This window comes from Saccharothrix tamanrassetensis (assembly GCF_014203665.1).
Classification (GTDB): domain Bacteria; phylum Actinomycetota; class Actinomycetes; order Mycobacteriales; family Pseudonocardiaceae; genus Actinosynnema; species Actinosynnema tamanrassetense.
This window is the reverse complement of sequence record NZ_JACHJN010000002.1, coordinates 112,730-338,635: the sequence shown is the minus strand read 5'-3', so window position 1 is coordinate 338,635 and position 225,906 is coordinate 112,730. Positions and strand designations below refer to the sequence as shown.

230 protein-coding genes, 4 tRNA genes and 1 pseudogene (1 of these 235 running past the window's edge) are annotated in these 225,906 nt (G+C 71.7%); 87 read left to right on the top strand and 148 right to left on the bottom strand.

The window, feature by feature from the left end; all coding sequences use genetic code 11:
- Window positions 1–111 carry the start of a cytochrome c biogenesis CcdA family protein gene (locus tag FHS29_RS06480; RefSeq protein ID WP_184689216.1) on the bottom strand. Its footprint begins 669 nt before the window's first position, so 111 of the gene's 780 nt are visible here — the first part of the coding sequence; the start codon lies at window positions 109–111; its stop codon lies beyond the left edge, outside the window.
- A 178-nt stretch (window positions 112–289) separates the two neighbouring features.
- Between FHS29_RS06480 and FHS29_RS06475 the strand changes: the two genes are divergently transcribed.
- Entirely contained in the window at window positions 290–1,246 is a 957-nt protein-coding gene (locus FHS29_RS06475) for a M64 family metallopeptidase (protein WP_184689214.1), read from the top strand.
- 59 nt (window positions 1,247–1,305) lie between these two features.
- On the opposite strand, the gene FHS29_RS06470 is transcribed toward FHS29_RS06475, so the two are convergent.
- The 22 genes from FHS29_RS06470 to FHS29_RS06365 form a co-directional block, all read right to left on the bottom strand.
- Entirely contained in the window at window positions 1,306–1,707 is a 402-nt protein-coding gene (locus tag FHS29_RS06470; protein WP_184689212.1) for an Imm1 family immunity protein, read from the bottom strand.
- Entirely contained in the window at window positions 1,695–2,525 is an 831-nt protein-coding gene (locus FHS29_RS06465; protein WP_184689210.1) for a DddA-like double-stranded DNA deaminase toxin, read from the bottom strand. The genes FHS29_RS06470 and FHS29_RS06465 overlap by 13 nt, the downstream gene beginning before the upstream one ends.
- A 128-nt stretch (window positions 2,526–2,653) precedes the next feature.
- Window positions 2,654–3,226, bottom strand: a complete 573-nt coding sequence (locus FHS29_RS06460; protein WP_184689208.1) for a TlpA disulfide reductase family protein — start codon at window positions 3,224–3,226, stop codon at window positions 2,654–2,656.
- Entirely contained in the window at window positions 3,223–3,831 is a 609-nt protein-coding gene (locus tag FHS29_RS06455) for a histidine phosphatase family protein (RefSeq protein ID WP_184690001.1), read from the bottom strand. Before FHS29_RS06455 ends, FHS29_RS06460 begins: the two co-directional genes overlap by 4 nt.
- Window positions 3,832–3,851: 20 nt before the next feature.
- The gene (gene hemL / locus FHS29_RS06450) at window positions 3,852–5,141 is read right to left on the bottom strand and encodes a glutamate-1-semialdehyde 2,1-aminomutase (protein WP_184689206.1); all 1,290 of its coding nucleotides are present in this window, start codon (window positions 5,139–5,141) and stop codon (window positions 3,852–3,854) included.
- A 10-nt stretch (window positions 5,142–5,151) separates the two neighbouring features.
- On the bottom strand, window positions 5,152–5,484 hold the full coding sequence (locus FHS29_RS06445; protein WP_184689204.1) for a hypothetical protein: 333 nt from the start codon (window positions 5,482–5,484) through the stop codon (window positions 5,152–5,154).
- Window positions 5,485–5,584: 100 nt separating this feature from the next.
- A complete protein-coding gene (gene mce1N, locus FHS29_RS06440) occupies window positions 5,585–6,022 on the bottom strand; it encodes a transport-regulating membrane protein Mce1N (RefSeq protein WP_184689202.1) in 438 nt (145 codons plus the stop codon).
- The gene (locus FHS29_RS06435) at window positions 6,022–6,549 is read right to left on the bottom strand and encodes a hypothetical protein (RefSeq protein ID WP_184689200.1); all 528 of its coding nucleotides are present in this window, start codon (window positions 6,547–6,549) and stop codon (window positions 6,022–6,024) included. Before FHS29_RS06435 ends, mce1N begins: the two co-directional genes overlap by 1 nt.
- Window positions 6,546–7,169 (bottom strand): hypothetical protein, encoded by a 624-nt coding sequence (locus FHS29_RS06430; RefSeq protein WP_184689198.1) that lies wholly within the window; start codon window positions 7,167–7,169, stop codon window positions 6,546–6,548. Before FHS29_RS06430 ends, FHS29_RS06435 begins: the two co-directional genes overlap by 4 nt.
- A 23-nt stretch (window positions 7,170–7,192) precedes the next feature.
- Window positions 7,193–7,591, bottom strand: a complete 399-nt coding sequence (locus FHS29_RS06425; protein WP_184689196.1) for a hypothetical protein — start codon at window positions 7,589–7,591, stop codon at window positions 7,193–7,195.
- Window positions 7,588–8,127 carry a hypothetical protein gene (locus FHS29_RS06420; RefSeq protein ID WP_184689194.1) on the bottom strand — a complete coding sequence of 180 codons (540 nt, stop codon included), beginning with the start codon at window positions 8,125–8,127 and terminating at the stop codon, window positions 7,588–7,590. Before FHS29_RS06420 ends, FHS29_RS06425 begins: the two co-directional genes overlap by 4 nt.
- A gap of 254 nt (window positions 8,128–8,381) precedes the next feature.
- On the bottom strand, window positions 8,382–8,978 hold the full coding sequence (locus tag FHS29_RS06415; protein WP_184689192.1) for a hypothetical protein: 597 nt from the start codon (window positions 8,976–8,978) through the stop codon (window positions 8,382–8,384).
- Window positions 8,979–9,020: 42 nt separating this feature from the next.
- Complete coding sequence (locus tag FHS29_RS06410; RefSeq protein WP_184689190.1) at window positions 9,021–9,560, bottom strand: hypothetical protein; 540 nt, start codon at window positions 9,558–9,560, stop codon at window positions 9,021–9,023.
- Window positions 9,542–10,519, bottom strand: coding sequence for a porphobilinogen synthase (hemB, locus tag FHS29_RS06405; RefSeq protein WP_184689189.1), 978 nt, complete (start codon window positions 10,517–10,519; stop codon window positions 9,542–9,544). The genes FHS29_RS06410 and hemB overlap by 19 nt, the downstream gene beginning before the upstream one ends.
- Before the next feature lie 64 nt (window positions 10,520–10,583).
- Complete coding sequence (locus FHS29_RS06400; RefSeq protein ID WP_184689188.1) at window positions 10,584–12,116, bottom strand: bifunctional uroporphyrinogen-III C-methyltransferase/uroporphyrinogen-III synthase; 1,533 nt, start codon at window positions 12,114–12,116, stop codon at window positions 10,584–10,586.
- Between the two features lie 14 nt (window positions 12,117–12,130).
- Window positions 12,131–13,072, bottom strand: coding sequence for a hydroxymethylbilane synthase (gene hemC, locus FHS29_RS06395; protein WP_184689187.1), 942 nt, complete (start codon window positions 13,070–13,072; stop codon window positions 12,131–12,133).
- Window positions 13,069–14,403: a glutamyl-tRNA reductase gene (locus FHS29_RS06390; RefSeq protein WP_184689186.1), complete on the bottom strand. Its 1,335-nt coding sequence runs from the start codon at window positions 14,401–14,403 to the stop codon at window positions 13,069–13,071. The genes hemC and FHS29_RS06390 overlap by 4 nt, the downstream gene beginning before the upstream one ends.
- A gap of 70 nt (window positions 14,404–14,473) precedes the next feature.
- A complete protein-coding gene (locus FHS29_RS06385; protein WP_184689185.1) occupies window positions 14,474–15,256 on the bottom strand; it encodes a redox-sensing transcriptional repressor Rex in 783 nt (260 codons plus the stop codon).
- A gap of 276 nt (window positions 15,257–15,532) precedes the next feature.
- Window positions 15,533–16,186, bottom strand: coding sequence for a fasciclin domain-containing protein (locus FHS29_RS06380; protein ID WP_184689184.1), 654 nt, complete (start codon window positions 16,184–16,186; stop codon window positions 15,533–15,535).
- Between the two features lie 78 nt (window positions 16,187–16,264).
- Window positions 16,265–17,755: a molybdopterin-dependent oxidoreductase gene (locus tag FHS29_RS06375; protein WP_184689182.1), complete on the bottom strand. Its 1,491-nt coding sequence runs from the start codon at window positions 17,753–17,755 to the stop codon at window positions 16,265–16,267.
- Between the two features lie 80 nt (window positions 17,756–17,835).
- Window positions 17,836–18,072, bottom strand: coding sequence for a glutaredoxin family protein (locus FHS29_RS06370; RefSeq protein ID WP_184689180.1), 237 nt, complete (start codon window positions 18,070–18,072; stop codon window positions 17,836–17,838).
- 7 nt (window positions 18,073–18,079) lie between these two features.
- The gene (locus tag FHS29_RS06365) at window positions 18,080–19,549 is read right to left on the bottom strand and encodes an AMP-binding protein (protein WP_184689179.1); all 1,470 of its coding nucleotides are present in this window, start codon (window positions 19,547–19,549) and stop codon (window positions 18,080–18,082) included.
- A gap of 471 nt (window positions 19,550–20,020) precedes the next feature.
- Here FHS29_RS06365 and FHS29_RS06360 point away from each other — a divergent pair, with 471 nt between their 5' ends.
- From FHS29_RS06360 to FHS29_RS06350, 3 genes are all read left to right on the top strand, one after another.
- Entirely contained in the window at window positions 20,021–20,620 is a 600-nt protein-coding gene (locus tag FHS29_RS06360; protein ID WP_184689177.1) for a sigma-70 family RNA polymerase sigma factor, read from the top strand.
- A gap of 89 nt (window positions 20,621–20,709) precedes the next feature.
- Complete coding sequence (locus FHS29_RS06355; protein WP_184689175.1) at window positions 20,710–21,792, top strand: DUF5667 domain-containing protein; 1,083 nt, start codon at window positions 20,710–20,712, stop codon at window positions 21,790–21,792.
- A gap of 39 nt (window positions 21,793–21,831) precedes the next feature.
- Complete coding sequence (locus tag FHS29_RS06350) at window positions 21,832–22,725, top strand: HAD family hydrolase (protein WP_184689174.1); 894 nt, start codon at window positions 21,832–21,834, stop codon at window positions 22,723–22,725.
- Window positions 22,726–22,832: 107 nt separating this feature from the next.
- Here FHS29_RS06350 and FHS29_RS06345 read toward each other — a convergent pair whose 3' ends face one another.
- From FHS29_RS06345 to FHS29_RS06285, 13 genes are all read right to left on the bottom strand, one after another.
- Window positions 22,833–23,786 carry a lysophospholipid acyltransferase family protein gene (locus FHS29_RS06345; protein WP_312864785.1) on the bottom strand — a complete coding sequence of 318 codons (954 nt, stop codon included), beginning with the start codon at window positions 23,784–23,786 and terminating at the stop codon, window positions 22,833–22,835.
- A gap of 20 nt (window positions 23,787–23,806) precedes the next feature.
- Entirely contained in the window at window positions 23,807–24,844 is a 1,038-nt protein-coding gene (locus FHS29_RS06340; RefSeq protein WP_184689169.1) for an NAD-dependent epimerase/dehydratase family protein, read from the bottom strand.
- Between the two features lie 232 nt (window positions 24,845–25,076).
- Window positions 25,077–25,178 (bottom strand): 30S ribosomal protein bS22, encoded by a 102-nt coding sequence (locus tag FHS29_RS06335; RefSeq protein WP_015105422.1) that lies wholly within the window; start codon window positions 25,176–25,178, stop codon window positions 25,077–25,079.
- A 122-nt stretch (window positions 25,179–25,300) separates the two neighbouring features.
- Window positions 25,301–25,510: a helix-turn-helix domain-containing protein gene (locus FHS29_RS06330; RefSeq protein ID WP_121010260.1), complete on the bottom strand. Its 210-nt coding sequence runs from the start codon at window positions 25,508–25,510 to the stop codon at window positions 25,301–25,303.
- Window positions 25,511–25,630: 120 nt separating this feature from the next.
- On the bottom strand, window positions 25,631–26,443 hold the full coding sequence (proC, locus tag FHS29_RS06325; protein WP_184689168.1) for a pyrroline-5-carboxylate reductase: 813 nt from the start codon (window positions 26,441–26,443) through the stop codon (window positions 25,631–25,633).
- Between the two features lie 659 nt (window positions 26,444–27,102).
- Window positions 27,103–27,909 carry a thioesterase family protein gene (locus FHS29_RS06320; RefSeq protein WP_184689165.1) on the bottom strand — a complete coding sequence of 269 codons (807 nt, stop codon included), beginning with the start codon at window positions 27,907–27,909 and terminating at the stop codon, window positions 27,103–27,105.
- A gap of 8 nt (window positions 27,910–27,917) precedes the next feature.
- Window positions 27,918–28,838 carry a proline dehydrogenase family protein gene (locus FHS29_RS06315; protein WP_184689163.1) on the bottom strand — a complete coding sequence of 307 codons (921 nt, stop codon included), beginning with the start codon at window positions 28,836–28,838 and terminating at the stop codon, window positions 27,918–27,920.
- Between the two features lie 40 nt (window positions 28,839–28,878).
- The gene (locus tag FHS29_RS06310; RefSeq protein ID WP_184689161.1) at window positions 28,879–29,661 is read right to left on the bottom strand and encodes a sugar phosphate isomerase/epimerase family protein; all 783 of its coding nucleotides are present in this window, start codon (window positions 29,659–29,661) and stop codon (window positions 28,879–28,881) included.
- Window positions 29,658–31,094 carry an Rv0497 family membrane protein gene (locus FHS29_RS06305; protein WP_184689158.1) on the bottom strand — a complete coding sequence of 479 codons (1,437 nt, stop codon included), beginning with the start codon at window positions 31,092–31,094 and terminating at the stop codon, window positions 29,658–29,660. The genes FHS29_RS06310 and FHS29_RS06305 overlap by 4 nt, the downstream gene beginning before the upstream one ends.
- A complete protein-coding gene (locus tag FHS29_RS06300) occupies window positions 31,094–32,116 on the bottom strand; it encodes a Ppx/GppA phosphatase family protein (RefSeq protein ID WP_184689156.1) in 1,023 nt (340 codons plus the stop codon). The genes FHS29_RS06305 and FHS29_RS06300 overlap by 1 nt, the downstream gene beginning before the upstream one ends.
- Window positions 32,117–32,143: 27 nt before the next feature.
- Window positions 32,144–32,824, bottom strand: a complete 681-nt coding sequence (locus FHS29_RS06295) for a response regulator (RefSeq protein ID WP_184689154.1) — start codon at window positions 32,822–32,824, stop codon at window positions 32,144–32,146.
- The gene (locus tag FHS29_RS06290; RefSeq protein ID WP_184689152.1) at window positions 32,821–34,011 is read right to left on the bottom strand and encodes a sensor histidine kinase; all 1,191 of its coding nucleotides are present in this window, start codon (window positions 34,009–34,011) and stop codon (window positions 32,821–32,823) included. Before FHS29_RS06290 ends, FHS29_RS06295 begins: the two co-directional genes overlap by 4 nt.
- A 287-nt stretch (window positions 34,012–34,298) precedes the next feature.
- Window positions 34,299–35,045, bottom strand: coding sequence for a phosphoglyceromutase (locus FHS29_RS06285; protein WP_184689150.1), 747 nt, complete (start codon window positions 35,043–35,045; stop codon window positions 34,299–34,301).
- A gap of 128 nt (window positions 35,046–35,173) precedes the next feature.
- Here FHS29_RS06285 and FHS29_RS06280 point away from each other — a divergent pair, with 128 nt between their 5' ends.
- Entirely contained in the window at window positions 35,174–35,989 is an 816-nt protein-coding gene (locus tag FHS29_RS06280) for an NmrA family NAD(P)-binding protein (RefSeq protein WP_184689148.1), read from the top strand.
- Window positions 35,990–36,105: 116 nt separating this feature from the next.
- Here the strand turns inward: FHS29_RS06280 and FHS29_RS06275 are convergent, their stop codons facing one another.
- Window positions 36,106–36,276, bottom strand: a complete 171-nt coding sequence (locus FHS29_RS06275) for a hypothetical protein (protein WP_184689146.1) — start codon at window positions 36,274–36,276, stop codon at window positions 36,106–36,108.
- Window positions 36,277–36,478: 202 nt separating this feature from the next.
- On the opposite strand from FHS29_RS06275, the gene FHS29_RS06270 reads away from it, so the two are divergent.
- Window positions 36,479–38,617, top strand: a complete 2,139-nt coding sequence (locus FHS29_RS06270; protein WP_184689143.1) for a tetratricopeptide repeat protein — start codon at window positions 36,479–36,481, stop codon at window positions 38,615–38,617.
- A 138-nt stretch (window positions 38,618–38,755) separates the two neighbouring features.
- Here FHS29_RS06270 and FHS29_RS06265 read toward each other — a convergent pair whose 3' ends face one another.
- From FHS29_RS06265 to FHS29_RS06240, 6 genes are all read right to left on the bottom strand, one after another.
- Window positions 38,756–40,318 carry a 4-coumarate--CoA ligase family protein gene (locus FHS29_RS06265; protein WP_184689141.1) on the bottom strand — a complete coding sequence of 521 codons (1,563 nt, stop codon included), beginning with the start codon at window positions 40,316–40,318 and terminating at the stop codon, window positions 38,756–38,758.
- A gap of 418 nt (window positions 40,319–40,736) precedes the next feature.
- Entirely contained in the window at window positions 40,737–41,597 is an 861-nt protein-coding gene (locus FHS29_RS06260) for a DUF4349 domain-containing protein (RefSeq protein ID WP_184689139.1), read from the bottom strand.
- 93 nt (window positions 41,598–41,690) lie between these two features.
- Complete coding sequence (locus FHS29_RS06255) at window positions 41,691–42,173, bottom strand: type III secretion system chaperone family protein (RefSeq protein WP_184689137.1); 483 nt, start codon at window positions 42,171–42,173, stop codon at window positions 41,691–41,693.
- A complete protein-coding gene (gene mshA, locus FHS29_RS06250; protein WP_184689135.1) occupies window positions 42,170–43,423 on the bottom strand; it encodes a D-inositol-3-phosphate glycosyltransferase in 1,254 nt (417 codons plus the stop codon). The genes FHS29_RS06255 and mshA overlap by 4 nt, the downstream gene beginning before the upstream one ends.
- Window positions 43,420–44,223, bottom strand: a complete 804-nt coding sequence (locus tag FHS29_RS06245) for an alpha/beta fold hydrolase (protein WP_312864784.1) — start codon at window positions 44,221–44,223, stop codon at window positions 43,420–43,422. Before FHS29_RS06245 ends, mshA begins: the two co-directional genes overlap by 4 nt.
- A gap of 69 nt (window positions 44,224–44,292) precedes the next feature.
- Complete coding sequence (locus FHS29_RS06240; RefSeq protein ID WP_184689131.1) at window positions 44,293–45,438, bottom strand: L,D-transpeptidase; 1,146 nt, start codon at window positions 45,436–45,438, stop codon at window positions 44,293–44,295.
- A gap of 79 nt (window positions 45,439–45,517) precedes the next feature.
- Here FHS29_RS06240 and FHS29_RS06235 point away from each other — a divergent pair, with 79 nt between their 5' ends.
- The gene (locus tag FHS29_RS06235; RefSeq protein ID WP_184689128.1) at window positions 45,518–46,249 is read left to right on the top strand and encodes an SDR family NAD(P)-dependent oxidoreductase; all 732 of its coding nucleotides are present in this window, start codon (window positions 45,518–45,520) and stop codon (window positions 46,247–46,249) included.
- A gap of 107 nt (window positions 46,250–46,356) precedes the next feature.
- Here FHS29_RS06235 and FHS29_RS06230 read toward each other — a convergent pair whose 3' ends face one another.
- Together FHS29_RS06230 and FHS29_RS06225 are read right to left on the bottom strand one after the other, a co-directional pair.
- Window positions 46,357–47,325: a chymotrypsin family serine protease gene (locus FHS29_RS06230; RefSeq protein WP_246439998.1), complete on the bottom strand. Its 969-nt coding sequence runs from the start codon at window positions 47,323–47,325 to the stop codon at window positions 46,357–46,359.
- Window positions 47,326–47,592: 267 nt separating this feature from the next.
- On the bottom strand, window positions 47,593–48,726 hold the full coding sequence (locus FHS29_RS06225; protein WP_246439996.1) for a UDP-N-acetylmuramate dehydrogenase: 1,134 nt from the start codon (window positions 48,724–48,726) through the stop codon (window positions 47,593–47,595).
- Here FHS29_RS06225 and FHS29_RS06220 point away from each other — a divergent pair.
- The 5 genes from FHS29_RS06220 to FHS29_RS06200 are packed head-to-tail and all read left to right on the top strand — an operon-like array spanning window position 48,713 to window position 52,766.
- Entirely contained in the window at window positions 48,713–49,210 is a 498-nt protein-coding gene (locus FHS29_RS06220) for a DUF2505 domain-containing protein (protein WP_184689123.1), read from the top strand. The two genes, FHS29_RS06225 and FHS29_RS06220, sit on opposite strands and share 14 nt — an antisense overlap.
- A complete protein-coding gene (locus FHS29_RS06215) occupies window positions 49,189–49,998 on the top strand; it encodes a class I SAM-dependent methyltransferase (protein ID WP_184689120.1) in 810 nt (269 codons plus the stop codon). The genes FHS29_RS06220 and FHS29_RS06215 overlap by 22 nt, the downstream gene beginning before the upstream one ends.
- Window positions 49,999–50,016: 18 nt before the next feature.
- Entirely contained in the window at window positions 50,017–50,751 is a 735-nt protein-coding gene (locus FHS29_RS06210; protein ID WP_184689118.1) for a maleylpyruvate isomerase family mycothiol-dependent enzyme, read from the top strand.
- 13 nt (window positions 50,752–50,764) lie between these two features.
- Entirely contained in the window at window positions 50,765–51,640 is an 876-nt protein-coding gene (gene purU, locus FHS29_RS06205) for a formyltetrahydrofolate deformylase (RefSeq protein WP_184689115.1), read from the top strand.
- A 55-nt stretch (window positions 51,641–51,695) separates the two neighbouring features.
- A complete protein-coding gene (locus tag FHS29_RS06200) occupies window positions 51,696–52,766 on the top strand; it encodes an LOG family protein (protein WP_184689114.1) in 1,071 nt (356 codons plus the stop codon).
- Here the strand turns inward: FHS29_RS06200 and FHS29_RS06195 are convergent.
- Window positions 52,735–54,138: an amidase gene (locus tag FHS29_RS06195; protein WP_184689111.1), complete on the bottom strand. Its 1,404-nt coding sequence runs from the start codon at window positions 54,136–54,138 to the stop codon at window positions 52,735–52,737. The genes FHS29_RS06200 and FHS29_RS06195 overlap by 32 nt on opposite strands.
- 46 nt (window positions 54,139–54,184) lie before the next feature.
- On the opposite strand from FHS29_RS06195, the gene FHS29_RS06190 reads away from it, so the two are divergent.
- Window positions 54,185–54,703: a TetR/AcrR family transcriptional regulator gene (locus FHS29_RS06190; RefSeq protein WP_184689109.1), complete on the top strand. Its 519-nt coding sequence runs from the start codon at window positions 54,185–54,187 to the stop codon at window positions 54,701–54,703.
- Window positions 54,704–54,812: 109 nt separating this feature from the next.
- Here FHS29_RS06190 and FHS29_RS06185 read toward each other — a convergent pair whose 3' ends face one another.
- The gene (locus tag FHS29_RS06185; protein WP_184689107.1) at window positions 54,813–55,361 is read right to left on the bottom strand and encodes a YbaK/EbsC family protein; all 549 of its coding nucleotides are present in this window, start codon (window positions 55,359–55,361) and stop codon (window positions 54,813–54,815) included.
- A gap of 71 nt (window positions 55,362–55,432) precedes the next feature.
- Between FHS29_RS06185 and FHS29_RS06180 the strand changes: the two genes are divergently transcribed.
- Window positions 55,433–56,194, top strand: coding sequence for a MerR family transcriptional regulator (locus FHS29_RS06180; protein ID WP_184689106.1), 762 nt, complete (start codon window positions 55,433–55,435; stop codon window positions 56,192–56,194).
- A gap of 113 nt (window positions 56,195–56,307) precedes the next feature.
- On the opposite strand, the gene FHS29_RS06175 is transcribed toward FHS29_RS06180, so the two are convergent.
- From FHS29_RS06175 to FHS29_RS06155, 5 genes are all read right to left on the bottom strand, one after another.
- A complete protein-coding gene (locus FHS29_RS06175) occupies window positions 56,308–56,856 on the bottom strand; it encodes a type 1 glutamine amidotransferase domain-containing protein (RefSeq protein WP_184689104.1) in 549 nt (182 codons plus the stop codon).
- Window positions 56,857–56,865: 9 nt separating this feature from the next.
- The gene (locus tag FHS29_RS06170; protein WP_312864783.1) at window positions 56,866–57,528 is read right to left on the bottom strand and encodes an alpha/beta fold hydrolase; all 663 of its coding nucleotides are present in this window, start codon (window positions 57,526–57,528) and stop codon (window positions 56,866–56,868) included.
- The gene (locus tag FHS29_RS06165) at window positions 57,522–57,815 is read right to left on the bottom strand and encodes a DUF2516 family protein (RefSeq protein WP_281391552.1); all 294 of its coding nucleotides are present in this window, start codon (window positions 57,813–57,815) and stop codon (window positions 57,522–57,524) included. Before FHS29_RS06165 ends, FHS29_RS06170 begins: the two co-directional genes overlap by 7 nt.
- 107 nt (window positions 57,816–57,922) lie before the next feature.
- Window positions 57,923–58,588 (bottom strand): hypothetical protein, encoded by a 666-nt coding sequence (locus FHS29_RS06160; RefSeq protein ID WP_184689103.1) that lies wholly within the window; start codon window positions 58,586–58,588, stop codon window positions 57,923–57,925.
- A 5-nt stretch (window positions 58,589–58,593) separates the two neighbouring features.
- Complete coding sequence (locus tag FHS29_RS06155) at window positions 58,594–58,965, bottom strand: helix-turn-helix domain-containing protein (RefSeq protein ID WP_184689994.1); 372 nt, start codon at window positions 58,963–58,965, stop codon at window positions 58,594–58,596.
- A 220-nt stretch (window positions 58,966–59,185) separates the two neighbouring features.
- On the opposite strand from FHS29_RS06155, the gene FHS29_RS06150 reads away from it, so the two are divergent.
- On the top strand, window positions 59,186–60,307 hold the full coding sequence (locus FHS29_RS06150) for a methyltransferase domain-containing protein (protein ID WP_312864781.1): 1,122 nt from the start codon (window positions 59,186–59,188) through the stop codon (window positions 60,305–60,307).
- 883 nt (window positions 60,308–61,190) lie between these two features.
- Here FHS29_RS06150 and FHS29_RS06145 read toward each other — a convergent pair.
- On the bottom strand, window positions 61,191–61,589 hold the full coding sequence (locus FHS29_RS06145; protein WP_312864780.1) for a TFIIB-type zinc ribbon-containing protein: 399 nt from the start codon (window positions 61,587–61,589) through the stop codon (window positions 61,191–61,193).
- A 55-nt stretch (window positions 61,590–61,644) separates the two neighbouring features.
- Between FHS29_RS06145 and FHS29_RS06140 the strand changes: the two genes are divergently transcribed.
- On the top strand, window positions 61,645–63,570 hold the full coding sequence (locus tag FHS29_RS06140; protein WP_312864779.1) for an NACHT domain-containing protein: 1,926 nt from the start codon (window positions 61,645–61,647) through the stop codon (window positions 63,568–63,570).
- Here the strand turns inward: FHS29_RS06140 and FHS29_RS06135 are convergent.
- Window positions 63,559–64,731: a pyridoxal phosphate-dependent aminotransferase gene (locus FHS29_RS06135; RefSeq protein ID WP_184689101.1), complete on the bottom strand. Its 1,173-nt coding sequence runs from the start codon at window positions 64,729–64,731 to the stop codon at window positions 63,559–63,561. The genes FHS29_RS06140 and FHS29_RS06135 overlap by 12 nt on opposite strands.
- Before the next feature lie 80 nt (window positions 64,732–64,811).
- Here FHS29_RS06135 and FHS29_RS06130 point away from each other — a divergent pair, with 80 nt between their 5' ends.
- Window positions 64,812–66,017 carry a DUF445 domain-containing protein gene (locus tag FHS29_RS06130; protein ID WP_184689989.1) on the top strand — a complete coding sequence of 402 codons (1,206 nt, stop codon included), beginning with the start codon at window positions 64,812–64,814 and terminating at the stop codon, window positions 66,015–66,017.
- Between the two features lie 30 nt (window positions 66,018–66,047).
- On the opposite strand, the gene FHS29_RS06125 is transcribed toward FHS29_RS06130, so the two are convergent.
- Window positions 66,048–66,584: a CGNR zinc finger domain-containing protein gene (locus tag FHS29_RS06125; RefSeq protein ID WP_312864778.1), complete on the bottom strand. Its 537-nt coding sequence runs from the start codon at window positions 66,582–66,584 to the stop codon at window positions 66,048–66,050.
- A 140-nt stretch (window positions 66,585–66,724) separates the two neighbouring features.
- On the opposite strand from FHS29_RS06125, the gene FHS29_RS06120 reads away from it, so the two are divergent.
- The 8 genes from FHS29_RS06120 to FHS29_RS06085 all read left to right on the top strand — a co-directional run bounded on the left by FHS29_RS06120 (window position 66,725) and on the right by FHS29_RS06085 (window position 76,340).
- On the top strand, window positions 66,725–67,258 hold the full coding sequence (locus tag FHS29_RS06120; protein WP_184689100.1) for a PadR family transcriptional regulator: 534 nt from the start codon (window positions 66,725–66,727) through the stop codon (window positions 67,256–67,258).
- Window positions 67,255–67,932 (top strand): ABC transporter ATP-binding protein, encoded by a 678-nt coding sequence (locus FHS29_RS06115; protein WP_184689098.1) that lies wholly within the window; start codon window positions 67,255–67,257, stop codon window positions 67,930–67,932. Before FHS29_RS06120 ends, FHS29_RS06115 begins: the two co-directional genes overlap by 4 nt.
- On the top strand, window positions 67,929–68,291 hold the full coding sequence (locus tag FHS29_RS06110) for a hypothetical protein (protein ID WP_184689097.1): 363 nt from the start codon (window positions 67,929–67,931) through the stop codon (window positions 68,289–68,291). The genes FHS29_RS06115 and FHS29_RS06110 overlap by 4 nt, the downstream gene beginning before the upstream one ends.
- Window positions 68,288–70,600: an ABC transporter permease gene (locus tag FHS29_RS06105; protein ID WP_184689096.1), complete on the top strand. Its 2,313-nt coding sequence runs from the start codon at window positions 68,288–68,290 to the stop codon at window positions 70,598–70,600. Before FHS29_RS06110 ends, FHS29_RS06105 begins: the two co-directional genes overlap by 4 nt.
- A gap of 232 nt (window positions 70,601–70,832) precedes the next feature.
- A complete protein-coding gene (locus FHS29_RS06100) occupies window positions 70,833–73,037 on the top strand; it encodes an ABC transporter permease (RefSeq protein WP_184689094.1) in 2,205 nt (734 codons plus the stop codon).
- Between the two features lie 182 nt (window positions 73,038–73,219).
- Entirely contained in the window at window positions 73,220–73,765 is a 546-nt protein-coding gene (locus FHS29_RS06095; RefSeq protein WP_184689092.1) for an RNA polymerase sigma factor, read from the top strand.
- Entirely contained in the window at window positions 73,762–74,184 is a 423-nt protein-coding gene (locus FHS29_RS06090) for a hypothetical protein (protein WP_184689091.1), read from the top strand. The genes FHS29_RS06095 and FHS29_RS06090 overlap by 4 nt, the downstream gene beginning before the upstream one ends.
- Window positions 74,181–76,340, top strand: a complete 2,160-nt coding sequence (locus tag FHS29_RS06085; protein ID WP_184689089.1) for a CHAT domain-containing protein — start codon at window positions 74,181–74,183, stop codon at window positions 76,338–76,340. Before FHS29_RS06090 ends, FHS29_RS06085 begins: the two co-directional genes overlap by 4 nt.
- Window positions 76,341–76,408: 68 nt before the next feature.
- Here the strand turns inward: FHS29_RS06085 and FHS29_RS06080 are convergent, their stop codons facing one another.
- Window positions 76,409–77,488, bottom strand: coding sequence for a S8 family peptidase (locus FHS29_RS06080; RefSeq protein WP_312864777.1), 1,080 nt, complete (start codon window positions 77,486–77,488; stop codon window positions 76,409–76,411).
- Window positions 77,489–77,730: 242 nt separating this feature from the next.
- On the opposite strand from FHS29_RS06080, the gene FHS29_RS06075 reads away from it, so the two are divergent.
- Window positions 77,731–78,771, top strand: a complete 1,041-nt coding sequence (locus tag FHS29_RS06075; RefSeq protein WP_184689086.1) for a hypothetical protein — start codon at window positions 77,731–77,733, stop codon at window positions 78,769–78,771.
- Between the two features lie 1,229 nt (window positions 78,772–80,000).
- Here the strand turns inward: FHS29_RS06075 and yczR are convergent.
- Complete coding sequence (gene yczR / locus FHS29_RS06070) at window positions 80,001–81,461, bottom strand: MocR-like transcription factor YczR (RefSeq protein WP_184689084.1); 1,461 nt, start codon at window positions 81,459–81,461, stop codon at window positions 80,001–80,003.
- Window positions 81,462–81,522: 61 nt separating this feature from the next.
- Here yczR and yczE point away from each other — a divergent pair, with 61 nt between their 5' ends.
- Window positions 81,523–82,167, top strand: a complete 645-nt coding sequence (gene yczE / locus FHS29_RS06065) for a membrane protein YczE (RefSeq protein ID WP_184689082.1) — start codon at window positions 81,523–81,525, stop codon at window positions 82,165–82,167.
- On the opposite strand, the gene FHS29_RS06060 is transcribed toward yczE, so the two are convergent.
- A complete protein-coding gene (locus FHS29_RS06060) occupies window positions 82,121–82,648 on the bottom strand; it encodes a Clp protease N-terminal domain-containing protein (RefSeq protein ID WP_184689080.1) in 528 nt (175 codons plus the stop codon). The genes yczE and FHS29_RS06060 overlap by 47 nt on opposite strands.
- Window positions 82,645–82,857 carry a helix-turn-helix domain-containing protein gene (locus FHS29_RS06055; protein WP_184689078.1) on the bottom strand — a complete coding sequence of 71 codons (213 nt, stop codon included), beginning with the start codon at window positions 82,855–82,857 and terminating at the stop codon, window positions 82,645–82,647. The genes FHS29_RS06060 and FHS29_RS06055 overlap by 4 nt, the downstream gene beginning before the upstream one ends.
- Before the next feature lie 63 nt (window positions 82,858–82,920).
- Here FHS29_RS06055 and FHS29_RS06050 point away from each other — a divergent pair, with 63 nt between their 5' ends.
- On the top strand, window positions 82,921–83,676 hold the full coding sequence (locus tag FHS29_RS06050) for a PP2C family serine/threonine-protein phosphatase (protein ID WP_184689076.1): 756 nt from the start codon (window positions 82,921–82,923) through the stop codon (window positions 83,674–83,676).
- 165 nt (window positions 83,677–83,841) lie between these two features.
- On the opposite strand, the gene FHS29_RS06045 is transcribed toward FHS29_RS06050, so the two are convergent.
- The 5 genes from FHS29_RS06045 to FHS29_RS06025 form a co-directional block, all read right to left on the bottom strand.
- Window positions 83,842–83,918: transfer RNA gene (locus FHS29_RS06045), tRNA-Phe, on the bottom strand.
- 35 nt (window positions 83,919–83,953) lie between these two features.
- Window positions 83,954–84,027, bottom strand: a tRNA-Asp gene (locus FHS29_RS06040).
- 13 nt (window positions 84,028–84,040) lie between these two features.
- Window positions 84,041–84,113: transfer RNA gene (locus FHS29_RS06035), tRNA-Glu, on the bottom strand.
- Window positions 84,114–84,435: 322 nt separating this feature from the next.
- Window positions 84,436–85,071 carry a ScbR family autoregulator-binding transcription factor gene (locus tag FHS29_RS06030; RefSeq protein WP_184689074.1) on the bottom strand — a complete coding sequence of 212 codons (636 nt, stop codon included), beginning with the start codon at window positions 85,069–85,071 and terminating at the stop codon, window positions 84,436–84,438.
- A gap of 221 nt (window positions 85,072–85,292) precedes the next feature.
- The gene (locus FHS29_RS06025; RefSeq protein ID WP_184689072.1) at window positions 85,293–85,535 is read right to left on the bottom strand and encodes a hypothetical protein; all 243 of its coding nucleotides are present in this window, start codon (window positions 85,533–85,535) and stop codon (window positions 85,293–85,295) included.
- A gap of 165 nt (window positions 85,536–85,700) precedes the next feature.
- Between FHS29_RS06025 and FHS29_RS06020 the strand changes: the two genes are divergently transcribed.
- From FHS29_RS06020 to FHS29_RS06005, 4 genes and pseudogenes are all read left to right on the top strand, one after another.
- The gene (locus FHS29_RS06020) at window positions 85,701–86,201 is read left to right on the top strand and encodes a hypothetical protein (protein WP_184689070.1); all 501 of its coding nucleotides are present in this window, start codon (window positions 85,701–85,703) and stop codon (window positions 86,199–86,201) included.
- Window positions 86,202–86,243: 42 nt separating this feature from the next.
- Window positions 86,244–86,453, top strand: a complete 210-nt coding sequence (locus tag FHS29_RS06015) for a heavy-metal-associated domain-containing protein (RefSeq protein WP_184689068.1) — start codon at window positions 86,244–86,246, stop codon at window positions 86,451–86,453.
- Window positions 86,453–88,644, top strand: a pseudogene (locus FHS29_RS06010) (heavy metal translocating P-type ATPase). Before FHS29_RS06015 ends, FHS29_RS06010 begins: the two are co-directional and overlap by 1 nt.
- A gap of 199 nt (window positions 88,645–88,843) precedes the next feature.
- Window positions 88,844–89,152, top strand: coding sequence for a hypothetical protein (locus FHS29_RS06005; RefSeq protein ID WP_184689066.1), 309 nt, complete (start codon window positions 88,844–88,846; stop codon window positions 89,150–89,152).
- Between the two features lie 291 nt (window positions 89,153–89,443).
- Here the strand turns inward: FHS29_RS06005 and FHS29_RS06000 are convergent, their stop codons facing one another.
- Together FHS29_RS06000 and FHS29_RS05995 are read right to left on the bottom strand one after the other, a co-directional pair.
- Window positions 89,444–89,647, bottom strand: a complete 204-nt coding sequence (locus tag FHS29_RS06000; protein ID WP_015105489.1) for a cold-shock protein — start codon at window positions 89,645–89,647, stop codon at window positions 89,444–89,446.
- A 217-nt stretch (window positions 89,648–89,864) separates the two neighbouring features.
- Window positions 89,865–90,692, bottom strand: coding sequence for a glutamate ABC transporter substrate-binding protein (locus tag FHS29_RS05995; protein WP_184689064.1), 828 nt, complete (start codon window positions 90,690–90,692; stop codon window positions 89,865–89,867).
- Window positions 90,693–91,012: 320 nt separating this feature from the next.
- Between FHS29_RS05995 and FHS29_RS05990 the strand changes: the two genes are divergently transcribed.
- The gene (locus FHS29_RS05990; RefSeq protein WP_184689062.1) at window positions 91,013–91,522 is read left to right on the top strand and encodes a hypothetical protein; all 510 of its coding nucleotides are present in this window, start codon (window positions 91,013–91,015) and stop codon (window positions 91,520–91,522) included.
- Between the two features lie 19 nt (window positions 91,523–91,541).
- Here FHS29_RS05990 and FHS29_RS05985 read toward each other — a convergent pair whose 3' ends face one another.
- The 5 genes from FHS29_RS05985 to FHS29_RS05965 form a co-directional block, all read right to left on the bottom strand.
- Window positions 91,542–96,341: a DNA repair ATPase gene (locus FHS29_RS05985; protein WP_184689986.1), complete on the bottom strand. Its 4,800-nt coding sequence runs from the start codon at window positions 96,339–96,341 to the stop codon at window positions 91,542–91,544.
- 62 nt (window positions 96,342–96,403) lie between these two features.
- Window positions 96,404–98,410: an SPFH domain-containing protein gene (locus FHS29_RS05980; RefSeq protein WP_184689061.1), complete on the bottom strand. Its 2,007-nt coding sequence runs from the start codon at window positions 98,408–98,410 to the stop codon at window positions 96,404–96,406.
- Window positions 98,410–98,970: a hypothetical protein gene (locus FHS29_RS05975; RefSeq protein WP_184689059.1), complete on the bottom strand. Its 561-nt coding sequence runs from the start codon at window positions 98,968–98,970 to the stop codon at window positions 98,410–98,412. Before FHS29_RS05975 ends, FHS29_RS05980 begins: the two co-directional genes overlap by 1 nt.
- Before the next feature lie 85 nt (window positions 98,971–99,055).
- Window positions 99,056–100,273 carry a hypothetical protein gene (locus FHS29_RS05970; protein WP_184689057.1) on the bottom strand — a complete coding sequence of 406 codons (1,218 nt, stop codon included), beginning with the start codon at window positions 100,271–100,273 and terminating at the stop codon, window positions 99,056–99,058.
- Window positions 100,274–100,356: 83 nt separating this feature from the next.
- Complete coding sequence (locus FHS29_RS05965) at window positions 100,357–100,917, bottom strand: TetR/AcrR family transcriptional regulator (RefSeq protein ID WP_184689056.1); 561 nt, start codon at window positions 100,915–100,917, stop codon at window positions 100,357–100,359.
- A gap of 56 nt (window positions 100,918–100,973) precedes the next feature.
- Between FHS29_RS05965 and FHS29_RS05960 the strand changes: the two genes are divergently transcribed.
- Window positions 100,974–101,999, top strand: coding sequence for an FAD-dependent oxidoreductase (locus FHS29_RS05960; protein ID WP_184689054.1), 1,026 nt, complete (start codon window positions 100,974–100,976; stop codon window positions 101,997–101,999).
- On the opposite strand, the gene FHS29_RS05955 is transcribed toward FHS29_RS05960, so the two are convergent.
- Window positions 101,996–102,853, bottom strand: a complete 858-nt coding sequence (locus FHS29_RS05955; protein ID WP_184689984.1) for an exodeoxyribonuclease III — start codon at window positions 102,851–102,853, stop codon at window positions 101,996–101,998. The genes FHS29_RS05960 and FHS29_RS05955 overlap by 4 nt on opposite strands.
- Window positions 102,854–102,965: 112 nt before the next feature.
- Between FHS29_RS05955 and FHS29_RS05950 the strand changes: the two genes are divergently transcribed.
- From FHS29_RS05950 to phoU, 8 genes are all read left to right on the top strand, one after another.
- A tRNA-Lys gene (locus FHS29_RS05950) sits at window positions 102,966–103,041 on the top strand.
- Window positions 103,042–103,421: 380 nt separating this feature from the next.
- A complete protein-coding gene (locus FHS29_RS05945; RefSeq protein WP_184689052.1) occupies window positions 103,422–103,934 on the top strand; it encodes a macro domain-containing protein in 513 nt (170 codons plus the stop codon).
- Window positions 103,935–104,032: 98 nt separating this feature from the next.
- On the top strand, window positions 104,033–105,169 hold the full coding sequence (dusB, locus tag FHS29_RS05940; protein ID WP_184689051.1) for a tRNA dihydrouridine synthase DusB: 1,137 nt from the start codon (window positions 104,033–104,035) through the stop codon (window positions 105,167–105,169).
- The gene (locus FHS29_RS05935) at window positions 105,162–105,620 is read left to right on the top strand and encodes a hypothetical protein (RefSeq protein ID WP_184689049.1); all 459 of its coding nucleotides are present in this window, start codon (window positions 105,162–105,164) and stop codon (window positions 105,618–105,620) included. The genes dusB and FHS29_RS05935 overlap by 8 nt, the downstream gene beginning before the upstream one ends.
- A gap of 178 nt (window positions 105,621–105,798) precedes the next feature.
- Window positions 105,799–106,653 carry a GGDEF domain-containing protein gene (locus FHS29_RS05930; protein ID WP_184689048.1) on the top strand — a complete coding sequence of 285 codons (855 nt, stop codon included), beginning with the start codon at window positions 105,799–105,801 and terminating at the stop codon, window positions 106,651–106,653.
- A 1,733-nt stretch (window positions 106,654–108,386) separates the two neighbouring features.
- Window positions 108,387–108,971: a hypothetical protein gene (locus FHS29_RS05925; protein ID WP_184689047.1), complete on the top strand. Its 585-nt coding sequence runs from the start codon at window positions 108,387–108,389 to the stop codon at window positions 108,969–108,971.
- A gap of 8 nt (window positions 108,972–108,979) precedes the next feature.
- On the top strand, window positions 108,980–110,752 hold the full coding sequence (locus FHS29_RS05920) for an LCP family protein (RefSeq protein ID WP_184689046.1): 1,773 nt from the start codon (window positions 108,980–108,982) through the stop codon (window positions 110,750–110,752).
- An 86-nt stretch (window positions 110,753–110,838) separates the two neighbouring features.
- Window positions 110,839–111,504: a phosphate signaling complex protein PhoU gene (gene phoU / locus FHS29_RS05915; protein ID WP_184689045.1), complete on the top strand. Its 666-nt coding sequence runs from the start codon at window positions 110,839–110,841 to the stop codon at window positions 111,502–111,504.
- Between the two features lie 175 nt (window positions 111,505–111,679).
- Here the strand turns inward: phoU and FHS29_RS05910 are convergent, their stop codons facing one another.
- The 10 genes from FHS29_RS05910 to FHS29_RS05865 all read right to left on the bottom strand — a co-directional run bounded on the left by FHS29_RS05910 (window position 111,680) and on the right by FHS29_RS05865 (window position 120,997).
- Window positions 111,680–112,477, bottom strand: a complete 798-nt coding sequence (locus FHS29_RS05910; RefSeq protein ID WP_184689044.1) for an ESX secretion-associated protein EspG — start codon at window positions 112,475–112,477, stop codon at window positions 111,680–111,682.
- Window positions 112,474–114,021, bottom strand: a complete 1,548-nt coding sequence (locus FHS29_RS37605) for a hypothetical protein (RefSeq protein ID WP_184689043.1) — start codon at window positions 114,019–114,021, stop codon at window positions 112,474–112,476. The genes FHS29_RS05910 and FHS29_RS37605 overlap by 4 nt, the downstream gene beginning before the upstream one ends.
- A gap of 15 nt (window positions 114,022–114,036) precedes the next feature.
- Window positions 114,037–114,378, bottom strand: a complete 342-nt coding sequence (locus tag FHS29_RS05900; RefSeq protein ID WP_184689042.1) for a DUF3558 domain-containing protein — start codon at window positions 114,376–114,378, stop codon at window positions 114,037–114,039.
- A 225-nt stretch (window positions 114,379–114,603) separates the two neighbouring features.
- Window positions 114,604–114,963 (bottom strand): hypothetical protein, encoded by a 360-nt coding sequence (locus tag FHS29_RS05895; protein WP_246439994.1) that lies wholly within the window; start codon window positions 114,961–114,963, stop codon window positions 114,604–114,606.
- Between the two features lie 273 nt (window positions 114,964–115,236).
- Entirely contained in the window at window positions 115,237–116,013 is a 777-nt protein-coding gene (gene pstB / locus FHS29_RS05890; protein WP_184689039.1) for a phosphate ABC transporter ATP-binding protein PstB, read from the bottom strand.
- A gap of 10 nt (window positions 116,014–116,023) precedes the next feature.
- On the bottom strand, window positions 116,024–116,938 hold the full coding sequence (gene pstA / locus FHS29_RS05885) for a phosphate ABC transporter permease PstA (RefSeq protein WP_184689037.1): 915 nt from the start codon (window positions 116,936–116,938) through the stop codon (window positions 116,024–116,026).
- Window positions 116,935–117,993 (bottom strand): phosphate ABC transporter permease subunit PstC, encoded by a 1,059-nt coding sequence (gene pstC, locus FHS29_RS05880; protein ID WP_184689035.1) that lies wholly within the window; start codon window positions 117,991–117,993, stop codon window positions 116,935–116,937. Before pstC ends, pstA begins: the two co-directional genes overlap by 4 nt.
- 34 nt (window positions 117,994–118,027) lie before the next feature.
- Complete coding sequence (pstS, locus tag FHS29_RS05875; RefSeq protein WP_184689033.1) at window positions 118,028–119,149, bottom strand: phosphate ABC transporter substrate-binding protein PstS; 1,122 nt, start codon at window positions 119,147–119,149, stop codon at window positions 118,028–118,030.
- A gap of 195 nt (window positions 119,150–119,344) precedes the next feature.
- Window positions 119,345–120,223: a mycothiol synthase gene (mshD, locus tag FHS29_RS05870; RefSeq protein ID WP_184689031.1), complete on the bottom strand. Its 879-nt coding sequence runs from the start codon at window positions 120,221–120,223 to the stop codon at window positions 119,345–119,347.
- Between the two features lie 21 nt (window positions 120,224–120,244).
- Window positions 120,245–120,997 carry a response regulator transcription factor gene (locus tag FHS29_RS05865; RefSeq protein WP_221455472.1) on the bottom strand — a complete coding sequence of 251 codons (753 nt, stop codon included), beginning with the start codon at window positions 120,995–120,997 and terminating at the stop codon, window positions 120,245–120,247.
- Window positions 120,998–121,172: 175 nt separating this feature from the next.
- Between FHS29_RS05865 and FHS29_RS05860 the strand changes: the two genes are divergently transcribed.
- The 11 genes from FHS29_RS05860 (at window position 121,173) to FHS29_RS05815 (ending at window position 130,198) form a co-directional block, all read left to right on the top strand.
- Complete coding sequence (locus FHS29_RS05860; RefSeq protein WP_312864775.1) at window positions 121,173–121,931, top strand: alpha/beta hydrolase family protein; 759 nt, start codon at window positions 121,173–121,175, stop codon at window positions 121,929–121,931.
- Complete coding sequence (locus FHS29_RS05855; RefSeq protein ID WP_184689028.1) at window positions 121,928–122,734, top strand: LmeA family phospholipid-binding protein; 807 nt, start codon at window positions 121,928–121,930, stop codon at window positions 122,732–122,734. The genes FHS29_RS05860 and FHS29_RS05855 overlap by 4 nt, the downstream gene beginning before the upstream one ends.
- Window positions 122,735–122,739: 5 nt before the next feature.
- On the top strand, window positions 122,740–123,165 hold the full coding sequence (locus FHS29_RS05850; protein WP_184689026.1) for a TlpA family protein disulfide reductase: 426 nt from the start codon (window positions 122,740–122,742) through the stop codon (window positions 123,163–123,165).
- A 66-nt stretch (window positions 123,166–123,231) separates the two neighbouring features.
- Window positions 123,232–123,309 (top strand): putative leader peptide, encoded by a 78-nt coding sequence (locus FHS29_RS38445; RefSeq protein WP_376774398.1) that lies wholly within the window; start codon window positions 123,232–123,234, stop codon window positions 123,307–123,309.
- A 105-nt stretch (window positions 123,310–123,414) separates the two neighbouring features.
- Window positions 123,415–123,852 carry a DUF4395 domain-containing protein gene (locus tag FHS29_RS05845; RefSeq protein WP_184689024.1) on the top strand — a complete coding sequence of 146 codons (438 nt, stop codon included), beginning with the start codon at window positions 123,415–123,417 and terminating at the stop codon, window positions 123,850–123,852.
- 39 nt (window positions 123,853–123,891) lie between these two features.
- A complete protein-coding gene (locus FHS29_RS05840) occupies window positions 123,892–124,737 on the top strand; it encodes a sulfurtransferase (RefSeq protein WP_184689022.1) in 846 nt (281 codons plus the stop codon).
- Entirely contained in the window at window positions 124,737–125,036 is a 300-nt protein-coding gene (locus FHS29_RS05835) for a DUF1416 domain-containing protein (protein WP_184689020.1), read from the top strand. Before FHS29_RS05840 ends, FHS29_RS05835 begins: the two co-directional genes overlap by 1 nt.
- Window positions 125,037–125,296: 260 nt before the next feature.
- The gene (locus FHS29_RS05830) at window positions 125,297–125,914 is read left to right on the top strand and encodes a heme-binding beta-barrel domain-containing protein (protein WP_184689981.1); all 618 of its coding nucleotides are present in this window, start codon (window positions 125,297–125,299) and stop codon (window positions 125,912–125,914) included.
- Between the two features lie 83 nt (window positions 125,915–125,997).
- Entirely contained in the window at window positions 125,998–126,603 is a 606-nt protein-coding gene (pxpB, locus tag FHS29_RS05825; protein WP_184689018.1) for a 5-oxoprolinase subunit PxpB, read from the top strand.
- Between the two features lie 92 nt (window positions 126,604–126,695).
- Window positions 126,696–127,538, top strand: coding sequence for a 5-oxoprolinase subunit C family protein (locus tag FHS29_RS05820; RefSeq protein WP_312864832.1), 843 nt, complete (start codon window positions 126,696–126,698; stop codon window positions 127,536–127,538).
- Between the two features lie 107 nt (window positions 127,539–127,645).
- On the top strand, window positions 127,646–130,198 hold the full coding sequence (locus FHS29_RS05815) for a glycosyl hydrolase family 18 protein (protein WP_184689014.1): 2,553 nt from the start codon (window positions 127,646–127,648) through the stop codon (window positions 130,196–130,198).
- A 63-nt stretch (window positions 130,199–130,261) separates the two neighbouring features.
- Here the strand turns inward: FHS29_RS05815 and FHS29_RS05810 are convergent, their stop codons facing one another.
- On the bottom strand, window positions 130,262–131,104 hold the full coding sequence (locus FHS29_RS05810) for an aminodeoxychorismate lyase (RefSeq protein ID WP_184689012.1): 843 nt from the start codon (window positions 131,102–131,104) through the stop codon (window positions 130,262–130,264).
- Window positions 131,105–131,138: 34 nt separating this feature from the next.
- Here FHS29_RS05810 and FHS29_RS05805 point away from each other — a divergent pair, with 34 nt between their 5' ends.
- From FHS29_RS05805 to FHS29_RS05785, 5 genes are all read left to right on the top strand, one after another.
- Complete coding sequence (locus FHS29_RS05805; protein WP_184689010.1) at window positions 131,139–131,570, top strand: Fur family transcriptional regulator; 432 nt, start codon at window positions 131,139–131,141, stop codon at window positions 131,568–131,570.
- A complete protein-coding gene (gene ygfZ, locus FHS29_RS05800; protein WP_184689008.1) occupies window positions 131,570–132,661 on the top strand; it encodes a CAF17-like 4Fe-4S cluster assembly/insertion protein YgfZ in 1,092 nt (363 codons plus the stop codon). Before FHS29_RS05805 ends, ygfZ begins: the two co-directional genes overlap by 1 nt.
- An 85-nt stretch (window positions 132,662–132,746) precedes the next feature.
- Window positions 132,747–133,595 (top strand): beta-keto acid cleavage family enzyme, encoded by an 849-nt coding sequence (locus FHS29_RS05795; protein ID WP_184689006.1) that lies wholly within the window; start codon window positions 132,747–132,749, stop codon window positions 133,593–133,595.
- Window positions 133,596–133,655: 60 nt separating this feature from the next.
- Window positions 133,656–134,237: an RsiG family protein gene (locus tag FHS29_RS05790; RefSeq protein ID WP_184689005.1), complete on the top strand. Its 582-nt coding sequence runs from the start codon at window positions 133,656–133,658 to the stop codon at window positions 134,235–134,237.
- Window positions 134,238–134,612: 375 nt separating this feature from the next.
- Complete coding sequence (locus FHS29_RS05785) at window positions 134,613–135,782, top strand: MFS transporter (RefSeq protein WP_221455469.1); 1,170 nt, start codon at window positions 134,613–134,615, stop codon at window positions 135,780–135,782.
- A 421-nt stretch (window positions 135,783–136,203) separates the two neighbouring features.
- Here the strand turns inward: FHS29_RS05785 and FHS29_RS05780 are convergent, their stop codons facing one another.
- Window positions 136,204–137,085, bottom strand: a complete 882-nt coding sequence (locus FHS29_RS05780) for a DUF8083 family protein (RefSeq protein WP_184689003.1) — start codon at window positions 137,083–137,085, stop codon at window positions 136,204–136,206.
- Between the two features lie 162 nt (window positions 137,086–137,247).
- On the opposite strand from FHS29_RS05780, the gene FHS29_RS05775 reads away from it, so the two are divergent.
- Window positions 137,248–137,430 carry a DUF3073 domain-containing protein gene (locus tag FHS29_RS05775; RefSeq protein ID WP_184689001.1) on the top strand — a complete coding sequence of 61 codons (183 nt, stop codon included), beginning with the start codon at window positions 137,248–137,250 and terminating at the stop codon, window positions 137,428–137,430.
- 71 nt (window positions 137,431–137,501) lie between these two features.
- On the opposite strand, the gene FHS29_RS05770 is transcribed toward FHS29_RS05775, so the two are convergent.
- Window positions 137,502–138,566 (bottom strand): NADH:flavin oxidoreductase/NADH oxidase, encoded by a 1,065-nt coding sequence (locus tag FHS29_RS05770; RefSeq protein ID WP_184689000.1) that lies wholly within the window; start codon window positions 138,564–138,566, stop codon window positions 137,502–137,504.
- A 347-nt stretch (window positions 138,567–138,913) separates the two neighbouring features.
- Between FHS29_RS05770 and FHS29_RS05765 the strand changes: the two genes are divergently transcribed.
- The 4 genes from FHS29_RS05765 to FHS29_RS38065 all read left to right on the top strand — a co-directional run bounded on the left by FHS29_RS05765 (window position 138,914) and on the right by FHS29_RS38065 (window position 143,155).
- Window positions 138,914–139,600: a Crp/Fnr family transcriptional regulator gene (locus tag FHS29_RS05765; RefSeq protein ID WP_246439993.1), complete on the top strand. Its 687-nt coding sequence runs from the start codon at window positions 138,914–138,916 to the stop codon at window positions 139,598–139,600.
- Window positions 139,601–139,710: 110 nt separating this feature from the next.
- Window positions 139,711–140,508 (top strand): hypothetical protein, encoded by a 798-nt coding sequence (locus tag FHS29_RS05760; protein ID WP_184688997.1) that lies wholly within the window; start codon window positions 139,711–139,713, stop codon window positions 140,506–140,508.
- A gap of 11 nt (window positions 140,509–140,519) precedes the next feature.
- Window positions 140,520–140,918: a hypothetical protein gene (locus tag FHS29_RS05755; RefSeq protein ID WP_184688995.1), complete on the top strand. Its 399-nt coding sequence runs from the start codon at window positions 140,520–140,522 to the stop codon at window positions 140,916–140,918.
- Window positions 140,915–143,155 (top strand): tetratricopeptide repeat protein, encoded by a 2,241-nt coding sequence (locus FHS29_RS38065; protein ID WP_184688993.1) that lies wholly within the window; start codon window positions 140,915–140,917, stop codon window positions 143,153–143,155. Before FHS29_RS05755 ends, FHS29_RS38065 begins: the two co-directional genes overlap by 4 nt.
- Here the strand turns inward: FHS29_RS38065 and iolD are convergent.
- From iolD to FHS29_RS05705, 9 genes are read right to left on the bottom strand one after another with little or no spacing between them, the layout of a single operon-like run.
- Window positions 143,146–144,996 (bottom strand): 3D-(3,5/4)-trihydroxycyclohexane-1,2-dione acylhydrolase (decyclizing), encoded by a 1,851-nt coding sequence (iolD, locus tag FHS29_RS05745; RefSeq protein ID WP_184688991.1) that lies wholly within the window; start codon window positions 144,994–144,996, stop codon window positions 143,146–143,148. The genes FHS29_RS38065 and iolD overlap by 10 nt on opposite strands.
- Window positions 144,993–145,877 carry a 5-deoxy-glucuronate isomerase gene (iolB, locus tag FHS29_RS05740; protein WP_184688990.1) on the bottom strand — a complete coding sequence of 295 codons (885 nt, stop codon included), beginning with the start codon at window positions 145,875–145,877 and terminating at the stop codon, window positions 144,993–144,995. The genes iolD and iolB overlap by 4 nt, the downstream gene beginning before the upstream one ends.
- Window positions 145,874–146,809 carry a Cgl0159 family (beta/alpha)8-fold protein gene (locus tag FHS29_RS05735; protein ID WP_184688988.1) on the bottom strand — a complete coding sequence of 312 codons (936 nt, stop codon included), beginning with the start codon at window positions 146,807–146,809 and terminating at the stop codon, window positions 145,874–145,876. The genes iolB and FHS29_RS05735 overlap by 4 nt, the downstream gene beginning before the upstream one ends.
- A gap of 52 nt (window positions 146,810–146,861) precedes the next feature.
- Window positions 146,862–147,794, bottom strand: coding sequence for a 5-dehydro-2-deoxygluconokinase (gene iolC, locus FHS29_RS05730; RefSeq protein ID WP_184688986.1), 933 nt, complete (start codon window positions 147,792–147,794; stop codon window positions 146,862–146,864).
- The gene (locus tag FHS29_RS05725; protein ID WP_184688985.1) at window positions 147,791–148,588 is read right to left on the bottom strand and encodes an ATP-binding cassette domain-containing protein; all 798 of its coding nucleotides are present in this window, start codon (window positions 148,586–148,588) and stop codon (window positions 147,791–147,793) included. The genes iolC and FHS29_RS05725 overlap by 4 nt, the downstream gene beginning before the upstream one ends.
- A complete protein-coding gene (locus tag FHS29_RS05720) occupies window positions 148,585–149,625 on the bottom strand; it encodes an ABC transporter permease (protein WP_184688983.1) in 1,041 nt (346 codons plus the stop codon). The genes FHS29_RS05725 and FHS29_RS05720 overlap by 4 nt, the downstream gene beginning before the upstream one ends.
- Window positions 149,625–150,617, bottom strand: coding sequence for a sugar ABC transporter substrate-binding protein (locus FHS29_RS05715; RefSeq protein ID WP_184688982.1), 993 nt, complete (start codon window positions 150,615–150,617; stop codon window positions 149,625–149,627). Before FHS29_RS05715 ends, FHS29_RS05720 begins: the two co-directional genes overlap by 1 nt.
- 24 nt (window positions 150,618–150,641) lie before the next feature.
- Window positions 150,642–151,502, bottom strand: a complete 861-nt coding sequence (locus FHS29_RS05710; RefSeq protein ID WP_446689060.1) for a TIM barrel protein — start codon at window positions 151,500–151,502, stop codon at window positions 150,642–150,644.
- Window positions 151,499–152,497, bottom strand: a complete 999-nt coding sequence (locus FHS29_RS05705) for a Gfo/Idh/MocA family protein (protein ID WP_184688980.1) — start codon at window positions 152,495–152,497, stop codon at window positions 151,499–151,501. The genes FHS29_RS05710 and FHS29_RS05705 overlap by 4 nt, the downstream gene beginning before the upstream one ends.
- 138 nt (window positions 152,498–152,635) lie before the next feature.
- Here FHS29_RS05705 and FHS29_RS05700 point away from each other — a divergent pair, with 138 nt between their 5' ends.
- Window positions 152,636–153,640 (top strand): LacI family DNA-binding transcriptional regulator, encoded by a 1,005-nt coding sequence (locus FHS29_RS05700; protein ID WP_184688978.1) that lies wholly within the window; start codon window positions 152,636–152,638, stop codon window positions 153,638–153,640.
- 1 nt (window position 153,641) lies between these two features.
- On the opposite strand, the gene FHS29_RS05695 is transcribed toward FHS29_RS05700, so the two are convergent.
- The 4 genes from FHS29_RS05695 to FHS29_RS05680 all read right to left on the bottom strand — a co-directional run bounded on the left by FHS29_RS05695 (window position 153,642) and on the right by FHS29_RS05680 (window position 156,631).
- Entirely contained in the window at window positions 153,642–153,869 is a 228-nt protein-coding gene (locus tag FHS29_RS05695) for a hypothetical protein (protein WP_184688976.1), read from the bottom strand.
- Entirely contained in the window at window positions 153,854–155,431 is a 1,578-nt protein-coding gene (locus FHS29_RS05690; RefSeq protein ID WP_184688975.1) for a hypothetical protein, read from the bottom strand. The genes FHS29_RS05695 and FHS29_RS05690 overlap by 16 nt, the downstream gene beginning before the upstream one ends.
- A gap of 154 nt (window positions 155,432–155,585) precedes the next feature.
- A complete protein-coding gene (locus tag FHS29_RS05685) occupies window positions 155,586–155,897 on the bottom strand; it encodes a DMT family transporter (RefSeq protein ID WP_184688973.1) in 312 nt (103 codons plus the stop codon).
- A gap of 2 nt (window positions 155,898–155,899) precedes the next feature.
- A complete protein-coding gene (locus tag FHS29_RS05680) occupies window positions 155,900–156,631 on the bottom strand; it encodes an SDR family NAD(P)-dependent oxidoreductase (RefSeq protein ID WP_184688972.1) in 732 nt (243 codons plus the stop codon).
- An 83-nt stretch (window positions 156,632–156,714) separates the two neighbouring features.
- On the opposite strand from FHS29_RS05680, the gene FHS29_RS05675 reads away from it, so the two are divergent.
- A complete protein-coding gene (locus tag FHS29_RS05675) occupies window positions 156,715–157,266 on the top strand; it encodes a TetR/AcrR family transcriptional regulator (RefSeq protein ID WP_184688971.1) in 552 nt (183 codons plus the stop codon).
- A gap of 209 nt (window positions 157,267–157,475) precedes the next feature.
- On the opposite strand, the gene arfB is transcribed toward FHS29_RS05675, so the two are convergent.
- From arfB to FHS29_RS05640, 7 genes are all read right to left on the bottom strand, one after another.
- Complete coding sequence (arfB, locus tag FHS29_RS05670; RefSeq protein WP_184688969.1) at window positions 157,476–157,904, bottom strand: alternative ribosome rescue aminoacyl-tRNA hydrolase ArfB; 429 nt, start codon at window positions 157,902–157,904, stop codon at window positions 157,476–157,478.
- A gap of 10 nt (window positions 157,905–157,914) precedes the next feature.
- A complete protein-coding gene (locus FHS29_RS05665) occupies window positions 157,915–158,733 on the bottom strand; it encodes a hypothetical protein (RefSeq protein WP_184688967.1) in 819 nt (272 codons plus the stop codon).
- Entirely contained in the window at window positions 158,730–159,224 is a 495-nt protein-coding gene (locus FHS29_RS05660) for a SigE family RNA polymerase sigma factor (RefSeq protein ID WP_184688965.1), read from the bottom strand. Before FHS29_RS05660 ends, FHS29_RS05665 begins: the two co-directional genes overlap by 4 nt.
- A 57-nt stretch (window positions 159,225–159,281) precedes the next feature.
- Window positions 159,282–159,977: a hypothetical protein gene (locus FHS29_RS05655; protein ID WP_184688963.1), complete on the bottom strand. Its 696-nt coding sequence runs from the start codon at window positions 159,975–159,977 to the stop codon at window positions 159,282–159,284.
- 114 nt (window positions 159,978–160,091) lie between these two features.
- Window positions 160,092–161,165, bottom strand: coding sequence for a phosphoribosylformylglycinamidine cyclo-ligase (gene purM, locus FHS29_RS05650; RefSeq protein ID WP_221455468.1), 1,074 nt, complete (start codon window positions 161,163–161,165; stop codon window positions 160,092–160,094).
- 24 nt (window positions 161,166–161,189) lie between these two features.
- Window positions 161,190–162,725: an amidophosphoribosyltransferase gene (purF, locus tag FHS29_RS05645; protein ID WP_184688961.1), complete on the bottom strand. Its 1,536-nt coding sequence runs from the start codon at window positions 162,723–162,725 to the stop codon at window positions 161,190–161,192.
- 105 nt (window positions 162,726–162,830) lie between these two features.
- Complete coding sequence (locus FHS29_RS05640; RefSeq protein WP_184688959.1) at window positions 162,831–163,562, bottom strand: maleylpyruvate isomerase N-terminal domain-containing protein; 732 nt, start codon at window positions 163,560–163,562, stop codon at window positions 162,831–162,833.
- Window positions 163,563–163,722: 160 nt separating this feature from the next.
- Here FHS29_RS05640 and FHS29_RS05635 point away from each other — a divergent pair, with 160 nt between their 5' ends.
- Together FHS29_RS05635 and FHS29_RS05630 are read left to right on the top strand one after the other, a co-directional pair.
- Window positions 163,723–164,037, top strand: coding sequence for a DUF2563 family protein (locus FHS29_RS05635; protein ID WP_184688957.1), 315 nt, complete (start codon window positions 163,723–163,725; stop codon window positions 164,035–164,037).
- The gene (locus FHS29_RS05630; protein ID WP_184688955.1) at window positions 164,034–166,019 is read left to right on the top strand and encodes an alpha/beta hydrolase; all 1,986 of its coding nucleotides are present in this window, start codon (window positions 164,034–164,036) and stop codon (window positions 166,017–166,019) included. The genes FHS29_RS05635 and FHS29_RS05630 overlap by 4 nt, the downstream gene beginning before the upstream one ends.
- Here FHS29_RS05630 and FHS29_RS05625 read toward each other — a convergent pair whose 3' ends face one another.
- The 6 genes from FHS29_RS05625 to FHS29_RS05600 all read right to left on the bottom strand — a co-directional run bounded on the left by FHS29_RS05625 (window position 166,020) and on the right by FHS29_RS05600 (window position 170,185).
- Window positions 166,020–166,364: a hypothetical protein gene (locus tag FHS29_RS05625; protein ID WP_184688953.1), complete on the bottom strand. Its 345-nt coding sequence runs from the start codon at window positions 166,362–166,364 to the stop codon at window positions 166,020–166,022. It lies immediately after the preceding gene.
- A 36-nt stretch (window positions 166,365–166,400) separates the two neighbouring features.
- The gene (locus FHS29_RS05620; protein ID WP_184688951.1) at window positions 166,401–166,778 is read right to left on the bottom strand and encodes a sterol carrier family protein; all 378 of its coding nucleotides are present in this window, start codon (window positions 166,776–166,778) and stop codon (window positions 166,401–166,403) included.
- Between the two features lie 32 nt (window positions 166,779–166,810).
- A complete protein-coding gene (locus FHS29_RS05615) occupies window positions 166,811–167,617 on the bottom strand; it encodes an ESX secretion-associated protein EspG (protein ID WP_184688949.1) in 807 nt (268 codons plus the stop codon).
- 105 nt (window positions 167,618–167,722) lie between these two features.
- Window positions 167,723–169,048: a PPE domain-containing protein gene (locus FHS29_RS05610; protein WP_221455467.1), complete on the bottom strand. Its 1,326-nt coding sequence runs from the start codon at window positions 169,046–169,048 to the stop codon at window positions 167,723–167,725.
- 35 nt (window positions 169,049–169,083) lie between these two features.
- Window positions 169,084–169,470, bottom strand: coding sequence for a transcriptional regulator (locus FHS29_RS05605; protein ID WP_184688946.1), 387 nt, complete (start codon window positions 169,468–169,470; stop codon window positions 169,084–169,086).
- Between the two features lie 115 nt (window positions 169,471–169,585).
- Complete coding sequence (locus FHS29_RS05600) at window positions 169,586–170,185, bottom strand: DUF3558 domain-containing protein (RefSeq protein WP_184688943.1); 600 nt, start codon at window positions 170,183–170,185, stop codon at window positions 169,586–169,588.
- 136 nt (window positions 170,186–170,321) lie between these two features.
- Here FHS29_RS05600 and FHS29_RS05595 point away from each other — a divergent pair, with 136 nt between their 5' ends.
- Together FHS29_RS05595 and FHS29_RS38060 are read left to right on the top strand one after the other, a co-directional pair.
- On the top strand, window positions 170,322–172,940 hold the full coding sequence (locus FHS29_RS05595) for a glycoside hydrolase family 2 protein (RefSeq protein WP_184688941.1): 2,619 nt from the start codon (window positions 170,322–170,324) through the stop codon (window positions 172,938–172,940).
- Between the two features lie 54 nt (window positions 172,941–172,994).
- Complete coding sequence (locus FHS29_RS38060) at window positions 172,995–174,047, top strand: alcohol dehydrogenase catalytic domain-containing protein (protein ID WP_312864773.1); 1,053 nt, start codon at window positions 172,995–172,997, stop codon at window positions 174,045–174,047.
- A gap of 127 nt (window positions 174,048–174,174) precedes the next feature.
- Here the strand turns inward: FHS29_RS38060 and FHS29_RS05585 are convergent, their stop codons facing one another.
- Both FHS29_RS05585 and FHS29_RS05580 read right to left on the bottom strand, forming a co-directional pair.
- Complete coding sequence (locus FHS29_RS05585) at window positions 174,175–176,334, bottom strand: putative bifunctional diguanylate cyclase/phosphodiesterase (RefSeq protein WP_184688939.1); 2,160 nt, start codon at window positions 176,332–176,334, stop codon at window positions 174,175–174,177.
- A 90-nt stretch (window positions 176,335–176,424) separates the two neighbouring features.
- Window positions 176,425–177,246 (bottom strand): SAM-dependent methyltransferase, encoded by an 822-nt coding sequence (locus tag FHS29_RS05580; protein ID WP_312864772.1) that lies wholly within the window; start codon window positions 177,244–177,246, stop codon window positions 176,425–176,427.
- A gap of 213 nt (window positions 177,247–177,459) precedes the next feature.
- Here FHS29_RS05580 and FHS29_RS05575 point away from each other — a divergent pair, with 213 nt between their 5' ends.
- Together FHS29_RS05575 and FHS29_RS05570 are read left to right on the top strand one after the other, a co-directional pair.
- Complete coding sequence (locus tag FHS29_RS05575; RefSeq protein WP_312864771.1) at window positions 177,460–178,581, top strand: pentapeptide repeat-containing protein; 1,122 nt, start codon at window positions 177,460–177,462, stop codon at window positions 178,579–178,581.
- Between the two features lies 1 nt (window position 178,582).
- Window positions 178,583–179,599: a pentapeptide repeat-containing protein gene (locus tag FHS29_RS05570; RefSeq protein WP_184688935.1), complete on the top strand. Its 1,017-nt coding sequence runs from the start codon at window positions 178,583–178,585 to the stop codon at window positions 179,597–179,599.
- Here the strand turns inward: FHS29_RS05570 and FHS29_RS05565 are convergent.
- A complete protein-coding gene (locus tag FHS29_RS05565; protein ID WP_184688933.1) occupies window positions 179,510–180,385 on the bottom strand; it encodes a LysR family transcriptional regulator in 876 nt (291 codons plus the stop codon). The two genes, FHS29_RS05570 and FHS29_RS05565, sit on opposite strands and share 90 nt — an antisense overlap.
- 110 nt (window positions 180,386–180,495) lie before the next feature.
- Between FHS29_RS05565 and FHS29_RS05560 the strand changes: the two genes are divergently transcribed.
- The 3 genes from FHS29_RS05560 (at window position 180,496) to FHS29_RS05550 (ending at window position 183,151) form a co-directional block, all read left to right on the top strand.
- Entirely contained in the window at window positions 180,496–181,341 is an 846-nt protein-coding gene (locus FHS29_RS05560) for an aldo/keto reductase (protein WP_184688931.1), read from the top strand.
- Between the two features lie 80 nt (window positions 181,342–181,421).
- On the top strand, window positions 181,422–182,237 hold the full coding sequence (locus FHS29_RS05555) for a lysozyme (RefSeq protein ID WP_184688929.1): 816 nt from the start codon (window positions 181,422–181,424) through the stop codon (window positions 182,235–182,237).
- Window positions 182,238–182,350: 113 nt separating this feature from the next.
- Window positions 182,351–183,151 carry a lysozyme gene (locus FHS29_RS05550; RefSeq protein ID WP_184688927.1) on the top strand — a complete coding sequence of 267 codons (801 nt, stop codon included), beginning with the start codon at window positions 182,351–182,353 and terminating at the stop codon, window positions 183,149–183,151.
- A gap of 105 nt (window positions 183,152–183,256) precedes the next feature.
- Here FHS29_RS05550 and purL read toward each other — a convergent pair whose 3' ends face one another.
- From purL to purS, 3 genes are read right to left on the bottom strand one after another with little or no spacing between them, the layout of a single operon-like run.
- Complete coding sequence (purL, locus tag FHS29_RS05545; RefSeq protein WP_184688926.1) at window positions 183,257–185,518, bottom strand: phosphoribosylformylglycinamidine synthase subunit PurL; 2,262 nt, start codon at window positions 185,516–185,518, stop codon at window positions 183,257–183,259.
- A complete protein-coding gene (gene purQ / locus FHS29_RS05540; protein ID WP_184688924.1) occupies window positions 185,515–186,186 on the bottom strand; it encodes a phosphoribosylformylglycinamidine synthase subunit PurQ in 672 nt (223 codons plus the stop codon). Before purQ ends, purL begins: the two co-directional genes overlap by 4 nt.
- Window positions 186,183–186,422, bottom strand: a complete 240-nt coding sequence (gene purS / locus FHS29_RS05535; RefSeq protein WP_184688923.1) for a phosphoribosylformylglycinamidine synthase subunit PurS — start codon at window positions 186,420–186,422, stop codon at window positions 186,183–186,185. Before purS ends, purQ begins: the two co-directional genes overlap by 4 nt.
- A gap of 180 nt (window positions 186,423–186,602) precedes the next feature.
- Between purS and FHS29_RS05530 the strand changes: the two genes are divergently transcribed.
- Window positions 186,603–187,574, top strand: coding sequence for an NAD-dependent epimerase/dehydratase family protein (locus FHS29_RS05530; RefSeq protein WP_184688921.1), 972 nt, complete (start codon window positions 186,603–186,605; stop codon window positions 187,572–187,574).
- On the opposite strand, the gene FHS29_RS05525 is transcribed toward FHS29_RS05530, so the two are convergent.
- The gene (locus FHS29_RS05525) at window positions 187,558–188,709 is read right to left on the bottom strand and encodes a trypsin-like serine peptidase (RefSeq protein WP_184688919.1); all 1,152 of its coding nucleotides are present in this window, start codon (window positions 188,707–188,709) and stop codon (window positions 187,558–187,560) included. The genes FHS29_RS05530 and FHS29_RS05525 overlap by 17 nt on opposite strands.
- Before the next feature lie 111 nt (window positions 188,710–188,820).
- Between FHS29_RS05525 and FHS29_RS05520 the strand changes: the two genes are divergently transcribed.
- Window positions 188,821–189,432 carry an MBL fold metallo-hydrolase gene (locus FHS29_RS05520; protein WP_184688918.1) on the top strand — a complete coding sequence of 204 codons (612 nt, stop codon included), beginning with the start codon at window positions 188,821–188,823 and terminating at the stop codon, window positions 189,430–189,432.
- Here the strand turns inward: FHS29_RS05520 and FHS29_RS05515 are convergent.
- Entirely contained in the window at window positions 189,354–190,073 is a 720-nt protein-coding gene (locus FHS29_RS05515; RefSeq protein WP_184688916.1) for a DUF2334 domain-containing protein, read from the bottom strand. The two genes, FHS29_RS05520 and FHS29_RS05515, sit on opposite strands and share 79 nt — an antisense overlap.
- A 210-nt stretch (window positions 190,074–190,283) precedes the next feature.
- Complete coding sequence (locus FHS29_RS05510; protein WP_184688915.1) at window positions 190,284–191,174, bottom strand: phosphoribosylaminoimidazolesuccinocarboxamide synthase; 891 nt, start codon at window positions 191,172–191,174, stop codon at window positions 190,284–190,286.
- Between the two features lie 62 nt (window positions 191,175–191,236).
- Between FHS29_RS05510 and FHS29_RS05505 the strand changes: the two genes are divergently transcribed.
- The 4 genes from FHS29_RS05505 (at window position 191,237) to FHS29_RS05490 (ending at window position 194,203) form a co-directional block, all read left to right on the top strand.
- Window positions 191,237–192,091 (top strand): ABC transporter substrate-binding protein, encoded by an 855-nt coding sequence (locus FHS29_RS05505; RefSeq protein WP_184688913.1) that lies wholly within the window; start codon window positions 191,237–191,239, stop codon window positions 192,089–192,091.
- Window positions 192,088–192,921: an amino acid ABC transporter permease gene (locus FHS29_RS05500; protein WP_312864767.1), complete on the top strand. Its 834-nt coding sequence runs from the start codon at window positions 192,088–192,090 to the stop codon at window positions 192,919–192,921. The genes FHS29_RS05505 and FHS29_RS05500 overlap by 4 nt, the downstream gene beginning before the upstream one ends.
- On the top strand, window positions 192,918–193,673 hold the full coding sequence (locus FHS29_RS05495; RefSeq protein WP_184688910.1) for an amino acid ABC transporter ATP-binding protein: 756 nt from the start codon (window positions 192,918–192,920) through the stop codon (window positions 193,671–193,673). Before FHS29_RS05500 ends, FHS29_RS05495 begins: the two co-directional genes overlap by 4 nt.
- Window positions 193,674–193,768: 95 nt before the next feature.
- A complete protein-coding gene (locus tag FHS29_RS05490) occupies window positions 193,769–194,203 on the top strand; it encodes a hypothetical protein (protein ID WP_184688909.1) in 435 nt (144 codons plus the stop codon).
- A 9-nt stretch (window positions 194,204–194,212) separates the two neighbouring features.
- On the opposite strand, the gene purB is transcribed toward FHS29_RS05490, so the two are convergent.
- From purB to FHS29_RS05455, 7 genes are all read right to left on the bottom strand, one after another.
- On the bottom strand, window positions 194,213–195,643 hold the full coding sequence (purB, locus tag FHS29_RS05485; protein WP_184688907.1) for an adenylosuccinate lyase: 1,431 nt from the start codon (window positions 195,641–195,643) through the stop codon (window positions 194,213–194,215).
- A 676-nt stretch (window positions 195,644–196,319) separates the two neighbouring features.
- Window positions 196,320–197,060, bottom strand: a complete 741-nt coding sequence (locus FHS29_RS05480; protein WP_184688905.1) for a hypothetical protein — start codon at window positions 197,058–197,060, stop codon at window positions 196,320–196,322.
- Window positions 197,057–197,587 (bottom strand): RNA polymerase sigma factor, encoded by a 531-nt coding sequence (locus FHS29_RS05475; protein ID WP_184688904.1) that lies wholly within the window; start codon window positions 197,585–197,587, stop codon window positions 197,057–197,059. Before FHS29_RS05475 ends, FHS29_RS05480 begins: the two co-directional genes overlap by 4 nt.
- A 108-nt stretch (window positions 197,588–197,695) precedes the next feature.
- Window positions 197,696–198,283 carry a TetR/AcrR family transcriptional regulator gene (locus tag FHS29_RS05470; protein WP_184688902.1) on the bottom strand — a complete coding sequence of 196 codons (588 nt, stop codon included), beginning with the start codon at window positions 198,281–198,283 and terminating at the stop codon, window positions 197,696–197,698.
- 13 nt (window positions 198,284–198,296) lie between these two features.
- Window positions 198,297–198,620: a DMT family transporter gene (locus FHS29_RS05465; RefSeq protein ID WP_184688901.1), complete on the bottom strand. Its 324-nt coding sequence runs from the start codon at window positions 198,618–198,620 to the stop codon at window positions 198,297–198,299.
- Between the two features lie 130 nt (window positions 198,621–198,750).
- Entirely contained in the window at window positions 198,751–199,503 is a 753-nt protein-coding gene (locus FHS29_RS05460; RefSeq protein ID WP_184688899.1) for a hypothetical protein, read from the bottom strand.
- Window positions 199,504–199,520: 17 nt separating this feature from the next.
- Window positions 199,521–200,039, bottom strand: a complete 519-nt coding sequence (locus FHS29_RS05455) for a SigE family RNA polymerase sigma factor (protein ID WP_184688898.1) — start codon at window positions 200,037–200,039, stop codon at window positions 199,521–199,523.
- 152 nt (window positions 200,040–200,191) lie between these two features.
- On the opposite strand from FHS29_RS05455, the gene FHS29_RS05450 reads away from it, so the two are divergent.
- Window positions 200,192–201,211, top strand: a complete 1,020-nt coding sequence (locus FHS29_RS05450) for a threonine aldolase family protein (RefSeq protein WP_184688896.1) — start codon at window positions 200,192–200,194, stop codon at window positions 201,209–201,211.
- Window positions 201,208–201,831 carry an HAD family hydrolase gene (locus FHS29_RS05445; RefSeq protein WP_184688894.1) on the top strand — a complete coding sequence of 208 codons (624 nt, stop codon included), beginning with the start codon at window positions 201,208–201,210 and terminating at the stop codon, window positions 201,829–201,831. Before FHS29_RS05450 ends, FHS29_RS05445 begins: the two co-directional genes overlap by 4 nt.
- Here FHS29_RS05445 and FHS29_RS05440 read toward each other — a convergent pair.
- The 13 genes from FHS29_RS05440 to FHS29_RS05380 all read right to left on the bottom strand — a co-directional run bounded on the left by FHS29_RS05440 (window position 201,828) and on the right by FHS29_RS05380 (window position 213,821).
- On the bottom strand, window positions 201,828–202,574 hold the full coding sequence (locus FHS29_RS05440) for a potassium channel family protein (protein WP_184688892.1): 747 nt from the start codon (window positions 202,572–202,574) through the stop codon (window positions 201,828–201,830). The two genes, FHS29_RS05445 and FHS29_RS05440, sit on opposite strands and share 4 nt — an antisense overlap.
- Before the next feature lie 36 nt (window positions 202,575–202,610).
- Window positions 202,611–202,784 carry a hypothetical protein gene (locus tag FHS29_RS05435; RefSeq protein WP_184688890.1) on the bottom strand — a complete coding sequence of 58 codons (174 nt, stop codon included), beginning with the start codon at window positions 202,782–202,784 and terminating at the stop codon, window positions 202,611–202,613.
- Window positions 202,785–202,823: 39 nt separating this feature from the next.
- Window positions 202,824–203,969, bottom strand: coding sequence for a pyridoxal phosphate-dependent aminotransferase (locus FHS29_RS05430; protein WP_184688889.1), 1,146 nt, complete (start codon window positions 203,967–203,969; stop codon window positions 202,824–202,826).
- Between the two features lie 9 nt (window positions 203,970–203,978).
- Window positions 203,979–205,142: a transglycosylase SLT domain-containing protein gene (locus FHS29_RS05425; protein WP_184688887.1), complete on the bottom strand. Its 1,164-nt coding sequence runs from the start codon at window positions 205,140–205,142 to the stop codon at window positions 203,979–203,981.
- 4 nt (window positions 205,143–205,146) lie between these two features.
- Entirely contained in the window at window positions 205,147–205,452 is a 306-nt protein-coding gene (locus FHS29_RS05420) for a hypothetical protein (protein ID WP_184688885.1), read from the bottom strand.
- Between the two features lie 291 nt (window positions 205,453–205,743).
- Window positions 205,744–206,517: an ESX secretion-associated protein EspG gene (locus tag FHS29_RS05415; protein WP_184688884.1), complete on the bottom strand. Its 774-nt coding sequence runs from the start codon at window positions 206,515–206,517 to the stop codon at window positions 205,744–205,746.
- A complete protein-coding gene (locus FHS29_RS05410) occupies window positions 206,514–207,821 on the bottom strand; it encodes a PPE domain-containing protein (protein ID WP_184688882.1) in 1,308 nt (435 codons plus the stop codon). The genes FHS29_RS05415 and FHS29_RS05410 overlap by 4 nt, the downstream gene beginning before the upstream one ends.
- Before the next feature lie 9 nt (window positions 207,822–207,830).
- Window positions 207,831–208,433 (bottom strand): DUF3558 domain-containing protein, encoded by a 603-nt coding sequence (locus FHS29_RS05405; protein WP_184688880.1) that lies wholly within the window; start codon window positions 208,431–208,433, stop codon window positions 207,831–207,833.
- Window positions 208,420–208,881 carry a hypothetical protein gene (locus FHS29_RS05400; RefSeq protein WP_184688878.1) on the bottom strand — a complete coding sequence of 154 codons (462 nt, stop codon included), beginning with the start codon at window positions 208,879–208,881 and terminating at the stop codon, window positions 208,420–208,422. The genes FHS29_RS05405 and FHS29_RS05400 overlap by 14 nt, the downstream gene beginning before the upstream one ends.
- A gap of 189 nt (window positions 208,882–209,070) precedes the next feature.
- Window positions 209,071–210,324: a phosphoribosylamine--glycine ligase gene (gene purD / locus FHS29_RS05395; RefSeq protein ID WP_184688876.1), complete on the bottom strand. Its 1,254-nt coding sequence runs from the start codon at window positions 210,322–210,324 to the stop codon at window positions 209,071–209,073.
- Between the two features lie 28 nt (window positions 210,325–210,352).
- Window positions 210,353–211,330: a TAXI family TRAP transporter solute-binding subunit gene (locus FHS29_RS05390; protein ID WP_184688875.1), complete on the bottom strand. Its 978-nt coding sequence runs from the start codon at window positions 211,328–211,330 to the stop codon at window positions 210,353–210,355.
- Entirely contained in the window at window positions 211,323–213,302 is a 1,980-nt protein-coding gene (locus FHS29_RS05385) for a TRAP transporter permease (RefSeq protein WP_184688873.1), read from the bottom strand. Before FHS29_RS05385 ends, FHS29_RS05390 begins: the two co-directional genes overlap by 8 nt.
- Before the next feature lie 258 nt (window positions 213,303–213,560).
- Window positions 213,561–213,821 carry a UBP-type zinc finger domain-containing protein gene (locus tag FHS29_RS05380; RefSeq protein ID WP_184688871.1) on the bottom strand — a complete coding sequence of 87 codons (261 nt, stop codon included), beginning with the start codon at window positions 213,819–213,821 and terminating at the stop codon, window positions 213,561–213,563.
- Between the two features lie 28 nt (window positions 213,822–213,849).
- Between FHS29_RS05380 and FHS29_RS05375 the strand changes: the two genes are divergently transcribed.
- Complete coding sequence (locus FHS29_RS05375; protein ID WP_184688869.1) at window positions 213,850–215,403, top strand: Na+/H+ antiporter; 1,554 nt, start codon at window positions 213,850–213,852, stop codon at window positions 215,401–215,403.
- A gap of 115 nt (window positions 215,404–215,518) precedes the next feature.
- Window positions 215,519–216,628, top strand: a complete 1,110-nt coding sequence (locus tag FHS29_RS05370; protein WP_184688867.1) for a glycerophosphodiester phosphodiesterase — start codon at window positions 215,519–215,521, stop codon at window positions 216,626–216,628.
- A 148-nt stretch (window positions 216,629–216,776) separates the two neighbouring features.
- Here FHS29_RS05370 and FHS29_RS05365 read toward each other — a convergent pair whose 3' ends face one another.
- From FHS29_RS05365 to FHS29_RS05345, 6 genes are all read right to left on the bottom strand, one after another.
- Window positions 216,777–217,931, bottom strand: a complete 1,155-nt coding sequence (locus FHS29_RS05365; protein ID WP_246439991.1) for an LLM class flavin-dependent oxidoreductase — start codon at window positions 217,929–217,931, stop codon at window positions 216,777–216,779.
- Window positions 217,928–218,875 (bottom strand): ABC transporter substrate-binding protein, encoded by a 948-nt coding sequence (locus FHS29_RS05360; RefSeq protein ID WP_184688865.1) that lies wholly within the window; start codon window positions 218,873–218,875, stop codon window positions 217,928–217,930. Before FHS29_RS05360 ends, FHS29_RS05365 begins: the two co-directional genes overlap by 4 nt.
- Window positions 218,859–219,560: an ABC transporter ATP-binding protein gene (locus tag FHS29_RS05355; RefSeq protein ID WP_184688863.1), complete on the bottom strand. Its 702-nt coding sequence runs from the start codon at window positions 219,558–219,560 to the stop codon at window positions 218,859–218,861. The genes FHS29_RS05360 and FHS29_RS05355 overlap by 17 nt, the downstream gene beginning before the upstream one ends.
- Window positions 219,545–220,405: an ABC transporter permease gene (locus tag FHS29_RS05350; protein ID WP_184688861.1), complete on the bottom strand. Its 861-nt coding sequence runs from the start codon at window positions 220,403–220,405 to the stop codon at window positions 219,545–219,547. Before FHS29_RS05350 ends, FHS29_RS05355 begins: the two co-directional genes overlap by 16 nt.
- Window positions 220,406–220,451: 46 nt before the next feature.
- Window positions 220,452–220,532 carry a putative leader peptide gene (locus tag FHS29_RS38440; RefSeq protein ID WP_376774397.1) on the bottom strand — a complete coding sequence of 27 codons (81 nt, stop codon included), beginning with the start codon at window positions 220,530–220,532 and terminating at the stop codon, window positions 220,452–220,454.
- 153 nt (window positions 220,533–220,685) lie between these two features.
- Window positions 220,686–221,975: an adenylosuccinate synthase gene (locus FHS29_RS05345; RefSeq protein ID WP_184688859.1), complete on the bottom strand. Its 1,290-nt coding sequence runs from the start codon at window positions 221,973–221,975 to the stop codon at window positions 220,686–220,688.
- Window positions 221,976–222,061: 86 nt separating this feature from the next.
- Here FHS29_RS05345 and FHS29_RS05340 point away from each other — a divergent pair, with 86 nt between their 5' ends.
- From FHS29_RS05340 to FHS29_RS05330, 3 genes are all read left to right on the top strand, one after another.
- Window positions 222,062–222,739, top strand: a complete 678-nt coding sequence (locus FHS29_RS05340; RefSeq protein WP_184688857.1) for a diacylglycerol kinase catalytic domain-containing protein — start codon at window positions 222,062–222,064, stop codon at window positions 222,737–222,739.
- A gap of 107 nt (window positions 222,740–222,846) precedes the next feature.
- Window positions 222,847–223,485, top strand: coding sequence for an HNH endonuclease family protein (locus FHS29_RS05335; RefSeq protein ID WP_184688855.1), 639 nt, complete (start codon window positions 222,847–222,849; stop codon window positions 223,483–223,485).
- On the top strand, window positions 223,485–223,733 hold the full coding sequence (locus FHS29_RS05330; protein WP_184688853.1) for a hypothetical protein: 249 nt from the start codon (window positions 223,485–223,487) through the stop codon (window positions 223,731–223,733). The genes FHS29_RS05335 and FHS29_RS05330 overlap by 1 nt, the downstream gene beginning before the upstream one ends.
- A gap of 573 nt (window positions 223,734–224,306) precedes the next feature.
- Here the strand turns inward: FHS29_RS05330 and FHS29_RS05325 are convergent.
- On the bottom strand, window positions 224,307–225,395 hold the full coding sequence (locus FHS29_RS05325) for an FUSC family protein (protein WP_312864766.1): 1,089 nt from the start codon (window positions 225,393–225,395) through the stop codon (window positions 224,307–224,309).
- Window positions 225,396–225,409: 14 nt separating this feature from the next.
- Window positions 225,410–225,817, bottom strand: coding sequence for a DUF3151 domain-containing protein (locus FHS29_RS05320; protein ID WP_184688849.1), 408 nt, complete (start codon window positions 225,815–225,817; stop codon window positions 225,410–225,412).
- Window positions 225,818–225,906: the final 89 nt, after the last annotated feature.

Sequence of the window (225,906 nt, the reverse complement as noted above, 5' to 3'; positions counted from 1 at the left end):
CACCAGCGGGACCACGCACGGCGAGGCGAACGAGATCGCGCCCGCGAGCACTGCCACGCCGGCGGCCAGCACGAGCGGCCCGGAGAGCGCAAGCTCGGTGGTCGGGTTCACGCGAACAGGGTAGGTACGGGTTGCTGAGACCCGCTCACCGGACTCCCTTAGCGGCGACTTGGGTCACAGCACTTCAAGCGCCGAATTCCACCCCGGCGGGCGCATTCCGCGCTCACCTACGGGTTGAACACGACTTTCCACCCTTGTGAGTGAGTGACTTACTTCATAGCGTGACGCCATGCGCGTTAGCCGACTGACCCTGCCGGTCTTGGCCGTCGCACTCGTGGTCGCCACCGCCCCCGCACCCGGTGGCGCGGCCGAGTCGCCCGTGGAGTGGCGGGAGGTGTTCTCGCCGGACGGCACCATCACGCAGGTCGCCGTCCCGGTCGCGGTGGAGGCCAGAGCGGCGCTGTCGGAAGTGGCCGCCGAGGTCGTCCCGATCCAGCAGACCGGTGCCGCGGACCAGCGCTACGACCTGGTGTTCGTCGGCGACGGCTACACGTCGTCCGAGCTGGACACCTACCACGCCCACGTGATCGGCAAGTGGGACGAGCTGTCGGCGGTGGAACCCTTCAAGTCCTACAAGCAGTACTTCAACGTGTGGCAGGTCGACGTCGTCTCCGACGAGTCCGGTGTGGACAACGACCCGTCCCTCGGCTCGGCCCGGGACACCGCGCTGGACATGGGTTTCTGGTGCCAGGGGCGGGACGTGAACACCGAGCGGCTGCTGTGCGTGAACCAGACCAAGGCGGCCCAGTTCGGCGCCCTCGCCCCGGGGGCCGACCAGGTCATCGCGCTGGGCAACACCGCCAAGTACGGCGGTGCCGGCGGCGCGGTGGCCACCGCTTCGGGAGCGAACGCGCAGGCCGGGCAGATCGCCGTGCACGAACTCGGCCACTCCATCGGCGGCCTGGCCGACGAGTACGACTACCCCTACGACCGGTACACCGGCAGCGATCCTGTCGAGCCCAACGCCACCACCGACCCGACCGGCGGGAAGTGGTCCCACTACCTCGGCCAGACCTCTCCGGACGGCGGCACGGTCGGCGCCTACGAGGGCAGCCGCTACCACCGGTACGGCTTGTACCGCCCCACCGAGAACTCGATCATGCGCACCCTCGGCCGTGAGTTCAACCTCGTGGGCCGCGACGCGATGATCAACGCTTTCAAGGCGAAGATCCCCGAACTGCGCTGAACGAACCGGGCGGCGGCCTCACATGCGCTCCAGCGAACCCCGGCCGGGCCGTGCTACTCCTAGCGCGGTTGCCACTCGATACCGGTCGGGCGCGCGCCCCCGCTGGTCATGTACTCGTGCGCGGCCCGACGAACCACGTCCAACGGGAGTTCCCCATCCACGGGGTATTCGGTGGGCGAGGACATGTAGAAGTAGATCGGTGTCCCTGCGGCCGTGTCGGTTCCCTTGCTGAACCACGTTTCGCGGTTGCGGGCCGAGTAGTAGAGCGCACCGCGTTCCTGTTCGCCGTCAATGGCCACGTCGAAAATCGCGTGCCCCGGATCGTCGGCCAGGAGCAGTTCCACGACGTGCCGGCCGCCCCACCCGGCCACGGTGTCCAACACGGTGTCCAGCTCGGCCGCCGTGTTGATGATCGCCGGTTCGTCCGTGTCGCCGTCGAACCAGGCTTCTAGCGCCACCACGGCCGGGCCCCTCCTGTGTATCGCTTGCGGAACGGCTGCCCCTCTGGGGTCACCCCGTGCACGGTCAGTGTGGCCCCCTCCGGGAGCACAATCGGCACGAGGGTGTCACACCCGAACCGACCACGGCACGGCGTGTAGTTGATCACCACGGTGGCGTGGCGGATTCCCTCCCGCACCATGCGTGCGGCCAACTTCATCTCCACATCCGCCGCACGCGCGGCCCGGCCCGGCATGTCCAGCTTTTCCAACCGTTCGTCCGCCGAATCCGCGTCGGCGTCCCTGCCGCTCACGATCGGCTCGACGGTGCCATCCGGTCTGATCCATCGGCCGTGCGTCTTCTGACCACTGCTCACGCGGGTGATCGGCGGAGGCAGTTCCCGCCGTAGCGCTTCCAGCTGTTCCGGCGGGACCACAAGCGTTTCGTCGGGCCCGGCCGCGCGGTCCGGGGGTGGCTGCCGCGGGGGCTGTGCGGGCCGCTGAGTGACCGGGCCCGGCCGCGGGGTGCCCTCGACCGTCAGCGTGGCCAGGTACCGTTCCGCCGCCGCTCGGCCCGCGTCCAGCGTGCGGAGCAGGGTCAGCATGTCCGCCCTCGCTTCCCTGAACCCGTCCAGCATCTGTTCCACGTTCGACTGATCAGCCACCGAACCCCTGAGCGCCACGGCTAGCAAGTCGTGTGCGTCTTCCGCCAGGTCGTCCGCTTGCGCCAGGGCGTCCCGGGCCTTGCTTGCCTTGTCGATGGCCTTGGAAATCTCTCCGGCCACGTCGTTGACCCCGGTATTCGCCTCTCGGACGACTTCGTCGCCTACCCGGTCGAACACACCGGGCCGCACCCGGACGACACCACCGACTGACAACGGAGAAACGACACAATGGGAATCATTCTTGAAGAGCGATCGTGTTCGCCGAGGCGTGGTCGGGGTGAAGGCGCGTGGTCGGTGGGCGGTGGTCAGGTCTCCGCCGCGAGTTCCTTCACCAAGGGCACCAGGTCGGTGGAGATCAGTTCGACCAGGAACACAGCCGCCACGCGGTGCTGCTTGTCCAGCACGATGGTGGTCGGCACGGTGTTCGGCGGCAGGCCCTTGAACACCAGCAGCGAACGGCCCGACTCGTCCTGGATCGACGGGTAGGTGAGCTTGCGGTTGGCGAGGAAGTCGCGGGGCGCGTCGGCGGAGCTCTCCTTCACGGCGACGCCCAGCACCTGCACGCCGAGGTCACCGGTCTCGTCCTGGACCTTCTGCAACTCGGGGGCCTCCGTGCGGCACGGTCCGCACCACGAGCCCCAGATGTTGACCACGACCACCTTGCCCCGGTAGTCGTCCAGCGAGACCGTCTTGCCGTCCTCGCGCACGTCGGGGCCGGTCAGCCCGCGCACCACCTTGCGCTGGTCGCCGTCGTACCGGATGCGCACCTGGCCGTTGGGCGCGACGAACTGGAACTCCGAGCCGGCGAGGACCGCGTCGTTCCCGGTCGAGCAGGCCGTCGCGACGAGCAGCAGCAGAACCGCCAGGATCCGTTTCACGCGCCGGTCACCCTGGGGCTGGTCGCGCCGGCGGGCTCGGTGTAGACGAGCTTGACCAGCTCCTCGCCCTCGAACACCAGGCTGGTCAGCGACGCCAGCGAGCACTCGCGCCGGCGCGGGTCGTGCCACATGCGCTTGCCCTCCAGGAACCGGCGCAGCGTCCAGATCGGCAGCTGGTGCGACACGCACACCGCCTCGTGCCCCTCGGCCGCCGCGCGCGCCCGCTGCACCGCGCCGAGCATCCGGTGCGCGATCTCCAGGTACGGCTCCCCCCACGACGGGCGCAACGGGTTGACCAGCTTCGGCCAGTGCTTCGGCGAGCGCAGCGCGCCGTCGCCGACCGCGACCTTCAGGCCCTCGAACTTGTTGTCCGCCTCGATCAGCCGCTCGTCGGTGGCCAGTTCCAGCCGGTGCGAGTCGGCGATCGGCGCGGCGGTCTGCTGCGCCCGGTCCAGCGGGGACGCGACGACGTGCGCGATGTCGTGGTCGTTCAGGTGCTCGGCGACGATCAGCGCCTGCTTCTGGCCCCGCTCGGAGAGCTTGAAGCCGGGCAGGCGGCCGTACAGGACGCCGGTCGGGTTGTGCACCTCACCGTGGCGGAGCATGTGCACGACGGTGCGGGTGGTCACTGCGCGGCCTCCGCGGCGGCACGGGCGGCGTGGGGCAGGGCGTCCGCGATCACCGCGAAGTCCTCCTCGGTCATGGCCGCGTTGACGAACCACGCCTCGAACGCGCTCGGCGGCGGGTAGACGCCGCGCTCCAGCAGGGCGTGGAAGAACGGCGGGAAGCGCCAGGTCTGCGCGGCCTGCGCGCCCGCGTAGTCGACGACCTCGTCCTCGGTGAAGAAGACGCTGACCAGGTTGCCCGCGTACTGCACGCGGTGCGGCACGCCGGCTTCGGTCAGCGCGGCGGTGAACAGCGCGCCGAGCCGGGTCGCGTTGGCGTCCAGGGCGAGGTAGACCTCGTCGGTGGCGGCCCGCAGCGTGGCCAGGCCCGCGGCGACCGCGACCGGGTTCCCGGACAGCGTGCCCGCCTGGTAGACGGGGCCGGCGGGCGCGAGCCTCGCCATCACGTCGGTGCGCCCGCCGAACGCGGCGGCGGGCAGCCCGCCGGACATGACCTTGCCGAACGTGTAGAGGTCGCCGGCCACGTTCTCCAGGCCGAACCAGCCCGAGCGGGACACCCGGAAGCCGGTCATCACCTCGTCCATGATCAGCAGTGCGCCGTTGGCGTGGCACAGGTCGCGCAGCTCGGCGTTGTGCCGGGGGGCGACCGCGCCCATGTTGCCCGCCGCCGCCTCGGTGATCACGCAGGCGATCTCGTCCGGGTTCTCGGCGAACGCGGCCTTCACCGCGTCCAGGTCGTTGTAGGGCAGCACGAGCGTGTCGGCGGCCTGCGCGCCGGTGACGCCGGGCGAGGTGGGCAGGCCGAGCGTGGCCACCCCGGAGCCCGCCTGGGCGAGCAGCGCGTCCACGTGCCCGTGGTAGCAGCCGGCGAACTTGACGATCTTGCGCCGCCCGGTGAACCCGCGGGCGAGCCGGATCGCGCTCATGGTGGCCTCGGTGCCGGAGTTGACCAGCCGCACCTGGTGCACCGGCGCGACCCGGTCGATGATCTCCTCGGCGAGTTCGATCTCGCCCTCGGTCGGCGTGCCGAAGGACAGGCCGTGCCCGGCCGCGTTCCGGACGGCCTCCACCACCCGCGGGTGGGCGTGGCCGAGGATCATCGGCCCCCACGAGGACACCAGGTCCACGTACCGGTTGCCGTCGGCGTCCCACAGGTGCGGGCCCTCGCCGCGCACCATGAACCGGGGCGTGCCGCCGACCGAGTGGAAGGCGCGCACGGGAGAGTTGACGCCACCGGGGATCACCGCCGCCGCGCGCTCGAACAGTGCCTGGGATCGCGTGGAAGTCACGGTCCCAGTCTCACACGTCCGGTTGGTCGACCTGCTCCCGACCACGGGTGCGGACCGCCAGCAGCGTCTGGCGGACCGCGTCGAGCAGCAGCACCCCGGCTCCGGTGGCCAGGCCGATCGCCCCGCCGATCCAGTTGCCCAGGTACCGGGTGGACTGGAGCGGCGGGTGGTCGTCCACCGGGTAGCTGAACCGCAGCACGCCCCGGTTCCAGCACCAGACCGCGAGGAACGCCAGCACCACCACGGCCACCAGTTCACCGGCCGCGACGAGGGCGCGCTTCGGCTGGTGCAGCCCGGGTGCCGGTGCTTCGGTGACGGTGGTGGCGGGGGTGGCAGCGGTCACGGTGGTCAGCCTCTCACGGTCACCCGGGCCACGGCTTCCCGGGCGGACGGCACGCCGCCCGGCCGAGCGGGCTGCGGGGGGGCGGTCGCACGCGGTGCGGTCAGGACCGGTGGGCGAGGAGGCGGTCCACGGCCGCGCGCAGGGCCTCGGCGTCACGCGCCCAGCCGAGCACCACGGACCCGTCCACCAGCTTGATCGGCACCGGATCCGTGCCGCGCGGCAGCGTCCAGCCGCCGCCGAGCACCTTCGCGCCCGACCGGGGCTCCACACCGGACACCTCGGCGATGTCGCGCACCGGCACCTCCTCGCGCCCCTGGTGCAACGCCACCGGCGTGAGCCGCACCCCGTAGACCCGCCGCCGGCCCTGCACCCACAGCAGCGTCGGCACGAACAGCGCCACCGCGACGAACAGCCACAGCGCCGGCCACACCGACCCGGTCATCGCCTCCGCGCCGATCCCCAGCAGCGCGAACACCGGTCCCCACAGCAGCGGCCACCAGGACGCGCCCGGTTCGGCGTACAGCACGGGCTGGTCCACTAGCCGAGGTTCCGCGCGAAGAAGCTCCGGGTGCCGGGCAGGAAGCTCAGCACCACCGCCGCGGCGGGCAGCGCCAGCCGCAGCACGATCACCGCCCAGGACGCGGGCTCGGTGTCGCCGTCCCGGGACGCGGCGATCGCCGCCGCCACCGCCAGGAAGCCGATCACCAGGTACCCGCCGCACAGCGCGATCCGCGCGTAGTAGCTGCCGCCGAGGAACGCCACCGCGCCCCACACCCCGCCGACGGCCAGGCAGCCGGTCGCGAACAGGGTCATCCCCGGGCCGAACCCGGCGAACGAGCCGTCCTCCGCGAGCACCCGGACCACCGTGCCGACCGGCCAGCTCAGCGCCGCCAGCAGCCAGCACGCGAACGCGGCGAGCACCACCCCGGGCCGCACCAGGGCGGTCGTCCGCTGGTCGACGCCGCGCATGTGGCCGGGGTACCCGATGGGCTGCTGCGGGCCCGACTGCGGCAGGTTCACCGGGCGCATCGGGTGGTCGAACGGGTCGAACGGCGGCTGGGTCATCGGAGGTTCACCGATCTCAGGTACGTGTTGGACGGGGGCAGGAACATCGCCACGACGCCCAGGATGACCGATGCGAGGAAGACCAGGGACCAGATGGTGCCGATCAGCCAGTTCGCGTAGGGCACCGACCCGGTCACGAAGCTGAGGAACAGCAGCGATCCGAACAGGATCGCCATCCCGCCCAGCACGGCGAGCAGCACCCGCGCCCAGTTCTGCCCGCCGCGCAGCTTGAACGCCGCGATCACGAACAGCACCGCCGGCACCGCGAAGCCGAACCCGAACAGCACGGGCGTGAGCCTGGCCGCGTACTCGGCGCTCTGGCGCGACATGGGGTCCTGGTCGGTTTGCTGCGATTCGGCGTACAGCTCGTCGGCCAACGCGTTGCCACCGGTGTAGAACACCGCCGGCAGCACCAGCACCACCAGTACCGCGCCGACGATCCAGCACCAGAACGCGGCCGTCAGCGCGGCCGGCCGGGGCGGGGCGAACGTGCGGGAGTCGACCTCCGGCATCGGCAACGGGTAGCCGGTGAACGCGGGCACCGGCGGTCTCGGCCGACCGGGTCGGCCGGGCAGGTCGACCTGGTGGAAGGGCGAGGCGAACGGGTCTGGCTCGGACATGCGGGGTCTCCGGCGGGGGGAAGCTACTGCGGCTTCACCCACTGTGCCGTACCGCGCAGCCAGGTGAGCGCCAAACCGGTCGCGATGAGCAGCAGCACCACCACGTTCGCCCCGGCGGCACGGGTCAGCAGGAGCCACAGCACGTGCACCACGGCCACCGCGGTGAGCGCACCCCGCGCCCACCGCTTGCGCCGGCCGAGGAGCCGGGCGAACACCGCGTACCCGGCCCCGAACACCACCGCGGCCACCGTCAACCGCACCAGCAGCGCCGTGACGGTCGAAGGGGGCAGCCCGTCCCGCGCGGCGGCCTCGTCCAACGCGCCCCGTCGCACCCACAGGTAGGCGGCGTTGAGCACGCCGAACACGCCGAGCGCGTACCAGAGCGCCACCGCCGCCCGGGCGGACGGCGACGGCCCGGTCACCCGGCCCGCTTCACCGCGTCGAAGTAGGCCTTCGAGTTGGGCATGTACAGCAGCACCACGGCGACCACGCTGAGCAGCGAGGTGACCACCCCGAAGAGGGAAGGACCGAACAGCAGGGACAGCAGCCCGAGCGCGGTCAGCACGGTCAGCACGACCCGGGCCCAGTTCCGCCCGGCCCGCGCCTTGAACGCGAACAGCACGTACAGCCCGGCGAACACCACGCCGATCGCCACCGCGAACAGCAGGCTGAACGTCACGGCGGCGTCGAACTCGGCCGGCGACAGCTGACCGGACTGCGGGGAGTCGCGCAGCGCCCGGGCGATCTCCTCGCGCTGCGTCAGCGCGAGCAGCGCCCCGACCACGGACAGCACCGCGCCCGCGATCCAGATCCAGAAGGAGGCCTGGACCTCCTTGGGCACCGGCACGTGCCGGTCGCCGGCCGCCGGGGAGCCCTGCAACTCGGACTCGCTCAACGGCGGGGGCGGGGGGATGTACGGCTGCTGCTGCCTGCCGTCGGGGTCCTGTGGGGTCGTCACGTCCCGGAACGCTAGAACCACGCAAGGTCGCTGTCCACCGCGACAGGCGGGTGCGCGACGGACCTCGGCGGGATTGTCGACCAACGTCGTGCACCGGCGCGACTTCGGTCGACGCGGCCGGTGGTCACCGTCCACCCTTCGGGACGGACGGCGGACGGACGGAAGGACGGGCGGGGGTGGAGCCGCGTGCGACTCCACCGGGACGGTCGCCGCCCACCCGCGACGGGTGGGCGGCGACCGGTGTGGTGCCGGGGTCAGCTGGCCTTGAAGTAGTGGTTGGCGTCCGGCTTGAACATGAAGATCAGGGCGCCGATGGTGACGGCCAGGGAGACCAGCGACAGCAGGGCCTGGATCACACCGAAGAAGCCGATGCTGAACAGCACGCCGAAGCTCAGCAGGCCGACCAGGCCGCCGATCACGCCGATGCCGCCCAGCACCGCCAGCACGATGCGGGCCCAGTTGGCGCCGTTGCGCATCTGGAACACGATCAGGATCCACACCGCGGACAGGATGAGGCTGAAGATCGCGCCGCCGTAGCCGGGGCTGGGCACGGATCCGCGCAGCGACGGGTCGACGTCCTTGAGGAGCTCGTCGTAGATCGCCTGCACCGTGATGAAGCTGATGATGCTGGACAGGATGCCTACACCGGCGCCGACCATCCACAGCATGAACGCCGTGTCGACGGACTTCGGCCGGGCCGGGCGGGCGAGCTCGCCCTGGGACAGCGGGGGCGCCTGGGGCGGGTAGCCGGGCTGCTGCGGGTGGCCCTGCTGCGGCTGCTGGGGGTACCCGCCGGGCTGCTGCTGGGAGCCGCCGCCCTGCTGGTTGTAGGGATCGTGAGGAGTGGTCATGCGCGGACCGTAAGAGGAGGAGCGGTCCGCGTCGACCGGAAATCACAATCCGTTAGCTACCTGTGGTGGTTGGGCGTTGACGGACCGCTGTGATCTGAAGTGCCCGGAAACTGATGGCAGGTACATCAGCACCAGGGCCACCGCGTCGAGGATCATCGTGACGACCCCGAACACCAGGTCCACAGGTGGGATGACCAGGCCGTACACCGCCGCGAGACCCGACGCCACGGCGAGCAGCCGGAAGATCCCGACCAGGATCCCGACGCCGCCGAACACGGTCAGCGTGATCCGCGCCCAGTTCCGGCCGCCCGCCATCCGGTTGGCCAACAACGCGTAAACGAGGACCAGCAGCCCGCCCAGCAGCAGGCCGAACACCACACCGCCGGACGCCGCCGCGTCCAGCTCGTCCTGGCTCAGCCCGGACTGCTCCGCGCGGAGCCGGTCGATCAGCATCTGCCGGTCGGCCAGCTGCACCAGGAACCGGGCCAGGCCGACCACCGCGCTCGCGATCCACAGCCAGCGCGCCAGGTCGACCAGCTTGGGCGGCGGCGGGCCGGCCTGCTTCACCGCCCGTCCAGCCACCGCGCCGCCTCCACGGCCCAGTAGGTGAGCACGATGTCCGCGCCGGCCCGCCGGATCGACGTCAGCGTCTCCAGCACGGTCCGCTCGCGGTCGATCCAGCCGTTGCGGGCGGCGGCCTCGACCATCGCGTACTCGCCGGAGATCTGGTACGCGGCGACCGGCACGTCGGCGATCTCCCGCACCGCGCGCACCACGTCCAGGTACGGCAGGGCTGGCTTCACCATCACCATGTCCGCGCCCTCCGCGAGGTCGAGCTCGACCTCGCGCAGCGCCTCCCGCGCGTTCGCCGGGTCCTGCTGGTAGGTCTTGCGGTCGCCCTGGAGCTGGGACTCCACCGCGTCCCGGAACGGCCCGTAGAGCGCGGACGCGTACTTCGCCGAGTAGGCCAGGATGCCGGTGTCGGTGAACCCTGCCTCGTCCAGCGCCTTGCGGATGAACCCGATCTGGCCGTCCATCATGCCGCTGGGGCCCACCAGGTGCGCCCCGGCCTGGGCCTGGGCCACCGCCATCTCGCCGTAGACCTCCAGCGTGGCGTCGTTGTCGACCTCGCCGGTCGGGGTGAGCACGCCGCAGTGGCCGTGGTCGGTGAACTCGTCCAGGCAGCAGTCCGACATCAGCACGGTGCCGTCGCCGAGCTCGGCGCGCAGGTCGGCCAGCGCCGCGTTGAGGATGCCGTCCGGGTCGGTCGCGCCGGAGCCGACCGCGTCCCGGGTGGTGGGCACGCCGAACAGCATGATGCCGCCGACCCCGGCCTGCACGGCTTCGACGGCGGCCTTGCGCAGCGACTCGCGGGTGTGCTGGTGCACGCCCGGCATGGAGGCGATCTCGACCGGCTGGGCCGCGTCCTCCTTGACGAACATCGGCAGCACGAGCTGCCGGGGGCGCACGGTGGTCTCGCCGACCAGGCGGCGCATGGCCGGCGTGGTGCGCAGCCGGCGGGGGCGGTGGGCGGGGAACACGGGCGGCACTCCCTACGGGGGAAACGAGGCCGGGGCCACCGGATGGTGACCCCGACCTGCTGCTTCACGAACGGCGGAGACGCTTGGTCTTGCGGGGCGGCGGCAGCGCGCCCTCGGCCCGGAGCCGGGCCGCGTGCTGGGCCAGCGCGTCCACCAGGGCGGGCACGTTGGCGTCCTCCGGCTGCACGTCCACCCGCAGCCCGAACTCGCGGGCCGTCTCGGCGGTCTGCGGGCCGATGCACGCCACCAGCGTCCGGGCGTGCGGCTTGCCCGCGATGCCGACCAGGTTGCGGACCGTGGACGACGAGGTGAAGCACACCGCGTCGAACCCGCCGGACTTGATCATCTCGCGGGTGTCGGCGGGCGGCGGGGCGGCCCGCACGGTGCGGTAGGCCGTCACGTCGTCGATTTCCCAGCCGCGGTCCCGCAGGCCCGCCGCCAGGGTCTCGGTGGCGATGTCGGCGCGCGGCAGCAGCACCCGGTCCACCGGGTCCAGGATGTCGTCGTAGGGCGGGAAGTCGGCCAGCAGGCCCTCGGACGACTGCTCGCCGGAGGGCACCAGCTCGGGGATGATCCCGAACGACCGCACCTTCGCCGCCGTCGACTCGCCCACGCAGGCGATCTTCACGCCGGAGAACGCCCGCGCGTCCAGGCCGAACTCGCGGAACTTCTCCCACACCGCGCGGACCGCGTTGGTCGAGGTGAACACCACCCACTGGTAGCGGCCGTCGACCAGGCCCTTCACCGAGCGCTCCATCTGCGCCGGGCTGCGCGGCGGCTCGACCGAGATGGTCGGCACCTCCACCGGGATCGCGCCGTGCGAGTGCAGCCGGTCGCTCATCGCGCCCGCCTGCTCCTTGGTGCGCGGCACCAGCACCCGCCAGCCGTACAGGGCGCGGGACTCCCACCAGGACAGCCTGGTGCGGCCGGCGACGGCGCTGCCGACGGTGACCACCAGCGGGCCGCCGAGGTCGCCCGCGTCGGCGGCCAGCGACGCCAGCGTGGTGTCCACCGTGCGCTGGCCGAAGCCGGTGCCGTCGGCGGTCACCGCGACCGGGGTCTGCGGCGCCACGCCGTTCTCCACCAGCGAGGAAGCCGCCTCGGCGAGGTGGCTGCCGGTGGCGTGCAGGACCAGCGTGCCGGGCGCGGCGGCCAGGCTCGACCAGTCGGTCACGCCCCGGACGTCGGCCTCGGTGTGCACGGCGCCCAGCGCCACACCCGCGTACGCGGGCACCGCGGTGCCCGCCGGGACGCCCGGCACCACGTCGAACGCGATCGTGGTGCGGGAGACCGCGTGCGCCTCCTTGACCACGGAGTCCAGCGTCAGCGGGTCGCCCGCCACCAGCCGGACCACCGCGTGGCCGTTCTTCGCCTCGGCCACCAGGTCTTTCGCCACGTCGGCGGGGTCGCCGACCGCGGGTCGGACCTCCACGCCGTCCGGGACGAGGGCGACCACCTCGGACGGCACGTCCGGGTCCGTCACCACCAGCTCGGCTTTGCCGAGCAGGTCACGGGCGCGGACCGTGAGCAGGCCGGTGTCGCCGGGGCCGGAGCCCACGAAGGCGACACGGCCGGGGGTCTTGCGTGCGCGGGTCATCAGGGCACTCCCCATCAACTACGCCCCTCCGACCGCGCAGCGGCGAGGCCGGAGAGGTCGAGCAACTCGGCGGCCAGCGCGCGGCCGAGTTCCTCTGCTGCGGTCAAGTCACCGGTGGCGGACGCACGGAGGAGGTCGCCGTCCTCCGTCGCCATGACCCCGCGCAGGGACAGGCGGAGGACTACCGCTCCCTGGTCGTCAAGGTCTTCCACCACATCGGCCAGTGCGCCGACCGGCGCGCTGCACCCCGCTTCGAGCTCGGCCAGCAAGGCCCGCTCGGCGGTGACAGCGGCCCTGCTGGCCGAATCGTCCAGCGTGGACTGGAGCAGGTGCTCGGTGTCGACGTCGTCGACCCGGCACTCCACGGCGAGGGCGCCCTGGGCGGGCGCGGGGAGCATCTGGATCGGCTCCAGCGTCTCGGTGATCTCGGCGGTGCGGCCGAGCCGGGCGATGCCGGCGCGGGCCAGCACGACGGCGTCCAGCTCGCCGTCGACCACCTTGCGGATGCGGGTGTCCACGTTGCCGCGCAGCGGGACGACCTCGATGCCCAGGCCCAGCGCCTCCAGCTGCGCGGCCCGGCGGGGCGAGCCGGTGCCGACCCTGGACCCGACGGGCAGCTCGCCCAGGGTCAGGCCGTCCCGGGCGACCAGCGCGTCGCGCGGGTCCTCGCGCGGCGGCACGGCGGCCGGCGCCAGGCGCGGGTCGCGGGCGGTGGGCAGGTCCTTGTACGAGTGGACGGCGATGTCGATCTCACCGTTCGCCAGCGCGTCGCGCAGCGCCGAGGTGAAGACCCCGATGCCGATCTCGGCGACCGGCGCGGACGAGCGGTCGCCGGGGGTGGAGATGGTCACGATCTCCACGTCGGCGCCGGCGGCGCGCAACGCGTCGGCCACGTGACCGGTCTGCGCGAGTGCCAGCGCACTGCCGCGCGTGCCGATCCTCAGGGTGCGGTTCACCGCTTCTCACCTTTGGTCTGCGTCGGGTTCTGCGTCGAATGGGGGGTGCTGACGGCGGCGGGCTTCTGCGGGTCGAGCCCGAACAGCTCGCGCAGCGCCTCGGCGTAGCCGGCGCCACCGGGTGCCGCGGCCAGCTCCTTGACCCGCACCGTCGGCGTGTGCAGGAGCTTGTCGACCACCCGGCGCACGGTCTTGGCCAGCTCGGCGCGGACCGGTTCGTCGAGTTCCGGCAGCCGCGAGTCCAGCCGCAGCAGCTCGGCGTCCACCACCTCGGCGGCCCGCTTGCGCAGCGCCGTCACGGTGGGCGTGACCTCGGCCGAGCGCTGCCCGGCCAGGTAGCCGCGCACCTCCTCGGTCACGATCTCCGCCGCGCGCAGCGCGTCCTGGCCCGTGGGGGCGTCGGACAGCCTGCGCTGCAGGGTCTCCAGGTCGACCACGCGCACGCCGGACAGCAGCGCGGCGGCGGGGTCGACGTCCTTGGGCAGGCCGAGGTCGCACACGACCAGCGGCCGGCCGGGTTCGCGGTCGCCGATCAGCTCGGCGCCCACCACCACGTCCACCGAGCCGGTGCAGGCGAACAGCACGTCCGCCCGCGCGATCTCGGCGGTCAGGTCGGCCAAGCCGGTGGACCGGGCGGTCACGCCGTCCGCGGCCAGCGCGTTCGCCAGCCGCGCGCCGTTGGCGGCGGTCCGGTTGGCGACCACCACCTCGCCGATGCCGACCCGGCGCAGGTGCGCGGCGGCCAGGCCGCCCATCGAGCCCGCGCCCACGATCAGCGCGGTGCGGCCGGCCAGCCCGCCCAGCTCCTCGCCGGCGTCGGCCAGCGCCTCGGACACCACGGACGCGCCCGCGTGGTCGATGTCGGTCTCGGTGTGCACCCGCTTGCCGACCCGCAGCGCCTGCTGGATCAGCTCGTGCAGGGTGCGGCCGACCACCCCGGCCTCGTCGGCGCGGTTGTAGGCGGTGCGCAGCTGGCCGAGGATCTGGGCCTCGCCGACCACCATCGAGTCCAGCCCGCCCGCGACCGAGAACAGGTGTTCCACGGCCGCGGCGGCGTAGTGCACGTAGAGGTGTTCGAACAGGTCGGCGGGCTCGGCGCCGGCCTGCCGGGCGAGCACCTCCACGACCTCGTTCATACCGCCGTGGAAGGTCTCGACGACCGCGTAGACCTCGACCCGGTTGCAGGTCGACAGCAGCACGGCCTCGGACACGCTGGGTGCCTTCAGCAGCTGGTCGAGCAGCTTGCCGAGGTCGGTGTCGGCGACGGCGACGCGTTCCAGCACGGGAACCGGTGTGGTGCGGTGGGACAGCCCGACGACGAGGACGCTCATGCCGGCACCGAGCCCGTCGTCGGCCGGGCCGACGTGCCCCGCGGAGCCGTTCGGCTCGAAACCCGCACCATCACGGGCGAATCACCACCCCGTCCACACCGACGCCGTTGACCACGTCGACGGCGGCTTCGTCAGCCCGTCGAGCTACGTGGAACGACAGGATCTGCATCTCGACCGCCAGGTCGACCTTGCGCACCTCGACGTAGTCCGGCACTTGGAGTACGACGGGTGCGAAGTTCAGGATGCACTGGACTCCGGCGGATACCAAACGGTCGCAGACGGCCTGGGCCGCCTGCGGCGGCGTCGCGATCACGCCGATCGAGACCTCGCGCTCGGCGCAGACCGACGTGATGTCGTCGATGTGGTGGACCGGTATGCCGCCTACCGGCACACCGGTCAGGTCCGGGTCGATGTCGAACAGCGCGGCGACCGGGAAGCCCCGGCTGGGGAACCCGCCGTAGTTGGCCAGCGCGTGACCAAGATTACCGATCCCGACCACCGCGACGGAGTGCTTGCGGGTGAGTCCGAGGATGCGCTCGATGTGGCTCACGAGCACCTCGACGTCGTACCCGACGCCCCGCGTGCCGTACGACCCGACGTAGGACAGGTCCTTGCGCAGCTTCGCCGAGTTGACCCCGGCCGCGCCCGCGAGCTCCTCGCTGGAGATGGTGGTCACGCCCTGCTCGGCCATCCCGGACAGCACCCGCAGGTAGACCGCCAGCCGGGCGACCGCCGCCTCGGGGATCGCGCGGGCCCGTTCCCGGACGTCGGCGACGGTTTCGGCGGGCGGCTCGGCGGTCTTCTTCGGGGAGGCGGTCACAACCTCGTCACCCTCGCCCCGCCGACCCGCCACGCTGGTTCTCCTCGACATCCGACGCACTGGTCCGCCGGGCATCTTCACCAGCGGAGTGATGCGACCACCGTACCGCTTGTGAACGTATGCACAAAGTCGGTGGCCGGGCCCCTGCCGGGCCACCGGAACGCGGTCAACCCCCATGGAACATCCCCCCTACGGCAAAGGTGAGCCGGGCCGCCGCGCAGATACGCGGTGGCCCGGCTCACCCCGTGGCGATGCGGTCTCGCCGCATCGGGTGACCCTCGCGCGGGGGGATGCGCGAGGGCCGCCGGGTCACGCCGCAGGGGGCGTGAGGACCTTGCCGATCACGAACACGGTGGCGTTCTTGGTGGGCACGTTGCCGCACAGCACCGGCGCGCCGTTGACGGTCATCGCGTCACCGGAGCCGGAGATCTTCAGCTCCTGGCCGGTCAGCGCCTTGACGGAGCCGGCGGACTCCAGGCCCTGGGCGTCGTAGCGCTTGCCGACCACGTGGAACTGGAGGATCTTGCCCAGCGTCGCCGGGTCGTTCGCCAGCTCGGCGAACTTGGCGTCACCCAGCTCGGCGAACGCGGGGTCGGCCGGCGCGAAGACCGTGATGGCCTCCTGCGAGTTCAGCGTGTCGACCAGCCCGGCGGCCTTGACCGCCGCGACCAGCTTGGTGAGCAGCGGGTTGCTGCTCGCGGCGGTGGCCACCGGGTCGTCGACCATGCCCTGCAGGGAGCCCTGGTCGGACGGGTCCTGGGGGACGCCGGCACAACCGGGGCCGAACACGTCGGTGGTCTTGGTGACGCCGTCGGCCATCGCCTGGGTGGTCGTCATCGGGGTGGTGGTGGTCGGCTCGGCGGCGGTGCTGCCGCTGGACGCGTTGTCCCCGCCGCCGCAGGCCGAGATGGACAGGGCGGCTGCTGCGACGGCGCCGACGAGGGCGAGCTTGCTGTTCCGCACGGCGGATACTCCTCTGGTTTACCGGACTCGGTGTTCACTGAGACGTTCGAACCGGGGCGCGATCCGGTTCGACCGAAATCACTCGACCGTGAAAAAAATCGAGTGCCAGCCGGTCGCGCCGTCCGGGATGGGGTCCACCCGGGCCTGCTGCTGGGTGTAGCCGGAGTTGTCCGTGGCGCGGCTCTCCACCGTGTGCCCGCCGAACGGCAGGTCCAACTCGATCCGCCACATCCGCCACGTCGAGTCGTTCACGGCGGTGGACAGCCGGGTGGCCTGCCACGGACCGCCGTCCACCCGCACCTCGACCTTCGCGACCCCGCTCGGCTGCGCCCACGCCACCCCGACCACCCGGGTCCTGCCCCACACCTTGGACAGCCCCTTGGGGCTGTCGATGCGCGACATCGTCTTGATCGGGGCCCGCTCGCCCCAGCCCCGGTCGAGCCAGTAGGACTGCTTGTCGCCGAACCGGGTCAGCTCCAGGTCGACCACCCACTTCGTGGCCGACACGAACCCGTACAGGCCGGGCACCACCAGCCGGGCCGGGAAGCCGTGCTCGACCGGCAGCGGCTCGCCGTTCATGCCCAGCGCGATCAACGCGCCCCGGTCCTCCTCCATGACGACGTCGACCGGGGTGCCGGCGGTCCAGCCGTCCACGCTGGTGGAGAACAACTGGTCGGCGCCGGGCCGGACGCCCGCCTCGCGCAGGACGTCCCGCAACGGCACGCCGACGAAGTTCGCGGTCGAGACGTACGGGCCGCCCACCTCGTTGGACACGCAGGTCATGGTGATCGTGCGTTCGACCAGGTCACGGCCGCGCAGGTCGTCGTAGCGGAGGTTCAGCTCGCGGTCGACCATGCCGTGCACCCGCAGCACCCAGTCCTCGGCCCGCACGCGCGGCACGCTCAGCGCCGTGTCGACCCGGTAGAAGTCCCGGTTGGGCGTGATGAAGCCGGGCGTGCCGTCCGCCGCGAAGTCCGCGCCGTCCGGGATGGCGGGGGCGGGCTTCGCGGGCGTCAGGTCGCCGACCGCCCGGCGCGAGCCCTCGACGTCGGTCCGGGTTCCGATGAACTGGCCGCCCACCCCGGCGAGCACGCTCGCGCCCGCCGCGATCAGGAACCCCCGCCGGCTCCGGCTACCGGCCTCGGGTCGGGAAGCGAGCCGGTGCAGCCACCGGAACACCACCACGCCCGCGATCCCGGCCGCGATCGGTGCGAGGACGCCGAGCCGGCCGACGTCGGGTCGGTAGAGGACGGCGGCGACCCCGACCACGCCGAGAACGGCCGCGAGGACCGTGCCGGGCAGCGGGTTGTCGCGCGAGAGCAGCCCCGCGACGACGGCGACACCCGCGATGACCACCGCCATGCCGATCAGCAGGACGAGCTTGTCGTAGGTGCCGAACGTGCGGACGGCGAAGTCCTTCAGCGGGGTGGGCGTGAAGTCGATCGCGGTGTTGCCGACGGCGAGGAACGGCGAAGCCGCAGGACCCGCCAGACCCGCGACGAGGTGCCCGACAGCCAGGGCGGCCGCGACACCGAGGATGCCGATCAGGGCAGCGGTCCAACGCTTCATGCCCTTGATTCGGCCCTCGGCGCGAACCGGTTCGATGATTCCGCGAGGACCGGGTGGCCGGCGCGCCGACCGGGCCGCGATCAGGCGAGGGCAGCCCGCAGCCGCGCCTCCTCGACCGACCAGTACCCGTGCTCGGCACCGTCCACCAGGATCACCGGCACCCGGTCCCCGTACTCGGCGCGGAGTTCGCGGTCGCCGTCGACGTCCCGCACGTCCCACGGCACCCCGAGCTCGCCGCAGATCCGCTCCAGATCCGCTCTGGCCTGCTCACAGGCATGGCAGTCGACCCGGCTCAACAACGTCACGTGGTGGCTCACGCCCACATCATCCCAGCGGCAGGCGCAACCGGGCGCGGGCGAGCTTGCCGGTGGGCGAGTGCGGCAGGGTCGAGGCGAACTCGACGACCGCGGGCACCTTGAACTTGGCCAGGCGGGCGGTGCAGTGGTCCTTCACGGTGTCCTCGGTGAGCTCCACGCCCTCGTCGAGCACGATCACCACCTTCACCGACTCCCCGGTCCGCTCGTCCGGCACGCCCACCGCGGCGGCCTCGGCGACCCCGTCCAGCTCGGCCACCACCTGCTCGACCTCGTGCGGGTAGACGTTGAAGCCGTTGACGATGATCAGGTCCCCCGCCCGGTCCACCAGGTGCAGGTCGCCGTCCTCGTCCAAATACCCGACGTCCCCGGTCCGGAACCAGCCCTCCGCGTCGGGCCCGTGCGCCCCGTCCGGCCAGTACCCGCTGAACAGGTTGTCGCCCTTCGCGGCCACCAGCCCGGTGCCCGGCTCGTCCTCGTCCTGGTCCAGCGGCCGCCCGTCGGTGTCCACCAGCCGCACCTGCACGCCCGGCAGCGCCCGGCCCACCGACCCCGGCTTGGGCACGCCGCCCACCAGGGTCGACGTCAGCACCGGGCCGGTCTCGGTGAGGCCGTAGCCCTCGTACACGGGCAGCCCCACGGCCTGCCGCATGGCGTCCAGCAGCCCGGCCGCCAGCGGAGCCGCGCCGGAGGTGAACAGCCGCACGGTGGCCAGGTCCTCGCGCAGGCGCTCCACGGGCTGCGCCAGGATCGCCTGGTACATCGGCGGCACGCCGACGAGCGTGGAGACCCGGTGCTCGCGGATGGCGGTCAGCGCGCCGTCCGGGTCGAAGCGCTCCAGCAGCACGGCCGTCGCGCCCGCGCCGGCCACCTGCAACAGGCCCGGCCCCAGGCCGTAGACGTGGAACAGCGGCAACGCCAGCAGCACGCGGTCGCCGGCGGTCACCGGGGCGGGGCGCAGGGTGGCGCACTGGTCGACGTTGGCCAGCAGCGCCCGGTGGGACAGCATCGCGCCGCGCGGCACGCCGGAGGTGCCGGACGTGTAGCCCAGCACGGCCAGGTCCTCGCCGGAGCCGATGGTCCGGAACTCCTCGCCGGGCACGAGTTCCGGTTCGGGGAGCACCTCGGCGTCCGAGCCGCCGCCGTCGCCGACGAGCAGCCGGGCGCCGCTGTCGGCGACCAGTCGCTGCAGCTCGCGGTTGGGCCGGCCGGGACCGGCGGGCACCACCACGCCGCCCGCGCGCAGGATGCCGAACACGGCCGCGCAGAACGCCGGGCCGGTGGGCAGCCGCACCACCACGCGGTCACCGGGCTCGACGCCCGCGTCCACCAGCCGGTGGGCTTCGCGGTCCACGAAGGAGTCGAACTCGGACCAGGTGTAACTATTCGCAGTCGTGACATCGACCAGTGCCACGTGCTTGGGTCCACGGTGCGCGGAGGCGCGAACCAGGTCGGCGACGTTGCGGGCGGAAGCGGTCAACTCGACCTCCTGGTGAACGACAGCGGACCTCTGCGCAGTCTGTCACGCGCGGGCGGCGTCAGGCAGTGCCGCCGAACGCGTCGCAGATTCGAGACCGGTTGCCGCTACCTACTACGGAGTAACAACACGTATGCTGCCCGGACGGCGACTCTCTGGAGGTGCCGCGAGCCGATGACCGCCAGGGCACGCGAGAACACGTTTGGCGAAGCCGAAAACCGGACAACAGTCGGCGAGGCCGGAAATCGGCCGACCTCCGGCGGAGACGGGAACCGGCCGACCTCCGGCGGAGTCGGCACCGGGGCGACCTCCGGCGGAGACGGGAGTCGGCCGACCTCCGGCGGAGACGGATACAAGACAACAGCCGGCCGAGTCGGCGCCGGCACCACAGCCGGCGCGGCCGGCACTCGGACGGCAGTCGGCGGAGCCGGAGGTCGGGCGGTCGGCAGCCGCCCGGCGCGGAGGCTCCGCTCGATGTGGAACGGGGGAGGGCGGTCCACCACGATCGAGAGCGCGGAGAGCAACGCGGCGGAAGAGCCGTGGGACCTCGTGCGTGCCGCCCAGGCCGGCGACACGGACGCGTTCGGCGCGCTGTACGACCGGTACGTGGACGTGGTGTACCGGTACGTGCTGTTCCGGGTCGGCGACCGGACCCTGGCCGAGGACGTGACCAGCGAGACGTTCCTGCGCGCGCTGCGCAGCATCGGGTCGATCAGCTACCAGGGCCGCGACGTCGGCGCCTGGTTCGTCACGATCGCCCGCAACATCGTGTTCGACCACGTGAAGTCCAGCCGCTACCGGCTGGAGATCACCACCGCCGAGCTGGCGGACAACCGCGAGGTCACCGGCGGTCCGGAGCAGGAGGTGCTGACCGACGCGGCCAACGCCGAACTCCTCCGCTGCGTGGCCCAACTCGGTGACGATCAGCGAGAGTGCATTACTCTGCGTTTCATCCAGGGCTTGTCCGTGGCCGAGACGGCCGCGAAGATGGGTCGCAACGAAGGCGCCGTCAAGGCCCTGCAACACCGAGCGGTGCGCCGCCTGGCCCAACTGCTGCCGAACTGGCTGCGGTGACCGGCGACGCACCGGTCGACCCCGCGTAACCCCGACACCGCCGGGGTCGTTACTCGGGGCAGGTACTCCTGACGAGTCGGTGCGGGATGGTGGGCAGAGGGATCACGCCGCTATGGCGTCACAGGCAGCGCGAGCAGTTCGCCCGCGCCGTCGACGCGCTGCCCGAGGACACCGACCCGGCGTTCGCCGACGAGTTGGCCGTCGTCACGCTGCTGCGGGAAGCCGCAGCGACGAGCGGGCCGGACGAGGCGACCAGGGCGCGGATGCGGGAACGGGTGCTCGGCGCGAGCCCGTCCCCGCCCACGAAGGTCGACCGGCGTCGTCCGCGCAGCGGAGCGCACGGTCGATTAGCCGTAGCCCTGGCCGCCGCGTTGTGCCTGGTGTTCTCGCTGGCCGGGATGAGCTTGCTGCTGTCCCGCGACGCGTTGCCCGGCGACGCGCTGTACGGCGTCAAGCGCACCGCCGAGTCGGCCTCGCTCGGCCTGACCTTCGGCGAGGAGTCCAAGGGGTACAAGCGCCTGGAGTTCGCCGCGGCCCGGGTCTCGGAGATGGAGACCATGGTCGACCGGTACCGCGACTCCGGCGGCGGCCCGCTGGGCGGCTACCTCACCGCGCTGGCCGACTTCGACGCCGACGCCGCGGCCGGTTCCCGCGTGCTGGCCGCGTTCGGGTCGGGCTCGGACCGGCGCGTCCTCGGCTCGCTGCGCGACTGGGCCACCTCCCACGCGGCCCGGCTGGGCGACCTGCGCGGCAGGCTGCCCGCCGACGCCGCGACCCGCGCCGGCGTGTCCGCGGACCTGCTCGGCCGGATCGCGCAGCGCGCCACCGACCTCGGCGCCCGCGAGCACTGCGGCACCGTCACGTCCGGGCAGTTCGACGAGATCGGCCCGGTGCCCGCGACCGACGACTGCGTCGTCGCACCCCCGGCGGCGCCGACCGCCTCCGCGACGGAACCGCCGTCCGCACCGGTGCCCACCGCCACCCCGCCCGCCGCCGCCCCGACCACGACCGCGCCGGCCCCGGCCCCGCCCACGGGCGGCGGCACCACACCCGGCACCGCCAACCCGACGCCGACGCTGCCGCTGCCCTCGGTGACGGTGACCGTGACACCACCCGTCCAGCTGCCGACGCTGTCGCTGCCCTCGCTGCCGCTGCCCGGTCTCACCGGCTGATCGCTACCCTGTCCCCATCGGACCGCGGGAGGCGCTGACGTGGCGAAAAGGCGTGTGGTGGAGGGCTCGGCCGAGCGGGAGAGGCTCGCCGAACTGGCGGGTGCGGCCTCGGCCGAGGCCGCCCTGGCCACACCCGCGCTCGAACCGTCGCCGGGAACCCCCACCGACCTGACCGCCGCCGCGTTCTTCGACGTGGACAACACGATGATGATGGGCGCGTCGATCTTCCACTTCGCCCGCGGCCTGGCGGCCCGCAAGTACTTCCGGAACTCGGACCTGGCCGGGTTCGCCTGGCAGCAGATCAAGTTCCGGGTGGGCGGCCGGGAGGACCCGCAGAGCGTCAAGGCCTCGCGCGAGCAGGCGCTGTCGTTCGTGGCCGGGCGTTCGGTGGCGGAGCTGGTCAGCCTCGGCGAGGAGATCTTCGACGAGCTGATGGCCGACAAGATCTGGACCGGGACGCAGGCGCTGGCGCAGATGCACCTGGACGCCGGCCAGCGGGTGTGGCTGGTCACCGCGACGCCGGTGGAGCTGGCCCAGATCATCGCCCGGCGGCTCGGGCTGACCGGGGCGCTGGGGACGGTGTCGGAGAGCGAGGACGGCATCTACACCGGCAAACTCGTCGGCGACCTGCTGCACGGCCGCGCCAAGGCGCACGCGGTGCGGGCGCTGGCCGCCAAGGAGGGCTTGGACCTGCGGCGGTGCACGGCGTACTCGGACTCGGTGAACGACGTGCCGATGCTGTCGGTGGTGGGCACGGCGGTGGCCGTGAACCCGGACTCGGGCCTGCGCGACACGGCCCGCAAGCGCGGCTGGGAGATCCGCGACTTCCGGACCGGGCGGAAGGCGGCCAGGATCGGCGTGCCGTCGGTGCTCGGCGCGGGTGCGCTGGCCGGCGCCATCGCGGCCGGGTTGGCCTACCGCCGCCGCGCGTGAGCGGTACGCACGGCTCCACGCGACGCCGCGGAAGCGGCGTGGGTCTTCCCCCCGGTGTGAGCCGAGCCCCGGCGTGATCGTCCACGAGGACGCGCAGGGGTGCCGGGTCAGCCCAGGAACACGTTCCGGCGCTGGGTGAGCAGGCGGTACAAGGTCTGCTGGATGGTCTCGCGGACCTGGTCGGTCAGGTTGAACACCAGCATCGGGTCGTCGGCGGCGTGCTCGTCGTACACGTCGGTCCGGATGGGTTCGCCGAACTCGATGTACCACTTCGAGGGCAGCGGGATCGCGCCCAGGGGGCCGAGGAGCGGGAAGAACGGGGTCACCGGGAAGTAGGGGAAGCCGAACAGCCGGGCCAGCGCCTTCAGGTCGCCGATCATCGGGTAGATCTCCTCCGCGCCCACGATGGAGCACGGGATGATCGGGACGCCGGTGTTCAGCGCCGCCGACACGAAGCCGCCGCGGCCGAAGCGCTGGAGCTTGTAGCGGTCCTTGAACGGCTTGCCGATGCCCTTGAAGCCCTCCGGCCACACGCCCACCAGCTGACCGGACCGCAGCAGGCGTTCGGCGTCCGGGTTGCAGGCGAGGGTCTGGCCGGACTTGCGGGCCAGCGCGCCCAGCACGGGGGTCTTGAAGACCAGGTCGGCGCCGAGCATCCGCAGGTGGCGGCGCGCCGGGTGGTCCGCCCGGACGGCGTACGCGGTCATGGTGGCGTCCAGCGGCAGGGTGCCGGAGTGGTTCGCGACGAGCAGCGCGCCGCCCTCGGCGGGCACGTTGTGCATCCCGATGGTCTCCACCCGGAACCACTTCTCGTACAGCGGCTTGAGCGGGGGCATCAGGAGGTGGTCGGTCAGGTCCGGGTCGAAGCCGAACTCGTCGACCTCGTAGTCGCCCCGGAGCCGGCGGCGGGCGAAGGCCAGCAGGTCCGCCAGGCGCTGCTCCCAGTCCGCCGGGGCCTGCTCGGAGGGCGCCGGACCGGCCTCGGCCGGTTCGGCCACCACCTCCGGTTTCGGCCGCCCCAGTTCCGGGGCGTGCAGCGGGATCACCCGTGCCCCTGCCACGTCCACCTCCTCGGCCGGTGTCACCGGAACCTGGCCGCCGCGCCGAGCACACCGCGCTCCACCGATGCCACCAGGTCCGGGTCGATCAGCGGGCGCATCGCCCGCCCGCTCACGTAGTCGTCGAACGCCTGCTGGGTGGTCCACCTCGGCGTGAAGCCGAACTCCCGCTTCAGCAGACCGGTGTCCACCACGCGGCCCCAGTTGAGGAACCGCATCTGGTCGGGCGAGAAGTCCACCAGCCGCGCGCTGCGGAAGAGCCTGCCCACGGTGGGCACGGCGGCGCTGGGCACCGGTAGCGGCAGCTTGCCCGCGCGGCGGATCGCCTGCGACAGCAGGAGTACCCCGTCGCCGCCCACGTTGAACACGCCGGGCAGGTCGTGCAGGGTGGCGCGTTCCAGCACGGCCAGCGCGTCCTCGGAGTGCAGCAGCTGCACGCGGGCGTCGTAGCCCATGATCGTCGGCACCACCGGCAGGGCGAAGTACCTGGTCAGCACGGTGTCGATGCGGGGGCCGATGAAGTTGGTGAACCGCAGCGCGGTCACCGCCACGTCCGGGCGGCGGCGCGCGAAGCCCCGCACGTAGCCCTCCACCTCGACGGCGTCCTTGGCGTACCCGCTGGACGGCAGGTCCTTCGGGCCCATTTCCTCGGTGAACACCGCCGGGTCGCGGGACGACGACCCGTACACCGCGCTGGTCGACTTCACCACCAGCTTGCGCACGTGCGGCGACTTCTGGCAGGCCGCCAGCAGCTGCATGGTGCCGATGACGTTCATCTCCTTCATCGCCGTGCGACCGGTCGGACCGGCCGGGTTGGCGGTCACCGACGCGTGCACGACCGTGTCGACGTGCGCGGTGGCGATGACCTTGGCGATGAGCGGGTTGCGGATGTCGGCGCGGACGAACTCGGCCCGGCCCATCCGGCGCAGCAGGTCGCGCGACGGCGGCTCGGTGTCCACGCCGAGCACCCGGTCGATGTCGGGGTTCGCGGCGAACCGCGCGGCGAGGTGGCCGCCGAGGAAGCGGCTGCAACCGGTGACGAGAACGACCTTGGGCGCCATGCGACTCCGTGCCTGGGGTGCGGTGCGACGTGCCTGGGGTTGCGTGCGACGGGTGGATGCTACCCAGGGGATCTGAGACCCGATCGTTCCACAGGCGCGGCCTTGACGCAGGTCACCGCCCCGCGGCCCGCGGGAGGGCGGCGAGCGGCGGCGGAAACCGCAGGTTGGGGGGCGAAAAGCAACGCCGGCCCTCCGCGTACGTGGAGGGCCGGCGCCGGAAAACCCGCTGGGGTTACTTGCCGCGCTTGCGACGCTGGACGCGGGTCTTGCGCAGCAGCTTGCGGTGCTTCTTCTTCGACATGCGCTTGCGGCGCTTCTTGATGACCGAGCCCATGCGGGGTCCTCACTCACTAGACGTTGGTCTTCTCCACGCGCCGGTGGAGACACCCGTCAGTTGGGCGCGCCGACACCAGGCACGAACGGCCTGTCAGTTTACCCGGCTGCCGGCGCCCGCCCTCACCCGGCGTCGAAGTAGGCGTTGCGCAGGTACTCGTGCACGGCCTTCTCGGGCACCCGGAACGACTTCCCCACCCGAACCGCGGTGAGTTCGCCCGAGTGCACCAGCCGGTACACCGTCATCTTCGACACACGCATCACCAGCGCCACCTCGGCGACGGTCAGGAACTTGACCTGGACCAGTGGTGCTCGATCGTTCTCCTCCGGCATGGATCACCGTGTCCTTCGACACGCGTCGTGCCGTCGGCTTCCCCACCGACGGTTCGACACGCACGTGCTCCCTTGAGGGTAACGGGACAGGTGGGACTGGTGCGACGGCCAATGGCGGTATCAATCCGCCTCGTGGTCCCGTCCCAGCTCCACCGAACGGTCCCGGGCGGCCTCGATGGCCGCCAGCATGGCCGCCCGGACGCCGTGCTTCTCCAGCTCCCGGATGGCCATGATGGTCGTCCCGGCGGGCGAGGTGACCGCCTCGCGGAGGATGACCGGGTGCTGGTCGTTCCGGTTCAGCATCTGCGCGGCCCCCACCGCCGACTGGATGATCAGCCGGGTGGCCAGGTCGCGCGGGATGCCCAGCAGGATGCCCGCGTCGATCATCGCTTCGACCAGGTAGAAGAAGTACGCGGGGCCCGAGCCGGAGAGCGCCGTGACGGCGTCCTGCTGGTTCTCCGGGACGCGGGCCACCTTGCCCACGGTCTGCAACAGGTCGTCGACCAGGTTCAGGTGCTCCGCCTGCGCGTACTTGCCCGCCGAGATGGCGCTCATCGCCTCGCTCACGACCATCGGCGTGTTCGGCATGACCCGGACCACCGGCGTCCCTTCGGGCAGCCGGCGCTCGTAGAGGCTCGTCGGCAGGCCCGCGCACAGCGACACAACCAACGTCCCGGGCCTGATGACGGGTGCCAACTGGTCCAGCAGCGGCTCGATGTCCTGGGGCTTGACGGCCACGACCACCACGTCGGCCCGCTGCGCGGCGGAGGCCACGTCCAGCCCTTCGACGCCGTACTGCTCGGTCAGCTCGGCAGCCCGCTCCGGGTGCTTCTCGGTGAACAGCAACTCCTCCGCCGGCCGACCACCTTGCAGCAGCCCGGACAGCAGCGCTTCCCCGATCTTCCCAGCCCCCAACACCGCGATCGTCGTCATACCGCCAAGCCTGCCACCCTCCCCCATTCGGCAGCCACGCAGTAACCCACCCGGTCCCGTCCGATGGATCCCCTACCTCCCTCGATGTCCCCATCCCTGCCCGTCCACACCCGCCACCCACGGCCAACGCACCACAGCCGCCCAACCCCCAGGCGCACGCCGCACAGACCCGTCGCCTCGTGTTCTCCCCGCATGGCCTGCCCGGAGGGCTACCGCGCTTGTCCTGGGGGTGCAAGCACGCTTCACCGCTTGCACCCCCAGGACAAGGGTGGTCGTCTTTGACAGGCCATGCGGGGAGAACACGACGCCCTTCGTTTTTCCTCCCCGGAGGCCTGCCAAGCGGCGAGCGTCGCTTTTTCTTTGACCGGCAGCGATCCAGCACCAAGTCGCCAACCGATCCCGCTAAAAGAAAAAGCGTCCTCGCCGGACGGGCAGGCCGCCAAGGATCCCATAAAACCAAAGCATAAAAGATGCGAGCAGGCCGTGCGTCATCCCCGCATGTCCTGGTCAAAGACAACCGCAGTTGTCCGGGGAATGCAAGCGAAAAGCGTGCTTGCATTCCCCGGACAACTGCGGTTCGCTGCGCGCAGGCCATACGGGGATGACACACAGCACGGCAGGAGTGTGCGTGGGCGCGCCTGGGTGCAAGCGCTTGCGCCTCAGCCGGCGGGCGTGAGGGCCAACTGGCGGGCCTGGCAGACGAGGCGGCCGGTCGAGTCGATCACCACGGCGTCCTCGTCGAACCACTGGCCGTGCACGGCGGTGCAGGACACCTGCACCCGCAGCCAGCCGGGAGCCGGATCGGCTCTGAGCAGCGCGGTCAACTGCACGGTCGGGGACCAGCCGAAACGGCCGAGGTTGAAGGTCACGGGCATGGAGATGTCGCCGGCGATGAGCGCGAAATAGGGGTCCGGGCGTTCCCCGAGAGGACGAACCCAAAGGCGCAGCACCAGCGGATCACCGGAGCGACCGGTGAGGAATCCCGCGCCTTCCTTGTCCAGCCGGACATCGCACACCGAGCCCAATTTGTACACACCGCCCGGCCCCAAATTCGCCAGGTCGACGGCATCCGCGGGCGGTGCGGCGGGAACGTCGGGGAGGTCCACGTAATCCGGGGTCTGCGACGGAATCCGGCCGACCGTGACCGTTGATTCGACGCAACTCCGGCCGCGTTGTTCCAGAGTGGACGAGACGATCGTGGCCGTGCGCCCCGCCTTGCGGATCTCGGTCCGCAGCAGCACGGGACCGACCTCCGGCGCGCGCAGGAACTGCGCGCTCACCGCCAGGGGGTTCAGGTCCTCCGTGCCGGGCATGGCCACCGCCGCCGAGTGCACCGCTGCCCGTGCCGCCAGCGCGAGCAGGAAGCCGCCGTGGGGTTTGGGGCCGATGGTCCACTCGGCGGGGAGGGTCGCGGTGTAGGTGCCGTCGCCCAACGGGCGCACGGCACTGGCTAGCGAGAACGACACGGAACTCCTCAAGAACGGCCGGCCAGCGAACGCAGGAAGAACGCCACGTTGGCCGGGCGTTCGGCCAGCCTGCGCATCAGGTATCCGTACCACTGCTCGCCGAAGGGGACGTACACCCGCACGACGTGGCCTTCGGCCGTGAGGCGGGCCTGTTCGGACGGGCGGACGCCGTACAGCATCTGGTACTCGAAGTCCTCCGGCGCCTTGTCGTGCCAACGGGCGCGTTCGGCGACGATCTCGATCAGCCTCGGGTCGTGGGTGGCGAACATCGGGTAGCCGCTCCCCGACAGCAGCACGTTCGCGCAGCGCACGTAGTTCAGGTCGACCTCGTGCGGGTCGGTGTGGGCCACGGACGCGGGTTCGGCGTAGGCGCCCTTGCACAGGCGGACACGGGAGCCCGCCAGGGCGCGGCAGTCGTCCAGCGTCCGCCGCAGGTAGGCCTGGAGGACGGCACCGGTCGACGGCCACGAGCGGTGCAGTTCGGCGAGCACGCGCAAGGTCGAGTCGGTGGTGGTGTGGTCTTCCATGTCCAGCGTGACGGTGGTCCCGCCCTGTTCCGCGGCGGCGCAGATGCGGGACGCGTTGTCCAGCGCGAGCCGTTCGTCCAGGGACTGGCCCACGGCCGACAGCTTGACGCTCACCTCGGCGTCGACCGCCAGCCCGGTGTCGTGCAGCTGGTCCAGCAGGGTCAGGTAGGACTGGACGGTCCGTTCCGCGAGCCCGCGGTCGGTGGTGTCCTCGCCCAGGTAGTCCAGGGTGACCCTCAGGCCGTTCTCGACCAGGTCACCGGTCACGTCGAGGGCCGACGCGACCGTCTCGCCCGCCACGAAACGGCGCACCACCTCGCGGCTGACCGGCGCGGTCGCGACGGCTCGCCGTACCGCGTCGTTGCCCGCGGCGGCGAGGATCAACGAGCGCAACGGATTCACGATCAAGACCCTAGTCGCTACTTGACGGGAAAGCAGCGGGTCAGAGGTGCAGGCGGGCGAAAAGCAGCGACTCGGCGAGCAGTTCGCGGCGCTCGACGGCTGTCCGCGCTTTGCGGGTGTTGACCTCCAGCACGACCTGCCCGCCGAAGCCCGAACGGCGCAGGCTCCGGCACAGTTCGGCGCAGGGCTGGTTGCCCCGTCCGGGGATCAGGTGTTCGTCCTTCGGCAGGCCCGTGCCATCGGCCAGGTGGACGTGGGCGAGGCCGTCACCCATCCGCTTGGCCAATTCCATCGTGTCCGCGTGCGCCGCGGAGGCGTGCGACAGGTCCAGCGTGTAGTTGCGGTGGCCGACGTCGGTCGGGTCGATGGACGGCCGGAACGCGGTGACCTGCACGGAACGGCCACGGCCGAGCTTGCGCCGCACCGGGAACATGTTCTCCACCGCGATGGCGACGCCGCTCTCGTCCTCCAGCTCGACCACCAGGTCGGCGAACCCCTCGGCGTACCGGCGCTGCCACAGGAACGGCGGGTGCACCACCACCGTGCGGGCTCCCAGCTCCTGCGCGGCCGCCACGCTGCGCCGCAGGCGCTCCGCCGGGTCCGGGGACCAGACGCGCTGGCTGATCAGCAGGCACGGGGCGTGCACGGCGAGCACGGGCACGGTGCGGTTCGCCAGCCGTCGCAGCGCCCCGACGTCCTGGCTGACCGGGTCGGCCCACACCATGACCTCGACGCCGTCGTAGCCGAGGTCCGCGGCGGCCTCGAACGCGGTGCCCGCCGGCTGCGGCCACACCGCCGCGGTGGACAGCCCGACCGGGATCAAGACTTCACCAGCAGCATCGCCGCTGGTGACACCGTGACGATCAGGCCGACCAGCACGGCCAGGATGGTGGTCTGGAGGTCGTCCGCGCGGCGGATCCTGCGCACCAGCATGACCAGCCCGACGGTGACCGCGAGCGCCACCACCAGCGCGGCGGGCGCGAGGGTCCGCCACAGGAAGCTGAAGCCCAGCCACAGCGCCGCGCCGCCGAGCACGCCGATCGCCAGCTGGCCGATCATGACCAGCCACTCCTTGCCCGGCGAACGGTCCTCGGGCTCCTCCGGGTCGACGTCGGCGAGCCCGGCGGGCTCCTCGTCGTCGAAGCCGGCGGCGTCCCGGCGCGGGTAGTCGTCCTCGTCGTCCTCCTCGTCCAGGTCGACGTACGGGTGGAACTGGGTGCTCTCCGGCTCGGCCGCGCGCTCCTCGTCCTCGTCGTCGCCGAACCAGTCCTCGGCGGACTGGTCGGGCAGCGGCTCCGGCAGCCGGGCCGGCGCGGGCGGCACGATCAGCACGGACTCGGTGGGCAGCGACTCCAGCGGCACGTTCGGCGTGAGCTTGTCGGTGATGCGCGGCAGGATCTCGGTCGCCGGCTCGCGCACCGGCGGCTTCCCGGCGGGCGGGGGTGCGCCGGGGCGCACCAGGTTCGCGCGGGACGCGTCGGCGGGCGGCGGCTTCAGCGCCCCCGGCGGCGGGCCGAGGCCCGCCTGCGGGACGTTCGGCTTCGGCGGGTTGGGCCGGGTGGGCTCACCGGCGTAGTCGTACTCGTCGCCGTCCGCGTACGCGTCGCCCGCGTAGTCGTCGACGATCGGCGGGACCTGGCGGGTCTCCTCGGCGGGGTTCGGCGCGGGCGGCACCCGGCGGCGGTCGGCCGGTGCCTGGTCCGGCCTGGCCGACGGGTCCAACCGGGCCGACGGGTCGAGCCGGCCGGCGGGGGACGTCGGCGGCGGGTCGAGCCGGGCGGCCGGCGGCTCGGGCCGGGCGTACGGCGGTTCGTGCCGGCCGGGCGGCTCGGGCCGGGCGTGCGGCGCACCGGCGGGCTGCTCGGGGCGGACCGAGGGCGTGGGCGGCTCCGGCCGGACCGGCGGCTGGTAGGCGGTGCGCTCGGCCTCGCCGGGGCCGGGGCGTCCGCGTTGCGGCAGCGGAGGGGCCGCGACCGGCGGGGGCAGCGGAGGCGCGGCGGAGGTGGGCGGTGCGGGTTCGTACCCGGACTCGTACCCCGGTTCGTCGCGCTCGTACCCCGGTTCGTCGCGGATCGGCAGCAGCCGGCCGCTGTCCGAGTTGACCCGGTCGATGATCGCCTGGGGAGCGGTGTCCGAGGCGTCCTCGGCGCGGCGGCGTCGCCGACGCGGCGTCACCTCGCCGGAGCCCCCGCCGTACTGGGCGAGCAACTCCGCGACGGTGCGCTGGGTCTGCTCCGACTCGCTCTCTCGACTCATCAACTCCACCGTGCCCCGTGGCGGCCAGTCCGTCCAGTGTCACCCGACCGCCGGCCGCGGGCCGCGGGGGTGTCCTGTCCCGCGCCGTCGTCCGACCCGTTGGTGTGATCCAGCCGACGCAGGATGACACCTTCCCGCAGCGCCCAGGGGCAAATCTCCAACTCGCCGAGTGACAGGGCTCGCATGGTGGCCTCCGCCACCAGGGCCCCCGCCACCAGCTGGTGGGCCCGGCTCGCGCTCACGCCCTCCAGCTCGGCGAGGTCGTGCGCGGACATCCGGGAGATGAAGCCGGTGAGTTGGCGCAGGCCGGCGTGGGTGAGCACGCGGCGGGCGCGGGGACCGGCCGACGACGGGGCGGCGCCGGTGAGCCGGGCCAGCGTCCGGAACGTCTTTGACGTCGCAACCACCCGATCGGGCGAACCCACCCGCCGCAGCTTCTTCGCCACCGGGGCGAGCTGGTCGTCCAGCCACTCGGTGGTCTCGTTGATCTCCGCCCGGCTCGGCGGGTCGTGCCGGAACCGGGTCCGGGTCAGCCGGCCCGCGCCCAGCGGCACCGAGAACGCCTCCTCGGGCTTCTCGTCCACGCCGACCGCGAGCTCCAGCGAGCCGCCCCCGATGTCCAGGCTCAGCAGCCGCCCGGCGGACCACCCGTACCAGCGGCGCACCGCCAGGAACGTGTAGCGGGCCTCGTCCTCGCCGGAGAGCACCTCCAGCTCCACGCCGGTCTCGCTGCGCACCCGGTCGAGCACCTCGGCCGAGTTGCCCGCCTCGCGCACCGCCGACGTGGCGAACGCCATCAGGTCCTCGCAGCCCAGCCGGGCCGCCGACGCCTTGGTGGCCGCGACGGTGCGCACCAGCTGGTCCGCACCCGCCTTGGTGAGCAGCCCGTTGCCGTCGAGCTGCTCGGCGAGCCGCAGCACGGACTTCTCCGAACTCATCGGCGTCGGGTGGGCACCCCGATGGGCGTCCACCACCAAGAGGTGGACGGTGTTGGACCCGACATCAAGCACCCCTAGGCGCACGGCGTGCACCGTACCCGGTCGGGTGGGTCAGGACTCGAACTTGTAGCCCAGTCCGCGCACGGTCACCAGGTGGCGCGGCGCGGACGGGTCGGGTTCGATCTTCGAGCGCAGCCGCTTGACGTGCACGTCCAGCGTCTTGGTGTCGCCGACGTAGTCCGCGCCCCACACCCGGTCGATGAGCTGGCCCCTGGTGAGCACCCGGCCGACGTTGCGCAGCAGGTACTCCAGCAGGTCGAACTCCTTCAGCGGCAGGTTGACCTCGCCGCCGTCCACCGTCACGACGTGCCGCTCGACGTCCATCCGGACCGGCCCCGCCTCCAGGACCTGCGGCAACAGCTCCTCGGACTCGCCGCCCCGGCGCAGCACGGCGCGGATCCGGGCGATCAGCTCGCGCGCCGAGTACGGCTTGGTGACGTAGTCGTCCGCGCCCAGTTCCAGACCGACCACCTTGTCGATCTCGCTGTCCCGCGCAGTGACCATGATCACGGGCACGGCCGAGCGGGCGCGCAGCTGCTTGCACACGTCGGTGCCGCTCATGCCGGGCAGCATCAGGTCGAGCAGCACGATGTCGGCGCCGTTGCGGTCGAACTCCTCCAGCGCCTCCTGGCCGGTGGCCGCGAGGGCCGCGGTGAAGCCCTCCTTGCGCAGCAGGAAGGCGAGCGGATCGGCGAAGGACTCCTCGTCCTCCACGATGAGCACCCTGGTCACAGCTCTCCTCCGGGTTTGCCCGCGCCGGTCGGCACAGGGACTGCGAGTTCCGGCTTGGGCAGGTCGGCGGTGCGCTCGTCCCGGTCGGGGTGCGCCGGGATGCGCAGGGTGAACGTGGAGCCGGTGCCGGGCAGGCTCCACAGCTTCACCTCGCCGCCGTGGTTGGCGGCGACGTGCTTGACGATGGCCAGGCCGAGCCCGGTGCCGCCGGTGGCGCGCGAGCGGGCCTTGTCCACCCGGTAGAAGCGTTCGAACACGCGGGTCTGCTGGTCCTCGGCGATGCCGATGCCCCGGTCGGTGACCGCGATCTCCACGAAGCCCCCGACCAGCTTGCGGCTGACCGACACCGGGCTGCCCGGCGGCGAGTACGCGACCGCGTTGTCCAGCAGGTTGCTCAGCGCGGTGACCAGCAGCGTCCGGTCGCCCTCCACCTCCAGCCCGCTCGGCTCGTCGGTGGCGACCTCGATGCCGGCGGACTCGGCGGCCAGCTTCGAGCGGCTCATCGCCTCGTTGATCACCACGTCCACCTCCACCCGGTGCAGCTCGGGCAGCTTCTCCGCGCCCTGGAGCCTGGACAGCGCGATCAGCTCGGTGACCAGGGTGCCCAGCCGGGTGGCCTCCTGCATGATCTTGGCGCTGAACCGGCGCACCTCCTCCTGGTCGTCGGCGGCGTCCAGGACGGCCTCCGCGAGCAGGGCGAGCGCGCCGACCGGGGTCTTGAGCTCGTGGCTGACGTTGGCCACGAAGTCGCGCCGGGTGGCTTCCAGGCGGACCGCCTCGGACTCGTCGGAGGCGTCCACCACGACGAAGCCGTCGGTGATCACCTTGACCTTGGCGTGCACCGCCTCCGGCTGGCGGCCCTTGACCTCCAGCGAGGACAGGTCGACGTGCACCACCTCGCCGGTCTGCCGGGACAGCTCGGCCGCCCGCCGGGCCCGGTCGTCGACGCGGTTGTTGCGCACGACGCCGAGTTCCTCGGCGCGCGGGTTGTGCAGCACGACGTCCCCGAACACGTTGAGGACGACGATGCCGTCGTGGGAGGACTGGACCACCATGGCCATGAGGTCGGCGACGGTGAGGCCGGCGGGGCGTTCGGTGCGGGGGGCGGTGGCCCGGCCGACCAGAAAGGCCGCGCCGCCGATCAGCAGAGCGCCGATCGACAGGACGAGGTAACCCGTTGCGGTCACGGACGCATCGTAAGCAGGTCAGGCCGGGTGCGGCCTAGCCCGCAGGCGTGGTTCGTGATACCGGCGACACCGTCCGGCACCGATGTTTTCTTCCAGGACGGTTTCAGTTCACCCAATCGTGTCCGACCGGGTGGGGTCCTGTTCGGACAGCGTCCGCCGGGCGGACGCCCGGTCCTCGTTCAGGTGTCGCCCGGACGACGTACCGGAAGTCGGCGGGCGGGGCGACGGGCACGCGGACGCGCGAAGGGGGACGGCCCGGCGGGCCGTCCCCCTTCGGCGATCGGTGCCTACCTGCCCTGGTTGGCCACGGCCTTGATCGCGTTCGCCGCCGCGTCCGGATCCAGGTAGGTGCCGCCGGGGTTGAGCGGCTTGAGGGCCTCGTCCAGGTCGTAGCGCAGCGGGATGCCGGTCGGGATGTTCAGGCCGGCGATGTCGTCGTCCGAGATGCCGTCCAGGTGCTTGACCAGCGCGCGCAGCGAATTGCCGTGCGCGGCGACCAGCACCGTCCGGCCCGCGCGCAGGTCCGGCACGACCGCCGACTCCCAGTACGGGATCATCCGCTTCACCACGTCCAGCAGGCACTCGGTGAGCGGCAGGTCGGGGCCGAGGTCGGCGTAGCGCGGGTCGGCGTCCTGGCCGAACTCGGCGCCCGGAGCGATCGGCGGCGGCGGGGTGTCGTAGGACCGGCGCCAGAGCATGAACTGCTCCTCGCCGAACTCCGCCAGGGTCTGCTTCTTGTTCTTGCCCTGCAGCGCGCCGTAGTGCCGCTCGTTGAGCCGCCAGTCGCGGCGCACCGGGATCCAGTGGCGGTCGGCCTTGTCCAGCGCGAGGTTGGCCGTGGCGATGGCGCGGCGCAGCAGCGACGTGTGCACCACCTCGGGCAGGATGCCCGCCTCCCGCAGCAGCACGCCGCCGCGCTCGGCCTCCTTCACGCCCTTCTCCGACAGGGGGACGTCCACCCAGCCGGTGAACAGGTTCTCCGCGTTCCACACGCTCTCGCCGTGGCGGAGCAGCACCAGGGTTCCGACAGCCATGGCCGCAAGCCTGCCAGATGACCGCCGGTGGGCGGCATCCGCTGTGACGGCCGACGCTGGATCGATACCGTTGACCTCGAGCTAACTGGAGGTCATAGCGTCGCACCCGCTGATGAGGAGGGGTACCCATGACCTATCTGGTGACCGGCGCGACCGGGCGGGCGGGACGGCACGTGGTGGCGCACCTGCTGCGGGACGGGCACCGGGTCCGGGCGCTGACCCGCGACCCGGCGCGGGCCGACCTGCCCGGGGTGGAGGTGGTGCGCGGCGACCTGACCGATCCGGGCACGTTGGAGGAGGCGTTCGCGGGGGTCACCGGCGTGCACCTGCTCACCGTGGGCGGTGACGACTACGCGACGTTGACCACCGGGCCGGAGATCGTGGCGCTGGCCGCGGCCTCCGGGGTGCGGCGGGTGTCCGTGCTGTGGAACGGGGTGCCGGGGCCGGTGGAGGAGGCCGTCGAAGGCAGCGGGCTGGAGTGGACGGTGCTGCAGCCGACGGACTTCATGGGCAACACGTTGACGTGGGCCGAGCGGATCCGGGCGACGGGGGTGGTGGACGAGCCGTTCGCCGACGTGCGGACGGCCGTGGTGGACGAGGGCGATGTCGGCGCGGTCGCGGCGGCGGTGCTCACGCGGGAGGGGCACGCGGGGCGGCACTACCCGCTCACCGGGCCGGAAGCGTTGTCGCCGCGGGAGAAGCTGGCGCTCATCGGCACGGCGATCGGGCGTCCGCTGACGTTCCAGGAGCTGTCCCGCGACCAGGCCCGCGAGCGGTCGCGGCAGGCCGGCCTGTCCGCCGAACTGGTGGAGCTCCTCCTGTCGTGGCACGGAGATCCGCCGCCCGAGGCGTACACCGTGACGTCGGCGGTGCGGGACGTGCTGGGCCGTCCCGCGCGGTCCTTCGCGTCCTGGGCGGCCGAGCACGCCGCCGCGTTCCGCTAGCGCGCCCTTCGGTCGGCCCACCGCTCGGGGAGGTTCCGCGCGCGTTGCGCTTCACCTTGCTGTGACGCGGCGAGGCCCCCGGCAGGTGGCCGGGGGCCTCGCCGGCACGTCGGGGATCAGCCGCCGAGGGGGCCGAGCACCGGGGCGAGCAGCTTGGTCACGGGCGTGAGCAGGCCGCCCACGCTCGCGTTGCCGCCCAACACGCCCAGCGGGTTGGCCTGGGCGGCCGGGGCGGTGAGGATGAGAGCGGCCGTCGTCGCCACGACGAGCTTGCCGAGGGTGCGCATGTGAACTCCGAACAGTCAATGTGCAGGAACAACCGAACATGCTCGCGGTGGCCGGCCGGCCCTGCGACCCGAAGCCCGATGATCGACCCGTCCGGGTGACGGGGTCCGCGGTCGCGCGGTCCGGCCCGCGATCGCGCCACCACCCCTCCGGACGGCGGCGGTCCGCAGTTCTGCGCCTTCGTCCACGCCCCGATGCCGGACGATGTCCGGGAACGGAGGGCGGACGTTGCCGGACTCGGACTTCTTCATCTCCTACACCAGCGAGGACCGCGCGTGGGCGGAGTGGATCGCGTGGCAGCTCGAGCAGGACGGCTACCGCGTGCTCATCCAGGCGTGGGACATGGTGCCGGGCAGCAACTGGGTGCACCGGATGCAGGCGGGCGTCCGGGAGAGCAGCCGGACCGTCGCCGTGCTGTCCCGGACGTACCTGTCCTCGGTGTACGGCCAGGCCGAGTGGCACGCGGCGTGGCGCGACGACCCGTTGGGCGAGCGGCAGCAGTTGCTCGTGCTGCGCGTCGAGGACTGCGAGCGCCCCGGTCTGCTCGGCGCGGTCGTGTCGGTCGACCTGTTCGGCGTCGACGAGGCCGCGTCCCGCAGGCGGCTGCACGAGGCGGTGCGCGGCGCGCTCACCGGACGGCTGAAACCGTCGGTGCCGCCCGGTTTTCCGGGTGGGCCGAGGGCGGTCACCGTGCGGCCGCAGTTCCCCGGCGCGTTGGCGGAGATCTGGCACGTGCCCGCGCGCAACCCGGCGTTCACCGGCCGGGAAGCCGAACTGTCGTTGCTGCACAAGGCTTTCCGAACCGGTGCGACCGTGCACGCGCTGCTCGGCATGGCGGGCGTCGGCAAGTCGCAGCTCATGGTCGAGTACGCGCACCGGCACTCGGCCGACTTCGACGTGGTGTGGTGGATCCCCGCCGAGGACCCCGCCCTGATCCCCGACCACCTGGCCGCGCTCGGCCGCGAGCTGGGTGCGCCCGACGGCGCGCTGACCGGGCTGCGCGACCGGCAGCGGTGGCTGGTGGTGTTCGACGACGCGGACGACCCGGCCGCCGTGCGCGACCACCTGCCGCCCGGCTCCGGCCTGGTGGTGGTCACCACCCGCCGCAACGGTTTCCGGGCGCTCGGCGAGGTGGTGGAACTCGGCGTGCTCGACCGGCCGGACAGCGTCGCCCTGGTCAGGCGCCGGCTGCCGGCGGTGTCCGGCGAGGACGCCGACCGGCTGGCGGCGGCGCTGGGCGACCTGCCGCTGGCGATCGAGCAGACCTCCGCCTACATGGACGTCACCGGCGTCCCGGTGCCCGGCTACCTGGAACTGCTGCGCACCGACGCGGCCGCGCTGATCCGCCAGGGCCACGTCCGACACCACCGGGGAACCCTTGCCACGCTGTGGAACCCGGCCCTCCGCGCGTTGGCGCGCGAGCACCCGGCGGCCCGGCAACTGCTCGGCGTGCTGGTCCACCTCGCCCCCGAACCGGTCCCGCTGGACCTGTTCACCGCACACCCGGAGGTGCTGCCGCCGCCGCTGGCCGCGGCGGTCACCCGGCCGGTCGAGTTCGCCAACGCCGTCGGCGCGCTGGTCGACCACTACCTGGTCCGCCGCACGGCCGGCGAACTGCGGTTCGCGCACGACCTGGTGCGGCACTCGGTACGGGTCGCGCTGTCCCGCGAGCACGACGACGCGCCGGGGCTGTCGGGGATGCGGGTGCCCGGACCGTTCACCGACATGCCGCTGATCGCGCTGGACCTGCTGGCCGCGCACCTGCCCGGCCGGATCGCCGACGCACCGGAGGACCTGTCGCGCTGGCAGGCCCTGCTGCCCCACGTGCTGGCCGCGTGCGCCGCCGACCACCCGACCTCGGCCACCGCCTGGCTGCTCGACCGCGCGGCGACGTTCCTGCACGTCCACGACCGTCCCGAGGAAGCCGAACCGCTGTTCGCGCGGGCCGTGGCGATCGCCGAGACCGTCTACGGGCCGGAGCACCCGAACGTCGCCACCTGCCTGACCAACTACGGCGGCCTGCTGCGCGACCTGGGCCGCCCCGCCGATGCCCTGCCCCTGCTGGAACGCGCCCGCGCCGTCGACTCGGTGTCCGAGCCCGGACCCCGTTCGGTGGCCGCCAACCTGAGCGGCATCGGGCTCGTGCTGCTGGACCTGGGCCGGCCGGGCGAGGCGCGCCCGGTGCTCGAAGACGCGTTCGCCATCACGCTGGAGGCCAACGGGCCCGGCCACCCCGACGTCGCCGTCGCACGGCGCAGGCTGGAGGCCGCCGCCGAGTCCGAAGCGGCGGCGGCCTATCACCGGCGGAGCCCCCCTCTCGCCCGGAAGCGCCTACGGGGGTGAGCGCTGACGACCTCACCCGTCCGGTCTCGACGGGACGGGCCTCGGCGCCGTGGTGTGACGCGGAGCGGCCGACGCTCGGCCGGGACCGATGGAGGCCCCGGCAGTGGACCACTGCCGGGGCTGTCGCCGATCACCCGGTCAACTGGCCTCGCGCGCCCGCAGGTCCTTCCGCAGGATCTTGCCCGAGGCCGACTTCGGGATGGCTCCGATGAACTCCACGACGCGCACCTTCTTGTGCGGCGCCACGTGTTCCGCCACGAACGACATCACGCCGTCGGCGTCCAGGGCAGCTCCCGCCTGGAGCACGACGAACGCCTTGGGCACCTCTTCGCCCTCGCCGTCGCGCACCCCGACCACGGCCGCGTCGGCGATGTCCGGGTGGGTGAGCAGCAGCGCCTCCAACTCGGCCGGCGGCACCTGGTAGCCCTTGTACTTGATCAGCTCCTTCACCCGGTCCACGATGCTGACCAGGCCGTCGGAGTCGATCACGGCCACGTCGCCGGTGTGCAGCCAGCCCTCGTCGTCCAGCGTGGCCGCGGTGGCGTCGGGGTCGTTCAGGTAGCCCTTCATCACGTTCGGGCCGCGGCACCACAGTTCGCCTCGTTCGCCGACGCCCACGTCCTCGCCGGTCGCCGGGTCGACGAAGCGGCACTCCATGTTCGGCGCGATGACGCCGACCGTGCCGACCGAGATGTCGTCGCGGTCGTCCGGGATGGCGTGGCTGACCGGGCTCATCTCGGTCATGCCGTAGCCCTGCGAGACGCGGCAGCCCAGGCGCTTGGCCACGGCCGCCGCCAGGTCGACGTCGAGCGGGGCGGCGCCGGAGAAGACGGTGTCGATGCCGGACAGGTCGTACTGGTCCACCAACGGGTGCTTGGCCAGCGCCACGGCCAGCGGGGGCGCGATGTAGACGCGGTCGGTGCGGTGGTCCTGGATCACGCGGAGGAACTCGGGCAGCTCGAACTTCGGCAGCGTGACCACGGTCGCGCCCACGTGCAGGCCGTTGTTCATCAGCACCTGCATGCCGTAGATGTGGAAGAACGGCAGCACGGCGAGGATGCGGGTGGTGTCGCCGACCTTCAGCAGCGGGCCGCACTGCACGATGTTCGCGACCAGGTTGCGGTGGGTCAGCATGACGCCCTTGGCCCGCCCGGTGGTGCCGGAGGAGTAGGGCAGCACGGCCACGTCCTCGGCCGGGTCGATGCTCACCCCGGGCACCGGGCCGGTCGAGCCGAGCAGCTCGGTGAGGCTCGGGTAGCCCTCGGCCCGGTCCAGCACCACCACGTCGGCGACGCCCGCCCGCGCCGCCCCCGGAGCGGCGTTGGGCAGCAGCACGGACACCGTGAACAGCATCTTCGCGCCCGCGTCGGTCAGCTGGTGCGCCACCTCGTCCGCGGTGTACAGGGCGTTGATGGTGGTGGCGGTCGCGCCGGCGCGGAGGATGCCGTGGAAGACGACCGCGTAGTACGGGGTGTTGGGGCTGAGGATGCCGACCACGTCGCCCTTGCCGATGCCCCGTTCGGCCAGCGCCGCGGCGAGGCGGTCGACGGCTCCGGCGAGCTGGGCGTAGGTGAGGGACGCGCCTGACGAACCGTCGACCAGCGCCACCCGGTCCGCGCGGTCGCCGAGGTCGGCGAACAGCAGCTCGTGCAGCGAGACGTCGGGGAGGTCGACATCGGGGAACGGACTGCGGAACACCATGCGGCAGCCTCACTTACTCGTTGGTAATGCCGATCTCGCCATCGTGAGCCACGACACATCGCCGGTCAAGGAAATCCGATGATCACAACGGCGTTACGCAGCTACGCCGATACCACTCGAATGGAGTATCGCCGGCTCTTGTGGTGATCGACGGCCATCTGCCAAGTTGACAGAGCCGAACGGGTCGGCTCCCACGCACTCCGACGACCTGCTCGGCACCACCGCGGTTTGCCATCCCCCCGTCGAACCGCGGGCCCGCTGGGATCGTCGGGCTCCCCCCGCCCGGATCCACCAGCAGCGGGGAACTGACGTGGGGCGGCTTGAGCTCGTGACTCCCCCTCTCTCCCAAGCCGCCCCGCGCTCCCGCGCGCTGTCACTCCCGGTAGCTCTTCGCCCGGCAGCCCGCCTCGTCCGGGTATCAGGGCGTGACCGCGGCCCGCCGCCGACGCCGCCACACGAGGTACCCGATCAGCGGCGTGCCGAGCACCAGGGCGAACGGCAGAGCCGCTCCGATCACGACGAGCAACCACGCCACCGCGCCCACCAGCGCGTCCCAGCCGCCCGCCAGCGCGGTCAGGAAGTTCTCCTCCTCCGGCACGCCGGGCGTGGTGCCCGAGGACCGCACGGTCACGGTCAACGTCGACATGGCGACCTGTCCCTTGAGCGAGTCGTAGCGCCGCTGGAGCGACTCCAGCTCGGACTGCCGCTTGGTCAGCTCGGACTCGATCTGGGTGATCTCCGAGGTGGTGGAGGCCCGCTCCAGCAGCCCGCGCACCCGCTCCACACTGGCCCGCTGGTTCGCCAGCCGCGCCTCGACGTCCACCACCTGCTCGGTCACGTCCTCGGTGCGCACCTCGCGCCGCGCCACGTCCACGCCGGACAGCTCGGTCAACGACTTGAGCACCGCGTCGAGCCGGTCCCCGGGCACCCGCAAGGTCACCGTGCCGTGGTTCTTGGTGGCGTTCTCCTGCGCCGGGAACCCGCCCTCCGCGATGGCCAGTTCCTTGACCTTCGCCAACACGGTCGTGACGTCGGGCGTGCGCAGCTCCACCGACGCGGTGCGGATCAGCTGCCGGTTCTGCGCGACCGACTCGGCCGCCGTGTTCTCCTGCTGCGCCCCCGGCGGGCTCTTGGTCTGCGCGCCCGCACGGCCCGGCGTGGCCTGCTCGGCCTGCGGCGCGACGGCCGCCTGGGAATCACCGCCGCCGTCACTCGACGAACACCCGGCCAACGCCAGCAACGCCAGCGCCGCTATCGCGAATCCCGCCCGTCTGCCCATGGTCCCCTCCTGTGGTCGCGTCCCCCGTGGGACGGACCTCGGCAGGGGGCCAGTTGCCCGGCGACGATCACGATTAGGACACCGGGCGCGTTCTCAGGACTCGGACACCAGGTGCTGGAACGCCTTCAGGTTGGCCAGCGACTCCCCGCGCGAGACCCGCCAGTCCCACTCGCGCCGGATCGCTCCCTTGAACCCGATCTCCAGCAGCGTGTTGAAGTCCCCGTCGGCCGCTTCGACGACCTGTCCCAGGACGCGGTCCAGCTCATCCGCCGTCACGGCGTGCAGGGCGATCCGACCCACCAGGTAGATGTCGCCACGAGCGTCCAACGTGTAGTGCACGCCGTAGAGCTTCGCGTTGCGCCGCAACAAGAACCGGTACACGTCCTGGTGCGCCTCGTCCGGCTTGCGGCACACGAACGCCTCCACCACCAGCGCGTGCCGGCCGGCCACCAGCCAGCAGTTGGTCTGCAGCTTCTTCGTGCCCGGCAGCGTCACGAAGAACTTCCCCGGCTCCGGGTGCTGGTAAACCAGCTCCCGTTCGTCCAGAGCGGACCCGACGACCTCGTCCACGCTCAAGCGAAAACCTCCTCGCGGAACACGTCCCGTGCCTGGGCGTACCCCGCCAGCAGTGAATCAGTCGTGCGCTCCCAGGAGAACCGGCGGGCGTGCCCGACCGCGTTGGCGGCCAACTCCTCCCGGTACGCGCGGTGCAGCACGAGGGACTCCAGCGCGCGCGCCCACGGGCCGGCCTCGTGCCCTTCGACCAGCAGGCCCGACACGCCGTCCCGGACGGCCACCGGCAGCCCGCCGACCGCCGCCGCGACCACCGGTGTGCCGCACGCCTGCGCCTCCAGCGCCACCAGCCCGAACGACTCGTTGTAGCTGGGCACGGCGACCACGTCGGCCGCCCGGTACACCTCGGCCAGCGCCTCGCCGCCCTGCGGCGGCAGGAACCGCACCACGTCCGCGATGCCCAGCTCGGCGGCCAGCCGCTTCAGCTCGGCGGGCGTCTTCACCCCGGAGCCGGACGGTCCGCCGACGATCATCACCACCAGCCGATCGCGCAGCCGCGGCGCGTGGAACAGCAGCTCGGCGGCGGCCCGCACCAGCACGTCCGGGGCCTTCAGCGGCTGGATGCGCCCCACGAACGCGAGCACCACGGCGTCCGGGCGCAACCCGAGCGCGGACCGCGCGGCGCCCCGGTCGCCCGGGGTGAACCGGTCCAGGTCCACGCCCGGCGGCACGACCATCACCTTCGCCGGGTCCGCGTCGTACAGCTTGATCAGCTCTTCCGCCTCGACCTCGGTGTTCGCCACCAGCCGGTCGGCCTCCGCGGCCACCTGCTCCTCGCCGATCAGCCGCATCCGGGGCTCCGGCAGGTCGCACGAGGCGAGGTTCGCGTTCTTCACCTTGGCCAGCGTGTGCGCGGTGTGCACCAGCGGCACCGCCCAGCGTTCCCGCGCCAGCCAGCCGACCTGGCCGGACAGCCAGTAGTGCGAGTGCACCACGTCGTAGTGGCCCGGCTCGTGCCGTGCCTCGGCCCGCAGCACGCCCGCGGTGAACGCGCACAGCTGGCCCGGCAGCTCCTCCTTGCCCAGGCCCTCGAACGGCCCGGCCACCACGTGCCGCACCTTCACGCCCGGCGCGAGTTCGGCGACCGGCGGCAGCTCGGAGGAGGTGGCGCGGGTGAAGATCTCCACCTCGATGCCGCGCCGCGCCATCCGGGTGGCGGTCTGCACGATGTAGACGTTCATGCCGCCCGCGTCGCCCGTGCCGGGCTGCTCCAGCGGCGAGGTGTGCACGGACAGCACCGCGACCCGCTTCACCGGCCGACCTCCGCGACGAACGCGGCCAGGTCCGCGGCGAACCGCTCGGGGCGCTCCAGGAACGGCGTGTGCCCGATGCCCTCGTACCAGCGCAACTCGGCTCCGGGGATGGTGGCCGCCGCGTACTCGCCGGCGGCCGGGTCGACCACCTCGTCGGCGGTCCCGTGCACCACCAGTGTCGGCTTGTCCACCGCCTCGAGCACCTCGGCGCTGCCCACGTCCCGCCGGAACAGCTCGCCGCGCACCCGTGACGGCACCCGCAGCGCGGTGCCCAGCAGGCGCTGCACCGCGTCACCGGGCAGACCGGGCGCCTGCTCGACGCAGAACCGGTGCAGCGCCGGCACGGCCACCGCCGGGTCCTCGGACAGCGCGGCGGGCAGCGCCTCGCGCATCACCCGGCCGCTGCGCCCACCCGGCCGGTCGCGGCCGATCTCGGTGATCGCGCCCACCAGCACCAGGCCGTCCACCTCGGACGTGCCGTGCGCGCGCAGGTAGTCGGCGATCACCAGGCCGCCGTAGGACCAGCCGACCAGCACCGCCGGACCGGTGTGGTCGAGCACGGTGCGCAGGTCGTCGGCCCACGTCGCGGAGTCCCGGTAGCCGGTGTCCGGCACCTCCGACTCGCCGTGGCCCCGCAGGTCGACCGCGTGCGCGTGGAAGGCCGGGTCCGCGAGCTGGTGCGACCACGCCTCCCCGGACTGCGCCCAGCCGTGCACCAGCACCACGGCCGGGCCGTGCGCGGGCCCCGCCTCGCGGACGGACAGCCGCACGCCCTCGGCGGTGAGGAGAGAAGTCAGCACGCCCATTCACAACGCGCGCGCCGACTCATCACTTCCCGATGTATGCGCACATCACAACACCGGTCCGGGTCAGAGCGCGGACATCGTCTGCCACTGCGACCACGGGATCTGCCAGTCGTACCAGTCGTACTGCGCGGGCAGCGTGGTGATCGAGCCGGTGACCTCCACCGGGTCGCCCACCAGGGCGCTGTCGTAGTACGCCTTGGCGTCGGCCTCCAGCAGGTTCGCGCAGCCGTGCGAGGTGTTGTTCCGGCCGATGTTGGCCGCGTTGTCGTTGTTCTCGTGGATGAACTCGCCGTGGTTGGAGAACCGGACGGCCCACTTCTTCAGCACGTTGGTGTAGCCGTAGCGCGGGTTGTCGAAGCTGAACTGCGGGTCCTTCTGCATCACCACGAACGTGCCGTTCGGGGTGGTCAGCTCCGCGTCGGCGTCCTTGCCGAACGACGCCGGGTAGGTCGCCACGGTCGCGCCGTCGCGCTGCACCACGAGCTGGTGCGACGGGGTGTCGATCTTCACGACCTGGTTGCGGCCGATGGTGAAGTCGCTGGTCACATCGGCCTTGCCGTACGCGCCGCCGCCGTAGGGGACGCCGTAGAGCTTGGCCTCGACGTGCACCTTCGTGTTCGCCGGCCAGTACGTCTCGGGCCGGTAGTGCACCTCGCGGGAGTTCAGCCAGGCCCAGCTGCCCTTGACGTTGGCCGAGTTGGTCACGGTCAGCGCCTTCTCCGCACTGGCCCGGTCGGCCACGTCCGCCTCGAACCGGACCATGATCGGGATCGCGACGCCGACCGTCTGGTCGTCGCCGGGGAACAGCGTGGCACGCACCTGCGAGGCGGCGTTGAGCGTGGTGAACGCGCCCTTGAGCTCGACCTTCCTGCCGTCGGTGCCGGTGGCCTGGCCCGCGTAGGTGTAGCTCTTGCCGAAGCCGAGCGGCTCGGCGCTGGCCCAGGTCTTCTTGTCCGGGCCGAGCTTGCCCTCCACCGGCTCCCCCTCCGGGTTCGCCAGCGTGACCTGGTCGATCGTGCCCTCGGCGACGCTGACCTGGACCGGCACGTTGACCGGCACCTCGGTCGCGCCGTCGGCGGGGACGGTGGTGAACTTCGCCACCGGCGGCTTGTCGCCGCCCTCGGGCTTGGCGTCGCCCGGTGCCACCTGGGCGGAGCAGCCGGCGAGGACCACCACACCCAGCAGCAGGGCCGTGAGTTTCTTGCGCACTGTTCGACCTCCCGAACGAAGGACGTGCACGGGGGCTTTCGGTGCGAGTGATCCGCAACACACACCTAGGATCACCGCTGTGACCCGTCCTATCGCAGTCGTCACCGGAGCCAGCGCGGGAATCGGTGAGGCCACCGCCCGCAGGCTCGCCGCCGAAGGCTTCCACGTCGTGCTGGCCGCCCGGCGGCTCGACCTGCTCAAGACTATCGCGGATGACATCGGCGGCACGGCGGTCGAGCTGGACGTGACCTCCGCCTCGTCGGTCGACGCGCTCGTCGGAGCGGTCCCCGACGTGCGGGTACTGGTCAACAACGCCGGCGGCGCACGCGGCCTGGACCCGGTGGCGTCCGCCGACGAGGACGACTGGCGGTGGATGTGGGAGACCAACGTCCTCGGCACGCTGCGCGTCACCAAGGGCCTGCTGCCCGCGCTGATCGCGTCCGGCGACGGCCACATCGTGACCGTGACGTCGGTGGCCGCGTACGAGGCGTACGACAACGGCTCGGGCTACACCTCCGCCAAGCACGCCCAGTCCGCCCTGCACCGCACGCTGCGGGGTGAGCTGCTGGGGCAGCCCGTGCGGGTGACCGAGGTGCTGCCGGGGATGGTGGAGACCGACTTCTCGGTCAACCGCTTCGAGGGCGACGCCGAGCGGGCGGCGGCCGTCTACGCGGGCGTGACCCCGCTGACCGCGGACGACGTGGCCGACGTGATCGCGTTCGCGGTGACCAGGCCGTCGCACGTGAATCTGGACTCCATCGTGCTCAAGCCCCGCGCCCAGGCGTCCGCGACGCGGGTGCACCGGGACTGAGCGCTGCTCCCGGGTTCTTCGCCAGGACGGCCACGTCCTCATCGGAGGCGTCCGCGTAGCTGCTCGGCGTACCCGAGCCGGTCGGGTCGGGGCCAGTCCGATGTGGGTCACGGCTCCACCGACAGCAGATCCACGTCGAGCTGGTCGAGCACGGCGGCGATGGGGTTGGCGAACCCGCGGTGCCTGCTGCCGCCGCAGTACAGACCCACCACGCGGTTGTCGTCGTCCAGCAGCACGGCCCCCGAGTCGCCGTGGTCGGCGAACGCACCCTCCACCCGGATCTGGTCCCGCAGCGTCCGCACGCCCAGCCCCACCCCGAAGTCCAACCTGATCGCGGCGTCGGTCGACGCGACCACGCCCTCGGTCAGCGCCGTCGTCCGCCCGCGCTTGCGCACCCGTTGCCCCACGTGCGCTTTCCCCTGCCCCGCAACAGGACCGACCCCGACCACCTCGGGGCGCCAGCGCGGTGTGGTGAGCAGGATCGCCGCCGCGTCCACGGTCGCGGACAACGCGGCCCGCGCCAACACCCCGATCTGGTCCCGGTACGGGTGCCCACCGTCGACTCGGGACGGGTGCACCATCGGATCGCCGACCGCCCAGGCGTCGTCCACGCAGGCCACGTGGAACGAGGTCAGCGCCATCGTCCGCCGCCTGCCGCGCGGCCTGAGCAACGCGCCCAGCGTCCCCGCCACCAGGTAGTCGTCCGCTTCGGCGACGTCCGGCGGGACGAACCGCACCGCCCGGCTCGGCCCGACCCCGATGCCGCCGATCAGCAGCTCGTGCCGCTCCGCGCCGCTCACGCCCTCCGGGGACGCCAGCGTGTGGTGCGGGAGGAACGCGTCCTCCACGACGTCGGTGGGCACGCCGAGGACGTCCGGCGGAATCGTGAACTGCGCGGCCCGTCCTTTTCGGCGCACGTAGACCACGATCGCCGGCACACCGACCGGCCGACCGCCGACGACCTTCTCGCCTATGTCCACCCCGACCACACCGGGCCGGCTAAGGAAGTCGTCCTCGACCAGCCGCTTGATCGGCCTGACCGCGTCCCGCCCGTCGCCCGCCATGACGACCTCCAACTACCTCTGACCTCCATGAAACGCGAGGAGTCAGAATTCGTCACACGCAGTCACCCGTTCGGCCGTTCGGCCGTTCTGCCGTTTCCCCCATCGCTTCCCGAACGCACCGCTTCCCGGCACGCCGCCGGCGCGCAGGCGTGGTCGACGGTGGTGAACTCGGCGTCCCCTTCGAGCAGTGCGGCGTCGAGCCGGATGCTCAGGTTGCCGAGCGCACGAGTGCCTTGCCGCACAACGGGATCGGCGCGCTATCCGTCACGGGACGCGGGCTCACGACAGGTCGCAGCCCACCAGCACCGGTTCGGGGTGGAGTTCCACGCCGAAGGCCGTCCGCACGCCGTCGCGGACCTCACGGGCCAGGTCGAGCAGGTCCTGGGTGGACGCCCCGCCGCGGTTGGTCAGGGCCAGCGTGTGCTTGCTCGACAGCCCGACCCGGCCGCCCGCACCGCGATGCCCCTTGGTGAACCCGGCCCGTTCGATCAGCCAGGCCGCGGAGAGCTTGTGGTGCCCGGCACCCGCCGGGTAGGTCGGCACCTCGATGTGGCGGCCCAGCCGCTCGGCGATCCGGATCAGCACGCCGGCCAGCGTCGAGTCGTCCAGCAGCGGGTTGGTGAAGAACGACCCCGCGCTCCACGTGTCGTGGTCGGCCGCGTCGAGCACCATCCCCTTGCCGCGCCGCAACTCCAGCACCGCCTTGCGGGCCGCGTCGGCAGGCACCCGGGCCCCCTGCGGAACCCCCAGGACGCGAGCCAGCTCGGCGTACCGGATGGGCGCGGACTGACCGCCCGACGTCAGCGCGAACCGCGCCCGCAGCACGACCGCCTGGTCGGTGCCCTTGAGCACACTCGTCCGGTAGGCCAACCCCAGCGACTCGGCCGGCAGCTGGTGCACCCGCCCGGTACGGCGGTCCAGCAGGTCGACCGACGTCAGGACCTGCGAGATCTCCACGCCGTAGGCCCCGACGTTCTGCACGGGCGTGGCGCCGACCAGCCCCGGGACGCCGGACAGGCACTCCAGCCCGCCCAGCCCCTGCGACACGGCCTCGGCGACGACGGAGTCCCAGTCCTCGCCCGCCTCCACGGTGAGCTGCACCAGCCCGTCCCCCAGCGGGTCCAGGCGGCGCCCCTGGGTGCCGACCTGCACGACGGTCCCCGCGAAGCCCGCATCGGAGATCACCAGGTTCGATCCGCCACCGAGCAGCAGCACGGGCTCGCCGGACGCGTCGAGCGCGCGCACGGCTTCGACCAGCTCGGCAGCCGTGGCCGCGCGCACGAACCGCGCCGCCGGGCCACCGAGCCGCAGCGTGGTGCGCTCGGCGAGCGGCACGCGGACGCGCACCTGGGCACTGGACAGCGGGGTGGTCACGGCCGTCAACGGTAGCCTCCGCGCCATGGCACGCCGCATCGAGCACCTGACGACGTCCCGCTGGCCCGCGTCGGACGTGTACGCCGCCCTGGTGGACGAGACCTACCTGCGCGACCGACTGGACGTCCTGGGCGGCAGTGACGCCGCGCTGGTGGCGTTCACCCGGACCGACGCGACGACGTCGTACCAGCTCAAGCAAGGTGTGCCCGCCGACAAGCTGCCTTCGGTGGCGCGCGGGGTGCTGGGCGGCGACCTGGTGATCGACCGCGCCGAGTCGTGGACCGAGGCCGGGCACACCGGGACCGTCGAGGTGACCCTGAACGGCGTGCCGGGGCGGCTGGACGGCACGATCACGCTGGCCGACGTGGCCGGGAACGGCAGCGAACTCACCCTCGTGGGTCAGGTCAAGGTGGGTATCCCGCTGATCGGCGGCAAGCTGGAGTCGCTGATCGCCGAGCAGGTGGCCCTGCTGCTGGACAAGGAAGCCGAGTTCACCACCGAATGGCTCGCCCGCCGCGCCTAGCCGCGGGCCGGGCCCGTGCGCTCGGCCTGCCGACCAGGGGAACGACCAACCCGAACCGCCTCCGCCGGGTCGACCGGTGGGTCCACCACACCTACCGCGCGCTCGTCGAACGATCCGACGACCCCTTGGTGGTCGACCTGGGCTACGGCTCCTCCCCGGTGACCACGGTCGAGCTGGCGGCCCGGCTGCGCCCGCTCAACCCGGAGCTGCGCGTGCTCGGGCTGGAGCTGGACGCCGAACGCGTCGCGGCGGGTGAAGCAGCGGCCGACCCTCCCCGGCTGGAGTTCCGGCGCGGCGGTTTCGAACTCGCCGGACGCCGTCCGCTGCTGCTGCGCGCGTTCAACGTGCTCCGCCAGTACACCGAGGAACAGGCGGCGGAAGCGTGGGCGACCATGCTCGGCCGCCTCGCGCCCGGCGGCGTGCTGGTGGAAGGCACGTGCGACGAGATCGGCCGGCGCTGCTCGTGGGTCGCGCTCACCGCGGACGGTCCGCGGACGTTCACCTTCTCCTGCCTGCCCGCCGACCTGGAGACTCCGGGCGACCTCGCCGAACGGCTGCCCAAGGCGTTGATCCACCGCAACGTGCCCGGCGAGCGCGTGCACGCCCTGCTCACCGAACTCGACGCGTGCTGGGCCACCGCCGCCACGTTCGCCCCGTTCGGACCGCGCGCCCGCTGGGTGGAGACGATCACCCTGCTGGCCCGGCGCGGCTGGCCGGTGCTGGACGGCCGGAAGCGGTGGCGGCTGGGCGAGGTGACCGTGCCTTGGGAGTCCGTCCGGCCGCGCTGACCCTCTAAGGTCGAAGGGGTGGAACACCAGGACTTCCTCACCCACGCGCGCGCCCAGTACCTGGCGCTGCGCGCCGCCGCGACCGCCGCCGGGCCGGAGGCGCCGGTGCCCACCTGCCCCGGCTGGAACGTGCACGAGCTGGTGCGCCACCTGGCGGGCGCCTACTCCTGGGGACTGGCCGCCCTGCGCACCCCGGCCGACGGCGAGCGCCCGCACGCCGAGCCCCGCCCGGAGGGCTGGGAGGACCTGCTGGCGTGGTGGGACGACCGGTTCACCGAGCTGGACCACGTGCTGGCCGAGGCCGACCCGGACACGCCGGCGTGGACGTTCGCCGGGCCGAAGACGGTCGGTTTCTGGGCGCGCCGGCTGGCCCACGAGACCGCCGTCCACCGGCTGGACGTCGAGCACGCCCTGCACGGCCCCGAGGTGCCGACCCTGCTGTTCGACTCCGAGTTCGCGGCCGACGGCGTGGACGAGTACCTGACCCGGCTGCTGGTGCGGGCCGCTCGGCGCAGCCCGATCGAACGGGAGGGCCGGCTGCTGTTCCACGCCGCCGACGCGGGCCGGGCGTGGGAGCTGCGCGTCGCGCCCGGCGAGGCTCCGGTGGCGGGCCCGATCACCGACGCGGCGACCGACGGGGACACCGCGGTCGCGGGCACCGCCGACGCGCTCTACCGGGTGGCGTGGGGCCGGCCCAGCGGCGCGATCGTGACCGGCGACAGGTCGCTGCTCGACGCGCTGCCCCGACCGTAGATACTGCTGAACCGTGCCTCAGCCCGAACGACGCTACGTGATCACCTTCGGCTGCCCGGACCGCACCGGCATCGTGGCCAGGATCTCCTCGTTCCTGGCCGAGCACGGCGGCTGGATCATCGAGGCGGCCTACCACACGGACCCGACGACCAACTGGTTCTTCACCCGCCAGGAGGTGCGCGCGGACTCGCTGCCGTTCGGCGTGGCGGAGCTGCGCGAGCGGTTCGGCCGGATCGCCCGCGAGCTGGGCGCGAACGCCAACTGGCGGGTCACCGACACCGGCGAGCGCCGGCGCGTGGTGCTGCTGGTGTCCAAGGAGGGGCACTGCCTGTACGACCTGCTGGGGCGGGTCGCCTCGCACGAGCTGGACGTGGACGTGTCGGCGGTGATCGGCAACCACTCCGACCTGGCGGGCATCACCCGGGCGCACGGCATCCCGTTCCACCACGTGCCGTTCCCGGCGAACGACCCCGAGGGCAGGCAGGCGGCGTTCGCCCAGCTGCGGCAGCTGGTGGACGTGCACCGGCCGCACGCCGTGGTGCTGGCGCGGTTCATGCAGATCCTGCCGACCGAGCTGTGCGCGGACTGGGCGGGGCGGGCGCTGAACATCCACCACAGCTTCCTGCCGTCGTTCGTCGGCGCCCGGCCGTACCACCAGGCGCACGGCCGGGGCGTGAAGCTGGTCGGCGCCACCTGCCACTACGTGACCGCCGAGCTGGACCAAGGCCCGATCATCGAGCAGGACGTGATCCGGGTGGACCACACCGACTCGATCCCCGACATGGTGCGCAAGGGGCGGGACATCGAGAAGGTGGTGCTGGCGCGCGGTCTGCGCTGGCACCTGGAGGACCGGGTCCTGGTGCACGGCAACCAGACCGTCATCTTCTAGCCGGGCCGGCCGAGTCGTCCGATCGGTGGCGCACCGGGAGCCGTAGGCTGCGCGCGTGCGCACCGAGTACAAGGATCCGGAGCAGGTCCGCGCCGCCGCCCACCTGCGGGGCGCGGTCCTCGTGGGGATGGACCTGAGCGGCGAGGACCTGCGGGTTCCGCTGGACGGGGCGTTGTTCCTGGGGTGCGTGCTGTCGCCCTCGGTGCAGCGGCGGGCGGACGCGGCGGGCGCGCTGGTGTTCCCGAACATCCCGGACGTGCCGTACTCGGTGTACCGGTCGGCCCTCTACACGCCTGCCGAGCTGTTCGCCGGCTTCGACCCGGCCCGACCCGAGTCCTACGCCGACACCCCGGACGCCCGCATCTACCGGCACAGCAAGCAGCAGGGCCACCACCCGGACCCGCTGCACGCCCTCGCCGAGCGCCTGCACGACCACGCCGTCACCGAAGCCCTGGACGAGGCGTTGGAGGGCTCGCCGGTCGCGGTGATGGGCGGGCACGCGCTGGGCCGCGACACGGAGGGCTACCGGCGCGCGGTCCGGTTGGGCGCGGCGCTGGGCGCGGCCGGGTTCACCGTGCTGACCGGCGGCGGGCCGGGCGCGATGGAGGCCGTGCCGCTGGGGGTGCGGGTCGGCGAGGACGCCGGGGTGCTGCGCGACCTGGCCCGGGCGCCGAGGTTCGGCGGTGACGCGGAGTCCATCGGGCGGTGGCTCGCGGCGTTCCCGGCGGACCTGCCGGCGTTCGACCGGCCGCGCACGATCGGCATCCCGACCTGGTTCTACGGCCACGAGCCGCCGAACCCCGCGTGCGAGGCGCACGCCAAGTACTTCGCCAACTCGGTGCGCGAGGAGGGCCTGCTCACGGTCGCGACCGGCGGCATCGTCTACACGCCGGGCAGCGCGGGCACCGTGCAGGAGGTGTTCCAGGACTACACCCAGAACCACTACGGCTCGGTCGGCCCGGCCGCGCCGATGGTGTTCCTGGGCGAGGACTTCTGGGTGCACGAGGTGCCCGTCGCGCCGCTGGTGCGGCGGCTCGCCCGCGGCCGGGAGGCCGAGCGCTGGATCCTGGTGACCGACGACGTGGCCGAGGCCGTCAGCTTCCTGCGGGCGTACGCACCGGCGTGAGCACGCCGAGCCGCTGCTCCACCGCCGCCGCCGCGTCCAGGCACACGTCCTCCCGGTAGGCGCGGCCGATCAGCTGCACGCCGGTGGGCAGCCCGTCGGCCAGGCCGGTCGGCACCGCCACGGCGGGCAGCCCGGCGAAGCTGGTCGCGGTGCACAGCCGCATCGCGTTGCCCACCAGCTCGTGCCCGGCGGTGTCGCGGGACTCGACGCCCGGCTCCACCGGCGGCTCGGTGAACACCGGCCCGAGCAGCAGCGGGTACCGGTCCAGGAACTCCGCCCACGCCCGCTTCACGGCCAACACCACGCCGGTGAGCCGCAGGTACCCGCCGAGGTCCACCGGACGCGCCTTCGCCATCGACATCTCGATGTACCGGTGGCCGCCCTCGCCGAGCAGCGTGCGGACCACCGGCCAGGCGGGGGTGAACTCGGTCATCAGCAGGTGCCCGTACGCCGAGAGCGCCTCGTCCAGCACCGGCACGTCGGGCACCTCGACCACCTCGTACCCGGCGTCGGACAGCGCGCCGGCGGCCCGTTCCACCGCCGCCCGCACGGTCGGGTGCACGCCCCGGCCGCCGGGATCGGCGACCACCGCGACCCGGTGCGGGACCGGTTCGCCGCGCAACGGGACGGGCACCGCGCGCGGGTCGCGCGGCGACGTGCCGGCGAGCACCTCGAACGACGCCCGCAGGTCGGCGACCGTGCGCGCCAGCGGCCCGTCCACCACGAACAGCTGCGAGCCCAGCGGCGGCTCGTCCTCCGGGCGCAGCCGGTGGTCGGCGGCGAACCGGCCGTAGGTCGGCTTGAGCGCCGTGACGCCGCAGAACGACGCCGGGATGCGCACCGAGCCGCCGGAGTCGTTGCCCAGCCCCAGCGCGGCCATGCCGGTGGCCACCGCGACGCCGTCACCGCCGCTGGAGCCACCGGGCGTGACGCCGGCGTCCCACGGGTTGAGGGTGTCGCCGAACAGCTCGCTGCGGGTGTGCATCCCGGCGAGCGTGAGCGTCGGCATGTTGGAGTGCCCGACCGGTATCGCGCCCGCCGCCCGCAGCCTGGCGACCGGCGGTGCGTCGGCCACCGCCACGAAGTCCTTGAGCCGCAACGCGCCGTGCGTGGTCGGCACCCCCCGCACGGCGATGCTCTCCTTGACGGTGAACGGCACGCCCGCGAGCGGACCGACGTCCTCGCCGGCCGCGCGCCTGCGGTCCAGTTCCCCCGCCTGCGCCACGGCCTGCTCCGCCAGCAGCTGCGTCACCGCGTTGAGCCGCGGGTTCACCTCCGCGATGCGGTCCAGGTGCGCCCGCACCAGCTCCACCGCCGAGACCTCGCCCGACCGCATCGCCGCCGCCTGGTCGACGGCCGTCCACTCCCACATCCCGCACCCCCGATTCCGATACGAACGTATCGCATAGACTCCGGGGGTGCCAAGAGCGGTGGACCAGGACGGCAGGCGCAGGGTGATCGCGGACGCGGTGTGCCTGCTGGCCGACGAGCGCGGCTTGGAAGGCGTGACCATGCGCGACGTCGCGGCCCGCGCGGACGTGTCACTCGGCGCGGTGCAGCGGTGCTTCCGCACCAAGGACGAGATGCTGAAGTTCGCGCTGGAGGAGGTGGGCAGGCGCATCCTCGGCCGGGTGGGCGACAGCCCCGCCGAGGCGGTGCGGGCCATCGCCCTGCCGGAACGCGCCGAGGCGAAGGTGTGGCTGGCGTTCGTCGCGCAGGCCGTGGTGAGCCCGCACCTCGCTCCGGTGCTGCGGGCGAGCTACGCCGACCTCCAGGCGATGTTCAGCCGGCTGCTCGGCGACCCGTTGAAGGCCCGCACCTTGCTGGCGCTGGCCGACGGCCTCACCACGCAGGTGCTGATCGGGCACCTCACGCCGGACCAGGCGCGCGAGGTGCTGTCGGGCGGACTGGCGGGGCCGGCGGGGCCGGCAGGCTGACGACCGGCGGGTTGGCGGGTCAGCGGGTTGGCGGAACGGGCTGGTGGATCGGCGGGTTGGCGGGGTTGGCGAGGTGTCGGCCGGCGGGACGGGTCGGCCGGCCGGCGGGTCAGCGGGCCAGGCCCTCCACCACCTCGGCGCCGGGCAGCTTCGCCAGCACCTCGCCGGGCACCAGCAGCTTGCTGCCCCGGATGCCGCTGCCGACGACCAGTTCGGGCGCGGCGGCGACCTCGGGCGAGAGCAGCACCGGCCAGTCGGCGGGCAGCCCGACGGGCGTGATGCCGCCGTACTCCATGCCGGTCAGCGCCACCGCGTCGTCCATCGGCGCGAACGACGCCCGCCGCGCGTCCAGCCGGCGGCGCACCACGCCGTTCACGTCGGCCCTCGTCGTGGCGAGCACTACGCACGCCGCGTACCGGACGGTGTCGCCGCGCTTGCCCGCCACGATGACGCAGTTCGCGGAGGCGTCGAGCGGTGAGCCGTAGTGCGCGCAGAACTCGGCCGTGTCCGCGAGCGTGGGGTCGATCTCGCTGACCGCGAGGCGGTCCGCGTCGGCCATCGCCCGCAGCGCGGCGACCACGGGGTCGGCCAGGAGGTCAGGCCGGTCGAGGGCGGGCACGGGGGTCAGGGTTCCTGCGATGGTCCACACGCCGACCATCCTGCCGGCTCGGCTTGACGTTGACGCTGCGTCAACCTCTACCGTCGTCGGTGCGGGGGAGGTGACAGGTCATGGCCTGGTCGATCGCAGAGGTCGCGCGGATGTCGAAGGTGACTTCGCGGACGTTGCGGCACTACGACTCGATCGGACTGCTCGCACCGGCGTGGGTCGGCAGCAACGGCTACCGGTACTACGAGCGCGAGCAGTTGCTGCGGCTCCAACAGATCCTCCTGCTGCGCGACCTCGGGCTGAACCTGGAAACGGTGTCCGAGGTGCTCGACGGCCGCCACCGCACGGTGGACGTGCTGCGCAACCACCAGCAGTGGTTGCACGCGGAACAGGAGCGGTTGGGGCTGCTGGCCGAGACCGTCGCCAAGACGATCCGGGAGTTGGAAGGGGGTGAGCACAACATGAAGATGGAAGAGCTGTTCGACGGCTTCGACGCGGACCGCCAGGCCCGCTACGAGGCGGAGCTGGTGGAGCGCTATGGCGACTGCACGCAACAGCACATCGACGACGGCAAGCGTCGGATGCAGGACTGGAAGCGCGAGGACGCCGACAAGTTCATGGCGGAGTGGCGGGCCGTCGCGAAGGCGTACGGCGAGCTGTTCGACGCCGGTGTCGCGGCCGACGCGCCGGAGGCGCTGGAGGTGACCGACCGGCACTACCGGTGGATCTGCCTCAGCTGGACGCCGAACCGGGAGTCCTACACGGGCTTGGGTCAGCTGTACGTCGACGCGCCGGACTTCAAGGTCCAGTTCGACGCCCACGCCGAGGGGTTGGCCGAGTGGGTGCGTGACGCGATCGCCGCGTACGCCCGGGCTCGGCTCTAGCCGCCTGCGGGGAGGTGCACATCCCCGCAGGTGTCACCGTTCGCGAGGCCCACGTGCCGTTCGCGGCGGTCGTCCGTTCGCGGCGGTTCAGGCGGTTGTCCGTTCGCGGTGGTTCAGGCGAGTCCGAACGCCTTGAGGGCTTCGCGGTTGAACGCGGGGAGGTCGTCGGGGTTCCGGCTGGTGACGAGCGTCCAGCCGTTCATGTCGCAGACCTGGACCTCCAGGTCGTCCCACTGCCCGCCGGCGTTGCGGATGTCGGTGGCCAGGCTGGGGAACGAGGTGAGCATCTTGCCGCGCACCACGTTCGCCTCCACCAGCAGCCACGGGCCGTGGCAGATCGACGCGACCGGCTTGCCCTCGCCGACGAAGGCCTGCACGAACGCCACCGCGTCGCGGTCCATCCGCAGGAAGTCGGCGTTGGCGACACCGCCGGGGATCACGATGCCGTCGTAGTCGTTCGGGTCGGCCTCCGCGAACGGCAGGTCCACCGGGAAGGTGTCCGCCGGGGTGAGGTGGTTGAAGCCCTGGACCCGGCCGAGTTTCGGTGCGACCAGCCTCGGCACCGCACCCGCCTTCTCGACGTGCTGCCAGGGGTCGGTCAGCTCGACCTGCTCGATCCCTTCCGTGTCGACCAGGAATGCGATCTTCTTCTGTTCGGCCATGCGGTTCGGTTACCCGCGCAGGAAATCGCCCAACCACCCGCGCACGTCACCCCGGTGGGTCAGCCACGACGGCACCAGCTCCAGCCGGCCGTTCGGGAACGCGCCGGCGGTGGCCTTGGCGATCTCCTCGGGGTGCAGCGGGTCGCGGGTGGCGCCGACCACCAGCACCGGGATCGGGACCGCTCCCAACAGCGAGCGGTCGGCGACGGCGACTTGGCCGGGCAGTTCGGCCAGGGCCTGGTCGAGCCTCCGGAACGCCTGCCGTCGTTCCTCCAGGTACTCGGGCGGGCCGCCGACGACCGTGATCGCGTACTCGCGGGCGAGCAGTTGTCGGGGTTCGTCCAGCACGGCGGGCAGCAGGAGGGCGACCTTGTCGAACGCGTCCGGCTCGTCGGCCAGCAGGGAGAGCAGCGCGCCGGAGGTCAGGGAGACGCCGACGGCCTGGGTGGCGCCCACTTCACGGGCGACCGCGCGCAGGTCGGCGGCGATGCGCCGGTAGTCCCAGTACCCGGCCGGCGCGTCCGGGGCGTCGCCGTGCGACGGGAGGGTGACCACGACCTTCGTGCCGGGCAGGCCGGACGCGGGCAGGCGGGCCTCGCCGGGCGTCGCGCCCAGGCCGTGGCCGACCAGCGTGACCGGCGCGCCGGAGCCGTGGCTCCGGTAGGTCACCACCGCGGGCCGCGCTGCACCTCGATCAGCCGGGGGCGGACGTCGACCACGTAGACCAGCACCGCGACCAGGCCGGCCAGCCAGAACATCGCGCCCGGACCGTTGAGGCTGAACAGCAGCAGGGCGAACGTGCCACCGCCGGTGATGCCCAGCCAGGCGGGCTTGGTCAACCGCTCGGCCGCGGTGTAGGCGTCCGCCCGCTGCGACACGGCGTGGGCGAACGCGAAGACACCCAGGATCAGCCCGACGTAGTACGCCAGGAACATGACCCACACGTCGAGGTAGAGCAGGTCGGCGGGTGGAAATCTGAAGAACACGCCCCCAGCCTACGTGCGGACCGCGCCCAGGGGATAGCCGAAACGGGACGCCCCGGACGGGACGCCCCGTGACGGTGCGCTCACTTGGTGGTGTCGTCCGACTTCTTCGCCGTGGTGGAGCGGGGGGCGGCGGGCTTGCGCGCGGAGGTCGTGCTGCGCGCGGACGCGGTGCGGTCCGCGGCCTTGCGGGACGTGCTGCGCACCTCGTGCGCGACCTCGCCGCCGGTCTCCACGACGGCCTCGGCGAGCTTCTCGCTGGTGTCGTCCAGGTCGTCGGCGACCTTCTCGCCGACCGAACGGGTGCGGCGGGACACCTTGCCGAGCACGTCGTCGGCGAGGTCGCGGGCGTCGTTCGCGGCGGCCTCGGCGTTCTTCTGCGCGGTCTCCACGGCGTCCTCGACCTGGGACAGGGCCTTCTGGACCTGCGGCTGGGACTTGAGCTTGGCCAGCGCTTCCTGGCCGTGCTCGGCGAGGAACTGGTAGAGGTTGAGCGCGGACTGGGTGTACGCGTCCACGACCTTGCGCAGCTCGGCCGGGTCGAACTTCTCGCGCAGGTCCTTGAGGTCGGCCGACTCGGCGGCGGACTTCGCGGCCTCGGCGCGCTCCTTGGCCTTGCCCAGCGCCTCGACCACGGCCTTCGCGGCCAGGTCGCCGGCGCCCAGGGCGGCCAGCAGCGGCGTGCGCGCGGCGGCGACGGCCTGCTCGCCCGCCTTGCGCAGTTCCTCGGTGGTGGGCAGGTTCGGCATGGAGATCACTCCTCGGGCTTGGGTTGGTTGGCGGCGTTCTCCCGCCGGAACGACTCGTAGACGTCGAGCAGCACCTGCTTCTGCCGCTCGGTCAGGTTCGGGGCGGTGACGATGGCGTCGGCCAGCGCGCCGCCTTCGCGCTGCTCCAGGATCCCGGCTTCGAGGTACAGCGCCTCGGCCGAGATCCGCAGGCCCTTGGCGATCTGCTGGAGGATCTCGGCGCTGGGCTTGCGCAGGCCCCGTTCGATCTGGCTGAGGTAGGGGTTGGACACCCCGGCGAGCTTCGCCAGTTGGCGGAGCGAGATCTTGGCGGTGTTGCGCTGCTGGCGGATGTACTCGCCGATGTCCCGCCCGAGATCGGCGACGGCCTGGTCGATGGACTTCTTGTCCGCGGGCTTGCCGCCCGGCTTGCCGGTCGGGTTGCCGGCCGGGTCGGCGGTCGACTGTTCGGCTGGAGCGTCGACCGGGCTGTCCACGTCGTCCACCTGAAGCGGCACCTCCTCGTTCCGCCTTCGACGGTACGCGCGAGTGCTAGCTCCTGCAAGCGCTTAGCTAGCGACCGGGGCGTGGGCTCGCCCACAGCGCTACGGTGAACCGGTGGACCAGGCCGACGACCTCCGCGCGGAGATGGTGGACTCGCTGCTCACAGCGGGAGTCCTCGCGGATCCACGTTGGGTGCGGGCGTTTCGCGAGGTCCCCCGACATGTGTTCCTGCCCGGCTTCTTCGTGCAGGAGCCGGACGGCCGGTGGGTGCCGATTACGTCCGAGCACCCGGACCACCTGGCGCTGGTCTACCGGAACCAGGTGTGCGTGACCCAGTTGAACGGGTCGGACGCGGCTTGGGAGCAAGCACTCGCGGTGGGTTCGGTGAGTGGGGTGCCCACGAGTTCGTCGAGCATGCCGACGATCATGGCGATCATGCTGGAGGCGCTGGACGTCTCCCGTGGGCAGACGGTGCTGGAGATCGGCACCGGGACCGGCTACAACGCGGCGTTGCTGAGCCACGCGCTGGGGTCGCCCGCGGTCACTTCGATCGACGTGGACGCCGGCGTGCACGCGCGTGCCGCCGCGCTGCTCGACGCTGCCGGGTTTCATCCCGTTTGTGTGGCCGGGGATGGCGAGCGGGGGTATGCGCCTCGGGCGCCCTACTCGCGGATCCTCGGGACCTGCGCGGTGTCGCGTATTCCTGCGGAGTGGTTGCGGCAGGTCGAGCCGGGCGGGTCGATCGTGACGACGTTCAACCGTGCGGTCGGGGCCGGGCTGGTCCGGTTGGTCGTGCGCGAGGGGGTGGCCACGGGGCGGGTGATGTTGGAGGACGGGCGGTTCATGCCTTTGCGGGCTCACAGTCAGGGTTGGGCTGCGGCGGCTCTGGACCGGGCGCTGGATGCGGTTGCGGTCAGCAGCGGGACCACGTTGCTGCCGGCTCGGGCGGTGATCTACCCGGCTTCCGGGTTCGAGTTCTTCGCGGGGTTGGTGTTGTCGGGGGTGGCGGTGGGAACCGATCCGGTGCGGTTGGTGCATCCGGACGGGTCCTGGGTCCGGCATCGCGGAGCGGTGGTGGACCAGGGCGGGCCTCGGGCTTTGTGGACGTTGGTCGAGGAGGCTCATCGGGAGTGGAAGACGTTGGGCAAGCCTCGTCGGCACCACTTCACGTTCACTGCTACGGCGGAGTCGCAGTATTTTGCGCTGGACAACACGCCTTTGACTTGGCCGCTTTGAGGTTGGTGTAGCGGGGGCCTCTTCGCGGGGAGTTGTTGCTGGGGCGTCGTGGCTGGGTGCGGTGCGATCGATGCGGTGCGGTCGCGGTGCGGTGCGGTCGCGGTGCTGTGCGGTGCGGTCGATGCGGTGCGGTCGCGGTGCGGTGCGGTGCGGTCGCGGTGCTGTGCGGTGCTGTGCGGTGCGGTGCGGTGCGGTGTCAGTCGAGCTGCGGTGTCAGCGTTGCGGGCGGGTTGCCGTTGCAGGCCTGTTCTCAGCTTCGAGCGCCGGGATTGTCGTACCCCCGTGGTTGGGTGTGTGTCGGGGGCGTTCACTTCGAGGGGACGCTTGCGAAGCGTGGCCTCGGGGTGGTTTCAGTGGCTTGGGGTCTACGGGCTTGAAAAGCGTCCTCGCCGGACGGGCAGACCGCCAAGGATCTCCACAAGAGCCCTGCAAAGCTCTTCGAGCTTTGGAGGGCGTTGGTCTGCGTGTCCTCCCCGTATGGCCTGGTCGGAGACAACCACATGCGTCAAGGGCAGATCGTGAAGCGTGTGCGGTGGTCGCGGGTTCGATCTGCCCTTGACGCATGCGGTTCGCTGACGCGCAGGCCATACGGGGATGACACGCAGGGGCAGAGGTGTGCGCTGGCGCGCAGCCGGACCGCAGGTGTGCGCGTGGCGCGCAGGCCGTAGGTAGAGGTGTGCGCGGGCGCGCAGCCGGATCGCAGAGTGCGCAGCCAGACCGCAGGGTGCGCGTGGCGCGGGGCCCGGTGAGTGCGCTGCGCACCGCAGGGAGGGGCGTGTGGCGCGCACCGCAGGAGGGCGCGTAGCGCGGGTGTGTGGCGGGGCGTTTTGCGCGAAGGCTGCTTCAGCGGCGAAAGGCCTGGGTGCGCCTGAAGTGCCCGTGGCTAGTCGAGCAGTTCTTCGAGGAAACTGCGCTTTCGCCGCTGCCCGTAATACCCCTGGTCGTAGTAGCCAGGCGGGTAACCGGGCGGGTAGGCGGGAGGTGCGTGGCCCGGTGGCAACGGGGCCGGTGCGTGGCCCGGTTGTAGTGGGGGCGGCGCTGTGCCGGGCGGGGGCTGGTAGGGCGGCGGGGAACCGGCGGGGCTCTGGGGTGCCTGGTCCGGGTATGGCGGGGGTGGGGTCGCGTAGTGCTCGCGTTCGGCTGCGACGATCTGTTCCAGTTCGCCGCCGTCCAGGAAGACGCCCTTGCAGTTGTCGCACTGCTCGATGTGGACGGCTCCGCGCGTGATGGTGCGCATGAGGTCCTGGCACTTGGGGCAGATCACATACCCGAGAGTACGCACGACACGAGGGTGACCGCTTCACCACCTGTAGTGACCGGTGGGTCATTATGCCCTCGTGTCCCGATTTCGTCAGCGCGCCGTGCTCGTGGGGTGTGTCCTGGCCGCCCTGCTCGCGGCGGCCGGGTTGTTCGTCACCGACTACGGCATCGAACCCGACCTGTGGTTGTCCGGGCTCGCGGTCGGGTTCCTGGCGTTCCTCGCCGCCGTGGACCCCTGGTTGCACCGGCGGAAGGCCGCCGGGTTGGCCACCGACGACAACCTCGACGCCGCGGCGCGGGCGCTCGCCGTCGCCCTCCACTCCCAGTGGACCGAGGAATGCCGCGACCGCGGGCTCGGGGAGGACATCCTCGACCTGCACTGGAGTTCGCTGAACGGCCGCCCCGGACGCAGTGACGCCGTGGTCGGGGCGTTCGAGCGGCAGTCCCGGCTGGTGTTCGTCGGGGAAGCCGGGGCGGGTAAGAGCACCATCGCCATGCTGCTCACCATCGGGCTGCTCGACCGCTTCACGGGCGGCCCCGTGCCGTTCCTCCTCTCCCTGTCCACCTGGGATCCCGATGCCGAGGACGTCCGGACCTGGATGACGCGCCGCCTCTACGAGGAGCACCCGGCGTTGCGCAACACCGAGCTGTACGGCAGCTACGCCGGCGACCTGCTGGTCGAGCAGCGCCGGGTGTTCCCGATCCTGGACGGGCTCGACCGCATCCCGGCCGGCAAGCGGGCGCAGGCGTTGGAGCGGATCAACCGGGCGTTCCCGGTGTCGGTGCCGTTGGTGCTCACGAGCCGGGTCGACGAGTTCCACGAGACCGGGGTCGACGTGGCGGGGGCGGATGTCGTCCAGTTGCACCCGCTGGACCACGAGGAGATCGCCGGCTATCTCCGGGCGCACGCCGATCCGGTGACGGCCGCGCGGTGGGAGCCGATCTTCCTCCACCTGCGTGCCGAGCCGGACGGGCGGCTGGCCGACGCCCTGTCCACGCCGCTCGCGGTGTGGTTGGCCGGGGTCGTCTACGCGTACGGCGAGCCGAGCGAGCTGCTCGACCGGGGCCGGTTCCCGGATCGGCAGTCGATCGAGTGCCACCTGGTGGACGCGCTGGTCGCGGGGGCTTTCGGGGATCGGGGCGCGGCGCACCAGGCGCGGGCCAGCCAGGTGTGGCCCCGGGACAAGGCCACCAGGTGGTTGACGTTCCTGGCGGCTGAGATGCGGGCCCGTGACATCACCGATCTGGCCTGGTGGGAGTTGCGGCGGTCGGTCGGCAAGCTGTGGTTGGCGGTGTTGGGCGCGGTGGTGCTCGGGTCGATCGGCGGGCTCGGGGTGGGGTGGCTGATGGTCTACGCCAGCACGCCCAAGCTCGCGCCGGTCACCGGGCTGGCCGCCGGGCTGGCGGTCGCGGTGGCGGCGCTGTACGCGTCCGGGCGGCGGGAACTCAAGCCGCGGCTCGGGATCTGGCGCAGTCTGGTCGTGGTCAGCGGTGTGCTCGGGATGGCCATCGGACTGGTCTTCGGTGCCCTGTACGGCCTTTCGGCCGGGTTGGTGGTCGGGCTCGGGTTGGCCGTGGCGGTCGCGTTGGGCTTCGCGTTGGGCAGCAGCGCCGAGTTGACGCACCCGTCCAGTCCCAAGTGGACGATGGCGCGGGACCGCATCGCGGTGTGGACCGGGTCGTTGGTGCTGGCCGTGGTGTTCGGCGCGGCGGCCGGGCTGGTGTTCGGGCCGAACCAGACCGGCATGGTGGGCCTGGGGCTGGCCTGTGGGCTGATGCTGGGGTTCACGCTGTCCGTGCTGCACCTGCGGTGGTGGTGGTTCACCGTGGCACGGGTGTGGCTGGCGCTGCGGGGCAGGCTGCCGTGGGAGCTGATGGTGTTCCTGGACGACGCGCGCAAGCTCGGCGTGCTTCGGCAGGCCGGCGCCTGCTACCAGTTCCGGCACGTGCTGGTGCAGGAGCGGCTCGCGGGCGCCCGGCCGCCGGTCCGGTCAGACGCTTAGCGCGCGCAGCCGGCGGATCGCCTCGTCCAGGACCTCGTCCTTCTTGCAGAACGCGAACCGCACCAGGTGCTGCCACTGCTCCGGGTGGTCGGTGAACACCTGGACCGGCACTCCCGCCACGCCGATGCGTTCGGGCAGCTCACGGCACAGTTGCGCGCCGTCGGTGAAGCCCAGCGGACGGACGTCGGCGGTGATGAAGTACGTGCCCTCGCTCGGGCGCACGGCGAAACCTGCCTCGGTGAGGCCCTCGGCGAGCCGTGAGCGCTTGTTCTGCAACGACGCCCGCAGTTCGTCCACCCACGGCAGTTCGTTGCGCAGCGCGTACGCCACAGCGGGCTGGAACGGTGCGCCGCCCACGAACGTCAGGAACTGCTTGGCCGCCCGGACCGCACCCACCAGTCCGGCGGGCGCGCAGACCCAGCCGATCTTCCAGCCGGTGCAGTTGAACGTCTTGCCCGCGCTGGAGATGGTGACGGTCCGCTCGGCCATGCCGGGCAGCGTCGCCAGCGGGATGTGCTCCAGGTCGTCGAACACCAGGTGCTCGTAGACCTCGTCGGTGATGGCGATCACGTCGTGCTGGACGCACAGCCGGGCGATCTCGGCCAGCTCGGCGCGGTCGAGCACGGTGCCGGTCGGGTTGTGCGGGGTGTTGAGCAGGAGGGCCTTGGTCTTCGTGCCGATGGCGTCGCGGAGCGCCTGCACGTCCAGGCCGAGGCGTCCGGTGCCGGGTTCCTCGACCAGGCCGACGGTGCGCCGGGTCGCGCCCGCCAGGGCCACCGAGGCCGCGTACGAGTCGTAGTACGGCTCGATCAGCACCACCTCGTCACCTGGCTCCACCAGGCCCAACAGCGAGGCCGCGATGGCTTCGGTGGCACCCACTGTGACCAGGATCTCGGTGTCCGGGTCGTAGGCCGTCCCGTACCGGGTGCGGTGCTCGGCGATCGCCTCGCGCAGCACCGGCATCCCGGGGCCCGGCGGGTACTGGTTGAGGCCGCCGTCGATGGACTCCTTGGCCACCGCGAGCATCCCGGCCGGTCCGTCGGTGTCCGGGAAGCCCTGCCCGAGGTTCACCGCCCCGGTGCGGGTCGCCAACGCGGTCATCTCCGCGAAGATCGTCGAGGTGAACGGCCGCATCCTGGTGACAAGCGCTGGTTCCCGCACAAGGTCGAATCTTCACGGACAATGTGGTCGTGGAGCAACTGACGGCCGCCGACCAGCTCAAGCGCACCGGCCTGCGCCGGATGAAACTCGTCGCCACGGGCTTCTTCCTGGCCGCGACGGCGGTCTTCGTCGTCGCGCTCGTGTTCGAGGAGGGTGGGCCGGCGTGGATCGGGTACGTCCGGGCGGCGGCCGAGGCGGGCATGGTCGGCGCGCTGGCCGACTGGTTCGCCGTGACGGCGCTCTTCCGCAGGCCACTGGGGTTGCCGATCCCGCACACGGCGATCATTCCGACCCGCAAGGACACCTTCGGGGACGCGCTGGGTTCGTTCGTCGGCACCAACTTCCTGTCCGCGGACGTGGTGCAGGACAAGCTGCGGCGGGTCGGGATCGCGCAGCGGGTCGGTGCGTGGCTGGTCCAGCCGGATCACGCCGAACGGGTGACATCCGAGCTGTCGAACGTGGTCAAGGGCGCCATCACGGTGCTGCGGGACGACGACGTGCAGGCCATCGTGGAACAGGCCGTGCTGCGCCGGCTGACCGACCAGCCGTGGGGCCCGCCGCTGGGCAGGCTGCTCGGCCAGGTGCTCACCGACCGGGCGCACCACAAGCTGGTGGACCTGATGTGCGACCGGGCCTACGACTGGGTGCGGGACAACCACGACAGGATCGTCGGGCTGGTCAGCGAGCGGTCGCCGGTGTGGTCGCCGAAGTTCATGGACTCGCTGCTGGGCGACAAGGTCTACAACGAGCTGCTGAACTTCGCGTGGGCGGTGAAGACCGACGGCGAGCACCCGATGCGGCAGGCCGTGGACCAGTTCCTGATCTCGTTCTCGGCCGACCTCCAGCACGACCCGGCCACCGTGGAACGCGCCGAGGCGGTGAAGCAGCAGGTCGTCGACCACCCGGACGTGCAGCGGCTGATCGGGTCGGCGTGGGGCACGGCCAAGGGCATGCTGCTCACCGCGGCCGAGGACCCGTCGTCCGAGCTGCGCAAGCGCATCCGCGAAGGGCTGATGTCGTTCGGGCAGCGGCTGGTGTCCGACGAGTCCATGCGCGCCAAGGTCGACGGGTGGCTCGAAGGCGCGGCTGGGCACGTCGTGGGCAACTACCGCGACGAGATCACCACCCTGATCACGGACACCGTCGAGCGCTGGGACGCCGAGGAGACCTCGCGCAAGATCGAGCTGCAGGTCGGTCGCGACCTGCAGTTCATCCGGATCAACGGCACCGTCGTGGGAGCCCTGGCGGGCCTGGTGATCTACACGATCGGCCAGTTGGTGGTCTGAGCCGGTCCCGGGCCTTCCGGGACGCCCCGCTCAGGACACGCTGAGCGCGCGCCGTTCCCGGAAGTTCCGCGCCTTCTCGCGGTTCCCGCACACCTGCATCGAGCACCACATGCGCGAGCGGTTGCGGGAACGGTCGAAGAACGCCCAGAGGCAGCCGTCCGCCTGGCAGATCTTGAACCGCTCCCACGACCCGAGCACCGCCAGCCGGGCCGCCGCGCCCAGCACCGCGCCCAGCGCGTCGTCGCTGGCCATGGTGGGCACGCCGTGGCTGAGGTCGACCCGGATCAGACCCGCGGCGGGGGTGGGGTCGTGGCCGTCGTGCCGTTCACCCAGCGATGCCCGCAGCGAGGTGCGGACGGCACGGACCTCCGCCAGGTCGCCGGCGTCGCCCAGACCGCGTTCGGTGACCCACGCCCGCCACGCGGCGGCGTTGTCCAGGACGTCCGTCCCGAGTTCGAGGTCCCGGGTGTTCAGGAAAGCGAGCAGCAGCTCCACATCGTGTTCCGCATCGCCGGCTCGACCCTGCGCAAAAGCCGCGTGGTCCCAGCCGGCCGCCAGACCAGTCACCCCTCCACTGTAGGCGTCGGCGCGGCGCGATGTGGCGAAGTAACCGTCAACTGATTTTCGCCGGTTAGCCTCGTTGCCCGTTCGGGTGACCGCCGATCGGGCTATGCACCCGGTGTATACATCATGTGTATAGTCGCCCCATGTCGATCGGACACACCCTGCTGGGCCTGCTGGAGAAAGGCCCCCGGCACGGATACGACCTCAAGAAGGCCTACGACGAGCGCTTCGGCCAGGACCGGCCGCTGCACTACGGGCAGGTCTACACAACGCTGTCCCGGCTGCTGCGCAACGGTCTCGTCGAGGAAGCGGGGGTCGAGGCCGGCGAGGGTCCGGAGCGCAAGCGGTACGCGATCACCGACGCGGGCGTGACCGACGTGGAGTCGTGGCTCGGCACACCGGAGAAACCCGAGCCCTACCTCCAGAACACGCTGTACGCCAAGGTCGTGCTGGCCCTGCTGTCCGGGCGCAGCGCCGACGAGGTGCTGGACGTGCAGCGGTCCGCGCACCTGCGCACCATGCGTGAGCTGACCAGGCGCAAGGCGGCCGGCGACCTGGCCGACCAGCTGATCTGCGACCACGCCCTGTTCCACCTGGAAGCCGACCTGCGCTGGCTGGAGCTGACCGCCGCCCGCCTGGGCCAGCTGTCCGCCCAGCTCTCGGCGGTGACCCGGTGAGCGCCCTGCTGGAGGCCACCGACCTGCGCAAGTCGTTCGGCCCGACGCCCGCCCTGGACGGCGCCGGCCTGAGCGTGCGCGCGGGCGAGGTGGTGGCCGTGATGGGCCCGTCGGGCTCGGGCAAGTCGACCCTGCTGCACTGCATGGCCGGCATCCTGACGCCGGACTCGGGCGTGGTGCGGTACCGGGACGTCGAGCTGAGCTCGCTGGCCGACGGCGAGCGCAGCGAACTGCGGCGCACCGACTTCGGGTTCGTGTTCCAGTTCGGCCAGCTGGTGCCGGAGCTGAGCTGCCTGGAGAACGTGGCCCTGCCGCTGCGGCTGGGCGGCACGAAGCGCCGGGAGGCCGAGGCCCGCGCCAAGGACTGGCTGGACCGCCTGGAGGTGTCCGACGTCGCCGACAAGCGCCCCGGCGAGACGTCCGGCGGCCAGGGCCAGCGGGTGGCGGTGGCGCGCGCCCTCGTGACCGGTCCGCGGGTGGTGTTCGCCGACGAGCCGACCGGCGCCTTGGACTCTCTTAACGGCGAACGCGTGATGCAGCTGCTCACCACCGCCGCCAGGGAGACCAACGCCGCCGTGGTGCTGGTGACCCACGAGGCCCGGGTAGCCGCCTACTCCGACCGGGAGGTCGTGGTCCGCGACGGCCGTTCCAGGGAAGTGGAACCGGTCCGATGAACCACGCCCTGCCGACCCTGCTCGCCGCGGTGGCGTGCCGGACCCGCCGCGCCTCGGCCGACCGCGCCGTACGCGGCCCGGCCCGCCACACCCCCGGCCGAATCCACGGCCAGGCCCGCAGCACCGCTGACCAGGTCCACCACACCGTTGGCCCGGTCCGCCCCGCACAAGGCCCGACGACGCTTCCCGACCGGGGCCCGGTGGTCCCCGCCTACCGCCAGGTGCTCCGCGGCGTGCCTCCGGAAGCCGGGGTTCCGCACCCCGCCCGCCGGGCGAACCCGGCGACCCGGACCCGGCTCCTGCCCACCTCGGGCACCATCGCCACCGGCCGGCCGCGCGGAGCGGAGCACGTCCGATGAAGCGCTGGCTGTCCGACCTGGCCCTGGGCGTCCGGCTCGCGATCGGCGGGGGGCGCACGTCGTGGGTGCGGCTGGCGCTCACCGGCGCGGGGATCGGCGTCGGTGTCGCGGTGCTGCTCACGGCGTCCTCGGTGCCGACCATGCTCTCCGCGCGGGCGGAACGCACCGCCGCGCAGAACGGCGTGCTCGCCGGCGACACCACTCCGAGCAGTGACGTCCTGTACGTCGAGCGCTGGGTGACGGACTTCCGCGGCCAGGTGATCAGCGGCGACTACGTTCGCGCGAGCGGGCCGGAAGCGCCGGTCCCGCCGGGCGCGTCGAGGGTGCCCGGCGACGGCGAGATCGTGCTCTCGCCCGCTCTCGCGTCGTTGCTCGACTCGCCTCAGGGCGAGTTGCTGCGCGAGCGCTTCCCGCAGCAGCGGGTCGGCGTGATCACCCAGCAGGGCCTGAACGCCCCGCACGACCTGCGGTTCGTCGCCGGTGACGCTTCCGTCGACGAGGACGCGAAGCAGGCCGTGGTGTCGTACGGCGGCGCGGCGAAGGAACGCACGCTCGATCCCGTGCTGTCGCTGCTGATCATGGTCGGCGTGGTGGCGCTGCTGTTCCCGGTCCTGGTTTTCGTCGGTATCAGCACCCGGTTGGCGGCCACCGAACGTGACCGGAGGCTGGCCGCCCTGCGGCTCGTCGGAGCGGGCGCGCAACGCGTGCGGCGGATCGCGGCGGGCGAGTCGTTGCTCGGCGCGGTGACCGGGCTGGTGGTCGGCGCGGCGCTGTTCCTGACGGCCCGGCAGTTCGTGGAGCGGATCAAGCTGATGGGCATCAGCGTGTTCGTCGGCGACGCGACGCCGTCGCTGCCGCTGGCGGTGCTGATCGCCGTGCTGGTGCCGGTGATGGCGGTGGTGACCTCGATCATCGCCATGCGCCGCACGGTGGTCGAGCCGCTGGGCGTGGTGCGCCGGTCCAAGCCGGTGCGCCGGGTGCTGTGGTGGCGGACCGTGCCGGTCCTGGTCGGCGCGGTGGCCCTGGTGAGCCAGTCGGGCGCGTTGGGCGGCACCCGGAACGACGCGTCCGTGCCGATCGTGGTCGGCGGGATCCTGTCGGCGCTGCTGAGCATCCCGGTGCTGCTGCCGTGGGTGGTGGAGCGCGCGGTCGGCAGGCTGCGCGGCGGTGCGCCGTCGTGGCAGCTGGCCATCCGCAGGCTGCAGTTGGAGAGCGGTACGGCGGCCCGCGTGGTCGGCGGGGTGGCGGTCGTGCTGGCCGGCGGCATCGCCCTCCAGTCGGTGCTGGCCAGCGCGGAGACCCGGATCGTGGACCGCCCGGCCGCCCAGACCGACCCGAGCCGGATCATGGTGAGCCTGAACGACGCCACCTCCGAGGCCACCGAGCAGGCGGTCGGCCTGCTGGAGCGCTCAGGGGCGGTCGACCGGGTGCACCCGCTGTGGTCCGTCCAGCTCAAGTCCGGCGAGGACGACTACCACTACGCCACGCTGGCGGACTGCGATGGCCTGAAGACCCAGGTGGGCCTGCCGGCCTGCCGGGACGGTGACGTGTTCTACGTGCACGACCCGAACTCGCCGCCCGAACCGGGGCAGGAGGACATCCGGCCGGGAACCGAGGTGATCCTGTCCGAGGGCTACCGCGAGCAGGAGCGGCTCGGACCGCGGTGGACGGTCCCGGACTACACCGAGATCGCCCGTCCGCGCAATCCCTGGCAGTTCGCCTCGGAGGGCCTCATGATCACACCGGGAGCGTTGGCGAACCTCGACGTGCCCCGGCGGAACGCCACAATCCTGGTGCAGGTCGACCCGTCGCACCCGGACGTCGCCGAGCACGTGCGCAACGCCGTCGCGCCGCTGACCTGGCGCACTTACCTGTACTACTACGGCGAAACCGACGTGAGCGAACGCATCGCGCAGTTCGAGAGCATCCGCCAAGGCCTCCTGGCGGGCTCCCTGCTCACCCTGCTGCTGGCCGGCGCCAGCCTCCTGGTGCTGGCCCTGGAACAGGTGCGGGAACGCAGGCGCCCCCTGGCGGTGCTGGCCGCCAGTGGCGTCCCGCGAGGAGCCTTGAGCCGCTCCCTGCTCTGGCAGAACGCCGTGCCGCTGCTGCTGGCCCTGGTGGTGGCCATCGCGATCGGCTCCGGTCTGGCGGTGCTCCTGCTGCGCATCATCGCCCAGCCGATCGTGCTGGACTGGCCGGGCATGGCCGTGCTCAGCGCGGCGGCGGCCCTGCTGGTGGTCGCGGTGACCGCGCTGACCCTCCCCTCGCTGCGGAGGGCGACCGGGGCACTGGGGCTGCGCTCGGAATGACCCCGACCGCTCCACGCGCGGCCGCCCGGGCGACCGGCCACGCGGCAACCCGAAGTCCCGACGACCCCAACCACAACCCGAAGTTCCGAAAAGACCACGAAATCGTCGCCGGTGGCGTCTTTAGAGATGTGGCCCGCGATCACCCACCACCGCTGAGTTCCCTCCGCACCGCCTCACCCGGGGCGGCGCGGGGGGCGAGGACCGGAACCCGCCCCGACCGGGGCGGATTCCGGTGACGTCGAGGTGGGTCGCCGACCTGGTCCTCGGGGTCCGACTGGCTGTCGGGGGCAGCCGGACCTCGTGGGCCAGGTTGGCGCTGACCGCGGCCGGTGTCGGCCTGGGCGTGGTCGTGCTGCTGCTCGCCGCGTCCATCGGCCCGGCCCGCGAGGCGAAGTCCGAACGGGTCCGGGCGGCCGCGCTGGACCTGGCCGCGGCGGCCGGTCCGCTGCGCGCCCGCGAGGTGGCCGTGTCGTGGCAGGGCCGCCGCATCGTGGGCGTCGAACTCGCCGCCACCGGAGCCGACGGACCCGCTCCTCCCGGTGTCGGCCGGTTGCCCCGGCCGGGCGAGGTGGTGGTGTCCCCGGAGTTGCTCCACCTCATCGAGACCGACGACTCGGTCCGCGCCCGGTTCCCGGAGCGCGTCATCGGCGTGATCGCCGACGTCGGGCTGCCCAGGCCCAAGTCGCTGCTGTTCTACGCGGGCCTGTCGGACGTGCACACCGAGGGCGCCACCCCGGCCACCGGCTTCGGCACCGATCAACCCCGACCGACCCTGCTGCCGGTCTACCGGCTGCTGATGGTCGCCGCGATCGGTGCCCTGCTGGTGCCGCTCGGGATCTTCGTCCTGGTCGCCACCCGGCTCGGCGCCACCGGGCGGGACCGCAGGCTGGCCGCGATCCGCCTGGTAGGGGCGAGCCGGGCACAGGTCCGGTGGATCGCCAGCGGCGAGACGCTGACCGGGGCGGTGCTCGGGCTGTTCGTCGGGGTCGCGCTGTTCTTCGCGGCACGCCCGCTGGCGCGGTTCATCGAGGTGGAGGGGGTGGGGTTCTTCCCGACCGACCTGCTGCCCGACCCGCTGCTGGGCGCGGTGATCGCGGTGGGCGTGCCGGTGGTCGCGGTGGTGTCCGCACTGGTGGCCCTGCGGACCGTCGACATCGGGCCGTTGGGGCTGGTCGAGGCGGTCGACCAGCCGGTGCGACGGGCCTGGTGGCGGTTCGCGCTGATCGGCGCGGGCGCGGTGGTGCTGGTGGTGATCTCGGTGGTCGGCAGCTTCCGGCGGGTGATGGCGGACTCGGTCACCGCCGTCGCGCTCGGCGCGGGCATCGGCCTGGTGCTCGCGGGCACCGGCGCGGTGCTGCCCTGGCTGGTGGCGCGGGTCGCGGACCGGCTGCACCCGGAGGAGGTCGCGCCGATGCTCGCGGTGCGCGGGCTGCGGTCCGACTCCGGGATGCCGCGCGTGCTGTCCGGGGTGGTCGTGGTGCTGACCGGCTCGCTGACGTTGCAGATCCTGCTCGGCGTGGCCGCGCAGTTCACCGCCGAGTCCGCGCTGGACGCCAGGTCGGAGGCCGACCGCTGGGTGCTGGGGGTGTCCGAGCACACGCCGATCCGGTCGCTGGAGGAGGCGATCGCGCTGGTCGGCGGGGTGCAGCGGGTCAGCGAGGTGCGGACGTACGCGCCGCGCGGCGAAGTCCCGGTGCTGCTGGTGAGCACGGACTGCGCGGAGATCGCGGCACGCCTCGGGGTCGACGACTGCGCACCCGGCTCCGCGTACCGGACGTCCGACGGTCCCGCCGTCCCGCCGGTCGGCACGCGGCTCACCGTCGGCGAGCAGACCTGGGCCGTGCCGGAGCACGAGGTCGTGCCCGGCAAGGTGCCCGGCCTGTTCGTGGCGAGCGGCAGCGACCCGGTGCTGGGCGCGGTCCCGCCGTCCGAGCTGGTCGTGGTCGGCGACCCGGACCAGGCGTTCGGCGACAGCCTGCTCGCCGCGACCGGCCGGGTCGACCGGGGCGTGGAGCTGCGGTCGACGTTCCAGGCGGGGCAGGTGGAGCTGTTCACGTCGCTGCGCAGCGGCGTGATCGGCGGCTCCGTGCTGCTCACCCTGCTGGCCGTGGTGGGCCTCGCGGCCGCCGCCGTCGACCAGGTGTGGGAACGCCGCCGCCACACCGCCGTGCTCACCGCGAACGGCGTCCCGAGCCGCGTCCTCGCCTCGGCGGCGCTGTGGCAGTCCGCGATACCGACCGGGCTCGGTGTCGCCCTCGCCATCCCGGTCGGTCTGGGCACGGCGTGGCTGGTGGTGCCGGCGGAACGCTTCCGCGTCGACTGGGCCGAACTCGCGACCACCGTCGCGACCGCCGTCGTCGCGGTGCTGGTCGTGTCGCTGTGCACGCTCCCCGCCCTGCGGCACGCCATCCGCCCGGACAGCCTCCGCACCGAGTGACGGCCGGCCCGGACAGCCGCCGTCGGGCCGGAGCACCCGACTCCGACTCCGACTCCGGCTGCGGCTGCGGCCGGACTGAGGCCGAAAGCCGTGGTAGACGCACCGAACCGGAAGGGCGTTCCGCGGACCACACCATCGGGCGGTACCGGGAGCCGAACCGACCGAGCGGCCCTCACATCGGCATGCAAGATCAAGACAACGCCGAGCTGCTGGCCGAAGCCCACCGGGGCGACCAGGGCGCGTGGCAGGAAATCGTGCGGCGGTACATCCGCCTGGTGTGGGCGGTGGCCCGGTCGCACCGGCTGAGCCCCGAGGACGCGGCGGACGTCAACCAGACGGTGTGGCTGGTCCTGGCGCAGAACCTGACCAGGATCCGCCGCCCGGACCGGCTCGGCTCGTGGCTGACCACGACTGCCCGCCGCGAGTCGCTGGCCGTGCTCCGGCTGCGCGGCCGGGAGGAACCCACCGACCTCTGGGAACCGGCGCACGAGGGTCCGAACCCCGAGGACCTGGCGCTCATCAGTGACACCGACTCCCGGCTGTGGCGCGCTTACACGACGCTCACCGACCGGTGCCGGGAAATCCTGCACCTGGTCGCGTTCGCGCCGGAGCTGTCGTTCAAGCAGATGGCGCAGGCCGTGGGCATCCCACCGAACAGCCTGGGCCCAACCCGCAGCCGTTGCCTCGAAGTCCTACGCCGCCGCCTGGCCAGGGAGACCGTCGGATGAACCACCAAGACCTGCTGGACTCGCTCGCGACCATGTTCGACCGCCTGGACCCGCCACCGGTCCTGCTCGCCGCACAAGCGCAGTCCGCGCTGGCCGAACGCTGCGATGCCCGGCTGTCGCGGCTGATCACCGACTCCGCGCACACCACCCGCACCGACGTCCGCGGCACGGACCGCGTCCGCACGATGCGCTTCGCCGACCTGGACCTCCACCTGGAACCCACCGCGACGGGCCTGCACCTCACCGGCCTGGCCCGCACCGGCAGCCAAGCCGTGACCCGTTGGCCGGGCGGCGCCACCACCTCCGACATCGACCCCACCGGCTGGTTCCACGTGGACCACGTCCCGCCGGGCCCGGTGCGCCTGCTGCTGCGCCGGGAAGGTCACCCCGACCTCGCCACGCGCTGGTTCGTCGCATGACCCCCAGCACCGCCCCGCACGACACCCTCACCAACAGCGACGACCCGCACGAACGCACCCTGGCGCTGGTCGAACTCGGCCGCCTCACCGAAGCCCGACGACTCGCCGAACAGGCCTTGACCTCCGACGACAACCCGCCGCTCCGGCTCACCCTGGCCTGGATCGCCCTGGACCAGGGCGACGCCGAGACGTGCGCGAACCACCTGAACGCGACCACGTTCACCGGCCTGGACCGCATCCGGGCGCAGTGCCTGCGCGGCCTCGCGCTGTGCCAGCAGGCGGATCCCGCACTCGCGATCAGCAGTCTCACCAAGACGATCCACGCCCTGCGCCGCCACCACGACGACCGCTGGCTCGCCAACGCGTTGACCGGTCGGGGAATCGCCCGCGCGTACACGCTGCGCCTGCCCGAAGCCGACGCCGACTTCACCGCCGCGCACACCATCCTGACGTCCCTCGGAGAACTCGACCGGGCCGCGATGTGCCTGCACAACAAGGGTTTCGTGGCCATGCTCGGCGGCGACCTGCCCACCGCCCTGCGGCACTACGAACACGCCGCCCGCCAAGGCCTCCGGACCACCCGCCGACCCGAGGCGCTGACCGACCGGGCGGAAGCCCTGCTCAGCGCGGGCCTGATCCGGGAGGCGCGCGCCGTCCTGCAACCAGCCGTGCAGCTGCTGGACCGGTGCGACCGGGGCTCCCGCCTCCCCGAAGCACTGCTCCTGGCCGCCCGCTGCGCGTTGCACGACAACGATCCCACCGCCGCCCGCACCCTGGCCGAACGCGCCGAATCCCTCTTCCGACAGCAGAACCGCCACCGCTGGATCCCGGCCGCCCAGTCGGTCGCACTCCAGGCGGGCGCACCCGGATCGCCGACCGTCATCGCCACCGCGTGCGAACACCAAGGCCACCACGACGACGCAGCCGAACTGCGCCTGACCAGCGCACCCCACACCATCCGCCGTGATCAGGGCACCACCAGGTCACGCGCCGTCGGCTGGCTGGCCCGCGCCCACCTGTCGACCACCCGGCGCGACGCGGTGGCCGCCTGCCTCGCCGGACTGCGCCTGCACGCCCCGAACACCTGGCCCGGCACCGAACTCGCGGACATCGCCCTCGGCCACGCCTTGGCCGGCTCCGACGCCAGGTCCGCCCTGCTCTGGACCGAACGCCGCCGGGCCCACCCACCCGCGCCCAGCAAGGAGACCGCCGACGCGCTCACCGAACTCCGCCTGGCCCGTGCCCAGGACGACCACCACCGGATCGTGTCCCTGGAACGCGAGATCCGCAGGCTTGCGCTGACCGCCGGCACCGTCCGCCGTGCTGCCGTCCCGTTGCCCGATCTCGTGGATTCCCTGGCGGACAGGGCGATGCTCAGCTTCACCAGTCATGGCGGACGGCTGGCAGCGGTCTCGGTGGCCGCGAGGAAGGTCAGGCTGCACGACCTCGGCGACGCACGAACCTTTGCGCGCCAGGCCAAACGCCTGGAACTCTCCGCAGGCCCGTCGGTGCTCGCCGAACTCGACCGGCTTGTGAGACCAGCCGGGGACCGTGCTGTGGTGATCGTGCCGAGCGCTGAACTCGAACGGGTGCCGTGGGCTTCGCTGCCGTCGTGCCGTGGCCGCGAAATCTCCGTCGTGCCGTCGGCGAGTTGCTGGTTGGAAGCGCTTCGGAAACCGTTGGCGGTGAGTAGACGTCTATGGGCCGTAGGTCCTTCACTTCGTTATGCGGAGCTCGAAGTTGAGACGCTGCAACGCAACCACGGTGGAACGCGGGCATATTCGGTCGGCGATACATTGCGCGAGATGGAACACGCGGACGTCGTGCACATCGCGGCGCACGGCGTTCGACGAACCGATCTGCCGCTGTTCTCACACCTGACACTCGACGACGGACCGATGCACGGCTACGACTTCGACCAGTTGGAGAACGCGCCCTCGGTGGTGGTCCTGTCGGCGTGCGATTCGGGCTTGGCTCCGGTGCTGCTGCGCCGAGGGGTGCGGGCGGTGATCGCGAGCGTGCGGGAGGTGCCGGACGATCGGGTCGTCGGGCTCATGGTGGACCTGCACGCAGGGCTGCACACTCCTGCGCAGACGCTTGCCAAGGCTCAGGAGGAACACGGTGACCTGGGATTCGTCTGCGTCGGCGCCGGATGAGCCGCACCTGCAGCGCGGTGCGCACCACCGCGCGGCAACACCACCACAACACGGCCGGACCGCCGCGATCAGGTCGGTTGAAGCGTGGCGACCCGACGAACGGCCTCGTCCGGCGGCACGCCGTGATGCAGCAGTCGGGCGATGTCGGCGGCCACGCGCGGTGCGGCGAACGACGTGCCACTCCACCGCGCGTAGCCGTACTCCCGCGTCTCGGTGCCCGGCGCAGCGTCCCCCGAAGGCGTCAGCCGGACAAAGCTGCTGGTCACGTCCACTCCCGGAGCGATCGCGTCGACCCACGGCCCGTGGTTGGAGAACGGCGCGTCCGCCCCCACCGCGACCACCTCGGGCAGAGCCGCCGGCCACACCGGACGTGAGGTCGCGCCGTTGCCCGCAGCAGCCACCACGACCGCACCCAACCGCTCGACCTCATGGCGCAACACCGGCGGGCACATGTCGTCGGCCGTGTGGCAGCTGGCCGTCAGCACCGCGATGTCGGCCGTCCCGCGCAACGCCCGCAACCCGCGCGCAACGGTCGCGTCGTCGGACAGCCCGAGCGACGACAGCACCCGCCGGTGCCGCACCCGCACGCCGGGCGCGTGCTGCAGCAGCACCCCGGTCACGAACGTGCCGTGCCCGGCCTGCCTGTCCTGACCGGGCCTCCCGTCCGCGTCCAGCACTTCCGGCGAGTGCCCGGACGCCGCGAACCACGACCGCCCGGCGAACCACGGGTGCGGGTCCAGGCCGGTGTCGAGCACGGCAGCGGTGACCGGCCACGTCTCTTCGGCGGGTGTCGGCGGAGGCGGGGCCGATCGGGGCAGCGGCCGGGCGGTGCCGATCATGATCGGGCTGCCGACGTGCACGTGGTTGGGCGTGACGGCGAGGCCGCTCTCGGCGGCGATCCGCACCGGCTCCTCACCGGGCCGCAGGTGGATGCGAACGAACTTCAGCTCCGCCGATCCGTCCACCCGATCCACCCAACGGCGCAGCCGGTCCACCGCCACCGGCACGGCGTCCGACTGGACCAGCAGTTCACCTGAACGGACGAGGCACTCATGCGGCCCTCCGGGGTCGTGCACGGTCAGGTCGGACTGCTCCGCCCGGCAGCGCTCGGCGAATTCCGCCAGCGAGACGACATCGTCACTGTCCACAGAGGACACCCTGCCCGGTGTCCACACCGGACGCGTGTTGTGGTCACCCGATGCGCTGAACACGACGGACGGTGTTCACGGACGGGCGCGACAACCCGTACAGCCGCACAGCACCGCCCTTCCGAGTGGGTTCCGCGCCAGAACGTTCGAAAATGCGGTGGCCAGTGCTAGACATAGCAGAACGTCGACCTCGAACGGTCCGTCCCGTCGGCCGTAGCCCCCCGGAACGGTGGTGATCTCCAGTGGCAGTCTCCGACGCGGCGCGCCGCAGCGGATCGCTGCTGCTCCGAGCGCTGGCCGTGGGCGGTTTGGCGACGGTCGCGTGGCTGTGTTGCGCCGGCCTGGCGTCCGCCGACGACCAAGACCACTCGGACGAGTTGTCGACGACGCTCGACACGGTGAACCTCGCCGTGGACCAACAGCACACCGCGACCACCGCTCTGCTGGACATCGTCCTCGCCGAGCAGACCTACCCCGAGGCCGCCGTCGACGCCGCCGTCGACCCGCTCGCGCTGCCGACCCCGGTCGAGGCGGTACTGCCGATGCCGGCCGTGCCCGCGGTTCCGATTCCCGCGATTCCGGTCGTGCCGGGTGTGCCGGTCGTGCCCGAGTTCCAGCTCGCCACCCCGGCCCAGGTCATCAGCCCGTTCGAGGACATGACCCCGGCCCACACCGTCTCCGCCGCGGCCATGTCGTCGGTCGGGATCGGTTCCCCGGCGATCGCGCCGCTCCAGGTGGCCGCGCCGGAAGAGCAGCCCGGGCAGTACGGGCAGACCAGCTACTCGGGCGGCACCGAGAGCAGGAGGTACAGCCACTCCGGCACGGTGGTCAACACCATGCCCGAAGAGATGTACGAGGCGAAGGTGGCCGCCAAGGTCGCCGCGCGCCAGGCAGCCCTAGCACCGCCGCCCGTCCCGGAGCCCGCAGCGCCGCAGGAAGTCGTACCGACGGCACCCTCGGCGTTCCAGGCGGCGACGGTCGTGTTCACCCAGGAACCGGCACCCGTGAGCACCGCCGACGCGGTCACCACCAGCACCGTGACCTGGGAGAAGCCCGAACCCGCGAGCCCCGCGCCGGCGCCGAAGCCCGCGCCTGCGCCCACCGCGCCGACCACCGCGTCGTCGAGCCCGCACGACAGCTCGAACGGCCACCGGGGCGGCGTGATCGCGTTCGTCACCAGCCAGCAGAACTTCACGCCCCCGACCGCGCGGTCGGTCGAACGGCGAGACGACTGGCGGTCCCCCGGCAGCATCCCAGGCCTGCCGAGCACTTCACCCGACTGAGTAAAACGGCACCGGTCTGCCCAGCGCGGACCGCGCCGCCGCACCGGTCGTCCAGCGCGACCCGCGCCGCGACACCAGTCCTCCCGGTCATACCCAGTCGCACTGCCCCGTTGCCACACAGCTTCCCGTCCTGCCGACCGCGCCCCGGCAGGAACGGGCAGGTCCCGTCGTCACACTGCCCCTGTGTCGACGGGATCCCACGGGAACCTGCGGCCGGGGACGCCAATCCCTGGAGCGTCCCCGCCGCAGGTCCACGGACACCGTCGGACTCCGGCTCATCGAGGGGCTGCGCCGGAGCCCGACGGTGACAGAACTTCATGGCAGCCACCCGCTCCAGCGACCCCCACCAGAGTGACCAAGCCTCACCGGTCCACCCGATCGGGCGAAAGTCAGAGAAATCGAAGGCCCACGGGCACTTTGCACTTACCGATTTCGTTGCCGGATTTGAAGGAGGCGCCCCGGCGAGGCACAGGCACACCGACCACCCGCCCACCCCACAACCAACACCAACCACACAACGCTCAAAGAACACAAACCACACAACGCTTACAGCAGCGCCAACCACACCCACACAAGACCTAAAGCACGGACACAACGCCTCAAGCAGAACGCTCACACCCTCACGGTCCGAACGCACCGCCCTCACGGTCAGCAGTAGCCCAGCCAGACCGCAGCCCAGCCAGACCACGGCTCGACGCAGGCGGGGGCTCACGACCCAGGTGGACGGACCCGCACTCCAGGCGACGGACCCCCAGCCCACGCGGGCAGACTCGCGGCCCAGGCGGAGAATTCGCAGCTAGGCGGGAAAGACTCACGGCGACGCGAACGAAGACCTCGCGACAAGCCCCGACGTCATCGCCATCCACTGACTTCGCCCGTTGGTCACTGACGCTGATCACCGACGTCACCGACGTCAGCGCTGACCACCGCTGCCACCGCGCTGTCGCACTGACATCACGCCAGCCACCGGCCGTCTTGCCGCCCACAGGCCCAGCCGAGCCGCCGAGCTGCGCAGTCCGTGCGCCGCCGAGCGCCGACGTGCGCCGCCGAGCGCCGTCGGACTCCCTCACCCCTCGCACGAGCCGGAACAGGACAGGACGGGACGGGCGAGGCCAGGCGGAGCGCACTGGAGCGGGCGGAACGCACCGGGGCGGACGGAGTGGGTGGTGCGGGCGGGCGGGTGGGGCGAGACGAAGCGAGCCGGGAGTGACTGCGGAAAGTGTCGGTGGTCAGGCGACGGGCATGGTGGCGGCGGTTTCGCCGGGCATGGTGGTGCCGGTGACGGAAGCGGCGACCAGGCCCAAACGGCGGACGGCGTCCCGCAGCACGTCGGACGGCAGGACGTAAGGCAGGCGCAGCCAGCGTTCGAAGCCGCCGTGGGCGCCGAAGCGGGAGCCCGGGGCGAGCCGGATGCCGTGGTTCTGCGCCACTACGGCTACTCGGGTGCTGATGGGGGCGTCCAGTTCACACCAGACGCTGAGCCCCCCGGCCGGGCGGCGGAAGTGCCACTGTGGACAGTGCTCCCGCAGCCCGGCCATGAGGACGTCCCGCTGGGTCGCCAACAGCGCTCGGCGGGCCGCCAAGGCCCGGTCCGGCTCGGCCATCAGATCCGCCAGGACCATCTGCTCGAACACCGCCGACCCGAGGTCCAGGGCGGTTCGGGTGGAGACCAGGCGGTGCACCACCTCGGTCGACGCGCGGATCCAGCCGACGCGCAGCCCGCCCCAGTACGCCTTGCTGGCCGACCCCAGAGTTATCACCAGGTCTTCCGCGTACGACGCCATCGGCGGCGGGCCGTCCAGCGGGTCGCCGTCGAGGTCCAGTTCGACCGCGGTCTCGTCGATCACGAGCGGCGTCCGGGCTCGGCGGGCGATGTCCGCCAGTTCCGCCCTGCCCTCGGCGTCCAGCCGGTGCGCGGTCGGGTTCTGGAAGTCGAGCACCAGGTACGCCATCCGCGGCGCGGCCTGGCGCAGGGCGGCGGCCACGCCCGCCAGGTCCCAGCCCGTCGAGGTCATGGCCACCGGCACCGGGATGGCCAGGACGGCCTTGATCGCGTCCAGCGCGTTGGGGTAGCTCGGCTGTTCCACCAGCACCCGGTCGCCGGGGCCGGTCAGCAGGCGCAGGGTCAGGGCCAGGGCGTGCTGGGCGCCGCTGGTGATCACGATCTGGTCCGGGGACGTGGGCAGACCGCGGGCTTCGTACCGCTCGGCGATCCGCTTGCGCAGCTCCGGCAGCCCGTGCTCGTAGTAGCCGTGGTTGGTCAGTTGCTCGGGCAGGCGCAGCCGCACCGCGTCGAACGCCGCCGTCATGCCGGGGATCGCGGGCGGTGCGGCACGGGCGAAGTCGATCATGCTGTGGCCGACCAGCGGGGTGTCCGGGGCGATCCCCAGGGCGCCGGTGGGCAGGCTGATCCACGAGCCCGCGCCGCGCTTGCTGGCCACCAGGCCTTCCGACCGCAACTGGTCCAGCGCCGCGGTGATCATGGTGCGGCTGACCGGCAGGGCGTCGGCCATCTCCCGTTCGGCGGGCAGGCGGGTGCCGGCGGGCAGCCGGCCGTCCAGGACGAGCATCCGGATCGCGGCCGCGAGGTCGGCGGAGCCCTGGCGGGCACCTCGCCTGCGCCACTCGCCGAGCAGGCGGGCCAGCCGGAAACCGGATATACGTCCACCTGGTGGGACGTCGTGGTTCATGAGGCCAATTATTCGACATTGGCTCTGGAAAACAAGGCCAATCGCGACGAAGGATGGCCACATGCTCGCCGCACTCACCCAGGTCCCCGTCTCCGTCTCGCCCGCCCGCCGCCTCCCCCAGCTGGTCGCGGGGCTCTGGCTCTACGGCGCGAGCATGGCGCTCCAGATCCGCGCGACCCTCGGCCTGGACCCGTGGGACGTGCTGCATGAAGGCCTGACCAAGCGCACCGGGCTGAGCTTCGGCACGATCACCATCATCGTCGGCGCGCTGGTCCTGCTCTGCTGGATCCCGCTCAGACAACGCCCCGGTGTGGGCACGGTCAGCAACGTCTTCCTGATCGGCATCGCGGTCGACGTGACGCTCGCCATCCTGCCCGCCCCGTCCGAACTGGTGCCGCGCATCCTGTTCCTGGTGGCGGGGATCGTCCTGAACGGACTGGCCGCCGCCGTCTACATCGGAGCCCGCCTGGGCCCCGGCCCGCGCGACGGCCTCACGACCGGTTTCTGCGCGCGGACCGGGACCTCGCTGCGCCTGGTCCGGACCGTGGTCGAACTCACCGTGCTGGCCGGCGGCTGGCTGCTGGGCGGCACGATCGGCGTCGGCACCGTCCTGTACGCGCTGGCGATCGGCCCGCTCACGCAGGCGTTCCTGCCCCTGGTCACCTGGGTGAGTTCGCGACCCGCTTCCACGCCTCCGGGTAGCTGACCCCGCGGGCCCCGAGGACCTCGGCCACCAGGCCCCGGCCGGACAGCAGCGCCAGCACCAGGTGCTCCCGGCCGAGGGTCCGGTGGCCGAGTTCCCGGGCTTCGACCAGGCTGCGTTCCAGGGTCTTCTTCGCCGCCGCGTTGAACGGCAGCCTGAACAGCCTGCGCTTCGCCGGCGGTTCGGCGGCCAGCGCGCCTTCGCCGAGGGACCGTTCGACCGATGCGACGATCTGGTCGACGTCGATCCCCAGTCCTTTCAGCGCCTCGGCGTCCGCTTCGCTCAGCCCGCCCTTGCGCCGGGCTTCGCGGAGGTCCGCCTCCAGAACCGAGCGCGGCACGTCGAACGACGCCAGCACCGGCGCGTCGAGCAGTGCGAGCAGCAGGTGTTCCGGTCCGATCTCGTTCGCGTGCGCGCGTTGTGCTTCCACGACGGCGTCACGCACCGCCTGTCGTGCCTCCCTGGTGAACCGCTCGCCGATCATCGGCTTCCCCCGTGCTTCTTGTGGACGGCCTGCCTGCTCACGCCCAGCTCGGCCGCGATCTCCTGCCACGACCAGCCCCGGACGCGGGCGTTGCGCACCTGGACCGCTTCGAGTTGTTCGAGCAGCCGGCGCAGCGCGCTCACCGCCCGCAGCCCGACTTTGGGGTCGTGGTCGCCCGCCGCCGAGGCGAGTTCCGTTGCCTCTGTCATGCCGTCAACCATGGTTGACAACCCGCCGCTTGTCAACCCGAGTTGACACTAGGCTCGGACGCGATGCCCGAGACCACTCCCGAGATCACCACCGCCGAACGCGCCGGAGTCGGCCTGGACGGCCGGCCCAGGCCCACCGAGGACCGGATCGTCGTCCTGCCGAACGCCGTCGTCCTGCTGGACGGGGCCACCTCCCCGACACCCCGCGAACGCGACGGCGGCTGGCACTCGCGAGCCCTGGCGGACGAGTTCCGGGCGTTGGACGGTGACCTGGCCGACGAACTCGCGCAGGCCATCGACCGACTCGCCACCCGACACGGCCTCACCCCCGGCGAGTCGCCGTCCAGCACGGTCGCGATGGTCCGCTGGACCGACGACTCCGTCGACGCCCTGGTGCTCGCGGACAGTCCCGTGGTGGTGTTCGGCGAACGCGTCGAAGTCCTCGCCGACCACCGGTTGCGGGACCTGCGCGGCAAGGTCGACCGGGTCACGGACTGGCGCAACCGGGACGGTGGGTTCTGGGTGGCCGAGGCGGATCCGACGGCGGCGTACCGGGCTGTCCGCCGGTCGTGGCGGCGGGACGAGGTGCGCGCCGTGCTGATGGCCACCGACGGCGTCTCGTGCGGTGTGGACGACTACGGGCTGTTCGCGAATTGGCAGAACGTGTTGGACATCACGTCCGCGAATGGACCCGAGGCGGTGCTGGACACGATCCGGAACGCGGAGGCGGGTGATCCGGAACGCCTCCGGTGGCGACGGTCGAAAGTGCACGACGACCAGGCGCTCGCGGTGCTCCGATTCGGCGCCGGGACTGGATGAACCGGCACTGGTGGACCGTGACCGCAGGAACCAGAACTGGGTGAACCGCGACCGGATGAGCGACCGGGATGGACCGAACCGGACGACGCGTAAAGCGGACAGTCGGAAACCGACCGACCCGGAAAAAGCGGAAACCCCACGCAATCGCGTGGGGTCCGCTGGTTCTGGTGGCCAGGGGCGGGGTCGAACCGCCGACCTACCGCTTTTCAGGCGGTCGCTCGTACCAACTGAGCTACCTGGCCAGGTAGCGGCCCGGCCGTACAGCCGAACAGCCTTGCGACCCAGACGGGACTCGAACCCGCGACCTTCGCCGTGACAGGGCGACGCGCTAACCAACTGCGCCACTGGGCCTTGCTTTACTACGTGCCCCCAACGGGATTCGAACCCGCGCTACCGCCTTGAAAGGGCGGGGTCCTAGGCCGCTAGACGATGGGGACCAGGTTCCTCCGGCAGCCTCTTGGGCCACCTTCTGTCCCAGGCCCTCCACGCTGTCCGGTGGAAGCATCGTAAGCATAGGGCACAGGTGCCGGCTACTCCAAAACGGGGGTGCCACAAGTTGTTGACCTGCGATTCCTTCCCCGTTCGATCAGCCCGAGGCGGTCGGCCGGGCGGCGAACTCGACCCGTTCGGCCTCGCCGAGGACACCCAGCGCCTCGTCGAACCGCTCGTCGGTCAGCCGCTCGGCGTGCCGCCACCGCCTCCGAGCCAGAACAGCGGTTCCCGGGTCCGTTCAGCCACTGGAGCCATTCCGTAGCGCTGTCATAGAACTTCGGGGCCGGCGACCACCCGCACCGCCGCGGCACACCACTCGTCGGTGGCCAGGCCGGGCAGCACGAACCGCCACACCTCGCGCATCCGGTCCGGGTAGTCCGCGCAGCGGGTGGTCGCGGTGGAGATCAGCCGGGCGCCCAGCGCGGCGGCGGTCAACGTCCGCGCGGCGGCCTCCGGGTCGACGCCCGGTCGCAACTGGCCCTCGTCGCGGGCCGCGCGCAGCAGGTCGGCGAGCACCTTCTCCCAGCGCAGGTGCGAGCCGGCCAGTCCCGGGTAGGCGAGTTCCCGTTCGGCGGCGAGCCGCACGCCCGCGCGGATCACCACGTCCGCGGAGAGCAGCACCACCGCCGCGTCGAACAGGCCGACCATGGTGCGCAGCGGATCCAGTCCCCGGCCCCTCCACTCGTCCGCCAGGCGCGGCCAGGTGTCGTCCTGGACCTGCACGATCGCCGAGGCGAGCGCCGCCTTGGACGTGAAGTGGAAGTAGAACGCGCCCTTGGTGACGCCGCTGCGGTCCAGGATCGCGCTCAGCGGCGCGCCTTCGTACCCGACGCGGTCGAACTCCTCGGCCGCCGCCCGGAGGATCGCCTCACGGGTGGCTCGCGCGCGGTGCTGCTGGGGCATCACGGCTCCGGGCTGATCTGCGGTCGATGCGCCGCCCAGCCTTCGCGCCCGGCCGGTCCGGCGCAAGCGCCGCCCGGTCGGGCGCCGGCCGACCGCTCGTCGACCGGTGGCCCGCAGTTCGATTGCCCCGGAAAAAGACCGCTCGGTATGTTCCGGAGGGGCCGGCCCACCCGAGTCGCGCTCCCGGGGGGTGCACGTCTCGGGTGGGCCGTCCTGGCGCCCTACCGTTGCACGGGTGGCGCGCCCCCGTCCTCACCCGGTGTCAGCCCGAGCATGTCGAGCAGCAGTCGACAATCCTCGGCGCTGGTCGCGCCGCGGGCCACGGACAGCCGCGCGCGGTGGACCTGTTCGTCCGAGATCCGCGATGGTTCACCGGTCCGCTGCACGGGCACCCCACCGCCCGGCCTGGACATGATGTCGTCCTGGTTCCACAGGAACTGACGTACTTCTATGGACCCGCTCATGACGCCTCCCCGACTTGAGGTTGGCGCGAGGCTAAGCGAGCCCATCGAACTGCCGCAGCCCCCCGCAGAGTGATTCCAAGGCAACGGAGTGTCACTTTCTGTGCAAACGACCTGGTGTCAAGCAGTCCGTGATGTGCTTGCCGCGAACAACGAGAGGTTGGACCCATGACCGAGCCGGACCCCCGTCCGCACCCCGACGAGACCTCGCCGACCCCCGCGGCGCAGGCCTTCGAACCCGCCCCCGCCGACGCCACGTCGGTCACCGGCACCCCGCTTGACCTGGTTGCCGCCGACGCACCCGAGGCCGCGGCGCCCGAGTCCGGCCCGCCCGCCGACGCACCGCCCGCAGCGGCCGAGTCGCCCGCCGAGGTCGAGCCGGGCGCCGCTCCCACCGACCCGTCGGCGGCCGGCACCCCGATTGCCGAGGTGTCGGACGGCGCGGGCGCGGGCACCCCGGGACAGGCACCGCAGTTCCCGCCCGTCGACCCGCAGCTGTTGTTCGGCAGCCTGTCCCTGGCGTCGATCGAAGCCGACATCGACGCGATGATGAGCGACAAGATGACCGAGCTGGACGACATGCTCGCGGGCTTGGAGGAGCTGGTCGTGCGGCTGGAGGGCGAGATCACCCAGCTGGAGGCCCCGCCGGATGATAGCCCTACCCCCTAGGGGTATCCTCGAAGGCGATCAGCCGAAGAGGAAGAGGGGCTCATGTCCGTCACCACCACGTACACCGTCAACGGCATGACCTGCGGCCACTGCGCGAGTTCCGTCACCGAGGAGCTGACCGCCGTGGACGGCGTGACCGGCGTCGACGTGCAGCTCGCCAGCGGCGCGGTCACCGTGACCAGCACCCGCGAGCTGTCCCGGGACGAGGTGGGCGCGGCCGTCACCGAAGCGGGCTACGAGCTGGTCGGCTGATGACCACCGCGGAGGCCACCCGCCGCGTCGAGCTGGCCATCACCGGCATGACGTGCGCGTCGTGCGCGAACCGGATCGAGCGCAAGCTCAACAGGCTCGACGGCGTCACGGCGTCGGTCAACTACGCGACCGAGAAGGCCAGCGTCGAGTTCCCGGTCGGCACGACGGTCTCGGAGCTGGTCTCCACGGTGGAGGCCGCCGGGTACCGGGCGAGCCCGGAGCGGTCCGGCGACGACCACGCCGGCGAACTCGGGGCGCGGGTCGCCATCGCGGCCTTCCTCGGCGCGCCGGTGGTCGTGCTGGCCATGGTCCCGGCCTGGCAGTTCCCCGGCTGGCAGTGGTTCTCGCTGGCGCTGGCCGGCGTGGTGGTCTGGGTGTGCGGGTGGCCGTTCCACCGGGCCGCCGCGGTCAACGCCCGGCACGGCGCGAGCACCATGGACACGCTGGTGTCGATGGGCGTCGTGGTGGCCTTCCTGTGGTCGCTCTACGCGCTGGTGTTCGGCGAGGCGGGCGCGCTGGGCATGCGGCACGCGTTCAGCCTGGTGCCGCGCCCGTCCACGACCGGCGACATCTACCTGGAGGTCGCGGTCGGCGTCACGGTGTTCCTGCTGCTCGGCCGGTGGCTGGAGGCCCGTTCCAAGCGCCGGGCGGGTTCCGCGCTGCGAGCCCTGCTGGAGCTGGGCGCGAAGGACGTCGTCGTCCTCGAAGACGGCACCGAGACCCGCGTCCCGGTCGGCAGGCTCCAGGTGGGCCAACGTTTCGTCGTCCGACCGGGTGAACGGATCGCCACGGACGGCTTGGTGGTCGCCGGTTCCTCGGCGGTGGACCGCTCGATGGTGACCGGCGAGTCGGTGCCGGAAGAGGTCCGGGCGGGTGACGAGGTGGTCGGCGGCACGGTGAACGCGGGTGGCCGGCTCGTCGTCGAGGCCACCGGGGTCGGCCAGGACACCCAATTGGCCCGGATGGCTCGACTGGTCGAGCAGGCGCAGTCCGGCAAGGCCGGGGTGCAGCGGCTGGCCGACCGGGTCTCGGCGGTGTTCGTGCCCGTCGTGCTCGGGCTCGCGGTGCTCACGCTCGCCGGGTGGCTGCTGGCCGGCCGCTGGAGTTCGCCGTCACGGCGGCGGTAGCGGTGCTGGTGATCGCGTGCCCGTGCGCGCTGGGCCTGGCGACGCCGACCGCGCTGCTGGTCGGCACCGGCCGGGGCGCGCAGCTGGGCATCCTGGTGAAGGGCCCGGAGGTGCTGGAGTCGACCCGCCGGGTGGACACCGTGGTGCTGGACAAGACCGGCACGGTGACCACCGGGCGGTTGGAGCTGGTGGACGTGATCCCGGCGGACGGCGTCACCCGCCGGGAGCTGCTGACCGTCGCGGGCGCGGTCGAGCACGGCTCGGAGCACCCCATCGCGGCGGCGGTCGTGCGCGGCGCGCGGGCCGAGGTCCCGGAGCTGCCCGAGGTCTCCGACTTCGCCAACCGCGAGGGCCTGGGCGTCACGGCGACCCTGGACGGCAGGCGGCTGACCGCCGGTCGGCCGAGCCTGGTGGAACTGCCCGACGACCTGCTCGCCCGGGCCGATCAAGAACAGCGGAAGGGCCGCACGGTGGTCGCGGTCGCCGCCGACGACCGGCCGCTCGGCCTGCTCTGCGTCACCGACACCGTGAAGCCCACCAGCGCCCGGGCGGTCCGCGAGCTGCGGGCCCTCGGCCTGCGCCCGGTGCTGCTGACCGGCGACCACCGGGCGGTCGCGGAGGCGGTGGCGGCCGAGGTCGGCGTCGACGAGGTGATCGCCGGGGTGCTGCCCGCCGACAAGGTCGACGTGGTGCGGAAGCTCCAGGCCGAGGGCCGGGTGGTGGCGATGGTCGGGGACGGCGTGAACGACGCGCCGGCGCTCGCCGCGGCCGACCTGGGTCTGGCCATGGGCACCGGCACGGACGTGGCGATCGAGGCCGGCGACCTGACCCTGGTGCGCGGCGACCTGCGGGCGGCGGCGGACGCCATCCGGCTGTCCCGGCGGACCCTGCGCACCATCAAGGGAAATCTTTTCTGGGCGTTCGCCTACAACGTGGCGAGTTTGCCACTCGCGGCGCTGGGATTGCTGAACCCCATGCTCGCGGGTGCCGCGATGGCCTTCTCCAGCCTCTTCGTGGTGACCAACAGCCTGCGCCTGCGCGGGTTCCGGGCATCGACAAGCTGAAGATTTACCGCCAACCCACTCCCCAGGCCCACGTGCACGTGCAACAATCCGAATTGCTGACACACCCCCGGTCAGCGCCTGTGGAGATCCCCTCCGGCCCCCGCGTTCCTCCCCCTGGCGCGGGGGCCTCTCCATGCACAGACCTGTGACCCAGGCCACAGTTTGAGGCGTTCCGCAACGCAACCGTTATCGTTGCGCGGTGCCCATTGGATCGCTAGGTCGTAACAAGTCCGGCCGTCACCGCCCGCCCGCCAAGGAGCAGGAGGAAGTCCTGCCCGACGAGGAGCTGACCTCGTACCTGGCGGCGCTGGCACCGGAGACCTCGGACAACGAGACGACGGCCGGCAACAGCTTCGGCAACGCGCAGGTCTACCAGCTCCGCCTGCAGCTGATGGCGAACGAGCAGCTGAAGGAGCTCGCCGCCGAGCGGCAGACCTCCCCGCAGGCGCTCGCCACCGAGTGGGTCATGCAGCGCCTGGAGTGGGAAGCCCGCCAGCGCGGCTTCTGAGCCCCACGCCGGACCCGCACCACACGGCCGGGCCTCCCGCGCCCGCCGGCTGACCCGTGCCGCCGGGCCTTCACGCGCAGCGGCCGAACCGTGCCGTCGGGTCTTCCACACCCGCCGGACCTTCCACACCCGCCGGCCGACCCTTGCCGCCGTCCGACTCCGCGAACGGCGCAGGGAAGAGCGGGGTGCGCGAGGCCGACGCCCGACGTGATCCGGCGGGACGGCCACCGACGCGACAGGCCCCCGACCGGAAACCCGGCCGGGGGCCTGCTTGTCGTCACGAAGGGAAGATCAGACCTTCCGCACGTTCTGGGCCTGCGGACCCTTGGTGCCCTGGCCGATCTCGAACTCGACCCGCTGGTTCTCCTCCAGGGTCCGGAATCCCTGACCCTGGATCTCCGAGTAGTGGACGAAGACGTCCGGCCCGCCGTTCTCCTGGGCGATGAAGCCGAAGCCCTTCTCGGAGTTGAACCACTTGACAGTGCCCAGTGCCATGTACCTGCCTCCATCGCAGGAAAGCTTGGGGCTGCACCATGCAACCCCGGCCGTCCCGGGGCGTTTCCCCCGCCGCCTCCAGCAGGAGCGCACGCCCGCGTGTCGTTCCGCGAGCGTGAGACACGAACACAGAAACCACGGCCTGCGCAGGCGAGCGTATCGGTTGACCACGCCCAGCACTACCACCGAACCACAAGCGGATGAACGGCCGGCGGCGCTACTTCTCGGTGACCTGCGGCGGGTCCGGCAGACGCACCCCGGACCGGCCGATGTTGCGCTCCAACGCCTTGCGCCACTCGCCCGTCGCGACCATCTTCTCGATCGCCGCGCCGACGTCCGAACGGCCCTTGACGTCGGCCTTCGACAGCCCCACGCCGTACCGCTCGGTGGTGAACGGATCGCCCACCAGCTTCAGCAGTTCCGGGTTCTCCGCCACGTAGCCCGCCAGGATCGCCTCGTCGGTGGTGACCGCGTCCACGTTGCCCGCCAGCAGGCCGGTCACGCAGTCGGAGTACTGGCCGTACTCCACCAGCTCCACCCCCTGCGCGAACTCGGACTTCACCTTCTGCGCGGATGTCGACCCGGCCACCGAGCAGAGCTTCCTGCCGTTCAACGTCTGCGGCCCGGTGATGCCGTCGTCGGTGTAGCGGACCAGCAGGCCCTGCCCGGTCTGGAAGTACGGGCCCGCGAAGGCCACCTGCTCCTTGCGCTTGTCGGTGATCGAGTAGGTGGCGACGACGAAGTCCACGTCCCCGGCGGAGATCAGCTTCTCCCGGTCGGCGGACCGCGCTTCCTTCCAGGTGATGCCGGACTCGGGCACACCCAGTTGCTGCGCCACGTACTTGGCCACGTCCACGTCGAAGCCGACGTACTTGCCGTCGAGCCTGCGCTGCGCCATCCCCGGTTGGTCGAACCGGATGCCGATGGTCAGGTTGCCGTCCTCGGCCTTGCCTTCGAGCGTGTCGTCGGCCGCGCCACCGCAGGCCGCGGTGAACGCCAGGGCTGCCACCACCGCGGTCGCGGGCAGCAGTCGTCGGAACAGCATGGGCTGCGAACCTCTCGGTGCTCGGGTACGCGGTGCGGATCGACGCACCAGACGTCCTCATGCTAAGCACTGGTATCGATTCCACTGATGCGATGAAGGTCTCATCGGCGCAACCCGTTGATCCTTTCAGCTCAACAAACGGTGTGAGATCCGACAGATCTCCTATGGGAGCGGCGAACGGCGTGGCGTCACACGCGGAAACCCAGCCGCCGGATCGCCCGTGGAGTGGCCCCTGCCGAACGTCGCAACGCGTAACACCCTCAACCGGCTGAACGATTCCACGTGACCACCGTGGTGTGCGTCTGGAGCAGGAATCGCCGATGAGCAGGGTCAGCCGTGTCACCTCCGCCGGGATGGCCGGAACGCTGGCGTTCGGGGCGCTGATCACCTTGCTGGTCACGGTGAATCGGCCCCAGCCGGTCGACGTGCGCCGGGTCGACCTGGGCCCCGTGCAGCCCGGCGTGCTCAGCGCCGACGCCACGACGACGCTCATGGTGTTGCAGTCCACGGCGACGGCCATGCTCGCCCCACCGCCGCCACTACCGGTGACCACGACCACTGCGGTGGCGGCCACCACCACCGAGCCGCCACCGAGTCTGCCGGCGACGTCCTCGTCGCCCGTCACGTCCACCTCGAAGCGGCCCCAACACAGGTGCGACGACAACTACGTCACCGACGGCCTGTGCGTGCCGTGGCGCTTCCCGCCCGGCGTGCGGCACGCCTGCAGATGGCTGTCGGACCAAGGCGTCACCCGGATCGAGGTCCAGGGCCGGGACCGGCACCGGCTGGACCTCGACTTCGACCGCGTCGCCTGCGAGCGCACCGACTAGCGCCCGCGCCGCACGGCTCCTAGCGGCCCGCCAGCCGGTCGATCGCGCCACCCACCCGGTCCGCCAGCAGCCCGACCGCACCCACGGCGCGGCTCATCGGGTCGTCCTCCGAGCCGCCCAACGCCTGCGCCCGCAGGTAGCCCGCCTTCACCTCGTCCCACCGCCGCGCCTGCTCGGGCGTCAACGTGCCGCGCAGCTCGGCCAGCTTGAGCAGGTTCGCCTCCGCGCCGGACGTCAGCGTCTGCGCCTCGCCGAGGTAGTGGTCGTCGATGACGGCCATGAGCTCGGCGTCGTTCATCACCGGCACGACCTTCTCCGCCAGCTTGTTCATGTTCCGGTAGGAGCCCTGGAGCCGGAACGGCGGCTCGACCCGGGAGGCGTCGGACTGCGCGGCGGAAGCGATGTAGGCCTGGTTGTTGGCCAGCACGACCTGCTGGACCCGCAGCAGCTTGCGCAGCACGGACAACACCTGCTCCAACTCCACCGACGTGTACGGGTGGCCGAGCCGGTCCGCCCGGACCTCCTCGCCCCGGGCCATCCGGACCAGCAGCTCCACATCACCCCGGTCCCTGGTGGACAGCGGCGCGAGGACGGCGTTCGAGGTCAGCGCGTTCTCGATGTAGCTCAACGCGAACAGGTCCTCGCGCCCGGACAGCACGTCGCCGAGGTTCCACACGTCGGCCCGGTTGGCGAGCATGTCGGGGATGCGGAACCGTTGCCCCGACTCGGTGTACGGGTTGCCCGCCATGCACACCGCGAACCGCTTGCCCCGCAGGTCGTAGGTGCGGGTCCGGCCGTTCCACACGCCCTCCATGCGGCGCTGGGCGTCGCACAGGGAGATGAACTTCTGCAGCAGCTCGGGCGAGGTGTGCTGGATGTCGTCCAGGTAGAGCAGCACGTTGTTGCTGCTCTCCAGGGCGAACGAGATCTTCTCCACCTCCTGTCGGGCTGTGGCGTTCGGCGCGTCGGCCGGGTCGACGCTGGTCACCTCGTGCCCCAGCGACGGGCCGTTGACCTTGACGAACACCAGGCCGAGCCGGTTGGCGACGTACTCCATCAGCGTCGTCTTGCCGTAGCCGGGCGGGGAGATGAGCAGCAGCAGGCCCATCTGGTCGGTGCGCTTGGCGTCACCCGCCGCGCCCAGCTGCTTGGCCAGGTTGTCGCCGATCAGCGGCAGGTAGACCTCGTCCAGCAGCCGGTTGCGCACGAACGCGCTCATCACCTTCGGCTGGTACTCCTCCAGCCGGAGCCGCCGCTTCTCCCGGGCCACCAACTCGTTGCGGCGCCTCTGGTAGGCGCGGAACGCGGGCACCCGTTCCTCGCGGAACCGGCGGGTGCGGGCCAGCAGCTCGTCCAGCCGGATCGCCAGCCTGCGGTCGGTGATCCTGGGGTGCGCGCCGAGCAGGCCGTCCACAGTGGACTCGAGTTGCGCGGACGACTCGTGTCGGGGCAGGTCGCGGCACAGTTCGAGGGCGATCGCCTCGGGCAGGTCCGGTTCCGCGCGACCGGCCAGGAACGCCTCGTACCAGCCTTCGACCAGCTCGCGGCGGTCGTCCGGGTCCGGGAGGGCACGGAGGTCGTCCTCGAACTCCTGGCGGTTTCCCAGGGCCCGGTGGAACGCGTCGGTCAGCGCCCGTGCGGCGGCACTGGTGGCGAACCCCGCCGGGGCACTGCACAGCTCCTCGAACAGGTACTCGCCGGCCAGCGGATCGCCCGCCCGTTCCGCGAGTTCCGCGCACAGTTCGTCGATCGCCCCGGTGTGCCCGAAGATCGCCCGCGCACGGCCGAGCGACGTGGCCCGGCGCTCCCACCGCGCCTTGTCGTCCTCGTCGGCCCGCGCCCAGAACAGCTGCGCGGCGGCCCGTGCCGACGGCGGGTACCGCAGCACGCCCGCGCCGGCGTGCAGGCGCAGCAACGCGTCGAGGATCTTCGCGGCGTCGTGGTCGTGCACACCGCGCTCGTAGCCCTCGTCCAGCCGGGCTTCCGCGACCTGGCGGACCAGGTCGAGCAGTCGGCCGTCGGTCGCGGCGGCGTGCAGGCCGTCCAGCGGGTGTTCGGCGAGGATCGACGCGGCCAGGTGTTCGGCCCGGTACACCTCGGCGGTCTCCGAGGCCACCGACTGGTCCCAGAACGGCTTGGTGGCGGCGAAACCCGGGTCGTCGACCGGCGCGCGGAAGTCGGTCCCGGTGACGGCCAACGACAGCTCGCCGTCCTTGGGCACCAGGGTCAGGTCCAGCGGCTGGGTGTTGACCGCGAACCGGTGCCGCCCCAGCCTCATCGTCTCGCCGTCGAACAGGTCCAGCCGGTCGCGCAGCGCGCGGCCCGCCTCCTGGCGGGCGGCGAGCACCCGGCCGGCCAGCTCCTCGGCCCGCACCTGGTCGCCGAGTTCCCGCAGCTCCTCGGCCACGGTGCGGATCTTGGCCACCATCGGGTCGGACGCGAAGTAGGTGTTGACCTCGTCCAGCGAGCCCAGCGACGCGACCCGGCGGGCGACGCTCGCCAGGATCCGGTCGGCCGACTCGGCGAGCCGGTCCGCGCGCCGGGCGCGGTCGTCCAGCAGCGCCTGCTTGCGGGACGAGAACGCCTCGTAGACGTCGGTCCGCTTGTCGCCCAGCCTGGCCAGGAAGTCGTCGAACTCGCCGAACCGCGACTCCAGGTTCTCCAACTGGAGCAGCAGCCGGCCGAGCTGCTCGTCGCACCGCTGCGGCGTGTCGGCGACCGCGAGCGCGCCCGTGACGGCCTGGCCGAGCAGGGCGAACTCGGCGGCGAACTCGGCGCGTCCCTCGGTGGCGAGGAGTTCGCGGCGGCGACCGTCCACAGTGGCCCGTGCGCGGTTCAGCCCGCCCAGCACCTCGCCGATGCGTTCCAGGATCGACGTGCGCACGGTGGCGTCGGCGATGTCCAGCGACCCGACGACCTCGGTCAGCACCTCCAGCCCCCGCTGGCGTTCGGCCAGCTCGTCGGTGACCGGCTTGGCCTCGGCGACCGTGCGGATCGCGTCGGCCTTGCCCACCAGCTCTTCCACCTGCTCGTGGTAGCCGGTGAACGCGTCGTCCCGGCGCAGGTGCTCGACCGCCCGCTGCGCCGTGGACCCGAGTTCGACGTCGAGTTGCCCGCTCAGCTCGTCGATGCGGGCCAGGTCGACGTACCGCAGTTCCCTGAGCGTGACCAGGTGCCCCTGCGCGCCGCGCAGATCGGCCAGCCGGCGCACCCAGGCGTCCGCGCCGACCGGCACCTCGCCGCGCGTGCGGCGGATCATCGACGCGATCTTCTCGCCCGCCTCCACGAGCGCCGTCGCGGCCTGCCCGGTCAGCGCCTGCACCGTCTCGAACTCGTCCAGCACCTGCTCGGCGGTCGTCCGGACCTCCGTCAGCGGGGTGCGCAGGTCGCCCAGGTCCGACTCGCCCAGCCAGTGGTAGGCGTCGAAGACCCTGGTGCACGAGGCGATCAGGTCCTCGAACACCGGCACGGACGGCGCCATCTCGCCGACCATCCGGCTCACCGACAGGCAGTCCGAGATACCGCGCACCAGATCGGCGTTGCCGACCCGTTCGAGCGGGCCGGTGCCGACCGGCTGCGCGGCGGCGTAGGTGTCGGACAGGTACGGCGTCTGCCACACCTGCATCGGGTGCACCCGCGTCGGTTCTTCGTTGAGCGCGCGGAAGACCACCAGCGTGCCGTCGTCGAACAGCGAATAGCCGTGGCACGGCAACGGGTTCGCGACTTCCTTGCGGATCACGTTGTACGGCAGCAGGAGCGAGCGGCCGTCGCGGCGGGCGTGGAAGACGTAGAGCACGTCCTCGCCGTTCACGGAGCGGATGACCCGCTCGAACTCCAGCTCGTCCACCTCGGTGTCGAACGTCTTGCTGACGCCGGTGGCCAGGTAGTACCCGCCGGGGAAGATCAGCCCCTGGTCCTCCGGAAGCCGTTGGCAGGCCTGGCCGATGCCGTCCAGCCGCGTCACGTCCCTGGTGCGGGTGTTGAACACCAGGTGCCGCCACGCGGTCTCGTTGTACGGGCGGATGCGCAGCAGGATCAGCGAACCCACCCGCGCGTACTGCACGTCCGCGTCGGCCAGCGACTGCAACGGCTCGTCCACCGGCTCGCGGTAGATGCCCTCGCCGGTCTCGGTGTTGTTCTCGACCTTGATGGTGAGGTCGCCGCCGACGGTCTCCACGAAGACCTCGTCCTCGATGGAGATGTGCGGGTGGCGGCCCAGCACGTGGTGCTCGCGCGCGGTCGGCGTCCACTCGAAGTCGTGCGACGGCGGGAACACGTGGTCCCGTTCGCCCCGGTTGTCCAGGTACTTCACGGTCCCGTCGAGGCCGACCTGCCAGCGCAGCACCCGGATGTCCCCGGTCCGCGCCCCGGTCTGGAACACGGCGAGCAGCCTGCCCTCGACCCGCCGCAACTGCACCAGCCGCGTGTCGCGGTAGTACCGGTACAGCTCGGCGAAGTCGCGCTCGAACTGCGGATCCCGCAGCAGACCGGGCAGTTCGTCGTGCGCGTCCTCGAACCGGAACGCGTCGCCGTCCCGCGTGAAGCGGTGCAGCGAGAACACGTCGTCGACCGTCGTCTCCGGCTTCAGCCCGATGAAGACGTTGTAGCCGAACAGCATCAGCCCGGCCACCTGGACGACATCGCGCGGCACGCAGTTGTTCCCGGTGCGGATGCGCTCGGTGCCGAGGAGCGTGAGCTCGGCGCTGCCGAACACCTCCAGCCGCCGGGCGTTCAGCGCTTCGGCCCGGCGGGCGAGCCCGGCCGCCTGCTCGGCGAGCCGGGCCTTGAGCACTTCGTAGGTGCCCGCGTCCAGTGACATCTGCCCCGACGTCTGCCCGGGCGTCTGCCCGGTCGCGGTCTCCCCGGCCGTCACGGCTGCCGTCACGACTGGGCGGCGAGCGCGGCCACCGGCCGTTCGGCGACACCGAGGCGCTGGGCGGCGGCCAGCAGCTCGCGCAACTTGTCCTCGTCCGGCCCGCCGGAGTTGATCAGCTTGAGCAGCAGCGCCGACACGGTGAGGTTCTTCAGGTCACCGGTGCCGAACGAGCCGAGGATGCCGCCGAGGTCCCGGGTGAAGTCGGCCGAGCCGTTCAACCACGACTTGCCCAGGGTTTTCGCCACGTCGGAGTGCTCCACGAACCCGTCGATGCTCTTGCCGACCGAGATCGCGCCCACCACGCGGTCGAAGAACATGCCGTCCCCGCCCACGATGTCGATGTCGGCCTTCTCCAGCCCCGCCGCGAGCACCTTGGCCTGCGACTCGGCGACCTGCCGCTGCACGTCGATGCCGGCCAGCCGGATCTCCTTCTCGGTCTCCAGCCGGAGCCGGTACTCCTCGTGCTCGCGGGTCGCGCCGTCCAGCGCGGCCATCGCGTTCGCCTTGTCCGCCAGGCCTTCCGCCTCGCCCTTGAGCTTCTCCTTGATCGCCTCGGCGACCACCAGGGCCTTCTGCCGCTCCACCACGGCCTCCGCGCGGCCGACCTTCTCGATCGCCTCGGCGTCGCGCTCGCGCACCTGCACGTCGGCCAGGCCGGACGCGGCGGCGTCCGCCTGCTTGCCCTCGGCCAGTCGGATCATGGCGCGGGTGTCCAGCTCGGCGGCCTGCTGGCGGGCCTCCGCGAGCAGGAGTTCCTCGCGGGCCTTGAACTTCGCCGCCGCCTCCGCGGCCTCGGCCGCCTTGATGTCCTTGACCAGGTGCTCCTGCGCCTCGGCCTCGGCCCTGATGACGGTGGTCTGGCGCAGCCGCTCGGCCTCCTCGACCGCCCGCAGCCGCTTGATGTTCTCCTCCTGCTCGGCCACCGTCTTCTCCACCGCGATGCGCTCGCGCACCACCTCGGCGATGGCGCGCTTCTCGCCCTCCACCTCCTTGTCGGCGGAGATGCGGGTCAGCTCGGTCTCCCGCTCCCGGCCGATGACCTCCAGCTGGCGGTCCTTCTCGATGCGCTCGGTCTCGATGGCGATCACCCGCTGGCGGTTCTTCTCCGCCACCGCGATCTCGCGGTTCTTGTTCTCCTGCTGGATGCCGAGCTGCTCGTCGGTGCGGATGTTCGCGGTGTGCGCCTTGAGCCGTTCCTCCGCCTGCACCTTGGCGATCTCGGCTTCCTCGCGGGCGCGCATGGTCTCGACCTCGCGCTTCTGCTTGATCTCCGCGTCCGCCTGGCGGCGTTCCAGTTCGAGGATCGCCTCGCGCGCGTCCACGTTCTGGCGGGTGATCTCCTTCTCCTCGCCGCGCTGGTACTCGTTGGTGCGCACGTGCTCGATCGCGGTCAGCTCGGTGATCTTGCGGATGCCCTGCGCGTCCAGGATGTTCGACGGGTTGAGCTGCGCCATCGGCGTCTGCTCCAGGTAGTCGATCGCCGCGTCCTCCAGGCTGTAGCCGTTGAGGTCGGTGCCGATCACCTCGATGATCTGGTCGCGGAACTGGTTGCGCTTGGTGTAGAGGTCGACGAAGTCCAACTGCTTGCCGACGGTCTTGAGCGCCTCGGAGAACTTGGCGTTGAACAGCTCCTGGAGCGTCGTCTCGTCGGACGCGCGGGCGGTGCCGATCGCCTGCGCCACCTTGATGACGTCCTCCACGGTCTTGTTGACCCGCACGAAGAACGTGATGCGGATGTCGGCGCGGATGTTGTCCCGGCAGATGAGGCCCTCGGTGCCGGCGCGGCGGATCTCGATCGTCTTCACCGAGATGTCCATGATCTCGGCCCGGTGCAGCACCGGCAGCACGATCGCGCCGGTGAACGTCACGTCCACCTTGCGCACCTTGGAGATGATCAGCGCCTTGCCCTGCTCGATCTTGCGGAACAACCGGCTGATCATGACCAGCAGCGCGACCAGGACGACGAGGGCGACGGCGACGAGAATGCCGAAGCCGGTGGTGATGACATCCATCAGTGCTCCCGCAGCGGGTAGGTGGGGATCGGGGCGACCCAGAAGAACTCGCCGTCCTGGTCGTAGTCGAAGATCAGCGCCGTGGTGCCGGCCGTCAGCTCGTCCCGGCCCGCCTGGCGGACCTGCACGATCGCCGACGACCCGTCGTCGGCGGTGACCTCGGCCTGCCCGAAGTGCGCGGTGACCGTGCCGGTGCGGATCACGCAGACCCGGCCGACGAAGTCGCTGCGCGACGCGGGCGCGAGCGTGGGGTACAGGCGCCGCAACGGGACCACCGCCACCCGTGCGGCCAGGAAGCCGACCACCAGCGACCCGGCGAGGATCGCGACGTGGTACCCGTCGAAGAGGGTGGTGGCGGACAGGCAGACGAACCACGCCACCGGCACCAGCAGCGAGACCATCACGCTGAACGGCACACCGCCCAGCCCGTAGGCGAGTTCCACACCGCCGTCCAGGTCCACCCCGACCGCGGCGAGCACCCAGAACAGCACCACGGCGGCGAGCAGGATGGTCAGGATGACGGTCGGGAAGGCGAGCGCGGATTCGAAGAACTCCCCCATGCACCCCCCTCTGTTGGGGGGACTGTATCCGTCGGATTGCGGCTACAGCGGGGAAATCACCGAACGCGTCGGCTCGACCACGGATTCAATGCAGTAGCAGCCCCGAAACGCGCGTGTGCGGGTTGCCGCCGTAGCTGACGACCGCCCCGGCGGCGTCCGGCATGGACCGGATGCTCATCCCGGCGAACCCCTCGTCGGTCACGAACCAGCCCCACGTGGTCAGCCACGGCCGTTCGTCGCCGGGAACGGTGTCGAGCGTCGGGCGGACCCGTTCCTGGAGCACGAACGGCTGCCCCCTGCGGTCGTCGAGCAGTTCGGACCACTGCCGGTCGTCGTGCAGCCAGCCAGCGTGGATGCCGGTGCCCGCGAACTCGTCGGTGACCTTGAGGATCAGGTTCTCGCGGTGCTCACGCGCGTAGTCCGGCTCGACGTCGTCCAGGCCCCTCGTCCACGGCAGCAGCCGGTCGACCAGCGCCCGTTCGTGGTCCTCCAGCCCGTCCCGGTGCCGGGAGAGCAGGGCGAGGGTGGACTTGTTGCCGTAGAGGAAGCTCGTGAGCGGCGTGAAGACCTCGGTCCTGGTGGCTTTGACGAACGCGTCGGTGTGCCCCACGGCGTTGTCGAGCGAGAAGAACCTGACCACGGTGTCCAGCCGCGTTCCGTCGAGGTGGAGGTAGCCGTTGCGCTCGGTCAGATCTTCCAACTCGCCCAACAGGACGTCCACGCCGAGCCGGGCGCAGGACTCCTTGAGCGAGGCGAACCCCTTGCCGAACTTCCGCAACATCCCGCCGGCTTCGAGGAATGCCACCGTCCCGGAGCCGACGGCCCGCAGCAACTCCTCGACCGGATGGACGAACGTCAACCCGTGTCGCCGCACGAACCCTTGCAGCTCCGGCACTTCGTGGATGGCGCGTGCGAGGTCACCCAGGTCCCGACCGCCGAGTTGGCTGCCGGAGTTGAACTCCAGCAACCGGAAACCGTCCCCGACGCGGTAGATGTCGGCACGGCCGTGGAACGGCGGCCGTTCGGCGGACAGCAACGCGACCTGGGCAGGCGGGATGCCCAACGCCCCGGCGAACCGGGCCAGACTGCCGTCGAACAGCCTGGCGGGCAACGACACCAGGAGGTCGAACAGCTGCCGGATGTCCTCGGCAACCCGTTCGGCGACGGATCGTTCGAGGAAGAACGGCCGTGGCACCAACCGTTCCCCGTACACGGCGCGCAGGGCGGGCGGCAGGTCGAGCCGTTCCATCACTCCGTGCAGGCTCTCGTCGGACAAGAATGCCCGCGTCACGCGATCGGTCACGGCAACTCCCCAGTGGTCGTCGCGCACATTCGTCGCGCACATGATGACGGAGCCGCGGTCCGCACAGCGCTGCGGTCCCGCTGTCAGCCGTCGATCGGCGGTGGCCCGAACATCCCCCGCAGCACCGTGCGGACGGCCTCCGCAGGAGCGAAGTCGGGCTGCGGGTTGGCGAGTTGGTTGGTCAGCAACCCGTCGATGACGGCCAACAGCAACCGGAGATCACGGACCGGGTCGTCCGACCCCAACGCACCGATGAGCGGCCCCGCCCACTCGGCGATCCGGCGGTGGGCCTCGGCGATCCGCCGACCCAACTCTGGCCGGACGCTCGCCTCCACGAACACCGCGTGCCGGGCCAACGTGAGCACGCGTTCGTCGGCGAGTTGCCGGACCAGGCACCCGACTGCGGTCGCGAGGGCGTCGGGGTTCGAGACGTCGACGGCAAGCCGCCCCCACAGCTCGGTCTCCCGTTCGAGCAGCCGGTCCACCACGCCGCTGACCAGCGCGTCCCGCGTGCGGAAGTGGTTGGAGGTGGACCCCTCCGGCAGGCCGGCGGCCGTGTCGACGGCCCGGTGCGTCAACCCGCGCGGTCCGGTCGTGCCGAGCACCCGGATCGCCGCGTCGAGCACCTGCTGCCGCCTCGTCACGGCGATCACACTACACCCGTAGTGCTGGTGACTACATCTGTAGTACGGTCGGCGGCATGAGAGCAGCAGTCATCGGCGGAGGAATCGGCGGTCTGACCGCGGCCATCGGTCTGCACGAGTCGGGCTGGGAGGTGACCGTCTACGAACGCTGCGACGCCCTACCCGCGACCGGCACCGGACTCGGCATCTGGCGCAACGCCATCGAGGCACTGGACAATCTCGGCTTGGGCGCAGCGGCCCGACGCGCCGGCCGCGAACAGCCGGACGGCACGCTGCGCAAGCCCGACGGGTCGGTCATCGGCCCGCTGCGGGCGGACGTGCACCTGCTGACCAGACCGGCCTTGCTCACCCTGCTGGCCGACGCCCTGCCGTCGAACGCCATCCGGTTCGGCACGCCCATGACGTGGCAGGAGTGCGATCACGACCTGATCGTGGGGGCCGATGGGATCAACAGCGCGACCCGCCGTTCCCTGTTCGGGGTGGAGGTGCGTCACTCGGGGGCGATCGGCTGGCGCGGGACCGTGGACCTGGAGGTCGCGGCGGGCGGTGAGACGTGGGGCCGAGGAGTGAAGTTCGGTCTGACGCCGCAGGCCGACGGCCGCACCAACTGGTACGCGATGACCGGCCCCGACGCCGAGCTGGAGGCCGTCTTCGGCGACTGGCACGACCCCATTCCCCGGGTGTTGGCCGAATCCACCGAAATCCTCCGCCACCCCTTGGACTACCTGCCCCCATTGCCGGCCTACTACCAGGACCGAATCGTCCTGCTGGGGGACGCGGCCCACGCCATGACACCGGATCTGGGACAAGGCGCCTGCCAGGCGATCATCGACGCCGTAACCCTGGCGGAACACGTGACACCCGACAATATTCCCGCAGGCCTCGAAAACTACGACAAAGCACGTCGCCGATCGACCCAGCGGATGGTGAAACAATCATTGGCCCTCAACCGCCTGGCCAGGATGCGCCGCTTCACCGGAGTCCGCGACACGGTTTTGAAGGCAGCGCTTGCCCTGGCTCCCAAACCCCGGCAGGACAAGTCGTGGAGCGCGGACCTGGAATCGGACGAACTGGCCGGCTAACTCTGCGGCAACTTGACGGAACGCCGGGCACGGGGCGCGGAAGGCGGAGGCACCATCGGGCCGATGTCCCCGTCGGGCGCGGTGTCGAGGTCGACGATCACCGGGGCGTGATCACTCGGTCCGGTGCCCTTGCGGGCGTGCCGGTCAACCCAGGCAGCGCGGACACGGCCGGACACCGGCTCCGAGGCCAGCACCAGGTCGATCCTCATACCGAGGTCCTGGTGGAACATCCCGGCGCGATAGTCCCAATAAGTGAAGACCCGTTCATCCGGCCACCGGTCGCGAACGACATCCCGAAGCCCCAAAGCGTGCAGTTCGGCCAACGCCTCCCGTTCGGGCGCGGTCACGTGGGTGTGCCCGGCGTAAGCGGCGGGATCGAACACGTCGGCATCGGCGGGAGCGATGTTGATGTCCCCACAAACCACCAGATCGTCGGCCTCACCGGCCAATAGGTCCCGCAGCGCGGCCAACCACTCCAGCTTGTAGACGTAATGGTCGGACTCGGGCGCCCGCCCATTTGGCACGTAGAGCGAGTAGACCCGGACACCACCACAAGTAGCCGCAACCGCCCGAGCCTCCGGATCGGGGAACCCAGGCGCCCCAGCGACCCCGGTCACCACGTCGTCCAACCCGACCTTGGACAGAATGGCCACCCCGTTCCACCGGCCCTCACCGTGGACGGCGGCCCGGTACCCCCGCTCGGCGAGCGGCCCGCTGAGCAACGCGTCGAAGGCGTCGTCAGCCAACTTGGTCTCCTGCAAGCAGACGACGTCAGGGGCCCGCTGGTCCAACCAGGGCAACAACCGAGGCAACCGCTGCTTCACCGAGTTGACGTTCCAAGTAGCCACCCGCACCACCCCAAGGTAGCCCCCAGCCACCCCGCCCACTGCCCGACATCCCGTCGAACACCCCCGACGCCCCCACCCCGCCCGCAGCCGACCGCCTCCTCGGTAGGCTGTACCCCGAGGGCTGCTAGCTCAATTGGCAGAGCAGGAGACTTTTAATCTTCGGGTTCAGGGTTCGAGTCCCTGGCGGCCCACCAAACCCCCAGGTCAGCGGCCTGGGCTGCGTAGCCCGCGCTCGGGCTTTCCGTATTCCGGCAGGCCACGGCCGTGACGCTGGCCCTACTTGAGGCGGATGACAGTCGCACGCCTGGGCTGTCCGAGCCTGTATCGACAGGCGTATTGGCGCGCGCCACGGGGGCGTCAGGAACGCGACAGGATCGAGGTCGTGGGTGTCAGGAGCGCGTCCGGGGACGGCGCTTGAACCGCAGCTCAGGGGTGTGCCGATCGGCATGACGTTGATGGAGTTGTTGCCCTCGCTGGGTTGTTCGGCGCAGCCTCGTCCGCCATCGGCGTCACCTGGAGCCGAGCGAAGGGCACATGTACCGCGTCGTGGTCGACGGCGTGCCACGATCGGTTCGTGACGCGGATCGAGGTGGTGCCCGGTGACATCACCGGGGTGCGGGTGGACGCGATCGTCACGGCGGCCAACGAGTCGCTGATGGGCGGCGGCGGGGTGGACGGGGCGATCCATCGCGCAGCAGGCCCGCGGCTGGCTGAGGCGGGCGCCTTGATCGGTCCGTGCGCGCCCGGCGGAGCGCTGGCCACACCGGCGTTCGACCTGAACCCGCCGGTCCGGCACGTGATCCACACGGTGGGCCCGGTGTGGGAGGGCGGCGATCGGGACGAGGTCGCCGTGCTCGCGTCCTGCTACCGCCGCTGCCTGGAGGTCGCCGACGGCCTGGGCGCGCGGACCATCGCCTTCCCTGCCATCGGGACCGGCGTGTACGGGTTCCCCGGTGACGAGGCGGCGCGGGTGGCCGTGGCGACGCTGCGAGGTGCCACCACCTCGGTCGAGCGGATCTTGCTGGTGGCGTTCGACGAGGAAACCGCCGGTCACCTGGCTCGGGCGACCGCCGAGAACGACGGCTGATCCAGCCTGCGCCGCGTGCGGCCGTGGGTTCTGCCGTCGCGCGAGTAGCCCGCAACACAACGGCACGACGGAACGTGAGCAGCGGTTAGCCTGGTTGTGTGGCTCCGTTCGCGTCCTCGCTCAAGATCGGCCCCTACGCGGTCGACCCCGCCGTCGTGCTCGCGCCCATGGCGGGCATCACGAACGTGGCGTTCCGGCAGCTCTGCCGCGAGTTCGGCAGCCCCACCTCGCTCTACGTCTGCGAGATGATCACCGCCCGGGCCATCGTCGAGCGCGACTCGAAGACGATGGAGATGATCACTTTCAGTGAGGACGAGCACCCGCGCTCCATGCAGCTCTACGGCGTCGACCCCACCTCCATGCGCGAAGCCACCAAGATCATCGTCGGCGAGGACCGGGCCGACCACATCGACATGAACTTCGGCTGCCCCGTCCCGAAGGTGACGCGCAAGGGCGGCGGGGCGGCGCTGCCCTACAAGCGGCAGTTGTTCCGGCAGATCGTGCGGGCCGCGGTGCGGGCCGCCGAGCCGGCCGGGGTGCCGGTGACCGTCAAGTTCCGGATCGGGATCGACGACGAGCACCTCACCTACCTGGACGCCGGGCGGATCGCCGAGGACGAGGGGGCGCAGGCCGTCGCCCTGCACGCGCGGACGGCCGCGCAGCGCTATTCCGGGCAGGCCGACTGGTCGGCGATCGCGCGGCTCAAGGAAGCCGTGACCTCGATCCCGGTGCTCGGCAACGGGGACATCTTCAGCGCGCAGGACGCGCTGGACATGGTGGCGCGGACCGGGTGCGACGGGGTTGTCGTCGGGCGCGGGTGCCTGGGGCGGCCCTGGCTGTTCGGCGAGCTCCAGGCCGCGTTCCGGGGCGAGGCGATCCCGCCGGGGCCGGCGCTGGGCCGGGTCGCCGACGTCCTGGGCCGGCACGGGCGGCTGCTCGCCGACCACCTCGGCGAGCAGAAGGGCATCCGCGACCTGCGCAAGCACATGGCCTGGTACCTGAAGGGCTTCCCGGTGGGCGCGGAGTCGCGGCGGGCGCTCGCGATGGTGTCGACGCTGTCGGAGCTGGACGACCTGCTCGCCGGGCTGGACGCGGGCGCCGAATTCCCGCAGGACGCCGAAGGCCCGCGCGGCCGGCAGGGCTCGCCGGCCAAGGTCGTGCTGCCGGAGGGCTGGCTGGACGACCCCGAGGACGAGATGGTGCCCGCCGCGGAAGACATGCACTCCGGTGGCTGAGCCGGTGGCGCGGGTCGCGGCGGCCGTGCTCTGCCTGCTGGCGCTGGCCGCGTGCGGACCGAAGGTGACCGGCACGGCACTGCCGTTGAAGGTGACCGAGGTCGAGCGGGAGCTGGTGTCCAGCTACTTCGCCGCGCTCAACGAGGCGGGCGGGCAGGGCGCGGCCAAGCAGCGCGAGCTGCTCGCCGACACCCAGCACCCCGACTTCCGGGACGGGGACTGCAAGCTGCCCAACGGCACGATCAAGGTCGAGCCCAGCCTGTCCACGCTCCGGCTCGACCCGGACTGGACGCCTCCGGGCGAGGACGAGCACCCGCGCGGAGTGGTGCTGGTGGTCGCCGTGACGCTGACCGTGGTGCAGGACGGCGCCGAGATCGGCACCCAGATCGGCTCCCAGCACATCGTGCTGCTCAACGGGAAGGCCTACGGCTTCGCGCCCTGCGCGAATTGACGACGTTGGGCCGAATGGCCACGCTCGGCGCACGCTCCGGCTTGTTGATCACTGAATGTCACCAGTTCGGAGCAGTGCACGGTCAACCAGTCGAGGGAAATCCTCTGTTGACGCGTCCCGCCGGCTCAAGCGCCGCCTCCTAGGGGACGACACCTTGGCAAGTAGGGAGGTGAGCGCGATGACCGCACTGCGACCAGAAGTCGCCGACTTCGACAGCCACGGCGGCCCGGACCGGGACCAGCCCGCCTCGGAGGGCACCGGCTTGGTGCAGCTGCACGAGTCGATCGCCACGCTGCTCGCTTCCCGGGGCCAGTGGCGGCAGGCCTACCAGCACCTGCGCTCCGCGTACGACCTGGTCTACGCCGACCAGGACGTCCAGCCACAGGTCCCCGAGCAGTTGCGCCGCGAGGTCGACCGGCTGCGCCGCGAGCACGCCGAGGCCCGTGAGCAGAGCCTGCGGGACAGCTTGACCGACAGCTACAACCGCAGGTACCTGGACCAACGGCTGCTCGGCATGGTGACCGAGCACGGCACCGCTGACGGGTTGGCCATCGCGTTGATCGATCTGGACTGGTTCAAGCAGGTCAATGACACTTTCGGGCACCTCTTGGGGGATCGGGTGCTGCAGCGGGTGGTGGAGCTGCTCCAGGAGGAGCTGCCGGAGGGCGGGTTCTGCGCGCGGTACGGCGGCGAGGAGTTCGTGCTCGTGCTGCCCGGGGTGGACGTGGTGGGGAGCGTGGAGATCGCCGAGTCCGCACGAATGCGTGTCGAGCGTCACGCCTGGGCCTCCCTGGCACCCGGTTTGCGAGTGACCATCAGCATCGGGTTGGCTTATGAGCCTCCCGTGGGGGACTCACCGACGCGTCCCCCGGTCGCTCCGGAGCAGCAACTGCTGCGGGCGGACAGCCTGCTCTACACCGCCAAGCAGTCAGGACGGAACGCCGTCGCCTATCGGGAGAACGGTCGGGTGCGCCTGGCAGGCGCCGCGGCCGGGCGACGCGGGATAGCCGAACCACGGGTTGCCGGTTACTGAGGCCTAACGACAGCTCCCCCGTTCGGGCGTAATGTGCTGTGCACAATCGAGTATGCGCGACCCCTGTATCACCGGGAGTTGTCGTCAGGACTGGCGGTCATCCGTAGTATCGCCAGGGCAAGTGACACGCCGTTGGTGCAACCAATGTGTCCTTGCTGTCGTCAACTCGTGATGACGCCCCGCTACTGACCGAAAGCTGAAGGGAGACCGGGTGCCCGACGAGCCCCGCCGTGGCGGCCCCGGACCCCGAGGTGACCAGGCCCCGCAGGACGACCAGCCGACCGGCCGCCGACGCCGCTCGCTGGAGGGCGGCGGCGGTCTGAGCGTCTCCGAGCTGCTGGAACAGCACAGCCGCAGCAACATCCCGCGCCCCGTGCCGCCGGACGACCGCAGACCGGAGCCGCCCGGCCCGCCGCAGTCGACCGGCCGCCGCGCCGCGCCCGAGCCCGACGCCCCCCGGCCGCCCCGCGCCGACCGCGCACCGGGCTACCCGTCCACCGAGGACACCCGACGCCCGAACGGCTCCCCGGACTACTTCGCACCGGCCGCCGGCCGACCGGCCTCGGGCGAAACCGGCCGCCGCGCCCGCCCGACGCCGCCGAACGGCTTCGCGCCGTCCCCCGAGGACACCGGGCGTCGAGCCCGGCCGACGCCTCCCGAGGACACCGGCCGCCGGGCACGACCCACCAACGGGGTGGCCTCCCCCGAGGACACCGGCCGTCGCGGAGCAGGCACGCCAGACAGTGGACGCCGGGCCGGAGCCGCGGTCTCGCCCGAGGAAACCGGGCGACGGGCCGGCCCTCCCGCCGGGTCGCCGGAGGACACCGGGCGACGCGGGCGGGCTGCCAACGGCTTGGCGGGGATCGAGGACACCGGGCGTCGAGCGGCTCCTCCGGAGGACACCGGTCGCCGGGCGCGGCCGACGAACGGCGTGGTGTCACCTGAGGACACGGGCCGTCGTGCCCGCCCGACACCGCCTGAGGAGACGGGTCGTCGGGCGCGCCCCACCAATGGAGTGGCGTCTCCCGAGGACGCCGGCCGCCGAGCACGTCCCACCAGTGGAATGGTGTCGCCTGAGGACACCGGTCGCCGCGTACGGCCCACCGATGGCCCACCGTCGCCCGAGGACGCTGGTCGGCGGGCACGTCCCGCCGGCGCGGTGCCGCCCGAGGCTTTCGCCCCGTCATCCGATGACTCCGGGCGCCGGGCGCGACTCGACGGTCCTCCCTCGCGTGAGGACACCGGGCGCCGGGCGCGTCCGGCACCCGCCGAAGGCTTCGCCCCCGAGGACACCGGTCGACGGGCACGTCCGGCCAACGCAGCGGTGCCGCGCGACGACACCGGGCGTCGCGCCCGGCCGGCCGACGCCTTCACGCCCGAGAACACCGGCCGCAGGCCTCGGCCGCCGGTGGGCGCACCGTCCCCCGAGGACACCGGACGGCGGCCGGTTCCGCCGAACGCCGGCCCCGCCCGCGCGCCCGACGACGTCGCGCAGCGGCTGGGTGCGCCCGATGCGACCGGACGGCGGCCGCAACCGATTGCGGAGGACGGCAGGCGCCCGGCGAACGGTGCTCCCGGTCAGCGGTTCGCGCCGGACGACCCCCGTCGGCCCGAGGCCACCGGACGGCGTCCGCGACCTGATATGCCGCCGCCGCCACCGGGCGGGCCGGACGGCAGTGGACCGCGCCGACTCGCGCATGACGGCGGTGTGGACCCAAACGGTCCGCGCGGTCTTGCGGACGGCACTGGGCCGCGGCGGCTCGCGCCGGGCGGTCCGGACGGTTCCGGGCCTCGCCGACTCGCCGAAGGCGGGCCCCACGCGGCCGGTCCGCGGCGGCTCGCCGAAGGTGCGCCGGACGGCACCGGGCCTCGCCGACTCGCACCAGGCGGACCGGACGGCAGCGGACCACGCAGACTCGCCGAAGGCGCTCCGGACGACCCTCGCCGGTCGGCCGAAGGCGGACGCGAAGGCGCCGGACCGCGCAGGCTCGCCGAAGGCGGGCCTGACGGCAGCGGGCCTCGCCGACTCGCACCAGGCGGACCGGACGGCAGCGGACCACGCAGACTCGCCGAAGGCGCTCCGGACGGCCCACGCCGGTCGGCCGAAGGCGGTCCGGCCGGCAGCGGACCCCGGCGCCTCGCCGAAGGCGGACCCGACGGCGGCGGACCGCGACGGCCGGCGGAAGGTGCGGCCGAAGGCGGTGCGCCGCGGCGGCCGGCCGGTGGCCCGGACGGCAGCGGGCCTCGGCCCGTCGGTGACCGGACCGCGGCCGAAGGTGACGCGGGGCGGGCCGAAGGCGACATCTCCGGGCGGCTGAACGCGCCGGTGCCGGAGAAGCGCGACCAGATCGACCCCGCCGGCCTCACCACCGAGATGGAGGCCATCAGCGACGACGTCAAGAAGCGTCGCGAGGTCGACCACACGTTGGCCCGGTTCTCCGCGGTGCACGACGAACTCGCCGAGCAGGAGCGCCAGCGCAAGGAACGCCGGCAGAAGCTCATGCCGTGGAAGGTCGAGCACGACGAAGAGGCGACCGTCTACACCCCGCCGGTCGACGGCGCGGAGGACCTCGAAACGCCGCCCCGGCGGGCCAGGACCGCCAAGCACAGCAAGGTCGTCCGCGCCGTCAAGGTGCTGTCGCTGACCGCCGCCGTGCTGGTGTTCCTCGCCACCGGCCTCGGGTGGGGCGCGATGCTCTACGTGGACAGCAAGTTCACCGAGATCGACGCGCTCAACACCAACTCCGCCGCGGTGCACGAGGCCGAGAAGCAGTTGGGGGACGAGAACTTCATCATCGTCGGGTCGGACACCCGGGCCGGCGCCAAGGCCGAGGACGGGGTCGGCGACGCCAACGCCGAGCCCGGTGCGCGGTCGGACGTGCTGATGCTGGCCCACATCCCGGCCGACCGGAAGCGGGTCGTCGTGGTGTCCGTGCCGCGCGACCTCCAGATCACCCGGCCCGCGTGCGAGGAGTGGAACTCCGAGACCGGTGAGTACACCGGCAAGACGCTGCCCGAGGAGAAGGGCGTGAAGGCCAACGAGGCCTACGCCGACGGCGGGCCGAAGTGCGTCAGCACGTTCATGACCGAGCTGACCGGGTTGACCATCAACCACTTCGTCTCCGTCGACTTCAACGGGTTCAAGGGGATGGTCGACGCCGTCGGCAAGATCAAGGTCTGCGTGCCGAAGGTGATGGACGACGGCGAGCTCGGCATGATCTTCGACAAGCCCGGCCAGTACGACATCGACGGCCAGAAGGCGTTGGACTACGTGCGCGCCCGGCACGTGAAGAACGAGGAGTTCGGCGACTACGACCGGGTCACCCGGCAGCAGAAGTTCCTGTCCTCCTTGCTGCGCACGGCGTTGTCCACCGAGATGCTGCTGAACCCCGGCAAGCTCAACAACTTCCTCAACGCGTTCGCCTCGTCGGCCGTGGGCCAGAACATCGGCGTGAAGGACATGCTGACGCTGGCGCAGTCGTTGCAGGGCATCGAAGCCGGCCGGGTCAGCTTCGTCACCGTCCCGCACGAGACGTCCGAGGGTCCCACGAAGTCCAACGACGACAACATCGAGATGCTGAAGCTGGACGAGACCAAGGCGTTGTTCCAGGCGATCATCGACGGCACCCCGCTGCCCGACGAGACCCCGGACGCCACCCAGCCGCCGGCCGGCACGCCGGAGACGGCGGCCAAGCCCGCCGGGCCCAAGCAGGGCAAGGTGATCGACCCCAAGGGCCTGAAGATCCAGGTCTACAACGGGGACGAGGACAACGGCGGTGCGGCCGGTCGGACCACGAACGCGTTGGGCGAACTCGGGTTCGAGGTCGTCGCCAGCGGCAACAGCCCCGTTCCGGTCGGCAAGACCGTGATCCGGTACGGCACGGGCGGCGAGGACGCGGCGTTCACACTCGCCGCGGCGATCCCCGGCGCCACGCTCGAGGTCGACGAGGCCCAGGGCGGTGCGGTGACCCTGCTGATCGGGCCCGGCTGGGACGAGAAGATCGTTGCGCCGCAACCTAACGGCACGGCGGAACCGGGCAAGGCTGCGCCGCCGCCGGATCTGTCCATTGTGAACGCGGGCAAGGATCCCTGCGCCTAGCGGTTGGACCATCTGGACGTCTTGGGTTCACCGCGGGTTCACCGGGGTATGTCGCTGCCGCGACAACCTGCACGTAGGCTGACGCCATGCGTGAGGCCTACCACGACCAGCTCGGACAACTCGCCGACCAGCTCGCCGACATGTGCGGCATGGCCGGTGACGCCATGGAGCGCGCGACCGCCGCCCTGCTCCAGGCGGACCTCGGCCTGGCCGAGCAGGTGATCGGTGACGACGCCAAGATCGACGACGTGCGCGCCAGCATCGAGGAGCAGGCGTACGCGCTGCTCGCGTTGCAGGCGCCGGTCGCGACCGATCTGCGCATCGTGCTCGCGGTGATCCACGCCGCGGAGAGCGTCGAGCGGATGGGTGACCTCGCGCTGCACGTGGCGAAGGCCGCGCGCCGCCGGCACCCCAACCACGTGCTGTCGGACACCGTGCAGCCGTACTTCGCCGAGATGGGCCGCATCGCGGTCGAGCTCGCGCGGGAGGCGACCGACATCATCCGCACGCAGGACGTCGAGCGGGCGCGTTCGCTGGAGGACGCGGACGACGCCATGGACGACCTGCACCGGCACCTGTTCACCGTGATCATGGACAAGGACTGGGCGCACGGCGTGCCCTCGGCCGTGGACACCACGCTGCTGGGCCGCTTCTACGAGCGGTTCGCCGACCACGCGGTGTCGGTGGCCAAGCGCACCGTCTTCGTGGTCACCGGCCGGATGCCCGGCTACGGCGGCGAAGTGGACGACTGAGCCGGACCTGAACGATCCGGACACGACCGGGCCTGCTCACCCTGCGTGGCGAGCAGGCCCGGTTCGTTTCGCGGTCTGGTGCGGCCGTGCCGCTCGCGGGTGTTCGGCCGGTGGGCCGGTTGTCCGCTCAGCGCTTGGGCCTGCTCGCGTGAGTCGGCAGGCTCCGCGCACCGCCCTAGTTGAGCAGGCCTGTCAGCTCCTGGGCCAGCTGAGCCGCGATGCGCGCGTTGTCGGCGGGGGCGTGGGTGAGCCACTTCTGGCCGTCCTGCCCCTGCCGGGTCTGCGACATGTACCGGCCCTGGTCGTTGTCGAACCACGCCACCTGCGGCGCGCGCTGCTCCCGGCCGTGCCGGCCGCGCACCGTGACACCGAACTGGCCCGCCCGCAGCCGTGGCCGCTCGAACACCGCCTCCAGGGCACGCACCTGCGAGCCGGTGGTGGTCCGGGGCGCCATGGCCTGGGTGAAGGTCGCGTTGCCGAAGTCGTCGTCACGGCGCGGCGGGGGCGGCGGCGCGGACGACGGCATGGCCACCGTCAACGACTGGCCCGGACCCGGGCGCCCCTGCGGGATCAGGTCCACCACCGTGCGCAGCAGCACCGACGACCGCATGGTGTCGATCTTCATCTGCCGGTCGTCCAGCACCGCCAGCACCGCCAGCTCGCCCTGCGCGCCACTGCGGGCGAGCAGTTGGCGTGCCACGTTCTTCGGGTCCAGCGAAGCGATCGCGTTCAGCGAGTAGTCGAAGCGCACCAACAGGTTCAGCGCCTCTTCTACCTCCGCCACGACCCGGCCGCGGTTGGCCAGGCCGCGGGACTCCAGGTCGTTGTACACGGCGTTGCGGATGCCGCGCCGCTCGTCGTAGGTCTGGCCGAGGTACGGGAAGTCGAACGGGTAGGGCCGGCTGCCGAGCTTCAGGTCTTCCCAGAGCATGTCGGCCGCCGCGAGGGACAGGGCGAACGAGAACACGCTCACCCGCCGATGACCGGAGGCGCGACCATCGTGCCGTCACCGAAGACGTCCTCGGTCTCCACCAGGTACGAGGCGGCCTTGTGCTCCTTGTCCTCGTCACCCTGGCCCTGACCGGCACCGGCGCCCATGCCGCCGGCGGCCACGCCCGCAGCGCCACCGCGACCGCCCACGCCGCCACCGCCGAGCCCGCCACCGGACCCGGACGGCCCGAAGCCTCCCGCACCCGAGCGCCCGGCCTCGCCGAGCACGCCCGAGGCGCCACCGGGCCCGAACCCGCCACGACCGGCCGCCGCCATACCGCCGGGCCCACCGCCCAAGCCGCCGCCCATACCGCCGCCACGGCCACCGCCACCGCCGCCGGACCCACCGCTGCCCGGGCCGCCGCCGCGTCCGCCGGGACCGCCGCCGGGGATCCCCGGACGCCCGTTGGGGCCGACCGGAAGGCCGGGCGGGCGTCCGCCGGGCCCACCGGGGGGCCGTCCGCCGGGGCCGGGCGGCCAGATGCCGCCGCCACCGGGGCCGGGACCGGGAGGTCCACCACCGGGACCGCCGCCGGGGCCGGGACCGGGCAGCCCGCCGCCGGGGCCGCCGCCGGGGTTCCAGCCGGACTGGTTGGTGTTGCCGCCGCCCGTGCCGCCACCGGGGCCGGGGATACCGGCGACACCCGTGCCGCCCGTACCGCCGCCCGGCCCGTCCGGGATGGTCGGCCGTCCGCCGACACCGGGCGGGTTCGGGTTGTTCGGCGGCTCGACCGGGCCGCCGCCGGCGCCGTCCATCGGCGGGGGCGGGGCGAACGCGGGCATCGTCGAGCCGGACTCCTGGAACGAGGTCGACATGGTCGTCATGACCTCGGCCGCCCGCTCGTGCGCCTGCTGCTTCTCCTCGAACTTCTGCTCGATCTTGTCGATCGTCTCCGCCCACTTGAACGGGTTCGGCTCGGAGAAGAACATCTTGTAGGCGTCGGCGGTGCTGAACTTCACCGGCTCCGGCATGTTCGTCTTGGCCGTGCCCGCCGCCTGGCTCTGCTCGTAGAGCTTGTTGCCGGTCAACTGCGCGCCCTGCGCCGCGTTGCCCGACCACACCGCCATGTTCGTGAAGTAGCCCTGCGCCGCGCCCGCCGCGTTGCCCTGCCAGGCGCCCTTGCTGGCCTCCGTGGCCTTGGTCAGGTTGTTCTGGAGGTCGACCAGCGTGTTGCCGATCTTCGTCCACGCCTCGCCCTGCTCGTCGGCCGTGCCGGGCGCCATGTTGTCGGTGACCATGGCCTTGAGTTCCTCGTGCGAGCGGCCCATGTAGAAGGAACCGGAGGGCGTCATCGGCGGTCGGTAGTTCTCGACCACCTGCTCCAGGTCCTTCTCCTGCTTGGCCTGGTTCTGCGCGGACTGCGTCTTCCACCGGACGTACTCGTCGAGCGTGGCGAACGCGCCGAAGAACCCGGGATTCTCCTTGACCGCCTTGTCGTACTCCGCGCGCAGTTCGGCATCGGTCTGCCCGGCGTAGACGACCTTGGACGCGTTGGGGTTCGGCTGCTGCGAGTTCGGCGGTGCCACGGCTCTACTCCTGACTTACTTGGGCAGCTTCGGTTCGACGGCTTCGGCCAGCTTCGTCGCGGCGTCGCACGCTTCGTCCAGTGATGCGTTCGCGGAGGCGATGAAGTCCACCCGGGAGGAACTGCGGACCTCGACCGCGACGGCGCACAGGGTGTCCGAAGCACCCTTCTTGATCAGCTTCGCGTCCCGCGCCCCGACCTTGGTGTCCGAGATCTGCTGGTTCCCGGCTCCGGTGGCCTCCGCGATGCCCTTGGTGGGCCAGACCTTCAGGGTGACGCCCACGGTGGGCGAGAACTCGGCGTCGCATTGCTGCGCGCCGGTCTTCTCGATCTCGGTCAGGTTGAACGTCGCCGCCACTCCTTCGAGCGTCTCACAGGCATCGAGGGACTCGATCGAACCGCCGGACGCCCCCGAGGTGGAGGTCGGCGGTGCTTCCGAGGTGGTGGTGCCGGCCGTAGTCGTCGTTCCGGGCGACGGCGTACCGCCGGTGTCACCTCCGGAGCAACCCACGAGGACAAGACCCAGCGCAGCGAGCGGCAACGCGGCCCGAATCGCCGAAATCCTCATCAACCAGCCCTTCACTCAGTGGCGCTTGAACGTGTTCGCCTTGGCGTCGTCTACCTCGCGGTAGTTCTCGATCGCCTTCTGCAACGCCTGACGGGCTTCTTCGAGCGCGGCCTTGAGCTGGTTGATCGCCGGGATGATGCCCGTCGTACCACCACCGCCGTTGACACTCTCCGCGTTGTACCTCGTCATGGCCTGGGCGTCCGGACTCGTGCCGAGCTTCGTGTCGTTGGACAGGACGAACGTGTGCCGGTCGAGCTGCCGCAGCTCCTTCTGGGCGTCGTCGATGGCCTTGAGGTAGGCCTCGGCGCCTGCTTTGCTGATGGCGAACGAGCCGGACTCCGCTGCCTGCTTGAGCCCCTGCATGTTAGCCGTCATGGCCTGCATGGACTGCGCGCTCCACGCTCCCTGTGCCGGCACCACTACCCCCTGCGATCACGCGATTCCTATCGAGCACGGTACCGCGCACGTCAGAACCTGTCCTGGCTATGACGATGCCCGTATCGGCCGGGTTCCCGGCTTCACCCGTCACAGTGACGTCCAACACATATGGGTCCTCACCTCCGGTGACGGGGACCACAGCACCCGTTCGTGGAACAGCAGAGGGGCCCTCCCGCTGCGGCGGGAAGGCCCCTCGAAGCCGGGAACGGCTCAGCCGAAGCGGCCGGAGATGTAGTCCTCGGTCGCCTTCTGGCTGGGGTTGGAGAAGATCTTCTCCGTGTCGTCCACCTCGATCAGCCGACCGGGCTGACCGACGCCGAGCAGGTTGAAGAACGCGGTCTGGTCGCTGACCCGCGCCGCCTGCTGCATGTTGTGGGTGACGATGACGATCGTGTACTCCTTCTTCAACTCGGTGATCAGGTCCTCGATCGCCAGCGTGGAGATCGGGTCCAGGGCCGAGCACGGCTCGTCCATCAGCAGCACGTCGGGCTGCACGGCGATGGCGCGGGCGATGCACAGGCGCTGCTGCTGACCACCGGACAGGCCGCCGCCGGGGCGGTCGAGCCGGTCCTTCACCTCGTTCCACAGGTTGGCCCCGCGCAGCGACCGCTCGGCCACCTCGTCGAGCTTCTTGCGGTTCCGCTCGCCGGCCAGCTTCAGGCCCGCCACCACGTTGTCCCGGATCGACATGGTGGGGAACGGGTTGGGGCGCTGGAACACCATGCCGATGGTGCGCCGCACCTGCACCGGGTCGATCGAGGACGCGTAGATGTCCTCGCCGTCCAGCAGCACGTTGCCCTCCACCCGCGCGCCGGGCGCCACCTCGTGCATCCGGTTCAGCGACCGCAGCACGGTGGACTTGCCGCAACCGGACGGGCCGATGAACGCGGTCACGTTCTTCGGCGGCACGGCGAGCGAAACCCCGTCCACGGCGTGGAACTTGCCGTAGAACAGGTTGAGGTCCTTCACGTCGATGCGCTTGGCCATAACCGCCCGCTCACTTGGTCTTCGGGGCCAGCCACCGCGAGATCACGGTCGCCAGCAGGTTGAACAGCGTGATGATCAGGACCAGGGTGATCGCGGCACCCCAGATCCGGTCGAAACCCGCCTGGGTCGGGTTGTTCCGCTCGGTGGCCATCAGCAGCGGCAGCGACGCCATCGGGCCGTCGAACAGGTTGTAGTTGATGAACGGCGCGTACGCGGCGAGCACCAGCACCGGCGCGGTCTCGCCCATGACGCGGGCCAGGGCGAGCATGACGCCGGTCAGGATGCCGGACAGCGCGGTCGGGATGACGATCTTGACGATGGTCTTCCACTTCGGGATGCCCAGCGCGTAGGACGCCTCGCGGAGCTCGTCCGGCACGATCTTGAGCATCTCCTCGGTGGTCCGCACGATCACCGGCACCATCAGCAGCACCAGCGCCAGCGACACCGCGAACCCGCTGCGGCCGAGGCCGAACGTGGTGATCCACAGCGTGTAGACGAACAGCGCGGCCACGATGGACGGCACGCCGGTGAGGATGTCGACCATGAACGTGGTGGCCTTGGACAGCCGGGACCGGCCGCCGTACTCCACCAGGTAGATCGCCACGAACAGGCCGATCGGCACCGAGATCAGGCCGCACACCAGGCCTTGCACCAGGGTGCCGTAGATGGCGTGGTAGACACCGCCGCCCTGCTGCCGGGACAGCAGACCGGACAGCGACTTCTGCCACCAGTCGGCGTCCAGCACCACCGGCAGGCCGCGCTGGACCACGGTCCACAGCACCCACACCAGCGGCACGATGGCGACCGCGAACGCCAGGTACACCAGGGCGGTCGCGAGGCCGTTCTTGAACTTGCGCGCGCCGCTGACGCTCTGGAACGTCGGCGGCGTCGCCAGGCGGTTCAGGTCCGCCGTCTCGGTCGTCATTCGTACTCCTTGTGACCGGCGACGATGGCCCGGGCGATGGCGTTGACCACGAAGGTCAGCACGAACAGCACCAGGCCGGCGGCGATGTACGCACCGGCCGAGCGCGGGTCGTTGAACTCCGGCGCGGCCAGCGCGATCTTGGACGCGAAGGTCGCGCCGCCGTCGAACAGGCTCCAGCCGAACGCCGCGTTGGTGGCGCTCAGGATGATCATCAGCGCGATGGTCTCGCCGAGCGCGCGGCCCAGGCCGAGCATCGAGGCGCTGACGTAGCCGGCCTTGCCGAACGGCAGGACGGTGGTCCGCACGACCTCCCACTTGGTCGCGCCGAGCGCGATCGCGCCCTCGACGTGGGTGGCCGGCGTGCGGTCGAACACCTCGCGGCTGACGGCGGTGATGATCGGCAGGATCATCACCGCGAGCACGATGCCGGCGGTGAAGATGGTGCCGCCGAGCTCGATGCTGACGTTGCCCTCGGCGAACAGCGGGATGAAGCCGAGCGCGCCGGTCAGCCACTCGCCGATCGGGGTCAGCACGGGCGCGAGCACCAGCAGGCCCCACAGGCCGTAGATGATCGACGGCACGGCGGACAGCAGGTCGATGACGTAGGCGAACGGCCGGGCGAGCCGGCGCGGCGCGTACTGGGTGAGGAACAGCGCGATGCCCAGCGCGATCGGCATCGCGATGACCAGGGCGAAGGCGGACGACACCACGGTGACCAGGAGCAGGTCGAGGATGCCGTACCGCATGTTGTTGACGTCACCGGTGGACCACTCGCGGCTGGTCAGGAAGCTGACCTGGTCCAGCGCGAGCGACGGGATGGCCTGGAGCAGCAGGAACAGGCCGATGGCCCCGATGAGGACCACGATGAAGATGCCCGAACCGGTGGCGAGGCCGCGGAAGATCCGGTCACCCGGCCGGACGTGGGGTGCGTTCTGTTCGGCTTCCGTGGTCGGCGGAATCGGAGCCTCCGAGTCGGGTCGAGCAGCCGGAACGCCCCGGCGGGCACCGGGGTCACCGGTGCCCGCGGGGCGCTGGGCCACAGAGCGGTCGTTCATCGCTACGGCGTCGGCGGGGAGGGTGCCGGCCGGGTCAGGCGATCGCCTTGATGGCGGTCAGCAGCTTGTCCTGGAAGGCCTTGGGCAGCGGAGCGTAGCCCGCGTCCGCCAGACCGGCCTGGCCGTCGGTCGCCGCGACCGTGAGGAACGCCTTGACGGCCTTCGCGGTGTCGGCGTCGTAGCCCTTGGAGCAGACGATCTCGTAGGTGGCCAGCAGCAGCGGGTAGGAGCCCGCGGCGGTGGTGCCGTAGATCGAGTCGAGGTCGAGGACCAGGTCGTTGCCCTCGCCCTTGATCTTCGCGCCGTCGATCGCCTTGCCGACGGTCTCGTTGGTCAGCTCGACCGGGCCCTGGCCGGCGTCGATCTTGGCCAGCGACAGCTGGTTGTCCTGCGCGAACGACAGCTCGACGTAGGTGATGGCGCCGTCCACCGAGCCGGTGGCCTGCGCGACGCCGGCGGACTTCTCCTTGCCCTCGCCGACACCGCCCTTGAACTGCTTGCCGTCACCCTGGGTCCAGGAGCCCTTGGAGGCGATCTTCAGGTACTTCTGGAAGTTGTCCGTGGTGCCCGACTCGTCGGACCGGTAGACGACCTTGATGTCCTTGTCCGGCAGGGTGGCGCCGGAGTTGAGCGCCTTGATGGCCGGGTCGTTCCACTTCTTGACGGTGCCGTTGAAGATCTTGGCGGTCACGTCGCCGTCGAGCACCAGGTCCTTGACGCCGTCGAGCTTGTAGCCGATGGCGACCGGGCCGAAGACCAGCGGGAGGTGCCACGCCGGGTTGGTCGCGCAGCGCTTGGCGGCCGCCTCGACCTCGCCCTTGTCCTTGGACAGCGCGGAGTCCGAGCCGCCGAAGTCGACCTGGCCGGCGTTGAAGTTCTTCACGCCCGCGCCCGAGCCGGACGGGTTGTACGCCAGGTCCGCGCCGGAGCACTTCGCCTTGTACGCCTGGATGAACGTGTCGATCGCGTTCTTCTGCGCGGAGGAACCCTCTGCGTTCAGCTTGGTCTTGCCACCGCACTCGACGGCCACACCGGACGCCGTGGCGCCCGACGTCGAGCCACCCGGACCGGTGTTGTTGTCGCTGCCACATGCGGTGAGCAGAAGCGCACCGGCCGCGATCAGGCCGACGACGGCGCCGTGCTGCTTGGTCTTCACCTGGGTCCTCCACCTAACGGAAGCGGAATTGACGCGGCGAAGCTCGCCGCTCGACACGGACGGTAGGCAGCGATGGTGGACAAGCACCCAGGAGCAGATGAACGGAAGGTGAACTCCATACGGGAGGTGACTAGTGACACCGCCATACGAGTGATCGCGTGACCTGCACGTTTGCATGACGTGACAGGTTTGTCACTACTTGGCGTATTGAGCGTCCGAATCCCACCGGGTGAACCCCAACCGGGTGTACACGGCCAATGCCGCAGCGTTGTCGGATTCGACGTAGAGCATCACGTCGCGCGTCCCCGATTCCTTCAGGTGCGCGAGGCCCGCGAGGGTCAACGCCTTGCCCAGGCCGCCGCCCTGGGCGTCCGGATCGACACCCACCACGTACACCTCACCCAGGTCGGGGGTGTGCGACTTGGTCCAGTGGAAGCCCAGCAGCCGCTCCCGCGCGTCCACGGCGAGCAGGAAGCCGCTCGCGTCGAACCAGCGCTCCTGCTCCTTCTGCCGGACGTCCTCGATGCTCATCGCGCCCTGCTCGGGGTGCCAGGCGAACGCCTTGTGGTTGACGTACACCACCGCCGCCTCGTCCTGGCCCGGCACGAACGAGCGCAGCCGGACGCCCTCGGGCAGCACCGGCTCGGGCAGCGTGTCGTCCAGCGGGCGGCGCAGGCGCAGCAGTTCGCGCACCTTGCGGTAGCCGAGCTTGGCGGCCAGCGCCTGTGCGCCGGGATGCCCGCCGTGCGACCAGATCCGCAACGGTTCGGCGCGTTCGGCGGCGGCTTCGACCAGCTTCGCGCCCACGCCCCGGCGACGGTGGTCGGGGTGGACGACCAGCTCCGCGACCTTGTTGTCGTCGGCGTCGCCGAACAGGTCCAGGTGCAGGTAGCCGACCAGGGCGTCGTCCGCTGTGACGAGCAGGTGGTTGCTGCCCCGCGCATCGGGCCGGAGGCGGAGGACCACCTGCTCGCCCACGGGGGCCACGCCGTCAGCGCGCTCGGCGTCCCCGATCAGGTCGATGATCTTCTCGGCCTGCTCGGAGGACAGCTCTTCGAACCACGTCGATTCCACGTCGCCGAAACTACCGGGAGGTCAAACCCGGAACAGCTCCACGTCGTCCACCGGGGCGGAGTCGGCGTCCACCAGGGGGTCGGCCCTCCGGGTGACACCCGGCCGGGGCGGGCGGACGAACTTGTAGCCCACGTTGCGCACGGTGCCGATGAGCGACTCGTGCTCGGGGCCGAGCTTGGCGCGCAGGCGCCGCACGTGGACGTCCACGGTGCGGGTGCCGCCGAAGAAGTCGTAGCCCCAGACCTCCTGGAGCAGCTGGGCGCGGGTGAACACGCGGCCGGCGTGCTGGGCCAGGTACTTGAGGAGCTCGAACTCCTTGTAGGTGAGGTCGAGCGGGCGTCCGCGCAGGCGGGCGGTGTAGGTGGCCTCGTCGATGACCAGCTCGCCGAGCTGCAACGCGCCGTCGCCGCCGGGCCGGGTGGCGCCGTGCCGGGAGCGCACCAGGCGCAGCCGGGCGTCCACCTCGGCCGGCCCGGAGGTGGGCAGCAGGATCTCGTCCACGCTCCAGTCGCTGTTCACCGCGACCAGGCCGCCCTCGGTGACCACCGCCACCACGGGCACGCCCACCCCGCTGGAGTCCAGCAGCCGGCACAGGCCCCGCGCGGCGGCCAGGTCGGTGCGGGCGTCCACCAGGACGACGTCGTGCGGACCGGCCTCCAGCAGCGCGGAGACCTCCGGCCGCAGCGGGCGGACCTGGTGCGGGAGGAGCGACAGCGCGGGCAGCACCGCCTCTGGATCGGGGTCGGTGGTCAGCAGCAGCACGTCGATGCCCATCGCGGCGCCCTCCTGTTCGGCCGGTGTCCGGTCACCGGACCGGACAGCGCGAAGTACGGTGACCGGGCCCCGTTGCCTGCGGATGACGGAGACGATACCGGTGCACATCACGAAAGACCCAGGTCAACAGGACAGGGTCACAGTTGTTTCCACGAGCGTCACGCCCGTTACATCCGTGTCACACGACGGCATCCACCTCCACGGAGTGCACCTGCCCCCTGAACGGTCCGTGCTGGACCTCGCGTTCGTCGTGGGGCACGGCTTCACCAACCACGTCCGCAAGCCGTTCGTGACGAGGGTCCTGGAGCGCTTCGCCCGGCACGGCGGGGTCGTCGCGCTGGACTTCCGCGGTCACGGCCGGTCGCACGGCCGTTCGTCGCTCGGCAACGACGAGACCCACGACCTGGCGGCCGGTGTGTCGCTGGCCCGTGCGCTCGGGTACCGGCGGGTGGTGACCGTCGGGTTCTCCATGGGCGCCTCCATCGCGCTGCGCCACGCCGCCCTGCACGCGCAGCGCCCGGACGCGGTCGCCGCGGTGAGCAGCCCGTCGCGCTGGTGGGTGCGCGACACCGCGGCCATGCGCCGAGTGCACTGGCTGCTGGAGCAGCCGCACGGCCGGCTCGCGGCCAGGGCGCTGGGCGTCCGGCTGGCCCCGCCGTGGCGGACCGTGCCGGAGAGCCCGCTGGAAGTGGTGCACCGCATCACGCCCACCCCGCTGCTCATCGTGCACGGCGAGGACGACCACTACTTCGGCCCGGCGCACGCCCGCGCGCTGCACCGGGCGGCGGGTGGGGACGCCGAGCTGTGGCTGGAGCCGCGGATCCGCCATGCGGAGTCCGCGATGACCCCGGCTCTGGTAGACCGGATCGCGACCTGGCTCGACCTCAGGTCCTCGAACCCGACCGCAAGCCCTGACGACGAAGGACTCCGATGACCGCCAGCACGCCCGTGAAACGCCGCCCGACCAGGGGCCGCAAGCTGATCATCGCCGGACTGGTGCTGGTCGGCCTGCTGGTCGCGGCCGACTTCGGGCTCGCCGCGGCGGGCGAGTACCAGGTCGCGCAGAAGATGCGGGCCAAGTTCCAGCTGCCCGACGACCCGACGGTGCGGATCAACGGGTTCCCGTTCACCTACCAGGCGCTGGCCGGCGACTACCGGGACATCGAGATCACCGCGACCGGTGTGCCGGTGCGCGACTCGCTGCGCGACCTGGAGATCCGGGCGAACCTCAAGCACACCCGCATCGGGCTGTCCGACCTGCTGTCGGGCAACACCCGCAACGCCCGGATCGACCAGGTCATCGGCAGCGTCAAGATCAAGGCGAACGACCTGAACCGGCTGGTCAACCTGGTCACGCCGTTCACCGACATGGCGATCGAGCCGGACACCCGGCCGGAGGCCACGCCGACCCCCGCGGCCGCGAAGCCGGACCCGACCAAGGCGGCGGTGAAGCTCAGCGGCACCACGAAGGTGGCCGGGCGCAGCATCCGGATCGCCGCGTACGGCTCGGTCACGCTGGTCGGCGGCCAGGTGGCGGTCGCGGTGAACGACGTGGAGGTGGACGACACGTCCCTGGCGGGCCTGAACGAGGTGCTGGGCGTGGTGAGGTCGGCGTTGAGCGTCACCATCGACCCGGGCGTGCTGCCCTTCACCGTGACGCCGACGGCTGTCAGGGTGGAGAGCGGGGCCCTGACCGTGGAGGGCACCATCAACGACATCCCGCTCGACGAGGGCTGAGGCGGATGACCGGAGTGTGGGCGCTGTTGGGCGCGGTCGCGGTCGTCGCGGTGATCGGGGTGGTGCTGCGCGTGCAGAACGGTCGTATCCGCACCGGGCGGGTGGGCACCGACCTGCCGGAACCGGTGCGCGCGCTGCTCGACCCGGCCACCCCGGTGACGCTGGTGCAGATCTCGACCACGTTCTGCGCGCCCTGCCGGCACACCCGCGCGCTGCTGGAGGACCTGGCCGGTCGGACCGACGGGCTCCGGCACGTCGAACTGGACGTGACGGACCGGCCCGAGGTGGCCGCCGGACTGGGTGTGCTGCGCACCCCGACGACGCTCGCCCTGGACGCCTCCGGGACCGAGCTGCTGCGCGTCGGAGGGGTGCCGGAGCGGGACGCGCTCCTGGCCGCTCTGCGCCCACACCTACCCGGCCCGATCGGGTGAACCTGGGAACTCCCACCTTGTGGACACCCCTCCCGACAGGAAGGACGAGCGGCTACCCTCGTCGCCATGGACACGCTGCTGACCAAGCGACTCGCGGTAGACCTCTGCCGCGTCCGCAGCAGCCTGTGTCGCGCGGCGAGCTGACCGGGCGGTTCACCCGGCGGCCGGACCCCTTGACGGGTGTACGCGGCTGCCTCTAACACCGCCTGTAGACGGACTGCCCAGTCATGTCACCGTCAGGAGGTCGCCGTGTCGGGAGATGCACCCGTGGACCCGCGGGGTCCGCGCTTCAGCGCCTGGATAACCACCGCCATCCTCGCGGTCGTGCTGCTGACCGGGTCGTGGCGGCTGCTCGCCGCGCAGACCGTGCTGTTCGGCATGTGCGCCTTCATCTCGCTGAAGCTCAACCCGTGGGGGCACGTCTACCGGTTCGCCGTCCAGCCGAGGATCAGCCCCACGTCCGAGCGCGAGGAGGCCGCCCCGCTGCGGTTCGCGCAAGGCGTCGGGTTCGTCTTCGCCCTGATGGGGACCATCGGGTACGCCACCGGTCTCACCGCGCTCGGAGTGGTCGCCACGTCCGGCGCACTGGTCGCCGCGCTGCTCAACGCCGCGCTCGGCCTGTGCCTGGGCTGCGAGTTGTTCCTGCTCCTGCGCCGCCACGCACCTGCCCTCGCCCGCCCCCGATAAGAGCCGCAGCAACAAACCCCCAGAAACAGGAGCAGCTCGATGAGCCGTGAAGACGTCCTGGTCTCGGCCGCCTGGTCCGAGGAGAACCTCAACACGCCCGGTGTGGTGTTCGTGGAGGTCGACGAGGACACCACCGCCTACGACGGGGGCCACATCCCCGGCGCGGTGAAGGTCGACTGGAAGAACGAGCTCCAGGACCCGGTCCGCCGCGACTTCGTGGACCGCGCGGGCTTCGAGAAGCTCCTGTCCGCCAAGGGCATCTCCAACGACGACACCGTGGTCCTGTACGGCGGCAACAACAACTGGTTCGCCGCGTACGCCTACTGGTACTTCAAGCTGTACGGCCACGACGCGGTGAAGCTGCTCGACGGCGGCCGCAAGAAGTGGGAGCTCGACGGGCGCCCGCTGGACAAGGAAGCCGTCTCCCGGCCGGCGACCGAGTACAAGGCGCAGGAGCAGAACCTGGCGATCCGCGCCTTCCGCGACGAGGTCGTGGACGCGATCGGCAACAAGAACCTGGTCGACGTGCGCTCGCCCGACGAGTTCTCCGGGAAGCTGCTGGCGCCCGCGCACCTGCCGCAGGAGCAGGCGCAGCGCGCCGGCCACATCCCGTCCGCGATCAACGTGCCGTGGAGCAAGGCGGCCAACGAGGACGGCACGTTCAAGTCGGACGAGGAGCTGGCCGAGATCTACGGCGAGGCGGGCTTCGACGGCTCCCGCAAGACGATCGCGTACTGCCGCATCGGCGAGCGCTCGTCGCACACCTGGTTCGCGCTGCACGAGCTGCTCGGGCACGAGGACGTGAAGAACTACGACGGTTCCTGGACCGAGTACGGCTCGCTGGTCGGCGTGCCGGTCGAACTCGGCAGCGGCAAGGAGGCCTGATGAGTGACGGTTGCGGCGCGCCCGTGCAGGGCGTGGACATCGAGGTCGGCGCGGGCGAGGTGGTGCTGACCGGCAAGGTGAGCACCGCCGACGGCCCGGTGGGCGGCGCGTTCGTGCGGCTGCTCGACTCGTCCGGCGAGTTCACCGCCGAGGTCGTGTCCTCCCCGGAGGGCGACTTCCGCTTCTACGCGGCACCCGGCACGTGGACGATCCGCGCCCTGCACCGCTCGGGCAACGGTGAGGCGTCGGTGTCCGCGGACGGCCCGGGCGTCCACCCGGTGTCGGTCGCGGTGGCGTGAGCCGAGCCGGCTTCCGTCGCTAGGTCGGTACTCATTCCGCGACGACCAGGGGTTCCGGTCGTCGCGGAATGAGTCGCGGACCACTGGCCCCGCCCGCCCGTCGCAGCCGGCTCGGAGCCGGCACTGCGATAAACTCGGCGGGTGGAACACTTCTTCACAGGCCTGCTGGTCCTCGTGTCGCTGCTCGTGGTGTGGTTCGCCGGGTACGTGGTGTACCGGCTGTACTCCGACCAGCGCTGATGACCGAGAACGCCTCCCCCGTGCCGGGCAGCGGTGACGCGGCCGTGCAGGCCGCCGCCTCGCGCGCCCAGGTGACCGGAGCCCGCAACCTGCCCCAGTTCGACGACCTGCCGGTCCCGGCGGACACCGCGAACCTGCGGGAAGGCCCGTCGCTGCACGACGCCTGCCTGGCGCTGCTGCCGCTGGTCGGCGTGTGGCGCGGCGAGGGCGAGGTCGTGTACCCGACGATCGAGGGCCCGTACCGGTTCGGCCAGCAGATCACGTTCGCGCACGACGGCCGGCCGTTCCTGTACTACGAGGCCCGGTCGTGGCTGCTCGACGCGGACGGCGAGGTGATCCGCCCGGCCGCCCGGGAGTCCGGTTTCTGGCGTCCGCAGCCGGACGACACGATCGAGGTGCTGCTCACGCACAACACCGGGATCCTGGAGCTGTACTACGGCAAGCCGCGCAACCAGACGTCCTGGGAACTCGGCACCGACGCGGTGATCCGCACGGCGACCGCCAAGGAGGTCACCGGGGCGCAGCGGCTGTACGGCATCGTCAACAACGGCGACCTGGCGTACGTCGAAGAGCGCGCCATGGTCGGTCAGCCCCTCCAGCCGCACACCTCGGCCCACCTCAAGCGCGTCGTCGGCTGAACCCGCACCCCTGAACGGCGGCGGGCAGAAAGTTCTCCCTGAGGATTGTTCAACAATCCTCTTCGAGGACCTATTCTGTAGCCATGCGACTCCGGCGTTGCGGTACCGACGCGGTGCTGGTCGAGGTGGACTCGATCGGCGAGGTGGAGGCCGTGCGCGCCGCCGTGCGCGCGGCGGACCTGCCCGAGGTCGTGGAGCTGGTCCCGGCGGCCCGCACCGTGCTGGTCACGGCCCGTCCCGGCGGGTTGGCGGCGGTGCGGCGCGTGCTGGACTCCGTCGACCTGACGCACCGCGTGGACACGCCTTCGCAGGAGATCACGATCCCGGTCGTCTACGACGGGCCGGACCTGGAGTTGGTCGCCGGGACAGCGGGTATCACCACCGACGAGGTGGTCCGGTTGCACGCGGAGGCGACGTACTCGGTGGCGTTCTGCGGCTTCGCGCCGGGCTTCGCCTACCTGGTCGGACTGCCCCGCGAACTCCACCAGCCACGCCTGGACTCGCCCCGCACCAAGGTCCCGGCCGGATCGGTGGGTGTCGCCGGCGAGTACACGGCGGCCTACCCGAGGTCGACGCCCGGCGGTTGGCGGCTGATCGGCCGCACCGACGCCCCGCTGTTCGACCCGAGGCGCGCGGCCCCCGCCCTGCTGGCCCCCGGTGACCGCGTCCGCTTCGAGGCAGCCGGATGACGACCACCCACCGCGAGCCGCCCGTCGGCACGCCTTCACCGGAGGCGGCTCCGCCCGACACCCCCCGGTCTCCTGCCGGGAGGTCGTTCACCATCCTGCGCACCGGCCCGCAAGCCCTGGTCCAGGACCTTGGCCGGCCCGGCAACGCCCATCTCGGCGTCCCCCCGTCCGGCGCGCTCGACCAGCCGTCGCTCCGGCTGGCCAACCGCCTGGCGGGCAACCCCGAGGACGCCGCCGGCCTGGAGGTCCTGCTCGGCGGCCTGTCGTTGCGCGCCAACGCCTCGTGCACCGTCGCGGTCACCGGCCCGAGCACACCCGTGCGGGTCAACGGCCTGCTCCGGGACTCGCCCTGCCACCTCGCCCCCGGCGACGAGCTGATCATCGGCGCCCCCCGGCACGGCCTGCGCTGCTACCTGGCCGTGTCCGGCGGCATCGCGGTCCCGCCCGAGTTGGGCAGCCGCAGCACCGACGTGCTCTCCGGCATCGGCCCCAGCCCTCTCCGCGCCGGCGACGAGATCCCCCTCGGCACCCCCACCGGCATCCCCGCGGGCGCGGACGTCCTCCCGCCCGTCCAGGTCGCGGACGAGCTGACCGTTCCCATCCACCTCGGCCCCCGGGACGAGTGGTTCGACGATCCCGCGGGCCGGCTCCGGGACGGCCGGTGGACGGTGTCCGAGCGGAGCAACCGGGTGGGCGTCCGGCTCCAGGGCACCGCCCTCGAACGGACCGCGCACCACCGAGGCCGCGAACTGCCCAGCGAAGGCCTGGTCACCGGCGCCGTCCAGGTCCCGGCGGACGGCCAACCGGTGGTGTTCCTCGCCGACCACCCAACCACCGGCGGCTACCCGGTGATCGGCGTGGTGCCGCCGGCGGCGCTCCCACCGCTCGCCCAGGCCCGACCCGGAACGCTGCTCCGGTTCCGCCCACAGGGCTGAACGGACGCAAATGGTCTAGACCCATTGTCATTCAAGTGGGGACGACCTACTTTCGTCCTTGGCCGCCGTGGTTCTCGACTTCCCTGTCATCGAGAGGCACAACCCTCATGCGCCGACTAGCCATCGCGCTGGTGGCATTAGCCGCCACCGCCACCTTCGCCACGCCGGCAACCGCCGCTGCGGGCCTGACCGCCACGTTCAGCAGAACCGGCACCACGGGCAAGTTCGTGGTGAACAACCCGACGACGGCCGCCGTCAGCGGCTGGTCGATCAAGTTCGACCTGCCCGCGGGCGTCACGGTCAGCGGCGTGCAGAACGCGACCACCACCCAGAACGGCACCAAGGTCACGCTCACGCCCGCCTACTACATCAGCACCCTCCAGGCGGGCCGCAACACCGAGCCGTTCAGCCCCTCCTTCACCCTCAGCTCGGCGGTCGACCCGACGTCGTGCACCCTCAACGGCGCGAACTGCGACGGCACCGGTCCCGAGCCGCCGCCGCCCGCGCCGGTCACCGCGGACTTCAGCCTGACCGGGAACACCGGCAAGTTCGTCGTCGCCAACAACACCACCACCACGTTGGCCGACTGGTCGATCACGTTCACGCTGCCCGCGGGCGTCACCGCGAGCAACGGGAACAACGCCACGGTCACCCAGACCGGCAACTCGGTCACCGTCGTCCCGGTGCACTACAACAAGTCGATCGGCGCGAACAGGACGACCGAGCCGTACAGCCCGACGTTCACGCTGAGCCGCGCCGTCGAACCGGTGACCTGCCGGGTCAACAACGCCAACTGCGACGGTTCACCGGACGTCCCGCCGACCGCGCCGGGTGACCTGCGCTCGCCGGTGAAGACCACCAAGACCGTCTCGCTGGCGTGGAACGCGTCCACCGCCGGTTCGCTGCCGGTCGCGGGCTACGACGTCTACAACGGCACGGCGCTGGCCACCACGGTCACCGGCACCAGTGCCACGGTCACCGGCCTCACCCCGAACACCGCCTACTCGTTCACGGTGAGGGCCAAGGACACCAAGGGCACCCAGTCCCCGGTGAGCAACGCGCTCAGCGTCACCACGAACAACCCGGCCGACGACACCCAGCCGCCGACCACCCCGGGCAACCTGCGCGGCACCGGCAAGGACGCGGGCAGCGTGACGCTCACTTGGGACGCGGCCACGGACAACAGCAAGGTCGCGAACTACGACGTGTACCAGGGCACCACGGTCCGGGCCACGGTCACCGAGACCACGGCCAAGATCGACGGCCTGTCGCCGTCCACCGAGTACACGTTCTCGGTGAAGGCACGGGACATCTACGACAACGTGTCCGGCGCGAGCAACTCCGTCAAGGTGACCACCGCGGACATCGTCGGCGGGTACGCGAAGGTCGGCTACTTCGTGCAGTGGGGCATCTACGGGCGCCAGTTCTTCGTGAAGAACCTGGACACCAACGGCGCCGCGGCGAAGCTGACGCACATCAACTACGCGTTCGGCAACATCGACCCGGTCAACCTGACCTGCCTGCACGGCGTCACCAAGGGCACCTCGCCCAACCCGCAGGACCCCAACCAGGGCGACGGCGCGGGCGACGCGGAAGCCGACTACAGCAGGCCGTTCAGCGCGGGCCAGTCCGTGGACGGCGTGGCCGACACCGGCTGGGAGCCGCTGCGCGGCAACTACAACCAGCTCAAGAAGCTCAAGGCGAAGCACCCGCACCTGAAGGTGCTGATCTCGCTGGGCGGCTGGACGTACTCGAAGTACTTCTCCGACGTCGCGGCCACGGACGCGGCGCGCAAGAAGTTCGTCGCGTCCTGCCTGGACATCTACCTCAAGGGCAACCTGCCGACCTACAACGCGGCGGGCGGTCCGGGCACGGCCGCGGGCATCTTCGACGGCATCGACCTGGACTGGGAGTGGCCGGGCGCGGAGGGCCACGCCGGCAACCACATCAGCCCGAACGACAAGCGGAACAACACCCTCCTGATCGAGGAGTTCCGCAAGCAGATGGACGAGCTGACCAAGACCACCGGCAAGCGCTACCAGCTCACCGCGTTCACCCCGGCCGACCGGGGCAAGATCGAGGCCGGCTGGGAGCTGGGCGAGGTGGCGAAGTCGATGGACATCTTCAACGTCCAGGGCTACGACTTCCACGGCTCGGGCAGCGACAACTCGTGGGAGCCCAACCGCACCGGCCACCAGGGCAACCTGTACCCGGACGCGGACGACCCGTACCCGTTCCACTTCAGCGTCGAGGACACGGTCAACGCCTACCTCGAAGCGGGCGTGCACCCGCGCAAGATCACCGTCGGACTGGCGTTCTACGGCCGCGGCTGGCAGGGCGTCCAGGACGGCGGGAAGAAGGGCGAGTGGCAGTCGGCCACCGGCGCGGCACCCGGCCAGTTCGCGGAGGAAGCCGGTACGCGCGGGTACTCGAACCTGATGTCGAGCGTGCCGAACTGCACGGTCCACCACGACGAAGCCGCGGTGGCGACGTCCTGCTTCACCGGCAACGGCGGGCAGTGGTGGACGTTCGACGACGTGTGGGCGATCCAGAAGAAGACCGCGTGGATGAAGCAGCGCGGCCTGCTGGGCGCGATGATCTGGGAGATGTCCGGTGACACCGGCCTCCTGATGAACGCCGTCGACACCGGGCTCAAGTAGTCCCGCAACGCTGTCCTCGGGGACTCCGGTCCCCGAGGACAGCGTTTCCGCCGGTATTCGGACTCAGTACTCCGACTCGTAGAGGTCCACGAGTTCTTCGTGCAATTCCGTGGAATCCGGCAAAGACTTACCGTCCAACGTGTGCACGCGGGTGATCTTGCGGACGCTGGACACCAGGAAAACGCCGTCCGCCTCGTACAGGTCGTCCACCGCGATCGGCTCGACCCGCACCGCCCACCCCTCCCGGGTGGCGGCGCGGAACAGCGCGGCCTGCGTCGTGCCGGGCAGGATGCCCAGGGTGGACGGCGGCGTGGTCAGCGTCCGGCCCCGCACCATGATCAGCGTCGACGTCGGGCCCTCCAGCACGGAGCCGGACGAGGTGGTGAACACGACCTCGGACGCACCCCGCCGTTCGGCCTCCCGCAGTGCCGCCATGTTGACCGCGTACGACAGCGACTTCGCGCCCAGCAGCAGCCACGGCGCGCGCTCGGCCAACCCCGGTTCGATGCCCCGGTCCAGGGTGACCGCGGCCAGGCCGTCGGCGCGCTGGCCGATCACCTTCGCCGGGATGTCCATGCCCAGCGCGAACCCGGTCGGCGTGCCGTCGCCGCCTTCCACGCCGCGCGTGAAGACCAGCTTGAGCGCGACCTCCCGCCCGCCGGTCCAGTTGTCCAGCACCAGGCTGACCGCGCGCTCGAACGCGGCCCGGTCCGGCTCGGGCAGGTCCATCATGGCCGCCGACCGGGCCAGCCGGTCCAGGTGCGGATCCAGCTCCCTCGGCTTGCCGTCCACGACGAGGATCGTCTCGAAGACACCGTCGCCGCGCAGGAGTCCGAGGTCGTCGACCCGCACCAGCGGGGCGTCCGGATCGGCGAGCGTTCCATCCAGTAGTGCGAGCACGCGCATACCGTGAGACTACTCACGGCCTACCATCGGATTCGTGGACACCGCGAGCGGCCCGAAGGCCCTGCGCAAGACCCTGCACGACCGCGGCATGAGGATGACGCCCCAGCGCCAGCTCGTGCTGGACGCGGTGCGCGAGCTCGGGCACGCGACGCCGGAGCAGATCTGCCAGCGGGTGCAGGTCACGGCCCCTACCGTGAACATCACGACGATCTACCGGACGCTGGACCTGCTCGACCGGCTGGGCATGGTGCGGCACACGCACCTGGGCCACGGCGCGCCCAACTACTCGGTCGACGAGCACGAGCACGTGCACCTGGTGTGCCACCGTTGTGGCCAGGTGGACGAGGTGCCGTGCGAAACCCTCTCGCCCCTGGCCGGAACACTCCGGGACGAGTACGGGTTCGAACTGGATGCAAGCCACCTCGCGCTGTCCGGCACCTGCCGAGACTGCTTGAAGGAGAACTAGTGAGCTCACCGCTGCTGGCCAAGCCCGGAGCCGTCGCACCGTTCGAGGGGTCCGTCGACCAGGGGGTGCCCTGGCACTTCGGCGACCCGTTCGCGGAGCAACGGTCGGCGGCGCGGTCGGTCGCGGTGTTCGACCGGTCCCACCGGGCGGTCGTCGCGGTGCCCGGCGACGACCGGCTGACCTGGCTGCACTCGCTGACCAGCCAGCACTTCGAGGCGCTGGGCGAGGACCGGGGCAGCGAGGCGCTGATCCTGGACGTGCACGGGCGGGTCGAGCACCACGCCGTGGTGGCGAACACCGGCGGCACCGTCTACCTGGACACCGAGGCGGCCACCGCCGGGCCGCTGCTCGCCTACCTGACCAAGATGGTCTTCTGGTCCAAGGTCGAGCCGCGCGACGCGACGTCCGAGCTGGCCGTGCTGTCCGTGGTCGGACCGGAGGTCGCCGGGCTGTTCGCCAAGCTGGACGTGCCGCTGCCGGAGGTCTCGGGCGTCACCGCCCTGCCCGGCGGCGGGTTCGTCCGCCGGATGCCGTGGCCCGGCCACGACGCGGCCGACCTGGTGGTGCCGCGCGGGTCGTTGGCGCAGTGGTGGCAGCGGCTGACCGACGGGGGCGCCCGTCCGGCCGGGAGCTGGGCGTTCGAGGCGCTGCGGGTCGAGTCCCTGCGGGCCCGGCTGGGCGTGGACACCGACGAGAAGACCATCCCGCACGAGGTGAACTGGATCGGCTCGGCCGTCCACCTGGACAAGGGCTGCTACCGGGGCCAGGAGACGGTGTCGAAGGTGCACAACGTCGGCCGGCCGCCCCGGCGGATGCTGCTGCTGCACCTGGACGGGACGCGCGAGGTCCAGCCGGAGACCGGCGACCCGGTGCTGGCCGGCGACCGGGTGGTGGGCCGGGTCGGGTCCGTCGCCCTGCACCACGAGCTGGGACCGATCGCGCTGGCGCTGGTCAAGCGGTCCGTGCCGGTGGAGACCGAGCTGGTCGTGGGCGACGAGGACCGGCGCGTGCAGGCGTCCGTGGACCCGGACTCGGTGCCGCCGGACACCCCCGGCCTGGGCCGGGAGGCCGCCCGCAACCTCGGGCGGTAGCGCCCGGCCGGGTGAACTCGGCGGAAAAGCCCGGGCCGGCCGACTGAGACGCCGAACGGGCCGCGTTCTGTGCCAGGATCACGACATGTCCCGACCCGGTTCCCACGGCACGCTGCTCACCGTCGCCCCCACCGGGGCCGAGCACGCCAAGGCCGACGTACCGCAGCTGCCGGTCACCCTGGACGAGCTGGTCGCCACCGCCGAGGCCTGCGAGCGGGTCGGCGCGGCGATGGTGCACGTCCACGTCCGCGGCGAGGACACCCGTCCGACCCTGGACCTGGGGCGGCTCAAGGACACCGTGCAGGCGTTGCGCGAACGGACGAACCTGGTCGTGCAGCTGTCCACCGGGGGCGCGGTGACCGATCCCGAGGCGGACCGGCTGCGCGTGCTGGACGCCCTGCCCGACTCGGCGTCCTGCACCATGGGGACGGTGAACTTCGGCGAGGACGTCTTCCTGAACCGGTGGGAGTTCGTGGTCGCGCTGCACCGGACGATGCAGGAACGCGGGATCGTGCCCGAGTACGAGATCTTCGACCTCGGGCAGCTCGCCTCGCTGCACCGGCTGCTCGACAAGCACGGCCTGCCCGCGGGCGGGAAGGTGCACGTCGACCTGGTGATGGGCGTGCCGGGCGGGATGCCCGGCGACGTGGAGACGCTGGTCGCGGCGCTGCGGCTGCTGCCCGAGGGCGCGTCGTTCTCGGCGACCGGGGTGGGCCGGACGTCCCTGCCGGTGCTGCTGGCCGCGCTGAGCGCCGGCGGGCACCTGCGGGTCGGCATGGAGGACACCATCACCTACGCCAAGGGGCAGCCGGTCCGGGACAACGCCCAGCTGGTGGCACGTGCGGCGGGGCTGGCGAAGATCGCCCAGCGACCGCCGCTGTCCCCGGGCGAGGCGCGCGAGCTACTCGGCGTGCGCAGTCCGGTACAGGTTTGAAACAACTTTGGAAGCAGGTTTGTGTTGGCGGGTGGGCAGGAACTACCTCAGGATGAGTACGTGATCGAGGTGCGTCCTGGCGGGCGCCGCCGAATCGACCGGGTGCTCGCCCCCGACTACGCGGAGGGGGTCGAGCGGCTCCCGCTCGCCGAGGTGCGGGCGTTGCGCGACGAAGCGGCGCAGGAGGAGACCGACCTGTCGTACCTCCGGCGGCTGCTGCACGCGCGGATCGACATCGTGCGGGCCGAGCAGGCGCGGCGCACCGACGGCGGTTCGGCGGTGGTCGACCAGCTGGCGACGATCCTCGCGTCGAACGCGGTGGGGCCGGCGACCGGGCTGGGGCGGTACCAGACGCAGGAGCCGTCGCGGGCCGAGGCGCACCGGCGGCACGTCGAGGCGTTGGTGTCGGACGTCGACCTGTCGGACGTGAGTTCGCTGTCGGACGACAAGCTGGACCTGGCGCTGCGGACGTTCGTGAACGAGGAGGCTTCGGTCTCCGGGCGGCGGCGCGAGGTGCAGGTCGTGGTGGACCGGCTGAACGCGGAGATCGCGGGGCGGTACCAGAACGGCAGCGCTTCGGTGGACGAGCTGCTGGCGGCCGAACGCGGCTGGCCCACGAACCCCGGTCGCACCAAGGGCTGAACCCTTCCCTTCTTCCAGGCCCTTCGTCTTCCCCCACCGGGTACTCCGTCCGCCCCGGCGGTCCTCGGTCATGCGGGTCCTCCGCCCCGCTGGTCCTCCGTCCTTCTCGCTGGTCCTCCGTCCTTCTCGCTGGTCCTCCGTCCTTCTCGCTGGTCCTCCGTCCTTCTCGCTGGTCCTCCGTCCCTCGCTCGCGCCGCCCCGACCGGCCTCATGATCACCCAATCGTGATCTTGCTCCCGTTCGAACTCGTGTTCGACAATTGAGCGGTCACAACCGGGGCAGTGCGTACCGACGAGGAGGTGATCAGCCCTGGACGATGTACCAACACCTGGGATGACCCTCCCAAATCCTGAGCGGTCGCCCTAGCGTGCAGGCATGGGGTACCGCTGGGTGGTTCTGGCCGTGGGTGCGCTGGCACAAGGCACCAATGCGGCGGTGTTCCTCGGGCTCCCGGCGATCACCCCCCACCTGCGCGAGCACTTCGACCTGACACTGCCCCAGGTCGGGTTGCTGCTGGGCGCCGTCAACCTGGGCACGATGCTGACCCTCGTCCCGTGGGGCGTGGCCGCCGACCGCAGAGGCGAACGCCTGGTCATGACCATCGGCGGCGTAGGTGCGGCAGCGTGCCTGGCGCTGGCGGCCATGGACGGGCCGGTGGTGGCGGGCCTGGCCTTGGTCGGGGTGGGCCTGTTCGGGGCGAGCGTCAACGCGGCGAGCGGCCGCGCCGTGTTGACGTGGTTCCCGGCGGACCGCCGCGGCCTGGCCATGGGCATCCGCCAGACCGCGACCCCACTGGGCGCAGCACTGGCGGCCGCGGTGCTGCCGTTGGTGGCGGTCACGGCGGGCGTGCCGACCGCGTTCCTGGCGCTGGCCGGGTTCACGGCGTTCGTGGCGACAGCGGTAGCCGTCCTGGTGCGGGAACCACCGGGCGCGGTCCGTGCCGCTCACGGCCACGGGGTCATCCTCACCGACCGCAACCTGATCCGCCTCAGCGCGGCCAGCGGCCTGCTGGTGGTACCCCAGTTCACCGCTGCCGCGCTGATGGTGGAACTCCTGCACGACCACCGGGGCGTGGCGGTGGGGGCGGCGGCGGGCCTGTTCGCGGTGGCCCAGGTGCTGGGCGGCCTCGGCAGGCTCGGCGTGGGCGTCTGGTCCGACCGGGTCCGCGACCGGGTGGGTCCGCTCAAGACGCTGAGCGTGGTCATCGCGGTGGGCTTCGTCCTGTGCGCGGTCCTGGACCAGGCTCCGATCGGGCTGTTGGCCGGCGTCCTGATCCCGACCGCCGCCCTGGCCCTGTGCTGGAACGGCCTGGCGGTGACGGCCGCCGCCGAGCTGGCCCCGGAGGGCAGCAGCGGCACCGCCCTGGGTATGCAGAACACGGCGAACTACCTCAGCGCCACCGTCACCCCGGCCCTGGCCGGGTGGGTGGCGGTGACCTTCGGGTGGCCCGCGGCCCTGCTGCTGGCAGCGGCGAGCGCCACCGCCGCCCGCCTCCTGCTGGCCCCGGCCTTCACGCCACGCCACCTGGCGACCCGGTTCGGATAACGACACCGGTGAAATCCCGCCGGCCGGACAGCCTCGGGCCACCGCACGGCCTCGGCACAGTCCGGGCCGGGGCGTCCCCTGCCCGAGCGTCCTCGGCCGGGTATTGCCGGCCGGGCATGCTCGGTCGGGCGGTCCCGGCGGGGCGGTCCGGCGGGGCGTTCTCGGCTGGACGTCCTGGGCCGGGCGTTCCCGGCCGGGCATTCCCGGCTGCGTTCCGGCCGGGGCGTCCTCGGCTGGGCATTCCCGGCTGCGTTCCGGCTGGAGTTTCCGGCTGGGTTCCGACTGGGGCGTTGTCGGCCCTTGCCTGCCCGGACGTCCTCAGCTGTGCGTATCCCCGGGTTGTGGCGCCCGTTTGTGAGGGGCCGGCCGTAAGGCACTCGTTGTGACCTCGCGAGCCGCAGGGCGCCGGCTGTGGCGTTCGCTAGCCGTGGCGTTCGCGGCGGGCCAGTTCGCCCCAGAACTCGCGGAGCCGTTCGTAGCGGAGGGCGACTTCCTCGGCGTCGCCTTCTTCCAGGGCGTCGACGATCGCGTTCACGTCCTGGGCGGACGCGTCCTCCAGCAGGTCCTTGTCCTCGATGAGCTGCACGAGGCCGCCGTAGTCCAGCTCGACCGCCGAGTCGGGCGCGAAGTGGTCCAGCCAGCGGCCGGTGTCCGCCAGCACCTTCGCGGGGCCCGCGTCGCCCAGTGCGCGGGACACGACCTTCCGCGCTCGGGCCACCCGGTGCCGTGCGTCCGCCATCGACGCCCGCCAGGACACCTGGCGCTCCGGGTCGTCCCGCGGTGCCAGGACGATCCGGCGGGCGTCCGGGTCGACCAGGGCGAACCAGGGCAGCGGCACGGTCCACGTGGCCGAGATGACGTGGACCGCCCCGCCGGTCAGTTCCGCCATGACGGCCGAGGCGCGCGACCTGATGGTCTCCGGCTGCACGGACAGGGCGGCGTCCTGCAGCGGGCCGGTGGAGGTGGCGAGGAAGCCGACCAGGGCTGCCGCGGACCTCTGCCGGAGGTCCAGCGGGCACACCAGCGGACCGGGGCCGACGTCGCCGGGGACTTCGGCCGGGCTGATGGTCATCACGTCGAGCGGCGTGTCGGGTGCGACACGCCCGTCCGCGCGCTCGCCGGGCAGCAGACGGGGCGGCCGGGCCAGTTGTGATCGCAGCCACAGCTCCCGCTCGCGGACGCCGGCGTCCGCTCGGCTCAGGGGGCCCGCTTCCAGGGCTTTCCGCACCTGGAGCGCCAACGGTGCGTCAAGAGCCGACAGCGGTTCGTACACCCTGAGGTAGGCGACGAACGGTCGAGGCACCCGCGCATCCTCCCATGCGGAGAATTGGCGGCACGTGTCACGCCTACCGCGTCGCGAGGAACCCCTTCGACACGGTACGGTAGTTACCAGGAACTAGTTGTCGAGACGAGTGGGGCCGCCGTTCCCCCGGCCGCCCCCGTCCCTGTGCGAGGGGGTCGAGCCATGGGGCGCGGCCGAGCGAAGGCCAAGCAGACGAAGGTGGCGCGGGAGTTGAAGTACAGCTCTCACAACACCGACTTTGACGCCTTGCAACGCGAGCTGTCCGGCGATTCCGACGGCGGAAGTCGTAGCGATGAACGCTACGACGAGCCATCGGACGACGAGTACGACGACTACCGTCGCTGAAGCAACACATCACCCGCTGACGAGGTTGGGCTGCCGGTTCCGCACCGGCAGCCCGACCTTTGAAGCGGGTCCTAGAACGCCCTGGCGTACTGCTTCGGCGGAGTTACCCGAGCCCCGAGCTCCTTGGCCGCGTGCCAGGGCCAGTAGGGGTCTCTCAGCAGCTCCCGCGCGAGCAGCACCAGGTCGGCCGAGCCGTCCGCGAGGATCTCCTCCGCCTGGCGCGCCTCGGTGATCATGCCGACTGCCCCCACGGGCACGTCGGCCTTCTGCCGTACCGTCTTGGCGAACGGCACCTGGTAGCCCGGTCCGACCGGGATGTCCGCCTTGGGCACGTTGCCGCCGGTCGACACGTCGATCAGGTCCGCGCCCACGGCGGTCAGGTCGCGGGCGAGTGCGACGCTGTCCTCCGCCGTCCAGCCGCCGTCGACCCAGTCGGTGGCGGAGATGCGCACGAGCACCGGCACGTCCTCACCCACCGCCTCGCGGACGGCGGCGGTCACCTCGCGCGCGATCCGGGTGCGGTTGGCCAGGGAACCCCCGTAGCCGTCGGTTCGTTGGTTGCTCAACGGCGACAGGAACTCGTGCAGCAGGTAACCGTGTGCGGCGTGCACCTCGACGACGTCGAAGCCGGCGGCGACCGCCCGCCGGGCGGCGGCGGCGAAGTCCGCCACGACCTGCGCGATGCCCGCCTCGTCCAGCTCGGTCGGCACCCGGTACGTCTCGCTGAATGGGACGGCACTGGGCGCGACCGGGGTCCAGCCGCCTTCTTCGTCGGACACGCCGCCGTGCTCGGGCGCGAACGGCGGGTGGGTGGAGGCCTTGCGGCCGGCGTGGGCGAGTTGCACGCCGGGCACCGCTCCGTGGGCCCGGATGAACGCGGTGATGGGGCGCCACGCTTCGATGTGGGCGTCGTCCCACAGTCCGGTGTCCGCGGGTGAGATCCGACCGACCGCCTGAACGGCGGTCGCCTCCGAGAGGACCAGGCCGGCGCCACCCACAGCACGCGAGCCGAGGTGAACCAGGTGCCATTCGTCGGGGAAGCCGTCCCGAGCGGAGTACTGGCACATCGGGCTGACGGCGATCCGGTTCGGCAGCGTGACCGAACGGAGGGTCAGCGGGCTGAACAGCGCACTCACATGCGTCTCCTCGGGTGGTTCCGGTACGACAACGGGTCCTTCGGGCCCTTCGACAGGTCCAAGGTCCCGGATCGGACAGGTTGTTCCCCACGTGACGACCGTCCCACCGCACGGGAGCAGCACAATTCCATTCGATTCGGTATTGCGCGTGCATTAGCACGTGATCTTGAATGGGGGGTCGGTACGCAAAACGCTCGGCAAGACGGGTCAGTTACGCCCATTCGGGTGTACTGTCCGCAGCACGTTCGGGGAGACCATCACTTGCCGCCCGACGCAGGTCGGCTCGAATTCCAGTTCCCGCCGGTCACGACAGTAACAGGATCCACATGCTGCCCATGCCGACCACGATGACACAGGATCCAGGGTGGCCCAGCAACAGTCTGCTGGGTCGCCTCCGCGACAACACCCGACAAGAACTGCTGAGCATCGGCACGGTCGTGCGGTACACGGCCGACCGGGAGGTCATCGAGCAGGACGCGAAAGACACTCACGTCCTCTTGCTGCTCGAAGGCGTGGTGAAGGTGCAGACCACCGACGAGACGGGCGACACCGCCCTGCTCGCGATCCGCGTCGCGGGCGACCTGGTGGGCGAGATGGCGGCGCTGGACCAGAAGCCGCGCTCGGCCACCGTCGTGACGTGCGGCGACGTGGTGGCGAAGCTGATCACCAGCGGCGAGCTGATGGGCTTCCTGCACCGGCGCAACGACGTGTTCGTGGAATTGATCGGGATGATCAACGACCGGCTCCGCTGGGCGAACCAGCGCCGCCGCGATTTCCTGTCCCACCCCGCCGCCGAACGGGTGGCCCGAGTGCTCGCCGAATTGGTGCAGACGTACGGCCGAGAGGAGACCGCGGGCTGGACGCTGGGAATTCCGCTCACCAAGGTCGAGCTCGCCTCCATCGCCGGGATGAAGCCCCGGACGGCGGAGAAGGCGTTCAGCGATCTGCGGAAAGCGGGGGTGGTGGTCAGCCACCTGCGCCGTGACGTGCTCGTGCCCGACCTGGACAGCTTGCGGAAATTCGCGGGGATCTGAGGGCGAAGCCGCAGTTTTGCGGCATTCGCCCCGGTGCAGTACTCCACAGTGGCTCTGCACTTCGAGATGCCCACGGCAGCGCAACCGCTCCACGTCGAAAGGCCGAGTCCATGAGTCCTGCCACCTTCCGGCGCAGTCTGCTGGTCTGCTGCGACCTGAGGCGCTACGGCGCGGCTGACGACCAACTCCAGCGCGAGCTCCAGGAGCTGCTGGTCCGCTGCCTGGACCGGGCGGGCGCGGCGGCCGGGCTGGACCGGTCCACGTGGCACCGCCAGGCCAAGGGCGACGAGGAGTGGGCCGTCCTGCCGCCGAACGCACCGGAACACGTGGTCGTCGACGGCTACGTCCGCGCGCTCAACGCGGAACTGACGTCGGCCAACCGCTACCGGGTGCCCGAGGCCCGCGCCCGGATGCGACTCGCCATCCACCACGGCGCGGTGGTGGATGGCGCGAACGGGTTCCCCGGCCAGGATTCCGTGCTGGTCTCCCGGCTGCTCAACAGCAAACCCGCGCACCTCGCGCTGGAGGAGTTCCCGGACGCGGACTTGGTCGTGGTGCTGTCCGAGATCGTGTACTCCACCCTCGTGCTGGCCGGCCACACCACGCTGCGCCCCGCCGACTTCCGCCGGGTCGAGGTGGTGGAGAAGACGTTCCACGGCCACGGCTGGATGTGGATCCCGAACGGGGACGTCCACGCGTTGGACCTGGCCGACCCACCGGCCGCGGGGCAGGCACCGGCGGTGAACCAGCGCGCCGTCGCGAGCGGCAACTCGACGGTCATCCAGGCCGGGCGGGACGCGCACGTGCCGACCTGGCAGCGTGCCGACATGATCCAGAACTTCGAACGCAACGACCAGCGCGGCTCGCACTTCGGCCCGGGCTTCCGCAAGGGCGGCGATGCCGATTGAGAGGACCTGAGGTGCGCGAGGAACCGCTCCGGATGCTCGCCGGCGCCGTCGCGAGCGCGTTGGCCAAGGCGGTCGACACGGAGCTGTGGGCGGACCTGCGGGCCGGGGTGGCGGGCGTGCTCGCACCGACGCTGTTCGACCTGGTCAGCGCGCGACTGGACGACGCGCGCAGCCGAGTCGTGGCCGCACCCCCGGTGCGGCTGGAACAGGCGCGCGCCGAGTTCACCACGGAGTGGCGCGGCTCGATCCACACCATGCTGTGGCAGCAGCCCGAGGCGGCGGCGTCGCTGCGCGAGGTGCTGAACGCGGTGAGCCCGGCCCTGCCCAGGGTGGCGGGCGAGGGCGGCGTGGTGCAGCACGTCGCGGCGTACTCGATCCACCAGGCCGGCCAGGACATCACCTTGCGGTGATCCCAGCAGGCCACGGGACCTGGAACACCCACCGCAACACCGTCGGCGGCGACGTCCACGGTCCCGTGATCCAGGCACGGGACGTCCACCTGACCAGACCGGCGCCCACCGCACTGGCAGGCCTGCCGCCGCTCGACGGCACGTTCACCGGCCGCGCCGGTGATCTGGCGCGCCTGGAAGCCCTGCTCGCCCCGGGCGGGCGAGACGCCGGGCAGCCACCCGACGACGCCCCGCCCGCGACCCGGCGCTCCGCCGACCCATCGGCCGGTGCGGGCACGGCCGACCCGGGCACCAGCGACGCGGGCACGGCCAACCTGGGAGCCATCGGCGCGGGCGCAGCCAACCCGGGCACCAGCGGCGCAGACACGGCCGGCACCGGTACCGCCAACCCAGGCACGGTCGGGGCAGGCACGGCCGGCTCGGACATCGCCGGCGCGGACAGCCGGCCGGTGCTGGTGTCGGCGGTGGCCGGGTTGGCCGGGGTGGGCAAGACGACGTTGGCGGTGCGGGCGGCGCACCGGTTTCCCGGCGGGGTGCTGTTCACAGACCTGCGGGGGTACTCCGCCGATCCGGTCCGGCCCGCCGAGGCGCTCGCCGTGTTCCTGCACGCCCTCGGGGTGCCCGCCGAGCACATCCCGCCCGACGTCGCGGGCCGCACCAACCTCTACCGCTCGGTCCTGGCCACCCGGCCCGACCCGCTGCTGGTGCTGCTCGACAACGCCGCCACCGCCGACCAGGTCCGCCCCCTGCTGCCCGGCAACGGTGCGCACCGCGTGCTGATCACCAGCCGCGAGCTGCTCGGCGAGCTGAACGCCCGCCAGGTCCCGCTCGACGTCCTGCCGCCCGACGAGGCCGAAGCCCTGGTCGTCAACGCCGTCCGCGCCCGCAACCCGCACCGCCCGGTCGACGGGCCGCTGACCGAGCTCGCCGACCTCTGCGGCCGGCTGCCGCTCGCCCTCGGCATCGCCGCCGCGCTGCTCGCGGAGGACGCCGACCTGTCGGTGGCCGGGCTGGTCGACCTGCTCGGCGACGCGACGAACCGGCTGGACGAACTCGACTACGCCGGCGACTACGCGGTGCGGGCCGCGTTCGACCTGTCCTACCGGCGGATGCCGGAACCGGCCCGGCGGATGTTCCGGCTGCTCTCGCTCAACCCCGGTCCGCACGTCGGTGTCGCGGCGGCGGCTGCGCTCGCCGACCTGCCGCCGTCCCGGGCGAAGCGCCTGCTCACCACGCTGCGCCGGGCGCACATGGTGGAGTCCGCCGGCGCCGGCCGGGTGAGGTTCCACGACCTGCTGCGGATCTACGCCGCCGAGTGCCGGCTGCGCGAGGAGCCCGACCGGGCCGCCCTGGACCGCCTGCTGGACCACTACCTGCGGCTGGCCCGCGACGAGCAGCCCTGGTCGGCGCAGCTCGAACAGGAGCGCCCGAACCTGGTCGCCGCCGCCGACCTCGCCAACGACGCGCTCGTGGTGGACCTGGCTCTCGCGCTGCGCGGGTTCTTCGGATTCCGCAACCACTGGGGTGACGGCGAGCGGGTGTGCCGACGTGCCCTGGACGCGGCGCGGCGGCTGGGTCAGCGGCAGGACGAGGGCGAGCTGTCCAACTGGCTGGCGATGCTCGCGCTGGACCTGCGCCGCCCCGACGACGCCAGCGAGCACGCCGAACGCGCGCTCGCCATCCACCGCGGGGCCGGCTACCGGCGCGGTGTGGCGGTAGCGGTCACCAACCTCGCGGACTGCGCGGTCGGCGGGCACGACTTCTCCCGGGCGGCGGACCTCTACCGGGAAGCGCTGCACGCGTTCCGAGAGTCGGACGACCGGTACTGGATGGCGACGGTGCTCAACCGCCTCGGCGAGTTGAACTGCCGTCGGCTCGAGCACGAGGCGGCGGGGGCGAACTTCCGCGCCGCGCTGTGGCAGTTCCGCGCCTTGGGCCTGCACCACGACGAGGCCAGGGTGATCGCCAACCTCGGGGTGCTCCGGCTGCACCTCGGCGACCTGGCCGAGGCGCGGCAGTTCTCACTGCGCGCGTTGGAGATCTTCCGCGACTCGGGTGACGAGCAGGCCACCGCCAGGGTGCTGCTCAACCTGGGCATCCTGTACGACCGGGTCCGGCTGACCGATCAGGCGTGCGCGTACTGGACCGAGGCGCGGGAGAAGTTCCTCGGGTTGGGTGACGTGACCTCCGCGGGCCAGCTGGAGCGGTGGCTCGCCGACGTACGGCGTCAGAGGTAGCGGACCTGGCGTCGCCTGCCCGCCTGGACCTCGGCGTGGGCGGTCGCTATCGCGGGGCGGTGGGAGACCTCCGGGACGCCCACCTCCCACCACGCGCCGGCTTCGGTCCACGACGACGGATGCGTGCGGACCACCACGACGGCCGGGCGGCGTTCGGACTTCGCGGCCTCACGCGCCCGGTGGTAGGCGTCGGACAGGTCGGTCAGGCTGTCCGCCGGGAAGACCGCACAGCCCAACGAGGCCGCGTGGCCGGCGAAGTCGGTCCGGGGCGGCCGGTCGTGTGCGGTAAGACAGTCTTCGTACAGATTGTTGAAGCCCACACCGCCTTGGCCGGTCTGGAGTCGGTGGATGACCGCGTAGCCGTCGTTGTCGCAGACCACCGCGACGAAGCCGTGTCCGGCGAACGCCGCCGAGAACAGCTCCGAGTTCGACATCAGGTAGGAACCGTCGCCGAGCAGGGTCGTCACCACGCCCTCGGGGCGGGCGATCGCCGCTCCCCAGGCCCCCGCCAGCTCGTACCCCATGCACGAGAAGCCGTACTCGACGTCCATGGTGGACTCGCCGACCGCACGCCAGCCGCCGATCAACTCGCCGGGCAACCCTCCGGACGCGGTCATCACGTAGTCCTCGGGCCCGCTGGCCTCGTTGACCACGCCCACCACCTGCGCGTAGGTCGGCAGGTCGGACGTGGCGGCGCGCAGGCCGGAGATGTGCGCGTCCCAGCGTTCCCGCTCCGCCCGCGCCCGCGCGGACCACGCCGGGTCGGTCCGCCACCCGCCCAGCGGGTCGGCCAGCTCGCGCAACGCCTCGTCGGCGTCGCCCACCACGGACAGCGCCCCGTGCTTCACGGCGTCGAACCGGGCCGCGTTCACCGACACCAACCGGACATCGCGCCGGAAGACCGTCCACGACGCCGTGGTGAAGTCCTGCAACCTGGTCCCGACCGCCAGCACGACGTCGGCTTCCGCCGCCAGCACGTTCGCCGACGCGGAACCGGTGACGCCGAGCGGTCCGGCGTGCAGCGGGTGGTCATGGGGCACGAGGGTGCGCCCGGCGGTGGTCTCCACGACCGGGATGCCGTGCTGTTCGGCGAACCGCAGCGCCCGACCGGCCGCGCCGGAGTACCGCACGCCGCCGCCCAGCACCAGCAACGGCCTCCGCGACGCGCGCACGACGTCGGCGGCGGCGCCGAGCGAGCGGACGTCGGGGCGCAGCCGCGGCGGGCGGTGCAGGACGGGGGCGAACAGGGCGTCCGGGTAGTCGTACGACTCGGCCTGCACGTCCTGCGGCAGCGCCAGCACCACCGGCCCGCAGTCGGCCGGGTCGGTGAGGACCCTCGCGACCTGCGGCAGGGTCGCCATCAGCTGCTCGGGCCTGGTGATCCGGTCGAAGTACCGGCTCACCGCGCGGAACGCGTCGTTGGCGGTCGTGGACGGGTCGCCGAAGTGCTCGACCTGTTGCAGCACCGGGTCCGGCGCACGACCGACGAACGTGTCGCCGGGCAGCAACAGCAGCGGCAGGCGGTTCGCGTGCGCCACCCCGGCGGCGGTCACCATGTTCAGCGCGCCGGGACCGATGGACGAGGTCGCGACGCCCACCTGTCGGCGGTGGGTGGCCTTGCCGATGCCGACCGCCGCGAGCGCCATGCCCTGCTCATTGTGCCCGCGCCACACCGGCAAGTCGGCCCGCACCTCTTCCAGGGCGTTGCCGAGCCCCAGCACGTTGCCGTGCCCGAAGATCGCGAAAACCCCCGGGAACAGGGGACCTTCGCGGCCGTCCGGGAGTTCGGCGCGCTGCGCGAGCAGCCAGCGGACCAGCGCCTGCGCCGTGGTCAGCCTCATCGCGCCCGTCCTCCGGCGGTCGTCACCGGACAGCGCGGGTCGGGTTCCTGTGCCGTCCAGCCGTCCCGGACCCAGGTGTGCGCCGGGTCGTCGCAGAACGCCATCGACCGCTCCGCACCGGGACCGGCCAGGACGTTCAGGTAGTACATCGGGTAGCCGGGAGCGGCTACGCACGGACCGTGATATCCGCGTGGGATGAGGAAGACATCGCCGTCGCGGACGACCACGTCCTCGTCGATCGTCCCGTCGTCGGTGTAGGTGCGGTGGAAGCCGAAGCCTTCGCGGGACGGGGTGACGCCGTCGCGACCGGCGATCCGGAAGTAGTAGACCTCCTCGTTCACCACCCGGCAGGTGTCGTCGTGCTTGTGCGGCGGGTAGGACGACCAGTTGCCGTCCGGGGTGATCAGCTCGCACGCGATGAGCTTGTCCGCGTGGTCCCACACTCCCGGCACGCCGAAGTTGGTGACCTGCCTGGTCGCACTGCCCGCTCCACGCACCTCGACCGGCACGTCCGGCGCGGGGCCGTACCTCGGGGCGAGCCGGTCGGCGCAGCGGGCCATCGGCAGCGCCACCTCGACACCATCCTTTGTGGACAGTGTGACGACCGCGTCCCTCGGCACGTACGCGAAGTCGGTGACGCGGGTGAACACCGAGTCGCGCCCCTCCAACGTGAACCGCTCGCCGTCCACCTCGACCGCGCACCCACCGGACAGCGGCAGCACGAACGCTTCGAACCCGCCCGTCTCGATGGTCCGCGACTGTCCGGGGTGCAGGAGCAGGACACGCAGCCCGGTGTGCTCCCAGCCCGCGTCGGACGGCATCAGTTCGACCGCGTTCTCGCCGTCGGACAACGTGCCGAGCGGCCGGTGCAGGTTCGTCACGCGCTCGTCCCCCTCGCGGTGCGCAGGACCTCGGCGGCGGCTTCGACGGCCTTGGCCACGTCACCGTCCGGCGGGTAGAGCAGGGCGCGGCCGACCACCAGTCCGCGCACGGTCGGGTGCCGCAACGAACGCCCCCAAGACGCCATATCGTCCTCGGGCCGGTCCGACGGCACGCCACCGAGCACCAGGGCGGGCAACGTGGTCGCGTCCAGCACCTCGTCCGGCGCCGCGGGCAGCTTGAGCCACGTGTACGCGGAGGTCACGCCCAGCCCGGCGGCCACGCTTCCCGCACGGGCCAACGCGGTGGCGTCCCTGCGCGGCACCAGGTCGCCGGCGGCGTCGCGTTCGTAGGGCAGCGGTTCGACCATCGCCATCAGGCCGCGCTCGGCCAGCGCGGACACGGCGGCGGCGCAGCTCTCCAGGGTCGGGATGGTGCCCGCGTCCGAGTCGACCAGGCGCAGCAGCATCTTCCCGCCGTCCAGGCCGTTGCCCGCGATGGCGGTCGGGTCGTAGGCGGTGAACCGGTCGTCGATCTCCCAGTCCGCGCCCGCCAGGCCGCCCCGGTTCATCGAGCCGATGACGACCCGGTCGTGCAGTCCGTCGAGCAGCAGCAGTTCCTCGATCACGTCCGGTGTGCCGAGCACCCCGTCCACCGCCGGGTCGGCCAACGCGGTGAGCAGCCGGTCCAGCAGCGAGCGCCGGTCGGCCATCGCGAGCGGGTCGCCGCTCACCCCGATCGCACCGCGCGCCGGGTGGTCGGCGGCGACCAGGAACAACGTGCCCTGGTCGGACAGCAGCCGCTCCCGCCGGCGCCGGGCGAGGTAGGCCCGGCGCACCGCGCCGGGATCGCTCGCCCTCGTGTTCAACAGTCCCCACCACTGCTCATCGCTGATCACGAGAACCCGCCCGTCCTGATCGTCGTGTCGCTCCATCGCCGCACCACCGCCGGATTGCCGAACCGCCGGGTCGGCAACCCCCGCGTCCTCACAGCAGGGCCTCGATCTCGTCCGGGGTGGGCATGGCGTCCGCGCAGGCCAGGCGGGAGGCGACCAGGGCACCGGCGACGTTGGCGTACCGGGCGATCCGCACCGGATCCCAGCCCGCGAGCAGCCCGTGCGCCAGGGCTCCACCGAACGCATCGCCCGCGCCGAGTCCGCACACCACCTCCACCGGGTGCGGCGGCACGGTCCACGAGCCCTCCGGTGTCGCCACCAGCACGCCCTCCGGACCCTTCTTGACCAGCGCCAACGCCACGCCGCGAGCGAGCAGCCGGCGCGCGGCCTCGTCCGGATCGGCGGTGCCTACGGCGATCTCCACCTCGGTGCGGTTGCCCACCGCGACCGTCACGTGGTCGAGCAGCCGACCGATCTCACGACGCGCACTGTCCACATCGGACCAGAACATCGGGCGGTAGTCCAAGTCCAGCACCGTGTGCGTCCGCCGTCCGCGGTGCGCCAGCAGTTCGCGCTGCGTCGCGCGGGCGGGTTCGGCGCACACGCCGGTCCCGGTGACCCACAGCAGCGGCACGTCCGCCACCAAGTCCCACGGCACATCGGACTCGTCCAGCGTCAAGTCGGGCGCGATGGGTGCTCGGTAGAACAGCAGGGGCGGGTCCTCGGGCGGGTCCAAGGCGCAGAACACCACGGGCGTCCGCAAACCCTCCGCGGTGCCGACGAACTCCGGTGACACGCCGAACGAAGCGAGCGCGGACCGGACGTACGGCCCGAACCCGTCCGGCCCGACCTTGGTCAGCACGGCCGACCGCCGCCCCAGCCGTGCCGCCGCGACCGCGACGTTGGTCGCCGTCCCGCCCAGCGACTTGGCGAACGTGCGCACCTGCGCCAGCGGCACGCCGCTCTGCTCGGGGTACAGGTCCACCCCGACCCGCCCGACGGTGAGCACGTCCAGCTCGGTCATCCGGCGTCGCCCCGCAGCTCGTGCGCCGGCGCCTCCAGCTCCGCGCCGCCCGCCATCTGCCGGGTCAGCTCGGCCAGGCTGATGTCCGCCTTCCGGTGGCAGCCCAGCGCCCGTCCCCGCTTGAGCAGCAGGAACCGGTCGCCCACCGGGTAGGCGTGGTGCGGGTTGTGGGTGATCAGCACGACGCCGAGCCCGCGGTCCCGGGCCCGCGCCACGTACTTGAGCACCACCCCGGCCTGCTTCACGCCCAGCGCGGCGGTCGGCTCGTCCAGGATCAGCACCTTCGCCCCGAAGTGCACGGCCCGCGCGATCGCCACGCACTGCCGCTCACCACCGGACAGCGTGCCCACCGGCTGCTCCACGTCCCGCAGGTCGATGCCCATCCCCGCCAACGCCTCCCGCGTCACCGAGCGGCCCTTGCGGCGGTCCAGGAACCGGAACGGCCCGAAGCCGACGGTCGGCTCGGAACCGAGGAAGAAGTTGCGCCACACGCTCATCAGCGGCACCACGGCCAGGTCCTGGTACACGGTCGCGATGCCGTGGTCCAACGCCTCGCGCGGCGAGGAGAACCGGATCTCCCGGCCCTCCGACAGCAACGAGCCGCGGTCGTGCTGGTGCACACCCGCCAGGATCTTGATCAGCGTCGACTTGCCCGCCCCGTTGTCACCCAGCACGCAGGTGACCTCACCCGCGCGGACCACGGTCGACACGTCCCGCAAGGCGATGACGCTGCCGTAGGTCTTGCCGATGTCCTTGACTTCGAGCAGGGTCCGAGCGCCCTCCGGGGAAGTCATCGCCGCACCCTTTCCGCCCTGCGCCGCAAGGCGTTGTTGACCAGCACGGCGGCCAGCAGCATCACGCCGAGGAACAGCTGGAACCAGTCGCTGTCCCAGTTCGCGTAGACGATGCCCTGCCGCGCCATGCCGAAGATCAGCGCGCCGATCGCCGCACCCACCGCCGACCCGAACCCGCCGGTGAGCAGGCAGCCGCCGATCACGGCCGCGATGATGAACTGGAACTCCAACCCGATGCCCTGGTTGGCCTGGACGCTGGTGAACCGCAGGATGTTGATCGACCCGACCAGCCAGGCCGCGCCCGCCGTCGTCATGAACAGCAGCACCTTCGTGCGCACCACCGGCACACCGACCGCGCGCGACGTGGCCGCCGCACCGCCGACCGCGAAGATCCAGTTGCCGAACCTGGTGCGCATTAACAGGGTCGACGCCACCGCGGTGAACAGCACCCACCAGACGATCGACACGTAGAACGACGTGCCGCCGAGCGAGAACGTCGAGGCGAACAGGAAACCCGCCGACTCGTACCCGGCCGTCGACCGCATCCCGGACACCTGGACGGTGCCGGTGACCAGCCGCGTGATGCCGAGGTTCAAGCCCTGCAGGGCGAGGAACGTGCCGAGGGTGACGATGAAGCTGGGCAGTCCGGTCCGCACCACCAGCCAGCCGTTCAGCGCCCCCACGGCCAGCGCGAACGCCAGCGAGACGGCCAGCGCGAGCCAGACGTTCCAGCCGAGCCGGGTGGCGAGGATGGCCGTGACCAGCGCGGTGGACGCGGTCAGCACGCCGGCGGACAGGTCGAACTCGCCACCGATCATGAGCAGCGCCACCGCCACCGCCACGATGCCCAGCGTGGACGCGTCGTCCAGCCAGGTCGCCACCCCGCCGACGCTCAGGAACTGCTCGGTCACCACCGAGAAGAACACGAACACCAGCAGCGCGCCGAGCAGGCTGCCGATCTCCGGGCGGACCACCAGCCGGTCCGACCACCTGGGCGCACCGACCCGTTCGTCCGGATCCGCCCCGGCCACGGCCATCACCTGGTACCACGCTCGGCGTACTCGGCCACCTTGTCCACATTGGACTTGTCGACGAATCCGGGCCCGGTGAGCACCGGCTTGCCGCCACCGACGGTGTTCGCGTTGTCGCGGTACAGCTTGAGCATCACCACCGGCAGGTACCCCTGCTCGTACTGCTGCTGGTCCACGGCGAACAGCACGTCACCGGCCTTGATCGCGTCCGTCACGTCCGCGTTGAGGTCGAACGCAGCCACCGACGCCTTCGCCGACGCGCCCTTGACCGCGTTCACCGAGCTGACCGCGACCTGCGGGTTGAGCGCGAGCACCGCGTCCACCGACGAGTCGGTCTGCAACGCGCCCTTGATGCGGGCTTCCACGTCGGTCGGGTTGTTGATGTCGACCTGGAGGTTGGTCACCGTGCCGCCGAACCCGACCTTCGCACCGTCGCACCGCCGGCTGAGGCCGACGTTGCCCGCCTCGTGGATCACGCACAGCAGCTTGGTCTTCCCGGCCGCCTTGAGCTTCCGGCCCGCCTCCTCGCCCGCGACCCCCTCCTCCTGGCCGACGTGCGCCAAGGCGCCGAACGACGCGCTGCGGTCGCCGCCGGAGTTGATGGTGACGACCGGGATCCCGGCCGCGACCGCCTTCTCGACGGACGTCTTCAGCGCGTCCGGGTTGGCCATCGACACCACCAGGCCGCCGACCTTCTGCGACACCGCGTTGTCGATCAGCGTGGCCTGCCGGCCGGGGTCGCCGTCGGAGTTGTAGTCCACCGTGACGCCGAGCTGCCTGCCCGCGTCGGTGGCGCCGTTCTTCACCACGTTCCAGAACGCGTCGCCGGCGGTGCCGTGCGAGATCACCGCGACCCGCAGGTCACCGGTGGGCCGCACGGCCGCGGTGCCGGTGTTCGGGGTCTGGTCGGTCGCACCGGGACCACTGCACGCGGCCACCGCCGCGACCGCCGCGACCGCGAGGCCCACACGCACTTTCTTGGAGCGGACGGACGTCATCGTCTCTCCTCGCCGGGGGTTGGACTAGCCGGTGAACTGGGTGAGGTGCGCGAGGCTGCGCGCGGTGTCCCGCACTGGTGTGTCGACCGGGAGGCCGTCACCCAGGGCGGTGTCCTGCTCCAGGACGAACCATCCGGTGTAGCCGTTGTCCCGCAGGATTTCCACCAGCGCCCGCACGTCCACGTCGCCGTCGCCCAGCGGCACGTACATGCGCTGCCGCACGGCGGCCGTGTAGCCGATGTCCCCGTTGCGCACGGTGGCCGCGATGTCGGCCCGCACGTCCTTCAGGTGCACGTGCCCGATCCGCTCGGGGAAGCGGCGGGCGAGTTCCACCGGGTCCGTGCCGCCGATCAGCAGGTGGCCGGTGTCCAGGCAGAGCGGGAGGTCGGAGTCCGCGAGGAAGCGCTCCACCTCGGCGGTGCGCTCGACGTGCGTGCCCACGTGGGGGTGCAGCACGGTGCGCAGGCCGTGGCGCGCGGCGGTGTCGCGGATCCGGGCGGCGGTGTCGACCAACGTCCGCCACCGCTCGTCGGTGAGGGCGGGCCGGTCGTCGTAGCCGTCCAGCCCGGTCGCGGCGGCCAGCACCAGCACGTCCGCCCCTGCCGCGGCCAACAACCCGGCCACCCGGTCGGCCTCGTCCACAGCGGACCGGCGACCCTCGTGCAGGACGACCGCCAGGAAGCCGCCGACCAGGGACAGGCCGTGCTCGTCCAGCAGCTTCGCCAGCTCGGCCGGATCGGCGGGCAGGTAGTCGGGCGGGCCGAGTTCGGTGGCGGTCAGGCCGAGCGACGCCATCCCGGCCAGCACGGTCTCCGGGGCCGGCACCGCGCCCCAGCCCGGGACCTCGCAGACACCCCACGAGATGGGCGCTCCGGCGATCTTCACGCGGTCACCTCCAGGATGCGGACGGGGGCGCCGGAACGCCGGGACCGCTCGCAGGCCTCGGCGAGCCGGAGGCTGACCAGACTCTCCCGCGCGGGCGACGGGTTCGCCACCCCGCCGGCCACCACGTCGACGAACACGGCCATCTCGTTGAGGTAGGCGCGGTGGAAGCGTTCCGGGAAGCCCGGGTAGGCGTCGCCGACCCGCGGACCGTCGGGCTCCAGGGACGTCAACGGCGTGCGCGGGTCCAGGCCCACGGTGAGCGAGTCCTTGCTGCCCAGCACCTCGATGCGGTGGTCGTAGCCCAACGGGTCGTGCCGGCCGCCGGCCAGGGTCGCGTGCGCGCCACCCGCGAACCTCAGCAGCACCACGGCGTTGTCCACGTCGTCGGCATCCGCGAACGCCTGGTGCACCAGCACCGACCCGGACGCGTAGACCTCCACCACGGGTTCGCCGACCAGCCACGGCACCGCGTCCAGGTCGTGGATGAGCAGGTCGCGGAAGATGCCGCCGGAGTGCGGCAGGTAGGAGAAGTCGGGCGGCTGCGCGTCGTTGCCGAGCGCGCGCACCAGGTAGATGTCGCCGACCTCGCCCGCGCGCACCCGGCGGTGCAGCTCGGACACCGCCGGGTCGAACCGGCGCTGGAAGCCGACCAGCACCTCCACGCCGGACCTCTCCACCTCCGCCACCAGCGCCCGCATCTCGTCCAGGTCGCTCGCGACGGGCTTCTCGCACAGCGTCGGCACGCCCGCCGCGATCGCCTCGCGCAGCAGCGCGGGGTGCGTGGCGGTGGGCGTGGCCAGCAGCACGCCGTCACTCGCGGTGAGCAACTCGGTGAGGTCGTCCACGCTCCTGGTGCCCGGTAGCCCGGCCGACGCCCGCGCCGCGCGGCCGGGCACCGGGTCGAACAGCAGCACCTCGTCCACCCGGTCCAGGGACGCCAGGTTGGTCGCGTGCATGGTGCCGATCCGGCCGACTCCGGCAACTCCGATCCGCATCCGGAGAGCCCCCGTCCTGGTAGGAGTAGGTCTGGCGGTAGAGCGCACTATTGTTGGAGCGCTCCAATGCTGTAGCGTCCGTCACACCGGAGTCAAGGGCGCGCTCCCGACCCACGACCGTTGCGCAGGGGAGGCCCGGTGGCCAGGCCGACGATGGAGGACGTCGCCGCGCGGGCCGGGGTGTCCCGCGCGCTGGTCTCCCTGGTGATGCGGGGGTCACCGAAGGTGAGCGACCAGCGGCGCGCCGCCGTGCTGGAGGCCGCCGGGGAACTGGGGTACTCGCCGCACGCGATGGCCCGCTCGCTGGCCAGCCGCACGTCGCACGTGCTCGGCGTGATGGTGTCCGACCTGCACAACGCGTTCTTCGCGGAGGTCGTGGACGGCCTGGACGCGGTGGCCCGCGAACAGGGCTTCGAACTGATCATCAACACCGGGGGCCGCAGCCCGGCACGGGAGCGCAAGGCGCTGGAGAGCCTGCTGTCGTTCCGCCCGGCGGGCTTGGCGTTGCTGTCACCGGTCGTGCCGTCGGCCGCGATCAAGTCGGCCGCCGACCAGACCTCGGTGGTGCTGGTGGCCCGGTCGTCCCGGCTGTCCACTGTGGACACGGTGAACGACGACGGAGGACGCGGCATCGGGCTGGCGGTCGACCACCTGGTTTCGCTGGGGCACCGGAGGATCGCCCACCTGGACGGTGGCGAGGGCACGCAGGCCGCACCCCGGCGGCGCGGCTACCTCACCGCGATGGCCGCGCACGGTCTGGAACCGCGGGTGATGAGCAGCGAGTACACCGATGCGGCGGGGGCCAAGGCCGTCCGGGAACTGCTGGGCCGCAGCGGGATGCCGACCGCGATCGTGTCCTGCAACGACTTCAACGCGGTCGGGGCGATCTCCGCGCTCGAAGACGCCGGCTACCGCGTGCCGCAGGACATCTCCGTCGTGGGGTACGACAACACGTCACTCGCGGCACTTCGGCACGTCTCGCTGACCACCGTCGACCAGCCGCGCAACGAGTTCGGCCGGCTGGCCGCCGAAGCACTGCTGCAACGCGTGCGCGGGGAACGCGCCGAGCCGGTCCGCCACCTGCTGCACCCGTCACTGGTCGTCCGCGGCACGACAGCTCCTCCGACGACATCGCCTCGGTAGGTCAGCGGTCCGCCGCGCGCGGGTGGGCGAGGCCGAAGTCGGCGTCCGCCGGCTGCCCGGCCAGGTCGCCGAGCGTCGAGTAGTCCACCACGTACCGGCCGGGCGCGGTACGCGTGACGACCGGCGTCCCACCGTTGCTGCTCGCCTTGCGCGCCCACCGGTGGTCGTCGCCGGGCAGGTAGCCACCCCACCTGGACCACTGGTGGTCCGGGTTCAGCCGCACGGGCACACCGGCCGCGTAGCCGTGGTGGTCGACCCGGGCGTAGCCCCAGCCGGCGCGGGCCGGCCCGGGTCGACGGCCTGGAGCGGGCCGAGCCGTTCGCCGGGGTCGAGCGGCTTGCGGAGGGCGGCGACGCCGAACTGGAGGTCGGCGGGCTGCCCGGAATCGTCGAGGCACAGAACGTCTGCCCACACCTCGTTGACCGGGTGCGGGAACGCTTCCCAGGTGGACGTGTGGCAGTGGCCGGTCGCGGTGGCGCCGGACAGCACCGTGCCGCCCGACGTGCCGACGCCCTTCGCCAGCACCCGGTAGCGGCCCACGCCCAAGCGGTGCAGGTCGAACGCGCCGCCCGTGCTGTTGTACGACCGCGCCGGGTCTATCCGCAGGTCCGGTGCGGTGCCGGTGGTCTGGGCGTACGCGCCGATCGACCCCGCCGGCGGTGCGCCCTCGACGTAGGTGGCCGCCCACTTCGTGTCCGTGGTGCACCGGACGCGGATCGTCGTGCCGCGAATGCCGCCGGACTGGCAGCGCGCGAAGTCCGTGCCGTACGGGGTGACCTGCACGTACCCGTTTCCGGTGAAGCCGCGGATGTCCACCTCGTACAGGCCCACGCCGAGCCGCCGCACGGGCGCGTCCGGCGGGATCACCGCGCTCCGTTGGCCCGGTTCGGCGAGCAGGAGGTTGAACCGGGTGTTGATCGGTGTGCCGCCGTTGGCACAGGCCACCACGACCACCTGGTCCGCGCCGACGGCCCGGTTGTCGCGCACCACGCAGCCGACCGGGTGGGCCTCTGGGTAGTGCGTGACGTTCGTGTGCGCCACCACCTCGGAGGAGGCCAGGCCGGGCAGGCGCAGCCGGTAGACGCCGGTGCTCTCCCTGGTCACCCTGACGGGCCGGGGCGTGCCCCACTGCCACGTTCCGATCAGGTCCGTTTCCACGCCGATCGGTGACTCCGCCGGCTCCACGCGGGCGAAAGCCCACTTCACGGACAACGGCGGTGGTGAATCGGTGCCGGGCGGGACCGTGGTGGCCGGCGGTGGCGGAGTGGTCTGCGAAGCCGGCGACGGGATGGTCGACGCGGTGGTCGGCGGTGTGGCCGCAGTGGTGGTGGCCGTGGTGGCGGGGACGACGACCGGCAGCGCCTCCCGCCGCAGCTGCTCCCGGCGCGACGGGACGCCGGGCGTGATGGTCGTCGTGAGCGGGACCGCAGTCGCCGGGACCGCGGCGGCCGGGCTCGGTGTGGCGGGGGCCGTCGTGCGCGGCAGCGCTGGCGGCACGCCGAGGGTTCCGGTCAGCCCGGTCGGAGGTGGCGGCAGGGCGGCGAGGTCGGCGCGGTCGTTCTCGGTGGCCAGGACCGCGATCACGGCGGCGGCCACCAGCCCGACCGCCCCGGCCGCGACCCGGACCAGGGCCGGGTTCCCGGGCGGCTCGGGCACGTCCTGCGCGGTGCCGACCCGGCTGCGGAAGAGCGGCCGGGGCTTCGCCTTGCCGCGCAGGAAGATCCGGTGCCGGGCGGTGCTGTCGCCGGCACGGGGCGAGTCCAGGAGGGGTAAGTCCTCGTCGGCCATCATCGGATGCATCTCCCGCTGCGGAGGAACCGTTACGACGGCCGGCGCGTGCGCGGCGGCGGCCGGTGCCAGGACACCTACCACCGTCGCGCACGCCGCCGGGGTGCGAGGACCCCGGTCACTCGTTCAGAGCAGTGCGACTGCCGACGATCGGCGTTCAGACGATCTTCAGGCCGACGACGCCGACGACGATCAGGGCCAGGCACGCGAGCCGGAGGGGTGACGCGCTCTCGCCCAGCACGACGATTCCGACCAGCACCACGCCGACCGCGCCGAGCCCGACCCACACCGCGTAGGCGGTGCCCAGCGGCAGGTGCCGCACCGCCATGGTGAGCATGACGAAGCTGACCACGGCGGCCGTGATGCCGACGAGCGCGGGCCACAGCCGGGTGAAGCCTTCCGAGCGTTCCAGCGCCGTCGCCCACACGACCTCCAGCAGGGCGGCGCCGAGCAGCAGCAGCCAGGCCACGGCTACGCCACGGCCCCGGCGTCGACCAGGAACGACGCCCCGGTGATGTTCCGGCCGCCCTCGCCCGCGAGGTGCGCGACCGTCGCGGCCACGTCCTCCGGGGAGCAGTAGCGGTTCAACGCGGTGTACCGGCGTTCCTCGTCGGCGTCCGGGCCGTCGGCCGGGTTCATCTCGGTGTCGGTCGAACCGGGGTGGACGAGGTTGACCGTGATGCCGCGCGGGCCGAGGTCGCGGGCCAGGCCCTTGGTCAGGCCGACGAGCGCGGACTTGCTCATCGCGTACAGCGCCCAACCGGGGTACGGCACGCGTTCGGCGAGGCTGCTGCCGATGGTGATGATCCGGCCGCCTTCGCCCAGGTGCGGCGACGCGGCCTGGGCGAGCACGAACGCCGCGCGGACGTGCACGGCCAGGATGCGGTCGATGTCCGCTTCGGTGACGTCCTCGAACGGCCCGTACGGGGCGATGCCCGCGTTGTTGACCAGGATGTCGAGCCCGCCGAACGCGTCGACGGCCCGCGTGACGGCCTGTCGGAGCCGGGCGGTGTCGGTCGCCTCCGCCCGGACGGCCAGCGCCTTGCCGGCCAGCCCGTCGACCAGCGCCCGGGCGCGGTCGGCGGCTCGCGCGTAGGTGATCACGACGTTCGCGCCCTCGTGCGCCAGTCGGGTGGCGATGGCCGCGCCGATGCCCCGGCTGCCGCCGGTGACCAGCGCGGTCCTGCCGTCGAGCTGCCCCATGGTTGGCTCCCATATCCGGAATTGGTTCCGCTTACTGTAAGTGGAACTGGTTCCGTTTGTCCACGGCGGTTTAGGCTGCCCCGGTGAGCGAGCGGGCCGACGCCGCCCGGAACCGGGCGAAGATCCTCGCCGCGGCGGCGGACATCGTGGCCACGCGGGGGATCGGAGGACTGGGGATGGCCGAGGTCGCGGCCGCCTCCGGAGTCGGCGTGGGCACCCTCTACCGCCGGTTCGGCGACCGGTCCGGCCTGGCGCACGCCCTGATCGACGAGTCGGAGCGGGAGTTCCAGCAGACCTTCCTGTCCGGCCCGCCGCCGCTGGGACCGGGCGCACCGGCCGTCGACCGCATCCGGGCGTTCCTGCACGCCCTGACCGACCGCACGCTCGCCCAGCTCGAACTGCTGCTGACCGCCGAGACCGCCGGCCCGCTGGCCCGCTTCGGCGGGGCGTACGACGCGTACCACCAGCACCTGGCGATCCTGGTCGGCCAGGCACGGCCCGGACTGGACGCCGCGTTCACCGCGGACGCCCTGCTCGGACCGCTGGCCGCCAACCTGGTGTCCCACCGGCGTTGGGCCGCTCCGACGATCAAGGCGGGGTTGGACGCCCTGGTCGCCGGGTTGTTCGACGGTTGATCAAGCGGGCCGGACGTCCGGGCGGGGTGTCGGCCGGTGAGTGCCGAGGCGACCGGACCTGCCCGCCGGCCCGCCGGTACCCGTGGCACTTCGTCGCCTCGGGAGGCGGAGGGGCGGTCGCGGAACGGCGGCATCGGACGGCCCGGTGACCGGCAGGTGCGGCTCGGGCATCGGCACGCGCGGCCCGGGCATCGGCACGCGCGGCCCGGTCAGTCCCAGCCGCCGCCGCGCCGGCCGTCCTTGGTCCGCGCCCGGCGCTTCTTCTCCGCGATGCGGCGTTCCTTCGAGCCCCTGGTCGGCTTGGTCGGCCGGCGCACCGGGGGCGGGGCCGCGGCGGCGTCGCGGAGGATGCGGGCCAGTCGTTCACGGGCCGCCGCGCGGTTCTGCAACTGGGCGCGGTTCTCGCCGGCGGTCACCGTCAGCACGCCGTTGACCAAGCGGTTCTCCAGCCGGCCGAGCATGCGGCTGCGCAGCCAGGGCGGTACGGAGGGGGAGTCAGCCAGGTCGAACGACAGCTCGACCCGGCTGTCCGCCGTGTTCACGCCCTGTCCGCCGGGACCGGAGGACCGGGAGAACCGTTCGCTCAACTCGGCCGCCGGTATCACCAGCGTCCGCGTCACGATCAGGTCCTCGGCCACGCGGACAAGGTTAGAACGACAGCCCCGGCAGTGTCGCGATCTTTGCCAGCTGCTCGTAGGTCAGCGGCGCGGTCGGGCCGGTGTGGTCGCCCCGGTGGTCGGAGTTGACGGCGGTCACCGAGACCAGACCCCCGTCCGACGTCCTCGCGTGCACGGTGAGGGCGTGCCCTTGCTCGTACTTGAAGTCGACGACCGCGACCTCGGTGTCGCGGAATCGGCGCAGCTCGCAGGTGGTGTGCTGCGCCTTGGCGGCACGACAGCCGAACGGCCTGCCGCTGAGCGTGAGCACCACCTGCCCCGGCGGGTCGAGCAGCAGGCCCACCGCCTTGTACTCCCCCTGGCTCACGACGAACTCCCAAGCGCCCATCGGGTTGCCCGGCACGCCTTCGGCCGGGAAGTCCTCCGGCACGCCGGCCTTCGCCAGCAACCCGGTCAGTTCGGCGGCGTGCGCGGCGTCCACCGGCTTCGGCGGCTTGGGTTCGACGTACGCGCCAGGCGGCTCGTCGGTGCCCGGCGCGCTGGTCGCACCGGGCGGGAGCGGCGCCGTGGTCGGCGCGGCGGGGTCCGCACCGGACGGCGGGAGGGTGGCCACCGTGCCGGAAGGCGGCGAAGCCACCTGCGCTGAAGCCACCTGCGCCCCACCGCCCCCGCTGGACCCGAGCATGGCGGGCACGCACACCGCCGCGACGGTGGCGAGGGCGGCGATGGCGGTCGCGGAACGGCGGACGCCCACCTCGCGGCGGGCGGCCCGCACGATCGTGGCCGTGTCGATGGTCAACGGCGGCTCGTCGTCGAACGCGGTTTCCAGGGTCTGCTTGATGTCGGTCACACCTGCTCCTCGAATACGTGGCGCCCGAGAAGCCGCCGGAGGGTGGCGAGGCCTTTCGCCGCCTGGCTCTTCACGGTGCCTTCGGTCCGACCGAGGAGGCGGGCGGTCTCGGTGACGCTGAGGTCCTCCCAGTAGCGGAGGACCACGACGGCCCGCTGTCCCGGGGGCAGCGCGGCCAGCGCGGCCCGCACGTCGAAGTCGGCGGGGGCGCTGCCGGGCACCGGGGTCTCCGGCAGCGCCTCCACCACGGTCTCCCGCCGGCGGAACCCGCGTCGCGACTCGTCGATGGCGGTCCGCACCAGGACCTTGCGCGCGTAGGCGTCCACCGCGCCGTCCCGCCGCACGCGGGGCCACGCGACGTAGAGCTTGGTCAGCGCCGTCTGCACCAGGTCCTCGGCGCGGTGCCAATCACCGCACAGCAGGTACGCGGTCCGCCGCAGCACCAGCGCACGGGCGTCGACGAACTCCCCGAACTCGCGATCGCGGTCCAACTCGCCCTCCCTCGGTCGCCGCTTGGTACGGACCGGACCCGGCGGGAGGTTGCCCCGTCACCCGAAACTGACCACCGGCCGCAGCCGCAGGTCCACCGCGCAGTCCCCGCCCCCGACCCGTCGGACCGCGAAGGTGAACCCCTCGCCGGTCTTCAGCGGGAACTCGGCGCGCGACTCGGACTCCCGGGCCACCCCCTCGGCCACCACGGACCCGCCGACCGATGCCGTCCAGTTCAGCTCACCCGCGGCGGAGCAGCCGCTCACCTGGAGCACCAGCCGCGCCACCCCGTCCTTGGGCGTCTTCCGCTCGACACCCCCGAATTGCGCCTCCACCGTGCCGCCGGTGGCGAGCGTCCACCGGTTGTCCGCCACGCAGACGGTGGCCTCGCCGCCGTTCGTGCACTCCTGCGTCACCCGGGGCTGGTCGCCGCCGACCACCTCGGGCTGGCCGTAGTCCGGCATCAGCAGCATCAACAGCCCCAGCGCCGCCCCGAACGCGCTCACCGCGAACGCCGCCCCGGCCGCGACGAACACCGCCCGCACCCGCCGCCGCACGACCTCGGTCCGCTTCCGGGCGTCGGCCTCGATCGCCTCGAACAGCTCCGGCTTGTCGGTGGCGACGGACAGGATCAGCGCGAGGTCGCGCATGGTGCCCTTGGTGGCGCGCGCCGCCATCCACGCGGCCAGCGCCGCGACCACCGCACCGACGATGCCCGCCAACCAGGAAAGGCGCTCGATCAAGTCCCACGACACCGGGTCATCCAAGCAGGAAACCCAGTCGCGCCAACCGCTTTTCGAGCCGGAACCGGCCGCGCGAGCGCGACCGGTGGACTCGCGGAACCCGGGACGCGCGGCCCGGGGCAGGACCTAGAACCTCGGGTGGTCGCCGACCAGCGCGGTCGGCTCGGCGGAGCGGCTCACCTCGCCCAGCACCCAGGCCGGGACGTGGCGGGCGGTCAGCACGGCCAGGGAGCGGTCCACGTCCTCCGGGGAGACGACGGCGACCATGCCGATGCCCATGTTGAACGTCTTCTCCATCTCCTCGCGGTCGACCCGCCCGCGCTGCGCGATCATCGCGAACACCGGGGCCGGGGTCCACGTGCCGCGGTCGAGCCGGGCGGACAGGCCCTCGGGCAGCACGCGCGCCAGGTTGGCGGCCAGCCCGCCGCCGGTGATGTGCGCGAACGTGCGCACCTCGGCCTCCGCGGCGAGCGCGAGGCAGTCCTTGGCGTAGATGCGGGTCGGCTCCAGCATCTCCTCGCCGAGGGTGCGTCCGAACTCCTCCACGTGACCGGACAGCGGCATCCGGCCGATGTCCAGCAGCACGTGCCGGGCCAAGGAGTACCCGTTCGAGTGCAGGCCGGACGAGCCCATGGCGATCACCACGTCGCCGTCGCGCACCCGGTCCGGTCCGAGCATCCCGGACGCCTCCACGACGCCCACGCCGGTGCCGGAGATGTCGTAGTCGTTCTCGCCCATCAGGCCGGGGTGCTCGGCGGTCTCGCCGCCCAGCAGCGCGCAACCGGCCAGCACGCAGCCCTCGGAGATTCCCTTGACCAGCGCCGCGACCTTGTCCGGCACGACCCGGCCGATCGCGATGTAGTCCTGGAGGAACAGCGGTTCGGCGCCGCAGACGACCAGGTCGTCCACCACCATCGCGACCAGGTCGATGCCCACCGTGTCGTGCTTGTCCAACGCCTGCGCGACCGCGATCTTGGTGCCGACCCCGTCCGTGGACGACGCGAGCACCGGCTCCTTCCAGCGGTCCAGGCGCAGCTTGAACAGGCCCGCGAAGCCGCCGATGCCGCCCAGCACCTCGGGACGCTGCGCCTTCGCCGCCCACGGCTTGAGCTTCTCCACCGCCTCGTCACCCGCGGTGATGCTCACTCCGGAGGCGGCGTAGGTGGCCTTGGCGGTGTCGGTCACGTCACTCTGTTCCATGTTCTGGGGCATCCGTAGCTGTCGTCAGGGCCGGCGTAGGGCGTCCTCGGCACCGTACCCGTTCGCCAGAACGGGAGCGGCCGAGCCCGCGACGCCCCGGATGCCCTCCAGCAGGTGCTTGCCGATCAGCGCGTCCTCGGGCAGCGGGATCGGGTAGTCGCCGTCGAAGCACGCCGTGCACAGCCTGGTCCGGGGCTGCTCGCTGGCCGCGACGAGCTGCTCCAGCGACACGTAGCCCAGCGAGTCGGACCCGATGGAACGGCGGATGCCGTCGTCGTCCAGGCCGTTGGCGATGAGCTCGGCGCGGGAGGCGAAGTCGATGCCGTAGAAGCACGGCCACTTGACCGGCGGCGACGCGATCCGGACGTGCACCTCCAGCGCGCCCGCCTCGCGCAGCATCCGCACCAGGGCGCGCTGGGTGTTGCCGCGCACGATCGAGTCGTCCACCACGACCAGCCGCTTGCCGCGGATCACGTCCCGCAGCGGGTTGAGCTTGAGCCGGATGCCGAGCTGCCGGATGGTCTGCGACGGCTGGATGAACGTGCGCCCCACGTAGGCGTTCTTGACCAGGCCGGACCCGTAGGGGATGCCGGAGGCCTGGGCGTAGCCGATGGCGGCGGGCGTGCCGGACTCGGGCACCGGGATGACCAGGTCGGCCTCCACCGGGTGCTCGTGCGCCAGCCGGCGGCCGATCTCCACGCGCGTGGCGTGCACCGACCGGCCGGCGATCGTGGTGTCCGGGCGGGCCAGGTAGACGTACTCGAAGATGCAGCCCTTGGGCTCGGGGTTGGCGAACCGCGACGAGCGCAGGCCGTTCTCGTCGATCGCGATCAGCTCGCCCGGCTCGACCTCGCGGACGAACGACGCGCCGACGATGTCCAGCGCGGCGGTCTCGCTGGCCACCACCCAGCCGCGTTCCAGCCGGCCGAGCACCAGCGGCCGGACGCCCTGCGGGTCGCGGGCCGCGTACAGCGTGGACTCGTCGGAGAACGCGAGGCAGAACGCGCCGCGCAGCGTGGGCAGCAGCTGCATCGCGGCCTGCTCGATGCCGAGGTCGGCGGCCGCTGCCGCGAGCAGCCCGCACACCAGGTCCGAGTCGGTGGTCGCGCCGTGCCTGGTGTCCACGCCCACTTCGCGCGCCTTCATCAGCAGTTCGGCGGTGTTCACCAGGTTCCCGTTGTGCCCCAACGACAAGCCGGAGCCGGTGGCCGTGGTGCGGAAGGTCGGCTGCGCGTTCTCCCACGTGGTGGAGCCGGTGGTGGAGTAGCGGCAGTGGCCGACCGCGACGTGGCCGTGCAACGACGACAGCACCTGCTCGTCGAAGACCTGGCTCACCAGGCCGAGGTCCTTGAAGACCACCACCTTGCTGCCGTCGCCGACCGAGATGCCGGCGGCTTCCTGGCCGCGGTGCTGCAACGCGTACAGGCCGTAGTAGGTGAGCTTGGCGACGTCCTCACCCGGCGCCCAGACGCCGAACACCCCGCACTCCTCGCGGGGTTCCTGCTCTTCGGTGTGCTCTTCGGTGTCGGTTCGGCCGGTTGCTGACGGGTCGGTGACCACCGAGTGCTCCCTAGCGACGAGGTCGGGCTGCACTGCGAGTGTAAGGCGAACGGGGGGTGGACCACCCCCATCAGGACCCACGGGAAGTGACGAAACGCACCCCGGCTAGTCCAGTTTCAGCACACCGAGCACGTTCCGGTCGCCCGTCGCGGGCAACGGCAGCCGCCCCCACAGCCCGTAGTGCACGATCTGCGCCTCGCCGGTGACGCGCACGTCGGTCTCCTCGCCCGGCCACGCCGCGCGCACCTCGGGCACCAGACCGGGTGCCAGCTTCACCACCCACGCCTCGGGGACGTCGGTGAGCTGCACCAGCGCGGTGCCCTCGGCGGTCGGCGGCACGTCGGCGGCGTACTTGGCGGCCAGCAGCGTCCCGAGGGACTCCTCGATGCCGTCCACCGCGAAGTCGGTGTCGCCCTTCACCAGTTCCCGCAGGGCGGCCTGCGCGTCCCACCGGCGCAGGTCCACCTCGTGCGCGATGCGGCGGTGCCACACCCAGGCCAGGTCCGGCGAGGCGGGCGAGAACGTCCAGGCGGGCCGGTTGCCGGGCACGTCCGGCAGCACCTCGGCGGCCAGCGCGAGCTGCGCGTCCAGGTAGTCCAGCGGCACCACGTCCACCGGCACCGGGGGCAGCCGCAGCCGCACGGTGCTGCCGCTGCGCAGGTACTCCAGCGACGTCTGGAGGAACCGCCCGACGTGCAGCACCAGCTCGGTGAACGTCCAGCCGGGGCAGCTGGGCACCGGCGCGGCGGGATCGGCACCGCCGACCGACGCGCGGAACATCGCCGCCTGCTCGGTGAACTTCTCGGTCCACCGCTGGGTGGTCCAACCTCCGGCCACGCGCTGCCTCCTAGGTCCGTGCCCGGGTCATCGTGCCGCACCCGGTGTCCGCGTCGTCTTCGGTGTCTTCGGGGTCTTCGGTGTGCGGGGAAGCGGGAACCGGCGATGATCCGGCTGCGTCGCACTGTCCAGCGGCTGGCGGCACGAAGGGTGGGGAACCGTGTTCGGTGTGCAACCGGAGACCTTGCGCGCGGCGTCGAAGGAGTTCCACGACGGCGCGGACGCGACCGGCGACGGGGCTGAACTGATCTCCATGCTCAGGCTTGACGCGGACGCGCTGGGGCGGGTTCCCGCGGCGGCCGAGTTCGTGGACGCGCTCGCCCGCTGGTCCGGCGAGCAGTCCGACGACCTGCGCCGGGGCTCGGCGTGGTACCGCGACGCGGGCGACGGCCTGGTCGAGAACGCCGACGCCTACCAGCGGGCCGACGACGACTCGCGCACCTCGTTCCGCGGCCTGGAAGGCGGTCTCGCGTGAGCTACGTCGACCCCGAGGTCCTGTACGGGCAGCTGGCGACCGGCGACGCGGGCCGGGTGGCCGCCGCCGCCGACCCCATCAGCGGCGCGATGAGCGCGGTGAGCCGCGCGGGCCAGGCCGTGACCTCCGGCGGCAGCACCGCCACGTCGACGTGGAAGGGCGGCTCGGCGGACAGGTTCGCCGCCCGCGCCGACCTGTCCAGCCGGTCCGCCGCGGTCGCGGGCGAGCGGCTGGGGGTGGGCGTCGACGTCGTGCAGGCCGCGTCCCGCGCGTACGGCCGGATGCGCGGCAGCGCCGACCAGCTGATCGACTTCTGGCGCGGTCGTTCGCCCGCGTTGGACGAGGCGCAGACCCGCGAGCTGGCGCGCCGCGTCAACGAACAGCTCGACAACGTGAAGACCGGGTACGAGAACGTGCTGCGGTCGTACGCGTCGGCGCTGTCGAAGGTCCGCCCGGGCTTCGAGGAGACGGCGGGCAAGGACGCGGGCTGGGCCAACGCCGTGCAGCAGATGCGCACCACCGCGACCGTGCCGGGTCCGGGCAGCGACCCGAAGCAGGTCGCGGCGTGGTGGAAGTCGTTGACGAAGGAGCAGCAGGACGAACTGCTGCGCAGCAAGTTCCAGGAGCTGGGCCGGCTTCGCGGCCTGCCGTCGGACGTGCTCGACCAGGCCAACCGCGCCCGCATCCAGGACGACCAGCGGCGCTTCTCGGCCGAGCGCGACGCCCTCAAGGCGCAGATGGACGACCGCGCCCGGGAGCTCGGGCTCGACCCGGACAAGTCCGACGACCTGACCGCGCTGATGAACGACCCCCTGTACGCGGACCTGTCCGAGCAGCAGCAGGAGGCCGCCACCAAGGCCGAGAACGCCGAGAAGGTGCAGAAGAGCATCGCCGACGCGGAGAAGCTGGCGCGGGAGAAGGGCTGGTACGACGAGAACGGCGACCCGGACGTCCGGATCATGGCGTGGGATCCGTACGGCCCGCGCGGCGACGGTGCGACCGCCATCGCCTACGGCAACCCGGACACCGCGAAGAACCTCGCGGTCTGCGTCCCCGGCACCGGCTCGACGCTGGACAGCTTCTCCGTCAGCCAGGCGGGCAACCTGCGGCACGCGATGGGTGCCGAGGGCAACGCCACCATCCAGTGGCTCGGCTACGACGCCCCCGGCTGGTCGCCCGGCGAGGTGGACAACCCGGCGCAGGCCCGCGAGGGCGGCGCGAACCTGGTCGCGGACGTGGCCGGCTACCGCGCGGCGGGCGCCCCCGGCCAGCACCTGACCGTGATCGGCCACTCCTACGGGTCCACCACGGTCGGCTTCGCGGGCATGAACGGCCTGGCGGCGGACGACATCGCGTTCGTCGGCTCGCCGGGCGTCGGCGCGTCGAACGTCGGCCAGCTCTCGGTCGGCCCCGGCCACGTCTACGCGGGCGCCACCGAGCACGACCCGGTCGTGCAGGGCACCAGCTCCAGCTGGTTCACCCAGGACGGCTCGTCGGTCGGCCCGTACGACGACCGGTTCGGGGCCAAGGTGTTCGGCACCTCCGACGGCGCGTCGGCCCTGGGCGCCCACTCGCAGTACTACCACCCCGGTTCGGAGTCGGTGGACAACCTGGCCAAGATCGCCACCGGCAACGGCGGGGCGGTGTCCGACCAGAAGTGGTACGACTCGCCGATCGGGCCTTCGCTGCCCGGATCGCACATCCCGGTGATCGGGCCGGTGATCGACAGCGCGAGCAGCACCGTGGCCGGTGCCGCCGACCTCGTCGGCGACGCCGGCAGCGGGCTCTACAACGCCGGCCGGGACGCCTGGAACGGCAACTGGTCCGACGCCGGCACCGGCCTGCTCAACACCGGCAAAGAGGCCCTCAACGACACGGTGGACGTGGTCGTGGGCGGCGTCGGCGACGTGGTCGAGCTGGGTCGTGACGCGGTCGAGGGCGCGGGCAAGGTGTGGGACAAGACCGTCGGGTCCTGGTTCTGATCAGCGGCTCCGGCAGGGTCCGACGTCGGTCCGCACGCCCTCCTGGTCGAAGCCGCTCTCGTCGGACTGGCGCACCCGGCACACCACGACATCGCCGACCCGGACGCCTTCGGGCAACCGGTCGAGGTCGGCGATCCTGGTGCCGATCGGCTCGACGGACCCGGGCTCGTCCTGGTCGATCTCCAGGTTGGCGTAGGGCGGCACGGTCTTGCCCATCGACTCGGAGGCGGGGTTGAGCCGGGTGACCTTGAAGGTCACCTCGCCCTCCCACTCCTTGCCGCCACCGCACCCGGCGAGCAGGAACCCCATCGCGGCCACCACCACTCCCACCTTCAGCGCCTTCACCCGGCCGAGCTTAGCCAGGGCGGCACCCGCCGACCGTCAGAACCGCAGCACCGGGAGCAGGGCCGACAGGTCCGCCCTGCTCCCGGAGGCGGTGACCTTCGCGCCCTCCAACGCCGCCGCCCAGCCGAGCCGGCCGACCGCGAGTTCCAGCCACGTCCGCGGGTCGGTCTCGATCACGTTCGGCGGCGTGCCGCGCGTGTGCCGAGGACCGTCCACGCACTGCACGGCGGCGAACGGCGGAACCCGGACCTCCACGCTGCGGCCGGGCGCGAGCTGCTCCAGGGTGCGCAGGCTGAGGCGGACCGCCGCGGCGAGCACGGGCCGCTCGGGCTGCCCGGCGGTGCCTTCCAGCCACGGCAGCACGGCGGCGACGGCGGCGCGCAGCTCGTGGGGGTCGACCGGTTTCGACGGCATCTGGCCAGGTTATCGAGCTGATCGCGGACCGGTCAGAACCCGGCCGCGCGCATCGCGTCGGCGAGCAGTTCCTCCACCTGGTGGGCCAGCCGGCGGGAGTCGGTCGGGGTGAACGTGCTCCACGGCACGGTCCCGTTCGACGCGCGCCGCTGCTGCAGGTACCGGCCGTCCTCGGTGTCGAAGAACGCCACCACGCGGTCCGGTCGGCAGCGCTTGCCGTACTTGTCCCGGGCCGCCGCGCCGAAGTTGCCGGTGTGCACCAGGCCGGTGAACATCTTGACCAGCGTGGTCGCGTCCTCCTGCCGCACGCCGTGGTCGCGCAGCGAGTTCTCCAGGCTCTTGGGCGAGCCGTCGGAGTTCTTCACCGCCGCCTCCAGGTCGGCGCTGGGCATGGTCACCGAGTGCCCGGAGCCCGCCGGGTGCGCCGGCAGGGTGCCCAGCACCGCCGACGGCAGGCCGCTGCCCGCCGCGCGGCGGAACGTCAGCCGGTCTTCGGTGAGCGTGGCCACCGCGCCGTGGTCGCCGTTCGCCACGGCCAGCACGCGCACGCTCCTGCCCACCCACACCCGGCCGTCGACCTCGCGCTCCGGCCGGAAGAACAGCCGCAGCAGGTAGTCCAGCTCCGGGTGCAGGCCGGTCGGCCCGCCCAGGCCGCGCGCGCCGACGCCGTGCCACACCCGGCGTTCCAGCTCGGCCCGCTCCCGGTGGGTCTTGCCCGGCGACGGGACCTTGATCACCAACGGCATCGGACCGAGGTCGAGCCGCTCCCACAGGACGTCGAACTCCTCGGCGGAGAGGGTGATCGGCTCCCTCTCGGCCTGCCCCCCGAAAATGGTCACTGCTGCTCCAGGTCGACCGAGCACCGGCCCCACCCGGTCGATGGGGCCACCTGCCGGTCCAGGCCAGGACCCCGCCGGGGACCTGGCCTGGACGCACACCTCGAACTACTGCGGGGTCTCCCCGATCACCGGCGGCGCGACCAGGCGGTCGTCGCCGAACACGTCGTCCGTCTCGACCAGGAAGTCGGCGGCCTTGTGCTCGACGTCGTCCTCGCCGTTGCCGGCGCCGTGCCCGGCGCCGGCACCCATGCCGCCCACGCCCGGACCACCGGGACGACCGGCCGCGCCGGGACCACCGGGGCCGCCGGGAGCACCGGGGCCGAAGCCGCCGACTCCGGCCATGCCACCGCGACCGGGCACGCCGCTCGGGTTGCCGCTGCCGGGACCGCCGGGCATCCCCGGACCGCCGGGAGCACCGGGCATGCCGGGGCCGCCGAAGCCGCGACCCAGGCCCGGGCCGCCGGGACCGCCGGGGCCACCGGGACGACCCGGACCGCCGGGCATCCCCGGCCGGCCGGGACCGCCGGGACCGGGGCCGCCCTTGGGCGGCAGACCAGGACCCTGCGGCGGCTTCCAGTTCGGCGGCGGGGTGCCGGGCGGCGGCAGACCGGGGCCGCCGACGGGCGGCTTGGGCAGCGCGATCGGCGGAGGCGGCGGAGTGGGCGTCGGCGGTACCCACGACGGGTTCGTGGTGCCGCCACCCGGCGGCACGACGGTCGGCGGGGGCGGCGAAACCGGCGGGGGCGTCGGCGAGGACGGCGGGGCCCAGGACGTCCGGGTGGTGCCGTCGCCCGGCGGGGTCCAGGTCTGCGAGCTGGTGTAGTTCGCGCTGCTCTGGTTGTAGCTGCCCGCGCCGGCCGGCGGCGGGGTGTCGATCACGACCTGCGGCGGCGGGACGAACTCGCCCAGCGTGTCGCTGTTCCACTCGCTGCTGGACTGGTAGTTGTTCATCACCTCGACGGCCTTGGCCTCGGCGTTGTCCTGCGCCGCTTCCTGGGCCTCGTGGTCCTGCTGCTGCTTGATGACGTGGATCATGCCCGCCGGGCCGCCCAGCACGCCGAGGATCTTCTCCCCGGTCGACGGGGCCTCGGTGGTCACCATCACCGGTTCCGGCATCTCCTTGCGGGCGTCGGCGATGTAGTCGCCCTGGAGCTGCGCGGACGTCTTCATGGTGTCCGAGCCCTGCTTGGCGTCGCCCGCCCACTGCCCCAGCGGCGACAGCGCGACCTGGGTCTCGTCGGCGGTGGAGCCCTCCCACTTCGCGCCGAGCTTGGCCAGCGCGGCGTGGATCGACTCGTCGACCTCGGCCAACGCGTCGGACAGGCCCTTCCAGCCGTCCTCCACGGGACGGGAGGCGGCGACGCCGGGCCCTTCGTTGATCATGCGGTGCAGATCGGGGTGGGTATACCCGCGCCAGCGGTGGTCACCCATCGTGCTCGCCCCCCTCGGGTGCGTGGTCGTTCAGGTCAGTGGTTGTGGATGCGTCCCCAGGACGCCACGTTGTCGCCCTCGACCCGGCGGTAGTCCGCCTCGATCGCGGTCAACTGGTCGACGCAGCCCTGGAGCTGGTCGCGGTAGGCCAGGATGGCGTTCAGCGCGGCCGTCTCGCCGGTCTCGAAGGTGTCCCGGTTGAACGCCTGCGCGGTCTCCTTGCTGACCGGGTCGCCTGCCCAGGCGCGCGCCCGCACGGCGGTGACCGCGTTGTTGATCTCCGGCTCCAGCCGGTTCAGCGCGTCGGTGAACACCTTGCGCGCCTCCGGGATCGCCGTGGGATCGACGTGCAGCTTCTGCTGCGTCCCGCTGTACTCGGGCGGAGTCGACGTGGACCCCCCACCACCATCCGCGATGAACACGGCACACCCTCCTCAGTACTGCACTTGCCCCAGCGTGTGCATTCGGGACGACTCTAGCTCTGATGCGTGACGCGGGTGGTCGGTTCCCGTCGCAAAGGGAGTAGTTGCACTCATCTCACCTGGCCACGAGAGTGGCCACCACGGCCCCGGCGATCTGCGGCACGAGCCGGCACAACTCGTCGACGTCGGTCCCGCCGAAGCTGCTCACGTTGGCGTCCACCATCTGGCCGTCGGACACGTCGACCGCGATCGTGCACTTGGGCAGCCGGCCGGGCTCCTTGATGAGGACCGCCGGGAAGCCGGCCACCTCGAGCTTCTCGGCCTTGTCCTTCTCCGCGCTCTCCGTGTAGAACTCGATGCCCTCGGTGCCGATCACGGTCGTGCCGACGAGGTACTTGCGGTCACCGCGGTTGAAGTGGCAGGTCGCCCAGTCGAACTCCGGCACGGTGCCCTTGGTCGGCGGCTGGTCGGCGCCGAACTGCGCGCGCTGCGCCTCGGTGAGGAGGCTGCACGGGTCGACCTCCCGGACGTTGATCGTCTTGGGTCGCTTCGCCGGTTCCTTCGCGGTGGACGACGGCTTGCCCGCCGACGTCGTGGCACCCGGTGAATCCGAGGTGGAGCCCGCGGTGGAGCCGGAGGTGGGCGAACCGGTCGTGGTCTGCGAGCAGCCCGCGAGCAGCAGCACGGCGGCGAGGATCGGCACGGCACGGCGCATGGGCCCAACGTATCGGATCACTGCGCACGGAGCGTCGCGAACGAGGCACTCCTGTCACTCGTTGGCCGCATTGCCGGCGACCCCGTTGTGGGAAACGTTCCTTACAAGAGCCGCCGCCCTGGATCGGGGAGGAGCAATGCGCTCACGCGCAGTACCGCTCGTGGCGGCCTTGGCGCTCGTGTTCGCCGTGCCGGACGCCGTCGCACAGCCCACCGCACAGCCCACCGCACCGCCCGACTTCACCGTCACCGCGTCACCCGGTTCGGTGTCCACCGTCCCGGACTGGCGGATGCAGTCCAGCGCCCGCGCCACGCAGGGCGGCAACGTCATCTCGACCACCGACTACGCCGACGCGGGATGGCTCACCGTGCCCGCCCGGTCCACCGTGCTCGCCGGGCTGATCGCCAACGGCAGGTACCCCGACGTCAACCACGGCGAGAACCTCAAGCAGGTCGACCGCGACGACTTCGCCGTGCCCTGGTGGTACCGCAAGGTGTTCCAGGCTTCGCCGCGGCCCGGGGTGCACACGTTCCTCAAGCTCAACGGCGGCGTCATCGCGCGCGGCGAGGTGTGGCTGAACGGCACGCTGGTCGCCGGGTCGGACAAGGTAGTCGGGGCGTACCCGACGCACGAGTTCGACGTGACGTCGTTGCTGCGCAACGGGGACAACGCGCTGGCGATCCGGGCGTCGTCGTCCGACCCGCAGAACGACCTCGTGATCCACTTCATCGACTGGGCGCAGCTTCCGCCGGACCGCAACCAGGGCATCTTCCGGGACGTGCAGCTCGCCGCGTCCGGACCGGTCTCGCTGCGCTTCCCCCGCGCCACGGCCGACCTGCCGCTGCCCAGCCTGGCGTCGGCCGCGGTGACCGTGGAGGTGGAGGCGCGCAACAACACCGGTTCGGCGGTGACCGCGGACGTGTCCGGCACGATCGGTCTCACGCCGTTCACCTCCTCGGTGTCCCTGGCGGCACACGAGACCAGGACCGTGACGTTCACCCAGGACGTCGACCGGCCGCAGGTGTGGTGGCCGTTCCAGATGGGCGCGCAGCCGCTCCACACGGCGTCGTTGGAGGCGACCGTCGGCGGCGTGCGCTCGGATGTGGCGTCCACCCGGTTCGGCATCCGCGAGGTCACCTCGTCGCTGGTGCAGGGCGCGCGGCAGTTCTTCGTCAACGGCAGGCCGTTCCCGGTGCGCGGCGGTGGCTGGGCGTCGGACCTGTTCCTGCGCACGGACGTGCGCAGGATCGAGGACCAGCTCGACCTCGTGCGCAGCATGGGGATGAACACCATCCGGCTGGAGGGCAAGCCGGAGAACGACGAGCTGTACGACATCGCCGACCGGCTCGGCATCATGCTGCTCACCGGCTGGGAGTGCTGCTCCAAGTGGGAGGACTACGCCTCGTTCGACGCGGAGGACGACCGGGTCGCGGGCGAGTCGGCGGAGAGCGAGGCCCGGCGGGTGCGCAACCACCCGGCCATGCTGGGCTTCCTGATCGGCAGCGACGCCGCGCCCGGCGCCGGGCTGGAGAAGACCTACCTGGACGCGCTGGCGCGGGCCGACTGGGACCTGCCGGTGATCTCGTCCGCCAAGGCGTCGAGCTCGCCGCGGCTCGGCCCGCCCGGCATGAAGATGGACGGGCCGTACTGGTGGGTGCCGCCGAACTACTGGTACGCCAAGCGGTTGGGCGGCGCGTTCGGGTTCGCGTCCGAGATCGGGCCGGGGCCGACCGTGCCGGAGCTGGACGAGCTGCGGAAGTTCCTGACCCCGTCGGACATCTCGAAGCTGACCGACTACAACGCCGTGCAGTACCACCTGTCGCCGTCCACGACGTTCAACAGGTTCACGTTCTGGGGTACCGCGCTGGACAACCGGTACGGGCGGCCGGGGTCGCCGGAACAGTTGGTGCGCAAGGCACAGCTGGCGAACTACGAGACGAACCGGGCGCAGTTCGAGGCGTTCGGGCGGAACTCGTCGGACGCGTCGAAGCCCGCCACCGGCGTCATCTACTGGATGCTCAACAACGCCTGGCCGACCATGTACTGGCACCTGTACGACTACTACCTGGCCACGGCCGGGTCGTACTTCGGCGCCAAGACGGCGTTGCGGCCGTTGCACGTCCAGTACTCCTACGACGACCGGTCGCTGGCGGTGGTCAACACCGGGTTGGCGGACGTGCCGGGGCTGACCGTGCAGGCCACGCTGTTCAACCTGGACGGAACCGTGAAGGCGGACCAGACCCGTCCGGTTTCGGCGCGCGGCAACGGATCCGTGCGGGTCGGCACGCTGCCGCAGCCCGGCGGGCTGTCGACCACGTACTTCGTGCGGCTGCTGCTGAAGGACGCGAGCGGTCGGGTGGTCGACCGGAACGTGTACTGGTTGTCCACCAAGGCGGACACGCTCGACTACGGCGGCTCGACGTGGTACCACACGCCGCAGTCCGGGTACGCGGACCTCAAGGGGCTCGACAACCTGAAGCCCGGTCAGGTGTCGGTGACCACGTCGTCCTCGGCCGCGGGCACCGATGTGACGTTGCGGAACACCGGGACCTCGGTGGCGTTCTTCGTGCGGGCGTCGGTGCGCAGGGGCGTCGGCGGGGCCGAGGTGCTGCCGACGCACTGGAGCGACAACTACGTGACCCTGTGGCCCGGCGAGTCGGTGACGCTCGACGCCCGGTACCGCCCGTCGGACCTCGGCGGCGCGACACCGTCAGTGGAGGTGTCCGGCCACAACGTGGCCCGTGTCGTGCGCTGACCCGTCCGGGCGCGACGGCGAGCGCGCGGGCCGTCCGGAACGTAGCCTCGCCTCGTGGGTGACGACACGGGGCGGGGCACCATCAGGGCCGCACAGGTGGTTCCGGGCAAGCCGGAGTCGGCGCGGGTGGCCGACGTGGAGGTCGTCGAACGACCCGACGAGGTCGTGGCGGACGGTCTGCTGGTCGGCGTGTGCGGCACGGACGTCGAGATCGTCCAGGACGGCTTCGGCGTGCTGCCGCCCGGCCGGGACGCCATCGTGCCGTTCCACGAGTCGCTGGGCCGGGTGGTCGGCGCGCCCGACGGGTCCGGGTTCGAGGTGGGCGACCTGATCGCCGGCGTGGTGCGGCGGCCGGACCCCGAGCCGTGCCCGGCGTGCGCGGTGGACGCCTGGGACTTCTGCCAGAACGGCGGGTACCGGGAGCGCGGCATCAAGGAGCTGGACGGCTACGGCATGAGGCGGTGGAGCGTGCCGGCCGAGTTCGCGGTCCGGCTCGACCCCGCGCTGGGCGACCTCGGCGTGTTGACCGAGCCCGCGTCGGTGGTGGCCAAGGCCTGGGCGCAGGCGCAGGTCCAGTGGGAACGCGCGCACGTCCCGGCGCGGTCCGTGCTGGTCACCGGGGCGGGCCCGATCGGGCTGCTGGCCGCCCTGCTGGGCGTGCAGCGGGGCTTCGACGTGCACGTGGTCGACCGGGCCACCGGAGGTCCGAAGCCCGACCTCGTCCGGGACCTGGGCGCGGCGTTCCACACCGACCTCGACCAGGTCACCGCCGACGTGGACGTGGCGATCGAGTGCACCGGCGTCGCGCCGCTGATCTGGGAGTCCGTCCGGCGGGCCCGCGTGACCGTGCTGGCGGGCCTCGCCGGCGAGCACGACCCCGTGCCGCTGGACCCGAGCGTGTTCGACGACGTCGTGCTGGGCAACAAGGCCGTCGTCGGCACGGTCAACGCGGGCCTGGCCGACTACCGCGCCGGCGCCGACGCCCTGGCGCGGGCCGACCACCGGTGGCTGGCCGGCCTGATCACCCGCCGGGTGCCGCTGGAGCGGTTCAGCGAAGCCTTGGAGCGCCGGGAGGACGACGTGAAGGTGGTCGTCGACCTGGACTGACGGGTCGGCGGCCCGCCGGAGTCCGACGCGCTGCGCCCGGCTCCCGCTGCTCAACGCCTCGAACCCGGCAGCCGACGCTCGGCGCCCCACGCCCGAAAGCCGCTGCTCTGCGTCCGACTCCCGCTGCTCAGCGGCGCAGCAGCTCGTCGATGTCCTCGGGTTTCATCGGCTTGGCGAAGAACCAGCCCTGGCCGGTGTCGCAGCCGATCCGGTGCAGGCGCTTGGCCTGCGCCGGGGTCTCCACGCCCTCCGCCGTCACGCCCAGCCGGAGCGCGTGCGCCAGCTGCACGAGGGTCGACACGATCTGCGCGTCGACCGCGTCCTCCTCGTCGGCCGCCCGCAGGCCCTCCATGAAGGAGCCCGCGATCTTCAGCTCGTGCACGGGCAGGTGCTTGAGGTAGGCGAGGTTGGAGTAGCCGGTGCCGAAGTCGTCGATGGCGATCCGCACGCCCATGTCCGACAGCGCCCGCAGCGCCTCCAGCGGCTCGTCGGCGGTGCCCATGATGGCGCTCTCGGTCAGCTCCAGCTGCAGGTGGTGCGGCGGCAGCGCGCACTCGTCCAGGATCCGCTTCACGTCCCGCACCAGCTCCGGATCCCGCGACTGGCGCACCGCCAGGTTCACCGACACGAACGGCGCGGCTTCGCCGAACTCCTCCAGCCACCGCCGCGCCTGCCCGCACGCCCGCCGCAGCACCCACCGGCCCAACGGCACGATCAGGCCCGTCTCCTCGGCCAGCTCGATGAACCGGTCCGGCGCCAACCGCCCGAACTCCGGGTGCTGCCAGCGCACCAGCGCCTCCACACCCACCACCGTGCTGTCCTCCAGCCGCACCAGCGGCTGGTAGTCCACGTAGAACTCGTCACGCTCCAACGCCGCCGGCATCGTCGCCGACAACGTGAACCGGGCCACCTCCCGCGCGTTGCGCTCCGGGTCGTACAACGCCCACCGCGACTTGCCGTCCGCCTTCGCCCAGTACAGCGTGATGTCCGCATCCCGCATCAGGTCCGCCGCCGTGGTCCCGGCCAGCTCCCGCTCCACGATCCCGATCGACGCCGACACCGTCAGCTCGTGCCCGCCGATCCGGATCGGCGACTCCAGCTCCCGTAACACCCGGTCCGCCACGTCCACGATGTCCCGGGTGTCCCGCGACCCCTCCACCAGGATCACGAACTCGTCGCCACCCATCCGCGCCACCAGCTTGCCCTCACCCGACACCGAGTGGTCCAGCCGCCGCCCCACCTCCACCAGCAACCGGTCACCGATGTCGTGACCCAGGCTGTCGTTGATCACCTTGAACCCGTCCAGGTCCAGGTAGCACAACCCCGCACGCCGCCGCGCCCGGCTGTTGAACACCCGACCCAACCGCTCCAGGAACAACGCCCGGTTCGGCAACCCCGTCAACGGGTCGTGCAACGCCTGGTACCGCAACCGGTTCTGCAACAGGTGCCGATCGGTCACGTCCTCGATCATCGCCACCTGGTACTGCGGATCACCGTGGTCGTCACGCACCAACGACAACGTCAGATGCGTCCACACCTGCTCGCCGTCCGCACGCCGGAACCGCTTCTCCGCCCGGTAGTGATCACACTCGCCCGCGGTCAGCTGGTCGTACAGCCGCCACACGCTGGAGCCGTCCTCCGGGTGCATGAGGTCGCGGATGTTGTACTGCCGCATCTCCTCGACGCTGAACCCGAGCATGTCCTGCAACGCCTGGTTGACGTCCAGTATCCGGCCCTCGATGTCGGCGATGCCGATGCCGATCGCGGCCTCGGTGAACATCGCGCGGAATCTGGCCTCGGACGCCCGCAGCGCGGCTTCGGCCTGGTCGCGGGCGTCCAGCACGGCCGCCCGGATGGCCTCCTGCTCGGCCAGCGTCCGCTCGCGCAGGGCCCGCGCGTACCCGGCGGACAGCGCGCCCTGCAGCGCGGCCAACCGGGACCGCATCAGCTCGTCCGGCGCGATGCCCAGTTCGCCCAGCAGGTCGTCGCCCAGCAGCTGCACGGTCCGCCCGAGCGTGTCCGTGCCGGTGAAGTGGGCATCCACCAGGCGCGCGCCGATCTCGTAGCCGGGCGCGGTGCGGAACGGGCTGGCGTGCAGCGCGTGCACCAGGACCTCGGTCAGCGCCTGGAGGTGCTCGGCGACCTCGGCCCTGGTCATCGGGACGTAGCTGCTGCCGATCACCGCGGTGGCCCAGGTCCGCGCGAAGGACTCCGCCCCGGCCAGTACGGCGGGGTCGAGGTTCGATCGGCCTGGAGTTGCCACCCGATGGTCAACCTGTTCCGTCATGTCCGCCGGCCTACCGCCACAACGCAGAGGATACGGCCGGTCGCCGGCCGGGGTCGACTACCGCGGTCCGGATCGTTTCGCACGACACCATCACGGCTTGCGCCCCATCGCGCCGAAGCCGAGGAAGCGCGCGGAGTGCTCGTCCAGGTCGTCCGGCGACTCGGGGCGCCACAGCGGCAGGCGCTCCACCCCCGGCTCGACCAGCTCGAATCCCGTGAACAGGGCCTGCACCTCCTGCTTCCTGCGGTACGTGATCTCGCTGACGCCCCGGTTGTAGACGCTCTTGGCGTCGTCCCAGGCCGGATCCCACTCGCCATCCTCGTACCCCGCGTGCGAGACGGCCAGGTGGCTGCCGGACGGCAGGGCGTCCCGGTAGGCGGCCACGATGCCGTGCGGGTCGTCCGAGTCGGGCACGAAGTGCAGCAGGGCGACCATCAGCACGCCGATCGGCCGGTCGAAGTCGAGCAGGTTCCGCACCTCGGGCGACTTGATCACCCCGCGCGCGTCCCGCACGTCCGTCTGGAGCACGCCGACCAGCTCGTTCCCGGTCAGGATGGCCCGGCTGTGGGCGACCGCCACCGGGTCGATGTCGACGTAGACGACCTTCGCGGTCGGGTCCACGGCCTGCGCGATCTCGTGCACGTTACCCACCGTGGGGATGCCCGAGCCGAGGTCCAGGAACTGCCGGATGCCCTGGGACAGCAGATGGCGCACCGCCCGCCGCAGGAAGGCCCGGTGGTTGAGGATCACGCTCTTGAGCACCGGCACGTCGGCCAGCACCCGGTCGCCCACGGCCCGGTCGACGGCGAAGTTGTGCGCACCGCCCAGCCAGTAGTCGTAGACCCGCGCGATGCTCGGGCGGCCGAGGTCGATGTCGCCCGGTGCCCAGGTAGGCCGCTCCACGCTGTCCACGCGTTCTCCTCTTGGTCCCTCACCGTCGTGCGCCCGGCGTCTCGGTTCCACACCGTTCGGTTCCGCACCTGTCCGGTTCCACCCCGTCCGGTTCCACACCGTCGCGGTGACCCACACATCATGGGCCAATCCGGTGAGTTAGCACACCGTCGGATTGCCGACCACGCCGATTTGGTCACGGCGTCGCTGGTCACCGGGAAGAATGCCCCCCTTGTGGGCTACCTGTGGATCGCGGGCGCGGTGGGCGTTGCCGCCGCCGCGGTGTTGTTGGTGATCCGGCAACGGGCGGGAAAGAGCCTGCTGGTCCCCACGCTGGTGGGCTCGATCGGGGCGTTCCTGCTGGTCGGCGGCGGTCTGCTGGTGCTGGACCCGAACGCGCCGAAGAACGAGGCGATCAAGACCGGCGGCCTGGCGGGCGGTGCGGTCGTCGCGCTGTACGCGCTGTGGCTCAACGACCGCCGGCGGCATACGGACGAGAAGCGGCAGGTCATCGAGGAGCAGCGGCAGGCGCTGGAGGACGCGCGGGCCGAACACGACCGGTCGCGGGTCGCCGACGAGCGGTTCGCCCGCTCGGTCGAACTGCTCGGTCACGACGCCGAACAGGTCCGGGTGGGCGCGATGCACGCGCTGGCCGGGCTGGCGCGCTCGCGCGCCGAGTACACGCAGACCGTGCTGGACGTGCTGTGCGCCTACCTGCGACGACCGTTCGAGCCGGAGACGGAGTCCCAGCCGCCGCGGCTGACCCGGGACAGCGAACGCGAGCTGGAGGTCCGGCTGACCGCGCAGCGGCTGGTCGCCGACCTGCTGCCGCACGACGACGAGGCCGACGCCGCGCGCTACGACCTGAACCTGACCAGGGCGTACCTGACGTACTTCGACATCTCGCACCGCCAGGTCGGCGAGCTGCTGATCCGGGCGGCGCGGCTGCACCAGTCGAACTCGTTCCACCACACCGTCGTGCACGGCGGCGCGTGGTTCACCGACTCGGTCAGCTCCGGCCGGCTCTACCTGCACGACGTGGTGTTCCGCGGCAAGGGCTGGTTCAGCCGCTTCCAGTGCCACGACACCACCGACTTCTCGCGCACCCGGTTCCTCGGCCCGAACAAGCTGGCGGGCGCGCGGTTCACCGCGCGCGTCACGTTCGAGGGCGCGGTGTTCGCCGAGCCGATCGACTTCACCGGCGCGGAGTTCCGGGCCGGCGTGGACCTGCGGCTGGCCGAGCCCGCGGTCGCCCGCACGCACGCGATGAAGGTGTCGCTGGAGCACGAGAACCGACTGCCCGAGGGGTGGGTGGTCGACCGGCGGGACGACCTGACCGGCCTGGTGAGGAGCTGACGTGCGGGGACGGTTGCTGCTGGCGGCGAGCCTGGTGGCCGCGGTCCTGGTGGCGGTGGCGACGACCGCCGTGCTGCTGTGGGCCGAGCCGAAGCTGTCCAAGTCGGAGGCGGTCAAGACCGGCGGGCTGGCGGGCGGTGCCGTGGTGGCGCTGTACGCGCTGTGGCTCAACGACCGGCGGCGGCGCACCGAGGAGGCGCGGCACGAGTTGGAGAGCGACAAGGTCGCCGACGAGCGGTTCGCGCGGGCCGTGGAGATGCTGGGCAACGACGCCGACCAGGTGCGGGTGGGCGCGATGCACGCGCTGGCCGGGCTGGCGCGGGCCACGCCCCGGTACAAGCAGACCGTGCTGGACGTGCTGTGCGCGTACCTGCGCCGGCCCTTCGAGCACGCGTCGTTCGCCCGGCGGCCCGAGGACCCCGACCAGGCGTTCCACCCGGCGTTCGACCCCGCGAAACCCGACGAGTCCGAGGCGCCCACGCCCGAGCAGGACCAGGAGCGGACGGTGCGGCTGACCGCGCAGCGGCTGATCACCGACCTGCTGCCGTGGGGCCAGGACACCGACCCGACGCTGTACCACCTGGACCTGACCGGGGCGCACGTCGAGTACCTGCGGCTGGAGGGCCGTCGGGTGGGTCGGCTGACCGCGCGGCGCACGCGGTTCTACGGGATCACCACGTTCCGCGAGGTGCGGTTCGCCAAGCCCGCGCTGTTCTCCGGCGCCACGTTCCACGGCCGGGTGGACTGCCGGCAGGGCCGGTTCCTGGGCGGCATGTCGTTCCAGGCCGCCACGTTCGAGCGGGAGGTGGACTTCCGGGACGCGGAGGTGGCCCTGTTCCTGCACCTGCCGCCGACCCCGCCGGTCCAGGTCGGCACGCTGGCGGTGACGGCGGGGACGCGGGTGAAGGAGGACCCGGCCGGGTGGGTGCTAACCGGTGGCGAGCACGCGACTTTCGAGCACCATGTCCAGCAGGGCGGAGGCGGCGGCGCTGACCGTGCCGCCCGCGACGACCGCTGACCCGGTGGACGGCGCGTCCTCCAGCGGGACGAACCGGGCGCGGGACTGCTTGTGCCGGAACGACTCGGGCACCAGCGCGACGCCGAGCCCGAAGCCGACGAAGTCCAGCAGCGAGTGGACGTCGTTCACCTCCACCGCGACCCGCCGGTCCACGCCGGCTTCGGCGAGCGCGCGGTCGACGTCGTCCCGGGTGCCCCAGTCCGGGTTGAAGTCCACGAAGGACTGACCGGCGAGTTCGGCCAGCCGCAACGATTCCCGTTGCGCGAAGGGGTGGTCCGGCGCGCACACCAGCACCATGCCCTCCTTGTCCAACGTGGACGCCTGGAGGTCGGCGGTGCGGGCGGAGGTGACGAACGCCAGGTCCAGCCGGCCCGCGCGGACCAGGTCGACCAGCTCACCGGAACCCGCCTGGCGCAGGTGGATCTCGACGCCGGGGTGCAGCTCGTGGAACCGGGCGAGCACCGCCGGCAGGTGCACGGCGTGCAGGCACTGGATGCTGCCCACGGACAGCGTGCCGCGCAGGAGTCCCTGGACGGACGCCACCGCGTCGCGTGCGGCGTCGATCGCGTCCAGCGCGCGCCGTGCTTCGACCAGCAGCGCGCGTCCGGCCTGCGTCAACTCGACCTGCCGGGTGGACCGCACGAACAGCGGCGCGCCGAGTTCGACCTCCAGCGCGCGGATCGACGCGGAAAGCCCCGACTGAGCGACGTGCATTCGTCGGGCAGCCCGGGTGAAGTGGCACTCCTCGGCCACGGCGACGAAGTACTCAAGCTGGCGCAGCTCCACGATTCATCACCCAAACTGCTGAATGGCATCAGAACCTTCTGTTGGACAGCTTAATGCGGCGGGCGCAGGCTGGTGGGCGGACGCAGACCCCGAGACCAGAGGACGACCACATGCAGCAGCGCCGGATCGGAGACGTCCAGGTCAGTGCGATCGGCCTGGGCGGGATGCCGATGTCGCTCGAAGGCCGCCCGCCGCGCGAGCGGTCCATCGCCACCATCCGCTCGGCCGTGGAAGCGGGCGTCACGCTGATCGACACGGCGGACGCGTACTCCGCCGACGAGACCGAGTTCGGGCACAACGAGGAGCTGATCGCGCAGGCCCTCAAGGGCGTCGACGGGGTGCTGGTGGCCACCAAGGGCGGTCACACCCGGACACCCGGCGGTGGGTGGGGCCTCGACGGGCGGCCCGAGTACCTGAAGTCGGCGTGCGAGGCGTCGTTGCGCCGGCTCGGCGTGGACGCGATCGACCTGTACCAGTTCCACCGGCCGGACCCCGACGTGCCCACGGCCGAGTCGGTCGGTGCGCTGGCCGACCTGCTGGACGAGGGCAAGATCAGGCTCGCGGGCGTGTCGAACTTCGACCCGGCGCAGATCCGCGAGGCCCACGAGGTGCTCGGCGGCCGGTTGGCGTCGGTGCAGAACCAGTTCTCGCCCGCGTTCCGGTCCAGCGAGCCGGAACTGGAGCTGTGCGCGCGGCTGGGCGTCGCGTTCCTGCCGTGGAGCCCGCTCGGCGGGATGAGCGCGGCCGGCGACCTCGGCGAGCGGTTCGGCGCGTTCGGTGACGTGGCGCGGGAACGGGGAGTCAGCCCGCAGCAGGTGTGCCTGGCGTGGATGCTGGCCAAGGCCCCGGCGGTGATCCCGATCCCCGGCTCGTCGCGGCCGGAGAGCATCCGCGACTCCGCCGCCGCGGCGCACCTGGAACTGTCCGAGGACGAGCTGAAGCGTCTGGACGGGTGACACCCGGGATGCGGAACCGCGCGGGACGCGTGACGATCTAGGCCGAACGCACCAACAGCCTAGGCCTCACGGGGGTGTCGATGGCGGCCCGTCTCCGCACCTGGACCGCGCGGCTCGGCGCGGTGGCGATCACGCTGGCGCTCGCCCCGGCCGCGCACGCCGTGCCCGACCGGGTGCTGCCCGAGGGGTCCGCGGAGCACTACGCGGGCTCGCAGATCGCCAAGCACGAGGGCCGGGGACGCTCCGGCGCGTCCCGGCCCCGCCAGAACGGCGCCGTGCCGGGCATGGACGTGAGCAGCCACCAGGGCGACGTGGACTGGGACCGGGCCTGGGCCGACGGCGCGCGGTTCGCCTACGTGAAGGCCACCGAGGGGACCGGGTACCGCAACCCGAACTTCGGCCAGCAGTACGACGGTTCCTACCGCGTCGGAATGGTCCGGGGGGCGTACCACTTCGCCCTGCCGGACCGTTCCGACGGCGCTGCGCAGGCGGATTTCTTCGCGGACAACGGAGCGGGGTGGTCGCCGGATGGAAAGACGCTGCCCGGCGCGGTGGACCTGGAATACAACCCTTACGGCGACACGTGTTACGGGTTGAGCCAGGAGGCGATGGGGGGTTGGGTGAAGGCGTTCAGCGATCGGCTGGTCCAGCGGACCGGGCGACACCCGACCATCTACACGTCGACGAGTTGGTGGAACCTGTGCGTGGGCAAGACGGTGACCTTCGGCGCCACGAACCCGTTGTGGGTGGCGCACTACAACGACCAGCTCGGACCGCTGCCGAACGGGTGGGACCGCCACGCCATCTGGCAGTGGCAGGCGGCCGGGCTGTTCCCCGGCGACCAGAACCTGTTCAACGGCGACTCGGAGCAGTTGCGCGGGGTCGCCCTGGGGTAGGCCGGGTTAGTCCGTTTTCGTGACCAATTAACACGAACTATGGCTATTCGGTTAAGACAGCGGCACACTGCCCAACGAGTCACCCCCCTGCACTGGCTCGAAAGGTACTCGCGATGAGAATCCCGACCGGCGCGACCACCCTCCTCACCACCGCCGTCATGGTCCTGATCAGCGGTTTCACCCCCGTTCACGCGGCGCCCGGGCAAGCCCACGGCGAAGACCACGCCATGGGCTCGCAGATCGCCAAGCACGAGGGGCGAGGCGACCCGCAGGTGGTGATCAACCCCGACCCCGACGCCCAGGCCGTGGTCTACGGCATCGACGTCAGCGGCCACCAGGGCAACGTCGACTGGGCCTACTGGTGGGGCCAGGGCAAGCGATTCGCCTACGTCAAGGCGACCGAGAGCACCACGTACCGGAACCCGTACTTCGCCCAGCAGTACAACGGTTCCTACAACATCGGCATGATCCGCGGCGCGTACCACTTCGCGCTGCCGGACCGGTCGTCCGGCACCGCCCAGGCCGACTTCTTCGTCGACAACGGCGGTGGCTGGTCGGGCGACGGGAGGACGCTGCCCGGCGCGCTCGACATGGAGTACAACCCGTACGGCTCCACCTGCTACGGGCTGTCCCCGGGCGCGATGGTGGCGTGGGTCAAGGACTTCAGCGACCGCTACCAGGCCCGCACCGGCCGCTGGCCGGTGATCTACACGTCCACGAGCTGGTGGAACCAGTGCGCGGCGGGCGACTTCAGCTCCACCAACCCGCTGTGGGTCGCGCGCTACGCGTCGAGCGTCGGTGCCCTGCCCTACGCGTGGGGCTTCCACACGTTCTGGCAGTACACGTCCTCGCCGATCGACCAGAACTCGTTCAACGGCGCCTACGACCGCCTGCAGGCCCTGGCGAACGGCTGACGGTGACCGGCACGGTGACCGGCACCAGGCGTTCCGCCCGCGGAACGAGGGTGGTTGGAGAGCACTCCGCGGGCTCTCCAACCACCCTCCGCGGTCGGTCCCGCGTCAGTCGAACAGGGCCGGGAGGGTGCCCTCCCAGGCGGCCCGCAGCTCGGCCAGGTCGAGCCGGCCCAGGTCCTGGACCTCCAGCGAGTCGGACTCCGGGTCCACCACGCCGACCTTGCGCCACGGCAGGCCGCGCGCCGTGCACATGTCGGTGAACCGCAGTTCCTCGGTGCGCGGCAGGGCCACCAGCACCCGGCCGGCGGACTCGCTGAACAGCTCGGTGAACAGGTCGCCCTCCAGGAACACCCGCGCCCCGGTCTCGCCGATCAGGCAGGTCTCCACCAGCGCCTGCGCCAGGCCGCCCTCGGCCAGGTCGTGCGCGGCGGACAGCATGCCGTCCCGCGACCCGGCCACCAGGACCTCGCCCAGCAGCTTCTCCCGGGCCAGGTCGACCTCCGGCGGCAGGCCGCCCAGGTGGCCGTGCACCACGTGCGCCCACTCCGAACCGCCGAACTCGGGCCGGGTCTCGCCGAGCAGGACCAGCGTCTCGCCCGCCTCCGCCCCGATGCCGGTCGGGATGCGGCGGCGCACGTCGTCGATCACGCCGAGCACGCCGACCACCGGGGTCGGCAGGATCGCCGTCGCACCGGTCTGGTTGTAGAACGAGACGTTGCCGCCGGTCACCGGGATGCCCAGCTCGACGCAGCCGTCCGCGAGGCCCTTCACGGCCTGCTCGAACTGCCACATCACGCCGGGGTCCTCGGGCGAGCCGAAGTTCAGGCAGTTCGTCACGGCCACCGGGGTCGCACCGCTGGTGGCCACGTTCCGGTACGCCTCGGCCAGCGCCAGCTGCGCCCCGGCGTACGGGTCGAGCCGGGTGTAGCGGCCGTTGCAGTCCGTGGACAGCGCGACGCCCCGGTTGGTCGACTCGTCGATCCGGATCATGCCGGCGTCGGCGGGCTGCGCGAGCACCGTGCCGCCGCGCACGTACCGGTCGTACTGCTGGGTGACCCACCGCCTGGACGCCAGGTTCGGCGACGCGGCCATGGTCTTGACCAGCTCCAGCAGGTCCTCGCGGGCGGGCCTGGGCAGCGCGTCCGGGGTGTCGGCCCGGAGCCGGTCCTGGTCGGCCGGGCGCTCGATCGGCCGGTGGTAGACCGGGCCCTCGTGCGCGACGGTGCGCGGCGGGACGTCCACCACGACCTCGTCGTGCCAGGTGATGACCAGCCGGTCGCCTTCGGTGACCTCGCCGATCTCGGTCGCGATGACGTCCCACTTGGCGCAGACCGCCATGAACGCGTCCACGTCCTCCGGCCGCACGACCGCGCACATGCGCTCCTGCGACTCGCTGGACAGCACCTCGGCCGGCGTCATGCCGGTGGCGCGCAGCGGGACGCGGTCGAGGTGGACCCGCATGCCGCCGTCGCCGGCGCTGGCCAGCTCGCTGGTCGCGCAGGACAGGCCCGCGCCGCCGAGGTCCTGGATGCCGACCACGAGGCGCTCGCGGAACAGCTCCAGCGAGCACTCGATGAGCACCTTCTCGGTGAACGGGTCGCCGACCTGGACGCTGGGCAGCTTCTTGCGCTTGCCCGCCGTGTCGTCGAAGGTCTCCGACGCCAGCACGCTGACGCCGCCGATCCCGTCGAGCCCGGTGCGCGCGCCGTACAGGATGATCTTGTTGCCGGTGCCGCTGGCGTGCGCCAGGTGCAGGTCCTCGACCCGCATCGCGCCCACGCACAGCGCGTTCACCAGCGGGTTGCCCGCGTAGGTGGCGTCGAAGACGACCTCGCCGCCGATGTTCGGCAGGCCCAGGCAGTTGCCGTAGCCACCGACGCCGGCCACGATCCCCGGCAGCACCCGGCGGGTGTCCGGCGCGTCGGCCGGCCCGAACCGCAGCGGGTCCATCACGGCCAGCGGTCGCGCGCCCATCGCGAGGATGTCCCGCACGATGCCGCCGACGCCGGTCGCCGCGCCCTGGTACGGCTCGACGTACGACGGGTGGTTGTGGCTCTCGGCCTTGAACGTGATCGCCCAGCCGTCGCCGATGTCCACGACGCCGGCGTTCTCGCCGATGCCCGCGAGCATCTTGGCGCGCATCTCGTCCGTGGTGGTGTCGCTGAAGTACTTCAGGTGCACCTTGGACGACTTGTAGGAGCAGTGCTCGCTCCACATCACCGAGTACATGGCCAGCTCGGCGTCGGTGGGGCGGCGGCCGAGGATCTCCCGGATGCGGGTGTACTCGTCGTCCTTGAGGCCCAGCTCCTTGTAGGGCTGCTCCTGGTCGGGCGTCGTCTCGGCGTTCTTGACGGTGTCCAGGGTCATGCGCTCACCACCGCGTCCAGCAGGGAGAGGAAGATGCCCAGGCCGTCGTCGGTCGGGCCGGTGAGGGCGTCGATCGCGTGCTCCGGGTGCGGCATCAGGCCGACGATCCGACCGTTCGCGCTGGTGATGCCCGCGATCTCGTTGCGGGAGCCGTTCGGGTTGCCGCCGACGTAGCGGAAGACCACCCGGCCCTCGCCCTCCAGCTCGGCGAGGGTGCTCTCGTCGGCCTGGTAGCCGCCCTCGCCGGACTTCAGCGGGACGAGGATCTCGGCGTTCCGGTCGTACCGGCTGGTCCAGGCGGTCTCGTTGTTCTCCACCCGGAGCCACTGGTCCCGGCACACGAAGTGCAGCCTGTCGTTGCGGGTCAGGGCGCCGGGCAGCAGGTGGGCCTCGCAGAGGACCTGGAACCCGTTGCAGATGCCGAGGACCGGCATCCCCTTCCCGGCCGCCTCGACCACTTCCCGCATGACCGGCGCGAACCGCGCGATGGCGCCGGCCCGCAGGTAGTCCCCGTAGGAGAACCCGCCGGGCACGATCACCGCGTCGACGTTCTTGAGGTCGTGATCGGCGTGCCAGAGGGCGACGGCCTCGCCGTCGGCGTGGCGGACGGCACGGGCGGCGTCGACGTCGTCCAGCGTGCCGGGGAACGTGATGACCCCGACCCTCATGCGTCGATCCGGGTGACGACCCAGTCCTCGATCACGGGGTTGGCGAGGAAGGTTTCGGCGATCTTGGCGAGCGCGGCGTCGTCGACGTCGTCGGCGACCTCCAACTCGAAGTGCTTGCCCTGGCGGACACTGGTGATTCCGTCGAAACCAAGGCGGGGCAGCGCATTGGCCACCGCCTGTCCTTGCGGGTCGAGGATTTCGGGCTTCGGCATGACGTCGACGACGACTCGGGCCACGACAGGCTGCTCCCTGGTAGGAGGTGGCTGGCGGTACTGGCAGAGCCTACCTGAGCTGGGTGTTCATCAACTTCACAGGTGGCGGGCGGCACAGGTTCACCCGATTCCGCGTGGGCGGGCCCTGTTCGCCGTCGGCGGATGAACTGGCGGCGACGAGCGCGGGGCCGGAGGGTGGGGATCATGAGGATGCTGGTGCTGGGCGGGACGGCCTTCCTGGGCAGGGCGGTCGCCGCCGAGGCGGTGCGGCGGGGGCACGAGGTGATCTGCGCGGCGCGCGGGGAGTCCGGGCCGGTCCCCGCCGGGGCCGCGCACGTCGTGGTCGACCGGAACCAGGGACTGGGGCAGTTGGCCGGGGAGAGCTTCGACGCCGTGGTCGACCTCGCCACCATGTCGGTGACCTGGGTCCGGGACGCGCTGCGCGACCTGAGAGCCGGGCACTGGACGTTCATCTCCAGCTGCTCGGTCTACGCCGACCACGCCACGCCGGGCAGCAGTGCCACGTTGCCACCGCTGGAGGACGATCCGGACGCGCCCACGACGTCCGAGCGCTACGGCTCGGTGAAGGTGGCCAGTGAGAACGCGGTCCGGGACGTCCGGGGCGACGACGCGTTCATCGTCCGCGCCGGGTTGATCACCGGTCCGGGTGACAAGAGTGACCGGTTCGGATATTGGCCGAACCGGCTCTCGCGCGGGGGACGGGTCGCGGTCCCGGACGTGCCCGGCCAGCCCGCCCAGCACGTCGACGCGCGCGACCTGGCCGACTGGGTCGTGGACTGCGCGGAGAACCGGACCAACGGCACGTTCGACGCCATCGGGCCGGCCGATCCGTTGAGCCTGGTGCTCGGTGAGATCGCCGGGGCGGTCGCGCCGCAGGGCACGGAACTCGTCCGCATCCCGGTGGAGGTCCTCCAGGAGCACGAGATCGCGCCGTGGTCCGGACCGCGCAGCCTCCCGCTGTGGCTGCCCGCCTCGCACCGCGCCCTGATGTTGCGGGACGCGGGGCGCGCGCTCGCCGCGGGCCTGCGGACCAGGCCGACGGCCGAGACCGCGGTCGACTCGTTGGAGTACGAACGCGGCCTCGGCCTGGATCGTCAGCGCCGCGCCGGCCTCCCGGCGGAGGACGAGGACGCCCTGCTCACAGCAGTGGGGTGATCTGGGCGGCGATCAGGTCGATCCGCACGCCCTGGTTCGGGCAGCCGCCCCAGTGGTGCAGGCCGATCACCTTGTGCGTCTGCCGCGACAGCACCGGGGAACCGGACGAGCCGCCCTCGGTGTCGCACTGGTAGGCGATGTCGGACTGGGCGGAGTCGCCCGGCACGCGGACGGCGGACACCTTGCAGTAGCCGCCGGCGTTCCGGTCGTCGCGCAGGGACAGCTTCTTCAGCTTCCCGGCCGGGTGGCCGACGACGTACATCTCCTCGCCGACGGCCGGGACGCGGGCGTCGAGCTCCAGGTAGCCGAACGAGGTGATGGTCGAGAAGTTGGTAACGCTGAACAGCGTGTAGTCCAGCGCCGCGTTGGTCTTGAGGACCGACGAGACCAGCACCTTGGTGACCGCGGCGGACGTGGTGCTGCCGCAGGTCGTGCACTGGTAGTTGAACCACACCTCGATGCCGGTGCCGCTGGTGAAGCAGTGGTTGTTGGTCAGCATCTTGTTGTTCGGCCCGACACGCCACGCCGTGCACAGCGATCCGCCGTTGCGCAGCAGCTTGGCCACCGCCTTCGTGCGGCCGAACTCGGTGGGGTTGCTGGACTGGTAGCAGACGGCGTCCTTGTAGTCGTTCGTGCCGCAGATGCTCTTCGGCGCGATTTCCGCCGCTGCGGCGAGTTCGGACTCCGTGTAGCCACGGGTGATCTTGTCGATCCTCACCCGGGACGCGGGGTGCGCCCGGCCGCCGTCGCGGCCGGTCAACGACACCACCGCGCGGTCGCCGGTGACGGACATCGCCCAGAAGCCGGTGGCGTCGGGCGACGCGGTGCCCGACGCGCGGACGTCGGACGTGTAGCGGTAGGTCTCCGTGCCGGCGGGGTTCGACACGGTGAGCACGTCGCCCGCGATCAGCCGCAGGCCGGTGAAGTGCGTCTTCACGTACCACGAGCCGGGCCGGTCGACGGTCGTCGACGTGGTCTTGCCGCCGAGGACGGTCGACACGACCTCGTCCTCGCCGACCTTCTGGGTCTGCTCGAAGTGGATCGGGACGGGCTCGGTGTCGACCGCATTTGCGGTTCCCGTGAAGACGGGTACAACGAGCAGGGCGGCAGCGAGGAGGCGCAGGGTGCTCCGCACTGGTTCACCTCACGTTGTGAGCAGGGACGGTTACCACTAGTGAGACTGTCGGACGTCACTCGACCGTGTCTGCCGCCGAACGTCGGTATTCGGACAATGAGGAGGACAAAGATGCGGATCGTCCACTTCGGACACTCCTGCGTGCTGGTGGACACCGGGACCGCCCGGCTGCTGTTCGACCCGGGCGCGTGGTCGACCGGTTTCGAGGAGGTGACCGGGCTCGACGCGGTGCTGATCACCCATCGACACCCCGATCATCTGGACCCGGATCGCCTGCCCGATCTGCTGGCGGACAATCCGCGGGCAGACCTTTTCGCGGCGGACGAACTCGACGGCGCGACCCCCGCCCGGCCCGGTGACGTGCTGGAGATCGCCGGCGCGCGCGTGCACGTGGTGGACGCCCCGCACGAGCAGATCCACCCGGCCGTCGAAGTGCCGGCCAACGTCGGCTACCTGGTCGACCACGGCGCGTTCTACCACCCCGGCGACTCGCTGACCGTGCCCGAGCAGCGGGTGGACGTCCTCGCGCTGCCCACCGCCGCGCCGTGGATGAAGCTCTCCGACGCCGCCGACTTCCTGGCCGCCGTCAGCCCGCGGATCGCCGTGCCGATCCACGAGGCGATTTTGGCCCGGACCGACCTGTACTACCGCGTCCTGGCCGGCACCGCGCCCGAGGGCGTCGAGCTGAGGGTGCTGCCGCGCGGCGAGTCCGCCGAGCTGTAGGTCGCGGGAGCGGCGTCGTGGTGCAGGGCCAGGTCCACGGACTCCAGCAGCACGTCCCGCACCCCGGTCCGGTCCAGGTCGGCGGCGTCCACGCCGATCCGCACCAGCCCACCGCGTCGAGCCGCCCGGCCGGTGCTGAGCAGGTGGCTCCAGTGCTCGCCGACCATCCGCACCCGGCCGGTCCGGACGTCACCGGTGCGCAGGTCGCGCACGCCCGCCATGTCCGCGCACACCGCGAACCGGTGCCGGCGCAACGCGGTCACCGTGCCCGGTGACGCCAGCCAACTCGGCGGCGCGAACACGTCGGTGGCCAGGCCCAGCCGGTGCAGCGCGGCCCGTGCCGCGACCAGCCGGAGGCCGGCTTCGTGCGCGGGCAACGCGGAGAACTCCGCCCGCTTGCGCAGCGACACCGGCCGGTGGCACGGGTCGGCGCTGTGGTCGAAGCCGTGCAGCACCAGCACGTCCCGACCGCGCACGCGCTCGCGCACCCAGTCCAGCGCCTCGCCGGGCACCGCCTTGCGCGGGGCGAGCAGCAGGGACATCGGGACCTGCCGCCGGTCCAGCTCAGCGGCCAGGTCGGCGCACCGGGCCAGCGTGCCGGGCCCGATGCCGGACAGCGAAACCAGCAGTGTGGCGACCATGGCGTCCAGTGCGCCGCACCGGCGTGTCGTCGGCCTGACCACCAGGTGACATGCCGAAACCGATCGCGCGAACTGTTGCGGGCCCGCTGCCCGGACCGGTGCCGAACCGCCGCCGAGGCCCAACCGACGCGAACCACCGGCGGCCGACGCAACCCCGAGCCGACGGCGGCCGACGCGCTCCCGAGCCGACGGCGGCCGGCCAGGCGCGGGCTACCGGGGGCCGATCCAGTCCGCGAACGACCGCCCGGTGATCCGCTCGTACGCCTCGACGTACCGGGCGCGGGTCGCGGCGATCACCTCGTCCGGCAGTGGCGGCGGCGGTGTGTCCGAAGACCGTTGCCAACCCGACGATTCGGACGTCAACCAGTCGCGCACGAACTGTTTGTCGAAAGACGGTTGCACGCGGCCCGCCTGATACCCGTCCAGCGGCCAGTACCGCGACGAGTCCGGCGTCAGCACCTCGTCGCCCAGCACCAGCGCGCCCGAGTCGTCCACGCCGAACTCGAACTTGGTGTCCGCCAGGATCACGCCCCGTGACCGCGCGAACTCCCGCGCCGCCCGGTAGACCTCGAGCGTGGCGTCCCGCAACCGTCCCGCCAGGTCCGACCCGACGGCCGACTCGACATACTCGAACGACACGTTCTCGTCGTGCTGGCCGATCTCGGCCTTGGTCGCGGGCGTGAAGATCGGCTCCGCCAGTTCGGACGCCTCCACCAGCCCGGCCGGCAGCGCGACCCCGCACACCTCGCCGGACTCCCGGTACTCGGCCATCCCCGAACCGGTCAGGTAGCCGCGCGCCACGCACTCCACCTGCACCATGTCGAGCTTGCGCACCAGCAGCGCCCGACCGCGCACCTCGCCGGGGATCCGCTCGTCGTCCCAGGCCACCAGGTGGTTGGGCACCAGGTCGGCGAACCTCTCGAACCAGAACACGCTCATCGCGGTGAGCACGCGGCCCTTGTCCGGGATCTCGGTGGACAGCACGTGGTCGAACGCGGAGATCCGGTCCGACGCCACGAGCAGCAGCAGCTTGTCGTCCACCTCGTACAGGTGGCGGACCTTGCCTGCGGCGATCTGCCGGTAGTCAGCGAGCTTGGGCACGGCCGAAGCCTACTTGTCCCAGGTCATGGGCGGCTCTTCCCACCTGCGGCAAGATTCCCCCCATGCGCGCACCCGCACTGATACTCAGCGTGACCGCCCTGTTCGCGGTCTCCTGCGCCCCCGCAGACCAGCCGCCGCCCAGCGGACCGACCGCGGTCGACGGCGTCGCCTGCACGAAGGACAAGCTGGCGACCCTGACGCCCGGCAAGATCACCTTCGGCACCGACCAGCCGGCCTACTCCCCGTGGTTCGTGGACGACGACCCGACCAACGGCAAGGGTTTCGAGTCCGCCGTCGCCTACGCCGTCGCCGAGCAGCTCGGCTACGCCAAGGCGGACGTGGTGTGGACGCGGGTGCCCTTCAACGCGGCCATCCAGCCCGGCAAGAAGACCTACGACGCGGACATCAACGAGTTCTCCATCACCGACGAGCGCAGGCAGGCCGTCGACTTCTCGGCGCCGTACTACGACGTGGACCAGGCCGTGATCACGCTCAAGTCGTCCAAGGCCGCGTCCGCGAAGACCCTGGACGACCTGAAGAAGGTCAAGATCGGCGCCCAGGTCGGCACCACCTCGTTCGACGCCGCCGAACGGCTGTCCACCGAGCAGGACGTGGCCGTCTACAACACCAACGACGACGCCAAGGCCGCCCTGCGCGCCGGGCAGATCGACGCGCTGGTGGTGGACCTGCCCACGGCGTTCTTCATCACCTCCGCCGAGCTGGAGGACGGCCAGATCATCGGCCAGATCCCCGGCGGCGACGGCCGGCCCGAGCAGTTCGGCATCGTGCTGGACAAGGGCAGCCCGCTGACCGGGTGCGTGTCCAACGCCGTCGAGGCGCTGCGCTCGATGGGGACGCTGGCGAAGTTCGAGCAGGAATGGCTGTCGTCGGCGGGCAGCGCTCCCGAGCTGAAGTGACGGTCAGCGAGCTGCAGCGGGAACGCTTGGCCTACAAGCGTTCCCGTTCGCGGCGGTCCACCGTGGTCGCCCTGCTGTCGACCACGGTGTTCGCCGTAGTCGGCTACTTCACGGTGACCCGCTCGCCCGGCTGGCCGCGGGTGCGGGACTCGTTCTTCGACCCCGCGGTCGCGTGGCGCTCGCTGCCGGCCGTGCTGGAGGGCCTGTGGCTGAACCTGCGGGTGCTGCTGGTGTGCGGGACGCTGATCCTCGTGCTGGCGCTGGCCGTCGCGGCCGTGCGCACGCTGCGGGGCCCGGTGTGGTTCCCGCTGCGGCTGCTGGCCACGGCGTACGTGGACCTGTTCCGCGGCCTGCCGTTGATCATCCTGCTCTACCTGGTCGGGTTCGGCCTGCCCGCGCTGCGGCTGGCCGGGGTGCCCAACGACTACGTGGTGCTGGGCGGTGCCGCGCTGGTGCTGGCCTACACGGCGTACGTGGCCGAGGTGTTCCGGGCCGGGATCGAATCGGTCCACCCGTCCCAGGTGGCGGCGGCCCGGTCGCTGGGGCTCAACCCGCAGAAGACGATGCGGCTGGTCGTGCTGCCGCAGGCGGTGCGGCGGGTGCTGCCCGCGCTGCTGAACGACTTCGTCGCGTTGCAGAAGGACTGCGGCCTGATCTCCGTGCTGGGTGCGGTGGACGCGGTGCGGGCCGCGCAGATCGAGCAGGCCCGGTCCTACAACTTCACTCCGTACGTGGTGGCGGGGCTGCTGTTCGTGCTGCTCGCGGTGCCCTCGGCGCGGTTCGCCGACGCCGTGTCGCGGCGCGCCGAGCGGCGTCAGGGAGGACGATGACGACGGACTCTCCGGTGCTCGGCGTCCGGGGCGTGGTCAAGCGGTACGGCGGGCAGACCGTGCTGGCCGGCGTCGACCTGGACGTGCACGAGCACGAGGTGGTGGCGCTCATCGGCTCGTCCGGCTCGGGCAAGTCGACCCTGCTGCGCTGCGTGAACCTGCTGGAGGACCTGGACGACGGCCGGATCCTGCTCGACGGCGTCGACGTCTCGGACCCGCGGGTGGACGCCGACGTGGCCCGGCGCGGCATGGGCATCGTCTTCCAGTCGTTCAACCTGTTCCCGCACATGAGCGTGCTGGACAACATCACGCTGGCTCCGCGCGTGGTGCACGGCGTGTCGCGCGAGGACGCCGAACAGCGGGCCGCGGAACTCCTGGAGCGGGTGGGCCTGGCCGACCGCGCCGGCAGCTACCCGGACAACCTCTCCGGTGGTCAGCAGCAGCGCGTCGCGATCGCGCGGGCCCTGGCGTACTCGCCGCGGCTCCTGCTGCTGGACGAGGTGACCAGCGCGCTGGACCCGGAACTCGTCGGCGAGGTGCTCTCCCTGGTCCGCGAGCTGGCCGCGCACGGCCGGACCATCCTGATGGCCACCCACGAGATGGGCTTCGCCCGCCAGGTGGCGGACCGGGTGTGCTTCCTGGACGGCGGGCGGGTGATCGAGTCGGGTCCGCCGGAGCAGGTGCTGGGCTCCCCGGTGCACGAGCGGACCAGGCAGTTCCTGCGGCGGATCATCGACGCGGGCCGGCTGTGATGCCGCCCGCCCCGGCACCGGACCAAGATCGCCGGTGGGCCGGCCGGCGGACCGGCGCTTGGGGATCCGGGGAGCGACCCCTACCCTGGCTACCCGTGATGGCTCGGAAGGCACCCCGGGCGCCCGTCGCGTTCGCCTTGGCGGGCGTCGGACTGGGCCTGCTGCTGGGTGCGTGCGGCAAGCCCCAGGCGTCACCGACCCCGGTGCCGATCCCCAGCATCTCGACGTCACCGGTGCCGGTGTCGGTCCCGGCGGTGGCGTCGATCTCGGTGCGCCCGATGCCCACCACGCCGCCCCCGCCCGTGCGGACAACCACCGAACCGCCGCCGCCACCGCCGCCGCCCGTGGAGCCGCCGCCGGTCGCGCAGCCGACCCGGACGCAGGTGGAGCCCACCCGTCCCGAACTGGACGACGTGGCCCTGCCGGGTTTCCCGTGCGAGGCGGAGGGCGCGACCGCCGTCGATCCCGCCGGTCGTCCCCTGGTGTGCGAGAAGACCCGGCGGGGCCGGCTCGTCTGGGCCCGGTCCTAGCGCCGCCGGCTACAGGATCGGCTCGGGCGCGTACCCCGCCGCGGCCGGGTACTTCGCCAGCACGTCCTCCACCTGCGCCACGACGGCCGCGACCTGCTGACCGGCCACCCCGGTGAACGACAGGCGGTCGTCCAGCAGCTCCTGCAACTCCGCCCGGTCCAGCGGGATGCGCTCGTCCGCCGCCAACCGGTCCAGCAGGTCGTTGCCCGATCCCCGCTCCCGCATGGCCAGCGCCACGGCGACCGCGTTCTCCTTGATCGCCTCGTGCGCGGCCTCCCGTCCGACGCCGCGCCGGACCGCCGCCATCAGCACCTTCGTCGTGGCGAGGAACGGCAGGTACCGGTCCAGCTCCTTGGCCACGACCGCCGGGTACGCGCCGAACTCGTCCAACACCGTCAGGAACGTCTCCAGCAGCCCGTCCATCGCGAAGAACGCGTCCGGCAGCGCGACCCGCCGCACGACGGAGCACGACACGTCGCCTTCGTTCCACTGGTCGCCGGCCAGTTCGCCGACCATGGACAGGTAGCCGCGCAGGATGACGGCGAACCCGTTCACCCGCTCACACGACCGCGTGTTCATCTTGTGCGGCATGGCGCTCGACCCGACCTGGCCGGGCTTGAAGCCCTCGGTCACCAGCTCGTGGCCCGCCATCAGCCGGATCGTCCTGGCCAGGCTCGACGGCCCGGCCGCGAGCTGGACCAGGCAGGACACCACGTCGAAGTCCAACGAGCGCGGGTACACCTGCCCGACGCTCGTCAGCACCTTCTCGAACCCCAGGTGCCCGGCCACGGTCCGCTCCAGCTCGGCCAGCTTCCCGTGGTCGCCCTGCACCAGGTCCAACATGTCCTGGGCCGTCCCGACCGGCCCCTTGATGCCGCGCAACGGGTAGCGGCCGATCAACTCGTCGAGCCGGTGGAACGCCACCAGCACCTCGTCCGCCGCCGACGCGAACCTCTTGCCCAACGTCGTCGCCTGCGCCGCCACGTTGTGCGAGCGCCCCGCGATCACCAGATCGGTGTGCTCGGCCGCGAGCCGGGCCAACCGCCCCAGCACCGCCGCCACCTTGCCCCGGACCAGCTCCAGGGAGCGGAGGACCTGGAGCTGCTCGACGTTCTCGGTCAGGTCCCGCGACGTCATCCCCTTGTGCACGTGCTCGTGCCCCGCCAGCGCGTTGAACTCCTCGATCCGCGCCTTGACGTCGTGCCGGGTGACCCGCTCGCGATCCGCGATCGACCCGAGGTCGACCTGGTCCACGACCCGTTCGTAGTCGCCCACCGCCTCAGCCGGGACAGCGATCCCCAACGAGGCCTGAGCACGGAGGACAGCCAGCCACAACTGCCGTTCCAACACGATCTTGTGCTCGGCGGACCACAACGTGGCCAACTCGACGGAGGCATAACGACCTGCGAGAACGTCAGCGATACGCGGCTTGCTAGTCACCCCGCCAGGATAGTCGCCACCCGCCGACCCCCAGCCCGCCCGCCAACCGGCCCCACCCACCACCCGCCCACAGCCGTACGCCAGCACACACCCCTGCCCTGCTGTGTGTCATCCCCGTATGGCCTGCGCGCAGCGAACCGCAGTTGTCCGGGGAATGCAAGCACGCTTTTCGCTTGCATTCCCCGGACAACTGCGGTTGTCTTTGACCAGGACATGCGGGGATGACACACAGCACCGCTCGTATCTTTTATGCTTTGGCTTTTGGGGGATCCTTGGCGGTCTGCCCGTCCGGCGAGGACTCTTTTTTCTTTCAGCGTGATCGGTCGGCGACTTGGATCTCGATCGCTTTTAGCCCGCAGACTAAAAACAAAAGCGACGCTCGCCGCTGGGCAGACCTCCGGGGAGGAAAAACGGAAGGGCGTCGTGTTCTCCCCGCATGGCCTGTCAAAGACGACCACCCTCGGTCGGGGAGCGCAAGCGAAAAGCGTGCTTGCACTCCCCGACCAAGCGCGGTAGCCCTCCGGGCAGGCCATACGGGGAGAACACGAAGAGACACCTCTGTGCGGGCGCGTGCACAAGCATCAACGGCAGGGATCGGTGGTCGGGAGTGAGGGCGGGCGACGGGCACTGCGGAAGGACAGCGCCCGTCGCCCTGTGGGGGTGGGGGTCTCGGGAATCAGTCAGCCGCGAGGTTGGGGTCGGTGGCCAGGCTGACCATCTGGTCCACACTTATCGGAACCTCGTCGCGGATCTTCCCGCCCTTGGCGGGGTCGTAGTTGTACCCGCTGACCTGCACCACGGACCCGTCGGCCCGGAAGTGGGCGACCGAGTAGGTGATCATGTCGTGCCCGGAAACGCTGGACGTGGCGAACTCCAGGTAACTCCCGTCCTCCTGGTACCGGGGCGCGTCGCACTTCACGCCGGCGCAGAACTCGTCCCGAGTGACCAACATGGGCGGCCTGCTCAACTGGACCGAAATACCACTGCTGCCTTCCCGGTCCACGAAGTACACGAACCCGGTCACATAACCCGCGGCCTTCTTCAGCCGGGTGTCCGTGAACTCCGCGCGGACCTCCGCCACGTCGGGCACGACCTGCTCGAACCGTTCCTCCAGATAAGCAGCCAGGTACTCGGCCCGGTCCTCCACCTTCGCCTCCGCCACCGGCGTCGGAGTCGTCGTGGTCAGCACGGGGACCAGCGCGTCGACCTGCCCGCCCCCACGCGACGAGGACAGCGCACCGGGCAGCGACAGCACCGACGCCGTCAGCGCCACCGTGGCCACGGCCACCGCCACCAGCGCGCGACGTCTTTTCCGCACCATCTTGGCGCGTTGGATCAGGGCGTCCGCGTCGAAGTTCAGCGGTGGCTCGTCGACGACCGCCGCGCGCAGGCTTTCCCTCAGTTCCGCCTCGCTCATGACGCCACCACCGCCCCCTCCTCCAACTCCTCCACGGCCACCCGCAACGCCGCCAGCCCGCGTGCCGTCTGGCTCTTCACCGTCCCCTCGGTGCAGCCCATGGCCACCGCGACCTCGCTGACCGCGAGGTCCTCGAAGTACCGCAGCACCAACGCCGCGCGCTGCCGTGGCGGCACGCGCAACAGGGCCGCGTGCACGAGGTCGCGGGCCCACAGCTTCTCGCCCGTCAGCTCGGGGTCGGCCGAGGAGTCCGCCACGTCCGGCACCTCGCCGTCGCGCTGCTCGACCCGCCGCCACGGCCTGCGCTTCTCGTCCAGCCACGTGCGCAGCAGGACCTTGCGCGCGTACGCCGTCGGGTTGTCGCGCCACTCCACGCGGTCCCAGGCCTGGTAGAGCTTGAGGAGGCTGGCCTGCATCAGGTCCTCGGCCGTGTGCCAGTCGCCGCAGAACAGGAACGCCGTCCGGCGCAGCGCGGCGGCCTGCCGCACCGCGAAGTCGCGGAACGCCTGCTCGTCGGCCTCGCGCATGCCCACCCCTCTCGGCCCCTCCACCCACTACACGTGGCAGGAACAGCCGAGGTTGCATCACGTTGACGGGCCAGCCGCCAGAACCCGGACCGAAGCCGGCAACCGGCGTCAGCGGGGCTGCATCGCCTTCGCCAGCATCCGCCGAGCGGCAGCGCGCGGATCGGGGCTGATCTCGATCAGCGCGTTCACCACCGCGCCGTCCACGAGCGCGATCAGCTCCTCCACCCGCTCCCGGCCGACCGGCTGACCGGATCTGGCGAAGATGTCGACCAGCAGCCCGTGCAGCTGCCCGCTGAGCCGGCGCATCAGCGGCCGGAGGTACGGTCGCCGACCGGTCGCGACCAGCCGCTCGTAGCGCAGCAGCACGGCTTCCGCGTCACGCTCGCCCGCGGGCGGCCCCAGCAGCAGGTCCAGCACCAGGTCGATGAACGCGTCCCCGCCGCACTCGGCGGGATCCAGCTCCGCCAGCCGCGCCTTGCCGTAGGCCAGCTCGGTGCCCCCGTGGAACTCCAGGGCGGCGGTGATCAGCTCGTCCAGCGAGTCGAAGTAGTACGTGGTGGACGCCAGCGGCAGGCCCGCGCGCTCGGCGACCGCGCGGTGCCGGACCGCGTCGAAGCCGCCGTCGACCAGCAGGCCCGCAGCGGCTTCGACCAGCGCCTGTCGGCGGCGCTCGCCCTTGGGCGTTGCGGCTGTCATTTCGGGAAAGGTACTAGTGCCCGCCACCGGCCAGGTTCAGACCGATGACACCGCTGACGATGAGCCCGAGCGACACCAGCTTCAGCGTCGACACCCCGTCGCCCAGCCAGATCATGCCGATGACGGCGGTGAGCGCCGCGCCGATGCCGGTCCACACCGCGTACGCCGGTCCGGCGGGCAGCTGCTTCATCGCCCACGCCAGACCCGCGAAGCTGACCAGCGCGCACACCGCGAACGCCACCGTCCACCACAGCCTGCTGAAGCCGTCGGACAGCTTCAGCGCGACCGCCCAACCGGCCTCGAAGAAGCCGGACACGATGAGCACGGCCCACGCCATGAGAACCACCTCCACAATCTGGTACCAACGTACCAAATTAGTGGTACGCCTGTTCCAGAATGCGACCGGTGTCTCCGCCCCGCCAGTCCAGGGCTTCCCCCGCGGGGTGACGTCCGGGCGGCGACGGAACTCAGAGGTTCCCGGCGACCTTCGCCGCCAGGCTCGACAGCTCCGCCTCGAACGGCCCCGCCGCCGAACCCTGGGCCGGCTCGGTCAGCACGTACACCGTGCCCAGCCGCGACTCGGCCCGCCCCTCGGCGACCGACGTCGAAGCCAACGCCTGCTGTCCCGGCGGCACCAGCACCACCGACAGCACGCCGTACACCCCGCTCCCGTCACGAAGCAGGAAGCTCGCGCCGCGCGCACCGGAGGGGCAGTTGGCCACCGCGTAGGAGGGCTGGAGGCCTTCGGCGGCCGGGAGCTCGTCGGCGAGGGCGACGGCGAGCTCCCGGTCCACCTCCTGGCACCCGGAGGTGCCACCGGTCGGCGAGCGACCGGTTGTCCCCGATTGGCCGTCCCCCTGCGTAGACGGGTCCTCGGGGATGCTCTTGGGCGGCGGGCCGCCGGTCAGGTCGGGTTCCACGCGCTTCCCGGCCTCTCCGGGGTCGGGAACCGCGAGAGGGCTGAGGTTAGGGGAAGCGGAGTACTCAGCGGAACCCGCAGACGTCGCGAGCCCGGAGTCCGACCGCGTCATCAGGTCGGTCGACACCAGCACGCCGCCGAGCACCAGCACCACGGCCAGGGTGGACCCGAGCGCGATCTGCGAACGCTGCCGCGCGGCCGCCCGCCCGGACGCCGACCGGACGTTGCCCACGTCGAAGGACGCGGGCGGCGCGTCGCTCGCCGCGTCGCGGAACAGCTCCGCGATCTTGCGCTCGTCCACCTACCTCCACCTCCCTCTCACGACGCGGGCCGCAAGTCGTCGATCGTGTCGCCCAACGCCTCCCGCAGTGCCTCCAGGCCCCGTGAGGTCTGGCTCTTCACGGTCCCCTCGGAACACCCCAGCGCCTCGGCCGCGGCCGACACGTCCAAGCCTTCCAGGAACCGCAGCACGAGCACCGCCCGTTGCCGGGGCGGAACCCGCTTCAAGCCCGCGACCAGGGCCTCGCGCGTGGCCACCGCGTCGGCGATCTCCCCTTCGTGCGAAGGCGTCTCCGGGACCTCGTCCACGAAGCGCTCCCGCCGCCAGGGCCGGCGCGACTCGTCGATCACCGCGCGCACCAGGGTCCGGCGGACGTAGGCGTCCAGGGCCTGCTTGTCCCGGACCTTCCGCCACCGGCGGTGCAACGCGACGAACGCCGTCTGCGCGAGGTCGTCCGCCCGGTGCCAGTCACCACAGAGCAGGAACGCCGTTCGGCGCACGGCCTCCCGGCGAGCTGCGAAGTACTCCGCGAACTCCTGCTCGTCGCGCTGATCCACGCGGACTCTCTCCGCTCGTCGTGCTTGCACCTACCGGACGGAACCGGAGGGTTCTACGGTTGCACGCCGGTTGTCCGAGACTTGCGTCACCCCCATGGTGGTACGACCGGCACGACTGGGTAAGGGCTTGCCGCATGTGATGTGATCCATTCGTGACCCAGCTCGCACCCCTGGACTTCCGCTCCGACACCGTCACCCGCCCAGACCAGGACATGCGCCTGGCCATGTCGGGCGCCGAAGTCGCCGATGACGTGCTCGAACACGATCCGACGATGCGAGCCCTGGAGGAACGCACCGCCGACCTGCTCGGCGTGGAGGCGGCCCTGTGGGTGCCGTCCGGGTCGATGGGCAACCTCATCGCGCTCACCGTGCACCTGCGCCCCGGCGACCGGTTCCTCGCCGCGCGCGGCGCGCACGTGCTGGACAACGAACTCGGCACCGCCGCCTGGATCTCGGGCGGGATGCCGCACCCGCTCGAATGGGACGCCCCCGGTCGCTTCACCGCCGACGCGGTGCGCGCGGCGGCCGGGGCCGACGGGCCGTACTACACGCTGCGGACCACGTTGCTCTGCCTGGAGAACACCCACAACGCGGCGGGCGGGGCCGTGACGCCGCCCGACGAGCACGCCCTGCTGGTCTCGGTGGCCCGGGAGACCGGGCTCAAAGTTCACCTGGACGGCGCAAGGCTGTGGAACGCGGCGGTGGCGCTGGGAGTGCCGCCGGCGGCGCTCACCGTGGGCGTGGACACCGTCCAGGTCTGCCTGAGCAAGGGCCTCGGCGCGCCCGTCGGGTCCGTCGTGGCCGGTTCGTCCGGTTTCGTGGCCGAGGCCCGCCGCGTCCGGAAGATGCTCGGCGGCGGCGTCCGGCAGGGCGGCGTGCTGGCCGCGGCGGGCCTGGTCGGGCTGGACCGGATCGACGACCTGGCCGCCGACCACGCGAACGCCCGGACGCTCGCCAACGGCCTGCGCGACCTCGGCTGGCAGGTGGACGAACCGGCGACCAACATCGTGCTGGCCGGCGTGCCCGACCTGGAGGTCACCCTGACCGGGCTGCGGCACCTCGGCGTCTACGCCGGGCCGATGGCGGGGAAGGTGCGGTTCGTGACGCACCGGGACGTGAACGCGGCCGACGTCGCCGAAGCGCTCAAGCGCATCCAGTCGGTGAGCTCGTGAGCCGCCGCTGGGTGGTGTTCGACTACGGCAAGGTGATCAGCGAGCCCCCTTCCCTCGACGCCCTGGCCACCCGCCTGGGCGTACCCGAGGACCGGTTCGCGCCGAGCTACTGGGGTGCCCGCCAGGCCTACGACCACGGCACCTCCGACGTGGAGTACTGGCGGACGGTGGGGCGCGACCTGGGCGTGCCGGTGTCCGAGGAGCTGGCCCACGAGCTGACCGGCCTGGACGCGGAGAGCTGGCTGAGGCCGACGCCCGAAGCGGTCGAGCTGATCGTGGAACTCGCCGCGGCCGACGTCCCGCTGGCGCTGTTGTCCAACGCCCCCGCGTCGTTCGGGAAGATCGTGTCCGAGCAGCCGTGGACGGAGCACTTCCGGCACCTGGTGTTCTCCGGTGACCTCGGCGTGGCCAAGCCGTCACCCGCGATCTGGGAGGCCCTCGCGGCGAGGCTCGGCACGCGGGACTGCGTCTTCTTCGACGACCGCCGGGACAACGTGGACGGCGCGGTCACCGCCGGGCTCATCGGCGTGTGGTGGCAGGGCGCCGCGCACGCGCGGGACGAGCTGGTGCGGCTGGGCCTGCTGCACGCCAAGCCGTACGGACACCTGGCGGACGCCTAGCCCTCGGCCCTGGCCGCCCGCAGTTCCGTCCGCAGCTCCGCCAGTTCGGCCCGCACCGACCGCAGCTCCGCCACCGTCGCCTGCTCCGCCTCCACCACCTGGCCCTCCACCCCGCTCAACCGCTCCACCAGCCAGGACGCGATCGTCCCGGTGATCACGCCGAGCAGCGCGATCCCGCCGATCATGAGCAGCGCGGCCACCAGCCGCCCCTCCCACGTCACCGGGTACCGGTCGCCGTAGCCGACGGTGGAGATGGTGGTCAGCGTCCACCAGGCCGCGTCGCCGAACGTGGTGATCGTGGCGTCCGGGTGGTGGCGTTCGGCGTCCAGCACGGCCAGCGACGCGCACAGCCCGACCAGCGTCGTGACGCCCGCGACGTACACGCCGACCTTCTGCCGGATCTTGCCCGCGAACCGCCGGTTGAGCACCTTCAGCACGGTCACCAGGCGCAGCACGCGGAGCTGCCGGACCATCGGCAGCAACACCGCGAGCAGGTCGAACAGGTGCGAGACGAAGAACTTGCGCTTGTTCGCGGCCAGCTTGAACCGGGCCGCGTAGTCGATCGCGAAGACCAGCCAGACGACCCAGAGCACGACCTCCAGGACGGCGTGCAGCCCCGGCGTCGAGCGGTCGTCGAGCACCTGCCAGGCGTAGGCCACCACGAACACGACGGCCAGCGCCGTCAGCGGCCACTCGGCACGCCGCTCCCACCGGGCCAGCCGGCGTTCATCAGTCTCGAACACCGCCCCATGGTGAACGCCCGGCCTGCGGTAATCCAGCTATCGGGGGCCTTTGATCCCCTTGCGGCCGCTGCTCTTGATCGCGCCGTACGCGGCGGTGCCGAGGAACAGCACGCCGCCGATGATCGCCAGCCAGAACAGGCCCTTCACCACGGCACCGACCAGTGACAGCACCAGCCAGGCCGCGAGCAGCCACAGGATTATCTTGACCATGTCCCCTCCAACGTACCGGGTGACGTGCTGGTTCCCTGGTCAGAGCCAGGCCTTGAGCCGGCGCAGCGCCTCTTCGACGTCACCGGACGACCCCGCGAAGGACAGGCGGACGAACTCGTGGCCGTGCACCGGGTCGAAGTCCACGCCCGGCACGATCGCCACGCCCGTGTCGTCCAGCAACCGCCGGCAGAACGCCATCGAGTCGTCGGTGAGGTGCGAGACGTCGGCGTAGGCGTAGAACGCGCCGTCCGCCGGGGCGACCTCGTCGATGCCCAGGTCCGCCAGCCCCCGGAGGAGCACGTCCCGGTTGAGCCGGTAGCCCTCCACCAGCCGCGCGGTCTGCGCGTACGACTCCGGCTCGAACGCCGCCACCGCCGCGTGCTGCGCCAGCGCGGGCGGGCAGAGGGTGAAGTTGCCGGTCAGGCGGTCGACGGCCCGGCGCAGCCGCGCGGGCAGCAGCATCCAGCCGAGCCGCCAGCCGGTCATCGCGAACGCCTTGGAGAACGAGTTGACCACGATCGCGTCGCGCGAGGTCTGCCAGGCGCTCGCCAGGGGCGTGCCGTAGCTGATGCCGTGGTAGATCTCGTCGCTCACCAGCCGGGTGCCGTGCTCCGCGCACCACTGCGCGAGCTGCTCGACCTCGTGGGGGAGCAGCACCGTCCCGGTCGGGTTGGCGGGACTGGCCACCACCAGGCCGTCCAGCGGGCCGGCTTCGTCCAGCATCGCCACCGTCGGCTGGAACCGGGTGTCCGGGCCGCACGGCAGCTCGACCACCTCGCAGCCCAGGGCGCGCAGGATGTTGCGGTAGGCGGGGTAGCCGGGCCTGGCCAGGGCGACCCGGTCACCCGCGTCGAACGCGGCCAGGAACCCGAGCAGGAACGCGCCGGACGAGCCGGTCGTCACCACCACGTCGTCCGGCGTGACGTCCAGCCCGTACTGGCGTTCGTAGTGGCCCGCCAGGGCAGTCCGCAGCTCGACGATGCCGAGTTGCTCGGTGTAGCCCAAGGGCTGCTCGCGCAGCGCCCGCTCGGCCGCCCGGAGCACCGGCGCCGGGGCCTGGCTCGACGGCTGGCCGGCGGCCAGCGAGACGACGTCCCCATGCGTCCGCTGCCGTCGTGCGGCGGCCGACACGATCTCCATGACGTGGAACGGCGGCACGTCCGCCCGTGCGGCTACACCCAGCATGCGTACAGGCTAATAGCCCTGGTAGCCGCCACCGCCCGCCATCGACTTCAGACCGGGGTGCCCCTCGAACCCGCCGTACCGCGAGAACGTGTAGCGGACGCCCGCGATGATGTTGTCCACCGGGTTCCAGATGTCGTCGTGGCCGGGCAGCTTGTGGGCCTGGAACGTCGGGTCGATGCACTGCATCAGGCCCTTGGACGGGGTGCCCTTGGCGGCGTTGGAGTCCCAGTCGTTGAGCGCGTGCGGGTTGCCGCCGGACTCCTTCTCGATGATCGTCCAGATCTCGTCGATGTTCTCCTCGGTCACCGGGATGCCGTTGGCCTGGAGGATCTTGATCGCCTCGCGGATCCACTGCTCGACGTTGCCGGGCGGCGGGCCGCTGCTCGGCGGCCCACCGCTGGAGCCGAGTCCACCCATGCCGCCACCGCCGCCGCCACCGGCACTTCCGCCGCCACCGCCACCGGAGCCACCGCTTTGGGAGCCCGAGCCGTTGCCCGACTGCTGGGGCTGGGACTGGGCCGGCGGGGACTCGGCCGACGACGGCTTCGTCTCCGGTTCGGGCGTCGGGTTCCAGGTGATCGGCTGACCGGGCGCGGGCACGAACGGCTGGGTGCCGGGGTCGGCCATGGTCGAGAACGCGGGCGTGATCGAGCCGGCCCGGCCCTGCAACGCGCCCAACGCGCCGCTCAACGCCTGCTCGGCCTGCTCGATCACCGGTCGCGCGTCACCCGCCGCTTCCGCGCACAGGGCGCTGATCGCGCTGTCGACGTCCGCCTGCGGCCTGCCGTGGTCCTGCGCGCGCAACTGCCGGACGCGGCCGAGCAGAGTCTCACAAATGCGCGTGATGGACGACTTCGCCGATTCGAGCGCGGCCGCGGCCGATTCGAGGTCGCCCGCCGCCGCGGTCAGCGCGTCGGTCAACGCGGTGCCGCCCTTGGTGAATTCGACCATGTAGGCGACGAATCCGTCCGCCGATCCGCCTTCCCACGCGCCGTCCAGCCGCCCGACGGACTGCTGGACCGTGTTGCCGGCATCGGCGCCCTTCGTGGCGGCCTGCTTCCAGCGGTCCGCGATCTCCTTGACCGCCTCCGGCCGGGCCGTCGCCACCTTGTCCGCCAGCTGCGCCAACGCCTGCCCGCCGGGCAGTCCCGCGACCTCGTCCACCGCGCTCATCAGCTCACACCGCCCGGAACGAGGCCGCGTTGGCGTCCTCGGTGTCGACCACCGCGGCCTGGACCGCGTCCAGCGCGCGCTCCACCTTGCCCAGCAGTGATTCGGCCGCCGCGAACTCGGCGCCGGCCTTCCCGTCGAGTTCGGCGGCGGCCGAGGAAAGACCGCCCGAATTCGCCAGCTTGCCGAAGATGTCCGGATCGGCGTAATGCCCGGAGAACCCGTCACCCACCGCGCCGAATTGACCTGCCTGTGCACTGACCGTGCTCCGGCACTGCTCCATCGCCTCGGCGTTGAACTTCGCGACCGCCATTCCTCGGATACTAGGGTTTCCGCGGCGCGCGCACCCCCGTTATGACCGGAGTCCAGCCAGTAGCGCGGCGATTCCCCGTCACAGTCGCACCGGGTCGAACGGCCCACCAGCGCACTCGCCAGGTCCGGCGCCGACTCGCGGACGGTGAGCACGTCGCCGGTCAGCACGCCGAGCACGCAGCCCGGCCGAGGCCGCGAGTGCCCGCACCGCCGAACCTCAACCGGAGGTCGGCCGAGCGCGGCGGGTTCGCGATGAGCTTGAACGCCACAGCGACCGCCCGGGTTCCGCCGGCTACACCTCTTGGACCAGTTCCCACACGCAGGACGCGAGCCGCGCGTTGTCGATCGGCGTGATGGTGCTCCAGCTCCGACCGTCCGAACTGGGCCGCACCTGGTGCAGGTAACGCCCGGACGGGGTGTCGTGCCAGGCCACCACGCGGTTCGCGCGCACCGGCGGACCGCCCTGCTGGGCGCGCTCGGCCCCGAACTGGCCACGGGTGCCCATCCCGTCGCACATGCCGGCCAGCTCCTGCGCGTCGCTCAACGGCAACCCCTGCCGCTCCAGCGCGAGCACCAGCTTCTCGGCGTCCCGCCCGGCTTCGTCGGACGCGGCGCGCAGCACCTCGTTCGGCAGGCTGATCGACCGCCCGTAGCCGGCGGGCATGTCACCGGTGACCGACACGGCGGCCTCGGCGAGCGCGCCGGCCCGTGACTCGATCAGCCACACCTCGTCCCCGTCGACCACGGCGAGGATGGCCTCTTCCCCGGCCGCCGCCGCGAGGCCCTTGATCTTGCGCCGGTCCACCCAGATCCAGATGTCCACGGAGACCTGGGGGTTGGCCAACAGGGCGAAGGCGTCCGCCAGCTCCGGCGTCAGCCTCCGCCCGTCGGCCAGTCCGCGTTCCTCCAGGGAGCCCCAGGCCTGCTCGACGAACACCGCGCGCTCGGTGTGCGTCACACCGGGGCTGGGCACGTCCAGCGCGACGTTGCGCCTGGTGAGCCGTTCGGCCTCCCACGCGACGTCGAACTCGAGCGTGGACAGGACGACGGTGCCCCCCGCGGTCACTTCTGCTCGAGCTCGTCGCCGATGACCGACTGCACGACCATCCGCTCATCACCGAAGACGTCGTCGGAGTCCACCCCGTACTTCCGGATGTGCTCCCCGTCCTCTTCCCCTTCACCGCTCTTGGCGGTGGCGGCGGGATGCAACATCGACCCGGCACCGGCCTTGCCCGCGACAGCGGCACCACCGGCGCCCGGCCGACCACGTGCCGGCTCGTCCGGGTCGATGGCCCCGATGGTGGCGGAGATCCCGGCCTTGCCGGACAACGGAGAGGCGCCGGGAACAGCGACCCCCTTGCCCGCGCCGGGCGCACCCTTGCCGCCACCGTGCGGCCCGTCGCCCGTCTTGCCACCGGGCACGGACGTCGAGGAGGGGTTCCGAACCACCTTCGCACCACGCGCGGCACCGGCCGCCAGGCCCAACGCCGTACCACCGGCGAGGCCGAGCCCGAGACCGAGCCCGAGACCGGAGGGCCCACCGGTCACCTTGCCGGGCAGGACGGGCCCGACCGGAGGCGTCCCGAACTGACCGGGCGAGTTCGGCGTGATACCGGTGGTGCCGCCGCCGGGCAGCTGCGTCGGGAGGCCCGCCGTACCGCCGGGAAGCTGACCGGGCAGGCCGCCACCGGGCAACGTGCCCGGCACGCCGCCGGACACACCACTGGGCACACCGCCGGTCACACCGGGGATGCCGCCGCTGAACTGCTGCACGGGAGCGACCGGCGTACTGACCGCACTGGACGTCGTGGTGACCTCGAAGCTCGACGGCTTGGTCATGCCCTGGTACTGGTTGAGCGAGTCACGGCTGGCGTCGACGTACTGGTCGAACCCGCGGATCACCTGCTCACGGGCCGCCTGCGTCTGCTTGACCTCTTTGGCGTGATCCGTCTCGTACCCGAAGAACCCACCGGCTTCGTCCCAGAAACTCGTCTCCGTGTCACCACGGAGGGCCTGCGGGTCCGGCATCGCGTTGCGGGACTGGCTGTACGACGCACCTTGGACCGCGGTCGCCTGCGAGTTCTGCTTGCCTGCCTCGTCGCCCTGCGTCGCCACGTCGGCGGAGACCGTCACGGCCTGGCCCGCGTTGTCGCCGGCCGCGCCCTGCCACTCGATGCCGAGCTTCCTCAGCTCGGTGCGCAGGGTCTCGTCCACCTCGGCGAGGCTGCCCGCCAACTGCCGCAGCGCGTGCGACGCGTTGCTGAACTGCTGAGCCGCGTCGCTGGTCGAGAACTTGACGACCAGATTGGCCAGGCCCGGGTTGTCATAGCCTTCGAAGCGGTGATCCTGAATCTGCCTGAAGCCCGTCACAGCTCCCCCTCACTTCAAAGTCTGCAGCGTCTTGAGCGCGGACTCGGCACCCTTGGCCGCGTTCTGGCACATCTCGTCTTGGGTGAACACCCTGGAATAAGGGAGGAACTGCACGAACAGCTGCTGCTCGTCCGCGACGTCGACCGCCACCGAGCACTCCAGCGTCGACGTTCCCTTCAACATGACCTGCGCAGCGGCGTAACCCGACACCTGCTTCGGGGCCACGTCGAGGTTGCTCGGACCGTCCCAGTGGTCGATGCCCTCGTTCGAGATCAGGGTGACGCGGTAGACGTAGGACTTCTCGGCATTGCTCGTGTAGGCGCAGGAGGGCGAGGTGGTGCCCTTCACGACTTCCGACGGGTCGCTCTCCGACTCGTCGATCTTGAGTTCCGTCTGCTGGGCGGCGGTGAGCGCCTTGCAGGGATCGATCCCGTCCAGCTTGATCTCCTTCGGACGCGCCGCAGGAGCCTTGGTGGAGGTCGACGGCGTGTCGGACGACCCGGTGTCCGACGTCACCGGTGTCGGCGTCCCCGTCGTCCCGCCCCCGGTCGTGCAGGCGCTGACCGCGGCCGCTGCGAGCAGAGCTGCGAAGACTCCCTTAGCCGGCCGCACGCGTCGACCCCATCGCAGCCTGGATCTCCTCTTCGGTGTGCCCGTACTGCACCGCGGCGGCCCGGAGCTGCGTGATGAGCCCGTGCAGGCTGTCCATGTACTCCGCGATCCGCTGGGCGTACGAGCCCTCGCCCTCGACCAGCCGGTCGTTCCACGCCGCCGCGATGTCGGAGTTCACGTCGTCCGCGTCGGCCAGTTGGACGCGCAGGTCGTCGCTCGCGTGGCGGTAGGCCTTCCGCAGGCTGTCGAGCTGGGCGTCGATGATGTGCCCGGCTTGCAGGACGGTGTCCTTGGTGACGTTGAACTTCTGCCCGGCCCCCGGCGAGTTGGCCACCGTGTCGTTGAGGCGCTTCTCCGCCGCGAACATGTCGCCGACCGCACGCCCGATGGCCCCGCCCACGCCGGCGACGGCTCCCAGTAGGCCGTTCTCCTCTGCCACGACGCCCATCCCCCGTACGGTCGGTAACGGATTGGTCCCGGTTCGCAGGCTACCAACGACCGCGTGAACCGGGTCTGAGGTTGGACGAAGTCGGGGGTGGGGTGGTTCCGCCCTCGCTCGGATGTCGTAGCGCAGGTGGCTGAACGGGGAGCCGGCAGGTGCGCGGGAAATCCCGGCGCACCTCCGGCGAAGAAGGCCTCAGACCTCGATCTTCCCGTTCGCCGCGCGCAACGCGATGTCCGTCCGGTGATGCGACCCGGTCAGGTGAACGGCGTCGACGCGGCGGTAAGCCTCGTCACGGGCGTCTGCCAGCGAATCACCCGTGCCGACGACGGACAGCACACGGCCGCCGGTCGAGACGACGGCGCCGTCCTCGCGGCGGCGGGTGCCCGCGTGCAGCACGCCTTCGGCGTCACCACCGGTGACGACGTCGCCCGTGCGGGGACGGCCTGGGTAGCCCTCGGCGGCGACGACGACCGTCACGGCGTAACCGTCGGCCCACTCCAGCGGCCCGACGGACGCCAGGGTGCCGTTCGCCGCCGCCAGGAACAGACCAGCCGGCGGCGTCCGGAGCAGCGCGACGACCGCCTGCGTCTCGGGGTCGCCGAACCGGCAGTTGAACTCGATGACCTGCGGCCCCGACGAGGTCAGCGCGAGACCCGCGTACAACAGCCCGGTGAACGGGGTGCCGCGCGCGGCCAATTCGTCCACCACCGGCTGCACGCAGGTCGACACGATCGTGGGCACCAGGTCGTCCGGCGCCCACGGCAGCGGCGCGTACGCCCCCATGCCGCCGGTGTTCGGCCCGGAGTCGTTGTCGCCGACGCGCTTGAAGTCCTGCGCGGGCAGCAGCGGCACCACGGTCGAGCCGTCCACCAGGCAGAACAGCGAGACCTCCGGACCGTCCAGGAAGGACTCCAGCAGCACCGGGTGGCCGTGGTCGAGCAGCGTCATGGCGTGCGCCCGCGCCACCGCGCGGTCGGAGGTGACGACCACGCCCTTGCCCGCCGCGAGCCCGTCGTCCTTCACCACCCAGCGGGGCCCGAAGTGGTTCAGTGCCGCGTCCAGCCGGGCCGGGTTGTCGACGACCTCCGACGTGGCCGTGGGCACGCCCGCCGCCGACATGACGTCCTTCGCGAACGCCTTGGAGCCCTCGATCCGGGCGGCCTCGGCGGACGGGCCGAAGCAGGGGATGCCGGCGGCGCGCACGGCGTCCGCCGCACCCGCCACCAGCGGCTGCTCCGGCCCGACCACGACGAGGTCGGCGTTCCACTCCTTGGCCAGCGCGGCGACCGCACCGGGGTCGCCGGCGTCGACCCCGTAGATCTCCGCCAGGCCCGCGATACCGGCGTTGCCGGGTGCGCAGGCCAGCGCGATCACCGAAGGATCCCGCGACAACGCGAGGACGAGGGCATGTTCACGGGCGCCAGACCCGATGACCAGGACACGCACGGTGGAGCAGCCTAGATGACCCCGCCGGTCAGCCGCCGAACGCGTCCAGCGAACCGGCGTGCAGCGGCACGGGGTCGGTCAAGGCGGCCTTCTCCTCGACGATGTCCCGGGCGGCCGGGTGGACCTTCTCCAGGTCGGCCTTCTTGTCGAACACCAGCTTGGTGATGGCGCACGCGTTGGCGTCCGGGAAGTCCGCCTTCACCAGCAGGACGTTCGGCACGACGACCGTCGGCACGTCGGCGGCCTGCCCGTAGGTGGCGGCCGGGATCGTGCCCTTGTCGTAGACCGGGTTGACCTCCTTCAGCTTCGGCAGCAGCGGCGTGATGTCGATGAACCTGACCTGGTCCTTCAGCGACGTGGTGAGGTCGGTGATCTGCGCCGTCGGCAGCCCGCCGGACCACACCAGCCCGTCGAGGCTGCCGTCCTTCATCCCGTCGGCGGTCTTGGCGAGGTCGAGCCGCTGCGCCTCGACGTCCTTCTCGGGGTCCAGCCCGGCGGCGGCGAGCAGCCGGTTCGCGATGACCTCGGTGCCGGACTTGGGCGACCCGGTGGAGATCCGCTTGCCCTTCAGGTCCGCGATCGAGTTGATCCCGCTCGACGCGCGCACCACGACCTGCGTGTAGTTCGGGTACAGCCGGGTCAGGGCCTGCACCTGCTGCGGCTTGCCGTCGAACGCGCCCTTGCCGTTGACCGCGTCGGCGGCCGTGTCGGCCAACGAGAACGCCACGTCGTAGTCGCCCGCGACCAGTTGCTGGATGTTCTGCACCGACGCCCCGGTCTCGGCGGCGGTCGCCTTCAGTTTGGTGTTGTCGCTGATCAACTTCGCCAGCCCGCCACCGACGACGTAGTAGACGCCACCGGAGTTGCCGGTCGCGATGGTGATCCGCCCTTCCGCGGCCTCGCAGGCGGCACCGGTACCCGTGTCGGACGCAGCCCGCTTCCCACCACACCCGGCCGCGACCAACGCGACCGCGAGGATGGCGACCGGGACCTTCCAGCTACGCATCTTGTTCCTTTCCCCGCAGGAGGATCTTGGGCAGGAGCAGGTGCACGGCCACCGCGGCCAACAGGAACCCCAGGCCGATGGCGACGGTGACCGGTTGCAGGTAGAGCAGGGCGACCGCGGCGGGCAGGCACAGCACCCGCTCCGGCCACCGCGCCGGACCGAACAGCCACCCGCCGGTGAGCGCGGCCAGCGCCGCGACACCCACCGCCGAGACGGCGAAAACCCAGACGGAGTCGACGAACGACCCGCGCAACAGCAGTGCCGAACCGTTGTCGGTGAGGACGAAGGCGAGCGGCACGAGGAAGGCGGGCAACGTGTACTTCCACGTCCGCCACATCGTCTTCATCACGTCGCCACCGGTGATGGCGGCGGCAGCCACCGCGGCCAGCGCGGTCGGCGGCGTCACCTCGGACAGAACGGCGTAGTAGAAGATGAACATCGCCGCTTCTTCCCGCGCCACACCGAGTTCGATCAGCGCAGGCCCGATCACGACCCACGAGATGATGAACGACGCGGTGACCGGCACGGCGAGCCCGAGCACACTGACCGCGACCGCCGCCAACACCACCGTCACGAACAGCACGACGGTCGGGTTCGACGACACGAACTCCGCGATGTCGACGAGGGCGGCAGCCAACTTAATCCCCAGCCCGGTCTTGGTGATCGTCGAGGTGATCACCCCGGCGGCAGCGCACACCGCGATGACCGGCAACGCGCTACGCACGCCGAGCGACAACGAATCCGCCATCGCCCGCATCCAACCCCGCACGTCACCTCGTTGCGCCACAAGGGCGAACACCGCGGCAACCCCGGTGGCGTAGACCACGGCCGAGTACACCGGGATGTCCATCGCGAGGAACACGACGATCACACCCAGCGACAAGAAGTGGTAGCCACCGCGCTTCAGCAACGCCCACGGGCTCGGCGCGTCGATGTCCACCGGCTTCGCCCCGAACCGACGAGCGTCGATCTCGACGGCGAGCGCAATCCCGAGGTAGTAGAGCAAAGTGGGCAGGATCGCCCAGATCAGCACCTGGAGGTACGAGGTCTCCAGGAACTCGGCGATGATGAACGCGGCGGCGCCCAGCGTAGGCGGCGACAGGATCGCCCCGATGCCCGACGCGGCGAGCAACCCACCCGCGCTCTCCCTGGGGTAGCCCGCTTTCTTCAACATCGGCCACGTGACGGCACCCAGCGACACCGTCGTGGCGGTCCCCGACCCCGACACCGTCCCGAGCAGGAAACCGGCCGTGGCCGCAGTACGCCCGGGCGCGGTCCGCGACTTCCGGAACGCCGAGAAACTGATGTCCACGAAGAACGTCCCGGCCCCCGACGCGTTGAGCACCGACCCGTAGATCGTGAACAACACGATGTAGGTGGCCGCAACGTCCAACGGCGTCCCGTAGAACCCGGTCGCATCGTTGTAGAACCCGTTGATGATCTGCCCGAAGTCGACCCCGGCGTGGGAGATGTCCCAAGACGGCGGCAAGTACCCGCCGTAGTAGGCAAAAACGACGAACCCCACACACACCACCGGAAGCACCCACCCGGTAGTGCGACGGCAGGCCTCCAAGATCAACAAAAGGAGGACGGTCCCCGCCACGACGTCCAGGTCGGTCAACTGCCCCTGACGGTCCAGGAAGGCGTCGAACCCCCCGAACAAGGGGTACGCCCCGACCAGGAACGCCGCCCCGGCCAACACCCAGTCCACCGGCCCGGGATCCTCACGCCCGCCGCGCTTCCCCCGGTAGCAGAGGAAGACCAACGGCAACGTGACGGCGAGGAAGATGACCAGGTAGTACTGCCCGCCCTCGCTGAACGGCCAGAACACCTGCTTCACGACGAGCAGCGAAACCGCCAGTCCCGCCGCCCAGACCCCCGACTCCCACCGCCGCGACAACACCCGCGACGGCCGTTCCTCGTCATACTCGGCAATGAGCTCGGCAACATCGGCCTGCGACTTGGTCGACACGCGCACCCCTTCGTGTCGCGCTTGATCCGTGCCCAACCGAAGCTACTTGTGCCCCCAGTCACACCCATAGCCCAACCGTCTAAAGGGACTGTAAAGACCCAGATCGCCCCGAGCCCGAGCCGCGCACACCCCCACCCCTGCGTGTCATCCCCGTATGGCCTGCCCGTCCGGCGAGGACGCCCTTACGCCCTTCAGACGAGGCCTCGTCCGGCGAGGACGCTTTCTGTCCTTCATCCCCGCCCCTCACCCACCCCGCACTCACACCACCCGCCCGTCCTCGAAACACCACCGCCACTCCTCCCCGGGCTCGAACGACCGCATCACCGGATGCCCCGACCCGTGAAAATGCGCGGTCGCATGCCGACGCGGACTCGAATCGCAGCAGGCCACGTGCCCGCAGGACAGGCACATCCGGAGGTGGGCCCAGTTGTGCTCACCCGCGGCCAGGCAGTCGGCGCACCCCTCGATGGTGTCCGGGGAGACCGACGCGGGCAGGTCGGCGACGTGAGGACAGGTCATACCCGCCATCATCACGCAAGATTGCGCCATGCACGGACCGGAACTGCTGCTCCTCCTCGTCGGCGCGCTGCTCGTCACCGCCGTCGCCAAACGGCTGTTCGCACCGGCCCCGCTCGTCCTGGTGGCAACCGGCCTGGCGGTGTCCTTCATCCCCGGGCTGCCGGAGTTCGCGCTCGAACCGGAGCTGATCCTGGTACTGGTCCTGCCGCCGCTGCTCTACTCGGCCGCGTTGGACAGCTCGTACCACAACATCCGCGCCAATCTTCGCCCGATCGGGCTACTGGCGGTCGGCCTGGTGATCGCCACCACGGTCGGCGTCGGCTGGGTCGCCCACCTCGTCCTCCCGCAGCTCTCCATCCCCGCCGCCCTGGTCCTCGGCGCGGTGGTGGCCCCGCCGGACGCCGTCGCGGCGGTGGCCATCGGCAGACGTCTCAACCTGCCGCGCCGCACCATGACCCTGCTCACCGGCGAGAGCCTGATCAACGACGCCACCGCCCTCACCGTCTACAAGGTCGCCATCGCGGCCACCCTCGGCGCCACCGCGACCTGGGTGGACGGCACCCGCACGTTCATCATCGGCGCGGGTGGCGGCGTGCTCGTCGGGCTGGCGATCGGCTTCGCCGTCCGTTGGCTCCGGGACCGCCTGGACGACGGCGTGATGGAGAGCTCGCTCGGCATGCTGGTGCCGTTCGGTGCCTACCTGTTCGCCGAGGAACTCGGCTCCTCCGGCGTCCTCGCGGTCGTCGTGGCCGGCCTCTACATCGGCCACCACGCACCGCGCAGCTCCTACTACACCCGCCTGCAGGACACGGCCGTCTGGCGATCCGTGGACGTCCTGCTCGAAGCCTTCGTCTTCGCCCTCATCGGTCTGCAGCTCAAGAACATCGTCCTCGACGTGGACATCACCGCAGACCTCGTCCGGGCAGCCGCCGCCGTGCTGGCGGCGACGATCGCGGTCCGGTTCCTGTGGATGTACCCGGCCGCCTACATCCCCCGCTTCCTCTCCAAGCGCATCCGCCAGAAGGAGCCGGCCCCCGGCTGGCGGGGCATCACGGTCCTGTCCTGGGCCGGTATGCGCGGCGTGGTGTCGCTGGCCGCCGCCAGTGCGCTGCCGCTGGAGCTGCCGGGCCGCGACGTGATCGTGTTCTGCGCCTTCGTCGTCACGGTCGGCACCCTCCTCCTGCAAGGCCTGTCACTGCCCTGGGTGATCCGCAGACTGGGCGTCAAGGGCGACGAGGAACGGGCGGACGCGCTGGCCGAGGCCCAGGTGCAGCACGCAGCCGCCCAAGCGGCCGTGAACCGCCTGGACGAGATGACCGAGAACGACGACCACACCCCGGGACACGTCGTGGACCGCCTGCGCATCATGGCCGAGCACCGGGGCAACGCGGCCTGGGAACGGCTCGGCCGCCAGGAGGACGAGAGCCCCGCCGCGTCCTACCGCCGGCTGCGCCGCACCATGCTGGAAGCCGAGCGCCAGGTCTTCGTCGAGGCCCGCGACAACGGGCAGATCGACGACGAGGTCCTGTTCCGCGTGCTGCGCGAGTTGGACTTGGAGGAAGCGGCCATATCCAGGGAGTGACAGTCACCCACGCGTTCACCAGGACGTGTTCCGCACTTCACCCTACGGTGACGAAGGCTTCGCGGCACGCAACGAGGCTGCCGCGCGTCTGGTTCGCGGAACAGGGAGGTCGGCGATGGTGCGGACGAGGATCGTCTGGGCGGCGCTCGCAGCGCTCGCGGTGGCCGGGGCGGTGACCATGCCCTCGGCGGCGGCGCGCGACGACAGCACCGCGGCGGCGCACCGGCCGAAGGGTCCGATCGTCATCGGCCACCGGGGCGCGTCGGGCTACCGACCCGAGCACACGCTCGCCGCGTACGAACTGGCGGCGCGGATGGGCGCGGACTACGTCGAGCCCGACCTCGTGTCCACGAAGGACGGCCAGCTGGTCGCCCGGCACGAGAACGAGATCGGCGGCACCACCGACGTCTCCACCAAGCCGGAGTTCGCGGCGCGCAAGACGACCAAGGTCATCGACGGCGCGCCCATCACCGGCTGGTTCACCGAGGACTTCACGCTCGCCGAGCTGAAGACGTTGCGCGCCAAGGAGCGCATCCCGGACACCCGGCCGCGCAACACCCTCTACGACGGCCGCTACGAGATCCCCACCCTCCAGGAGGTCGTCGACCTCTCCCGCCGGCTGTCCCGCGAGCTCGACCGCGAGATCGGCATCTACCCGGAGACCAAGCACCCCACCTACTTCCAGGACGTCAAGCTCGCCCTGGAGCCCAAGCTGGTGGACGTGCTCAACCGCAACGGCCTCAACCGGCACGGCGCGAAGGTCTTCGTGCAGTCCTTCGAGGTGGCCAACCTGAAGGCCCTCAAGAAGCACCTGCGCGTGCCCCTCGTCCAACTGGTCAACTCCTCCGGCGCGCCCTACGACTTCGTCAAGGCCGGCGACAAGCGCACCTACAGCGACCTGGTCACGCCGGACGGCCTGCGGGAGATCCGCACCTACGCCGCCGGCATCGGCGCGGCCAAGGACCGCGTCATCCCGCGCAACGCCCAGGGCTTCCTCCAAGCCCCGACCACGCTGGTCAGGGACGCCCACGTGCGCGGCCTGATCGTGCACGCCTGGACGTTCCGCAACGAGAACACGTTCCTGCCCGCGGACTTCCGCACGTCGACCGACCCGGCCGCGTACGGCCGGGCCTTCGACGAGTACGCGAAGTTCTACGCGACCGGCCTGGACGGCGTCTTCGCCGACAACCCCGACACCGCCGTGGAAGCCCGCCCGACCCGCTGACCCCACGCCGTCACGGCGGAAGTCGCGACCACTCGACCCAGCCGCCTCGGCACACCAACCCTGATCTCCCGGCGATCGGCGATCGCCGGGAGATCCCACCCCCGATCACCGATCATCGACCACCGGGAGATCACTGATCACCGGGGATTCACGCTCGAACCACCACCGGCTCCAACGCGACCTCGCCCTCACCAGGAAGCCCCGACGACCCGACACACCCACGCCGAACCAGTTCCGGCCGCACACCCTCCCCGAACCAGTACGCCTCCTCCAAGTGGGGATACCCGGACAACACGAACTCGTCGATCCCCAACGAGTGGTACTCCTCGATCAGATCCGCGACTTCCGCGTGGCTGCCCACCAGAGCGGTCCCCGCCCCACCGCGCACGAGCCCGATCCCCGCCCACAGCCCGGGGTGGATCTCCAACCCGCGCACACCCTTGGACAGGTCCCCGCCGTGCAGCGCCACCATCCGCTGCTGCCCCACGGACTGGCTGGCCCGCAACTGCGCCTGCGCCCGCTCCACCTGCACCGGGTCCAGCGCCTCCAGCAGCTTCTCCGCCTCGCGCCAGGCCTCGGCCGAGGTGTCCCGGCTGATGGTGTGCAACCGGATGCCGAACCGGATGGGCCGATCCCCGGCCAGCGCCCGCACCCGCGCGATCTTCTCCGCCACCGACGCCGGCGGCTCGCCCCACGTCAGGTACACGTCCGCCCGACGGGCCGCCACCGGCAACGCGGCGTCCGACGACCCGCCGAAGTAGACCGGCGGCACCGGCGAAGGCGCGGCCAGCGCCGTCGCCCCGGCCACCTGGTAGTGCGTCCCGGAGAAGTCCACCGGCCGCCCGGACCACACCGCCCGCACGACGTGCAGGAACTCGTCGGTCCGCTCGTAGCGCTGGTCGTGGTCCAGCCAGTCCCCGAACCGCTGCTGCTCGATCGAGTCGCCACCCGTGACCACGTTCAGCAGCAGCCGGCCACCCGAGATCCGCTGGTAGGTGGCCGCCATCTGGGCCGCCAGCGTCGGCGAGATCACGCCGGGCCGGAACGCCACCAGGAACTTCAACCGCTCGGTGCGGGCGATCAGCGCCGCCGTGGTCAGCCAGGCGTCCTCGCACCAGGTGCCGGTCGGCGTCAGCACGCCCTCGAACCCGTTGCGCTCGGCGGCGACCGCGACCTGCGCCAGGTAGTCGATGTCCGGGCCGCGCTGGGCCGGCCCGCCCAGCGACCTGTTGGCGTGGAAGCGCTCCACGACCGTCCGCCCGTCGCCCGAGGTGGGCAGGAACCAGTGCAGCACCACGCTCATGACAGTTCTCCCTGGAAGCGCGTGTCCACGAACTTCTCGAAGTCCACCTCGCCGGGCAACGTGCCGTCCGCGCTGAACGCGTCCGCCAGCTGCTGCTCGGACGCGATCACCGCGTCGTCCAGCTTCACCGGCAGGTCCGCACCCCGCTCCACGGCCGCCCGCGCCACCTCGGGCTTCAGCCCGGTCTCGGCGGCCCACGCCGTCGCCCACTCCTCGCGGTGCGAGTCCGCCCACCGCTGCGCCTTGGCCACCCGGATCAGCAACTCCCTGATGGCCCCGGTCTTCCCCGGATCGTCCAGCGCCGCCTTGCCCGCCACCTGGAACGTGTAGCCGTTGGCGGTCCCACGACCGTCCGCGAGCACCCGGGCACCGGATTCCAGCAACGCCTGCGACGTGTAGGGATCCCACACCGCCCACGCGTCGACCCGCTTCTGCCGGAGCGCCGCGTAGGCGTCCGACGGCTGGAGGAAGTTCAGCGTCACGTCCTTGGTGCTCAACCCCGCCGCGCTCAACGTGGTCAGGACCTGGCCGTGCGCCGAACTTCCCTTCGCCACCGCGATGCTCTTCCCCCGCAACTCCGCGACCGAGCTCAGCGGCGAGCCGTCCGGCACCAGGATCACGTCGCTCTCGACGTTGCCCTTGGCGGAGTAGACGACCGCGATCCTGGCGTTGGCGGCGGCGGCGAAGATCGGCGGCGTGTTGCCCACCGCGCCGATGTCGATCGCCCCCGCCGACGCCGCCTCCAGCAGCGGCGGCCCGGAGGTGAACGTGGACCACTCGATCCGGTGCGGGAAGTCCTCCAGCAGTCCGGCCGCGGTCAGCAGCGTCTTGACGTTGCCCTTCTGGTCGCCCACCTTCAGCACGACCTCCCCGGACGACGACGCCGAGCCGCAACCGGCCGACACCAGCACCGCCACGACCAACGCGCTAAGCAGCTTCGACATCGTCCACTCCCAGGTCGGCGAGCACTTCCACCCGCAGGTCCACGAAGGACGCCCGCCGGCGGGGGCGCGGCAGGTCGACCCGGTGCTCGGCGACGATCCGGCCCGCCTCCAGCACGACCACCCGATCGGCCAGCAGCAGCGCCTCGTCCACGTCGTGCGTCACGAACAGCACCGAAGGCCGGTGTTCCCGCCACAGCTGTTCCACCAGCCGGTGCATCGCCGACCGCGTCAACGCGTCCAGCGCGCCGAACGGCTCGTCCAGCAGCAACAGCTCCGGCTCGCGCACCAGCGCCCGCGCCAGGGACACCCGCTGCGCCTCACCACCGGACAGCGTCAACGGCCAGGCGTCGGCGTGCGACTCCAACCGCACCTCGGCCAGCGCCTTCTCCGCCACCGCGCGGCCGTCGACCCCGTGCAGCCCCAACGAGATGTTGCGCCACACCCGCCGCCACGGCAGCAGCCGGGGTTGCTGGAACGCCATGGAAACCTTGTCCGGCACCGAGAACGCGCCCTCGACCTCCGCGTCCAGCCCGGCCAGGATGCGGAGCAGCGTCGACTTGCCGCACCCGCTGCGCCCGAGCAGCGCCACGAACTCGCCGGGCGCGATCTCCAGGTCCAGCCCGTCCAGCACCCGCCGGGTGCCGAACTCCTTGGCCAGACCGCGAATGCTCACCGCGCCCGCCACCGCAGCACCCTCCTCTCCAGCCCGCGCACCAGGGCGTCGGTGGTCAGCCCGAGCAGCGCGTAGACCGCCAGCCCCACCACGACGACGTCCGTGCGCAGGAACTCACGGGCGTTGTTGATCAGGAACCCGATGCCCGCGTCCGCGTTGATCTGCTCGCCGACGATCAGCGACAACCACGCCGTGCCGAGCGCGATCCGCAGTCCCACCAGGGTCTGTGGCACCGCGGAGGGCAGCACCACGTGCGCGATCCGCTCGAACCGCGAGAACCCCAGCACCCGCGCGGCTTCCAGCAGCGCCGGGTCGGCCTGCCGGATGCCCGCGTGCAGGTTCAGGTACAGCGGGAACGCCACGCCGGCCGCGACCAGCGCCAGCTTGGGCTCCTCGCCGATGCCGAACCACAGGATGAACAGCGGGATCAGCCCCAGGTGCGGCAACGTGCGCAGCATCTGCACGGGCGGGTCCAGCAGCCGTTCGCCCCAGCGGGACAGGCCGGACGCCAGCCCGAGCGCGCCGCCGACCAGCGTGCCGAGCACGAACCCGACCGCGACCCGGCTCGACGACACCAGGAACGCGTCGACCAGCGAGCCGTCCAGCACGAGTTCGTAGCCGGACACGAACACGGTCAGCGGCGAGGCGAGCTTGTCGGGCGGCAGCACGCCGGCGCTGCTCGCCGCCTGCCACAGCAGGACCAGGCCGACCGGGCTCAGCCACCGGGCGACGTCGGGCCGTCCGCGTGGTCTGCCGGATCGGTTCCTGCGTTGTTTTCCGGACTGCTTCTCGGCGGGTGCGCGCGAGGTGGCGACTGTTTCCGGGCGCGCGACGACACCCGCGGTGGAAATCGACACGATTTCTCCGTGGGACAACGAAAATCGGGCAGGGGACGAGTGGTTGTCAGCGCGTGCGACAGATCGCGCTCGCCTGCCGCCGGAGGTCGACGTGCAGGCGGGCGACCAGGATTTCGCGCCCACTCATGAGCCCGAGTTTTCGGGGCGGGCCGGGAGAAGTCAACGGGTGGACGGTGCCGTCCCGGATGATGAAAGTGCCTCCGGTACCGACATCATCGGCACCGGAGGCACTTCGCGCGAAAGGCCGCCGGCTGATCGGTGCCGGCTCCGCGGTGCGGGATCAGGCCAGCATGTCGTGCCGCACGATCGTCTGGTCGCGCCCCGGGCCGACGCCGATGGCCGAGATGCGCGCGCCCGAGATGGACTCCAGGTGTTCCACGTACGCGCGGGCGTTCGCGGGCAGCTCCTCGAACGTCCGGCAGTGGCTGATGTCCTCGAACCAGCCGGGCAGCTCCTCCAGCACCGGAACGGCGTGGTGCACGTCGGTCTGCGTCATCGGCATCTCGTCGACGCGTTGGCCGTCGATCGTGTAGCCGACGCAGACCGGCACCTTCTCCAGGCCCGACAACACGTCCAGCTTGGTCAGGAAGTAGTCGGTGATGCCGTTGACCCGCGACGCGTACCGCGCGATCACCGCGTCGAACCAACCGGTGCGCCGCGAACGCCCCGTGGTGACGCCGAATTCGCCGCCGGTCTTGCGCAGGTGCTCGCCCATGTCGTCGTTGAGCTCGGTCGGGAACGGGCCGGAGCCGACGCGGGTGGTGTACGCCTTGAGGATGCCGATCACGGTGGTGATCCGGGACGGCCCGATGCCCGAGCCCGCGCTCGCGCCGCCGGACGTCGGGTTGGACGACGTGACGAACGGGTAGGTGCCGTGGTCGACGTCGAGCAGGGTGCCCTGCGAGCCCTCCAGCAGCACGGTCTCGCCGCGCTCCAGCGCCTGGTTGAGCAGCAGCCGGGTGTCGGCGATGCGGGAGGCGAACTTGGCGCCGTGCTCCAGCACGCTGTCCACCACCTGCTCGGGGTCGAGCGCCTTGCGGTTGTAGACCTTGACCAGCATCTGGTTCTTCAGGTCCAGCGCGGCTTCCACCTTCTGCCGCAGGATCTTCTCGTCCAGCAGGTCCTGCGCGCGCACGCCGACCCGGGCGATCTTGTCCTGGTAGCACGGCCCGATGCCGCGGCCGGTGGTGCCGATCTTGGCCTTGCCGAGGTACCGCTCGGTGACCTTATCGATCGCCACGTGGTAGGGCATGATCAGGTGCGCGTCGGCGGAGATCAGCAGGCTGGAGGTGTCCACGCCCTGCTGCTCCAGGCCGGCCAGCTCCTCCAGCAGCACGCCGGGGTCGACCACCACGCCGTTGCCGATCACGCTGGTGACGCCGGGGGTGAGGATGCCCGAGGGGATCAGGTGCAGGGCGAACTTCTGCCCGTCGGGCAGCACCACGGTGTGCCCGGCGTTGTTGCCACCCTGGTAGCGGACCACCCACTGGACGCGCTCACCGAGCAGGTCGGTGGCCTTGCCCTTGCCCTCGTCGCCCCACTGGGCGCCGATCAGCACTACGGCCGGCATGTGAAACTCCAAGCGGTTCGACGGGTAAGAGCGGAGCCTACGACGGCGCAGCCGTCACTTGCCGGTGGTTGAGGGTAGACCAGGAGATGAAAGTGCGCGGAATCGTGTTGGCCTGCGGAAACCCGCAGTCGCCGGTGATCACTGACGGTGACCGGTTCGAGGTGCGCCAGGTGCCCTCCAGGCCCGGAAAAGCCGAGGTGGACCCGGTTTTCCCGGATTTGGGTGATGGACGTCTCATCGTGCACGGCACCGACGCCGACCTGAACGCCGTGGTGCTGCGGCTGCTGCGGACGGAGCGCCTGGCCGACGTCGCGGTCGGGTACGTGCCGGTGGACCCGGGCTCGGACGTGGCCCGGGTCTGGGGCCTGCCCACCGATCCCGGCCGCGCACTGGACCTCGCCCTCTCCGGCGATCCCGACCGCGTGTCACTCGTCCGGGACGACGTGGGCGGCGTGCTGCTCGGCCTCGGCTCGCTCGGCCCGGTGCGCGGCGTGGGCTACGCGGACGACACGGTGGTGCTGCGCGGGCAGGCGAGCCGGCTGGAGGTGACGCCCGATCCGGACAACGGGCTCGGCCTGTTGGTGAGCGTGATCCACAAAAGGCTGTTCACCCGGAAGGTGACCACGACCGAGGGGCGCGCGTTCCAACTCGGCTGCCTGCCGGTCCAGGTGACGTTGGACGGCGTGGCGCACCCGCGTCCGATGGGGAAGTGGACCTGGTACCGCCACACGGAGGATCTTCGACTGGTGCGCGGATTGCAGTAACAAATCGTTTGTCCATAAGCCATTCGAGGGTCACCCGTAGGCATTGAGAAGGTAGGAAAATTAGCCCAAGGTAATTCCGACAGCTTCCAACTAGGAAGGTCGGAATTATGTCAATGGTCAACAAAGCCGCGCGATTCCCGATCCCCCTGCTCCTGGCTGGTGCGCTCACCCTCGGCTTGGCCACGCCCGCCGTGGCCACGCCGCCCGGCATCCCCAGCGCCGCCACCGCGAACTCCGAGCTGGCGTCGCTGACCGTCGCGGCCGAGGGCTCGATGACGGGTTACTCGCGCGAGCAGTTCCCGCACTGGACCACCGTCTCCGGGGCCTGCAACACCCGTGAGACGGTGCTCAAGCGGGACGGCACGAACGTCGTCACCGACTCCGCCTGCGCCGCCACCTCCGGCCGTTGGTACAGCCCCTACGACGGGGCCACCTGGAGCGCCGCGTCCGATGTGGACATCGACCACGTCGTGCCGCTCGCCGAGGCGTGGCGGTCCGGCGCGGCGTCGTGGGCGACCTCGCGCCGGCAGTCGTTCGCCAACGACCTGGCCGGGCCGCAGCTGATCGCCGTGACGGACAACGTGAACCAGGCCAAGGGCGACCAGGACCCGGCCCAGTGGAAGCCGCCGCTGACCTCGTACTGGTGCACCTACGCCAAGATGTGGGTACACACCAAGTACCGGTGGGGGCTCAAGGTGAACTCCACCGAGAAGACCGCGTTGCAGTCCATGCTCGGAAGGTGCTGATGGCCGACTACTCGTCCCCACTCGTGGCCGGGCCCGGTGGCGTGATGACCGACGAGGTCGGCGTCGTCACGGGCGACTTGGAGCTGCGGACCACGCTGGTGAACGGCGTGCTGCGGGCCAAGGTGCGCTACGAGGGCGCAGACGAGTGGTACGCGGTCACCGGAGCCTCTTGCCGAATCAGAGACCCACGCGACCACGCAGCCGTGCACCAGGTACTCCTCGGCGTACTGAACCGACCCCTCGGCTGACTCCACGCCCCTTCGCCCCATCCGACCCACGCGCCGCTACACAGGTCAGGCGGCACCTCGACGCACACCTGTGCCTTCGTGTTCTCCCCGTATGGCCTGCCCGCAGGGCTACCGCGCTTGTCCAGGGAGGTCAAGCACGCTTTCCGCTTGACCTCCCTGGACAAGGGTGGTGGTCTTTGACAGGCCATGCGGGGAGAACACGACCGCCCTTCGTTTTTCCTCCCCCGGAGGTCTGCCCAGCGGCGAGCGTCGCTTTTGGTTTTGATCTGCGGGCCAGAAGCGATCAAGATCCAAGTCGCCGACCGATCCCGCTGAAGGATTAAAAGAGTCCTCGCCGGACGGGCAGACCCCCAAGGAGTGGGGAAGTGCTTCGTGCCCTCCCCGTACGGCCTGCCGGAGGCAACCACCCTTGGGTTGGTGGTGCAAGCGGTGAAGTGTGCTTGCACCACCAACCCAAGCGCGGTCGGGCTTCGCCCAGGCCGTACGGGGAGAACACGAAGCACACGTGTGCGCTGGAGCGCAGCCAGAGCGCCGGAGCCCAAGAGCGCCGGAGGGCGGCCCGCGTGAGAGAAGCTAGGTGTCGGTGCCGGTCTTGCGGGTCAGCGGAGGCAACGACTCCGCCGCCTCGGCACGGGTCATACCGGTGGCCTGCAACAGATCCACCGCGATGGAACGGACCTGCGCCAGCACCACCTTGGTGGAGAACCCCTCACCGCCCAGTTGGTGGGCGGTGGCGACCCTCACCGCGTCCCGGACCGACGCGCGTGCCTGTGTCGGCTCCTCGCCGCGCGCCAGCTCGGTGCGCAGCAGGTCGACGGCATCCGAGTACTGCCGCAGCACCGCCGGCAGGATCTCGGGCATCCGCTCGCCGTGCCGCAACCCCGCCAACGCCCGCCGGGCGAGCACCCGCGCGTTGCGCAGCGCGTAGTCGATCGGTGCGGCGGTGGCCTGGTAGCGGCCGAGTTCGTTCCGCCGCCGCCAGCGGATCGGCGCGATGGTCGCGATCTCACCGCCGGTCTGCAGAGCGGTCTTGAACTCGTCCACGGCGTCCTGGCTGCCGCGCAGCCGTGCGAGCACCCCCGCCGCCCGCACGGTGTCGTCCTCCTCCACCGCCTTGGCCACGCCCCGCAGCGCGGTCGTCAGCTCGCCGAACACGGCCTTGGCCTGCCGGTGCGCCACGGTCAGCGGGTTCGCGGGCAGCAGCGCCGTCACCGCGAGCCCCACCAGCCCGCCGACCAGCGCGTCCACCATCCGGTCCAGGCCGCCGCCCGCGCTGGGCGGCAGCAGGGTGGCCACCAGCACCGCGGACGAGGCCGACTGCAACGCGATCACCGCGCCGCCGTCCAGCAGCACCGCCGTGGACATGGCCAGCGCCACGACCAGCGCGATCTGCCACGGCCCGGAGCCGATCAGCGAGATCAGCACGTCGCCGACCCCCACCCCGACGGAGACGCCGACCACCAGCTCCACCACCCGGCGCAGCCGCTGCCCGAGCGACACGCCCAGGCACACCACGGCCGCGATCGGCGCGAAGAACGGGTGCGGGTGCCCCACCAACGTGTTCGCGACGAACCAGGACAGGCCGGCGGCGAGCGCGGCCTGCACGATCGGCAAGGCCGTGCTCTGCCACCTCTTCAGCCTGCGCGCGAGCTCGTCGCGCACGGCCCCCACTCGGCTCAGCCCAAGCCGAGCGCGGCGGGGGCGGCCGGGTCGCTGTCGGCCAGGAACTTCCGGCAGCGCTCGTACTCCTCGGTCTCGCCGATCTCGTCGGCGGCCCGGGCCAGTGCGCCGAGCGCGCGCAGGAAGCCCTGGTTGGCCCGGTGCGACCACGGCACCGGGCCGAAGCCCTTCCAGCCCGCCCGGCGGAGCTGGTCGAGACCGCGGTGGTAGCCGGTGCGGGCGAACGCGTAGCCGGCGACCGGGTCGCCGGTCTGCAGGGCGCGCTCGGCGAGCAGCGCCCAGGCCTCGCTGAAGTCGGGGTAGGCACGGACGATCTTCGCCGGATCGGTGCCCGCCTCGGCGGCGGCCTGCGCCTCCGGCCGGTCGGGCAGCAGCGTCGGGTCAGGGCCGAGCAGGTTTTCCATGTGCTCAGGATAGGAATACCCGGGCCACGGCAGCGACCAGAGCCAGGACCAGCGCGGTCACCACGATCCCGGCGACGACCTTCTTGCCC

Excerpts from the sequence above, each read along its gene's own strand:
- FHS29_RS06475 (WP_184689214.1), top strand. The coding sequence starts at position 290 with ATGCGCGTTAGCCGACTGACCCTGCCGGTCTTGGCCGTCGCACTCGTG.
- FHS29_RS06455 (WP_184690001.1), bottom strand. The coding sequence starts at position 3,831 with ATGCTCCGCCACGGTGAGGTGCACAACCCGACCGGCGTCCTGTACGGC.
- FHS29_RS06435 (WP_184689200.1), bottom strand. The coding sequence starts at position 6,549 with ATGACCCAGCCGCCGTTCGACCCGTTCGACCACCCGATGCGCCCGGTG.
- FHS29_RS06430 (WP_184689198.1), bottom strand. The coding sequence starts at position 7,169 with ATGTCCGAGCCAGACCCGTTCGCCTCGCCCTTCCACCAGGTCGACCTG.
- FHS29_RS06415 (WP_184689192.1), bottom strand. The coding sequence starts at position 8,978 with ATGACCACTCCTCACGATCCCTACAACCAGCAGGGCGGCGGCTCCCAG.
- FHS29_RS06400 (WP_184689188.1), bottom strand. The coding sequence starts at position 12,116 with ATGACCCGCGCACGCAAGACCCCCGGCCGTGTCGCCTTCGTGGGCTCC.
- FHS29_RS06390 (WP_184689186.1), bottom strand. The coding sequence starts at position 14,403 with ATGAGCGTCCTCGTCGTCGGGCTGTCCCACCGCACCACACCGGTTCCC.
- FHS29_RS06375 (WP_184689182.1), bottom strand. The coding sequence starts at position 17,755 with ATGAAGCGTTGGACCGCTGCCCTGATCGGCATCCTCGGTGTCGCGGCC.
- FHS29_RS06360 (WP_184689177.1), top strand. The coding sequence starts at position 20,021 with ATGTGGAACGGGGGAGGGCGGTCCACCACGATCGAGAGCGCGGAGAGC.
- FHS29_RS06340 (WP_184689169.1), bottom strand. The coding sequence starts at position 24,844 with ATGGCGCCCAAGGTCGTTCTCGTCACCGGTTGCAGCCGCTTCCTCGGC.
- FHS29_RS06335 (WP_015105422.1), bottom strand. The coding sequence starts at position 25,178 with ATGGGCTCGGTCATCAAGAAGCGCCGCAAGCGCATGTCGAAGAAGAAG.
- FHS29_RS06330 (WP_121010260.1), bottom strand. The coding sequence starts at position 25,510 with ATGCCGGAGGAGAACGATCGAGCACCACTGGTCCAGGTCAAGTTCCTG.
- proC (WP_184689168.1), bottom strand. The coding sequence starts at position 26,443 with ATGACGACGATCGCGGTGTTGGGGGCTGGGAAGATCGGGGAAGCGCTG.
- FHS29_RS06305 (WP_184689158.1), bottom strand. The coding sequence starts at position 31,094 with ATGAGTCGAGAGAGCGAGTCGGAGCAGACCCAGCGCACCGTCGCGGAG.
- FHS29_RS06285 (WP_184689150.1), bottom strand. The coding sequence starts at position 35,045 with ATGGCTGTCGGAACCCTGGTGCTGCTCCGCCACGGCGAGAGCGTGTGG.
- FHS29_RS06280 (WP_184689148.1), top strand. The coding sequence starts at position 35,174 with ATGACCTATCTGGTGACCGGCGCGACCGGGCGGGCGGGACGGCACGTG.
- FHS29_RS06275 (WP_184689146.1), bottom strand. The coding sequence starts at position 36,276 with ATGCGCACCCTCGGCAAGCTCGTCGTGGCGACGACGGCCGCTCTCATC.
- FHS29_RS06270 (WP_184689143.1), top strand. The coding sequence starts at position 36,479 with ATGTCCGGGAACGGAGGGCGGACGTTGCCGGACTCGGACTTCTTCATC.
- FHS29_RS06265 (WP_184689141.1), bottom strand. The coding sequence starts at position 40,318 with ATGGTGTTCCGCAGTCCGTTCCCCGATGTCGACCTCCCCGACGTCTCG.
- FHS29_RS06260 (WP_184689139.1), bottom strand. The coding sequence starts at position 41,597 with ATGGGCAGACGGGCGGGATTCGCGATAGCGGCGCTGGCGTTGCTGGCG.
- FHS29_RS06220 (WP_184689123.1), top strand. The coding sequence starts at position 48,713 with ATGGCACGCCGCATCGAGCACCTGACGACGTCCCGCTGGCCCGCGTCG.
- FHS29_RS06225 (WP_246439996.1), bottom strand. The coding sequence starts at position 48,726 with ATGCGGCGTGCCATGGCGCGGAGGCTACCGTTGACGGCCGTGACCACC.
- FHS29_RS06215 (WP_184689120.1), top strand. The coding sequence starts at position 49,189 with ATGGCTCGCCCGCCGCGCCTAGCCGCGGGCCGGGCCCGTGCGCTCGGC.
- FHS29_RS06195 (WP_184689111.1), bottom strand. The coding sequence starts at position 54,138 with ATGTGGGAGTGGACGGCCGTCGACCAGGCGGCGGCGATGCGGTCGGGC.
- FHS29_RS06185 (WP_184689107.1), bottom strand. The coding sequence starts at position 55,361 with ATGGTCGGCGTGTGGACCATCGCAGGAACCCTGACCCCCGTGCCCGCC.
- FHS29_RS06180 (WP_184689106.1), top strand. The coding sequence starts at position 55,433 with ATGGCCTGGTCGATCGCAGAGGTCGCGCGGATGTCGAAGGTGACTTCG.
- FHS29_RS06175 (WP_184689104.1), bottom strand. The coding sequence starts at position 56,856 with ATGGCCGAACAGAAGAAGATCGCATTCCTGGTCGACACGGAAGGGATC.
- FHS29_RS06160 (WP_184689103.1), bottom strand. The coding sequence starts at position 58,588 with ATGCCGAACCTGCCCACCACCGAGGAACTGCGCAAGGCGGGCGAGCAG.
- FHS29_RS06130 (WP_184689989.1), top strand. The coding sequence starts at position 64,812 with ATGAAACTCGTCGCCACGGGCTTCTTCCTGGCCGCGACGGCGGTCTTC.
- FHS29_RS06120 (WP_184689100.1), top strand. The coding sequence starts at position 66,725 with ATGTCGATCGGACACACCCTGCTGGGCCTGCTGGAGAAAGGCCCCCGG.
- FHS29_RS06110 (WP_184689097.1), top strand. The coding sequence starts at position 67,929 with ATGAACCACGCCCTGCCGACCCTGCTCGCCGCGGTGGCGTGCCGGACC.
- FHS29_RS06105 (WP_184689096.1), top strand. The coding sequence starts at position 68,288 with ATGAAGCGCTGGCTGTCCGACCTGGCCCTGGGCGTCCGGCTCGCGATC.
- FHS29_RS06095 (WP_184689092.1), top strand. The coding sequence starts at position 73,220 with ATGCAAGATCAAGACAACGCCGAGCTGCTGGCCGAAGCCCACCGGGGC.
- FHS29_RS06090 (WP_184689091.1), top strand. The coding sequence starts at position 73,762 with ATGAACCACCAAGACCTGCTGGACTCGCTCGCGACCATGTTCGACCGC.
- FHS29_RS06085 (WP_184689089.1), top strand. The coding sequence starts at position 74,181 with ATGACCCCCAGCACCGCCCCGCACGACACCCTCACCAACAGCGACGAC.
- yczR (WP_184689084.1), bottom strand. The coding sequence starts at position 81,461 with ATGAACCACGACGTCCCACCAGGTGGACGTATATCCGGTTTCCGGCTG.
- yczE (WP_184689082.1), top strand. The coding sequence starts at position 81,523 with ATGCTCGCCGCACTCACCCAGGTCCCCGTCTCCGTCTCGCCCGCCCGC.
- FHS29_RS06060 (WP_184689080.1), bottom strand. The coding sequence starts at position 82,648 with ATGATCGGCGAGCGGTTCACCAGGGAGGCACGACAGGCGGTGCGTGAC.
- FHS29_RS06055 (WP_184689078.1), bottom strand. The coding sequence starts at position 82,857 with ATGACAGAGGCAACGGAACTCGCCTCGGCGGCGGGCGACCACGACCCC.
- FHS29_RS06050 (WP_184689076.1), top strand. The coding sequence starts at position 82,921 with ATGCCCGAGACCACTCCCGAGATCACCACCGCCGAACGCGCCGGAGTC.
- FHS29_RS06030 (WP_184689074.1), bottom strand. The coding sequence starts at position 85,071 with ATGCCCCAGCAGCACCGCGCGCGAGCCACCCGTGAGGCGATCCTCCGG.
- FHS29_RS06025 (WP_184689072.1), bottom strand. The coding sequence starts at position 85,535 with ATGAGCGGGTCCATAGAAGTACGTCAGTTCCTGTGGAACCAGGACGAC.
- FHS29_RS06020 (WP_184689070.1), top strand. The coding sequence starts at position 85,701 with ATGACCGAGCCGGACCCCCGTCCGCACCCCGACGAGACCTCGCCGACC.
- FHS29_RS06015 (WP_184689068.1), top strand. The coding sequence starts at position 86,244 with ATGTCCGTCACCACCACGTACACCGTCAACGGCATGACCTGCGGCCAC.
- FHS29_RS06000 (WP_015105489.1), bottom strand. The coding sequence starts at position 89,647 with ATGGCACTGGGCACTGTCAAGTGGTTCAACTCCGAGAAGGGCTTCGGC.
- FHS29_RS05995 (WP_184689064.1), bottom strand. The coding sequence starts at position 90,692 with ATGCTGTTCCGACGACTGCTGCCCGCGACCGCGGTGGTGGCAGCCCTG.
- FHS29_RS05990 (WP_184689062.1), top strand. The coding sequence starts at position 91,013 with ATGAGCAGGGTCAGCCGTGTCACCTCCGCCGGGATGGCCGGAACGCTG.
- FHS29_RS05985 (WP_184689986.1), bottom strand. The coding sequence starts at position 96,341 with ATGTCACTGGACGCGGGCACCTACGAAGTGCTCAAGGCCCGGCTCGCC.
- FHS29_RS05980 (WP_184689061.1), bottom strand. The coding sequence starts at position 98,410 with ATGGATGTCATCACCACCGGCTTCGGCATTCTCGTCGCCGTCGCCCTC.
- FHS29_RS05975 (WP_184689059.1), bottom strand. The coding sequence starts at position 98,970 with ATGGGGGAGTTCTTCGAATCCGCGCTCGCCTTCCCGACCGTCATCCTG.
- FHS29_RS05960 (WP_184689054.1), top strand. The coding sequence starts at position 100,974 with ATGAGAGCAGCAGTCATCGGCGGAGGAATCGGCGGTCTGACCGCGGCC.
- FHS29_RS05930 (WP_184689048.1), top strand. The coding sequence starts at position 105,799 with ATGACCGCACTGCGACCAGAAGTCGCCGACTTCGACAGCCACGGCGGC.
- phoU (WP_184689045.1), top strand. The coding sequence starts at position 110,839 with ATGCGTGAGGCCTACCACGACCAGCTCGGACAACTCGCCGACCAGCTC.
- FHS29_RS05895 (WP_246439994.1), bottom strand. The coding sequence starts at position 114,963 with ATGACGGCTAACATGCAGGGGCTCAAGCAGGCAGCGGAGTCCGGCTCG.
- pstB (WP_184689039.1), bottom strand. The coding sequence starts at position 116,013 with ATGGCCAAGCGCATCGACGTGAAGGACCTCAACCTGTTCTACGGCAAG.
- pstA (WP_184689037.1), bottom strand. The coding sequence starts at position 116,938 with ATGACGACCGAGACGGCGGACCTGAACCGCCTGGCGACGCCGCCGACG.
- pstC (WP_184689035.1), bottom strand. The coding sequence starts at position 117,993 with ATGAACGACCGCTCTGTGGCCCAGCGCCCCGCGGGCACCGGTGACCCC.
- FHS29_RS05865 (WP_221455472.1), bottom strand. The coding sequence starts at position 120,997 with ATGGGCATCGACGTGCTGCTGCTGACCACCGACCCCGATCCAGAGGCG.
- FHS29_RS05855 (WP_184689028.1), top strand. The coding sequence starts at position 121,928 with ATGACCGCCAGCACGCCCGTGAAACGCCGCCCGACCAGGGGCCGCAAG.
- FHS29_RS05850 (WP_184689026.1), top strand. The coding sequence starts at position 122,740 with ATGACCGGAGTGTGGGCGCTGTTGGGCGCGGTCGCGGTCGTCGCGGTG.
- FHS29_RS38445 (WP_376774398.1), top strand. The coding sequence starts at position 123,232 with ATGGACACGCTGCTGACCAAGCGACTCGCGGTAGACCTCTGCCGCGTC.
- FHS29_RS05840 (WP_184689022.1), top strand. The coding sequence starts at position 123,892 with ATGAGCCGTGAAGACGTCCTGGTCTCGGCCGCCTGGTCCGAGGAGAAC.
- FHS29_RS05835 (WP_184689020.1), top strand. The coding sequence starts at position 124,737 with ATGAGTGACGGTTGCGGCGCGCCCGTGCAGGGCGTGGACATCGAGGTC.
- pxpB (WP_184689018.1), top strand. The coding sequence starts at position 125,998 with ATGCGACTCCGGCGTTGCGGTACCGACGCGGTGCTGGTCGAGGTGGAC.
- FHS29_RS05815 (WP_184689014.1), top strand. The coding sequence starts at position 127,646 with ATGCGCCGACTAGCCATCGCGCTGGTGGCATTAGCCGCCACCGCCACC.
- FHS29_RS05810 (WP_184689012.1), bottom strand. The coding sequence starts at position 131,104 with ATGCGCGTGCTCGCACTACTGGATGGAACGCTCGCCGATCCGGACGCC.
- FHS29_RS05795 (WP_184689006.1), top strand. The coding sequence starts at position 132,747 with ATGTCCCGACCCGGTTCCCACGGCACGCTGCTCACCGTCGCCCCCACC.
- FHS29_RS05785 (WP_221455469.1), top strand. The coding sequence starts at position 134,613 with ATGGGGTACCGCTGGGTGGTTCTGGCCGTGGGTGCGCTGGCACAAGGC.
- FHS29_RS05775 (WP_184689001.1), top strand. The coding sequence starts at position 137,248 with ATGGGGCGCGGCCGAGCGAAGGCCAAGCAGACGAAGGTGGCGCGGGAG.
- FHS29_RS05765 (WP_246439993.1), top strand. The coding sequence starts at position 138,914 with ATGACACAGGATCCAGGGTGGCCCAGCAACAGTCTGCTGGGTCGCCTC.
- FHS29_RS05760 (WP_184688997.1), top strand. The coding sequence starts at position 139,711 with ATGAGTCCTGCCACCTTCCGGCGCAGTCTGCTGGTCTGCTGCGACCTG.
- iolD (WP_184688991.1), bottom strand. The coding sequence starts at position 144,996 with ATGAGGCTGACCACGGCGCAGGCGCTGGTCCGCTGGCTGCTCGCGCAG.
- FHS29_RS05735 (WP_184688988.1), bottom strand. The coding sequence starts at position 146,809 with ATGGAGCGACACGACGATCAGGACGGGCGGGTTCTCGTGATCAGCGAT.
- iolC (WP_184688986.1), bottom strand. The coding sequence starts at position 147,794 with ATGACCGAGCTGGACGTGCTCACCGTCGGGCGGGTCGGGGTGGACCTG.
- FHS29_RS05725 (WP_184688985.1), bottom strand. The coding sequence starts at position 148,588 with ATGACTTCCCCGGAGGGCGCTCGGACCCTGCTCGAAGTCAAGGACATC.
- FHS29_RS05720 (WP_184688983.1), bottom strand. The coding sequence starts at position 149,625 with ATGGCCGTGGCCGGGGCGGATCCGGACGAACGGGTCGGTGCGCCCAGG.
- FHS29_RS05715 (WP_184688982.1), bottom strand. The coding sequence starts at position 150,617 with ATGACGTCCGTCCGCTCCAAGAAAGTGCGTGTGGGCCTCGCGGTCGCG.
- FHS29_RS05705 (WP_184688980.1), bottom strand. The coding sequence starts at position 152,497 with ATGCGGATCGGAGTTGCCGGAGTCGGCCGGATCGGCACCATGCACGCG.
- FHS29_RS05690 (WP_184688975.1), bottom strand. The coding sequence starts at position 155,431 with ATGATGGCCGACGAGGACTTACCCCTCCTGGACTCGCCCCGTGCCGGC.
- FHS29_RS05680 (WP_184688972.1), bottom strand. The coding sequence starts at position 156,631 with ATGGGGCAGCTCGACGGCAGGACCGCGCTGGTCACCGGCGGCAGCCGG.
- purM (WP_221455468.1), bottom strand. The coding sequence starts at position 161,165 with ATGGAACAGAGTGACGTGACCGACACCGCCAAGGCCACCTACGCCGCC.
- FHS29_RS05620 (WP_184688951.1), bottom strand. The coding sequence starts at position 166,778 with ATGCCGTCGAAACCGGTCGACCCCCACGAGCTGCGCGCCGCCGTCGCC.
- FHS29_RS05610 (WP_221455467.1), bottom strand. The coding sequence starts at position 169,048 with ATGGGTGACCACCGCTGGCGCGGGTATACCCACCCCGATCTGCACCGC.
- FHS29_RS05600 (WP_184688943.1), bottom strand. The coding sequence starts at position 170,185 with ATGCGCCGTGCCGTGCCGATCCTCGCCGCCGTGCTGCTGCTCGCGGGC.
- FHS29_RS05595 (WP_184688941.1), top strand. The coding sequence starts at position 170,322 with ATGCGCTCACGCGCAGTACCGCTCGTGGCGGCCTTGGCGCTCGTGTTC.
- FHS29_RS05585 (WP_184688939.1), bottom strand. The coding sequence starts at position 176,334 with ATGACGGAACAGGTTGACCATCGGGTGGCAACTCCAGGCCGATCGAAC.
- FHS29_RS05560 (WP_184688931.1), top strand. The coding sequence starts at position 180,496 with ATGCAGCAGCGCCGGATCGGAGACGTCCAGGTCAGTGCGATCGGCCTG.
- FHS29_RS05555 (WP_184688929.1), top strand. The coding sequence starts at position 181,422 with ATGGCGGCCCGTCTCCGCACCTGGACCGCGCGGCTCGGCGCGGTGGCG.
- FHS29_RS05550 (WP_184688927.1), top strand. The coding sequence starts at position 182,351 with ATGAGAATCCCGACCGGCGCGACCACCCTCCTCACCACCGCCGTCATG.
- purL (WP_184688926.1), bottom strand. The coding sequence starts at position 185,518 with ATGACCCTGGACACCGTCAAGAACGCCGAGACGACGCCCGACCAGGAG.
- purQ (WP_184688924.1), bottom strand. The coding sequence starts at position 186,186 with ATGAGGGTCGGGGTCATCACGTTCCCCGGCACGCTGGACGACGTCGAC.
- FHS29_RS05530 (WP_184688921.1), top strand. The coding sequence starts at position 186,603 with ATGAGGATGCTGGTGCTGGGCGGGACGGCCTTCCTGGGCAGGGCGGTC.
- FHS29_RS05520 (WP_184688918.1), top strand. The coding sequence starts at position 188,821 with ATGCGGATCGTCCACTTCGGACACTCCTGCGTGCTGGTGGACACCGGG.
- FHS29_RS05515 (WP_184688916.1), bottom strand. The coding sequence starts at position 190,073 with ATGGTCGCCACACTGCTGGTTTCGCTGTCCGGCATCGGGCCCGGCACG.
- FHS29_RS05505 (WP_184688913.1), top strand. The coding sequence starts at position 191,237 with ATGCGCGCACCCGCACTGATACTCAGCGTGACCGCCCTGTTCGCGGTC.
- FHS29_RS05495 (WP_184688910.1), top strand. The coding sequence starts at position 192,918 with ATGACGACGGACTCTCCGGTGCTCGGCGTCCGGGGCGTGGTCAAGCGG.
- FHS29_RS05480 (WP_184688905.1), bottom strand. The coding sequence starts at position 197,060 with ATGAGCGAGGCGGAACTGAGGGAAAGCCTGCGCGCGGCGGTCGTCGAC.
- FHS29_RS05475 (WP_184688904.1), bottom strand. The coding sequence starts at position 197,587 with ATGCGCGAGGCCGACGAGCAGGCGTTCCGCGACTTCGCGGTGCGGCAG.
- FHS29_RS05470 (WP_184688902.1), bottom strand. The coding sequence starts at position 198,283 with ATGACAGCCGCAACGCCCAAGGGCGAGCGCCGCCGACAGGCGCTGGTC.
- FHS29_RS05465 (WP_184688901.1), bottom strand. The coding sequence starts at position 198,620 with ATGGCGTGGGCCGTGCTCATCGTGTCCGGCTTCTTCGAGGCCGGTTGG.
- FHS29_RS05435 (WP_184688890.1), bottom strand. The coding sequence starts at position 202,784 with ATGGTCAAGATAATCCTGTGGCTGCTCGCGGCCTGGCTGGTGCTGTCA.
- FHS29_RS05430 (WP_184688889.1), bottom strand. The coding sequence starts at position 203,969 with ATGCTGGGTGTAGCCGCACGGGCGGACGTGCCGCCGTTCCACGTCATG.
- FHS29_RS05425 (WP_184688887.1), bottom strand. The coding sequence starts at position 205,142 with ATGAGCGCGGTGGACGAGGTCGCGGGACTGCCCGGCGGGCAGGCGTTG.
- FHS29_RS05420 (WP_184688885.1), bottom strand. The coding sequence starts at position 205,452 with ATGGCGGTCGCGAAGTTCAACGCCGAGGCGATGGAGCAGTGCCGGAGC.
- FHS29_RS05400 (WP_184688878.1), bottom strand. The coding sequence starts at position 208,881 with ATGGGCGTCGTGGCAGAGGAGAACGGCCTACTGGGAGCCGTCGCCGGC.
- FHS29_RS05390 (WP_184688875.1), bottom strand. The coding sequence starts at position 211,330 with ATGCGTAGCTGGAAGGTCCCGGTCGCCATCCTCGCGGTCGCGTTGGTC.
- FHS29_RS05380 (WP_184688871.1), bottom strand. The coding sequence starts at position 213,821 with ATGACCTGTCCTCACGTCGCCGACCTGCCCGCGTCGGTCTCCCCGGAC.
- FHS29_RS05375 (WP_184688869.1), top strand. The coding sequence starts at position 213,850 with ATGCACGGACCGGAACTGCTGCTCCTCCTCGTCGGCGCGCTGCTCGTC.
- FHS29_RS05370 (WP_184688867.1), top strand. The coding sequence starts at position 215,519 with ATGGTGCGGACGAGGATCGTCTGGGCGGCGCTCGCAGCGCTCGCGGTG.
- FHS29_RS05365 (WP_246439991.1), bottom strand. The coding sequence starts at position 217,931 with ATGAGCGTGGTGCTGCACTGGTTCCTGCCCACCTCGGGCGACGGGCGG.
- FHS29_RS05360 (WP_184688865.1), bottom strand. The coding sequence starts at position 218,875 with ATGTCGAAGCTGCTTAGCGCGTTGGTCGTGGCGGTGCTGGTGTCGGCC.
- FHS29_RS38440 (WP_376774397.1), bottom strand. The coding sequence starts at position 220,532 with ATGAGTGGGCGCGAAATCCTGGTCGCCCGCCTGCACGTCGACCTCCGG.
- FHS29_RS05345 (WP_184688859.1), bottom strand. The coding sequence starts at position 221,975 with ATGCCGGCCGTAGTGCTGATCGGCGCCCAGTGGGGCGACGAGGGCAAG.
- FHS29_RS05340 (WP_184688857.1), top strand. The coding sequence starts at position 222,062 with ATGAAAGTGCGCGGAATCGTGTTGGCCTGCGGAAACCCGCAGTCGCCG.
- FHS29_RS05335 (WP_184688855.1), top strand. The coding sequence starts at position 222,847 with ATGTCAATGGTCAACAAAGCCGCGCGATTCCCGATCCCCCTGCTCCTG.
- FHS29_RS05330 (WP_184688853.1), top strand. The coding sequence starts at position 223,485 with ATGGCCGACTACTCGTCCCCACTCGTGGCCGGGCCCGGTGGCGTGATG.
- FHS29_RS05320 (WP_184688849.1), bottom strand. The coding sequence starts at position 225,817 with ATGGAAAACCTGCTCGGCCCTGACCCGACGCTGCTGCCCGACCGGCCG.